The 230,686-nt window shown below is 45.2% G+C and carries 211 protein-coding genes, 6 tRNA genes, 1 rRNA gene, 1 other RNA gene, 2 pseudogenes, 1 riboswitch and 2 other annotated features (1 of these 224 running past the window's edge); of the genes and pseudogenes, 156 read left to right on the forward strand and 65 right to left on the reverse strand.

The window, feature by feature from the left end:
• The 5 genes from ACSYSL_RS05755 to ACSYSL_RS05775 form a co-directional block, all read left to right on the forward strand.
• Positions 1 to 88, forward strand: the final stretch of a protein-coding gene (locus ACSYSL_RS05755) for a cation diffusion facilitator family transporter (RefSeq protein WP_338342565.1). Its footprint begins 926 nt before the window's first position; 88 of the gene's 1,014 nt are visible here — the last part of the coding sequence; the start codon falls outside the window, past its left edge; it ends in the stop codon at positions 86 to 88.
• A 444-nt stretch (positions 89 to 532) separates the two neighbouring features.
• Entirely contained in the window at positions 533 to 1,915 is a 1,383-nt protein-coding gene (locus ACSYSL_RS05760) for an Nramp family divalent metal transporter (protein ID WP_491708539.1), read from the forward strand.
• Positions 1,916 to 1,932: 17 nt separating this feature from the next.
• Positions 1,933 to 2,394 (forward strand): universal stress protein, encoded by a 462-nt coding sequence (locus ACSYSL_RS05765; protein WP_491708540.1) that lies wholly within the window; start codon positions 1,933 to 1,935, stop codon positions 2,392 to 2,394.
• A gap of 88 nt (positions 2,395 to 2,482) precedes the next feature.
• Positions 2,483 to 2,824 carry an ArsR/SmtB family transcription factor gene (locus tag ACSYSL_RS05770; RefSeq protein WP_010691027.1) on the forward strand — a complete coding sequence of 114 codons (342 nt, stop codon included), beginning with the start codon at positions 2,483 to 2,485 and terminating at the stop codon, positions 2,822 to 2,824.
• Between the two features lie 66 nt (positions 2,825 to 2,890).
• Positions 2,891 to 2,974: transfer RNA gene (locus ACSYSL_RS05775), tRNA-Leu, on the forward strand.
• Between the two features lie 88 nt (positions 2,975 to 3,062).
• On the opposite strand, the gene ACSYSL_RS05780 is transcribed toward ACSYSL_RS05775, so the two are convergent.
• The 4 genes from ACSYSL_RS05780 to ACSYSL_RS05795 are packed head-to-tail and all read right to left on the reverse strand — an operon-like array spanning position 3,063 to position 6,214.
• A complete protein-coding gene (locus tag ACSYSL_RS05780; RefSeq protein WP_491708541.1) occupies positions 3,063 to 3,959 on the reverse strand; it encodes a DNA/RNA non-specific endonuclease in 897 nt (298 codons plus the stop codon).
• Positions 3,959 to 4,693 carry an amino acid ABC transporter ATP-binding protein gene (locus tag ACSYSL_RS05785; RefSeq protein ID WP_491708542.1) on the reverse strand — a complete coding sequence of 245 codons (735 nt, stop codon included), beginning with the start codon at positions 4,691 to 4,693 and terminating at the stop codon, positions 3,959 to 3,961. The genes ACSYSL_RS05780 and ACSYSL_RS05785 overlap by 1 nt, the downstream gene beginning before the upstream one ends.
• Positions 4,690 to 5,388 (reverse strand): amino acid ABC transporter permease, encoded by a 699-nt coding sequence (locus tag ACSYSL_RS05790; protein WP_010691034.1) that lies wholly within the window; start codon positions 5,386 to 5,388, stop codon positions 4,690 to 4,692. Before ACSYSL_RS05790 ends, ACSYSL_RS05785 begins: the two co-directional genes overlap by 4 nt.
• Before the next feature lie 31 nt (positions 5,389 to 5,419).
• Complete coding sequence (locus ACSYSL_RS05795) at positions 5,420 to 6,214, reverse strand: transporter substrate-binding domain-containing protein (protein ID WP_491708543.1); 795 nt, start codon at positions 6,212 to 6,214, stop codon at positions 5,420 to 5,422.
• A gap of 426 nt (positions 6,215 to 6,640) precedes the next feature.
• Between ACSYSL_RS05795 and metG the strand changes: the two are divergent.
• Positions 6,641 to 8,689 (forward strand): annotated as a pseudogene (gene metG, locus ACSYSL_RS05800) (methionine--tRNA ligase); the annotation flags it as partial.
• Positions 8,690 to 8,751: 62 nt separating this feature from the next.
• Here metG and ACSYSL_RS05805 read toward each other — a convergent pair.
• Both ACSYSL_RS05805 and ACSYSL_RS05810 read right to left on the reverse strand, forming a co-directional pair.
• Entirely contained in the window at positions 8,752 to 10,089 is a 1,338-nt protein-coding gene (locus tag ACSYSL_RS05805; RefSeq protein ID WP_491708544.1) for a dihydrolipoyl dehydrogenase family protein, read from the reverse strand.
• Positions 10,090 to 10,200: 111 nt separating this feature from the next.
• Entirely contained in the window at positions 10,201 to 10,689 is a 489-nt protein-coding gene (locus ACSYSL_RS05810; RefSeq protein ID WP_491708545.1) for an ECF transporter S component, read from the reverse strand.
• A 203-nt stretch (positions 10,690 to 10,892) separates the two neighbouring features.
• Between ACSYSL_RS05810 and gap the strand changes: the two genes are divergently transcribed.
• The 18 genes from gap to ACSYSL_RS05900 all read left to right on the forward strand — a co-directional run bounded on the left by gap (position 10,893) and on the right by ACSYSL_RS05900 (position 25,983).
• Positions 10,893 to 11,906 carry a type I glyceraldehyde-3-phosphate dehydrogenase gene (gene gap / locus ACSYSL_RS05815; RefSeq protein ID WP_010691042.1) on the forward strand — a complete coding sequence of 338 codons (1,014 nt, stop codon included), beginning with the start codon at positions 10,893 to 10,895 and terminating at the stop codon, positions 11,904 to 11,906.
• A gap of 246 nt (positions 11,907 to 12,152) precedes the next feature.
• Positions 12,153 to 13,496, forward strand: a complete 1,344-nt coding sequence (locus tag ACSYSL_RS05820) for a hypothetical protein (RefSeq protein ID WP_491708546.1) — start codon at positions 12,153 to 12,155, stop codon at positions 13,494 to 13,496.
• A gap of 134 nt (positions 13,497 to 13,630) precedes the next feature.
• Positions 13,631 to 14,443, forward strand: a complete 813-nt coding sequence (locus tag ACSYSL_RS05825) for a metallophosphoesterase (RefSeq protein WP_491708547.1) — start codon at positions 13,631 to 13,633, stop codon at positions 14,441 to 14,443.
• Positions 14,444 to 14,569: 126 nt separating this feature from the next.
• Positions 14,570 to 15,013, forward strand: coding sequence for a 3-hydroxyacyl-ACP dehydratase FabZ (gene fabZ / locus ACSYSL_RS05830; RefSeq protein ID WP_010691046.1), 444 nt, complete (start codon positions 14,570 to 14,572; stop codon positions 15,011 to 15,013).
• Positions 15,000 to 15,470 (forward strand): MarR family winged helix-turn-helix transcriptional regulator, encoded by a 471-nt coding sequence (locus ACSYSL_RS05835; protein ID WP_010691047.1) that lies wholly within the window; start codon positions 15,000 to 15,002, stop codon positions 15,468 to 15,470. The genes fabZ (ACSYSL_RS05830) and ACSYSL_RS05835 overlap by 14 nt, the downstream gene beginning before the upstream one ends.
• 15 nt (positions 15,471 to 15,485) lie before the next feature.
• Positions 15,486 to 16,460 carry a beta-ketoacyl-ACP synthase III gene (locus ACSYSL_RS05840; protein ID WP_187753544.1) on the forward strand — a complete coding sequence of 325 codons (975 nt, stop codon included), beginning with the start codon at positions 15,486 to 15,488 and terminating at the stop codon, positions 16,458 to 16,460.
• A gap of 99 nt (positions 16,461 to 16,559) precedes the next feature.
• Complete coding sequence (locus tag ACSYSL_RS05845; RefSeq protein ID WP_010691049.1) at positions 16,560 to 16,802, forward strand: acyl carrier protein; 243 nt, start codon at positions 16,560 to 16,562, stop codon at positions 16,800 to 16,802.
• Positions 16,803 to 16,870: 68 nt separating this feature from the next.
• Positions 16,871 to 17,836, forward strand: coding sequence for a DUF561 domain-containing protein (locus tag ACSYSL_RS05850; protein ID WP_491708548.1), 966 nt, complete (start codon positions 16,871 to 16,873; stop codon positions 17,834 to 17,836).
• 14 nt (positions 17,837 to 17,850) lie between these two features.
• The gene (locus tag ACSYSL_RS05855) at positions 17,851 to 18,792 is read left to right on the forward strand and encodes an ACP S-malonyltransferase (protein ID WP_010691051.1); all 942 of its coding nucleotides are present in this window, start codon (positions 17,851 to 17,853) and stop codon (positions 18,790 to 18,792) included.
• 2 nt (positions 18,793 to 18,794) lie between these two features.
• Positions 18,795 to 19,523 (forward strand): 3-oxoacyl-ACP reductase FabG, encoded by a 729-nt coding sequence (gene fabG, locus ACSYSL_RS05860; protein WP_010691053.1) that lies wholly within the window; start codon positions 18,795 to 18,797, stop codon positions 19,521 to 19,523.
• 36 nt (positions 19,524 to 19,559) lie between these two features.
• Positions 19,560 to 20,810, forward strand: a complete 1,251-nt coding sequence (gene fabF, locus ACSYSL_RS05865; protein WP_248656870.1) for a beta-ketoacyl-ACP synthase II — start codon at positions 19,560 to 19,562, stop codon at positions 20,808 to 20,810.
• A gap of 13 nt (positions 20,811 to 20,823) precedes the next feature.
• Positions 20,824 to 21,303 carry an acetyl-CoA carboxylase biotin carboxyl carrier protein gene (gene accB / locus ACSYSL_RS05870; RefSeq protein WP_338344973.1) on the forward strand — a complete coding sequence of 160 codons (480 nt, stop codon included), beginning with the start codon at positions 20,824 to 20,826 and terminating at the stop codon, positions 21,301 to 21,303.
• Positions 21,304 to 21,386: 83 nt separating this feature from the next.
• Entirely contained in the window at positions 21,387 to 21,818 is a 432-nt protein-coding gene (fabZ, locus tag ACSYSL_RS05875) for a 3-hydroxyacyl-ACP dehydratase FabZ (RefSeq protein WP_010691059.1), read from the forward strand.
• 1 nt (position 21,819) lies between these two features.
• Positions 21,820 to 23,196 carry an acetyl-CoA carboxylase biotin carboxylase subunit gene (locus tag ACSYSL_RS05880; RefSeq protein WP_187753539.1) on the forward strand — a complete coding sequence of 459 codons (1,377 nt, stop codon included), beginning with the start codon at positions 21,820 to 21,822 and terminating at the stop codon, positions 23,194 to 23,196.
• Between the two features lie 64 nt (positions 23,197 to 23,260).
• Entirely contained in the window at positions 23,261 to 24,112 is an 852-nt protein-coding gene (locus tag ACSYSL_RS05885; protein WP_010691062.1) for an acetyl-CoA carboxylase carboxyltransferase subunit beta, read from the forward strand.
• Positions 24,105 to 24,902, forward strand: coding sequence for a carboxyltransferase subunit alpha (gene accA, locus ACSYSL_RS05890; RefSeq protein ID WP_491708549.1), 798 nt, complete (start codon positions 24,105 to 24,107; stop codon positions 24,900 to 24,902). Before ACSYSL_RS05885 ends, accA begins: the two co-directional genes overlap by 8 nt.
• A gap of 78 nt (positions 24,903 to 24,980) precedes the next feature.
• Positions 24,981 to 25,339: a transfer-messenger RNA gene (gene ssrA, locus ACSYSL_RS05895) on the forward strand.
• A gap of 65 nt (positions 25,340 to 25,404) precedes the next feature.
• A complete protein-coding gene (locus tag ACSYSL_RS05900) occupies positions 25,405 to 25,983 on the forward strand; it encodes a hypothetical protein (protein ID WP_491708550.1) in 579 nt (192 codons plus the stop codon).
• A gap of 67 nt (positions 25,984 to 26,050) precedes the next feature.
• Here ACSYSL_RS05900 and ACSYSL_RS05905 read toward each other — a convergent pair whose 3' ends face one another.
• Complete coding sequence (locus ACSYSL_RS05905; protein ID WP_491708551.1) at positions 26,051 to 26,248, reverse strand: hypothetical protein; 198 nt, start codon at positions 26,246 to 26,248, stop codon at positions 26,051 to 26,053.
• A 269-nt stretch (positions 26,249 to 26,517) separates the two neighbouring features.
• Here ACSYSL_RS05905 and ACSYSL_RS05910 point away from each other — a divergent pair, with 269 nt between their 5' ends.
• The 5 genes from ACSYSL_RS05910 to ACSYSL_RS05930 all read left to right on the forward strand — a co-directional run bounded on the left by ACSYSL_RS05910 (position 26,518) and on the right by ACSYSL_RS05930 (position 48,299).
• On the forward strand, positions 26,518 to 27,129 hold the full coding sequence (locus ACSYSL_RS05910; RefSeq protein WP_491708552.1) for a hypothetical protein: 612 nt from the start codon (positions 26,518 to 26,520) through the stop codon (positions 27,127 to 27,129).
• A gap of 306 nt (positions 27,130 to 27,435) precedes the next feature.
• The gene (locus tag ACSYSL_RS05915) at positions 27,436 to 31,632 is read left to right on the forward strand and encodes a mucin-binding protein (RefSeq protein ID WP_491708553.1); all 4,197 of its coding nucleotides are present in this window, start codon (positions 27,436 to 27,438) and stop codon (positions 31,630 to 31,632) included.
• Positions 31,607 to 35,803 (forward strand): mucin-binding protein, encoded by a 4,197-nt coding sequence (locus ACSYSL_RS05920; RefSeq protein ID WP_491708554.1) that lies wholly within the window; start codon positions 31,607 to 31,609, stop codon positions 35,801 to 35,803. Before ACSYSL_RS05915 ends, ACSYSL_RS05920 begins: the two co-directional genes overlap by 26 nt.
• Positions 35,804 to 36,273: 470 nt before the next feature.
• Positions 36,274 to 40,725: a mucin-binding protein gene (locus ACSYSL_RS05925; RefSeq protein ID WP_491708555.1), complete on the forward strand. Its 4,452-nt coding sequence runs from the start codon at positions 36,274 to 36,276 to the stop codon at positions 40,723 to 40,725.
• 179 nt (positions 40,726 to 40,904) lie between these two features.
• Positions 40,905 to 48,299, forward strand: a complete 7,395-nt coding sequence (locus ACSYSL_RS05930; RefSeq protein WP_491708556.1) for a DUF1542 domain-containing protein — start codon at positions 40,905 to 40,907, stop codon at positions 48,297 to 48,299.
• 124 nt (positions 48,300 to 48,423) lie between these two features.
• On the opposite strand, the gene ACSYSL_RS05935 is transcribed toward ACSYSL_RS05930, so the two are convergent.
• A complete protein-coding gene (locus ACSYSL_RS05935) occupies positions 48,424 to 49,032 on the reverse strand; it encodes a Pr6Pr family membrane protein (RefSeq protein ID WP_491708557.1) in 609 nt (202 codons plus the stop codon).
• Between the two features lie 260 nt (positions 49,033 to 49,292).
• Between ACSYSL_RS05935 and ACSYSL_RS05940 the strand changes: the two genes are divergently transcribed.
• Positions 49,293 to 49,907: an NAD(P)H-dependent oxidoreductase gene (locus tag ACSYSL_RS05940; RefSeq protein ID WP_010017638.1), complete on the forward strand. Its 615-nt coding sequence runs from the start codon at positions 49,293 to 49,295 to the stop codon at positions 49,905 to 49,907.
• A gap of 57 nt (positions 49,908 to 49,964) precedes the next feature.
• Here the strand turns inward: ACSYSL_RS05940 and ACSYSL_RS05945 are convergent, their stop codons facing one another.
• Entirely contained in the window at positions 49,965 to 51,029 is a 1,065-nt protein-coding gene (locus ACSYSL_RS05945; RefSeq protein ID WP_491708558.1) for a glycosyltransferase family 2 protein, read from the reverse strand.
• A 23-nt stretch (positions 51,030 to 51,052) separates the two neighbouring features.
• Complete coding sequence (locus ACSYSL_RS05950; protein WP_491708559.1) at positions 51,053 to 53,230, reverse strand: ArnT family glycosyltransferase; 2,178 nt, start codon at positions 53,228 to 53,230, stop codon at positions 51,053 to 51,055.
• Positions 53,231 to 53,460: 230 nt separating this feature from the next.
• Between ACSYSL_RS05950 and ACSYSL_RS05955 the strand changes: the two genes are divergently transcribed.
• Positions 53,461 to 54,270 carry an alpha/beta fold hydrolase gene (locus ACSYSL_RS05955; protein ID WP_491708560.1) on the forward strand — a complete coding sequence of 270 codons (810 nt, stop codon included), beginning with the start codon at positions 53,461 to 53,463 and terminating at the stop codon, positions 54,268 to 54,270.
• Positions 54,271 to 54,341: 71 nt separating this feature from the next.
• Here ACSYSL_RS05955 and ACSYSL_RS05960 read toward each other — a convergent pair whose 3' ends face one another.
• From ACSYSL_RS05960 to ACSYSL_RS05980, 5 genes are all read right to left on the reverse strand, one after another.
• Positions 54,342 to 55,175, reverse strand: coding sequence for an amino acid ABC transporter substrate-binding protein (locus ACSYSL_RS05960; RefSeq protein ID WP_491708561.1), 834 nt, complete (start codon positions 55,173 to 55,175; stop codon positions 54,342 to 54,344).
• Positions 55,172 to 55,810 carry an amino acid ABC transporter ATP-binding protein gene (locus ACSYSL_RS05965; protein ID WP_491708562.1) on the reverse strand — a complete coding sequence of 213 codons (639 nt, stop codon included), beginning with the start codon at positions 55,808 to 55,810 and terminating at the stop codon, positions 55,172 to 55,174. The genes ACSYSL_RS05960 and ACSYSL_RS05965 overlap by 4 nt, the downstream gene beginning before the upstream one ends.
• A 3-nt stretch (positions 55,811 to 55,813) precedes the next feature.
• Positions 55,814 to 56,455, reverse strand: coding sequence for an amino acid ABC transporter permease (locus tag ACSYSL_RS05970; RefSeq protein ID WP_010017648.1), 642 nt, complete (start codon positions 56,453 to 56,455; stop codon positions 55,814 to 55,816).
• Positions 56,456 to 56,502: 47 nt separating this feature from the next.
• Positions 56,503 to 56,735 (reverse strand) — a binding site (T-box leader).
• Positions 56,731 to 56,868, reverse strand: coding sequence for a hypothetical protein (locus ACSYSL_RS05975; protein WP_010017649.1), 138 nt, complete (start codon positions 56,866 to 56,868; stop codon positions 56,731 to 56,733). It overlaps the preceding feature by 5 nt.
• A 46-nt stretch (positions 56,869 to 56,914) precedes the next feature.
• Positions 56,915 to 57,147: a binding site (T-box leader), on the reverse strand.
• 92 nt (positions 57,148 to 57,239) lie between these two features.
• Positions 57,240 to 58,640, reverse strand: coding sequence for an APC family permease (locus tag ACSYSL_RS05980; protein ID WP_010017650.1), 1,401 nt, complete (start codon positions 58,638 to 58,640; stop codon positions 57,240 to 57,242).
• A 104-nt stretch (positions 58,641 to 58,744) separates the two neighbouring features.
• On the opposite strand from ACSYSL_RS05980, the gene ACSYSL_RS05985 reads away from it, so the two are divergent.
• On the forward strand, positions 58,745 to 59,614 hold the full coding sequence (locus ACSYSL_RS05985; protein WP_187753863.1) for a LysR family transcriptional regulator: 870 nt from the start codon (positions 58,745 to 58,747) through the stop codon (positions 59,612 to 59,614).
• A 41-nt stretch (positions 59,615 to 59,655) separates the two neighbouring features.
• Here the strand turns inward: ACSYSL_RS05985 and ACSYSL_RS05990 are convergent, their stop codons facing one another.
• A complete protein-coding gene (locus ACSYSL_RS05990; RefSeq protein WP_491708563.1) occupies positions 59,656 to 60,201 on the reverse strand; it encodes a TetR/AcrR family transcriptional regulator in 546 nt (181 codons plus the stop codon).
• 137 nt (positions 60,202 to 60,338) lie between these two features.
• On the opposite strand from ACSYSL_RS05990, the gene ACSYSL_RS05995 reads away from it, so the two are divergent.
• Together ACSYSL_RS05995 and ACSYSL_RS06000 are read left to right on the forward strand one after the other, a co-directional pair.
• Positions 60,339 to 61,814 carry a DHA2 family efflux MFS transporter permease subunit gene (locus ACSYSL_RS05995; protein ID WP_010017654.1) on the forward strand — a complete coding sequence of 492 codons (1,476 nt, stop codon included), beginning with the start codon at positions 60,339 to 60,341 and terminating at the stop codon, positions 61,812 to 61,814.
• Positions 61,814 to 62,344, forward strand: coding sequence for a DUF4811 domain-containing protein (locus ACSYSL_RS06000; RefSeq protein WP_010017656.1), 531 nt, complete (start codon positions 61,814 to 61,816; stop codon positions 62,342 to 62,344). The genes ACSYSL_RS05995 and ACSYSL_RS06000 overlap by 1 nt, the downstream gene beginning before the upstream one ends.
• 59 nt (positions 62,345 to 62,403) lie before the next feature.
• Here ACSYSL_RS06000 and ACSYSL_RS06005 read toward each other — a convergent pair whose 3' ends face one another.
• The 8 genes from ACSYSL_RS06005 to ACSYSL_RS06040 all read right to left on the reverse strand — a co-directional run bounded on the left by ACSYSL_RS06005 (position 62,404) and on the right by ACSYSL_RS06040 (position 69,520).
• The gene (locus tag ACSYSL_RS06005) at positions 62,404 to 62,955 is read right to left on the reverse strand and encodes a PBECR4 domain-containing protein (RefSeq protein ID WP_491709094.1); all 552 of its coding nucleotides are present in this window, start codon (positions 62,953 to 62,955) and stop codon (positions 62,404 to 62,406) included.
• A 329-nt stretch (positions 62,956 to 63,284) separates the two neighbouring features.
• Positions 63,285 to 64,298, reverse strand: a complete 1,014-nt coding sequence (locus tag ACSYSL_RS06010; RefSeq protein ID WP_491708564.1) for an NAD(P)-dependent oxidoreductase — start codon at positions 64,296 to 64,298, stop codon at positions 63,285 to 63,287.
• Between the two features lie 24 nt (positions 64,299 to 64,322).
• Entirely contained in the window at positions 64,323 to 65,396 is a 1,074-nt protein-coding gene (locus tag ACSYSL_RS06015) for an AEC family transporter (protein ID WP_187753868.1), read from the reverse strand.
• A 282-nt stretch (positions 65,397 to 65,678) separates the two neighbouring features.
• Positions 65,679 to 66,305, reverse strand: coding sequence for a LemA family protein (locus ACSYSL_RS06020; protein ID WP_010017664.1), 627 nt, complete (start codon positions 66,303 to 66,305; stop codon positions 65,679 to 65,681).
• Between the two features lie 62 nt (positions 66,306 to 66,367).
• On the reverse strand, positions 66,368 to 67,354 hold the full coding sequence (locus tag ACSYSL_RS06025) for a TPM domain-containing protein (RefSeq protein ID WP_491708565.1): 987 nt from the start codon (positions 67,352 to 67,354) through the stop codon (positions 66,368 to 66,370).
• 11 nt (positions 67,355 to 67,365) lie between these two features.
• The gene (locus tag ACSYSL_RS06030; protein ID WP_491708566.1) at positions 67,366 to 68,304 is read right to left on the reverse strand and encodes an alpha/beta hydrolase; all 939 of its coding nucleotides are present in this window, start codon (positions 68,302 to 68,304) and stop codon (positions 67,366 to 67,368) included.
• Complete coding sequence (locus ACSYSL_RS06035) at positions 68,297 to 68,530, reverse strand: hypothetical protein (protein WP_491708567.1); 234 nt, start codon at positions 68,528 to 68,530, stop codon at positions 68,297 to 68,299. Before ACSYSL_RS06035 ends, ACSYSL_RS06030 begins: the two co-directional genes overlap by 8 nt.
• An 84-nt stretch (positions 68,531 to 68,614) precedes the next feature.
• A complete protein-coding gene (locus tag ACSYSL_RS06040) occupies positions 68,615 to 69,520 on the reverse strand; it encodes a hypothetical protein (protein WP_491708568.1) in 906 nt (301 codons plus the stop codon).
• A gap of 146 nt (positions 69,521 to 69,666) precedes the next feature.
• Between ACSYSL_RS06040 and ACSYSL_RS06045 the strand changes: the two genes are divergently transcribed.
• From ACSYSL_RS06045 to ACSYSL_RS06095, 11 genes are all read left to right on the forward strand, one after another.
• Entirely contained in the window at positions 69,667 to 69,807 is a 141-nt protein-coding gene (locus ACSYSL_RS06045; RefSeq protein WP_010017670.1) for a teichoic acid D-Ala incorporation-associated protein DltX, read from the forward strand.
• Positions 69,808 to 69,819: 12 nt separating this feature from the next.
• A complete protein-coding gene (gene dltA, locus ACSYSL_RS06050; protein WP_010017672.1) occupies positions 69,820 to 71,349 on the forward strand; it encodes a D-alanine--poly(phosphoribitol) ligase subunit DltA in 1,530 nt (509 codons plus the stop codon).
• Complete coding sequence (dltB, locus tag ACSYSL_RS06055; RefSeq protein WP_338342774.1) at positions 71,342 to 72,556, forward strand: D-alanyl-lipoteichoic acid biosynthesis protein DltB; 1,215 nt, start codon at positions 71,342 to 71,344, stop codon at positions 72,554 to 72,556. The genes dltA and dltB overlap by 8 nt, the downstream gene beginning before the upstream one ends.
• 37 nt (positions 72,557 to 72,593) lie before the next feature.
• A complete protein-coding gene (dltC, locus tag ACSYSL_RS06060) occupies positions 72,594 to 72,830 on the forward strand; it encodes a D-alanine--poly(phosphoribitol) ligase subunit DltC (protein ID WP_010017674.1) in 237 nt (78 codons plus the stop codon).
• A 6-nt stretch (positions 72,831 to 72,836) separates the two neighbouring features.
• A complete protein-coding gene (gene dltD, locus ACSYSL_RS06065) occupies positions 72,837 to 74,129 on the forward strand; it encodes a D-alanyl-lipoteichoic acid biosynthesis protein DltD (RefSeq protein ID WP_187753872.1) in 1,293 nt (430 codons plus the stop codon).
• 67 nt (positions 74,130 to 74,196) lie between these two features.
• Positions 74,197 to 74,592: a holo-ACP synthase gene (acpS, locus tag ACSYSL_RS06070; protein WP_010017677.1), complete on the forward strand. Its 396-nt coding sequence runs from the start codon at positions 74,197 to 74,199 to the stop codon at positions 74,590 to 74,592.
• Between the two features lie 5 nt (positions 74,593 to 74,597).
• Positions 74,598 to 75,743: an alanine racemase gene (alr, locus tag ACSYSL_RS06075; RefSeq protein WP_491708569.1), complete on the forward strand. Its 1,146-nt coding sequence runs from the start codon at positions 74,598 to 74,600 to the stop codon at positions 75,741 to 75,743.
• A gap of 40 nt (positions 75,744 to 75,783) precedes the next feature.
• Complete coding sequence (locus tag ACSYSL_RS06080) at positions 75,784 to 76,149, forward strand: type II toxin-antitoxin system PemK/MazF family toxin (protein WP_491708570.1); 366 nt, start codon at positions 75,784 to 75,786, stop codon at positions 76,147 to 76,149.
• A 114-nt stretch (positions 76,150 to 76,263) separates the two neighbouring features.
• Positions 76,264 to 76,962 (forward strand): response regulator transcription factor, encoded by a 699-nt coding sequence (locus ACSYSL_RS06085; protein ID WP_187753874.1) that lies wholly within the window; start codon positions 76,264 to 76,266, stop codon positions 76,960 to 76,962.
• Positions 76,946 to 78,262 carry a sensor histidine kinase gene (locus ACSYSL_RS06090; protein ID WP_491708571.1) on the forward strand — a complete coding sequence of 439 codons (1,317 nt, stop codon included), beginning with the start codon at positions 76,946 to 76,948 and terminating at the stop codon, positions 78,260 to 78,262. The genes ACSYSL_RS06085 and ACSYSL_RS06090 overlap by 17 nt, the downstream gene beginning before the upstream one ends.
• A 39-nt stretch (positions 78,263 to 78,301) precedes the next feature.
• Positions 78,302 to 79,174 (forward strand): S1C family serine protease, encoded by an 873-nt coding sequence (locus tag ACSYSL_RS06095; protein ID WP_010017684.1) that lies wholly within the window; start codon positions 78,302 to 78,304, stop codon positions 79,172 to 79,174.
• Positions 79,175 to 79,237: 63 nt separating this feature from the next.
• On the opposite strand, the gene ACSYSL_RS06100 is transcribed toward ACSYSL_RS06095, so the two are convergent.
• Positions 79,238 to 79,567 (reverse strand): thioredoxin family protein, encoded by a 330-nt coding sequence (locus tag ACSYSL_RS06100; RefSeq protein WP_491708572.1) that lies wholly within the window; start codon positions 79,565 to 79,567, stop codon positions 79,238 to 79,240.
• 92 nt (positions 79,568 to 79,659) lie between these two features.
• On the opposite strand from ACSYSL_RS06100, the gene ACSYSL_RS06105 reads away from it, so the two are divergent.
• Positions 79,660 to 80,406 (forward strand): methylenetetrahydrofolate reductase, encoded by a 747-nt coding sequence (locus ACSYSL_RS06105; RefSeq protein WP_491708573.1) that lies wholly within the window; start codon positions 79,660 to 79,662, stop codon positions 80,404 to 80,406.
• Positions 80,407 to 80,493: 87 nt separating this feature from the next.
• Positions 80,494 to 82,344, forward strand: a complete 1,851-nt coding sequence (locus ACSYSL_RS06110; protein WP_491708574.1) for an APC family permease — start codon at positions 80,494 to 80,496, stop codon at positions 82,342 to 82,344.
• A gap of 96 nt (positions 82,345 to 82,440) precedes the next feature.
• On the opposite strand, the gene ACSYSL_RS06115 is transcribed toward ACSYSL_RS06110, so the two are convergent.
• Both ACSYSL_RS06115 and ACSYSL_RS06120 read right to left on the reverse strand, forming a co-directional pair.
• Positions 82,441 to 83,172, reverse strand: a complete 732-nt coding sequence (locus ACSYSL_RS06115) for a type 1 glutamine amidotransferase (RefSeq protein ID WP_187753880.1) — start codon at positions 83,170 to 83,172, stop codon at positions 82,441 to 82,443.
• Complete coding sequence (locus ACSYSL_RS06120) at positions 83,172 to 84,530, reverse strand: Mur ligase family protein (RefSeq protein ID WP_010017722.1); 1,359 nt, start codon at positions 84,528 to 84,530, stop codon at positions 83,172 to 83,174. The genes ACSYSL_RS06115 and ACSYSL_RS06120 overlap by 1 nt, the downstream gene beginning before the upstream one ends.
• Positions 84,531 to 84,663: 133 nt before the next feature.
• Between ACSYSL_RS06120 and ACSYSL_RS06125 the strand changes: the two genes are divergently transcribed.
• The 13 genes from ACSYSL_RS06125 (at position 84,664) to ACSYSL_RS06185 (ending at position 95,150) form a co-directional block, all read left to right on the forward strand.
• The gene (locus tag ACSYSL_RS06125) at positions 84,664 to 85,266 is read left to right on the forward strand and encodes a thymidine kinase (RefSeq protein WP_029489960.1); all 603 of its coding nucleotides are present in this window, start codon (positions 84,664 to 84,666) and stop codon (positions 85,264 to 85,266) included.
• The gene (gene prfA / locus ACSYSL_RS06130; protein WP_010017724.1) at positions 85,266 to 86,345 is read left to right on the forward strand and encodes a peptide chain release factor 1; all 1,080 of its coding nucleotides are present in this window, start codon (positions 85,266 to 85,268) and stop codon (positions 86,343 to 86,345) included. The genes ACSYSL_RS06125 and prfA overlap by 1 nt, the downstream gene beginning before the upstream one ends.
• Positions 86,345 to 87,340, forward strand: coding sequence for a peptide chain release factor N(5)-glutamine methyltransferase (prmC, locus tag ACSYSL_RS06135; protein ID WP_491708575.1), 996 nt, complete (start codon positions 86,345 to 86,347; stop codon positions 87,338 to 87,340). Before prfA ends, prmC begins: the two co-directional genes overlap by 1 nt.
• Positions 87,318 to 88,343, forward strand: a complete 1,026-nt coding sequence (locus ACSYSL_RS06140; RefSeq protein WP_491708576.1) for an L-threonylcarbamoyladenylate synthase — start codon at positions 87,318 to 87,320, stop codon at positions 88,341 to 88,343. The genes prmC and ACSYSL_RS06140 overlap by 23 nt, the downstream gene beginning before the upstream one ends.
• 71 nt (positions 88,344 to 88,414) lie before the next feature.
• Positions 88,415 to 88,684, forward strand: a complete 270-nt coding sequence (locus ACSYSL_RS06145) for a phosphocarrier protein HPr (RefSeq protein WP_010017729.1) — start codon at positions 88,415 to 88,417, stop codon at positions 88,682 to 88,684.
• A gap of 113 nt (positions 88,685 to 88,797) precedes the next feature.
• Positions 88,798 to 89,523, forward strand: coding sequence for a tRNA (adenosine(37)-N6)-threonylcarbamoyltransferase complex dimerization subunit type 1 TsaB (tsaB, locus tag ACSYSL_RS06150; RefSeq protein WP_010017731.1), 726 nt, complete (start codon positions 88,798 to 88,800; stop codon positions 89,521 to 89,523).
• Complete coding sequence (rimI, locus tag ACSYSL_RS06155; protein ID WP_338342787.1) at positions 89,507 to 90,064, forward strand: ribosomal protein S18-alanine N-acetyltransferase; 558 nt, start codon at positions 89,507 to 89,509, stop codon at positions 90,062 to 90,064. Before tsaB ends, rimI (ACSYSL_RS06155) begins: the two co-directional genes overlap by 17 nt.
• Complete coding sequence (gene rimI, locus ACSYSL_RS06160; RefSeq protein WP_491708577.1) at positions 90,054 to 90,473, forward strand: ribosomal protein S18-alanine N-acetyltransferase; 420 nt, start codon at positions 90,054 to 90,056, stop codon at positions 90,471 to 90,473. The genes rimI (ACSYSL_RS06155) and rimI (ACSYSL_RS06160) overlap by 11 nt, the downstream gene beginning before the upstream one ends.
• Complete coding sequence (gene tsaD / locus ACSYSL_RS06165; protein WP_491708578.1) at positions 90,470 to 91,495, forward strand: tRNA (adenosine(37)-N6)-threonylcarbamoyltransferase complex transferase subunit TsaD; 1,026 nt, start codon at positions 90,470 to 90,472, stop codon at positions 91,493 to 91,495. Before rimI (ACSYSL_RS06160) ends, tsaD begins: the two co-directional genes overlap by 4 nt.
• 188 nt (positions 91,496 to 91,683) lie before the next feature.
• Positions 91,684 to 92,331: a redox-sensing transcriptional repressor Rex gene (locus ACSYSL_RS06170; RefSeq protein ID WP_056995027.1), complete on the forward strand. Its 648-nt coding sequence runs from the start codon at positions 91,684 to 91,686 to the stop codon at positions 92,329 to 92,331.
• 3 nt (positions 92,332 to 92,334) lie between these two features.
• On the forward strand, positions 92,335 to 93,378 hold the full coding sequence (locus tag ACSYSL_RS06175; RefSeq protein WP_491708579.1) for a lipid II:glycine glycyltransferase FemX: 1,044 nt from the start codon (positions 92,335 to 92,337) through the stop codon (positions 93,376 to 93,378).
• A 47-nt stretch (positions 93,379 to 93,425) separates the two neighbouring features.
• On the forward strand, positions 93,426 to 94,259 hold the full coding sequence (locus ACSYSL_RS06180) for an HAD-IIB family hydrolase (protein ID WP_491708580.1): 834 nt from the start codon (positions 93,426 to 93,428) through the stop codon (positions 94,257 to 94,259).
• Between the two features lie 117 nt (positions 94,260 to 94,376).
• On the forward strand, positions 94,377 to 95,150 hold the full coding sequence (locus ACSYSL_RS06185) for a CPBP family intramembrane glutamic endopeptidase (protein WP_491708581.1): 774 nt from the start codon (positions 94,377 to 94,379) through the stop codon (positions 95,148 to 95,150).
• A gap of 49 nt (positions 95,151 to 95,199) precedes the next feature.
• Here ACSYSL_RS06185 and ACSYSL_RS06190 read toward each other — a convergent pair whose 3' ends face one another.
• A complete protein-coding gene (locus tag ACSYSL_RS06190) occupies positions 95,200 to 95,709 on the reverse strand; it encodes a TetR/AcrR family transcriptional regulator (RefSeq protein WP_010017631.1) in 510 nt (169 codons plus the stop codon).
• A gap of 124 nt (positions 95,710 to 95,833) precedes the next feature.
• On the opposite strand from ACSYSL_RS06190, the gene ACSYSL_RS06195 reads away from it, so the two are divergent.
• From ACSYSL_RS06195 to ACSYSL_RS06205, 3 genes are all read left to right on the forward strand, one after another.
• Positions 95,834 to 98,104 carry an MMPL family transporter gene (locus ACSYSL_RS06195; RefSeq protein WP_491708582.1) on the forward strand — a complete coding sequence of 757 codons (2,271 nt, stop codon included), beginning with the start codon at positions 95,834 to 95,836 and terminating at the stop codon, positions 98,102 to 98,104.
• A 116-nt stretch (positions 98,105 to 98,220) separates the two neighbouring features.
• Positions 98,221 to 98,303: transfer RNA gene (locus ACSYSL_RS06200), tRNA-Tyr, on the forward strand.
• A gap of 34 nt (positions 98,304 to 98,337) precedes the next feature.
• Positions 98,338 to 98,409 (forward strand) — tRNA-Gln (locus ACSYSL_RS06205).
• Between the two features lie 103 nt (positions 98,410 to 98,512).
• Here ACSYSL_RS06205 and hflX read toward each other — a convergent pair.
• The 3 genes from hflX to ACSYSL_RS06220 all read right to left on the reverse strand — a co-directional run bounded on the left by hflX (position 98,513) and on the right by ACSYSL_RS06220 (position 102,117).
• Positions 98,513 to 99,814 carry a GTPase HflX gene (gene hflX / locus ACSYSL_RS06210; RefSeq protein ID WP_491708583.1) on the reverse strand — a complete coding sequence of 434 codons (1,302 nt, stop codon included), beginning with the start codon at positions 99,812 to 99,814 and terminating at the stop codon, positions 98,513 to 98,515.
• Positions 99,815 to 99,857: 43 nt separating this feature from the next.
• The gene (locus ACSYSL_RS06215) at positions 99,858 to 100,529 is read right to left on the reverse strand and encodes a histidine phosphatase family protein (protein ID WP_338342797.1); all 672 of its coding nucleotides are present in this window, start codon (positions 100,527 to 100,529) and stop codon (positions 99,858 to 99,860) included.
• Between the two features lie 142 nt (positions 100,530 to 100,671).
• Positions 100,672 to 102,117: a hemolysin family protein gene (locus tag ACSYSL_RS06220; RefSeq protein WP_056995029.1), complete on the reverse strand. Its 1,446-nt coding sequence runs from the start codon at positions 102,115 to 102,117 to the stop codon at positions 100,672 to 100,674.
• A 411-nt stretch (positions 102,118 to 102,528) separates the two neighbouring features.
• On the opposite strand from ACSYSL_RS06220, the gene nrdH reads away from it, so the two are divergent.
• The 4 genes from nrdH to nrdF all read left to right on the forward strand — a co-directional run bounded on the left by nrdH (position 102,529) and on the right by nrdF (position 106,544).
• Entirely contained in the window at positions 102,529 to 102,759 is a 231-nt protein-coding gene (gene nrdH / locus ACSYSL_RS06225) for a glutaredoxin-like protein NrdH (protein ID WP_491708584.1), read from the forward strand.
• A gap of 98 nt (positions 102,760 to 102,857) precedes the next feature.
• The gene (gene nrdE / locus ACSYSL_RS06230) at positions 102,858 to 105,029 is read left to right on the forward strand and encodes a class 1b ribonucleoside-diphosphate reductase subunit alpha (RefSeq protein WP_491708585.1); all 2,172 of its coding nucleotides are present in this window, start codon (positions 102,858 to 102,860) and stop codon (positions 105,027 to 105,029) included.
• 103 nt (positions 105,030 to 105,132) lie between these two features.
• Entirely contained in the window at positions 105,133 to 105,573 is a 441-nt protein-coding gene (locus tag ACSYSL_RS06235; protein ID WP_491708586.1) for a class Ib ribonucleoside-diphosphate reductase assembly flavoprotein NrdI, read from the forward strand.
• A 2-nt stretch (positions 105,574 to 105,575) separates the two neighbouring features.
• A complete protein-coding gene (nrdF, locus tag ACSYSL_RS06240; protein ID WP_010017621.1) occupies positions 105,576 to 106,544 on the forward strand; it encodes a class 1b ribonucleoside-diphosphate reductase subunit beta in 969 nt (322 codons plus the stop codon).
• 54 nt (positions 106,545 to 106,598) lie between these two features.
• On the opposite strand, the gene ACSYSL_RS06245 is transcribed toward nrdF, so the two are convergent.
• Positions 106,599 to 107,267, reverse strand: a complete 669-nt coding sequence (locus ACSYSL_RS06245; protein ID WP_010017620.1) for a phosphatase PAP2 family protein — start codon at positions 107,265 to 107,267, stop codon at positions 106,599 to 106,601.
• 127 nt (positions 107,268 to 107,394) lie between these two features.
• A complete protein-coding gene (locus ACSYSL_RS06250; protein ID WP_010017619.1) occupies positions 107,395 to 107,538 on the reverse strand; it encodes a hypothetical protein in 144 nt (47 codons plus the stop codon).
• A 95-nt stretch (positions 107,539 to 107,633) separates the two neighbouring features.
• On the opposite strand from ACSYSL_RS06250, the gene mutY reads away from it, so the two are divergent.
• From mutY to ACSYSL_RS06275, 5 genes are all read left to right on the forward strand, one after another.
• Positions 107,634 to 108,677: an A/G-specific adenine glycosylase gene (gene mutY / locus ACSYSL_RS06255; RefSeq protein WP_491708587.1), complete on the forward strand. Its 1,044-nt coding sequence runs from the start codon at positions 107,634 to 107,636 to the stop codon at positions 108,675 to 108,677.
• Positions 108,664 to 109,806 (forward strand): AI-2E family transporter, encoded by a 1,143-nt coding sequence (locus ACSYSL_RS06260; protein WP_010017615.1) that lies wholly within the window; start codon positions 108,664 to 108,666, stop codon positions 109,804 to 109,806. Before mutY ends, ACSYSL_RS06260 begins: the two co-directional genes overlap by 14 nt.
• Before the next feature lie 97 nt (positions 109,807 to 109,903).
• Positions 109,904 to 109,986: transfer RNA gene (locus tag ACSYSL_RS06265), tRNA-Leu, on the forward strand.
• Positions 109,987 to 110,056: 70 nt separating this feature from the next.
• Positions 110,057 to 110,129 (forward strand) — tRNA-Thr (locus ACSYSL_RS06270).
• Between the two features lie 128 nt (positions 110,130 to 110,257).
• Positions 110,258 to 110,407 carry a hypothetical protein gene (locus ACSYSL_RS06275; RefSeq protein WP_010692143.1) on the forward strand — a complete coding sequence of 50 codons (150 nt, stop codon included), beginning with the start codon at positions 110,258 to 110,260 and terminating at the stop codon, positions 110,405 to 110,407.
• A gap of 62 nt (positions 110,408 to 110,469) precedes the next feature.
• Here the strand turns inward: ACSYSL_RS06275 and ACSYSL_RS06280 are convergent, their stop codons facing one another.
• Entirely contained in the window at positions 110,470 to 111,435 is a 966-nt protein-coding gene (locus ACSYSL_RS06280) for an Abi family protein (RefSeq protein WP_491708588.1), read from the reverse strand.
• A gap of 422 nt (positions 111,436 to 111,857) precedes the next feature.
• Here ACSYSL_RS06280 and ACSYSL_RS06285 point away from each other — a divergent pair, with 422 nt between their 5' ends.
• Together ACSYSL_RS06285 and ACSYSL_RS06290 are read left to right on the forward strand one after the other, a co-directional pair.
• The gene (locus ACSYSL_RS06285; protein WP_491708589.1) at positions 111,858 to 112,628 is read left to right on the forward strand and encodes a hypothetical protein; all 771 of its coding nucleotides are present in this window, start codon (positions 111,858 to 111,860) and stop codon (positions 112,626 to 112,628) included.
• Positions 112,629 to 112,701: 73 nt separating this feature from the next.
• Positions 112,702 to 113,178 carry a pyrimidine dimer DNA glycosylase/endonuclease V gene (locus ACSYSL_RS06290; RefSeq protein ID WP_491708590.1) on the forward strand — a complete coding sequence of 159 codons (477 nt, stop codon included), beginning with the start codon at positions 112,702 to 112,704 and terminating at the stop codon, positions 113,176 to 113,178.
• A gap of 53 nt (positions 113,179 to 113,231) precedes the next feature.
• On the opposite strand, the gene ACSYSL_RS06295 is transcribed toward ACSYSL_RS06290, so the two are convergent.
• From ACSYSL_RS06295 to ACSYSL_RS06305, 3 genes are all read right to left on the reverse strand, one after another.
• Complete coding sequence (locus ACSYSL_RS06295) at positions 113,232 to 113,477, reverse strand: hypothetical protein (RefSeq protein ID WP_491708591.1); 246 nt, start codon at positions 113,475 to 113,477, stop codon at positions 113,232 to 113,234.
• Positions 113,478 to 113,517: 40 nt separating this feature from the next.
• On the reverse strand, positions 113,518 to 114,042 hold the full coding sequence (locus tag ACSYSL_RS06300; protein WP_010692136.1) for a GNAT family N-acetyltransferase: 525 nt from the start codon (positions 114,040 to 114,042) through the stop codon (positions 113,518 to 113,520).
• Positions 114,043 to 114,129: 87 nt separating this feature from the next.
• Positions 114,130 to 114,201: transfer RNA gene (locus ACSYSL_RS06305), tRNA-Gln, on the reverse strand.
• 206 nt (positions 114,202 to 114,407) lie between these two features.
• Between ACSYSL_RS06305 and ACSYSL_RS06310 the strand changes: the two genes are divergently transcribed.
• The 5 genes from ACSYSL_RS06310 to ACSYSL_RS06330 all read left to right on the forward strand — a co-directional run bounded on the left by ACSYSL_RS06310 (position 114,408) and on the right by ACSYSL_RS06330 (position 118,417).
• The gene (locus ACSYSL_RS06310; protein WP_010692135.1) at positions 114,408 to 115,106 is read left to right on the forward strand and encodes a GntR family transcriptional regulator; all 699 of its coding nucleotides are present in this window, start codon (positions 114,408 to 114,410) and stop codon (positions 115,104 to 115,106) included.
• Between the two features lie 346 nt (positions 115,107 to 115,452).
• Positions 115,453 to 115,602, forward strand: a complete 150-nt coding sequence (locus ACSYSL_RS06315) for a bacteriocin (protein WP_491708592.1) — start codon at positions 115,453 to 115,455, stop codon at positions 115,600 to 115,602.
• Between the two features lie 261 nt (positions 115,603 to 115,863).
• On the forward strand, positions 115,864 to 116,508 hold the full coding sequence (locus ACSYSL_RS06320) for a CPBP family glutamic-type intramembrane protease (protein ID WP_010692132.1): 645 nt from the start codon (positions 115,864 to 115,866) through the stop codon (positions 116,506 to 116,508).
• A gap of 49 nt (positions 116,509 to 116,557) precedes the next feature.
• Positions 116,558 to 117,202, forward strand: coding sequence for a CPBP family glutamic-type intramembrane protease (locus ACSYSL_RS06325; protein WP_491708593.1), 645 nt, complete (start codon positions 116,558 to 116,560; stop codon positions 117,200 to 117,202).
• A 30-nt stretch (positions 117,203 to 117,232) separates the two neighbouring features.
• On the forward strand, positions 117,233 to 118,417 hold the full coding sequence (locus tag ACSYSL_RS06330) for an ATP-binding protein (protein WP_491708594.1): 1,185 nt from the start codon (positions 117,233 to 117,235) through the stop codon (positions 118,415 to 118,417).
• 38 nt (positions 118,418 to 118,455) lie between these two features.
• Here the strand turns inward: ACSYSL_RS06330 and ACSYSL_RS06335 are convergent, their stop codons facing one another.
• The 6 genes from ACSYSL_RS06335 to ACSYSL_RS06360 form a co-directional block, all read right to left on the reverse strand.
• Positions 118,456 to 119,121, reverse strand: coding sequence for a YoaK family protein (locus ACSYSL_RS06335; RefSeq protein WP_010692129.1), 666 nt, complete (start codon positions 119,119 to 119,121; stop codon positions 118,456 to 118,458).
• 113 nt (positions 119,122 to 119,234) lie between these two features.
• Positions 119,235 to 119,930 (reverse strand): methionine ABC transporter permease, encoded by a 696-nt coding sequence (locus ACSYSL_RS06340; RefSeq protein WP_491708595.1) that lies wholly within the window; start codon positions 119,928 to 119,930, stop codon positions 119,235 to 119,237.
• Complete coding sequence (locus ACSYSL_RS06345; protein WP_010692127.1) at positions 119,927 to 121,006, reverse strand: methionine ABC transporter ATP-binding protein; 1,080 nt, start codon at positions 121,004 to 121,006, stop codon at positions 119,927 to 119,929. The genes ACSYSL_RS06340 and ACSYSL_RS06345 overlap by 4 nt, the downstream gene beginning before the upstream one ends.
• A gap of 29 nt (positions 121,007 to 121,035) precedes the next feature.
• Positions 121,036 to 121,875 carry a MetQ/NlpA family ABC transporter substrate-binding protein gene (locus ACSYSL_RS06350; RefSeq protein ID WP_491708596.1) on the reverse strand — a complete coding sequence of 280 codons (840 nt, stop codon included), beginning with the start codon at positions 121,873 to 121,875 and terminating at the stop codon, positions 121,036 to 121,038.
• Positions 121,876 to 121,893: 18 nt separating this feature from the next.
• Positions 121,894 to 123,222, reverse strand: coding sequence for a M20/M25/M40 family metallo-hydrolase (locus tag ACSYSL_RS06355; RefSeq protein WP_491708597.1), 1,329 nt, complete (start codon positions 123,220 to 123,222; stop codon positions 121,894 to 121,896).
• Between the two features lie 73 nt (positions 123,223 to 123,295).
• A complete protein-coding gene (locus tag ACSYSL_RS06360; protein ID WP_491708598.1) occupies positions 123,296 to 124,132 on the reverse strand; it encodes a MetQ/NlpA family ABC transporter substrate-binding protein in 837 nt (278 codons plus the stop codon).
• Positions 124,133 to 124,601: 469 nt separating this feature from the next.
• Between ACSYSL_RS06360 and ACSYSL_RS06365 the strand changes: the two are divergent.
• A pseudogene (locus ACSYSL_RS06365) lies at positions 124,602 to 125,026 on the forward strand (cytidine deaminase family protein).
• A gap of 114 nt (positions 125,027 to 125,140) precedes the next feature.
• Here the strand turns inward: ACSYSL_RS06365 and ACSYSL_RS06370 are convergent.
• Positions 125,141 to 125,794, reverse strand: coding sequence for an NAD(P)-dependent oxidoreductase (locus ACSYSL_RS06370; RefSeq protein WP_491708599.1), 654 nt, complete (start codon positions 125,792 to 125,794; stop codon positions 125,141 to 125,143).
• Between the two features lie 257 nt (positions 125,795 to 126,051).
• On the reverse strand, positions 126,052 to 126,432 hold the full coding sequence (locus ACSYSL_RS06375) for a hypothetical protein (RefSeq protein WP_491708600.1): 381 nt from the start codon (positions 126,430 to 126,432) through the stop codon (positions 126,052 to 126,054).
• Between the two features lie 297 nt (positions 126,433 to 126,729).
• On the opposite strand from ACSYSL_RS06375, the gene ACSYSL_RS06380 reads away from it, so the two are divergent.
• Positions 126,730 to 129,408: a calcium-translocating P-type ATPase, PMCA-type gene (locus ACSYSL_RS06380; protein WP_491708601.1), complete on the forward strand. Its 2,679-nt coding sequence runs from the start codon at positions 126,730 to 126,732 to the stop codon at positions 129,406 to 129,408.
• Positions 129,409 to 129,412: 4 nt separating this feature from the next.
• Positions 129,413 to 129,850: a hypothetical protein gene (locus ACSYSL_RS06385; RefSeq protein WP_029489939.1), complete on the forward strand. Its 438-nt coding sequence runs from the start codon at positions 129,413 to 129,415 to the stop codon at positions 129,848 to 129,850.
• Between the two features lie 133 nt (positions 129,851 to 129,983).
• Here the strand turns inward: ACSYSL_RS06385 and ACSYSL_RS06390 are convergent, their stop codons facing one another.
• The 5 genes from ACSYSL_RS06390 to ACSYSL_RS06410 form a co-directional block, all read right to left on the reverse strand.
• Positions 129,984 to 133,262, reverse strand: coding sequence for a mucin-binding protein (locus ACSYSL_RS06390; protein ID WP_491708602.1), 3,279 nt, complete (start codon positions 133,260 to 133,262; stop codon positions 129,984 to 129,986).
• A gap of 263 nt (positions 133,263 to 133,525) precedes the next feature.
• Positions 133,526 to 134,161 (reverse strand): CPBP family glutamic-type intramembrane protease, encoded by a 636-nt coding sequence (locus tag ACSYSL_RS06395; protein ID WP_491708603.1) that lies wholly within the window; start codon positions 134,159 to 134,161, stop codon positions 133,526 to 133,528.
• 2 nt (positions 134,162 to 134,163) lie between these two features.
• Entirely contained in the window at positions 134,164 to 134,355 is a 192-nt protein-coding gene (locus tag ACSYSL_RS06400; protein WP_491708604.1) for a hypothetical protein, read from the reverse strand.
• A 143-nt stretch (positions 134,356 to 134,498) separates the two neighbouring features.
• Positions 134,499 to 135,002 (reverse strand): energy coupling factor transporter S component ThiW, encoded by a 504-nt coding sequence (gene thiW / locus ACSYSL_RS06405; protein WP_491708605.1) that lies wholly within the window; start codon positions 135,000 to 135,002, stop codon positions 134,499 to 134,501.
• A gap of 125 nt (positions 135,003 to 135,127) precedes the next feature.
• Positions 135,128 to 135,231: riboswitch (TPP riboswitch) on the reverse strand.
• Positions 135,232 to 135,253: 22 nt separating this feature from the next.
• Entirely contained in the window at positions 135,254 to 136,246 is a 993-nt protein-coding gene (locus ACSYSL_RS06410; protein WP_491708606.1) for a sugar transferase, read from the reverse strand.
• 196 nt (positions 136,247 to 136,442) lie between these two features.
• Between ACSYSL_RS06410 and ACSYSL_RS06415 the strand changes: the two genes are divergently transcribed.
• The 6 genes from ACSYSL_RS06415 to ACSYSL_RS06440 are packed head-to-tail and all read left to right on the forward strand — an operon-like array spanning position 136,443 to position 143,980.
• Positions 136,443 to 137,837, forward strand: a complete 1,395-nt coding sequence (locus tag ACSYSL_RS06415) for an ABC transporter substrate-binding protein/permease (protein ID WP_421823520.1) — start codon at positions 136,443 to 136,445, stop codon at positions 137,835 to 137,837.
• Positions 137,834 to 138,583 (forward strand): amino acid ABC transporter ATP-binding protein, encoded by a 750-nt coding sequence (locus ACSYSL_RS06420; RefSeq protein WP_491708607.1) that lies wholly within the window; start codon positions 137,834 to 137,836, stop codon positions 138,581 to 138,583. The genes ACSYSL_RS06415 and ACSYSL_RS06420 overlap by 4 nt, the downstream gene beginning before the upstream one ends.
• A gap of 39 nt (positions 138,584 to 138,622) precedes the next feature.
• Positions 138,623 to 140,068, forward strand: coding sequence for an ABC transporter substrate-binding protein/permease (locus ACSYSL_RS06425; RefSeq protein ID WP_491709095.1), 1,446 nt, complete (start codon positions 138,623 to 138,625; stop codon positions 140,066 to 140,068).
• 54 nt (positions 140,069 to 140,122) lie between these two features.
• A complete protein-coding gene (locus ACSYSL_RS06430) occupies positions 140,123 to 141,172 on the forward strand; it encodes a competence protein CoiA (RefSeq protein ID WP_187753773.1) in 1,050 nt (349 codons plus the stop codon).
• 48 nt (positions 141,173 to 141,220) lie between these two features.
• The gene (gene pepF, locus ACSYSL_RS06435) at positions 141,221 to 143,008 is read left to right on the forward strand and encodes an oligoendopeptidase F (protein ID WP_491708608.1); all 1,788 of its coding nucleotides are present in this window, start codon (positions 141,221 to 141,223) and stop codon (positions 143,006 to 143,008) included.
• Positions 143,009 to 143,044: 36 nt separating this feature from the next.
• Positions 143,045 to 143,980, forward strand: coding sequence for a phosphoglycerate dehydrogenase (locus ACSYSL_RS06440; protein WP_491708609.1), 936 nt, complete (start codon positions 143,045 to 143,047; stop codon positions 143,978 to 143,980).
• A 76-nt stretch (positions 143,981 to 144,056) separates the two neighbouring features.
• Here ACSYSL_RS06440 and ACSYSL_RS06445 read toward each other — a convergent pair whose 3' ends face one another.
• Positions 144,057 to 144,689, reverse strand: coding sequence for a VOC family protein (locus ACSYSL_RS06445; RefSeq protein WP_491708610.1), 633 nt, complete (start codon positions 144,687 to 144,689; stop codon positions 144,057 to 144,059).
• Positions 144,690 to 145,281: 592 nt separating this feature from the next.
• On the opposite strand from ACSYSL_RS06445, the gene pheS reads away from it, so the two are divergent.
• The 16 genes from pheS (at position 145,282) to ACSYSL_RS06525 (ending at position 164,593) form a co-directional block, all read left to right on the forward strand.
• The gene (gene pheS / locus ACSYSL_RS06450; RefSeq protein WP_491709096.1) at positions 145,282 to 146,331 is read left to right on the forward strand and encodes a phenylalanine--tRNA ligase subunit alpha; all 1,050 of its coding nucleotides are present in this window, start codon (positions 145,282 to 145,284) and stop codon (positions 146,329 to 146,331) included.
• Positions 146,332 to 146,333: 2 nt separating this feature from the next.
• Positions 146,334 to 148,793 (forward strand): phenylalanine--tRNA ligase subunit beta, encoded by a 2,460-nt coding sequence (pheT, locus tag ACSYSL_RS06455; RefSeq protein ID WP_491708611.1) that lies wholly within the window; start codon positions 146,334 to 146,336, stop codon positions 148,791 to 148,793.
• 69 nt (positions 148,794 to 148,862) lie between these two features.
• Entirely contained in the window at positions 148,863 to 150,149 is a 1,287-nt protein-coding gene (gene murA / locus ACSYSL_RS06460) for a UDP-N-acetylglucosamine 1-carboxyvinyltransferase (protein WP_010692106.1), read from the forward strand.
• Between the two features lie 90 nt (positions 150,150 to 150,239).
• A complete protein-coding gene (locus ACSYSL_RS06465) occupies positions 150,240 to 150,503 on the forward strand; it encodes a type B 50S ribosomal protein L31 (RefSeq protein ID WP_010692105.1) in 264 nt (87 codons plus the stop codon).
• An 81-nt stretch (positions 150,504 to 150,584) separates the two neighbouring features.
• Positions 150,585 to 151,973: a 23S rRNA (uracil(1939)-C(5))-methyltransferase RlmD gene (gene rlmD, locus ACSYSL_RS06470; protein WP_491708612.1), complete on the forward strand. Its 1,389-nt coding sequence runs from the start codon at positions 150,585 to 150,587 to the stop codon at positions 151,971 to 151,973.
• Positions 151,974 to 152,061: 88 nt separating this feature from the next.
• Positions 152,062 to 153,399, forward strand: coding sequence for a UDP-N-acetylmuramoyl-tripeptide--D-alanyl-D-alanine ligase (locus ACSYSL_RS06475; RefSeq protein ID WP_187753767.1), 1,338 nt, complete (start codon positions 152,062 to 152,064; stop codon positions 153,397 to 153,399).
• A 7-nt stretch (positions 153,400 to 153,406) separates the two neighbouring features.
• The gene (locus tag ACSYSL_RS06480) at positions 153,407 to 154,567 is read left to right on the forward strand and encodes a serine hydrolase domain-containing protein (protein WP_491708613.1); all 1,161 of its coding nucleotides are present in this window, start codon (positions 153,407 to 153,409) and stop codon (positions 154,565 to 154,567) included.
• Between the two features lie 131 nt (positions 154,568 to 154,698).
• A complete protein-coding gene (cshA, locus tag ACSYSL_RS06485) occupies positions 154,699 to 156,261 on the forward strand; it encodes a degradosome RNA helicase CshA (protein ID WP_491708614.1) in 1,563 nt (520 codons plus the stop codon).
• Positions 156,262 to 156,353: 92 nt separating this feature from the next.
• Positions 156,354 to 157,577, forward strand: a complete 1,224-nt coding sequence (locus tag ACSYSL_RS06490) for a bifunctional folylpolyglutamate synthase/dihydrofolate synthase (protein WP_491708615.1) — start codon at positions 156,354 to 156,356, stop codon at positions 157,575 to 157,577.
• Positions 157,544 to 158,965 (forward strand): MFS transporter, encoded by a 1,422-nt coding sequence (locus tag ACSYSL_RS06495; RefSeq protein WP_338342468.1) that lies wholly within the window; start codon positions 157,544 to 157,546, stop codon positions 158,963 to 158,965. Before ACSYSL_RS06490 ends, ACSYSL_RS06495 begins: the two co-directional genes overlap by 34 nt.
• Before the next feature lie 57 nt (positions 158,966 to 159,022).
• Entirely contained in the window at positions 159,023 to 159,640 is a 618-nt protein-coding gene (locus ACSYSL_RS06500; protein ID WP_338342469.1) for a JAB domain-containing protein, read from the forward strand.
• Between the two features lie 76 nt (positions 159,641 to 159,716).
• The gene (locus ACSYSL_RS06505; RefSeq protein WP_491708616.1) at positions 159,717 to 160,682 is read left to right on the forward strand and encodes a gluconeogenesis factor YvcK family protein; all 966 of its coding nucleotides are present in this window, start codon (positions 159,717 to 159,719) and stop codon (positions 160,680 to 160,682) included.
• A 2-nt stretch (positions 160,683 to 160,684) separates the two neighbouring features.
• Positions 160,685 to 161,626, forward strand: coding sequence for a DNA-binding protein WhiA (whiA, locus tag ACSYSL_RS06510; RefSeq protein ID WP_491708617.1), 942 nt, complete (start codon positions 160,685 to 160,687; stop codon positions 161,624 to 161,626).
• Positions 161,627 to 161,709: 83 nt separating this feature from the next.
• Positions 161,710 to 162,318 carry an ATP-dependent Clp protease proteolytic subunit gene (locus tag ACSYSL_RS06515; RefSeq protein WP_010690600.1) on the forward strand — a complete coding sequence of 203 codons (609 nt, stop codon included), beginning with the start codon at positions 161,710 to 161,712 and terminating at the stop codon, positions 162,316 to 162,318.
• 70 nt (positions 162,319 to 162,388) lie between these two features.
• Complete coding sequence (locus ACSYSL_RS06520) at positions 162,389 to 163,384, forward strand: D-2-hydroxyacid dehydrogenase (RefSeq protein WP_010690599.1); 996 nt, start codon at positions 162,389 to 162,391, stop codon at positions 163,382 to 163,384.
• Between the two features lie 57 nt (positions 163,385 to 163,441).
• Positions 163,442 to 164,593: a PTS sugar transporter subunit IIC gene (locus ACSYSL_RS06525; RefSeq protein ID WP_491708618.1), complete on the forward strand. Its 1,152-nt coding sequence runs from the start codon at positions 163,442 to 163,444 to the stop codon at positions 164,591 to 164,593.
• 46 nt (positions 164,594 to 164,639) lie between these two features.
• On the opposite strand, the gene ACSYSL_RS06530 is transcribed toward ACSYSL_RS06525, so the two are convergent.
• The 8 genes from ACSYSL_RS06530 to aroE form a co-directional block, all read right to left on the reverse strand.
• The gene (locus tag ACSYSL_RS06530; RefSeq protein ID WP_491708619.1) at positions 164,640 to 165,188 is read right to left on the reverse strand and encodes a hypothetical protein; all 549 of its coding nucleotides are present in this window, start codon (positions 165,186 to 165,188) and stop codon (positions 164,640 to 164,642) included.
• 14 nt (positions 165,189 to 165,202) lie between these two features.
• Complete coding sequence (locus ACSYSL_RS06535) at positions 165,203 to 165,709, reverse strand: shikimate kinase (RefSeq protein WP_491708620.1); 507 nt, start codon at positions 165,707 to 165,709, stop codon at positions 165,203 to 165,205.
• Between the two features lie 3 nt (positions 165,710 to 165,712).
• Complete coding sequence (locus ACSYSL_RS06540; protein ID WP_338345028.1) at positions 165,713 to 166,567, reverse strand: prephenate dehydrogenase; 855 nt, start codon at positions 166,565 to 166,567, stop codon at positions 165,713 to 165,715.
• 3 nt (positions 166,568 to 166,570) lie between these two features.
• Entirely contained in the window at positions 166,571 to 167,842 is a 1,272-nt protein-coding gene (gene aroA / locus ACSYSL_RS06545) for a 3-phosphoshikimate 1-carboxyvinyltransferase (RefSeq protein ID WP_491708621.1), read from the reverse strand.
• Positions 167,843 to 167,851: 9 nt separating this feature from the next.
• On the reverse strand, positions 167,852 to 169,021 hold the full coding sequence (gene aroC / locus ACSYSL_RS06550; RefSeq protein WP_491708622.1) for a chorismate synthase: 1,170 nt from the start codon (positions 169,019 to 169,021) through the stop codon (positions 167,852 to 167,854).
• Positions 169,022 to 169,098: 77 nt separating this feature from the next.
• Complete coding sequence (locus ACSYSL_RS06555; protein ID WP_491708623.1) at positions 169,099 to 170,544, reverse strand: MFS transporter; 1,446 nt, start codon at positions 170,542 to 170,544, stop codon at positions 169,099 to 169,101.
• On the reverse strand, positions 170,534 to 171,307 hold the full coding sequence (gene aroD / locus ACSYSL_RS06560; protein ID WP_491708624.1) for a type I 3-dehydroquinate dehydratase: 774 nt from the start codon (positions 171,305 to 171,307) through the stop codon (positions 170,534 to 170,536). The genes ACSYSL_RS06555 and aroD overlap by 11 nt, the downstream gene beginning before the upstream one ends.
• On the reverse strand, positions 171,285 to 172,184 hold the full coding sequence (gene aroE / locus ACSYSL_RS06565) for a shikimate dehydrogenase (RefSeq protein WP_491708625.1): 900 nt from the start codon (positions 172,182 to 172,184) through the stop codon (positions 171,285 to 171,287). The genes aroD and aroE overlap by 23 nt, the downstream gene beginning before the upstream one ends.
• An 837-nt stretch (positions 172,185 to 173,021) precedes the next feature.
• Here aroE and ACSYSL_RS06570 point away from each other — a divergent pair.
• The 9 genes from ACSYSL_RS06570 to ACSYSL_RS06610 all read left to right on the forward strand — a co-directional run bounded on the left by ACSYSL_RS06570 (position 173,022) and on the right by ACSYSL_RS06610 (position 181,682).
• Complete coding sequence (locus tag ACSYSL_RS06570; protein ID WP_491708626.1) at positions 173,022 to 174,482, forward strand: anthranilate synthase component I family protein; 1,461 nt, start codon at positions 173,022 to 173,024, stop codon at positions 174,480 to 174,482.
• On the forward strand, positions 174,463 to 175,071 hold the full coding sequence (locus tag ACSYSL_RS06575; protein ID WP_491708627.1) for an anthranilate synthase component II: 609 nt from the start codon (positions 174,463 to 174,465) through the stop codon (positions 175,069 to 175,071). The genes ACSYSL_RS06570 and ACSYSL_RS06575 overlap by 20 nt, the downstream gene beginning before the upstream one ends.
• On the forward strand, positions 175,052 to 176,065 hold the full coding sequence (trpD, locus tag ACSYSL_RS06580; protein WP_491708628.1) for an anthranilate phosphoribosyltransferase: 1,014 nt from the start codon (positions 175,052 to 175,054) through the stop codon (positions 176,063 to 176,065). Before ACSYSL_RS06575 ends, trpD begins: the two co-directional genes overlap by 20 nt.
• Positions 176,062 to 176,838, forward strand: a complete 777-nt coding sequence (trpC, locus tag ACSYSL_RS06585; protein WP_491708629.1) for an indole-3-glycerol phosphate synthase TrpC — start codon at positions 176,062 to 176,064, stop codon at positions 176,836 to 176,838. The genes trpD and trpC overlap by 4 nt, the downstream gene beginning before the upstream one ends.
• A 3-nt stretch (positions 176,839 to 176,841) precedes the next feature.
• Positions 176,842 to 177,456, forward strand: a complete 615-nt coding sequence (locus ACSYSL_RS06590; protein WP_491708630.1) for a phosphoribosylanthranilate isomerase — start codon at positions 176,842 to 176,844, stop codon at positions 177,454 to 177,456.
• The gene (trpB, locus tag ACSYSL_RS06595) at positions 177,449 to 178,642 is read left to right on the forward strand and encodes a tryptophan synthase subunit beta (protein WP_491708631.1); all 1,194 of its coding nucleotides are present in this window, start codon (positions 177,449 to 177,451) and stop codon (positions 178,640 to 178,642) included. Before ACSYSL_RS06590 ends, trpB begins: the two co-directional genes overlap by 8 nt.
• Positions 178,635 to 179,417: a tryptophan synthase subunit alpha gene (trpA, locus tag ACSYSL_RS06600; protein WP_491708632.1), complete on the forward strand. Its 783-nt coding sequence runs from the start codon at positions 178,635 to 178,637 to the stop codon at positions 179,415 to 179,417. The genes trpB and trpA overlap by 8 nt, the downstream gene beginning before the upstream one ends.
• Positions 179,418 to 179,720: 303 nt before the next feature.
• Positions 179,721 to 180,836 (forward strand): PTS sugar transporter subunit IIC, encoded by a 1,116-nt coding sequence (locus tag ACSYSL_RS06605; RefSeq protein WP_491708633.1) that lies wholly within the window; start codon positions 179,721 to 179,723, stop codon positions 180,834 to 180,836.
• 48 nt (positions 180,837 to 180,884) lie between these two features.
• On the forward strand, positions 180,885 to 181,682 hold the full coding sequence (locus ACSYSL_RS06610; RefSeq protein WP_491708634.1) for a 2-keto-4-pentenoate hydratase: 798 nt from the start codon (positions 180,885 to 180,887) through the stop codon (positions 181,680 to 181,682).
• A 32-nt stretch (positions 181,683 to 181,714) separates the two neighbouring features.
• On the opposite strand, the gene ACSYSL_RS06615 is transcribed toward ACSYSL_RS06610, so the two are convergent.
• On the reverse strand, positions 181,715 to 182,455 hold the full coding sequence (locus tag ACSYSL_RS06615) for a sulfite exporter TauE/SafE family protein (RefSeq protein WP_010690578.1): 741 nt from the start codon (positions 182,453 to 182,455) through the stop codon (positions 181,715 to 181,717).
• Positions 182,456 to 182,876: 421 nt separating this feature from the next.
• Positions 182,877 to 183,383: an NUDIX domain-containing protein gene (locus tag ACSYSL_RS06620; RefSeq protein WP_338342486.1), complete on the reverse strand. Its 507-nt coding sequence runs from the start codon at positions 183,381 to 183,383 to the stop codon at positions 182,877 to 182,879.
• 131 nt (positions 183,384 to 183,514) lie between these two features.
• Between ACSYSL_RS06620 and tgt the strand changes: the two genes are divergently transcribed.
• The 32 genes from tgt (at position 183,515) to ACSYSL_RS06780 (ending at position 217,290) form a co-directional block, all read left to right on the forward strand.
• On the forward strand, positions 183,515 to 184,732 hold the full coding sequence (gene tgt / locus ACSYSL_RS06625) for a tRNA guanosine(34) transglycosylase Tgt (protein ID WP_491708635.1): 1,218 nt from the start codon (positions 183,515 to 183,517) through the stop codon (positions 184,730 to 184,732).
• A 44-nt stretch (positions 184,733 to 184,776) separates the two neighbouring features.
• Positions 184,777 to 185,109 carry a preprotein translocase subunit YajC gene (yajC, locus tag ACSYSL_RS06630; RefSeq protein ID WP_010690573.1) on the forward strand — a complete coding sequence of 111 codons (333 nt, stop codon included), beginning with the start codon at positions 184,777 to 184,779 and terminating at the stop codon, positions 185,107 to 185,109.
• A gap of 265 nt (positions 185,110 to 185,374) precedes the next feature.
• Entirely contained in the window at positions 185,375 to 187,111 is a 1,737-nt protein-coding gene (locus ACSYSL_RS06635) for an ABC transporter ATP-binding protein (RefSeq protein WP_491708636.1), read from the forward strand.
• Positions 187,104 to 188,870 carry an ABC transporter ATP-binding protein gene (locus tag ACSYSL_RS06640; protein ID WP_491708637.1) on the forward strand — a complete coding sequence of 589 codons (1,767 nt, stop codon included), beginning with the start codon at positions 187,104 to 187,106 and terminating at the stop codon, positions 188,868 to 188,870. The genes ACSYSL_RS06635 and ACSYSL_RS06640 overlap by 8 nt, the downstream gene beginning before the upstream one ends.
• An 81-nt stretch (positions 188,871 to 188,951) precedes the next feature.
• Positions 188,952 to 190,187 (forward strand): glycosyltransferase family 4 protein, encoded by a 1,236-nt coding sequence (locus tag ACSYSL_RS06645; protein ID WP_491708638.1) that lies wholly within the window; start codon positions 188,952 to 188,954, stop codon positions 190,185 to 190,187.
• 1 nt (position 190,188) lies between these two features.
• Positions 190,189 to 191,256, forward strand: a complete 1,068-nt coding sequence (locus ACSYSL_RS06650; protein WP_010690567.1) for an LTA glycolipid anchor biosynthesis glycosyltransferase, IagA/BgsA family — start codon at positions 190,189 to 190,191, stop codon at positions 191,254 to 191,256.
• Between the two features lie 10 nt (positions 191,257 to 191,266).
• Entirely contained in the window at positions 191,267 to 192,295 is a 1,029-nt protein-coding gene (locus ACSYSL_RS06655) for a lysylphosphatidylglycerol synthase transmembrane domain-containing protein (RefSeq protein WP_491708639.1), read from the forward strand.
• The gene (locus ACSYSL_RS06660) at positions 192,288 to 192,542 is read left to right on the forward strand and encodes a YkuJ family protein (protein WP_010690564.1); all 255 of its coding nucleotides are present in this window, start codon (positions 192,288 to 192,290) and stop codon (positions 192,540 to 192,542) included. Before ACSYSL_RS06655 ends, ACSYSL_RS06660 begins: the two co-directional genes overlap by 8 nt.
• Positions 192,543 to 192,567: 25 nt before the next feature.
• Positions 192,568 to 194,682, forward strand: coding sequence for an LTA synthase family protein (locus tag ACSYSL_RS06665; protein WP_491708640.1), 2,115 nt, complete (start codon positions 192,568 to 192,570; stop codon positions 194,680 to 194,682).
• Positions 194,683 to 194,788: 106 nt separating this feature from the next.
• A complete protein-coding gene (uvrB, locus tag ACSYSL_RS06670) occupies positions 194,789 to 196,801 on the forward strand; it encodes an excinuclease ABC subunit UvrB (protein ID WP_187753738.1) in 2,013 nt (670 codons plus the stop codon).
• A gap of 60 nt (positions 196,802 to 196,861) precedes the next feature.
• Positions 196,862 to 199,741: an excinuclease ABC subunit UvrA gene (gene uvrA, locus ACSYSL_RS06675; protein ID WP_491708641.1), complete on the forward strand. Its 2,880-nt coding sequence runs from the start codon at positions 196,862 to 196,864 to the stop codon at positions 199,739 to 199,741.
• Between the two features lie 200 nt (positions 199,742 to 199,941).
• Positions 199,942 to 201,261 (forward strand): APC family permease, encoded by a 1,320-nt coding sequence (locus ACSYSL_RS06680; protein WP_010690558.1) that lies wholly within the window; start codon positions 199,942 to 199,944, stop codon positions 201,259 to 201,261.
• A gap of 135 nt (positions 201,262 to 201,396) precedes the next feature.
• Positions 201,397 to 202,041: an aggregation-promoting factor C-terminal-like domain-containing protein gene (locus ACSYSL_RS06685; protein WP_010690557.1), complete on the forward strand. Its 645-nt coding sequence runs from the start codon at positions 201,397 to 201,399 to the stop codon at positions 202,039 to 202,041.
• A 106-nt stretch (positions 202,042 to 202,147) separates the two neighbouring features.
• Complete coding sequence (locus ACSYSL_RS06690) at positions 202,148 to 202,699, forward strand: YqeG family HAD IIIA-type phosphatase (RefSeq protein ID WP_491708642.1); 552 nt, start codon at positions 202,148 to 202,150, stop codon at positions 202,697 to 202,699.
• Positions 202,700 to 202,706: 7 nt separating this feature from the next.
• Positions 202,707 to 203,873: a ribosome biogenesis GTPase YqeH gene (gene yqeH / locus ACSYSL_RS06695; RefSeq protein WP_491709097.1), complete on the forward strand. Its 1,167-nt coding sequence runs from the start codon at positions 202,707 to 202,709 to the stop codon at positions 203,871 to 203,873.
• Entirely contained in the window at positions 203,873 to 204,187 is a 315-nt protein-coding gene (gene yhbY / locus ACSYSL_RS06700) for a ribosome assembly RNA-binding protein YhbY (RefSeq protein ID WP_010690554.1), read from the forward strand. The genes yqeH and yhbY overlap by 1 nt, the downstream gene beginning before the upstream one ends.
• Positions 204,188 to 204,198: 11 nt before the next feature.
• Entirely contained in the window at positions 204,199 to 204,789 is a 591-nt protein-coding gene (gene yqeK / locus ACSYSL_RS06705; protein WP_010690552.1) for a bis(5'-nucleosyl)-tetraphosphatase (symmetrical) YqeK, read from the forward strand.
• Positions 204,790 to 204,798: 9 nt separating this feature from the next.
• Positions 204,799 to 205,164, forward strand: coding sequence for a ribosome silencing factor (rsfS, locus tag ACSYSL_RS06710; protein ID WP_010690551.1), 366 nt, complete (start codon positions 204,799 to 204,801; stop codon positions 205,162 to 205,164).
• Positions 205,165 to 205,225: 61 nt separating this feature from the next.
• Positions 205,226 to 205,987 (forward strand): class I SAM-dependent DNA methyltransferase, encoded by a 762-nt coding sequence (locus ACSYSL_RS06715; protein WP_491708643.1) that lies wholly within the window; start codon positions 205,226 to 205,228, stop codon positions 205,985 to 205,987.
• The gene (locus tag ACSYSL_RS06720) at positions 205,984 to 207,171 is read left to right on the forward strand and encodes a nucleotidyltransferase (protein WP_010690548.1); all 1,188 of its coding nucleotides are present in this window, start codon (positions 205,984 to 205,986) and stop codon (positions 207,169 to 207,171) included. Before ACSYSL_RS06715 ends, ACSYSL_RS06720 begins: the two co-directional genes overlap by 4 nt.
• Positions 207,172 to 207,174: 3 nt before the next feature.
• Positions 207,175 to 207,744: a YceD family protein gene (locus tag ACSYSL_RS06725; protein WP_491708644.1), complete on the forward strand. Its 570-nt coding sequence runs from the start codon at positions 207,175 to 207,177 to the stop codon at positions 207,742 to 207,744.
• 104 nt (positions 207,745 to 207,848) lie between these two features.
• Positions 207,849 to 208,538 (forward strand): response regulator transcription factor, encoded by a 690-nt coding sequence (locus tag ACSYSL_RS06730; RefSeq protein WP_056995036.1) that lies wholly within the window; start codon positions 207,849 to 207,851, stop codon positions 208,536 to 208,538.
• A gap of 1 nt (position 208,539) precedes the next feature.
• Positions 208,540 to 208,689, forward strand: coding sequence for a hypothetical protein (locus tag ACSYSL_RS06735; protein ID WP_491708645.1), 150 nt, complete (start codon positions 208,540 to 208,542; stop codon positions 208,687 to 208,689).
• Positions 208,690 to 208,804: 115 nt separating this feature from the next.
• Positions 208,805 to 209,677 carry a sensor histidine kinase gene (locus ACSYSL_RS06740; protein ID WP_491708646.1) on the forward strand — a complete coding sequence of 291 codons (873 nt, stop codon included), beginning with the start codon at positions 208,805 to 208,807 and terminating at the stop codon, positions 209,675 to 209,677.
• Between the two features lie 50 nt (positions 209,678 to 209,727).
• Entirely contained in the window at positions 209,728 to 210,672 is a 945-nt protein-coding gene (yidC, locus tag ACSYSL_RS06745; RefSeq protein WP_338345002.1) for a membrane protein insertase YidC, read from the forward strand.
• 20 nt (positions 210,673 to 210,692) lie between these two features.
• Positions 210,693 to 211,466 carry a TrmH family RNA methyltransferase gene (locus tag ACSYSL_RS06750; RefSeq protein ID WP_010690543.1) on the forward strand — a complete coding sequence of 258 codons (774 nt, stop codon included), beginning with the start codon at positions 210,693 to 210,695 and terminating at the stop codon, positions 211,464 to 211,466.
• Positions 211,467 to 211,516: 50 nt separating this feature from the next.
• Positions 211,517 to 211,753, forward strand: coding sequence for a preprotein translocase subunit SecG (gene secG / locus ACSYSL_RS06755; protein ID WP_010690542.1), 237 nt, complete (start codon positions 211,517 to 211,519; stop codon positions 211,751 to 211,753).
• A gap of 66 nt (positions 211,754 to 211,819) precedes the next feature.
• Complete coding sequence (rnr, locus tag ACSYSL_RS06760) at positions 211,820 to 214,216, forward strand: ribonuclease R (RefSeq protein ID WP_491708647.1); 2,397 nt, start codon at positions 211,820 to 211,822, stop codon at positions 214,214 to 214,216.
• Between the two features lie 23 nt (positions 214,217 to 214,239).
• The gene (gene smpB, locus ACSYSL_RS06765) at positions 214,240 to 214,704 is read left to right on the forward strand and encodes an SsrA-binding protein SmpB (RefSeq protein WP_010690540.1); all 465 of its coding nucleotides are present in this window, start codon (positions 214,240 to 214,242) and stop codon (positions 214,702 to 214,704) included.
• A 215-nt stretch (positions 214,705 to 214,919) separates the two neighbouring features.
• Positions 214,920 to 216,476 carry a ribonuclease Y gene (gene rny / locus ACSYSL_RS06770; protein WP_187753728.1) on the forward strand — a complete coding sequence of 519 codons (1,557 nt, stop codon included), beginning with the start codon at positions 214,920 to 214,922 and terminating at the stop codon, positions 216,474 to 216,476.
• Between the two features lie 119 nt (positions 216,477 to 216,595).
• Entirely contained in the window at positions 216,596 to 216,979 is a 384-nt protein-coding gene (locus tag ACSYSL_RS06775; protein ID WP_010690538.1) for a DUF948 domain-containing protein, read from the forward strand.
• An 11-nt stretch (positions 216,980 to 216,990) separates the two neighbouring features.
• Entirely contained in the window at positions 216,991 to 217,290 is a 300-nt protein-coding gene (locus tag ACSYSL_RS06780) for a hypothetical protein (protein WP_010690537.1), read from the forward strand.
• A 30-nt stretch (positions 217,291 to 217,320) separates the two neighbouring features.
• On the opposite strand, the gene rnhC is transcribed toward ACSYSL_RS06780, so the two are convergent.
• A complete protein-coding gene (gene rnhC, locus ACSYSL_RS06785) occupies positions 217,321 to 218,244 on the reverse strand; it encodes a ribonuclease HIII (RefSeq protein WP_491708648.1) in 924 nt (307 codons plus the stop codon).
• A gap of 81 nt (positions 218,245 to 218,325) precedes the next feature.
• On the opposite strand from rnhC, the gene ACSYSL_RS06790 reads away from it, so the two are divergent.
• The 4 genes from ACSYSL_RS06790 to ACSYSL_RS06805 all read left to right on the forward strand — a co-directional run bounded on the left by ACSYSL_RS06790 (position 218,326) and on the right by ACSYSL_RS06805 (position 222,811).
• Complete coding sequence (locus tag ACSYSL_RS06790; protein ID WP_010690535.1) at positions 218,326 to 218,847, forward strand: CvpA family protein; 522 nt, start codon at positions 218,326 to 218,328, stop codon at positions 218,845 to 218,847.
• Positions 218,848 to 218,862: 15 nt separating this feature from the next.
• Positions 218,863 to 221,262: an endonuclease MutS2 gene (locus tag ACSYSL_RS06795; protein ID WP_491708649.1), complete on the forward strand. Its 2,400-nt coding sequence runs from the start codon at positions 218,863 to 218,865 to the stop codon at positions 221,260 to 221,262.
• 87 nt (positions 221,263 to 221,349) lie between these two features.
• A complete protein-coding gene (locus ACSYSL_RS06800; protein WP_010690533.1) occupies positions 221,350 to 221,700 on the forward strand; it encodes a hypothetical protein in 351 nt (116 codons plus the stop codon).
• 10 nt (positions 221,701 to 221,710) lie between these two features.
• Positions 221,711 to 222,811 carry a metaphase chromosome protein 1 gene (locus tag ACSYSL_RS06805; protein WP_491708650.1) on the forward strand — a complete coding sequence of 367 codons (1,101 nt, stop codon included), beginning with the start codon at positions 221,711 to 221,713 and terminating at the stop codon, positions 222,809 to 222,811.
• 79 nt (positions 222,812 to 222,890) lie between these two features.
• On the opposite strand, the gene ACSYSL_RS06810 is transcribed toward ACSYSL_RS06805, so the two are convergent.
• The 3 genes from ACSYSL_RS06810 to ACSYSL_RS06820 form a co-directional block, all read right to left on the reverse strand.
• Positions 222,891 to 223,211 (reverse strand): hypothetical protein, encoded by a 321-nt coding sequence (locus tag ACSYSL_RS06810; RefSeq protein WP_010690531.1) that lies wholly within the window; start codon positions 223,209 to 223,211, stop codon positions 222,891 to 222,893.
• 1,028 nt (positions 223,212 to 224,239) lie between these two features.
• On the reverse strand, positions 224,240 to 224,818 hold the full coding sequence (locus tag ACSYSL_RS06815) for a hypothetical protein (RefSeq protein WP_491708651.1): 579 nt from the start codon (positions 224,816 to 224,818) through the stop codon (positions 224,240 to 224,242).
• Between the two features lie 19 nt (positions 224,819 to 224,837).
• The gene (locus ACSYSL_RS06820) at positions 224,838 to 225,080 is read right to left on the reverse strand and encodes a hypothetical protein (RefSeq protein ID WP_491708652.1); all 243 of its coding nucleotides are present in this window, start codon (positions 225,078 to 225,080) and stop codon (positions 224,838 to 224,840) included.
• A 548-nt stretch (positions 225,081 to 225,628) separates the two neighbouring features.
• Here ACSYSL_RS06820 and ACSYSL_RS06825 point away from each other — a divergent pair.
• The 7 genes from ACSYSL_RS06825 to ACSYSL_RS06855 all read left to right on the forward strand — a co-directional run bounded on the left by ACSYSL_RS06825 (position 225,629) and on the right by ACSYSL_RS06855 (position 230,618).
• Positions 225,629 to 226,018: a hypothetical protein gene (locus ACSYSL_RS06825; protein ID WP_491708653.1), complete on the forward strand. Its 390-nt coding sequence runs from the start codon at positions 225,629 to 225,631 to the stop codon at positions 226,016 to 226,018.
• Between the two features lie 382 nt (positions 226,019 to 226,400).
• On the forward strand, positions 226,401 to 227,000 hold the full coding sequence (gene gmk / locus ACSYSL_RS06830; RefSeq protein ID WP_187753724.1) for a guanylate kinase: 600 nt from the start codon (positions 226,401 to 226,403) through the stop codon (positions 226,998 to 227,000).
• A 14-nt stretch (positions 227,001 to 227,014) separates the two neighbouring features.
• Positions 227,015 to 227,230: a DNA-directed RNA polymerase subunit omega gene (gene rpoZ / locus ACSYSL_RS06835; RefSeq protein WP_010690529.1), complete on the forward strand. Its 216-nt coding sequence runs from the start codon at positions 227,015 to 227,017 to the stop codon at positions 227,228 to 227,230.
• 1 nt (position 227,231) lies between these two features.
• Entirely contained in the window at positions 227,232 to 227,807 is a 576-nt protein-coding gene (locus ACSYSL_RS06840; protein ID WP_010690528.1) for a peptidylprolyl isomerase, read from the forward strand.
• A 40-nt stretch (positions 227,808 to 227,847) separates the two neighbouring features.
• Entirely contained in the window at positions 227,848 to 228,255 is a 408-nt protein-coding gene (locus ACSYSL_RS06845) for a CvfD/Ygs/GSP13 family RNA-binding post-transcriptional regulator (RefSeq protein WP_491708654.1), read from the forward strand.
• 2 nt (positions 228,256 to 228,257) lie between these two features.
• Positions 228,258 to 228,629, forward strand: a complete 372-nt coding sequence (locus tag ACSYSL_RS06850) for a hypothetical protein (RefSeq protein WP_010690526.1) — start codon at positions 228,258 to 228,260, stop codon at positions 228,627 to 228,629.
• 439 nt (positions 228,630 to 229,068) lie between these two features.
• Positions 229,069 to 230,618 (forward strand): 16S ribosomal RNA (locus tag ACSYSL_RS06855).
• Positions 230,619 to 230,686: the final 68 nt, after the last annotated feature.

The raw sequence follows: 230,686 nt of genomic DNA on the forward strand, positions 1-230,686 counted from the left end.
AACTGCCTTAAAAGAAACTTTTGGTGTTAGCCACGTAACCATCCAGATTGAAGGGCAACAACACGAAGAAAACTGCAATACAATTTAATGACAAAATGTTTAAAAATCGCAAAAAAACCTTTTAAATAAGAATTATTCTGATTTAAAAGGAGGCGTTTCAAATTATAATTAAATTAAGATTAAATCATAAAAAGGGGTTGAGGCCTGTTCCAATGCCTTTTTTATATATTTTGTTTAAAAAAACCGGAAATAAATCAAAAAATTATGCTTGACCCGGACGCTGCATCGTGTAATATTAAGTCTAGACTTAGGTAAAAGTCATTGAGTTAAGTACCTTTCATAAGCTTTCAACAACCAAGTTGAATGAAATCCTTTATGAAAATTATTTAGCGCAAAATTGTGAAAATCTAGCTATTCTGCTACTTGAGAATAATTAAATGTCAAGCAAGGGGTTCTTGCGGTCTTTTTGCTTGAAATCATTTTTCTGCGTCGTTCAATGGCCTTCCTAAGGAGAAATCCAAAGGAGACAATTATGGACAATTCCGTAAATAAAAAGACTCATCATTCATTGATTGAGCACACCGGTGATAAGTCACTGGCTGAAGTAAACGGCTCCATTGAAGTTCCAAAGAATGGTTCTTTCTGGCGTCGATTGTGGGCTTTCTCAGGTCCTGGTGCCTTGGTTGCCGTTGGTTACATGGATCCAGGTAACTGGGTGACATCAATCAAGGGTGGAGCTGCCTACCACTACTTGCTTTTGTCTGTTATCTTGATTTCATCATTGATTGCGATGCTTTTGCAGTACATGGCTGGAAAGCTTGGAATCGTCAAGCAAGAAGATTTGGCCCAGGCTACTGGTAACCGTACCAACAAGTTTGGTCGTTACGCACTCTGGATTATGACCGAATTGGCCTTGGTTGCAACGGATATCGCCGAAGTTGTTGGTGGTGCCATTGCCATGTCTTTGCTATTTGGTTGGCCATTGTTGGTTACCATCTTCTTGACAGCCTTCGATGTTGTGATCCTGCTTCTTTTGATGAAGTTCGGATTCCGTAAGATTGAAGCGATTGTTATGACGTTGATTTTGACCATTTTGGTCGTCTTCGTTTACCTAACAATTTTGTCAAAGCCAGACTGGATGGCCATCATGGGAAACTATGTGCCTCGTCCTCAGACTTTGTCATCAGACGCTTTGCACGGATTGGATAGCCCAATCACGCTGACTGCTGGTATCATTGGTGCCACGGTTATGCCTCACAACCTTTACTTGCATTCATCAATCTCACAAACGCGTAAGGTTAACCACGATGACCCTGCTGAAGTGAAGGATGCCATTAAGTTAATGACTTGGGATTCTAACATCCAGTTGACTTTGGCCTTCTTCATTAACTCAATGCTGTTGATTGTTGGTGCCGCCTTGTTCTTCGGTCACGCAACTGAATTGGATGGTTTCCACCAATTGTATGATGCTTTGAACAACCACAACATTGCCGGTGCGATTGCTTCGCCAGTGCTGTCAACTTTGTTCGCCTTGGCCCTTTTGGCCTCAGGTCAGAACTCAACCATTACTGGTACGTTGACTGGTGAAATCATCATGGAAGGGTTCTTGCACTTCCGAATCCCAATGTGGCTTCGTCGTGTGATTACCCGTGGTATCGCCATCACGCCTGTATTGATCATTGCGATTATGTACGGTGGTAACGAATCACAAATGGACTCCTTGATTGAGTCGACTCAGGTCTTCTTGTCAATCGCCTTGCCATTCTCAATGGCCCCATTGATTTACTTTACTTCTTCAAAGAAGATCATGGGTGACTACGCTAACTCTGCTTGGGTAAAGTGGGTTGGTTGGCTCTGCTTTGTTGGATTGACGATTATTAACATCGTTCTTATTTACCAAATGTTTGCTGGCTAATTGAAGAGGAGGCTATCATGACTGAATTAACAATGAATATTGAACCAAAACAATTTAAGACGGTTTTGGTTGGTGTTGATGAATCGGAACAAGGCTACAAGGCCTTGGCTAACGCGATTCACCAAGCACGCGAAGATGATGCACATTTGATCATCGCTTCCATTTTGGAAATGGGTGACTTATCAGCCATTGCCGCGTTACACCTTGATGTGATTAAGGAAAAGCGTGAAGCAATTGAAAAGAACTTGGAAAAGTACCGTCAATTCGCTGAAAGCCAAGGCATCAAGCAAGTTGATACTGTCTTTGATGATGGTGTGAAGGCTGGACAAATTCTTGCCGATGAAATTGCACCACGTGTTAAGGCCGACTTGATTGTTGTCGGTGCTCACTCTCGTGAAGGCTTCTGGGGATCAATTGGTTCACAGGCAGCTTACATTGCACGTAACTCACGGATTTCTGTTTTGATTGTTCAAGGCTAAAAATTAAAAGACCTTTGAAGTGATTCAAAGGTCTTTTTTGTTGACTTTTATCGGAAACAACTGAGGGGTAATTTGTTATAATAGCGCTATGCAAAAAGAAATTCAACTTGAACTAAGCCATATTTTTAAGTTATTAGCAGGCGAAAAACGTTTGGCCATTTTAATGCTATTGCAAGAGCGTTCTTATTCGGTGAATGAGATTGTTGAGGCACTGGGGATGGAACAGTCCGCCGTGTCACATCAACTGCGAAAACTGCGAGAGGATCAGGTTGTCACGGTCGAAAAAGTCGGCAGGACGGTCTATTACCGCTTAACGGACTCACACATTTTAGACCTGCTTGCGAATGCTGAACGGCACGTTGAGCACGTTGTGAATCATGAAAGTCATGCTGAATGGGAAGCTCAACATAAAGAGGATAAAAATGACTAAATTCGCTCTTTTTTATTGACAAGGTTTGCTAGCCTTGATAAACTAATAAAGTTGTAAAAGAGCAACGCCCTTGTGGCGGAATTGGCAGACGCGCTGGACTCAAAATCCAGTGGTGGCAACACCGTGTGGGTTCGACTCCCACCGAGGGCATGATTAAAAGGAAGTAACGAAGGTTACTTCCTTTTTTTGTACACAAAAAATCGGTTCCGCCTTAACGAAACCGATTGATTAACTGACTTTATTGAATGGTTGACGCGCCGGTGCTGTAATCGATCGTCACAGCAGGCTGAACGTTAAATATCCAGTAATTAAAATCAAGCGAAGCACCATTGTCCTGGACAGATTTGGCCATGTAGTGGACACCACGAGGAACAAGCTCGTTACCAGAATAAATCGGTGTCACCTGACCGCGGATGGTGATGTTTGGATGTTGCTTGATTGCGTAGCGGATGTCATCCTCTGGTACAAGCTGTCCCGGGAAGGCGTTTTCCACGCGTGTCCCTGTCGTCATATTTTCAGTTACCATCGTGGGCATTCCAAAGAATTGATAACCGACAATATGCGATTTATTCCAGAGAGCCTGTTTGCTGCCACCAAGCGTGACCTGGGGGTTATGATGGGTACCGCCGACCCAAGACGTCCCGTTAAAATAATCATTTTGATTCCAACCAGATGGTCGGACTGACTTTGGTATTTGGGAAGGGCGCTTGGTAACCTGATCCATGGATGCTTTCGAAGCGATGAAGTTGCCTTGGCCGGAACGCCCCAATGAATCGAGTGGTGAAAGCGCTAATCCGTTGACGGGATTTAATTTAGATCCGTCAGCTGGGAAAGTCTGTGCTAGTTCAGTGGCGGTGAAAGTGGCCTTGTTACCATTGAGGTGAACAATGTCACCATCAAGGGTGCCATCCCACTGGATGGCTAAGAGATCCTGGTTGCCCTGTTCACCACTTTGGACTGTCGCGGAGTGCTTTGAGTTTTTGGCAGACTTGATTACCTTGGACTGCTGTTGGCTATTGTTCGGAGCGGTCTTTTCTTTTTGAAACGCTTGGTAGGACAAAACCGCCACCATGGCGATAACGATGGCGACGGTTTGTGAGAAGCGTTTTTTTGATTGTTTGCGACGTTTAGCCATTAGAAAGACATTGCTCCCAAGAACTGCTTAATCCGTTTCTCGTTTGAATGGAAGAAGCCGTCGGTTGGTCCAGCGTAGCCAACGTGACCATCGTCAATAAAGACCACTTGGTCAGCTACTTGTTCTGCAAAGGACATGTTATGGGTGACAATGACCATGGAGACTTCTTTTTTCGCTAATTCCTTCAGTACCCGAAGCACTTGTGCCTCCAACTCTGGATCGAGGGCCGACGTTGGTTCGTCCAACAGCAGATACTTCGGGGACATGGCTAGGGCGCGTAGAATAGCCACACGCTGTTGTTGACCACCAGAAAGTTGGTAAGGGTAGCGATTGGCTAGTTCCGTCATGTTGAACTGCTTTAATAGTTCTTTGGCGGACGACTCGGCCTCTTCCTTACTTTTTTTCTGGACTTTGATGGGACCTTCTGTCAAGTTTTTTAACACCGTGAGGTGGGTAAAGAGCGCTTTTTCCTGAAAGACCATGGCCGTCTTTTGACGAATTTGCAAAATTTGGCTGTTCGTTAATGGCTTGGTTAAATCCAAGATTAATTGGTCAATTTGCAGTGTGCCGGTATCTGGGCGGTCCAATAAATTAAGCGAACGAAGCAGCGTGGATTTACCAGATCCCGAGGGACCCACGATGGCTGTCGTGTGATCAGCCGGGAAAGTCAGGTTGATGTCTTCTAAGGCGACCTTGTCGGGATAGTGTTTACTGAGATTTTTAACTTGAATCATTGGGCAAACCTCGATGTGTACTTTTCTAGGTAGTGCTGACCAATTGAAAGAATTGATGTGAAGAAGGCGTAGACCATGGCAACCAGAATGTACATTGACAGAACCTTATAGTTTGCTGCCGCAATTTGTTGCGACAAATAGAAGATTTCCACAATGGTGATGACGGAAGCCAATGAGGTGTCCTTCAGCAGACCAATTAGTGAATTGGAAAGCGGTGGAATTGAGATTCGGGCAGCCTGTGGCAAGACCACGTATAGGTAAACTTGTGCACGAGTCATTCCCAACGATTCCGCTGCTTGCTTTTGAACCTCCGGAACGGAGGAGATGGAGGCACGAATCGTTTCTGATGCATAGGCACCGGTGTTCAGTGAGAAAACCGTGATAGCCGAAACCCAGGCAGACTGGAAGAGGGCGATGTGTGCGTTTGGCAACCCGTAGAAGACGATGAACAGTTGAACAATCAACGGTGTTGACCGGAAGAACCAAACATATGCATTGGCAATCCACTTAACGATTTGGAGTAGGGCGGCTGCCCACTCGTTTTGAGGTAGCTTAGCCACTCGAACCAGTGCCGTTAGCGAGGCAAAAATCAACCCGAAAAAGAAGGAGATGGCTGTGAGTGGGAGTGTGTATTTGAGCGCTGTGAGAAAGAGCTCGGGCAGATATTGAACTGCCAGGTTAAAAAAGTCTATCATACTTTCTTCCTATTTAGTGCAGCCGTGTGGCTTATTCTTTGGTTAGGTCCTTGTTGAAGTACTTCTTTGATAGCTTGGTTAAGGTACCGTCTTCACGCAGCTCCTTGAGTGCCTTGTTGACCTTTTCTTGCAACTTCTTGCTATCCTTGTTCATCAAGACGCCGTCGGGAGTGGAGCCCATTTGCTTTGAGATGTCGATGGCTTCAACGTCTGCATCAGGGTTCGATTGCTTCCAGTTTTCAAAGGCGCCCATATCGTTCAACGAACCATCGGCACGGTTAGTCGTAATCAAGTTCATTGCTTCAATGATGCCGGCAACGGCCTTAATGTTGGCACCCTCTTCCTTGGCCTTCTTACCATAGTTTGATGTGACGGATTGGGCCATTGTCTTCCCGTTAATATCCGAAAGGCTGTTCAATGATGTATCACCAGTGCGACGAATCAAAGCGGCCCTTGGATAAAGATAAGCGGTTGACATGCGGTAGTTTTCCTTGCGCTGATCGGTGATTCCAATGTTGTTAATGACAGCATCGTAACGCTTAGCATTCAAGCCAGCGATGAGGGAGTCCCACTTTGACTGGACAAAGTTGACTTTCATGTCCATTTTCTTGGCCAAAGCGCGGGCAATGTCAACTTCGAATCCGGTTAATTGTCCCTTATCGTCGTGATAAGAAAAGGGCGCGTAGGTTCCTTCGAGTCCGACCGTGAAGGTGCCAGCCTTGATTGTTGTGTTGTCCTTGCTAGAGGAGGTCAGCTTACTAATGCCGAACACAGCACCGATAATAATAACGAGACCAGCGATGATAATTGCGATTTTCTTGTTCATGTTTTTATACTCCTAAATTTACTCAAAAGAAAAAACCACCCCGGGGCAGGATAGATGTCGCCCTAGGGTGGTTTTTAGCCTATAAACGCCACCCTAAAAAAGCGGTGCGCAACAGCAAACCGTTTGAGTCATCGTGTTTTGTTGTGAGTTTCGAATGTTCGCGTTCATAGGTTCCTCCTTATAATCTGTATTTAGTGTAACGGTGGGGCTATTCTTTGTCAATAATGATTCAATGGTTAGAATTGTTTTTTTAATAAATTGGTCTGAAAATTGTTAATCGATAAAGTCTTATGGTAAAGGCGTTTGTGCTAAGAAAGTCGAAACTGGTTTATTAGGACCTTGTAAGTTGAAAGTCCTGACGTTGCTGGTCTGCTTCGTTTGATTTTGGTATACTAATGAAGAGAACAGGCACCATTTGCCAGGAAAGGGACTCATATGTCAGACAAAAAAAACTTCTATATTACGACTCCGATTTACTATCCATCTGGAAAGTTGCAATTGGGAAACACCTATACAACAGTCTTAGCCGATGCGGCTGCGCGTTACCACCGCTTGCTTGGTGAAGACGTTTTCTTCTTAACTGGAACCGATGAACACGGTGAAAAAATTCAGAAGAAGGCTGCCGCAGCCGGCACGACGGAAAAGGAATACTTGGACAAAATGGCCAAAGACATCAAGGAACTCTGGTCCTTGATGCACATTTCTTACGACAAGTTTATTCGAACGACCGACGTCGACCACGAAAAAGCTGTGCAAAAGATTTTCCAACAGTTGCTTGATCAGGGTGATATTTACAAGGGTCAGTACGAGGGTTGGTACTCTGTTTCGGACGAAGAGTACTTTACGGAATCACAACTGGCTGAAGTTTACCGTGATGAAAACGGTAAGATGATCGGCGGGAAGGCCCCATCAGGTCACGAAGTGGAAAAGATTCAAGAAGAGACCTACTTCTTCAAGATGTCGAAGTACGCCGACTGGTTGGTGGACTACTACAAGAACCACCCAGACTTCGTTCAACCAGAATCTCGAATGAATGAGATGCTCCAGAACTTCATTCTGCCGGGCTTGGAAGATTTGGCCGTTACCCGTACTTCCTTTGATTGGGGGGTGCCGGTTCCTGGTGATGAGAAGCACGTGATTTACGTTTGGATCGATGCCTTGGCCAACTATATTACGGCCCTCGGCTATGACTCGGCCAACGATGAGCTGTTTAAGAAGTTCTGGCCAGCCAACATCCAATTGGTTGGAAAGGAAATTGTTCGTTTCCACATTATCTACTGGCCAATCATGCTCCACGCCCTTGGTTTGGATCTGCCAAAGGAAATCATTGGCCACGGTTGGTTAGTGATGAAGGACGGCAAGATGTCCAAGTCGAAGGGGAACGTTATTTACCCTGAAGACTTGACGGAACGCTACAGTTTGGATGCGGTTCGCTATTACTTGCTGCGCGCCATGCCATTTGGAAATGACGGGGTCTTCTCACCGGAAGACTTTGTTGACCGCGTGAACTTCGACTTGGCCAATGACTTGGGCAACTTGTTGAACCGAACGGTTGCCATGATTAACAAGTACGAAGGTGGCGTTTTGCCAGAATTCGTTTCAGATAAGACCGACTTTGATGCTGACTTTGAAGAATTGGTGGCCGAAAAAATTGCCTCCTTCAACGATCAGATGCAAGCTGTTCACACGGCTGATGCTCTCGAATCAGTGTGGACCATTGTTCGTCGGGCTAATAAGTATATTGACGAGACAGAACCGTGGGTATTGGCTAAAAAGGCTGGAGAAGATGCAGCTGCTAAGGAAACCTTGTCCGCTGTGATGGCGCATCTAGCAGCTAGTCTACGTGTTGTGGCGGCCATGTTGCAACCAATCATGGTCAACGTACCCAAGCAAATCTTTGCCCAACTCGGTTTGACTTTGCCAGCTGAAGGATTGTCTTTGGTTGATTTGGCCATGGTGGACTTGCCAGCAGGTGTCCGGGTCGTCGAGAAGGGACAGCCAATCTTCCCACGCTTAGACGTGGAACAAGAAGTAGCCTTCATTGCTGGCTTAGTATCGAAGGATACCAAGGGCAAGGGTCGTGCAGTCAAAGAAGCGGCCAAGCAGGCTGAACAAGAGAAGGAAGCAGCGGCCGTGGAACACAAGGCAGCCATTGAATATGATGATTTTGATAAGGTTGAGATCTTAGCTGCTAAAATTACAGCGGCAGAAATTTTACCAAAGTCAAAGAAGTTAATTAAGTTTACTTTGGATGACGGTTCGGAAAAGCCACGTCAGATTCTTTCGGGAATTCGTCAGTGGTATCCAGAACCAGAAGAATTGGTTGGTAAGACAGTGGCGATTGTTGCGAACATGAAGCCCCGTAAGATGGCCGGCGAATTGTCTGAGGGAATGGTACTTTCTGCTGAAAAGAACGGTATCGTAACGGTGACCGTTTTGCCCGATTCAATCGAAGCGGGATCAGGAATTGAATAATTAAAAAAAGAACCTCGTTCCATTGAACGAGGTTCTTTTTGCTTTAAAAGCTGTAACGAATTTTAGCCTAAGTAGCCCAAAGCTGAGTAACCGATGGTTGGGAAAATGGTCACGAGGCGCTTGAGTTGCTCGGCTGTGTAACCGAATTCAATGGCGGGCAAGAGTGCATTGACCACGTCATCAGCCTTATCAGAAATTTCAATCACTCCGACCAACTGCTTGTCCTTGTTATAAATCAAGGTACGTTGGCCGGCACTTTCAAAGTCGACCAGACGGTACCAGTCATCTGCCACTTGTTGTTGGACAATGTCGTATTTGTCGGGTGCGGCTTTTGCTTCGGCAATTGTAACACCGGCCTTTGCCAAACGAGGTGTGGCAAAAACATTTTCAGCGATGGCTGGGTAGCTGATGGCCTCAGTCTCTTCACCAAGAATGTGGGCGACGATGTATTGTGATTCAAAGGTAGCCGTTGGCGTGAGCTTTGGCTGTTCTTTTTTAATCACATCACCCGAAGCATAAATGTTTGGCTGGCTGGTTTGGAGGAATTCGTTCACTTCGATTCCCTTCTTGTCATAGTTGATGCCGAGGGTGTCGAGGTTGAGCCCGTCAGTGTTTGGTATCCGTCCCGTCGCATCCAAGACATAGTCAGCCGGGTATGAACCAGTTGAGGTTGACACCGTGTAAGCGGAGCCGTTTTCTTCCACGGATTGCACTTGGCTGTTCTTGATGAAGACGACACCTTGGGCAGCCAAATGCTTCATTAGTTGGTCACTGTATGCTTTATCAAAGGCAGGGAGTGCTTCAGAGCCACGCATGATAACGGTGACTTGTGATCCAGCCGTTTGCATGATGGAAGCGGCTTCTAAACCAATGAAACCAGCCCCGATAATGACCATTTTGCCAGGTACATCCGGAATACTCAAAAAGTCCTTTGAGTCATGGAGGAATTCTTTTCCTGGAATGGCCAGGCGGTGTGAATGCTGCCCCGTGGCAATAACAATTTTATCCGCTGTGACTTGGCGATCGCCGACAGCCACTGTGTGCTCATCCACAAAGGAAGCGTGGCCAAAGATAAAGTCGATACCGGCCGATTCCATGCCAGCTTGAATGGCGGGTGCAAAGCCATCGACAATCTTTTGTTTACGTTGCATGGCTTTTGGCCAATCAATTTTAGCAGTATCGGTAATGACACCGTCCGACTGCTTAATGGTCTGTAAGACTTTGGCAGGGGCTTCTAGAATAATTTTGGCATTGCAGCCCCAGTTTGGGCAGGTACCACCAACACGATCTTCTTCTACAAAGGCCACTCGCTTGCCTGCGGCAGTGAGGGCGGGTGCGCCATCAAAAGAACCGTGCCCGGCTCCGATGAAAAGAACGTCATAATCAAATGTGTGTGACATGAATTTCCTCCTTCTTAGTTCTTTCTATTATCCCACGCTTTATTTGGAAATAAAAATATTAAAGGAAAGTAAAAAGCCTGACCGGTTAAGATCAGACTTTTTTGGACATGGTTAGCGTGACGCTAGTCGCTTCTTTAGGACGGGTAGAATGGTAAGGGCGACAATGGCACCAAAGAAGCATTGGCCGAAGTTACCAAAGATTGACGCCCAACCGGCTGCCCAATTGTATAGGAAGGAACCGGCCAAAACATACCCAATAATCATCACAATCGATGCCAAAATTAAGGCAATGGCTTGTACAAGTCCTGACCGCTTAATGGCTAGGCCAGCAATGTAACCTTCTAGTCCGTGAATAACGAAGGAAAAAAGCAACCACTGTGGGTAACCAGCAAAAAGGTCGAGTAGGGCACCGGAAAAGGCCCCGACTAGAAGACCGGCCCCTGGTCCCATCGATAGGGCCGCGATAAAGATACCGGCTTCGACTAAGTTAACGAAACCAGAAGTGGCGGGAATTGGAATGTGCACCACGTATGACAGCGCGACGTTTAAAGCGATGATGGCAGCAAGAATGGCAATCCGTTTACTCGACCATTTTGACATAAGACTCTCCTCCAAATAAAAAATTCTCGAATGTTAAATATTCCTTTTATTTTACCATGTTATCTTGGTAATAGGCCAAATATACACAAATGGTATGGCTTACCTTGTGAGAAAATGGCTAAAGGAGTTGCACTGCTGGGAGGCCATTGTGTTATAATGTTTGTGTTGACACAGGTCAAAAATTTATTTGGAGGTCTACACACATGACTGTGAAGATTGGTATTAACGGATTCGGACGCATCGGTCGTTTGGCATTCCGCCGCATTATGGAATTGGGTGACACAGCTGCTGATGTTGAAGTTGCCGCAATTAACGACTTGACGAGCCCATCAATGTTGGCATACTTGTTGAAGTATGACTCAACTCACGGCACATTGGATGCTGAAGTTTCAGCTGATGAAACTGGTATCATCGTTAACGGTAAGCACTACACGGTTTACTCAGAACGCGATGCTAAGAACATTCCTTGGGTTAAGAACGATGGTGTTGAATATGTTATGGAAGCTACTGGTTTCTATACTTCAGCCGAAAAGGCACAAGCTCACTTGGATGCCGGTGCTAAGAAGGTCTTGATCACTGCTCCAGCTGGTGACGTACCAACTGTTGTTTATGGTGTAAACCAAGACATCTTGAAGCCAGAAGACAAGATTGTTTCTGCTGGTTCATGTACAACACAATCATTGGCACCAATGGGTAAGGTATTGGTTGACAACTTCGGTGTTGAAATTGGTACGATGACAACGATTCACGCCTTCACTTCAACTCAAATGATTTTGGACGGTCCAAAGTCAAAGAAGTTCCGTTCAAACCGTACGGCTTCAGTTAACACGATTCCTCACTCAACGGGTGCTGCTAAGGCCATCGGTCTTGTTGTTCCTGAATTGAAGGGTAAGGTTGACGGTCACGCACAACGTGTTTCAGTTGTTGATGGATCAGTTACTGAATTGACTTCTGTTTTGTCAAAGAAGGTTACTGCTGAAGAAATCAACGCTGCCATGAAGGCCGCTGCTTCTGATTCATTCGGTTACAACGAAGACGAAATCGTTTCATCTGACATCATTGGTGACACACACGGAACGACTTTCGATGCAACGCAAACACAAATCATCGAAGCAGGCGACAAGCAATTGGTTAAGACTGTTTCATGGTATGACAACGAATACGGTTTCACTTCAAACATGATCCGTACGTTGTTGCACTTTGCACACATCGGTTAATCACTCAAAAATTAACTTTTTCAAAGATCCGCTTCGGCGGGTCTTTTTTTGTGTACAAACAATCAACGGAAAAGAGTGGTCGTTCGTTGACAGTTAATTAGAATCAGACTAAGATGAAGGTGTTCGGATAATTGACATAATTGATTATTCTGCATCGATAAATAATATAGAGAGAAGGTTGTTCAAGTGAAGAAGAGGATGAATGGTAGTGGGAAACGAACCGAAAGGCGTTTGCTAACGATTTGTGTGGCTGCAGGTCTCATGGTTGGACTAACTGGAACTGCGACTGTTTTATGGCAGAAGACGGTCAGTGGACCGGCAGTGGCAACCGCTGCTGAGACTGGGGCGACTTATCAATATGGTCAGTTGGCAAAGCGGGGGGATGTTTCCAATACGGCTGTGTCCTGGCAGCATCAAGATGGCGACCAATTACCAACTGGTTCGATGGATTACCTTCAGAATCAACAGAATGGTCAAACCAGTGTGTCTTTTCAATTAAAGGCGAACTGCCTGCTAAAGGCTGGGGATGTGATTAAAGTGCCGGTATCAACCAATCTTGCTAACCAGGCCTTTACGCAGGGATTTAACATCAGCAACTTAAACAATGAATTGTATGATAACGGCACCCATGAACAGCTTTCGAAAAACGTCCGCTATGACGCCAGTCAGCAAGCCATTCTAGTTCCGCTGGACGGTCGCGACTTTTCAGTTAAGCAAAGTCGTAACGTGACCCTGACTTTTAATACCGCAGGCGGAATGGTCTTCCCAAAGACAGCTTCCAATGGTGGTGACTTGTCCTTCTCCGAAACGGTTGCGGATCAAACGCACAATTACCACTGGGCGCCAAAAGCAACGGTGGCGAATTTTAAGGAGAATAATCAAGTCGGGAAAATGCAGTCCTTCTTGACAGACAATCAGCCGGAAGGGTTATCCGTGCGAACGCGGATTAACAACGTGGATAACGCCGCCTTTACGAAAGCGGTTAACTTAAACGATGGTCAGGACTACGTGCAAACCATTGATATCAAGGCTAGCACGCAACGCAATTGTGGCATGGTGCCGGTTTATATTGAAGCGAAGGACTTTGCTCCGTACGTTGTTGCCGCAACGAACATCGGCCCCGCAACCAATTCAGTCGGCTGGACTGATCAAGCGGCTAATAATTGGGGCGGTACTTCCAACGCAACGAAGCGAATCAGTAGCTGGTTCACGCAGAGTCAGGGAACACCAGCTGCCAATCAGTATCAGGTCATCCGTGTATCGGCTAGTGAGTTGAAGCTAGTGATTAACTTTGGAAAGCAGCAGGCCTTAGAAATTCCAATGACCCAATTTGAGACGTTGATGAAGTCGCAGTATGCCCATGTTTCTGACGTCCTTATCCAGCAGATGGAAGCCCGCTACATGGCTGAAGACGGTAACGTCGTGCTACCATATACGATCATGGCCAACATGTCGATTGCCAATCCAAATAACGTCAATGATAAAGTCCAGTACAATACGACCTTCTCTGATAACCGTGGCGTTGTGAGTCAGCAAAGCGCAACGAATGCTAAACGCAATTACAATTTTGCTGACGTGTCGTGGGATTAATTTGATAGAGATTACCATCATCGATTTTTAAAGATCCGCTTTGGCGGGTCTTTTTTGATTGAAGGAGAATCTCGCCTTTTTTCGCTGACTATTGGCTATGCTATACTACGGGCAGTGAAACAGGAGGAATTGTCATGCGTCTAGCGGTTATTTCGGACTTACATTTAGACATCAATCGATTAGATGTACCTGAAGTGGCGCGCAAAATGGCCGATTACCTGCTAAAAGAACAAATCGCGGTCTATGTCTTGGCAGGCGACAGTTTCAATTCCCTAGCTAAGACTAGGGAGTTTGTCAGACAATTGAACGCCTTACTGTCTGGTAAAGTACGGGTATTTTACTTGGCGGGCAACCATGAAATGGGGGATGGCCTTTCATTTGAGAAATACGAGGAGCACCTTTCTGACGGCTACTTGCACAATCAAAGCATTGACCTTGGCGCCTACCGGATTATCGGCAACAACGGTTGGTATGACTATTCCTTCGACCATGGGCAGCATGATGCGGCCACTATTGGACGGTTTAAAAAGTCATTTTGGTATGACCGGCGGATTAAGCAAACGATGACGGATCAAAAACGAGCCGTTCTTAGTCGGCAACAAGTCAAACGAGCAGTGGACGAGGCGCGACGGGCTGGGCAAAAACCACTAATCATCACCCACTTTTCCCCAGATGGGCAGTTGGTTGAGACGATTCCCTTTTCAAAGTCGAAACTCGCCATTTTAAAGGCTTATCTTGGTTCAGAGGCTTTTGGAAAACAGTTGGTGGCTGACCATGTTCCCGTTGTGGTTTCAGGTCATATCCATTGGCGGATGCCAAAGCATCGGATTGCTGAGACCACTTTTTACAATGCCTCGCTTGGATACGAAACAAAACGAATCCATGAATGGTCACAAAAAGACTTTATGACCGAGTGGAAGAAGCGGTTATTGATTCTAGACTTATAGATATAGTTTGTTTAAAAATTCCTTCTGTAATGAGATAGTTTGACTATCGAAGTATTTCTTGTTAGACTAACCATATCCTGAAAAAATCTTTATTGTAGGCCTTTTAGGTCTTAGAAAGGACAACTAATGCCAGTGTTAACAACGACGGAAATCATGGATTTGATTCCGAACCGTTATCCAATTCTTTACATGGACTACGTCGAGGAGATGGTGCCCGATGAATCGATCGTTGCCGTCAAGAACGTGACGATTAACGAACAATTTTTCCAAGGACATTTTCCGGGTAACCCTGTGATGCCTGGCGTTTTGATTATTGAATCATTGGCACAAGCCGCTTCAATCTTGATTTTGTCTTCACCCCAGTTTAAGGGAAAGACGGCCTACATGACTGGTATCAACGATGCCAAGTTTAAGAAAATGGTCGTTCCTGGTGATGTTTTGAAGTTGCACGTAACCTTTGGTAAGGTTCGTGAAAACATGGGGACGGTCGAAGTTGTGGCCAAGGTTGACGGAAAAGTCGCCACAAAGGCGGAGCTGATGTTTGTGGTGGCTCCCGATGAAAAAGAATAGCGAAACGGCTCCGGCCGTTCATTATAGGACGGCGAGTCAAACGCTGATCGACCTATTGGCCAATGCGGTCTGGGTTGAGGAAGGTGCGTTGAAACGCGGTCCTTTCGCTGCCCTGACAGTGCGTGATGTGCACACGATTTATGCCATTTCGATGTATGAGGAAAAAACAGCCTCGCAATTGGCACGAATGGTACATCTTTCACCGTCTGCCATGACAACGGCGATTGATCGTCTTGTGCAAAAGGGCTATGTTGAACGTCGGCGCTCCAAAAGTGATCGGCGGGTGGTTAAGTTAGGACTCACCCACCAGGGCCGGATTCTATACCGTGCCCACCAAGCCTTTCATTTGAAAATGACCCAGGCCATGTTTCATGGCTTTTCTGACGATGCAGCGGGTATTTTGGAAAAGGCATTGGATAATTTAAAGAACTACCTTCAGGACTTACTGAAAGAGTAAGCAAAAGGATGAATGATGGAAAAGATGAAAATTGTAGCCACCGCTCGGCAGGTGCCTGAACGAGTGGTAACAAATGATGAGTTGACGGATTTGATGGACACGTCGGATGAATGGATTTACCCAAGAACGGGTATCCATAACCGGCACGTTGTGACGGATGAAAATACGTCGGATTTAGCAACGAGTGTCGCCGAAAAACTGTTGGCGGAGAGTGGTTGGTCAGCAAACGACCTCGACTTTATCATCGTCTCGACCATGTCACCGGACGCTTTGTCACCGCACACGGCGGCCATTGTTCAGGGAAACATCGAGGCGACCAACGCTTTTGCCTTCGATGTGAACGCGGCTTGTTCTGGCTTTGTTTACGGACTGTCCGTCGCTTCTGCTTTCCTTTCATCTGGTCGCTACCAGAAGGGGATGTTTATCGGAGCCGAAGTGTTGTCGAAACTAGTCGACTGGAAGGACCGCACGGTTTCCGTACTCTTTGGTGATGGTGCTGGTGGTGTTTTGCTCGAGAAGACTGAAGAGCCAAAGGGCTTGTTAGCAGAAGAGCTTCAAGCTTATGGTGATCGTGGTGAAGCGATTTTGACCGGTCGCTTTGCGAATAAAAACGCCTTTGCGGGTGAAATTTCGCCACTCGATCCGTACTTCCATCAGGACGGTCGGGGTGTTTATTCCTTTGCTACTCGTGAAGTACCAAAGGTACTGAACAAGGCACTTGAAAAAGCCGGTTTGACGGCTGATGATGTGGACCTCTACTTAGCCCATCAGGCGAACCATCGGATTATTGAATCCATGGCGAAAAACTTTGGTCAACCGATGGAAAAGTTCCCAACGAACATGGTGGAGTACGGGAACACTTCGGCTGCTTCGACGGCTATTTTGCTAGACGAACTGCAAAAAACTGGCAAAATCAAGCCAGGTATGACGGTCGCTTTCGTTGGCTTCGGTGGTGGTTTAGCAATTGGGGCTCAAATTTGGCAGTTTTAAGGGCTGTCGACTTTTATCATTAAAGTAAAATACGGTGTAGTAGGCTGCACCGTAAAAATCAAACGTATTGCAATACGAAACCTATAGGAGAATGTGCTCATGACACAAGAAGAGATTTTTGACAAGGTAAAGGACATCTTGGTTGACCAATTTGATTTGGACGACTCAGAAGTAACGATGACAACGAACATGACGGATGACATCGATGCCGATTCATTGGACTTGTTTGAAGTTTTGAACCAAGTTGAAGACGAATTTGACATTAAGTTGGAAGATACTGAAGAAGTATCAACGGTTGCTGACTTGGTAAACAAGATCAAGGAACAAACTGACAAGAAGTAATTGCAATACTTCTTATTAGGCGGCGCTTGTCGCCGCATACATAACATTTAAAGGGTAAGGCGGATTTTATGACTGTTAAAGTGGGAAACGAAATTTTTGATAAGCTTGGGATGAAGTACCCAATCGTTGAAGGTGGGATGACTTGGGCCGGAACGGGTGCCTTGGCTGCTGCCATTTCTGAAGCAGGGGGACTTGGTTTCATCGGAACTGGTTACTGGCACGGTGATGATGTTCGCAAGGAAGTTCGTCGCGCTAAGGCTTTGACCGATAAGCCTTTTGGTGTGAACGTCATGTTGATGTCTCGTCACATTCGTGAAGTCTTCGACGTCATTTTAGAAGAAGGTGTTAAAGTCGTGGCTACTGGTGCCGGCGATCCTTCCCCATTCTTGGATGAATTGCACGCCGCTGGTATCGTTGTGATGCCTGTTGTGCCATCCGTTTCATTAGCTAAGATGATGGAACGAAAGGGTGTTGATGCCGTGATTGCCGAAGGAATGGAATCTGGTGGCCACATCGGTCAGATGACGACGATGGCTTTGGTTCCACAGGTTGTCGATGCCGTGAACATCCCGGTTATCGCTGCTGGTGGAATCGCTGATGGTCGTGGGGCCGCCGCCGCCTTTGCTCTTGGAGCTTCTGGTGTTCAGATGGGAACACGATTCCTTGCCTCACCGGAATCAGAAGTGCACGAAAACTTCAAGAAGAAGATTTTGAAGGCTCGTGACATCGATACGATTGTGACTGGAAACATTGCTGGATCCCGTGCCCGTGTCTTGAAGAATAAGATGGCCAAGGAATACGTGAAGAAGGAAATCGAAGAAGCGCAAAAGCCTGCTCCTGATTACGAAACGGTTGAAAAGCTGGAATCTGGAACACTTCGTGCCGCCGTACAACAGGGCGACAAGGATGGTGGGGCCTTCATGGCCGGTCAGATTTCTGGAATGATTAAGGAAGAAAAGCCAGTTGCTGTTATCTTGGCCGATACATGGGCCCAGGCAACAGACATTCTTGGTATTCCAAACACAACGAAGTAAGGTAGGAAGTTTCTATGCGCATCGGATTGTTATTTAACGGTCAAGGTTCACAAAAAGCTGGCATGGGTCAGGATTTGTATGAGCACTTGCCCGCGTTTAAAGAACGAATCGACCGAGCATCCACTGTTTTAGGCTATAATCTTGTGGATGTTTGGAATGACGAAGAAAAGATTAGCCAAACAAAGTGGGCGCAGCCTGCCATTGTTGCTTTTGATGCTGCATTAGCCGCTTGCTTAGTCGAAGCGGGTGTGCAAAACGTCGTCGCTGGCTTGGGTCTTTCCCTTGGGGAATACCCAGCATTGGTTGCCAACGGCATGCTGACTTTTGATCAGGCGATTGCCTTGGTCAAGGATCGTGGCGCTTACATGCAAGCGGTTGGGGATGAAAATCCCGGTAAGATGGTTGCGGTTTTGGATGATAACCAGGACATGATTGTGGCTACCATTGAAAAGATGCAGCGAGAAGGCTTGGAAGTATACGCAGCTAATTTTAATACCTTCAACCAGCTGGTTATTGGTGGAAAGGAATTGGCTGTTGATCAGGCCGTTCAGGTTTTGACGATTGATGGTGTCAAGAAAATCGTACCGCTACCTGTTTCTGGTGCGTTCCATACGCCACTTTTGAAGGAAGCGGCCGATAAAATGGCCGTTCGTTTAGCAGACGAACCAATTCACGAAGCTCAGTATCCAGTTTATTCAAATACCACGAAGCGTGTCTTTGAACCGGAGTCGTTGAAGGAAACGTTAACAAAGCAAATTGTGTCACCAACCTACTTCGCCCAGTGTCTAGACGAAATGGTGACGGACAATCAGGTGGATACTTTGATTGAAATTGGTCCGGGTGTTACGTTGTCGAAGTTTGCTCGTAAAATTGTTTCCAAAGAAATTACCCGTTATTCCGTAACGGACTGGGAAAGCTTTGAAAAAGTCATTGCCCAAGTGAAGGAAGAAGGATAAAAATGGATTTTAGTAACCAAACCGTTCTTGTAACTGGTTCCTCACGTGGAATCGGTTTAGCCGTGGCCCACGCTTTTGATCAGGCTGGAGCGAACTTGATTTTGCACGGTCGTTCGCCTTTGAAGGAAGAAGTGATTAACTCTTTCTCAAAGAAGCCAAGGACTTTGCAGTTTGACATCGCCGATGGCGAAGCAGCGGAAGCGGCTTTGAAGGCCTTGTACAAGGAAGAAGACTTTGACGGCATTGATATCCTAGTGAACAACGCCGGAATCACAAAAGATCAGTTGGCGATGGGAATGAAGTTGGAAGACTTCGCGGCCGTGGTCAACACGAACCTGACGGGCACTTTCAATGTGACTCAGCCGGTCTTTAAAAAAATGATTCGCCAAAAGCACGGTGTCATCATTAACATGGCTTCTGTTGTTGGGCAGATGGGCAACATTGGTCAGGCGAACTACGCTGCTTCAAAGGCGGGTGTGATTGGCTTGACCAAGTCGCTGGCAAAGGAAGGCGCTCGCCGTAACATTCGGGTGAACGCCATTGCGCCCGGCATGATTGTTTCAGACATGACGGATGCCTTGTCAGATAAGGCCAAGGAAGCCATTCTGAACGAAATTCCGCTTTCCCGTTTCGGAACGGTGGAAGACGTGGCGGACGTCGCCCTCTTCTTAGCGGGTAACGATTACATCACTGGCCAAACCATTACGGTCGATGGCGGACTTTATATCTAAACAAACGGATAAACTGAGCTCTTGAAAGGAAATAACATGACACGAGTTGTAGTGACTGGAATGGGTGCAATTGCCCCAAACGGAAATGACACAAAGGCATTCTTGGATGCCATTTTTGCAGGACAAAGTGGTATCAAGCCAATTACAAAGTTCGATGCAACCGAAACAGGAATTTCGGTTGCTGGACAAGTTGACGGCTTCGATGCCAACGAACGCGTTGGTAAGCGTGCTGCTCGTAAGTTGGATCTGTTCTCACAGTACGCCATTGATGCTGCAACGCAGGCAATGGAACAGGCTGGTTTGATGCCAGATGAAGACTCCGAAGAACGCTCAAAGGTGAAAAACCCAAACCGTTTTGGGGTTATCTTGGGTAACGGAATCGGTGGGTTGACGACCATCCAAGAACAAGTGATTAAGATGCACGACAAGGGACCACAGCGTGTCTCACCACTTTTCGTGCCAGAATCAATTCCGAACATGGTTTCTGGAAACGTTTCATTGCGCTTCGGTGCTAAGGGAACGAACATGACCATCGTCACGGCCTGTGCCTCTGCAACAAACGCCATTGGGGAGGCCTTTTGGCGCATTGAATCCGGTCGCGAAGACGTTGTGTTGACTGGTGGATCTGAAGCAACGGTTAACGAAATTGGAATTGCTGGTTTCGCTGCCCTAACTGCCTTGTCAAAGGAAAAAGATCCAAAGGAAGCTTCCAAGCCGTTCGATAAAAACCGTCATGGTTTCGTTCTTGGTGAAGGTTCTGGTGTGTTGGTGCTTGAATCATTGGAACACGCACAGGCGCGTGGCGCTAAGATTTTAGCTGAAGTTGTTGGTTATGGTGCCACTGCTGATGCATACCACATGACGTCTCCGGCCCCAGATGGTGAGGGAGTTATCCGCGCCTTTGAAGAGGCCTTGGCTGATGCCAAGATTAAGCCTGAGCAGATTTCATACATCAACGCTCACGGAACGGCAACGGGTGCCAACGATTCTGGTGAAGCCGAAGCCATTGCTGCTGTCTTTGGTGAAAACACCGTGCCCGTCTCATCAACGAAGGGAATGACGGGTCACTTGCTTGGTGCAGCCGGTGCCATCGAAGCCGTTGCTTCAGTCGGCGCCATTGACCGTGGTATTTTGCCAGAAAACATTGGGTTTGACGAACCTGACGAGCACACAAAGAAGGTTAACTTGGTCAACAAGGACAACCAGAACGTGGCACCAGAATACGTGATGTCAGCCAACTATGGATTCGGTGGTCACAATGCCGCCGTCATCTTCAAGAAGTTTTAAGGGGAACGCTCCAATGAATTTAAATGTCCAAGAAATCCGTGAATTGATGGCTGATTTGGAAAAGTCATCCCTGCGCGATATCGCCATTTCAGATGGTGACTTTTCATTACACCTTTCAAAGAATGAACAAGTGGCTACGCCAGCAGCTCCTGTGGCTGCTCCCGCTGTTGCACCAGCTGCACCAAGTGTGACGAACAATGTTTCGGCCGCACCGGTTGCAAGCGAACCTACCGCACCCGCCGCACCAGCTGCCGGTAAGGAAATCAAGGCACCGATGGTTGGAACGGTTTACTTGAAGCCAAAGCCTGACGAACCCGACTTTAAGTCCGTTGGGGACAAAGTCGAAAAGGGTGAAACGGTTGCCATCATCGAAGCGATGAAGTTGATGACGGAAATTAAGGCCGATGTTTCTGGAACAATTTCAGAAATTTTGGTTGAAAACGAAGAAGTTGTCGATTACGACAAGCCACTTTATCGCGTAACGGTTGATTAAGAACCGAAACGTTGATTTAGTCATAAGCCTGCTCGGTTGTCGAAGACCGTTCAGGCATACATAGGCACAAAAGGAGAATAAAAATGTCTTTAATGAACGCGCAAGAGATTCAAGAAATCCTGCCACATCGCTACCCAATGCTCATGTTGGACACGGTGGAAGAACTGGTTCCTGGTGAAAAATGTGTAGCCATCAAGAACATTTCAATCAACGAAGAAATCTTCCAAGGCCACTTTCCCGGTAACCCGACTTTTCCAGGTGCTTTGACTGTTGAAGCACTGGCACAGTGTGGCGCCGTTGCCTTGCTTTCCATGCCTGAATTTAAGGGTAAGACTGCTTACTTTGGCGGCATCAAGAAGGCTCGTTACCGTAAGATGGTTCGTCCAGGTGACCAAGTAAAGCTCGAAGTCGTTTTGGATCGCTTGCGTGGCCCCGTTGGCTCTGGAAAAGGGATTGCCTGGGTAAACGGAAAGAAGGCGACGACGGCTGAACTAACCTTTATTATTGGAGACTAAAATGTTCAAAAAAGTATTGGTAGCAAACCGTGGTGAAGTCGCGGTTCGAATCATTCGTACCCTGAAAGAAATGGGAATTAAGGCCGTCGCCATCTATTCGACGGCGGATAAGAATTCCTTGCACGTTCAGATTGCGGATGAAGCAATCTGTGTTGGAGGACCGAAGCCGGCCGACTCCTATATCAACATGAAAAACGTGATTTCGGCTGCTGTTTTGACAGGGTCTGAGGCCATTCACCCGGGTTACGGTTTTTTGTCTGAAAACGCGCTTTTTGCTGAAATGGTCGGGGATGTCGGGATTAAGTGGATTGGTCCCCGCCCTGAAACCATCGATTTGATGGGAAACAAAGAGCACGCACGAAATGAAATGCGTCAAGCCGGTGTTCCCGTCATTCCCGGTTCATTGGGCTACATTCACAACGTGGATGAAGCTCGCGAAGTGGCCAACGAAATTGGGTACCCAGTCTTGCTGAAGGCCGCTGCCGGTGGTGGTGGTAAGGGAATGCGTTTCATTTACGCTGACGATGAGTTGCAAGAAAACTTTACCAATGCCCAGGCCGAAGCCAAGTTGAACTATGGCGACGAGCACATGTACATTGAAAAAGTCATGCTTAACTGCCGCCACATTGAGATGCAAGTGATTCGTGATCAACAGGGTAACGTCGTTTGTTTCCCAGAACGTAACTGTTCCCTGCAGCGTCGTAACCAAAAGGTGATGGAAGAGTCGCCGGCTGCTTCAATGACGACTGATATGCGTGAAGACATGATTGATGTCGTTACCAAAGCCGTGAACGCCATCGATTACGAAAACACCGGAACGATTGAATTCTTGCAAGATCAATCTGGTCAGTTCTACTTCATGGAGATGAACACGCGTATTCAGGTGGAGCACCCCGTAACTGAAATGGTGACGGGACTTGACTTGGTTCGCCTGCAGGTTCAAGTGGCCGCTGGCGAGACTTTGCCATTGAAGCAAGAGGACGTCAAAATTCAAGGTCATGCTGTCGAAATGCGTTTGACCGCCGAAAAACCTGAAGCCAACTTTGCCCCATCAGCTGGAAAAGTCGACTTTGTCTTTCTGCCAACCGGTGGACCCGGTGTTCGAATCGATTCCGCACTGTATAACGGCGACATGATTCAACCCTTCTACGACTCAATGATTGCCAAGCTGATTGCTCACGATGAAACGCGTGAAGAAGCCATCGCCAAGTTGGCTCGAATGATTGATGAAACGTCAATCGTCGGTGTGTCGACTTCTAAGAATTTTCAAGAAGCCTTGTTAAAAGATGAGGGTGTGCTAACTGACCAGTTCACGACCAAGTACTTAGAAGAGCATTTCTTGCCGGAATGGGAAGCTAGTCTGGCAACTGACGAATAAGGTCTTTTCAACGGTTAGGTTGTAACTAACCAATTGAGAAAGGAGCGGGCTTTGCCCACATAATATGGATTTGTTTTCTTCCGACAATAAAGTCGATAATAATAAATTTAAGGTAACGGACGAAGTTCGTGACCGAATCCCAGATGGTTTGTTTCTAGCATGCCCCTACTGTGGTACGCAGATTTACAACAAGCAATTGGGTGATTACCGTGTTTGCCCGAACTGTAACTATGGTTTCCGTTTGCAGGCGCGCGAACGTGTGGCCCTCTTTGCCACGGATTTCGTTGAAATGAACGCGGATTTGACGATTGATCAGACCGACTTTCCGGGTTACCAAGGGAAGCTCGATCGGGCCAAGAAACAAACGGACATGAATGAGTCGGTTTTGACTGGAACCGGAAAGATTGATGGTCAGGAAGTGGCCCTTGGCATCATGGATTCTTATTTCATGATGGGGTCCCTCGGTTCACAAACGGGTGAAAAAATTACCCGCCTCTTCGAACACGCAACGGCTCATCGTCTACCAGTTGTACTTTTCACTGCGTCTGGTGGTGCCCGGATGCAAGAAGGGATTAATTCCCTCATGCAGATGGCGAAGATTTCGGGTGCTGTAGCTGCTCATCAAGAAGCTGGCTTACTGTACTTAGTTGTGTTGACTGACCCAACAACTGGTGGTGTTACCGCTTCTTTCGCCATGCAGGGTGACGTGACTTTGGCTGAACCACACGCTCTTGTTGGTTTTGCCGGTGCCCGTGTCATTGAATCAACCATTCACGAAAAGTTACCAAAGGATTTCCAACGGGTAGAAACGCTTCTGGAAAACGGCTTTGTTGACAAAATTGTGCCAAGACAAGAATTGGCTGGCATCATTGGTCAGATTGTTGCCATGCACCAGCAGGAGGTTGCCGATGTTTGAGTTCGTTAAAACAATCTTCAAAAAGGATGTCAATCCGGCTGAAGTCGTGAAAAAGTCTCGTGAAGACCGTTTCCTGGCCCGCGAGTTAATCAACGGTTTGGTTTCTGACTTTATCGAGTTTCACGGGGACCGCCTGTCTGCTGACGATACATCAGTCATTGGGGGAATTGGTCGCTTGAAAAGGCGTCCTGTGACCATCATTGCCATCGATAAGGGTGTTGACATTCACGATAAGTTGTCAAAGCGGAATGGTTCCCCACAGCCATGGGGCTACCGAAAGGCTCAACGTCTGATGAAGCAGGCCGCCAAGTTTAACCGCCCGATTATTACACTGATTAACACTCCGGGTGCTTTTCCCGGAATGGAAGCGGAAGCGCAAGGGCAGGGAGAAGCCATTGCACAGTCCATCCTTGAATCCATGAAGTTGACCGTGCCAATGATCGCCATCATTTATGGTGAAGGTGGTTCTGGTGGGGCTTTGGCATTGGCCACAGCCGACCAAGTGTGGATGTTTGAAAACGCCACCTACTCAATCCTTTCACCCGAAGGTTTCGCCTCTATCCTCTGGAAAGATGCCAAGCGTTCGGAAGAAGCGGCTGCCATTATGGGTATTACTCCTGCAGACTTGTTAGAGAAGCATGTCATTGACCAGATAATCCCTGAGGGCCGCCACCATGCCAAGATTTTTGAAGGCATGCAGGAAAAGTTAGTTGAGGAATTCGATGCCATGCAGGCGCTGCCAAAGCGTGAACTCATCGAAAGCCGTCGAGCACGTTACCGTGCTTTCTAATTTGAATCGAGTGGTTCTTTCCAAAGAAGAACTTTGCTATAATAGTGCTGAGGAACTTTTCCTCAGCGCTTTTTATTTGGGCTCGTCCCGGAATTCGACAGGCTATTACGAGCGCTAGCTGCATTCCGCCATCTGGGCGTTAAGCAGGCAGACTATTTAACTGCAAAAAACAATAACTCTTACGCTGTCGCTGCCTAAAAACCAGTGACACGTGGGCATGCTTGCTAGGCTAACATGGTAAGTGTTGCTCTTATAAATGGTTAGCTCGGGTGCGAGACGATGTCGGCGCGTTGTACCTTAAACTCAATTCGATCCCAGTCAAAGTCAAGTTCTGGACAATGGCTGCTTTGGTTGCGGTAACAATGATTGCCCTATGAATGTAGACGCTAGCGTGGCGGATGGTTTGGACAGGGGTTCGACTCCCCTCGGGTCCACTAAATAGTCCCTTTAACCAGTTTTAGTGGTTGAAAGGGACTTTTATTTTGAATTGAGGATACTGAAAATGAATAGTTTTTCCATCATTATCACAATAATTGTGACACTTTACTTTATAAAAAAGCAGTTTGAGTATGAAAAAGTTAAACTAAGCCGCTACCTTGTCATCCCAGTCTTTGCCTCTTACCAATTTTTTAACAGCGTCGAGATTGAAAATGCGCGGGATGCCTTTATCTGTGGGATAGCTTTTGTTGCGGCCGTGCTGATTGCGTTTTACCAGGTACGGACTTTTACTTTTAAGACGGTTGAAAAGCGGAGTCGGTACTACGTTAAGGTAAATGGTGAAAAGCAACCAGTATACCGTGATGAATACCTAGCTAAGGGGGGTACCGCTTACTTAATTGGTTGGGTCGTACTCTTTCTTGTTCAAGTGGCACTTAGCTTGATGGCCAATGAATTACAACTTGCTGATATTAGCCATGAGTGGTTGACCGAGGTGTTGCAGGATTTGTTCTTATTTGCTCGTATCAATGGTCATTCAGCCTGGTGGGCATGGGAATTATTCGCGGTGTCAAACTTAACTTACTATATTGTGCTCCGACGGCAAAATGAGACATTTCGGCGCAACATCCAAAAAAATGAATAGTGAAAAAGGATAGTCATAGGGCTATCCTTTTTTGAGTATCGCTTAGTTTCTTAGTGAAACTGTCTTGTTAATGATGCATGGTGATGACTAATGTAATCAGGACAATCAGAATGGTGATATTCCATGCCCATTGTTGGCGGTTGTTGATCATGGCAAAGCGATTTTCAATCTGCTTAAAATTTTGATTAACTTCTGTCTTGAATTCTTGGAATTCCTTCTGTGTAACCCAATCTGGTGGGGATACTTGCGTATTTGTTTTTGCCATATTGAAAGTCCGCCTTTCTTATTGTTTTCTATCATTAAATAGTACGAAAAATGGGGATTTTCTCTTGCGTTTTCTAAGGCTATTTTATCTGATTATTGGAAGATGACGGTGGAATATGATAAAACGCTATATTTAATTGAAAAGGTTAGGCCGCAAAAAAACATCTGCGTTAAGTTGGAAACCCCTTCTACATCACAATAAAACTTTTTCTCGCCTATTAATCGGAAACGTGGTACACTATCTCACTAAAGAAGAAAGGTTGGCCGATAATGATTCTCTTTTCATTAATTATCCTTTGTATTTTTGCCATTGCGTTTTGTTTCCTATTCTTGACATGGATGCCAACGGTCCTTTTTTGGCTTCTCTTGTTACTGATTGTGCTTTTCCTATTTACGCACATGATTCCAATTCTAATTATTATTGCCATTATTTGGGGAATTTCTTACTACCGTAAGAAGCAGAAACAGGATTTAGCCGTTGATGACTTTGTTCAAGAAGAACAGCCAGAAAAAGGGGAACGGGAAACAAATCCATTTACTCATTTCCAAGATCGTTCCGTTGAACGAATTAAGCAACAGTTCCAAGATAACCATGCCTTTAACTTAGGGGATGGCCTCTGGGTTGATCAGGCCAACGGCAAGCTGTTGATTGTCACTAAGGGCAATGGAGTAGGGTATCTTGTGGCAGATTTTGACGATGTTAGTCGTTACCACGTTGTACAGCCATCTGACTACAGCAAGACTTTCTCACTTCAATTAGACGGTCTGCCAGAAGAAGAAAAAGTCACGGTAACACTATCGACGCAAACGAACGATTGGTTACAGCAAAGTCCGGCAGACTATTTTCAGGAATTGTTAAGCCGATACGCGGTGGAAGAGTAAAAGATAACGGCATGATTCTAGTTAGTCATGTTCTTAAATAATAAGAGTCGACTATCAATGAAAATTGGTAATCGACTCTTTTCTTTTTTTATGGAAGAACGCTTTTTTCTAAACTAAAACATGTCATTTTAAGCACTTTTGTAACATTTCGGTCATCGAAATGCTTATTTAAAAGATTTTAGTAAAACATATGTAATCTATTTGTGATCATTGTGTCCTTATTGTTATACTTTAATTGTCGTTTAATATTGGTGTTTCGCCCTTAATTGGCGGTCAACATCATTAAATGGATGAGGAGAATAGCAGATGAAGTATAACAAACGTTTTCTTCAAAAAACCGATGATAAAAAACATCTTCGGAAAGTGAAGAAAAATTGGGTTGTTGTTTCGATGGCTTCCTTCGCATTTTTGGGGGGCGCAGCCGTATTGACAAGCAATACGACTGAGGGTCCTGCAAATGCGTCTGAAGTAACGCAAACAGTGGCAACCCACGATCAAGTCGAGACGAAAACGACGACACGAACCATTAAGCTGGTTGATAAGGACACAAAGCAAGAAATTGCTAACGTGGAGCCCATCAAGCAAACGGTTAACTGGACTCGCACGAACAAAGTCGATGACCAGGGAAATGTTGTTAGTGAAGGTACTTGGCAAGCGGTTGACCAAAATGATCAATACGCGACTTTGATGTACAAAGACCTTGATTTGTCATCAAAGGGTTACACCACGCCACAAATTGATGGTAAGGATGTTACCAAAGCTGATGCCAAGAATGCATCAGGACAAACCATTACCGAAAACGATGATAAGACCGCAGATGGTCAAGACGTTGTCAAGGTAAAGGCCGAAGCAGCCGATGTGAACAAGGGTGATGAAGAAGTAACGGTTACTTATACAAAGGCCGCTACAACTGCTAACACCACGTCAACGCAAGCTGCACAAACGACGGCTGCCGCCCAGACGACTGAAGCAACGGGAACAAAGGAAGTCACAAACACTAAGACGACTACCCGTACCATCAAGTACGTAGCACCTGACTATGATGACCAAGAAATGGCCAAAACAGTCACACAGACGATTAACTGGAAGCAAGTCAACACCGTTGATGCTACCGGAAAAGTCGTTAAAGAAGGTACTTGGGAAGTCGCCGATTCATCGAATGGCAAGTATGCTGCCGTAACGACGCCAACCGTTGCCAACTTTACGGTTGACCAAGCCACGGTTGCTGAACAGAAGGCAACGGCCGATGACAAAGATCAGACGATCACGGTTAAGTATTCATTTGCTGGGGCAACGGAAGCAGCTGATACACCAGAATTGCGTGCTACGCAAAAGGGAAGCTACGGAAGTGTTGACTATACTTACGATACTAGTACGGACACGTTGACCTTTACGACAACGGGATCTTTCCCTGATACTAACGCGGGTGGAACGATTTTTGATAAGTTCCCAAACGTTAAGCACATCGTCTTTGATCGTGGCGTCTATGCTGCTGCTAATTCAAGCAGCGTTTTTGCCAACTTACGTAAGTTACAAGACTTTACCAACTTGGATAAGCTTGATACGTCAAGAACACGTGACATGTCCTACATGTTCTCGATGGGTGCTATTCAAAACCTGTCACTGAAATCCCTAGACTTGAGCCACTTTGACACCTCAAAAGTGACCTCGATGCAGTTCATGTTCCAAAACTTGGGTGCACTACGTTATTTGGACATTTCAAACTTCAAGATGTCAGCCGCAACCGATGCGATGGGTGACTCTCAAATGTTTGACTTGTTGGGTGATGGAAACACGATTTACGTTAACCTGCCCAAGCAGCACTTTAACCAATTAGCCGATCTTGGATCAGTTGATGGGGCCACTGGTGGGGATAGCAAATATCCACTTATTATCCCAATCGGGAAAGGAAGCTTTGATCAGCCTCAGGGTCCCGGTATGTCAACAGATGCTTACCGAAATCTCTACGATTCCGGTAGATATCCTGGTGGTTGGTACCTCTGGGGACGTGACACAAAGTGGACTGATCGTAAGAAGTTTACGCAAACCATTCGTGCCGTTGACAGCAAGGGTAATGTGATCAAAATCCTTCGTGTCGAAACAGGCGAGTTCATTCGTACAAAGGGAATGAACTGGATTAGCATGAAGCCTATTGGTGATTGGTCAGATTGGAAACTTGATACCAATGTTCGTTCTGAATATAGCGAATATGAGCTACCACAGTCATTCACACTTGATAATGTGAATTACACAACGCCAACGATTAACGGAACACACCGTTATTGGATTGGAACTCGTGATATTAAGCAAAGCGATGAAGTAGAGGACGTTATTTATGCTGCAGACGTTCCAACCGACAACCACGGTACTGATACAGACCAAACGATTACTCGTAAGGTGCACCTCCGTGACGAATCAAATGGCAACGCTGAGTTTGATGCAGACAACATTGCAACACGTACTGAAACCATTCACTTCCACCGTTCTGGAACAGTTAACTCACTAACGGGTGTCTTCACGCCAACGACGAGTTGGGCAGCTGTTGATGGATCAGCCAGCTTTGCTGGCTATGCTGCACCGGACATGAAGGCTAAGGGTTATGACCTGGATAAGCCTGCGACGACCGATGCCATTACGCCATCACAGGAAGATATCACGTCCGGTAAGTCTTATGATCAAGACGTTTTCTACAAGCACCACACTGGTAAAGTCACACCTGACGGTCCAGTTGGCCCTGTTGATCCAGATTATCCACCCGTTGATCCAGCTAACTTGAAGAAGCAGTTAACGAAGACCTATACCCGTACGGTTCACTTTATTGATGCCACTGGTAAGAAGTTGGCGGCTGATAAAGTCGAAACAATCACGGCTACTGGTGAAGCTGACTATGATTACGTAACGGGTCAAATTGTTGGCGACATTACTTGGTCATATCAGTCCGATTCTGATAAGGATTGGGAAGCGGTAACTCCTGCTGCTTCAATTAACTTGGACGGCAAGTACTATTACGATCCGCAGTCTGACCAATCATTGGCTCAGAAGAGTTTTGACATTCAAAACGACGCGGCAACGAACGAAGACGTTAACGTTACTTATAAGACGGGGACGGATACGTCTGAGAGCAAGACGATTCAACGGGTTGTTCACTTGCGCGACGCAAGTGATGGCAATGCCGAATTTGACCAGGATAACTTGGCTGATCGTACTCAGACTTTGACATTTACCCGTGCCGGTTATAAGGATGAAGAAGGAAACTTCCACGCAACTGGTGAATGGGTAGCAGAACCATCAACGGATGACTCATTTGCTGCCTTTAAGACACCAGATGAAACGGCTAAGGGATACGACTTTGACCGTAACGCTACGACGGCTGTGACGCCTTCACAAGACGACATCACGAACGGTGTTTCTTATAACCAAGACATCTTCTACACACACCACAAGGGTAAGATTACTCCTGATGGACCGGTGGGCCCAGTTGACCCTGTTTACCCTCCAGTAAACCCAGATGCTAAGAAGCAGCTGGTAAAGGCCTATACCCGTACGGTTCACTTTGTGGGAACGGACGGCAAGACGGTCGCTCCTGATCGAGTTGAAACGGTTACTGCCAGTGGTGAAGCTGATTACGACTATGTAACCGGTCAAATTGTTGGTGCGATTACTTGGTCATACAAGGCTGGCTCTGATGAAACATGGGCAGTCGTTACCCCTCAGGCAACGATTGAAGCTAACGGTAAGCATTACTACAACCCATCAGCAAACGGTTCATTGGCTGAAACGTCCTTTGACGTGCAAAACGATGCAGCGACAAACGCTGATATCACGGTTACTTATCAAACCGCAACGCCGACCGATAATCACGGAACGGATACCGATAAGACGGCTATTCGCCACGTGAAGTTGATTGATGATACGGAAGGGCATGAATTTGATGCCGGTTCAGTTGCTGACTCAACAATCAGCTATCACCGTGATGGTTACATTGATGATGCTACTGGTGCCTTCATTCCTGCTGGTGACTGGACAGTCGTTGGCGGCGGGGCTTCTGAATTTGCTGGTGTCGATGCACCTGATAAGTCCTCAGAGGGATATGATGCTGGAACGCCTGCCAAGACGGATAGTGTTTCGGTCGATAAAGACAGTGTCAACAATGGCCAAGTCTTTGACCAAGAGATTCACTATAACCACCACAAAGCTAACATTAATCCTAATACGCCAAAGCATGATCCAAAAGTCGGTCCGGATATTCCACAGTCAGTGCTTGATTCATTGGTAAAGGAATATAAGCGGACGGTTCACTTTAAGAATCGTTCTGGTGCTGATTTGACGGATGCTCAGATTCAAGAAATTATCTACAATGGTGATGCTGAATATGACTACGTCACTCAAAAGCTTGTTTCAACACCAACTTGGACTTTGAAATCTGGTTCTGCTGATAAGTGGACAGCGGTTAACGGTGCAGCAACCATCGATAAGGATGGGTACGCACTACGTGAAGGCTGACGGTGCTGACGGTCAAGATCCGGAAGCGAATAAGACTTTTGACCCCGCAACTGACGCTGCTATTGCTAACCAAGAAGACACCATTTGGTACGATGCAACCAAGAACGGAAACGCCACGGACACAGACAAAGACGTTTCACGTACCATTTATTTCCAAACAAACAGTGGTAAGACTCTGGATGAGGAAACTCAAACGGTTCACTTCCACCGTGATGGTTATATTAATGAAACGACCAACAAGTTTGTTGCAACGTCTGATTGGTACGTACAGGGAACGCCAGCTGACATGGCTGCCGTTGCCGCTAAGGACTTCCGTGCCCAAGGTTACGTGCCAGATACGACTAAGCAGACTTCAGTGGATGCGTTGACTCCTGATAAGGAGGCAACGTCTGAAGCCGACCAAACGATTTGGTACAAGGACAACACTGGCAACATCACGCCAAACACGCCAAAGCACGACCCAAACAACGGCCCTGACATTCCAGATGCTGTTTTGAAGTCATTGGTTAAGACTTATACTCGTACGGTTCATTTTGTTGGGGATGATGGTAAGACGGTTGCCCCTGATGAAGTTGAGACGGTGACCGCTTATGGCGAAGCCGAATACGATTACGCTACGCAACAAATCATCGGAAACATTACTTGGTCATATAAGACTGGTTCTGACGAAGAGTGGGCAGTTGTGACGCCAAAGTCAACGATTGATCTCGATGGTAAGCATTACTATGCTCCTGCAGCAAACGGCTCGTTATCTGAAAAGTCATTTGACGTTCAAAACGATGCAGCGCAAAGCGTTGATGTAACGGTTACCTACAAGACGGCAACGCCAACCAACAACCACGGAACGGACACTGACAAGTCGGTTATCCGCCACGTCAAGTTGATTGATGGTAAGACTGGTGCAGAATTCGATAAGAACTCTGTGGCAGACGCAACACTTGCCTTCCACCGTGATGGTTACGTCAACGACAAGACGGGTGAATTCATCCCAGCCGGCGACTGGACAGTCATTGGTGGTGGCGCTTCTGAATTTGCTGGTGTTGATGCACCAGATAAGTCTTCAGAAGGCTATGATGCTGGAACGCCTGCAAAGACGGCTAACATCGATGTTGATAAGGAAACTGCAGTAAACGGTCACGTTTACGATCAGGAAATTACTTACAACCACCACAGTGGAAAAATCACTCCTGATGGACCAGTTGGCCCAATCAACCCTAACGGTCCTGTTTATCCACCAGTTAACCCTGATGTGAAGAAACAGTTGGTAAAGACCTATACTCGTACGGTTCACTTTGTTGGATCAGATGGTAAGACGGTTGCACCAGACAAGGTTGAGACAATTACAGCCTATGGCGAGGCTGATTACGATTACGTAACTGGTCAAATCGATGGCCCAATCACTTGGTCATACAAGTCCGGCTCAGCTGAATCATGGGCAGTAGTTACTCCAGCGGCAACAATCGATGCCAACGGCAAGCACTACTACGACCCATCTTCAAACGGCTCACTGGCTGAAAAGTCATTTGACGTTCAAAACGATGCAGCGCAAAACGCTGATGTAACGGTAACGTACAAGACGGCAACGCCAACCAACAACCATGGTGCGGATACGGATAAGTCAGTTATCCGCCACGTCAAGTTGATTGATGGCAAGACTGGCAACGAATTTGATGCTGGTTCAGTCGCCGATTCAACATTAAGCTTCCACCGTGATGGCTATGTTGATGACGCTACTGGCGCCTTCTTCCCAGCCGGCGACTGGACAGTCGTTGGTGGCGGTGCTTCTGAATTTGCCGGTGTTGATGCACCAGACAAGGCTTCAGAAGGTTACGATGCCGGAACACCTGCAAAGACGGCCAACATCGATGTTGATAAGGAAACTGCAGTAAACGGTCACGTTTACGAACAAGAAATCACTTATAACCACCACAGCGGTAAGATTACCCCTGATGGCCCAGTCGGACCTGTCGATCCTCACGGCCCTGTTTATCCACCAGTTAACCCTGATGTGAAGAAACAATTGGTTAAGACCTATACTCGTACGGTCCACTTCGTTGGTACGGATGGTAAGACAGTCGCTCCTGACCAAGTTGAAACGGTTACGGCTAATGGTGAAGCTGATTACGATTACGTAACTGGTCAAATCGATGGCCCAATCACTTGGTCATACAAGGCTGGCTCCGCCGAATCATGGTCAGTTGTGACACCTGCTGCAACAATTGATGCAAACGGTAAGCATTACTACGCACCAGTAGCGAACGGATCATTGGCTGAAAAGTCATTCGACGTACAAAACGATGGGGCAGAAAACACTGACGTGACGGTAACGTACAAGACGGCCACACCAACCAACAACCATGGTGCGGACACGGATAAGACGGCTACCCGTCAATTCCACTTAATTGATGATACGGACGGTCATGAATTTGACGCTGATTCAATTAATGATCGAACACAAACTGTTCACTTCCACCGCGATGGATTCGTTGATGATGCCACTGGCGACTTTATCCCAGCTGGTGACTGGCAAGCGGTTGACGGTGACGGCAACTTCGCAGCCTACACTGCTCCTGATGAAAGTCAGAAGGGTTACGACCTTGTTTCAGCAAGTGAAATCGCTGGTCAAAATGTTGACAAGGAAACGGTTGTTAATGGTGAAAACATTAATGTTGATATCCATTACAAGCACCACAAGTCACACATTGGACCAAACACACCAGATGATCCAAAGCACGGACCAAAGATTCCTGATGCAGTTCGTCAGGCTCTTCAGGCAGAGGTAAAGCGCAACATTCACTTCAAGGATGCTGGTAATCCAAACGGTGAAGACATCGCCCAAACAGAAGTTGAAAGTGTTGCCCTAAATGGTGATGCCGATTACGACTTTGTAACTGGTAAGCTTGTTTCAGCAATTAACTGGAACTATGTTGACGGTGACACGTTCGCTGCCTTCACGGCAAACGATACAATTGATGCAGGGGATTACGTTTACCGTAACCCAGCACCAAAGAATATCGCAGCAGCCAAGGCATCACAGACGCCTGTTGCTGACACGAACATTGACGTTTTGTATCACAAGACGCGTGCGGTTCAACCAAGTGATAACGCAACGACTGACAAGGACATCACTCGTACCATCAACCTGGTTGATGCCGATAAGAATGATGCCTTGATCAAGACGGATAAGCAGACGACTCATTTCCACCGCGAGGCATTGTACTTCGATGAAACCACGAACCAAGTTGTTTATGGTGACTGGAGTGCCAACAATGATTCAAAGTGGGCAGCCTACACGGCTCCAGATTTGTCAGCTGACAACTACCTCAACCCAACACCTGCTAACTTGCAGGCGGTTGATTTGACGGTTGATAGTCAAGACCAAGTTGCTAACATTGCTTACAGCCACAAGACACACATCATTGATCCAAAGCACGATGTTCCTGGAAACAAGGGTGGTAATAACGGTGGCAACACACCAAACAACGGTGGCAACACGCCAAACAACGGCGGTAACACGCCAAACAACGGTGGCAACACGCCAAACAACGGTGGCAACACACCAAACGGTGGTGGTAACACGCCAAACAACGGTGGTAACACACCAAGCAACTGGCCTGACAACGTACCGGCAAGTGATTTGATTCATGTCATTACACGTACAATTAAGTATGAAAATGCCGAAGGTCAAGAAATTGCACCGGCTGTTACACAAACTGTTCGATTTATCCGTACGGCGGTTTATGATGATGTGACGAAGTCAATCATTTCCTACGGACCATGGACGGCCGACGGTGCCAGCGACTTTGCCGGCGTAACAACACCAATTGTGAAGGGTTACGAAAACCCAAACCCTGCTTGGGTTGCTGAAGAAGCTGTTAATGCTGATACGGCGAGCCAAACGGTTGTTGTTAGCTATGCAGATGAACAGGTACCTGCAAAGCCAAAGGCGAAGGTATTACCTTCAACAGCACCTGGTCTTCCTGAAGCGCCTGTTACACCTGCTGCTCCCGCAGCACCAACAGTAGAAAAGCCAGCAACTGTCTTACCATCAACTGGTAAGCAGGCAACGAACGAAGCAAGCTTCGCTTTGCCATTGATGGCTGCTACGCTTTCGGGTATGCTCTTCTTGATTGCCAAGAAGCGTAAGGAAGAAAAGAACCAAGAAGCTTAAGAAGGCTTGAGTCATTGGTTTTTGAATACTGTTGACTAAGTATTCGAAAAAGTCCCAATCGATTTTAATTAATCGGTTGGGGCTTTTTTTTGACTTTTCTACTATATAAAGGGAAATTTGTTTATAAAAAAACGTTGTAACATAAATGTAACATTCTTGTGAAAAAAGTGCTTTTCGTAACTTATAAAATAGGCAAATAGTTAGAACGAGAGGGATTAAACTAGATTATAAAAATTCTAAGTTAATGACAAAAATATTACAAAATGCTGTAACAGTGGGATTTTAAACAAATTTAATGTATATTGATTTAAATTTTACGCTAGTAGTGTTATTATAGCCTCAGATGTAATACGAACGACATGTAAATGTCACATGGGCAGAGAAGGGCTTAAACATTAGGATTGCATCGAGAAAGAACATGGCTATTGTATGCCAACAGTAACTATGAATAAACGGAGGATTATAAATCCATGAAGTATAATAAGTTACAAGTAAATAAAGTAAACGAAAAGAAAATCCTTCGTAAAGTAAAGAAGAACTGGGTCGTTATGTCCTTAGCTTCTTTTGCATTGGCGGGTGGTATGGCGATGTCTTCGATGACCACTGCTTCAACAGCATCTGCTGATGAAACAGCGCAAACGACGGCAACGACTGACACATCTTCGTCAAATGATTCAACGGCAAAAACTACGGCGGAAACGCACGACCAAGTTGAAACCAAGACGACGACACGAACAATTAAGTTTGTTGATAAGGACAGCAAGCAAGAGATTGCCAATGTTGAACCAATTAAGCAGACTGTTAACTGGACACGGACAAACAAGGTTGATGCCCAAGGAAACGTAGTGTCTGAAGGCACTTGGCAAACAACCGGTTCAAATAAGCAGTACGCTGCCTTGACATCAGATGATCTTGACCAGTCAAAGCAGGGTTACACAACACCTCAAATTGATGGCAAGGACGTAACCCAAGTCGACGCCAAGGATGCTGACGTTAACCAATCTGATGAAGAAGTAACGATTGCCTATACAAAGGCACAGAATACAACTTCAACAACGCAGACTGCTGCAAAGACAACGACTCAAGCAGCCGACACAACAGCAACGCAGGCCACTGCAGAAACAGCGACAACGCAAGCTGCGAATACGACCTCAACACAGGCTGCTTCCAATGAAACGCAAACCACCGAAGGGTTGGATATGCGTTTGGGTGCAACCGGGTCAACTTACGACTATGCCACGTTGGCCTCTCAGGGTGCTGTTAAGACGAACAGCATTTCATGGAAGTTTAACGATGGTGACCAGCTTGATACTGGTACGATGGACTATGCTAACCCAGGTGGTCAGTTAAAAATTTCCTTCACCATTGAAGCTGGCAAGGTCCAAGCCGGCGATGTCATTCGAATTCCTGTGAATACGAACCTGACTAACCAACCAACGACTCAAACCTTTGGTTTGGGAAACTTAAACCCAGTAATTTATGATGAAAGTGCTGGACAGGGGATTTCTAAGTCTGCACAAATCGTAACTGATGCTAGCGGTCAGTATATTGATATTCCTTTGGATGGTGATGGATTCAATCCAAGTGTTGCTCACGATGTAACGGTTGCAGTCTCACCAGCTGGTGGAATGGTCTTCCCTAAGACAGCCAGCAATGGTGCAGATTTATCATTTTCCGAAACAATTGCGGATCAGACTCACACCTACCACTGGGCTCCAAAACCAACCACACCTGACTTTGACGAAAATAACACTGTTGGACAAATGTCCGATGGTATCGGTTCAAAGACAAATGCTGGTGTGACGGTCAACACAAGCGTAAGTAACACGGATGGTAAGCCATTTACCCAGGCTGTGCCATTGAATAATGGAAATGATTACATTCAAACCATTGTCGTAACGGCAACGACCGTGCAAAATGGACAAGTTGTTCCTGTGCACATTGATCCGGGTACGATGAACCCTTACGTAACGGTTTCAAACAATTTTGGTCCCGCCACTGAAACTTCTGGTTGGACAGATCAAGCTGCTAACAACTGGGGTGGTACGTCAAATGCCACGAAGCGTATTGCCAATTGGTTTGTCCAGGCTTCTGGCGATACCCCGGCTGAAAACCAGTATTCCATTATTAAGCTTGCTGATAACTCATACAAGATTGTAATTAATTACGGTAAGAGTCAGTCACTTGCATACTCGAAGACAGAATTTGAACGCATCATTAAGTCACAGTATGCCCATGTTTCTGATCAAGTAATCCAAGACATGGAAACCCGTTACGGTGATGGCAACGGTAACGTGATTATTCCTTATTCAATTCAAGCCTCCATTCCATTCACAAACCCTAACAATATGGATGGAAATGTTAGCTACAATGCTGCTTTTTCCGACAACAAGGGGAAGAAGGACGATCAAACTGCCCTGACAACACCTACTAACCACAACACGGCTGCTGGGGAAACTCAAGTCATTGTTCGCTATGTTGATGAAACAAGTGGTAAGGAGTTGATTTACGAACAGGATTCCTTTGGATTTGAGAGTCACAATGATCAGTATGTAGCCAAGAGTGTATCAATTAACCATTACACACTAGACACAAGTTCGCAGTATTTGCCTGAAGGAGCCGTTCCTAATGGTGATGGTCAGTATGAAGTTAATGGTGCTTACAAAGCCGATTGGGTTGACGGTAAGAAAGTCATTACTTTCTATTACATCGGAGAGCCTACGACGGCTAAGGTACGTTATGTTCTGGATGAAGATGGCAACACAAACACGACCAACGATTGGACTGACATTGACGGTGGTGCTGATAACGAAACGTTGAACGGTCGCTTCCACCAGAAGTTCACAACTACTGCAAAGGACTTTTCATCACGTGGCTACTTCCTTGTCCAAGTGATTAACGGACCGGATGGTCGTTTTGATGCCAGTGGCAACCAAACAGTTACTTACGTTTATGCACAGTACCGTTCACTAACTGTTGAGTACGTTGACCAAGATAATAACAATCAAAAGATTGATGGTGATACTTACACTTACACGAATACTAAGGGTAAGTACAATGTTCTAGACACTTATCGTACTAATGCTACATTAGCAACATTGGAGTCAAAGGGCTATGAATTAGTTTCAGATCCGTTCCCTTCGACTGGTTACACGTTCGGTACTGATTTGAATGCGCACTACACGGTTGTATTGAAGCACCGCCAGGACCAGTCAACTGAAACGAAGACAGTTACTCGTACTATTAAGTATGAAGATGCTACTGATCATCACGAAGTAGCTCCTGAAAAGGTTCAAGCAGTAACACTTCAGCGTACAATTACGACTGATGCTGTGACTGGACAAAAGACTGAAGGTGCATGGACAACTGGTTCATGGGACGAAGTAACGTCACCTTCTGTTGCCGGTTATAATGCACCAGACCGTGCTAAAGTCGATCAAGCAGATGTAACGGTTAACACTTCAGATGATCCAAATGAAGTGGTTCTTTACACGCACCACTCAACACCATCTGAGGAGACAAAGACTTTCACTCGTACTATCAAGTATCTTGATGCGGTAACACGTCAAGAAATTGCTCCAGAAAAGACTGAAACGGTCACTCTGAAGCGTTCGGTTTTGACTGACGATGTGACTGGCGACAAAACTTATGGTGACTGGAACACTGGTTCATGGGATGAAGTTGATTCACCATCCGTAGCTGGTTATGATGCCCCAGACAAGGCCAAGATTGACCAACAAGATGTCAACATTAACACTGGTGATGCCAACGAAGAGGTTCTTTATAACCATCACATCACGTTATCTGAAGAAACTAAGAACATTACTCGTACCATCAAGTACATTGATGCCGTAACTGGTAATGAAATTGCCCCAGAGAAGACCCAAACGGTCACTTTGAAGCGTACGGTTTCAACTGATGATGTCACTGGTGACAAAACTTATGGTGACTGGAACACTGGTTCATGGGACGAAGTTGATTCACCAGCAGTTGCTGGTTATGACGCTCCGGACCGTGCTAAGGTTGATGCAGCTAACGTAACGTCTGATACAAATGATGATACGGAAGTTGTTAAGTACAACCACCACGAAGATTCCAAGACGGAAACCAAGACGGTTACTCGTACCATCAAGTACGTTGATGCAGTCGATGGCCACGAAGTGGCTAAGGAAGTTCAACAACCAGTAACCTTCACTCGTACTGCAACCACTGATGCCGTTACACATAAGGTAACGTATTCAGACTGGGCGCAAGAAGGAACTTGGTCAGCAGTCAACTCACCAGTTATTGCCGGCTATGACGCTCCGGACCGTGCTAAGGTTGATGCAGCTAACGTAACGCCTGATACAAATGACGATACGGAAGTTGTTAAGTACAACCATCACTCAACTCCATCAGAGGAAACGAAGACAGTTACTCGTACCATCAAGTATGTTGATGCAGTCGATGGCCACGAAGTGGCTAAGGAAGTTCAACAAGTAATTACCTTCACTCGCACTGTTCAGACAGATGACATTACGCATTCCGTAACATACTCTGATTGGACAGAAGAAGGATCATGGAACGAAGTCGATTCACCAGCAGTCGCTGGTTATGATGCTCCAGACCGTGCTAAGATTGATGCAGCTAACGTAACACCTGAGACTCAGGATGATACAGAAGTTGTTAAGTACAACAAGACCGTGACGCCAGTCACGCCAGTAAACCCAACACCAGAACCTGCCAAGCCTGTGCTTCCTTCAACTTCAGGTGATACAACACCTGCAGCTCCTCAAAAAGAGTCAGTTAAGGTAGAGCCAGCCAAAACGGCGCTCCCATCAACTGGTAAAGAAGCAAAGGATGAAGCAGCAATGAAGGCAATGGTTGGTCTTGTGCTTGTTTCACTAACTGCAATGATTGCAATGAAGGAAAAGAAGCATTAATCTAGATCGTTGTTGAATTGAATAAAGTCGTTGACGCAAATTGCGTTGGCGGCTTTTTCATTTTTGTATGAGAAAAGTCGGAGTTGCAATGCGATTAAAACTCAGCTGTAATTGTTTTGATACATGAGAGTGATATAATTTTGACGAATACTGGTTTAGAACAATCAGAGGAGATTTTGATGAAAACAGTAAAAAAGAACGAACACTATAAAATGTATAAGGCGGGGAAGCAATGGCTATTTGCTTCACTTGCAACCGTCACGCTTCTTGGTGGAGCTGCTAGTTCGCTAGACAGTACCTTCTTGAGCCATTTTGCGCCAAGCTTGATGAGCAAGGCGTCGGCTGATGATGCTTCTGGTTTGGATAACATTAAATTTGACACTCCGGAAGATGCGTTGATTGGTACTTGGACTGATTTGAAGGAAGTGGACAATCAAGCACCTGATGGAAAGCAATACATTAACTACCAGGCCAAAAACCTTTATGTTCGTAAGGACACAAAGACACACAAGCTTGTGGCCAACTATATTGCCGGACGGACAACGATTACGTTGACATCCATGAATGCGCAAAATTCCATGGTTCTTCAGACGTCTTCAGATGGCGGTAAAAACTGGAAAGACGTTAAAACGGTTCGAGCATCGGCCCGAAATGGTTCCGTTGATTTTACCATTCCATCTGACATTGATACGAACAACGCGGAGATTCGTGTCGGCTATCAATCCGATAGTGGTCAAAAAGATGGTTCTTCGGGTGGTTGGAATTACTATACACCCGCTGATGTGGCGATTGTTTCGAGCGATGCTCAAGCTGCCCAACAAAAGACTGATGAGGCACAGGCGGAAGCTTCTCTTGCCCAAAAGAAGACTACGCAGGAAAATCTTGATAAAGAATACCAGAAGGTTCAAGACGAAATTAACGGCGATACTGGCTTAACTACTGCGGCAAAGAACCAGCAGTTGGCTGATGCCAAGAAGGCCTACGAAACTGCGTCAAATTCATACCAAGAAAACGACAATGCAGCGGATACAAAGACTGATGAAACAACTGGTATTCAAAACATTGATAACGCTTACCAAAAGCCTGAAACGTTAGACAACCAACGTGCCGATGCCCGTCAGATTGTTGATACGAAGGCCAAGCAAGCGAACAAGGACATCAATGCAAACCCAAACATGACGGATGCTGAAAAGACAGCAGCCCTTAAAAAGGTTAAGGATGCCCAGGATACGTTGGATAACAACATCAGCAAGGCTGATGCTGATGGTATTCCAGCGGCACGTGATGAAGAAACGAATAATAAGAACATTACGACGGCCAACAACGACTTTGAAAAGTCTTTGCCAACCCGTGTGATTGACGCAACAAACCAAATTGAACAGGATCGTCAAGCAGCCCGTGCCAAAGTCGCCAATGATCCAACATTGACATCAGATGAAAAGACGGAACAAAACAACGCCATCGACAAGACGGCTTCCGATGCGACGTCAAAAATCAAGGCTGATGCCAATGCGCAAAGTGTTGTTGACGACATGAAGGACGTTGATAGCAAGATTGAGGCGCCTTATAAGACCGGAACGCCACTTGCCACGCAGAAACAAACGGCAACGCAGAAGTTTACTGATTTAGCCGACCAAACGAACCGCGATATTGATAACGACACGTCTCTGACGGATGCCGAAAAAGACGCTCAGCATAAGGCAGTTGCTGCCGCTTTGACGAAGGCTCAACAGGCGATTGCGGATGCAACGAACGCCGATGATATTAACAAGGTTCGTGATGGACAAGACTACAGCAATGCCATCACTGGTGCTCACAAGGCTGGAGAAGAAAGCCTTGGTGACCGTAAAAAGAATGCTCAACAAGCAATTGATGATGCACGCCAAAACACGGAAAACTCAATTGCCGGTGATGATCGTTTGTCAACTCAGCAAAAGGCTGATCAAAAGGCGGCTGCTGAAAACGCATGGAAGAAAGCAAATGCTGCCATTAATGCGGATGGTGCCGATGCACAAGCAATTAAGGATGCTGCTGATAATGGTGTGACAAACATTGATAACGCCTATCAAGCTGGTCAAGACTTGTCCACACAAGCCACTGCTGCCAAGGACAAGATTAAGGATGCAGCTGATCAAGCGAAGGCCGATATTAACAGTGATTCCTCATTAGACGATGCGACAAAGCAAGCTCAGAGTGCTGCTGTTGATAAGGCTGCCGAAAACGCGGATAGTAACGTTGACAATGCCAAAAGTGCTGATGCCATTAATCAGGCAACGAATGCAGGCGTTAAGAACATCACGGTTCTGAACGCGGTTAAAACCAGTGCCTTAAATAGCATTGATCAAGCTATTAAGGATACTAAGGCCAAGATTGCGTCAGATGATCGTTTAAGTGCAGCCGAAAAGACTGAACAAAATAACAAGGTCGATGCTGATGCAGCAACTGCTAAGGCAACGGTTAATAACGAAACGGATGCTTCAAAGGTTGCTACTGAAGGTACAAATGGTGGAAACAGCATTACTGCTGAGTACAAGCCAGGTAAGGATCTGTCTGATCAAAAGACTGGTTCAGAGGACAAGATTAAGGATGCCCAACAGGCTGCTAAGTCAGCTGTAGAAGGCGATTCACTCCTAGATGAAAGCACCAAGACGGCTCAGAAAGCAGCGATTGATCAGGCTGCTCAAGCAGCGGAAAGTAATGTTTCAAACGCCAAGACTGCTGATGAAATTAATCAGGCAACGTCAACTGGTGTCGACAACATTTACGCATTGAACACTGCTAAGATTAATGCTAATGCTGCTATCGACAAGGCCGTGACTGATACCAAAGCTAAGATTGCAGCTGATGATCGTTTGAGTGCAGCCGATAAGACTGCTCAAACTAGCAAAGTCGATTCAGATGCAACGGCTGCGAAGTCCACAATTAATGCAGAAACGGTCTCGGCTAAAATTGCTGACGAGGGTACCAATGGTGCCAACACGATCGCTGCCGAATACAAGCCAGGTAAGGAATTGTCTGATCAAAAGACGGATGCCGAAGACAAGGTAAAAGCGGCTGCAACTGCTGCTAAGGCGGCAGTCGACAATGATTCATCTTTGGATGAAAACACTAAGTCAGCCCAAAAGAACGCCATTGATAAAGCAGCACAAAACGCGGACGATATTGTTGCTACCAAGACATCCGCTGATGACATCAATAACGCAACCACTGCCGGCATCGACAACATTAACGCCTTGAATGCTGCTAAGAAGAGTGCACTTTCTGCAGTTGATCAATCCGTGAAGGACACGAAAGCCAAGATTGATGCCGATAAGGGACTTTCATCTGATGAAAAGACGGCTCAAAAGGCTAAAGTTGATCAAGATGCAAGTGATGCAAAGACAACCATCAATAGTGAGACCGATGCTGCCAAAGTCGCTGGTGAAGGAACTGATGGCGCCAACACTGTTGCTAGTGAGTACAAGGCCGGTTCGTTAGACAATGCCAAGGATAAGAACAAGGCTAACATTGATTCAGCCGCTGATGATGCCAAGAAGGCTGTGGATGCCGATGATTCATTGACGCCAGCCGACAAGAGTAAGCGGAAGGCAGCCATCGATAAGGCTGCTGCCAATGCTAAGAACGATGTTGATAACGCTAAAAATGCCGATGATGCCAACAAGGCAAAGACAAACGGCGATGAAAACATTGCTGGCTTGAACACTGCCAAGAACGCTGCCGATGCCAAGATTGACCAAGCCGTGAAGGACACGAAGGCCAAGATTGCAGCTGACTCAGCGTTAACTGCTGACGAAAAGAAGGCACAAAGCGACAAAGTAGATGAAGACGCCGCAACGGTTAAGGCTAACATCGATGATGCCACGAACAACGATGACATTGATGCTGCAACAACCAATGGTGTGAATACGATTGATGCTGACTACAAGGCTGGCTCAATGTCTGGTGTTAAGGATAAGAATAAGGCCGATATTGACTCAGCTGCTGACGATGCCAAGAAGGCTGTCGATGCTGATGATTCATTGACACCAGCTGACAAGAGCAAGCGGAAGGCGGCCATTGATAAGGCAGCCGACAAGGCCAAGAACGACGTTGACAACGCCAAGAGCGCTGACGATGCTAACAAAGCAACGACTGATGGTAATCAGAACATTGCCGGTTTGAACGATGCTAAGAACGCTGCCGATGCCAAGATTAACCAAGCCGTGAAGGACACGAAGGCCAAGATTGCAGCCGATGATGCCCTTTCGATTGATGAAAAGAAGGCACAAAGTGACAAGGCCGATCAGGATGCAGCCACAGCTAAGTCCAACATCGACGACGCCACGAGCAACGACGATATCGATGCAGCCGCTGCGGCCGGTGTTACGAACGTGGATGGCGACTATAAGGCTGGTTCAATGTCCGATGTGAAGGATACGAACAAAGGCAAGATCGATGCAGCTGCTGACGATGCTAAGAAGGCTGTTGATGCCGATGATTCCTTGACGCCAGCTGACAAGACTAAGCGGAAGGCGGCAATCGATAAGGCAGCTGCCAAGGCAAAGAACGACGTTGACAATGCCAAGAGTGCAGATGATGCCAACAAGGCAACGACTGATAGTGACAAGAACATTGCCGGTTTGAACGATGCTAAGAACGCTGCTGATGCCAAGGTCGACCAGGCTGTCAAGGACACGAAGGCCAAGATTGCAGCCGATGATGCCCTTTCTGCTGACGAAAAGAAGGCACAAAGTGACAAGGCTGATCAAGATGCCGCAACGGCAAAGGCCAATGTAGATGATGCCACGAACAACGATGACATCGATTCAGCAACGACCGATGGTATTACGAACGTGGATGGCGACTATAAGGCAGGTTCAATGTCCAATGTGAAGGACAATAACAAGGCCAACATTGATTCAGCGGCTAACGATGCCAAGAAGGCCGTTGATTCTGATGATTCATTGACTCCTGATGCCAAGAGCAAGCGGAAGGCAGCCATTGATAAGGCAGCTGCCAAGGCCAAGAACGATGTTGACAACGCCAAGAGCGCTGACGATGCCAATAAGGCCACATCGGATGGTGACAAGAACATTGCCGGTTTGAACGCTGCCAAGAACGCAGCAGAGGCGAAGATTGACCAGGCTGTCAAGGACACGAAGGCCAAGATTGCATCTGACGATGCCCTTTCAACTGATGAAAAGAAGACACAAAACGATAAGGCCGACGAAGATGCCGCAACGGCTAAGGCTAACATTGATGATGCCACGAACAATGATGATATCGATTCAGCTACAACAGCTGGTGTTACGAACGTGGATGCCGACTACAAGGCTGGTTCAATGTCTGATGTTAAAGACCAGAACAAGGCCAACATTGATGATGCAGCTGATAACGCCAAGAAAGCTGTGGATGCCGATGATTCATTGACGCCAGCTGACAAGACTAAGCGGAAGGCGGCCATCGATAAGGCAGCCGACAAGGCAAAGAACGACGTTGACAACGCGAAGAGTGCTGACGATGCCATTAAGGCTACGACGGATGGTGACAAAAACATCGCCGGTTTGAACGATGCCAAGAACGCAGCTGATGCCAAGATTGACCAAGCTGTCAAGGACACGAAGGCCAAGATTGCAGCTGACGATGCCCTTTCAACTGATGAAAAGAAGGCACAAAGTGACAAGGTAGATGAAGACGCCGCAACAGCTAAGGTCAACATCGACGATGCCACGAACAATGACGAAATCGATGCAGCCACAACTAAGGGTTCAGAATCAATTGATGCCGACTATAAGGCTGGTTCTATGTCTGGTGTTAAAGACCAGAACAAGACCAACATTGATGATGCAGTTGATAAAGCTAAGAAGGTTGTCGATGCCGATGGTTCGTTGACGCCAGCCGACAAGAGCAAGCGAAAGGCAGCCATCGACAAGGCTGCTACCAAGGCAAAGAACGACGTTGACAATGCGAAGAGCGCTGACGATGCCAACAAGGCCACGACTGATGGTGACAAGAACATCGTCGGTTTGAACGATGCCAAGAACGCAGCTGATGCTAAGATTGACCAGGCAGTGGCTGACACAAAGGCTAAGATTGCTTCTGATTCATCATTAACTTCTGATGAAAAGAAGACACAAAGTGACAAGGCTGATGAAGATGCTGCCACAACCAAGGCAAACATCGATGACGCCACGAACAGTGACGAAATCGATGCAGCCACAACTAAGGGTGTTGAAGCTATTGATGCTGACTACAAGCCAGGATCAATGGACGATGTTAAAAACAAGAACAAGTCCAATATTGATGCAGCGTCTGATGATGCTAAGAAAGCAATTGATAACGATGGTTCCTTAACACCGGATGCAAAGGATAAGCGCAAAGCTGCCATTGATAAGGCTGCTGCTAAGGCTAAGAGTGACATCGACAATGCCAAAAGTGCGGATGATGCTGACAAGGCCACGGTTGATGGTAACCAGAACATTGCCGGTTTGAACGATGCCAAGAACGCAGCGGATGCCAAGATTGATAACGCCGAAAAGTCAACGAACGGTAAGATTGATGATGATTCAGCGTTAACAACTGATCAAAAGAAGTCACAAAGCGATAAGGCTGCTGCCGATGCCGCCGCTGCAAAGGCCAACATCGATAATGCAACCAATAGTGACGAGATCACGGCAGCAACAGTCAATGGTGTTAAGGCCATTGCAGCTGACTACAAGGCTGGTTCGATGGAGGATGTCAAGAACCAGAACAAGGCCAACATTGATGATGTGGCAAACGATGCCAAGAAGGCCATTGATAACGATGGTTCATTGACGCCGGCTGCCAAGAATAAGCGTAAGGCTGCCATCGATGAGGCTGCTGCGAAGGCCAAGGCTGATATTGATAACGCGAAGACCGCTGACAATGCAGGTACAAATGCTGATGATGGTGCAGCTACTATTGCTGGCTTGAACGGTGCTAAGGATTCTGCTGGTGTTCAAATTGATCATGCTGCTGACAAGGCTAAGTCCGATATCGACAATGATGCTTCATTGTCCGGTAAGGAAAAGAACAACCAGGATCAGCAAGTTGATCAGGCCGTGGCAAATGCTAAGGCGGCCATTGATTCAGCGATTGACCTGGATGCAGTGAGCCAGTTGAAGGATTCTGGTCTTGCCGTTATTAACAAGATTCATCAATCAGGATTACCACTCGGTCAACAGCAACAATCCGCTAATCGCTTTGTTGAAAACGAAGCAGCAAAGGTGCGTGCTGAGATTGAAAACGATCCTTACTTAACACAAGCTGAAAAGACTGCTCAGTTCGCAGCTTTGGACGCAATGATTCAAGACGTTAAGCAGTCAATTGCCTCTGCTAAAGATAGCGATGCACTTGAACAAGTACTCGTTTCTGGCAAGCAAAAGATTGAATCCGTTTACCATATGGGTGTCAAGAAGACGGAACAACCAGTTCAGAAACCGGTTGTAAAGAAGGATAGCCCAATGCCTGAAACAGCTAGTCGTGTGAGTCGTCATGCTCAAGAAACGATTGGCCTGGCATTGACCGCTAGTCTTTCAACATTCTTCTTAACTAAGAAGCGTCACGATAAGTAAGCAAGTGTAAAAACTGCTCATTTAAAAAGCAGCTGAAAGAATATTCTTTCGGCTGCTTTTTCATTTTGGATATTAAATTTAAGAAAAGAGCCTCCTATCATAAAAGATAGGAGGCTCTTTTTGTTTACTTGGCCAAACGCTTATCAATGTAATAAAGCAGGTAGCCAAAGACTAGGAAAAAGATTAGTAGGGCAGCGACAATGCAGAACACAGCATGCCAACCAATTAGCTCAGAATTGATAAAGTAGTAAGGATAGTGCTCACCGGTCAGTGGGTAGACAATTTTAAAGTTGGCTGCAATCACAGTGAACGCATAATAAATAAGCGGAATGCCTAACCAATAGAGAGGCGCTTTGATGGAAAAACGGCCCTTTTGATCAAAAAGGAGCCAGTCTAGGATAACCATGCTTGGTACCACGAGGTGAACCAGTAAGGTACCGGTGAATTGCCAGGCACCGTGGATATTAAAGGAGTGAGGTGCTAAAATTCCCCAATAAATTAGCATAGTCACCGTAATGGCGAGTGTTACCGCTCCCTTAATGTTTGGGGAACGCACTTGATTGTGATGGATCAAAAGACCAATGAAGTATAGGATGCAAAGTACGTTTGACAACGTCGTATAGTAAAGTAGCATCGCTGGCTTAAGTTCCGTGTTGATGGCAACACCCACTAACCCAATAGTAATCAGTAGTATACGGTAAATCTGTCGGAACCGTGTAGAACGAATCGTCATGATAAAGTCATCCTTTCATGCAGCCGATAGTGAATCTTGACTAATTGAGTATACTATAAAATAAAAGGCAAGTCATGTAATTGTTTTGTAACTTTTTTGTAATCATTTAGAAATGATGATGTTTTTATTTATACATTTCGTGAAATAATTATCAAGTTTGATAAAAAGATTGCTTGTTTGTGTTATAGTAAATCGGTATAAGGGGAAGGTTTGACTTTCTTAGCTATAATTATACAAACAATCAGATGAGGAACGCCACAATGAAAATTTTAATTATACAAGGACAGCCGGACGATCAATCTTTTGCCCATGCGAATGCCATGCATAGTTATGAAGTTCTTCGGGAAGATGGTGTGGAAGTCAGGTTCGTTGATTTGGCGATTGATGATTTTGATCCAGTTTTACGTTACGGGTACCGTGCTCGAATGGAAAGCCAATCTTACATTCAAGAGGTACAACATAAAGTTGCATGGGCAGATCACATTTGTTTTTTCTTCCCAGTATGGTGGGGGGCCGAGCCGTCCGTTTTGAAGGGCTTGATTGATCGCGCTTTCACACCGGGATTTGCGTATAAACGGAATGGACCACTGCATGTGCAGGGACTGTTGCAGGGTAAAGAAGCGAGTCTTTTTTTGACGTCTGATGACCCCGCCTTTTTTCAGCGTCGGTATGGTGGTGTTGTTTCGCATTGGAAGCGTGATATTCTTGGCCATGCTGGAATTAAGCTGACCAAAACGATGATTCTCGGTGGGGACCGTTGGCTCAATGATGAGGAAGAACGGACCGATTTTATTGATCGTTGTTCCCAAGAGATTGAGGCAATGGCCGTTCGTGATATGCACCATTCACTTCTAAAAGAGTTACTTAAAAAATAATGATGACACAATAAAAGTCGCCACCCATCGTTTAGAGGGTGACGACTTTTTTAGTGATTAGGCTCGATCAAACCATTGACGGTTCGTTGTCTGGTTTAATGGGGTTAAGCGAGCTTTCGTGTTTTGCTTTGTTTCACGACCAACATTGGCTGTTGCCAAAACCCCGGTTTCTTGTTCAATATAGAAGAGGGGCCGGCCTTTAACTTCGGTAAAGACTTTTCCAATGTAGGTGCCAACTACCCCAATGGCGATGAGGTTAAGTCCTCCGAGGAGCCAAATGGAAATCATTAAGGACGACCAACCGGCGGTTGGATTACCAATCAATTTTTCAACAATCGTATAGATAATCTCAATACCAGCAATTGATGAAACAACAAGACCAAGGTTGAAAAGCAACTTAATTGGTTTAACAGAGAAGGAGGTAATGCCGTCAATGGCAAAGTTTACCATCTTTTTCAATGGATACTTTGACGTGCCAGCTTCTCGTTTGGCCCGCTGATAGTAAACCTTAGCGGATGGGTAGCCAATCAAGGGAACCATGGCCCGTAAGAAGAGATTCTTTTCTGGCATGGCGAGTAACGCTTGAACGGCTGTCTTTGACATTAAGCGAAAGTCAGCGTGGTTTGGAACGAGTTCGACGCCTAGCCAGTCAGCGACTTTGTAAAAGGCCAGAGCTGAGTTTTTCTTAAACCAGGTATCGGTTTCACGAGAGGAACGAACCGCATAGACAATTTCGTTTCCTTCAAGATACTTGTCGACCATTTGACCAATAATTTCCGGGCTATCCTGTAAATCGGCATCAAGCGTGATGGTGATGTCTGCCAGTTTGATGGCCTCACTGAGTCCGGCAATTAAAGCCGGTTGGTGACCGAAGTTACGAGAGAGTTTGATCGTTAAAACATCTGTGTGCTCTCGTTCTAAGCTCTGCATGATGGGGTAGGTTTGGTCCTTTGATCCGTCATCAACAATTAGGATAAAGGAGCCAGTGGCGATTTTATTTTGTTGAATTAAATCATCTTTAATGCCCTGCAACTTTGACACCGTGTGTTGGAGCATCTCCTCTTCGTTATAAGCAGGTAGGATGAGTGCTAACTTAGGTGTCTTTTTAACTTGTGTGAGCATGGCGAACTCCTTTCTTTTTGTGATTATGAAGCAGCAGAGGAAAGGTCATAGAGGGTAGAGTTACCTGATTGGCCACCCATGCCACCCATTGGCATGCCAGTTGACTGGCTTGAACTTGATGAAGAAGATGAGCTGTAGCTGACCTTTGTACCATTCTTCTTGACCCATGTCAGGATCTTTGAAATGTCACCAGTCGATGCCTTGGTGTTCCCAATAACGAAGTAGCGGAGTTGTCCACTTTTGACGAGCTTCTTAAATTGGGCTAAAGTCATTGTCGGATCAGTACCGTTATAACCACCGATGGCCATGACCGCCTTCTTCGACTTAATGATGTAGCCAGAAGCGGAATTGGAATCAGTTGTTGCAAAGAGGTACTTAGCAGAACCTTGGTGCTTCTCTGTGTAAGAAAGCAATGCTGAATCAACTGAACCACCCATGTCTGAAGAGCCCTTTGAGGAAAGTAGTGAAGGGTTAGCATTGGGGATTGCTGCCGAGGTGTGTGACAGGGTTGGCGTTAGTGCCCAGAATCCTGAAAGCAGCGAAACGACGATGATTGAGAGAGCAATCTTGAGCTTTGTGGCCACGACTTTGTTAAAGGACCAAAGGGCGGCAACCGCAAGGCCAAGCAAGATAATGATAATGCCTGCAACCGGATAGTAAGACCAAGCATAGTAGGCTTGGAGGGCTGTTGTGCCAACAATCGTGATGGCCAGAAGAGACTTGGCAATGAGACCTTGCTTTAAGCCGCCTTCCTTCACCATCTTAGCAACGGCGACTGCCCCGATGGCCGTCAAGGCTGCAATGGCTGGTGCTAACATGATCGTGTAATAAGGGTGGAAGAAGGAAGCCACGGAGAAGAATCCGTAGACTGGGACAAACCAGCCGGCCCAGAGCAGAACGTCTGATTGTTCGTCTGAGATGCTGTACCACTTACCACCCTTTTTACGGAAGGCCCACCAGCCAGTACCAATTCCAAGAATTGCGAATGGTAGGAACCAACCGATTTGAGAACCAAGATCAGATTGGAAAAGACGGAACGGACCGGCAGAACCGATGGCAAAAGCAGAATTACCACCACCGGCCATACGGCCCTTACCACCTTTACCAGGGTTGCCCATCTTACCGGACGGCTTCGTGCCTGTTGGTGCACCGTTTTTGGAACCTGATGGTTTAGTACCTGTCGGTGCTCCCGTTTTAGAACCAGTCGGTGCTTGACCTGTTGGAGCAGTTCCCTTTGTACCGGTCGTTCCACCAGGAGGGGTGTTTCCGGTGTTGGTACCCGTTGTACCAGTCGTCGTGTTCTTAGTAGTGGACTTGGTGCCTGTTGGCTTTGTGCCTCCAGGTCCGCCGTTACCACCCGACTTTTTAGAAGACTTGCCCATACCAGCGAATGTGCCGCCAGTACCGGAAGTTTGTCCCAAGAGTCGTTGTGTACCGTTATAACCAAAAGCTAATTCCATTAAGGAGTTGGTTTGAGAGGAACCAATGTAGGGACGGCTCGAAGTGGAAACGGAATCAACACTTGCTGGATAGGCAACGGTGAAGATACCAAGAGAGGCCATGGCGGCCAATAGCCAAAGAACTTTTTTCTTCCAGGGCAACTTGATTGCCACCCAGTAGAAGACAAGCATGGCTGGTAAAATCATGAAGGCCTGCAACATCTTGATGTTAAAGGAAATACCAATGAGGGCAAAGGCAATGAGAACGAGCCAGAACCTCTTTTTGGCGACGGCCCTGGTTAACGTGTAAACCGCTAAGAGTAAGAAGAAAACCAGAATAGCGTCCATGTTGTTGGTTCGCGAGTTGGCAACGACCGTTGGCGTTAAGGTCATCACTAGTGCGGCTAAACGACCAGCCCATGGACCGAACTTGGGGGTAATTAACTTGTAGAGAAGGGCGACGGAGCCAATCCCTGCCAGAACGGAGGGAAGGACAATTGACCAACCGTGAACCCCGAAGATTTTGGCTGAAATCGCCATGAACCAAAGGGCAACTGGTGGCTTATCAACGGTGATAAAGCCGGCTGGATCGAAAGCCCCATACCAGAAATTATGCCAGGATTGAACCATTGATGTAATGGCTGCTGTATAGTAAGAATTAGCCGAACCAGCATCCCAGATTCCCCAGCCGTATAAAAAGGCGGCGAGGATTAGGATACCGAATAAGTACCAATCCATTTTTTTCAAAGACAGTTTTTTCATCAAACTTGCCTCCTTCGATAGGATAAACATAGTTTAAATTGGTATGCCTATATTAAAATTAAATGAGTTTCAAGTGAAAATTAAATGTTTGGACCAGGTGAATGGCAATAAAAGTGGTGCATTAAATAGAAGGAAAAGGACTTTTTGTTACGATTTGCTAGTAACAAGGTCGTCTTTTCATCAAAGAAGTTATGGTAAACTAGTCACACGTTTTGACTGTGGAGGATGGTATGAAGACAAGTCAGTTAGTGGATTATGAAGTGTTTGGTGCTGGAACACCCATCGTTTTCTTGCACGGGATGGCGTTGAATAAGGAAAGTAACCGTCTCTTTTTTGAACCGTTTTTGCGAACTTCGGATTACCAGCGAATCTATTTAGATATTCCGGGGATGGGGGCGAGTGCGCCAACGTCGCAGGCAACGGGGCAACAAGTGGCTGAAACGCTCTTTCGTGCCATTCGAGAAATCATCGGCGAACAGTCCTTTGTTTTCTATGGGCATTCCTTTGGTGGTTACATGGCTCAGGTTCTTACGGAGATGTTTGCCGGCCAAGTCATTGGTCTTTTCCTAACGGGCTCAGTGGTAACCGCCGACAAGTCCAAGCGCTTACTTGCGAAACCAACCCAGGTGATTGTTGACAAGGTCGTAGTAACTGACGATGCGCACTATTATGATGATTTTTTGACGATGAGTAGTCAAATTAGTCAGGCCAACTGGGAGACCTATCGACGACTGATCGTTCCAGGACTAAAAACCGTTAACCATGCCTTTTTGCAGGAGCTACACCAACATTACACCGTTGCAAATGAAGACCAATTACGGCAGAAGAATTACCGGATACCGTTGACAATGATGATCGGTAAAAACGACCAAGTGGTCGGCTATCAGGAACAGTGTCAATTAGCTGAGCAAAGTGAGGGAGGCGAACTTTTTTTGTTAAGTCGAACGGGACATAACGTGATGATTGACCGACCGGTCCTTACGAAGCTAGCCTTTCAAAATTTCTTGACCACTGTTGCGACCTTCAGCAAGGGATTATAGGACAAATAAAAAGGGGAAGACCTCAGATTGCGGGTCTTCCTCTTTTTAGTGGGAACTAGGTTGTCCGTGGTTTAGCCAAACCACTTGTTTTCAATTTCCTTCATGTAGCCATCCTTCTTCAGCTTATCGAGTTGTTCGTTAACTTTCTTTTGCAAAGTTTTGTCGCTCTTCCGGAAACCGACCACATCGTCATCTGCTTGGAAACCGCCATCGATGATTTGGTACTGGTCGAGGGTTCCTTGCTGCTTCAAGAAGTAGCGGGCGTAATCTTCATCAACCAAGATTCCGGTCAAGCGGTCAGCATTCAAGTCCGCGAAGGCCTTGTCGAAAGTGTCATAGCCCACCGCTGTTTGGTCTTTGATGTATTGCTTTAGAATCTTTGGTTGGTCAGCCAGTGCCGTTTCAGCAGAAGATTGCGTCTGCAAGCCAAGGGTTTTGCCCTTCATGTCAGAATACTTTGTTACCCCGGAAGATTTCTTCACAACGAGGGCTAAAGGCGCGTTGTGATAGGGCTTTGAGAAACTGACTTTTTTGGCCCGATCGGCTGTTTTCGTGTAGCCGTTCCAAATAGCATCGATGTTTCCGGTGTTTAACTCCGTTTCTTTCATCGACCAATCAATTGGTTGCCACTTGACTTTGATGCCAAGGTTGTCAAAGACCTTCGTGGCCAAGTCAATATCAAAACCAACGATTTGGCCGGAAGAGTCGCGGAAGCCCATCGGAACGAAAGTGTCATCTAGCCCAATCGTGATGGTTTTTTTCTTTTCAATCTTTGACCATTGATTCTTTTTCCCAGAAGACTGACTATTGCCTGGCTTGAGCCCGACAACGAGGAGCAAAGCGATGGCACCTGCAAAGATGATTCCGATGATGCTGTTGATGATGATTTTTTTATTCTTTTTCATTTTGATACCTCTTTTGTAAAGTCGAATGTGCGGTCTGAAATGGTTTTTTCAAAAGGCAAGTCATGGGTGACCACTAGTTGACTAACGCCCTCTTTTTTCAGCTGTAACATAATGCTTTCCACCTGCCTTGTTGACTGTTCGTCCAAGCCAGAAGTCGGTTCATCGTAGATGATGACTTGTGGCTCCATTGCCAGGGCTCTGGCAATCGCGACCCGCTGTTTTTGCCCACCAGAGAGTTGGTATGGATATAAGTTGGCCTGTTCGGTAATGTTTAATTTACGGAGTAGTTCGCTTGTCTTTTGGGTGATGCTCGGTTGATCTGCTTTTTTCACGATTTTTGGTGCTAGTTCGATGTTCTCTTTCACGGTTAAGTGTGGGAAAAGGTTGAAATCTTGGAAAATGAGGGCAAACTGTTTGCTGACCTGGGGTGTTCCCACTGGAAATTGTTCGTTTCCAATGGTAATCGTGCCAGACTGGGCTTCCTCTAAGCCGGTTAGGACTTTAATCAGGGTTGTTTTCCCAATTCCGGAAGGCCCCATGACAGTGAGAATTTCACCGTCATCAAGTGTGAGGGACAGATTCTTGAAGATTGTTTTGTCACCAAATTGTTTGGTTAGGTTTTGAATTTGAATCATGGGTTACCTCCAACGGTTTAGTTTCTTTTCACTTTGGCGTAGTAGGACGGTCACAAAGCCGGTCATGAGCAGGTAGAGAACCCCGACGATTAGGTAAGGGATGAGTGTCACTTCTCGACTAGCGGCAATGGAACCTGCTCGAAGGATGTCGCCTAGTCCAATCACGTAAATTAATGAGGTGTCCTTCACCAGGTTAATCACTTCGTTACCGAATGGCGGCACGATGATTTTGATGACCTGGGGCAGGATGATGCGAAAGAAAGACTGACTTTTACTAAGTCCCAATACCTGAGCAGCCGCCAACTGTCCTTGAGGAATCGCCTGTAGGCCGCCACGGAAAATCTCAGCTAGGTAAGCCGCATAGTTGATAATAAAGGCGAAGATGGCCGCATCAAAACGGGAAAAAGTGATGCCAACCATTGAAAGGCCGTAGTAGATAAAAATCAATTGTAGTAAGAGGGGGGTTCCCCGCATGATCCAGATATAGGCATTAATAATCCAACGTAAAACAAAGTATTCTGAACGCATGCCAATGGCTACAAGGATGCCAATCGGAATCGACCCGATTAAAGTTAAAAGAAAGACCAGAACGGTCATTTGTAAACCGGACAGAATGCCCGGTATAAAGCTGATAAATTGTTCCATGTTAAGTTCTCCAATAATAAACAAAAACGCCCCCTAAGTATTACTACTTAGAGGGCGTTGCACGCGGTCCCACCTCATCATTCTTTCACCATCACTGATGAAAGCTCACGGCGTTTGTTAAGAACGCCTTGTCTGGTAACGGGGATTAATCCGGCGCTGGCTACTGATATTCACCAACACACTCCTAGGTGTGTTTCGTTCATTGTCATTGTCTACTTTCAGCTAACGTAAACTCTCTTAGAATGACTGATGAATTACTCGTCCCGGTCGTTGCTTTAGATTGAATGCCTGTATGAAGCACTCTTTGATTTGTTTTCTTGCATTAAATGATGATGTCGTTGGTTGCTTTTTTTCTGGCCATGTTTTTCAAGGCCACCAAAGCACTTACTTAAAATTTCAGTTGATTCAGTCATCTATCCTTCTCCAATCGAAATAAAAACGCCCCCTAAGTATTACTACTTAGAGGGCGTTGCACGCGGTCCCACCTCATGATTCTTTTACCATCACTGATAAAAGCTTAAGACGTCTGTTGACGTCTGGTCCGTAACGGGGACAAACCGACCTAACCTACAAATGATTCAATCAGGCACTCACGGGTGTGTTTCGCAAACCTTCTCCTTGTGATTCTCTCAGCTGTGAATCACTTTCTGTTAAGGAGGGTCAGTTGCTACTCTTCCGCTCAACGTTTTAATTTTCATTTATTATAAAACGATTCATTTTTTAATGCAAGTTTAATTTTAAAAGAAATTAAAAAGTCGCATTCCAGCGAACGCGACTTTGAGAACTAATCTTTTTGTTGCAGCTTTGAATGGCGAACGCCGTAGACAAAGTAGAAGATGATACCGGCAACCAGCCAAATGGAGACCGAAGTCTTCGTAATACTTGGCAGCATGAAGATGAAACCAATGGAACAGAGGCCTGCAAAGACAGGGAGTACTGGGTACCATGGCATCTTGAAGCCATCGTTTGGGATATCCTTGCGACGACGCAGTGGAATAATTCCGAATGAGATGAAGGCAAAGGCAATTAACGTTCCAGCGTTAATCAGTGAGGCAAGTTCACTAAGTGGCACAAGACCGGCAAATACGGCTTGAACAACGGTAGCGACGATGATGGCTTTATCCGGAACCCCTTGCTTCTTGGAAACATGTCCCATAGCCTTTGGCAACAGTCCATCGCGACCAAGGGCGTAGACCAAGCGAGAACCACCAATGAACATGGTCATCATGGCGGTAAAGATACCGAAGAGGGCACCGACCGTAATCAGCTTGTTGAAAGTGGCGAGGTGTACGACTTTCATAGCGAAGGCGGCGGGATCATCGACACCAAGTTGCTTGTAGTTGACAATTCCCGTCAAAACAAATGAGAAAGTCACGTAGAGGACAACGGCGATGACCACCGTTCCAAGGATTCCACGGACAACGTTCTTTCCAGGGTTGATTGTTTCAGCTGAGTTAGCAGCCAGGGCATCAAAGCCGATAAAGGCGAAGAAGACGGTGGCCGCAGCTGTTAGAATACCGCCCATTCCAAAGATACCGCTATGGAATTCACTTGGGTAGAATGGGACGTAGTTATCGGACTTAATGTAGAAAACACCAACGGCGATAAAGAGGATAATGATGGCGACTTTGACGACAACGGCAAAGTTTTCAACCTTTGTCGACATGGCTGAACCGCGCATAATAATGGCAGCGATAATCAACACAATGGCGACGGCCGTAATGTTAATCACGCCACCTTCCATTGGTCCCGCCTGCAGTGCCTTTGGTAAGTTAATACCGACGGCGGACAAAAGGTTATCATTGAAATAAGCAGCAAAACCGGTGGCTTCGGCTGAGACAGCCAGGAAATACTCCAGAATCAGCGACCAACCCAGAATCCAACCGATAATTTCACCGAAGACGACCGATCCGAATGAATAGGCGGAACCGGCAACGGGCATGGCGGATGAGAATTCGGCATAAGCCATCCCCACCATTCCCGAAACCAAAGCAGCCAACAAGAAGGCGATGGCCACGGCAGGACCAGCGTGTGAAGCCGCTTCATGGCCTGGCAAGATAAAAATACCAGTACCGATGACGGCTCCGATTCCAAGACCAATCAGATCCTTGGTCTTGAGTGTTTTTTTCAATTGGGCGTCAGCCTGCATATAGGAGCTGACGGATTCTTTTTTGAAAATGTTCATACGTTCTTCTCAAACTTCCTTTATTGATACAATCTATCTTAATTGATACACTATGATAAGTAAAATTAATAAATAAAATAGTTATATAAGGGAAAACGATTGAAATGAATCGACTACTTGTGCTCGAAACCATTATTCAGATGCAGTCTTTCACTAAGGCTGCCAAAGTGCTTGGCTACACTCAGTCTTCAGTATCGCAGATGGTTGCTGGCTTAGAAAAAGAATTTGGGATTCAAATTCTAAAGCGTTCGCGGAACGGCGTTTCGTTAACTGCTGAAGGAGCGGAGATTTATCCTCTCATTATTCAGACCCTTCGCCAATACCAAGCCTTACAAGAACGGGCAGCGGCCCTGACTGGTTTGAAGACAGGAACGGTTCGGATTGGGGCCATTACTTCTGTTTCGTGCTACTGGCTGCCTGAGCTCTTTAAATCATTTAAGGAAATGTACCCAAACATTGAGTTTGTCTTACAGCAGGGTGATTACGGCATGATTTTAACGTGGCTGAAGAATGGTGAGATTGACTTCGGGCTGATGACAGCCAACTATGGCGAGGGCTTCAACAAAGTCATTTTGCACACAACCGAGATGAAGGCTTTCCTGCCAAGTGGCCATCCATTGACGAAACTTGATCAGATTCCACTTCGAAAACTAACATCCGATCCCTTCATTTTGGTGGAAGGGGGTGGCTACGCCGAACCAATTGAGGCCTTTCAAAAGTCCGGTTTGCTACCAAACGTGCGGTATCGGATTCAAGATGACTATACCATCATGTCCATGGTAGAAGCCGGTCTTGGTATCAGTGTTCTTTCAGAATTGGTGGCTTCACGAACCAACTTTGATGTACAGGTCCGTTCCGTTGAACCAAAGATTGAACGGCCAGTTGCGATTATTTACCGTGATAAGGCGACGCTTCCGATAGCTAGTCAGCACTTTATTGACTTTTTGATTCAACATAAAAAAGAATTATTGTAGCAAAAAGCGACCTGATCCATATCAAAGGGACGGGTCGCTTTTTATTGTTCATCGATGAAGAAGGCGTCGGGAAGAAAGTTGGTCACGATAGTTGCCATCTCAGCGGGTGATTCTGGTGTGCCACGCTTTAGCCACTCAAAGAGAACAGCCGGTAAGGCACCCGTGAAAAAGGGGATGAGGTAGGGTTCGTTCCAAGGCAGTTCCTTTGGTTTTCGTCCTTTTTTAGCAGTGTCTCGAAAATAATTAAAGATATAGGCGGAGAGACCGCTATCAAAGAGAAGGATAAAACGCTCTTTTTGTCCACGGAAAAAGACGAAGACGTCTTTTAAATCCAATTGGACGTCTTTTCGAGTCCAGGTGAATTGTTTGGATTGCTGCCGCCGCTCATCAATGAGTTCTTCTAAATAGTAATTGAGGATGTCTTCCTTACTATCAAAGTTTCGATAGTAAGAGGTCCGTCCAACACCGGCTGTCTTAATTAAAGAAGCAATCCGAATTTCTGAGAATGGATGCTCTTCCAACTCTTTAAAAAGGCCGTCGACAATCTGTTCTTTTACCCGTGCGTTTTCTTGCTGACCGTAGTTCATGGTAATGCTCCTCGTTCTGCTTAGCTACATTGTACCAGATATTTTTTAAGTGGAACATATTGACACAGTCAAAAATCGAGCTAAACTAGATTTTGTGATTAAGTGGTACAAAATGTACCATATTAAGGAGAATATTTATGGAAAACAAACCAACCTATAACCGTGGGCTTGTTTTGGCAATCATGTTGATTGCGGCCATTGCCGGTGCGTTAATGCAGACTTCTCTTGGAACGGCTTTGCCAACCCTGATGAAGGCCTTCGACATTGACCTCTCAACTGCCCAACAAGCAACCACTTGGTTCCTGCTCGCAAACGGGATGATGGTCCCACTATCAGCCTACTTGGCTAAGAAGGTGAAGACCAAGACCTTGCACGTTGTCGCCTACGCGATGCTGCTCGCCGGTGTCTTGATTTCAATGTTCACGCCTGAAAACGCGGATTCATGGTGGATCTTCGTGGCTGGTCGGATTTTGGCCGCCATTGCCGTTGGAATCATGATGCCCCTTTTGCAGATTGTCATCGTCAACATGTACGGTCAAGATGAACGTGGGGCAGCCATGGGAATGATGGGACTGGTTGTCGGAATGGCACCAGCCATCGGCCCAACGTTGACTGGTTGGATCTTGGATAAGGACCACAGCTTCCTCGGTTTGACTTTGTCAGCCCACTGGCAGTCGATTTTCCTCATTCCGGCTATCATCTTGGCCATTGCCGTGGTCTTGGCACCAATCATGATGAAGAACGTGGTGCCAAACCAGAACGTTAGCCTCGATGTCTTGTCACTCGTGCTTTCAACGGTCGGCTTCGGCTTCTTCCTCTGGGGATTCACGAACGTTGCCACTGCTGGTTGGGGTGACTTTGCTCAGGTAATTGCACCAATTATTGTTGGAATTGCCTTCCTGCTCGTCTTCGTCTGGCGTCAATTGAAGTTGGACGTACCGTTCTTGGACGTCCGTGTCTTCAAGGTAAAGTCATTTACGACTCCAACGATTGCCTTGATTCTTGCGATGATGGCCATGTTCGGTGTTGAAATGATGTTGCCAACTTACCTACAAAACGTTCGGGGCATGTCAGCCTTGAACTCTGGTTTGACTTTGATGTGGGGAGCACTCTTCATGGGCTTCTTGTCACCAGTTGCCGGTGTTTTGTACAACAAGTTCGGTGTCAAGTTGCTCTCATTTGTTGGTTTCGGTCTCCTCTTTGTGGGAACCCTACCATACATCTTCTTGACGGCCGAAACGCCAACCATCATCGTTACGGTGCTCTACGCCATCCGAATGGCTGGTGTGGCCTTGACTTTGATGCCATTGACGACCGCTGCCATGTCGGCTTTGCCTGATGAAAAGGCGTCGGATGCAACGGCTGCCAACAACACGCTTCGTCAGGTTTCAACGTCAATCGTTGTGGCCTTGATGACTTCTGTTGTTCAAAACATCATCAACAACCAAACGCCTGGTAAGGCATTGAAGTTGTCTGATCCAATTGCCTATGCAAGCAAAGTCTTGACAGCTTCGCTTGATGGGTTCCAAGCGGCCTTTGCCATTTCATTGGCCTTTGCGGTGATTGGCTTTGTTATAACTTTCTTCATTAAGAACCAAAAGGAGGCCAAGTAATGTTAATTTGGATTATTGCGCTGCTTGCCGTACTGACCATGGTGTCGATCTTCGCTCTTAAAATGAAGAGTTTGAAGGTTATCTTTGGTGGGCTCTTCGCCATCTTGATGCTTGCTTCTTCTGTTATGCTTGCTGCCAACATGAACGGCCACTACGGAATGGAAAAGACGACCACAACTTCAACAAAGCAGGTTTACTCGATCTTGCCCGCCCAGTCACCGGTCGGTGCCGTTGCTGTAAAGAAGATTGGTTCTGACAACTACGTCTTGGTTTACAAGGATGCAGAATCTGATGTCCAAGCAAGCACTCACTTTGTGCCGAACACAAAGAAGGTTGTTGAAGCGGTCAAGCAAAAGGCCACCTATCAAAAGGGAAACGTTACCACTGCAGAAGTGAAGACGAAAACCGTTAAGTGGACCTATAAGTCCGACTTCTACAAGTTCTTATTCAAGCAAAAGGATGAAGACAATATTGTTTCTGTTCGCCACACGTTGATCGTGCCAGAAAATTGGCAGGTCGTGGAAAAGTAATTGAATTTCAGTGATTTATAAAAGGACCTCGAGCTACATAGTGTACGCGAGGTCCTTTTTTAGTTTTCCTTATAATTTGGATTTTGATATAAAATTTGTTCGATATTATTTTGTTTTGAAAACTTGTTCAATTTTAATACCGTGTAATGGCTCTGTCCCTTTGCGTAGTCAATTTCACTTGCCAAGAAAGTGGAGATTGGTAGTAAAATGTTAGCATTATTTTTTTCTTCGGAAAAGAATAAAAAGCACTTACTGTCTTCTTGAAAAACCATGAGCCAGTGCCAACGAATTTTTGATCCAGGAGTATAGCGGATTCGGTTAAACATCATTCGGTGGTTGCTTATATAGTGTTGTAAGGAAGTGATGATTTCAAGTCTATCAAGAATTAAGGGGTAGTAAATTGATTTTTTTACGAAATCATTGGATAGTTCGCCGGTTAAAATCTTCTCAAACGCTTTAATCGGTGTTAGTTGTCTTCCGCTTGCATCCGTTGCGTCCAATAAATTCAAAGCGGTTAACTTATGAAGACCAGCTAAATGGAAAAAGTTGGAGCGATTAAAGTGAAGAATCTTTTCAATCGCTTTTCTTTTTTTACCTAAAATTTTTTGAATTCAAATTGAGATAATTCATGATAGGCTTGTGCGGCCGTAAGTAGTTTATCAGTCATGTAATCACTCCAATAAAAAAGGAGACCAGAAGGTCTCCTTTTTGCATTTTTGTTCGCTGGCTTGCGGAAAATGTCGAAACCCTCTAAGGAAAATACATCCACACAATGCTTACCAGCACACCCTGTGGCTTATCCTTATCAGGCACTCAAGTTACCTGATGACACCCATAGTATAGCTAATTATTATTTGAAAGACAATAGGTGAAGCAGGTTATGCTAAATCGAAATAAAAAAGTCCTGCTCACTTCAACGTAAGCAGGGCTTTTTGACTTTTTAAGCTTCTGGTTTAACCAAGAAGTTTTCTTTGAAGTTACCGTTCAAGGCGTTTTCAAAGTTCTTGTACGAGATCGAAATCATGTCGTGCAAGGCGTTTTCCGTGTAGGAACCAATGTGTGGCGTTACCACAACCTTTGGATAGAGCGCCTGGAATTCGGCCATGATGGAACCCTTTTCCTGCAAGGCTTCTGGCTTGACCTGTCCGAAGTAAGCGCGTTCGTTTGAAATCACGTCCGTGGCAAAGCCCTTGATGTCGCCGGCCTTAACAGCAGCGATAATGGCTTCTTCATCCGTAATTTCGGCACGGGCCGTGTTGACCAAGACAGCCGATGACTTCATCAGCTTCAACTGGTCAGCAGCGAAGAACTGGTCGTTTGAACCCTTGAAGTAAGGAACATGCAATGAAACAATGTCTGCTTCCTTCAACAAGTCTTCCATGGAGGCGTAAGTCAGGATGTCTTCGATGCCATCCTTGGGGTATGGGTCGTAACCCAGCACCTTGGCGCCAACACCCTTCCAAAGCTTGGCTTCAGCCAAACCAATCTTACCGGTACCCAAGATACCAACCGTCAAGGATTGGAATTCAGGAACGAAGGAAGCGGGGTTTGGACGGAAGTCGCCTTCTTCTGATGAAGTAACGGCCCCGGCCAAGTTCCGGTTTTGCATGATACCCAAGCCAAAGGCCAAGTCGGCCACGGCGTATGGGGAGTATGCTGGCACGTAGGCTACGATTTGACCGTTTGCCTTGGCAGCGTCCAAATCGATGTGGTTGTAACCAACCGTCCGAGTGAAGACATACTTGATGCCCCATTCAGCCATTTGGTCCAGGTTTTGCTTGTCGGCCACGTTGTTGGCCCGGAGCAAAACGCCGTCAAAGCCCTTGACCAAGTCGATGTTGTCATGGGTCAGGTTTTCGGACTTGTAAGTCATTTCGAAGCCTTCTTTGTTCAAGGCGTCGAAGTGGGGAACTTCGTTATCACGAGTTCCAAAAGAAATAATCTTAAAAGCCATGTTGGCCTCCTAACTCGATTTTGTTTACTTAAAGAGTGACAGGTCGCCCAAAAGTTGCACGATGATGATCCAGAATGGGATGGCCACCGTTGCAAAGATGGTTGAGATAAGTGACGTGTTTGACGCCATCAATGACTGGCGGTTGAAGGCCATGGCGTAGTTAACGGCCACCGTTGCAACCGGCGTTGCCATCATGATGACCATGGTTGCCAAGGCAACATGGTCAACGGGCAAGATGCCCATGGCTGAAGTGACAACAACGAGCAAGATCATGATGATGGGCACAATCACGACTTTGTTAAATGAGTAGTACCAAGCCGTCTTGTTCTTCAAAGCTTCGCCGAATGACATCTGGGCCAAGTTGGCACCGATGGCCAACCAGGCAAGTGGGGATGCCAATGATGACAAGGTCTTAAACCATGAGTTCAACCATGGCAAAGTCGCATCGATTCGGTAGAAGGCGACGTGTTGGGCCACCGTTTTACCAGTCGTTGCGTTTGTTACGTTGGCAAGAACCTGTGGGGCAGCGTTTTGAACCAACCAGAGGATCAAACCAAGGAAGGTGGCGATGACGATTGGGTTCAAGAACATCTTCTTGATGTGCTCGGCCTTCATCTGTTGACCTGACATCTTGATGTAAGCGTATGAGTACAAGAAGATCCGGTAACCGATGTTAAAGATGGAAGAGTACATGATTCCCTTGGCACCGTAAACGGCCCCAACGATTGGCATTCCGAAGAAAGTCGTTGAACCAAAGGATGTCAAAACACCCAAAACATCACGTTCATCCTTACCGTATTTGGCGTATAACCAAGGCATGCTAATAATCAAGATGATGTAAATCAAGATTCCCCAGACCAAAACAGACATTCCCTGTTCCAAAGTCTTTTGGTTCAAAGGGGCCATAAATGACGTGAAGGCCAACAGTGGTAAAGCAACGGTCATGGTAACCGTTGTTAATGTTTTAACAGCACCTTCCTTGAGGCGGTTTGTCTTGCGCAACCAGTAACCAAGCAAAATCGTACCAATCGTAGCAACGATGGCGCCGATGATGGAGGCGTTGGTCACGACTTTGTGAATTGAATCTGCGATATTCATGAAAGTCTCCTATGATACTTTGTTATTAAATTGTCAAACTCAGACATACCAGTATCTCATTGCCTTCTTAAAAAGTCAATAATATGGGACGTAAAATCATAAAAAAGTTTAAAAATTTTAACGTACGGAACGGTTGTTCGATTTTAAATTATCATGTATAATAAGGATATTCTTTATGAGAGAACGTGAAAGCCCCAGACCATTGGTCTGGGGCTTTTTCGTTATTCATAATTGCTATTAAGGGAATTAGTTAGAAATGGTCTAATTCTTTTTTGAATGGTTTTACTTACTAAAGTCAACGGTTGGATTAGCCTGGGCATTAGAATCTGCTTGGAAGTAAGCCATCTTTTGGTGGTTAGTCATGGAAGCAATCAGTGAGGATGGGAAGGAAACCACGCGGTTGTTGTAAGCTTGAACGGCTTTGTTATACTTTTTGCGTTCATAGGTAACCCGGTTGTTAACTCCTTCTAATTGAGCCATCAACGTGTTCATTTGATCAGAAGATTTTAAGTTTGGGTAGTTTTCATTGATGGTTGAAACCATTAGATTAAAAGCACGGTCCTGAGATTGCATGGCACTCGTCTTCTGGTCTTGGCTGCTAGCGTTGTCGTATGACTGCTTAGCGGAATTATACTGTGTTCTGGCTTCAGCAATTTTACCGTACACGGCGGATTCTTGTCCCTGCGAACCTTTGACGGCGTTCACGAGGTTTGGAATCAAATCCGCACGGTTTTGTAGGGCGGTTTGCACCTCACCGGTTGCGGCATCAACGTTTTGTTGTTCGCGGTTCAAGCCGTTTGAACCCGAAACAAAGAAGGTGATGAGTAGGAGGAAGAGGACGCCAATACCGATCAAAATTTGAAACGAACGTTTTTTATAGAAGGGTTGTGTTGCGTTGATAACTGTCATGTTGTTTTCCTTTATCTGCTTTTGTTAGTGTTATTTTATTTTAGCTCAGCTGTTTTTTCAATCTAAAAGTCGGAACCGCCACCGCCGAAGTCACCTCCGCCGAAGTCGCCACCGCCAGCGTCGCCTCCCCAGCCCCCAAAGTCGGAACCACCAAAGCCACCGGAACCATCAAAGTGGTCGTGGTGATCATCGTCGTGATGGGAGAAGAGCCAGGAAAGCAGCCAGCCAATAGAGAACCAAGAAAAGCCGTTCATTCGGCCAGAAGAACCGCGCGAAGGATGCGACCGTGGACCTCCGCTGGTGTCTTGATAATTTTCGTAATCATAGGCTCGGTTCGTCGGTCCTTTTTTCTTTTTTAAGGAAGAAAGGACTTTCCAAATGGTTAAGACGACAAGGACGAGTAAGAAAAGAACAAGGGCATTCGGTAGGTCGTTTTGTGCTTTCTGAGTGGTTGCTTGCTTTCCCTGTTGAGTACTCGTTTGATTGTGGGGAGATGGATTACCTGCGTAGGCTCCCCGAACGTCTAAGAAGAGGTCCAGGATTCCTTGGTCGTTTTGACTGGTGCTCGAAGACTTTAGTTTCGACTGGTTTTCAAGCAATAGCTTGTGAAGGGTGGCATCTGGCAGGTACTGTTCCATCCCCGTTCCCGTTGCAATCCGGACGTTGTTCTTACCGCCGTTTTTAGCAAAGACAATGAGGACGCCATTGTCGTATTTTTTGGAACCAGGGTGCCAATCACTTCGGAGGGTGAGGTCGTTGGTAAAGTCGGCGATGGACTGGCCATCAGTCGAATTGACGGTCAGAACGGCAATTTGGACTTGATCGTCATAACTGGCCATCTTTTCGTTAGCTTGACGAATTTGGTTGACGGTATCAGATGATAGGATGTTGGCATAGTCCGAGACGAGGGGGTAGTTGCTGTTTGGCATGAGCGTTTCGGGGTTTTCCGCTGAAACGGGGTGGGCCTGGTAAAAACCAAGCCCTGGTAGAAAGAAAAGGGTTGCCATGAATAATAGCAATCCCTTCTTGTTGTGAATTAGGTTAACCATTGATCCTCCTGTTAGTTCTTTGGATCGGCTTTCTTGAGCTTATTTGCTGAGGCGTCACGGTCATTGGCTTTGTTGTCCAAGATGAGTTCGCGAATCAAGTTCACGACTTCGGGGTTTTCTGGCAACTTGGAATGCTGGGCATTGTCACCCGAAACAGTGGTTTGTGTGTACTTGGCAACGTGTTTTTGGAAGATATACTTACCAGATAGCACTGATTGGACGTTCACGGTCCCATCGTCCGTGTAGTCATCAGAGCCTGCAACCGAATAGACGGACAAATCGGTTGGTAACGAATCAGCCCCATTGATAAAGTCACTGAGCATCTGTGTCTTCTTCGTGGTCGAGGATTCCGAGAAGTTAAAGGGCGTTCCAAGGGTCATCAACGTCCGAATATGGAAGTTAGTGGCTGAATAATAGTTTTCCAAGTAATCCGTCCAGATCAATCCCCCGTTCGAATGGCCGACTGCCGAAAAGTTACGGAAGTGGTACTTCGATTGCAATTCAGTCATGACGGTACCCAGTGATTGGGCATCGGCCTGGATGGTTGGATAATTATCCTGGTTTTTCTCAAAGCCAACAACGATGAACGGCTGTCGGTTTGAAGTGGAGAGGTGGCCAGAATAGGAAAGGGAACCATCGTTATTAACCTGTACCTTCAGAATAGAATGGGCCGTTCCCTTGGTTTCGTCATTCAGCGTTGTGAACAGCGAGTTGAAACGTTGGATGGTTGCCGATGAGCCAGGCACGAAAATGACGGGTTGAATTCGTGACTTTTGGATGGCGCGATCGTTTTGGTGCTCCGATAGCATCCAGATACGGCCCAAAACAGCCAAAATAATGACCGCTGTCACGGTTAATACGAGGGCGATTCGGGAAGAACGAGCAGCGTTTTTCCAAGTTTGCCAGACTTTTTTTGGAAAATGAATCACTGACTGGAATGGGTTAAACATCTGCTTCCTCCTTTTCAATTGCTTTGGCGAATGGCCAGTAAATTAGCACGGCTCCGAATAGAATAATCCCCGTAACGATGATGGCATCGAAGGGGGTTTGCGAAGCAAAGAACGACAGCAAAAGGTGGGGCGTTCCACTAGGAACTGAGAAAACAGTTGGTCGTAAAATGCCGACTTTGATGAAAAAGGAAGTGACTAAGGCGCCGTAGGTAGATGCTAGGACCATGGGAACCAGCGTCAAGGGGCGAAAAAAGAGTGGCAGCCCATAGGCCAGAATCTTATTCGAATCGAAGACGGCCGGTACAAGTGATCAAAGTCCGAGTCGGCGAAGCCGACGACTTTTGAGGAAGAGTAAACAGATCGTTAGGGCCAATGTCGAGCCGACGCCTCCAATTAGAATGGAGGTGGTCAAAACGGAATAAGGGTTCTGTGGGTAGGGCAAGGTGGCCATGACGGCTTGGTAAACAGCGTTCAAGTTCGCATTTACCTGTGAAAGGTCGGTCGCCGCCGCCGTTAAGTCCGTCGGAATGGCAAAGCCTAGGGTAAAGAGTATGGGGGTCAAAAAGGCCGTCAGCGCCAAGCCATACCAGTGAGAGAAGAAATTCATCGAAAAGAAACCGTTAAAGGAACCTTGGTTGATCTGTGATGGAATGGCCGAGTAGAGGTAAGCAACGCTGGCGAGCACAATCGCGGCCCAGAACAGGTAAGCAAAGCCAAAGTCTGTTAAAAGACCCTTTGTCCATTTGCTTAGATAAACGTAGCTGAGATTCGTTATATAGGTAAGAAGGAGAACAAGAATAAGGTGAATGGCTGACTGGTTACTGTACGTAAAGGTCGCAAAGCCATAGAGAAGGGCCAGCGCAAAGTTAACCAAAACTGGCAGTAGTTCATCCTTTGAAAAACCAAGGTCGTCTAACTTTGCTTCTAAGTAAGCCTTTGTCCACAAGGCAGCCACGAGTGCTATTAATAGGTAGTCAAACGCTGAAGTCAAAATGGTGATGCTTTGCGAAAGGGCAATCATTCGAATCCGGATATGGAGGATGGCTGGAACAATGGCGGAGGGGTCAAAGATTAGCTTCAGTGCCAAATGGAGATAGACATTGATGATGGCCAGTGGAATGACTTTTTGGAAAGCGGAGAAAAGCGTTTTAATTGGTAAGATGTCAATGAAGCGTTTATCGAAGCGAATCAGTTTATTTAAAGATTTGGTAAACATGGGGGCCTTCTTTGTTCTAGTCCGCCCTGGTCAGGTATACACACGTACAATTTGTGCTATAATAGGCGAAGTATTTTGATGTGAATTGACGGTCAGTCTGCCGCCAATTATACACTATTTTAGAAAGAATTTGGGGGCATGTCGCGATGTTTCAGCGCTTCATTAAACGGCCCTGGGTTGCCTTTGTGGCAAAGACCTTGGCCTATTTTCTAATCATGTTATTCTTGATTTATTTATATGGTTATTCCGGCGTTACCGGCGGTCACTTTATCTATAACGAATTTTAAGAGGTACTCATTATGATTGAAAATATTTATAAGCATATTGATCAATACGCGGTTGCACATCCTGACCAAATTGCCTACGACGAAATGGGTGTTACGCACACATATGGTGATTTGAAGGCTTATTCGGATTCCTTGGCTGCTTACCTTGACGAACAAGGAATTGCTGAAAAAGCACCCATCATGGTTTTTGGTGGGCACCAATTCGAAATGGTCGCTGCCTTCTTGGCCGCTGTTAAGTCCGGTCACGCCTATGCGCCGGTTGACAAGGACTCAACCAATGATCGGATTGAAAACATCTTGGAAATTGGTCAACCAGCGGCGGTAATTGCCTTGGACGAACTGCCAATGGCCATTTCCTCTGTTCCGGTATACCAAGGGGAAGAATTGAAGAAGGCCTTTACGGCTGGTAAGTCTTACGACTTGACCCATGGCGTTGTTGACGATGAGAACTATTACATCATCTTCACTTCCGGAACGACTGGTAAGCCAAAGGGTGTTCAAATTTCACACAAGAATGCCCTTTCCTACATTAACTGGATGCTTGGGGATGACTTTGATCTAAAGGATGGTCAAAACATTTTGACCCAAACGCCGTTTTCTTTCGATGTTTCAGTCATGTCATGGGCCGGCGCTCTCTTGGCCGGTGGTGTGATGAAGGCCTTGCCAAAGGAAGTGGCTGACGACTTTAAGCAGCTCTTTGCGGCTTTGCCTGCAATGGAATTGGACCGCTGGGTTTCCACACCTTCCTTTGCTAACGTGGCCTTGTTGTCACCAGACTTTAACGCTGAAAATTACCCACGTTTGAAGACCTTCCTCTTCTGTGGCGAAGTCTTAACTTCTGCTACTGCAAAGAAGTTGCGTGAACGCTTCCCAGAAGCAAAAATTTACAACACATATGGACCAACTGAAGCGACCGTTGCCGTTTCAGCTTTGGAAATCACGGATGCCGTTTTGGCCAAGTATGACAAGTTGCCAATTGGGTACATGAAGGAAGATATGACGGCCACCATCATGGACAAGGAAGGCAACGTATTGCCTTCTGAAGAGCCTGGTGAATTGGTACTTTCAGGTCCGGCTGTTTCAAAGGGTTACCTGAACAATCCTGAAAAGACGGCTGCGGCTTTCTTGGAAGTGGATGGTCAACCGGGCTACAAGACAGGGGATCTCTGTTATGCCGATGCCGATGGGCTTTTGCACTACAAGGGCCGGATGGACTTTCAGATTAAGTTGCATGGTTTCCGTATTGAATTGGAAGAAGTTGCTCAGCATTTGACGCAGTCAAAGTGGGTTGAACAAGCTGCTGCAGTTCCGCGTTATGATCAAAACGGTGACGTCAAGCAGATGTTGGCCATTGTCGTTCCCAAGAAGAACGACTTTGAAAAGCCAATGGAACTGACCAATGCTATTCGTGAAGATTTGAAGGACATCATGATGCCTTATATGATGCCAACCCGTTTTATCTACCGTGATAAGATGCCATTGACGCAAAACGGAAAGATTGACTTGAAGGGCTTGATTGCTGAGGTGAACGGCAATGCCTAATTTACAACCATACGCAGATCCGAATTACTTCGTTTACCTGCTATTGGCGCTAGTCCCACTGGCAGTTGGCCTGTACTTCGGTAAGCGCTTCGTTACTTATGAAGTGCTAGTGTCACTAGCCTTTATCTTCTTGATTTTCGATGATAAGAGTCACTCGGGTCAGGGCTTGGCCTTGATTATTTACTCCATTTGGCAATTCTTGTTGGTTTGGGGTTACATCACCTACCGAAAGAAACAAAATGCTGGCATGGTTTTCTATGCCACAGCGGCTCTATCGATCTTACCGATATTCCTGGTTCGGTTATCTGGCGCAGGGATTTTCCACGCCCAGTTATCACTCCTTGGATTCTTAGGGATTTCTTACTTAACTTTCCGATCGGTCGGTATGATTATTGAGGCGCGTGATGGTGCCGTGAAGGACTTCCATCCGGTAATGTTCTTGCGCTTTATGCTCTTTATGCCAACGCTGTCTTCCGGTCCAATTGACCGCTATTCACGTTTTGCAAAGGATGCAGCAGTGGCGCCAGAACGTGAGCATTACATTGACTTACTTGGTAAAGCCGTGAAGAACCTCTTTCTCGGTTTTGCTTACAAGTTCATCATTGCCCACTACGCCGAAATGACTTATCATTACTTCCAAGGAATGGCGATGTCGGATGCTCATCATGGCATGTTGCTGTCATGGTGGTTAATTCCGGTGGCCTATTCCTATGGTATGTATCTCTTCTTTGACTTTGCAGGGTACTCGTTGTTTGCCCTGGCAATTTCATACGTGATGGGGATTGAATCACCCATTAACTTTAATAAGCCATATGGTGCCAAGAACATTAAGGAGTTCTGGAACCGCTGGCATATGTCACTTTCCTTCTGGTTCCGTGACTTTGTCTTTATGCGTTTCGTCTTCTTATTCTTAAAGCATAAGTGGATTAAAAACCGAAACACCGTGTCAACGTTGGCGTATTTTGTTAACATGTTGGTGATGGGATTCTGGCACGGCTTGACTTGGTACTATATCCTGTACGGTTTCATGCACGGTGCTGCCCTAGCAGGAAATGATGTTTGGATTCGCTTCAAGCGCAAGCACAAGGATAAGATTCCACATAATAAATTTACCGAAGGTTTTGCGGTCGTTTTGACCTTTCACTTTGTCATGTTGACCTTCCTGGTCTTCTGTGGCTTCTTGGATACCTTCTGGTTCCATCGTTAAAAAATGTTATTTGAGTAGAAAGAGTGAGGAAATAAAAATGGATGTAAAAGCAGGTGTATTAGAAATTATCAAGGACGTGACTGGGGAAGACATGTCAAATCAAATGGACGAAAACCTCTTTGATTCAGGTTTGCTCGACTCAATGGCAACGGTCGAAATGCTCTTGGCTTTGGAATCTCGTTTCAACATCCAAGCCCCTGTTTCAGAATTGGCTCGTGAAGATTGGGATACCACTAACAAGATTGTTGCCTCTGTCACTGCTTTGATGGGATAAAACCTCATGTCGAACAAGAAAAAACTTTGGCAGATTTTTGGTCCGGTTTTAGTAGCCTTTGCACTGCTAGCCTTGATTTTCCTTCTGCCATTCTCTTTGACTCACTATAGTCAAAAGAGTTTACAAGAATCTTCTGTATCTTTCTCCACTCAGTTGGTGAAAGGGGAAGCGGTTAAAAATGCCGCTTTTGCGGATAAAAAAGTAAATTATGTACCGTTCTTTGGGTCATCGGAGCTTTCTCGAATTGATTCGTTGCATCCTTCTGTTTTAGCGGAGAAGTATCACCGTAACTACCAACCTTTCATGTTAGGAAAGGCAGGGTCGGATTCGCTGGTTCATTTCTTAAACATGCAGGAAATGCAAGGCACCTTAAAGACTAAAAAAGCCGTTTACGTGGTTTCACCGCAGTGGTTCACCAAGACTGGTTCTGATGCTGGGTTTGATTTGTTTTACTCACCACTTCAGTTGGTTGACTGGTTGTTAAACATCGGAACGAACAAACCGACGACGACCGATCAATTTGTCGCCTCTCAAGTACTTGAAAGGTCCGTTGTTAAGAACAATGCTTACTACAACCGCCTATTGAAGCAAATTGAAAATGGCGATTCACTATCGGAAGCTAGTTTGTCAACGTTGCGCTTCAAGCATCGCATCCTATCGCGACAAGATGCTTTGTTCTCCCGCTTAGAAAAGTCTTCTAACTACAAAAATCGAGTGTTACCAGCTGCCAAGTCATTGCCACAAATCTATTCAAAGAACGCTTTGGATCGTTTGGGTTATGAAGAGGGAAAGAAGGGAACGTCGAACAACGCCTTCCACATTAAGAATTCTTTCTACACCACACGTGTAATGCCGGAAAAGAACTCGCTGAAGAACTCACAGAAGAACTATAACTATGAGCAATCAGTTGAGTACGCTTACTTCCAGTCGGTTCTTGATAACTTTGCAAAGAATCACACAGACGTTATGTTTGTGATTACGCCGGTTAACCAGCGTTGGGCAAAGTATACTGGTTTGAACAACGAGATGTACCAAGCTTCTGTTGCTAAAATCAAGTATCAACTGCAAAGTCAAGGATTTAATAACATTGCCGATTTGTCTCAAGACGGTGGTGAAGACTACTTCATGCAGGACACGATTCACGTTGGTTGGCGTGGTTGGTTAGCGCTGGATCAATATTTGAATCCTTTCTTGTCGAGTGGTACGACGAAGACTGACTATACGATTAACAATCGTTTCTTGTCGAAGGACTGGCAGAACTTGAAACCAAGTGCACAAAACCTGTCTGATTTTAAATAAGTATGAAAATAAAGCGCTGCAGTGGGAATTATTAGCCCCTGCAACGCTTTTTTGTTAAAATAAAAATATGATTATTGGTATTGGAAATGACATGGAATCCATTAGCCGGGTGGCTGCCGTTATCGAACGCCGTCCGCATTTTTTGTCAACAATTTTAACCCCTGCAGAGATTGAAGCGGCTAACCAGCGCTCGGGGAAACACTACCTTGAGTTTATTGCGGGCCGTTTTTCTGCAAAAGAGGCGTATTCGAAGGCGCTCGGGACAGGGATTGGGAAGAGTGTGTCCTGGCAGGATATCACGATTTTAAACGCCGCTTCAGGCCAACCGATTATCCGTGTGCGGGGTCAAGAAAACGCTCTGTCCGTTGCCATTACCCACTCAGGGGATTTTGTTTCGACGATAGTGATTATTGAAAAACGATCCTATTTAAAACGATTAATGAAAAAGTTCTTGGAGAAATAGACCGAATGACTGATCAGAATGAAGCCTTAAGACGCCGTGGGCTGGCTTTTCTTCGTTCAAAAAAAGCATTGATTCACAATGCCAAAGTCACGATGGCATACGCGGGCGCCAAACGTCTGATTGCCGTTATCAAAGCCAATGGCTACGGCCATGGCGATGTATGGGTGGCCAGAACCCTCTATGATAACCTTCATGTACATGATTTTGCTGTGGCGACGCTTGCCGAAGGGGAGCGTGTTCGGCAAGCCATGCCCGAAGAGGAGGTCCAAATTGTGTTGCTCGGGGTTCAACCCGCGGAGTTCACTCCTGAAATGGTGGCGCAACGTTTGGCACCCGTTGCTGGATCGCTTGATTGGTTGCTGCGTGCAGTCGCTGCACTCACGCAGAGTGATACTAACGGTGTTTTGTCCGTTCACCTTGCCGTTGATACCGGCATGGGACGGCTTGGTGCTAAGAGTCAAGAAGAGTTGGCTGCCATGGTTGACTTTGTTCGAACATGTCCGAAATTATCACTGGCCGGTGTCATGACGCACTTTGCGACTGCTGATGAAGATAATCCTGGATATTACTGCCAGCAGTTGGCTGACTTTATGAAGATGGTAACGGGCCTCGGCATTGAGAAGGATAAGTGGCACTTGGCAAACTCAGGTTCGGCTCTTTTCCACCGCGATGATGTGCCAACTGATAATATTCGAGTGGGGTCCGTTCTCTATGGTTACAATCCAGCGATGCAGGATCGGGCTTTGCCAGTTGAGTTGAAGCCTGTCGCTTCGCTTGTGGGTCGCCTTTGGGGTGTGCATTTGCTTAAAAAGGGCGAATCCCTTTCTTATGGGGCAACGTACACGGCTAAAAAAGACCAATGGGTCGGGACGATTCCAATTGGATACGCGGATGGATTGAAACGAGTGCTTTCCGGAATGTCCGTTTTGGTAAATGGAAAACGAGAGAAAATCCTGGGTCGGATTACCATGGATCAAATTGTGATTTCATTATCGGAACGAGTTCCGATTAATACCCAAGTGACCTTTATCGGTCGTGACGGCGAAGAAGAAATTACGATTGAGGAAATGGCTGACTTTGGACACACAATCCCCCATGAACTATTGACCGGTTTCTCCGATCGAATTCCAAGGGTGGATGTTGCAGAATGATCGAAAGGGTTTTTAACCCGTACATAGACAAGAGGAAAACATGACAGCAGATTATGAAAACGTCCAACGAGGCGACGTCTTTTTTGCCGACCTAAAACAAGGAATCGGTTCAGAACAGGGTGGGCTCCGGCCAGTGTTAATTGTTCAAAATAACCGCGGTAATCAAAATTCACCAACAACCATTGCGGTGGCCATTACATCCAAAATATCAAAGGCAAAGTTACCAACACACGTGGTCTTGCCAGCTGAGTTGGGTGTGATGAAAAAGGATTCGATTATTTTAGGAGAACAGATTCGCACAATCGATAAATTGCGACTCCGCGACCGAATTGCTCATATTGATGAAAATGATGGTACGATGAAAGCGGTTAAACACGCTTTGGAGATTTCGTTAGGTATTAAATAGTAAGCGGAAAGCGCCGTTGTTCCGTGTTCATCTTTAATTTATTCTTAATCTATTCTTGATAAATTGAGACATAATCATTAAACATTTTGGCGCGATATAGAAGGGAAGGTAAGCATGGCAAAGGCAATTAAAATTTTATTGATCGAGGATGATCAGAATTTAGCAGATAACATCGTTGGTTTCTTGCAAGACTTTGCGGACGTTAAAACAGTGACCGATGGTTTGGATGGCGAATTCGAAGCAAAGGAATCACCTTTTGATTTGATTATTTGTGACTTGATGCTTCCCGGTCAATCTGGTTTGGAAATCATTAAGAACGTTCGTGATGCCAAAGTCGTGACACCTGTCTTGATTTTGACTGCTAAGGCATCATTGGATGATAAGATTGAAGGCTTCAACGTTGGGGCTGATGACTACTTGACGAAGCCCTTCCACCGAGAAGAATTGTTGGTTCGTGTGAAGGCGCTTTTGCGCCGTACTGGTGTGTATTCGGAAGATAACACCATCACGGTTGGTGAATTGACCATTAACCTTGAAAACCGTGGTGTGCAAGTACATGGGCAGTCCGTTAAGTTGGTTGGAAAAGAATTTGATATTTTAACTTACTTAGGTCAAAACAAGAACATCATCGTGACCCGTGATCAGATTTTCGATCGCGTCTGGGGTGTTGATTCCGACACAACGATTAACGTTGTGAACATTTATTTGAATAATTTGCGTCGTAAGCTGGAGGCAGTTGGACAGGGAGGCCTGATCAAGACATTGCGTAACATCGGTTTTATCCTTGAGGTGCCTGATGACCAAGCTGATTAACCGCCGGCAACAGATTGACAATTTTGCCACCTTAGCACTGGGTCTCATGGTTATCTTCTCCTTTTTAGCAGGAGTTATTTTTTGGATCTATACTTTTACGATTTACGATAATTCGGACCGGGTGATTAACCAGTATGTGGCTTATTATCAGCAATCTGATAATGACGACAGCACCGATACGGATCCCGGAAAAAAGTCCACGAAGTCCGTGACCATGAATCACTACCCCGAAGAATTTCGTGGTAACATGCTCTATTTTGATGAAAAGGGCAATCAGATTGAGGGCCAAGCGACAACCGGAGCAAAGAATGTCTTAAACCGCAAGGTGACTTTGAAGTTCGATAAAGATGATTTGGGTGAAAGTCCAAAAACGGTTTATAAAAACAAGACTTATCTTCGAATCCAGGCCGTTAAGTTTAAAAAAGGTTCGGTCATTGTTCCAGGTAAAGATGGGGTTCAATCTGCGGCCTATGGTTATGTCTTTGTCGATGTAACGGATACCGTTGTCAACCTCAAGAAGTTCCAGGATGTCTTGATTTGGTCATTTATTTGGGCCTTCATCTTCGCTCTTTTCTTTGCTTACTACGTCTCCCGCCAGTCCATGAAACCAATTTTGCGGGCATGGCAACAGCAGCAAGACTTTGTTAATAACGCCGCACACGAGTTACGTACGCCAATGTCGGTTATTCAAGGGAAGCTGGAAACCATGTTGACCAAACCAACGGCGACGATTCGAGAAGAGTCGGAAGCGGTGATCCTGTCATTGTCAGAGGTCCGTCGTTTGAATTCCTTGACGAATAACATGTTGACGCTGGCCAAGTCCGGCTCGAACATGACAAAAATCGAAAAGGAAAAAACGGATATCAAGGCCTTTATGGATAAAGTCCTTTCGCCATACGTTGAAATGGGCAGTTTATCCGACAAGAAAGTTTCGCTAGACGTGGATGTTAATCAAGAGGTAGCAATCGACCGGAAACGTATTCATCAATTGCTGGTCTTACTAATGGATAATGCACTGAAGTATTCGGACGATGGTGACGCAATTCGGGTATCAGCTAAAATAGAAAAGCGGCGCTTGGTCATTGCAGTCGCTGATACTGGTCGGGGGATTTCTGCCTCCGCCAAGAAACACATCTTTGATCGGTTTTACCGTGAAGATAAAACGGGAAATCGTAAAACGGGTGGAACAGGTCTTGGATTATCGATTGCTGAATGGATAGTCCGGGCACACAATGGTAAAATTGTCGTAATGGATAATAAGCCGAAGGGAACGATTTTTAAAGTTGTTTTACCCTTATAAATTGGCATTGATTAAGAAACGCTGAGAGGATTTGCAGACATGCGTCGCAACATTCATATTCTAAAAAATCATTTTTGGGTAACGGTTTCGATGGTTGTTGCCCTGCTGGTGGGTGCTGCCGTTGTGTACGGATCGACTTTGCCAAATTCTTGGTATCAAACCCGCTTAGCCAAAGCAACGAATACAAACGCAGCAGGGACGGCGACCGTTTCAGCGGTTGCCTATACGTCAAACGATCAGGAAAAAACAGCCTTTTTGAAAGTGAAAGATGCTGTCGTAACAGTTCAAAACTTACAAAAATCTGCTTCGCTTTCAGATGGTGCGGATGCCTTTGATTCACAAAACAAGAAGACGGATAGCTCAAATTATGAAACGGCTTCTGAGGGTTCTGGTGTGGTACTACGTGCTTCTAACGGAACCGCAGACATTATCACAAATTACCATGTGATTGAAAGCTCGGCCAAGATTCAAGTAGTGGATGCCAATGGTGATAAAGCCACGGCTACCATTATTAAATCGGACGCTAACCAGGACTTGGCCTTAATTCGGGTGAAGTCCGCAGCCTTTAAGCAGGTGGCCACCTTGGCTAATTCTGATAAAGTCGTCACTGGTCAAAACGTGATGGCCATTGGTTCGCCGTTAGGAGCGGCCTACTCATCGACGATGACGAAGGGGATTGTCTCCCAGGCTAAGCGTTCGTTAACTGCTAGCGAAACTAACAATCATACGGTTTCGGTTATTCAAACGGATGCCGCCATTAACCAGGGAAATTCCGGTGGTGCGTTGATTAATGAATCGGGCCAGGTAATCGGGATTGCTTCCTCAAAAATTACGGCCTCCGCACAAAACACGAATATCGAGGGGATGGGCTTTGCCATTCCATCGAATCAAGTGGCTGCGTTCATCAAGTAGCTAGAAGAAAAAGAGGGGCGGATTCCTTAGGAATCCACCCCTCTTTCAGTGTGTATGGTTGATTTACTTCAAAGTGTTTTCATACCATTCAGTAATTTGCTTTGGCGTCAGGCGCTCCCCATGGCCGATTTGGTCGATTTTTTGTCCGTTTTCAAAGAGGACAAAGGCGGGAATCCCCTTCAAGCCAAACTGGCTGGCCCAATCCAAATTTTGATCGCGGTCAGCATCCATCCAGTCGGCTGTTTTTTCAATTTGGTCACGAATCGCTTGAACGAAAGGTTTAATCACTTTGCAGTCACCACACCATTCGGCTGAAAGGAAAACGATGTGACGGCCAGGTGCTTCAATGAAGTTTTGGAGTTCCTGGTTTGAATGTTCTTCTGGTTGATACATAATTGACCTCCAATTTTTCTTCCATTGTAGCACAGAAGTTAAAATTGGACTAGTTGTATTTTTGATTGAGGAGAGAGCTAATGTGCGGAAAAATGATTAGTGAATTATACCAAAAAAGGCACGGAAGAGTTCTTTCAGCTGAACTGACAAAACAGAAAGCAGAAAAGCTCTTGCAAAGTGGTCTAACAAAAGGAGCAGAAGGATTCGCGTTCTTTTCTCTTGTTAATCAGGGGCAAACAGAAGACGACTTTACTTCCTTGTTGGCCCTTGCTGGACGTCTCCAACGAGCGATTGACCGACCAATCATGGTTCATCTTCGCACCGGCGATTTAAGTCCGCAATTGCTTCCTGAGTTTTTCGAGCAGATAGCAGAAGCAGAGCTGGTTAATTTTTTGATTATCGGTGGGGATAAGCGAGTTCATTCCGGTGGTTTTTCCACCACCGAAGATTTGCTGAAAGCCTTGAGAAAGGGGACGCCCGATCGCTTGTCCCTCGGAGCGACTATCGATCCGAGCCAACCGGCTGCCCCGTTGAAGGCAAAAGTTCGACAGGCAGCGGGCGCCGATTTCCTAATTAGCCAAGTTCTTTTTGATGAACAGCTCCTGTTAGCGTTGCAGGATAAACTACGCAAAGCAAATCCGACGTTTTCAATACCACTCATACCGGGACTTTTGTTGAAGCCGACTCTTGGTCAGCTTCGTTGGGTGAATCACGTGCTAAAAGTCGCTATTCCTGATGACTTTTATGCCCAACCAGCGCTAGCCGGGCAGAGGCTACGGGCACAACTGAATCAAGTAAATTTTGTTGGGGAGCATTTTTTTACAGTTCCTGAAAAATAAGGCTTGGTAAAGACCTACCCACCTTTTTTTCTTTTGTTAAAAGGGGTACAATAAATACTTATTAAAGAATAAATTTGGAGAGAAACCATGTTTCGAAACCTTAAGCGTGTTGTCATCGGAAAACCTTTGAAAAGCTCAGAGGCAGCAGGACAGTCATTGACCAAGTCAAAAGCGCTGGCCCTACTTTCTTCCGATGCGCTATCATCCGTTGCCTATGGAACGGAATCAATCACATCTGTCTTAATTACCGCGGGCGCTGTGGCCCTGTGGTTGCAGTTGCCAATTGCGATGATTATTTTAGTCTTGCTAGGGGCAATCGTCCTTTCTTATCGACAGATTATTAAAGCCTACCCAAATGGTGGGGGTGCCTACACCGTTGCCAGTCAGAATTGGGGGGCCAAGGCCGGCTTAGTTGCTGGTGGTTCTCTTTTGGTCGACTATATGCTAACGGTTGCCGTTTCAGCTTCGGCAGCGGCTGACGCTATTACGGCGGCGGTACCGGCTCTTTTAAATTTTGCGGTACCACTATCCATTGCAACAATTTTGATCTTAACGGCTTTGAATTTGCGTGGGTTACGTGAATCGGCTAACTTCTTAATGGTTCCCGTTTATTTCTTCATTGTTGTGATGACGATTACTGTCCTCTGGGGGCTCTTTCAGGCTGCTACCGGAGCAATTCCCGCTCATCAAGCCGCACGAATCGGCACCGACTTTTCCGGTTTGACCTTGATTTTCTTTTTGCGTGCTCTGTCTTCTGGTTCTTCCTCTCTGACTGGTGTGGAAGCCATTTCCAACGCGGTACCAAACTTTAAAGAACCGAAAGAAAAGCATGCGGCGACGACTTTGACCATGATGGCTGCTATTTTGGCCTTCTTCTTCCTTGGCATTACTTTCTTGTCTTACTGGTATGGCATTCAGCCAAACGGTCATTCGACTGTTCTTTCACAGATTGCTGCGCAAACTTTTGGAGGCCATAACCTGTTCTTCTACTTAGTTCAGTTGGCCACCGCCCTTATTTTGGCAGTAGCGGCGAACACAGGCTTTTCTGCCTTTCCGGTTCTGGCCGTTAACTTGGCCAAAGACAAGTATTTGCCCCATCTTTACTTGGACAAGGGGGACCGTCTTGGCTACTCGAATGGGATTTTGTCACTTTCCATCGGAGCCATGATTTTGACGGTGATTTTTCATGGAAATACGGATAATTTGATTCCGCTTTATGCTGTGGGTGTTTTTGTACCGTTTACCCTATCTCAGTCAGGCATGATCATTCACTGGTACCGCAATCGTCAGGAAGAAGGGTTCTGGTGGTTTAAGTCCATTATTAACTTTATCGGGGCTGCCATGTCGGCGGGCTTGGTGATTGTCCTCTTCGTGACCCGTTTAAATCACGTTTGGCCCTATCTCTTCATCATGCCCCTCGTGATGTTCATGTTCTTCCGCATTCGTCGTCATTACGAAGCAATTGCTCGACAGTTGCGTTTGCAGTACGTTAATAACGTTGAATCGGTTCGCCATGAATACGATGGTTCAACGGCCATTGTCTTAGTCTCGAACTTGACCCGTGTCACTTCAGAAGCCGTTGATTATGCGCAGTCAATCGCTACCAAAGTCGTGGCGATGCACGTGTCCTTCGATGACAACCCTGGACGTGAGGAGAAGATTCAGGCGCAGTTCAAGGCAGACTTTGGGGATGTACGTTATGTTGACGTTCACACGTCCTACCGCTCCATTGTTAAACCAGTCGTGAACTTTGTTTCCAAAGTGTCGAAACAGTCAGAAAAGGTCAACCATTCCGTAACCGTGATTATTCCGCAATTTGTGCCAAAGAAGCCTTGGCAAAACATTTTGCATAACCAATCATCGTTGCGCCTGCGAGCGGCCCTGTCCACAATGGATAACATCTCCATTTCAACTTATTATTACCATCTATCCGAATAAGGAAAATAAAAAAGTCGGTCAACCATGCTTAAATGTATGGTTGACTGACTTTTTATTTATGTGCACAAAAAAGAGCAGTGAAGACACTGCTCCTTTTTAGAATGTTTCTGCTGGCACTTTTTCAAGCTTGGCCTGCCAGTCGACGTCTGGGTACTTGCGTTCCAGAGCCGTTGCCAAGACACGCTTAGCCAGGTTACCATTGCGGGTAAAGATGGGACCGTGGAAGTAAGAACCGTAGACGTTGTGGTAAATAACACCTTCCGACTGGTCCATACCATTGTTTCCGCGACCAGAAACAACGGTTCCAAGTGCTTTTTCACCTTTACCTAAGAAGGTGCGCCCTTGGTGATTTTCAAAGCCATGGTAGGTTTCACCAGTTTCGTTGTTCTTGATGACGATGTCACCGGTTAAGCGAGTGCCCTTGGCGACTTTGACGGATGGGTCGGTCATGTTGGTTGTGTAGTGGTCCATCACACCGATACCATCGACTTTACTACCATCGGCCATTTCCATGTAGTGACCAAGTAGCTGAAAGCCACCACAGACGGCCAATAGGGGACCATCGTTTTCGATGTATTCCTTCAGGCCTTCTTTTTTGCCAGCCAAGTCGTTGGCGACAATGGTTTCTTCGTAATCCTGACCGCCACCAAAGAGGACAAAGTCGTAAGCCTTTGGATCAAAGTCATCGTTCAATGAAACCAGCTGATCATCGATTTCAACGCCGATTTGCTTGGCGTAGTAGCGTAAGGCAATAATGTTACCATAATCGCCATAAGTGTTCATTAAGTCACCATAGAGGTGGGCGAGTGTCAGTTTATAATCAGCCATTAGTACTCCTCCTTGATGTAGCCCTTTTCGCGTAAGACGGCCCGAACCTGCAACATGGCTGTGTAGGTGGCAGCCAAGTAAACCTTATCGGTTGGGGCTGCTTCAATTGCCTGGACAATTTCTTCTGTTTTTGGGAAAGTCTCTTGGATGGGGAAGCCGGCCATTTTGAGACGGACGGTGATATCCTTGTAACGTTCTCCCCCGGTCATGACGGCCTTCAGTTGGCTATCATGGAGCCGTTCAAATTCGGCATCCCAAATCCAGGAGGTATCGATTCCGTCAGCGTAGTTGGCGTTTAACATGGCAATCAGGGTAAAGGGTGCTGGCTCGGTTTCCATCATGTCAATCACGGTGTTGGTACCGACCGGATTTTTAATCAGCAGGATGGTGAGGTCTTTATTACCAATTTTGAGCGATTCTTGCCGACCGAAGACTTGCTTGTCTTCATCGAAGGCAGCAGCCATTTGGGCTGGCGTCACGTCGAATGCCTTTCCAACGCTATAGGCGGCCAGTGCGTTGTAAATGTTGTATAAACCACCAATTTCCATTTTGAGTGGTTGCCCATCAATGGCAAAGCGAGAAGACTTTGGGGTCAGCTCATCGATGGCTGTGACCGCCGTGTCGAGATGGGGGCGCTTAAAGTCGTCTGTGACGGAGAAGTAACGGCCAAGGTTGGCGTAGGTAATGAAATGATAGTGGAGGACGGAGTGATCAGTGGGGCTCAAGATACCATCTGTATTATTAGGGGCTTTTAAGTCTTTGTAATCACTTTCTTTAACGTTATCAAAACCGTAATAGAGGCGCTTATTTGGGTAATCACCACGAGCAAAAATTGGTGAATCACCATTGGTGATGACCGTCGCATCGGGCGCCTGCAGAATGCCGTCAATGATTTTTTGATAAGTCGTGTAAATCTCACCGTAACGATCCATCTGATCACGGAAAATATTGGTCAAGACAAAATACTTCGGCTGGATGGCCTTAGCGAGTGACAACACGTTGGCTTCATCTACTTCCAAAACTGCAATTGGCTTTTTACCATTGGGCGAAGGAGTGATTTTAGTTGTTAATAATGTTCCAGCGATTCCCTGAACCATGTTGGATCCGGAGGGATTGGTAATAACGGAGTAACCCCCCGCTTTTAAGATGCGTGTGATTAGAGCGGTTGTTAGGGTTTTCCCGTTGGTTCCCGTGACCACGACGAGATCAAAGTCTGTGGCTATGGCTGACAACACGTCGGGATCAATCGAAACGGCTAGTTTCCCAGGTAATGATGTACCGCCTCGTTTCAAAACGTCGTGTAAAACAAAGTGCGCTGATTGGGCCGTGAACTTGGCCAATTGGCTTTTCAAAGACATGAAACGCCCTCCTTTTCTAAATCCTTATTTTACCACGGTTCGAAAGCTTTTGAGAAATTGGTCTGGCCCATCGTCAGATGGCCTAAAAATTGCTATACTAGATAGGATAGAAAAAAGAAAAATGGTGAATCTTTTGGCCCAGTTATACTTTGAATATGGAGCAATGGGCTCCGGTAAATCAATTGAAATTTTAAAAGTCGCACACAACTACGAATCGCAAGGAAAGCACGTTCTTTTGTTGACGCCCTTGATTAACGATCGAGATGGCGTGGGGATGATTGCTTCGCGAATTGGCTTGAAACGTCCCGCCCGGGTTATTGAGCCACAGGCCAATCTTTACGACATGATTCAAGAAGAGTTAACCGAACGGGAACTCACGGCTGTTTTAGTGGATGAAGCGCAGTTCTTAAAAAAGGAACAAGTGGATCAGTTAACTTTGGTAGTGGATCGCTTGGATTTGCCGGTCATGACTTTCGGTTTGAAACAAGACGCCTTTAACGAACTCTTTGAGGGGGCGAAGCGGCTGATTGAGATGGCCGACAAGTTAGTTGAGATGAAAACCATTTGTTCTTTTTGTGGTCGCAAGGCAACGACGCAACTACGTTTTGCCAATGGGCAACCTCAGTATGAGGGGGAACAGATCCAAATTGGTGGCGATGACACCTACAAGCCGGTCTGCCGTTACCATTGGTACCATCCAGATTTGACGATGTTAGAGAAACAGGGGGATGCGTAATGGATCCGATTTTTGCTCAAATTCAAACGGTGGTTGACCGTTATGATGAATTAAACCAAATGTTGGCCGATCCCGACGTGATGGCTGACTCACAAAACTACATGAAGTTATCCAAGGAAGCTGGTCAAATTCGCGAAACGGTTGAAACCTACCAGCGTTATCAAAGCGTGGTTTCCGGCATCGAAGAAGCCGAGTCGATGTTGGGTGATCCTGAAATGGATGATTTGGCCAAGGAAGACTTGGCGACTTTAAAACCTGAAAAGGAAGAGTTGGAAGAACAACTCAAAATTTTGATGCTGCCAAAGGATGACAACGATGATAAGAACATCATCATGGAAATCCGTGGCGCAGCCGGTGGGGACGAATCTTCGCTTTTCGCAGCCGATTTATTAGGCATGTACCGGCGTTATGCTGAATCGCAGGGTTGGCAGTTGCAAATCATTGATGAAACGACTACCGAAGTTGGCGGTTACAAGGAAGTAGCGGCCATGATTACTGGTGATAAAGTCTTTTCGAAGTTGAAGTTTGAATCTGGCGCTCACCGTGTACAACGGGTACCAAAGACTGAAACACAAGGTCGTGTGCATACGTCAACGGCCACGGTTGGTATTATGCCCGAGTTCGAAGAAGTTGATGCGGAGGGGTTAATTGATCCAAAGGATGTTCGCGAGGACGTCTACCGTGCCTCTGGTGCCGGTGGTCAGCACGTCAACAAGACCTCTTCGGCAATCCGGTTGACCCATGAACCGACCGGTATTACGGTGGCGATGCAGGATGAGCGTTCTCAGCAGCAAAACCGTGCCAAGGCCTGGAAAGTCTTGAATGCCCGTGTTTACGATCATTTTGCGCAAGAAAACCAGGCCGAGTATGCTGAACAGCGGAAGACGGCCGTTGGTTCTGGTGACCGGTCAGAACGAATCAGGACCTATAACTACCCACAAAACCGGGTAACTGATCACCGAATTGGCTTGACTTTGAACAAATTAGACCGCATCATTGCCGGTGACTTAGGTGAGATTATCGATGCCCTCGTGTTGGCCGAACAGACAGCTAAGTTGGCTGCCTTAAATGAACAATAATGGCTGAAGAAGACAAGCGAACGCTTGGTGAATTGAATAACGTTGGCATGGGACGCTTTGATCGACAGGTTGGTCGGTCCTCAAAGTATGGGGGCACGAACCAACTAAAAATTGCCCTTCTAGAAGCTAGAAAGTGGGCACTGGCCGAACTTTTGGCTGCTGGTTTTGATGAAGCAGAGTCGCTTGATAACATCGACTTTCTGTTGACGGGTGCTTTAAAAGTTAATTACGGCATGTTACGAGCAAACCTGACCCGGATGATGCCAAATTGGTTGGCCGAACGTTGGCCGAGCTGGATTGCGGGACTAGTTCAAGGAAAGCCAGCCCAGTATGTTATTGGTGAAGCACCGTTTTACGGTCGCGACTTTTTGGTTGACGAACGGGTACTAATACCAAGGCCAGAAACGGAATTGCTGGTCGATTGGATTTTGAACGATTTAAAGCGTTCACCAATTCAATCTGAACGTCCCACCGTCCTTGATGTTGGAACGGGTTCTGGTGCCATTGCTTTGACTTTAGCAGCGGAGCAGGCATCGTTGACCCTCACTGCAGCGGATATTTCAAGGGATGCTCTGGCGGTTGCCTGGGAAAATCGTAAACGATTCCAAGTGGAAAATCGCGTGAAATTAGTTGAATCCGACCTCTTCGAAGCGCTCGGCGATAAACGATACGACATCATTGTGTCTAATCCGCCTTATATTAGAAAAAATGGGCAAGATGAAATGGATGAGTCCGTGGTGGCCTATGAACCGGACTTGGCACTGTATGCCGATCATCAGGGGCTGGCCTTGTACGAGACCATGGCAAAGCAACTGGCTGATTATTTGCAGCCCGGTGGTCGAGCCTATTTTGAGATTGGTTATGACCAGGGAACGGCTTTAAAAAAGATTTTTCAAGATGAACTGCCACAAGCCCAGGTTGATTTAAAACAAGACCTGGCAGGCTTAGACAGAATGATTCGAGTGAAACTTGATGGAAACAAAAATATTAAATAATTCAACAAAAGCGATTGAAGAAGCAGCCAAACTCTTGCAATCAGGAGAAGTCGTGGCCTTTCCAACGGAAACTGTCTATGGATTGGGAGCTGATGCCACGAATGACGAAGCAGTCAAAAAGGTCTTCGTGGCAAAGGGACGCCCGTCCGACAATCCTTTGATTATGACCGTCGGGGCCATTGAACAACTGCAACCTTACGTTGAGTTGACGGCACAGGCAAAGGAATTAATGACGGTTTTCTGGCCGGGTTCTTTGACCATTATTTTACCAATTAAAACGGGAATGGTGTCGATGCTGGTGACAGGGGGACTCGAAACGGCTGCAGTACGAATGCCGGCCAACCAGGTGACACGCCAAATGATTCGACTGGCCGGTGTGCCAATCGTTGGGCCCTCAGCGAACACTTCTGGTAAGCCATCGCCAACCACGGCTGCTCATGTTAAACACGATATGGCTGGTAAAATTGCGGCTATTGTTGATGATGGGCCAACTCAGGTAGGGGTTGAATCGACGGTGGTTGATTTAACGGCTAAGCGACCAACAATCTTACGAACCGGAGCCGTGAGCCAAGGTGATTTGGAACAGGTGTTGAAGACTGAAGTGATCGATGCAACTAGCCAAAAGGCATTGGCAGCAGACCAGGTACCGAAGGCACCGGGGATGAAGTACCGGCATTACGCACCAGATAAAGAGGTGGTGATGTTCGACCCACTCGATTGGCAGGACTTGCAACGGGTACTCACTACTAGTGATGCGGTTATGGCAGAAGATGCCTTGTTGATGGGCATTGATGCGAGAAAGCAAGCATCCTGGTCTTTGGGAACTGGCCTGGAGCAAGCGAGTGAGAACCTTTTCGCTGGATTGCGTTACTTTGATGACCAATCGGTAATCAAACGAATTTACGTCGAGTCCATGCCGGATATGGGAATTGGAAAGGCTTATAATAATCGCTTGGGGAAAGCCTCGGGCGGACGGCTTTTCCAAGGGCTTGACAGTGAATAATCCTTGCTATTTTGTAAGCGCTTTGATAAACTTAAATCGTGAATAAGACTTTTCCAAAAGGAGAAAGAAACATGGCAGAAACAAAAGAATTTAACATCATTTCCGAAACAGGTATCCACGCTCGTCCAGCAACTTTGTTGGTACAGGCTGCTTCAAAGTTTTCATCTGAGGTAACCTTGTCATATCAGGGTAAGGAAGTTAACTTGAAGTCCATCATGGGTGTGATGTCACTTGGTGTTGGCCATGGCGCAGATGTGACCATTAAAGCTGACGGTGACGATGCTAAGGATGCCATTCAGGCCGTTTCAACCGTTATGCGTAACGAAGGCTTGGCAAAGTAAAACAGTTGTTGACTGATTTTCTTTTAAAACCGCTTTAGGCGGTTTTTTTATTTGAAATGAAGCCGTTCTCTAGTAAAATGAATAGGTAGAACAGGCATCATAAGGAGGCTGTAATGAAAGTTTTGGCAATTGATACAAGTAATCAACCACTACTGGTGGCGCTTTCTGAAGATGGTCAATTGGTTAATTCCTTTTCGACCAACAAACCTAAGAATCATTCGGTCGATTTGCTGCCAGCAATCCAAAACTTGCTAAAAGAGGCGGCCTGGTCACTGCAGGATGTGAATCAAATTGTGGTGGCGAAGGGACCGGGTTCCTTTACAGGCCTAAGAATTGGCCTAACAGTAGGAAAGGTGCTTGCTGATACGTTGGATAAGCCACTGCTGGCTGTTTCGTCTTTGAAAGCCCTTGCTCGTCAAGTCCAATTACAGGCTGGTCCTAAGACCGTTGTATTGGCGCTTTTTGATGCCCGTAACGATAATGTTTTTGCAGGTGCTTACCTCGGAAATCAGGTAGTGTTAGAAGATGGCCACTACCCAATTGATGAGGTGTTGCCTTTGATTGCCCAGGTAAACGAGCCGGTGATCGTGATTGGGGATGGCCAGCATTTTGAGGATGTACTCAATGAGGAGCTGGGCCGTATGCCACTCACCATTCTCTCTGAGGAGGAATCATTGCCAAACGGTACGGGACTGATTAGTCTTGCTCCTGAAACCAAAGCCGTTTCAGATGTTGCGAATTTAACGCCTGCTTACTTGCGTAAGACACAGGCTGAGTTGAATTGGGAAAAGGCCCACCAGGGTCAACCATTGGATAAGCCTTATGTTTTTGAAGTTTAGGAAGAAAAAGAAAAAGAAAGAAAAGCCCGTCGCCCAGACACTCATTGACTTTCCAACCGAACGATTTGAAATCAATGGGGATGTGCTAACCCTTCGGTTGGCGACGGTATCTGATATTCCGGGCCTAGTTGCCATCCAAGAGGCAGTTTACAATGGTTATGCTCCTTGGGTTTCTCGCGATTTTTATCATGAACTGACAACTGAAAAAGATCGCCTTTACCTTGTGGTCTCCAAAAGAGATCAAGTGGTTGCCTTTATCGCGCTTGTTCGACGCGAACAGATTCCGGATTTGCATATTGCTAACTTGGCTGTCTTGCCCGTCTGGCAAGGACAAAAGGTGGGTTCCTACCTCATTAATACGGCTAAAGCCGTTGCCTGGGAAATTGGATTACCGAAACTTTCCTTAGAAGCCAGACGCTCAAATACTGGGGCGTTAGCGCTATACGACCGTCTGGGCTTTCATGTCGAAGATGTGATTGAAAATTACTATGTCGATAACAAGGAAGATGCCATTTCCATGGTGGAAAACCTTGAGGGCTAGGCTGGCAACGGTATTGGATGCACCCATGATTGCGACTTTGTTTCACAACGCCTTTGGTGGGCATAGCCCCATACCCGAAGCAGTGATTGTGCAGCAGCTACAAAGTCATCGGGTTCACTATTTGATGGAGGAACACGGCCGTGCTGTTCTTTCCTTTACCGTTGTTTTGGACGAGGTTGAGATTGACTACTTGGCAGTGCTGCCGGATAATCAGCGTCAGGGACTTGGGCAAGCGCTATTGGGTCACTTATTAGAGCAACAGGCCGGAAACCGCATTTTGCTTGAAGTGGCGGCCAATAATCAGCCTGCACAAAAACTTTATGCTAAGATGGGCTTTCAAACCTATAACGAACGGAAAAACTATTACCAAGACGGTCAAACCGCCATACTAATGGAGAAAAAATCATGACAACTTTGATTGCATTTGAATCCAGTGCGGATGAAACTTCGGTGGCTGTCGTCAAAGACGGCAAGCAGGTGCTATCGAATGCGGTGGCCACCCAAATTAACTCTCACCAACGATTCGGTGGGATTGTTCCCGAGGTTGCCTCCAGGCATCATTTGGAGTGGATTACTAAAACGCTGGATATTGCCTTAGATGAATCTGGTGTGAATCCTGACGAGCTCGATGGCGTAGCTGTTACTTATGGTCCAGGTCTTGTTGGCTCTCTGCTGGTCGGGTTAATGGGGGCAAAGACTTTTGCAATGGCTCATAACCTGCCGTTGATTCCAGTGAACCATTTGGCTGGGCACATTGCAGCGGCAAACTTCAACAAGGCAATTGAATATCCCGCCATCGCGTTGATGGTCTCTGGTGGTCACACGGAACTTGTGTTGATGGAAAAAGAAAATTCCTTTGAAATTCTCGGGGAAACCTATGATGATGCGGCAGGGGAATCATATGACAAAGTCGGTCGGCTCATGGGCTTAAACTATCCGGCTGGAAAGGCGATTGATGAACTCGCTGATCAGGGAGAAGTGACCATTGATTTTCCACAGGCGATGGCCCATGAAGCTGGCTATGACTTTTCTTTTTCAGGACTGAAGTCTGCGGTAATCAACCAAGTGCATAATGCCGAACAGCGCGGTGACGTGATTGACCAGAAAGACTTGGCCGCTTCCTTTCAAGCTGCTGTCATTAAGGCTTTGATTGATCGGACAAGACGGGCGTTGCAGGATTTTCCTGTGCGTTCACTTGTCTTGGCTGGTGGTGTAGCAGCCAACAGTGGATTGCGACATGCCTTAGCGGAATTGATGACCGAATTTCCCGATACTGACTTTATCCCAGTTCCAAAACAATACACAGGGGATAATGCCGCCATGATTGGGGCAGCCGGTTATTGGAATTATAAGCAGGGTATCTTTGCTGATTTAGATTTAAATACACATCCAGGGTTGGATTTTCCTTTGCGGGAAAAGAAAACGGACTAAACAGGGAAAACCTGTTTTTTTTTTATTTAATTAATTTAGAACTGTTACGGTTTTATGTAACAATAATGTGATAAAAGTATTGTGAATTTTTAACAAGTTTCTTTTTTAACACTTGATATTATGCTATAATTTATACATTATAGTTCACAAGGAACTGGACTTTCACAAAGTATTGAATGGAGACGAACATGAACGAACAAGCGCAGATTCCACGCGCAACTGCTAAACGGTTGCCGATTTATTATCGTTATTTAACTTTTCTTGAAGATGCGGGCACAAACCGAATTTCTTCAGCCGAATTAGCCGAAGCAACGAAGTTTGATGCTGCTACAATTCGTCGCGACTTTTCCTATTTTGGTGCCCTTGGTAAGCGTGGGTACGGTTATGATGTGAAGGCCTTGCTTTCTTTCTTTGCCAAGGTTTTGGATCAAAATTCGTTAATCAACGTGGCATTAATTGGGGTTGGAAACTTGGGGCATGCGCTGTTGAATTTCAACTTCCACCAATCATCAAACATGCGAATTGCCGCTGCCTTTGACATTAATGAGCACCGGGGCAAGATTTTGTCTGGTGTGCCAATTTATGATATGTCAGAATTAGAGGAGCAAATTAAGGCACAACGAATTAATATTGCGATTTTGACAGTTCCTCAAGAAGCTGCACAAGACATCACGGACCGTTTGGTTAAGGCTGGCGTGAAAGGGATTATGAACTTTACACCACTCCGTGTTTCAGTTCCAAAGGGTGTTCGTGTTCAAAACGTTGACTTAACGAACGAATTACAGACTTTGGTGTACTTTATTCAAAACTATGCATCCATCACAACGGGGAAGTAAAAAATGGCAGTTCTTGATCTGACAAATAAAACAGCAGTTAAAAAGTTTCAAGACTTTGTACGAACACAGGACGGGGGGCAGGTCACTCAGGACCCCAAGTGGGGTGAACTGAAGGCGAACTGGGGGCATCTTTACCTTTATCGTGAAAACGCTGCCGGCGAACTGACGGCCGCGATGGCTGTTTTAACCATTGAGGCGGTTCCTGGAAAGCTGTTAGCTTACTGTCCTAAGGGACCTGTTGCTGATATTGACGATGTCGACTTGATTAAGTCCTTAGTTCAAGAAGCGTTGGATAACTTACCTGACAACGTCTTTTTGCTTCGAATGGATCCAGAAGTTTTGTACAACAAAGAGTTGAATGCCAAATATGAGGCGGCCGGCTTTGTTACCCGAAACACAAACGTGAGCTATATGCACGGTAACATTCAGCCTCGACGAAACGTCAACCTCTTTTATGACGGCCGAGGTGAGGGCGCCGAGGTCATTACCAATGAAGATGAGCTCATGCATCACTTTAAGAGTGATTACCGTAATCAGATTCGTCGGGCAATCAAAGACGGCGTGACCATTACCTCCGGTCGTTCAAAAGAAGACATTGATGCCTTCTTTGAAACGTACAAGATGATGGCGAAGGCGCAAAATATTACGCACCGTCCGATTGATTATTTCTACCGAATGCAGGAACTCTGGGCCGATGACCCCGCCTTCCGTGTGTTCTTAGCCCACTTTGATGGTCAGGTAGTTGCTGCAGGGATTGGCTTTGCATATGGCGACAAGATCTGGTACATGTATGCCGGTTCGAACCGTGCCTATGCCAAACACTATGGTCCATATTTAGTGCAGTGGGAAATGCTGAAGTGGGGCTTGTCTGAAAAGAAGACCCGTTATGACTTTGGTGGCGTTGGTTCCTTTACCCCAGACGATGGGCTCTACAAGTTTAAGCACGGCTTTGCTTACCACGATCCACATGTGGAGTACATTGGTGAACTGGATTGGGTTGTTGACCAGGCGGCCTACGAAAAGTATCTAGAAGGTTTTGCTGAATAAGTGATGAGCCATTGAGCCGTCCTTCGACTAAACAAGAAAGGCGAACTATGACGATTAAATTAATTGCCTCCGACATGGATGGTACGTTTTTGGCTAACGAAGACCAGTATGATCAGAAACGTTTTGCAAAACTATTAAAAGAGCTAAAAGAACGAGACGTCCGTTTCGTTGCTGCTTCAGGTCGCCGTATTCAAAATTTGCGTGAATTGTTTGCGCCGATGGGAAATCAAGGACTCCTTGATCAAATTGATTACGTTGGATCGAATGGGTCCGTTGTCCAAACTTCTGACGAAGAGTTGTACGCTGTTTATTTAACGGCTAAACAAATTGAAAAAGTCATTGAATGGAACAGCTTGAATCCGCAGTCAGCAGATAATTTGATTGTGCTTTCAGGTACGAAGGGAACCTATGTATCCAACCATGCCAGTCAGGCTGTCATTGATCAATTAGCTCGCTTTTACCCAAACGTGATGCAAGTGGAGAAATTGCTCTCGATTGATGATCAAATTCTTGGTGTTTCCTTCATTTGGCCACATGACGAAGTTCAGAAGTATGTCACGGCGATTGAAGAAGTTCTGGGACATGAAATTCATGTTACGGGCTCTGGCTTTGGGTCTGTCGACATCTTGCCAAAGGATGTCAACAAAGCCAATGCGTTGGCCATCTTGCAAAAATATTATGGCATTTCAGATGATGAGGTGATGGTTTTTGGTGATAATTCCAATGATTTGGAAATGCTAAAGAAGTATCAGGAGTCCTTTTTGATGCCGAATGCGGCGGCATTTATGCACCAAGTTCATGACCGAGAGGCGCTGGCAACGAATGAAGAAGCCGGTGTGATTAAAACGATTGAAGAAAAACTCAATTTGTCGCAAAAATAGGTTGAAAAGAGGGGGAGTATCCTCCTCTTTTTATCATTTATATTCATCATCTTTGCTGACCGCGGTGTCACTTGATTCTGAATTGTGTTACCCTAATCAAAGATAAGAGGAAGAGATATGAAACACTTTACGGCTTTTTTAAAACAACACCAGCGCATCACTTGGACAGCAACGAGTTTGTATAAAGTCCTGGCTTGGCTTTGCTTTTTCTTTTTTGAATATTTGGCCATGGCGATGTTGCAGGGGTCGATTTTAGTTTCGGGAAGAGAACGTTATTTGTGGCTGTTTTGTGGTTTTTTGCTTTCTTATTCATTTATTCGCTTTGCCTTTCAAACCTTAAAACAGCCGATGCAAGTTCATGCAAAACGAATTCGGCAGCGCTTTTCGTTTAAAAAAGTCGACTGGCCAAAAGGCTCGGAATGGTTAAATTTAGCCGGTATCTACTTAATTTCGCTTTCCGGTATGATGATTTGGGGTGTTTTCGAACAACTCTTCTTGTCAAAATGGACGAGTGGTACAACCGAAAACCAAGCAGCATTGGATGATTTAATGCACTTGAGCGGTATTTACTCGACGGTCGTCCTTTCCTTTATTATCGTGGTGATGGGACCGCTAATGGAGGAGTTGGTGTTTCGTGGCCTCTTTTTCCACTATTTTAAATGGGCAAAGGCACCATGGGTAACCGTGATTTTATCCGGATTGCTTTTTGGACTTTACCATTTAGGCTCTTATACTTGGCTGTCACTACTTGATCTGCCACCATACTTAATCATTGGAATTGGCTTGGCCTATGCCTACAATAAAACCGGAAAAATATCATCGTCGATTTTGATGCATATGTTTCATAATGGTTGGATACAAGGAATGTCATTGCTTGTCTTATTACGTTAAAGTTGAAATAAAAAACGCCTGCCGGTTAGGGTGGGCGTTTTTACTTGTTTTAATCAATGCCCGGGAATTTCTTTTCTCGGATGATTTCATCGAAGAGGGCGTAATCCTTTTGAAAGGAATGCGGAGTTGATAACGAGGCATTCCAGATACGAATCACTTGCATGTTTCCAAGTAGCCACAGGATATCAGAGGATGAGGCCATGGCCGTTAGTTCTTTAAAAACAGCGTTGTAAAATTGGTCTTCGAAGGTTTTGTCTTGCAGCTGAAAGTCGAGTACGGATAGCGATTCAGGAAAGGTGAACTTATTGATTGTGGTGAATGGCTGTTGGCGGAAGGATTCAATATCAATCTGATTGGCCATCACGTGAAGTGCTTGTTGAATGATGACATCCAGTAGCTCATACTTATCATCAAAGTGGCGATAAAAAGTATTGCGGTTAACTTCGGCTTTCTCACAAATATGCTTTACGGTTAGCTTGGAGAAGGGGATGACGGCTAGGAGTTCACCAGCAGTATCCAGAAGGTGTTCGTGCATTAGCGTGTAGGTTTTATTAGCCATAAAAGGGACACTTTCTTTATTTTGTAATGTTTGTGGGACAGTATCTCAATTTTACCCCTTTACCGTTTTTATTTCCATGCCTAGAATGAATTCAGATGTTAAATCAATATAAAGGAGATTCATTATGCTTAAGCGATTGGGAGAATGGATTTATCAAAATAAATTCAAGACCTTCTTCGCCTGGATTGTTGTTGTGTTGGCTTTGGGAGCGGGGGCAGTTGGTCTCGGTTCGCACTATAGCCAGAGCCTAACCATTTCAGGTATTCCGTCGACGGATATTCAATCGACTTTGCAAAAGGAATTTAATCAAAATCCAAATGCAGGGACGATGAAAGCGGTCATCCAAGAAAAAAATGGGGACGTTACAAATGATGCCACAAAGGCCGATGTAGCAGCCGCTATTCAAAAAGTTCAGGACAAGTATGGTAAGGACATTAAGTCCGTTGCTAATCCTTACGAGTCGAACGCGGTTTCATCCGATAAGACAACCACGTACGTGGATATTACTTATAAAAAAGACGCCAATGATGTGCCACGAAAGGCCATTGACGGCGTGATGGATATCTTTAACGATAAAGTGAAGACTGCAAACGTCAAAGTCGCCTACACGGGTTCTGTACAAGTTCATGAATTTGAAGTTGGTGGCGCGTCCGAAGTCATTGGAATTGTCATTGCTTTCGTTTTGCTACTGGTACTTTTCCGTTCCTTTGTGACGGCTGGAATGCCAATCATTTCCGCCCTGGTCGGCTTGGTTTCTGGTATTTTATTGGTAACAATTGGAACAAACTTCTTGACAATGGCCTCCGTTTCACAGACTTTGGCCGTGATGCTGTCATTAGCGGTTGGAATCGACTACTCACTCTTTATCCTAAATCGTTATAAGACTGATTTGGCTGATACCAAAGGAAACAAACAAGAAGCTTTGGGTCGTGCTGTTTCCGAAGCAGGTGCTTCGGTTGTCTTTGCCGGTGTAACAGTGATTATTGCTGTGCTCGGCTTGGCCTTTGCTGGTATTGAGTTTGTGACGACGATGGGAATTGCCGCAGCCTTTGCTGTTGCCTTTGCCGTTTTCTCAGCCTTGACTTTCTTGCCAGCCTTGATTGCTTTGCTTTCAAAGTTCATCAAACCTGCTACTAAAACAGTTGATGAAATGGCTCAAAATCCATCAAAGATTACGAAGTTTTTGACGGGGCACCCCTGGACGGTGATTGTTGCCGTTGTTGTTGCCCTGGGTGCGATGGCTATTCCAACGCATAACATGCGTTTGGGTATGCCATACAATGGGTCACTGCCTGAAGACCGAACGGAACGTCAAGCCTATGACATGATTTCCGATAAGTTTGGTGAAGGCGTTAACTCACCATTGGTTGCCGTCGTTAAATTGGATACCGATAAGGATGCCAACCAAAACCAGGCTAACCTAGAAAAGATTGCCAAGCACATTGCTTCTTTGAAGGGTGTTAAAACGATGCAGACTTTGTCTGTCGATCAGACAAAGGCAGCGGCTTTGCAAGAGCAGCTAACCGCCCAGGCTCAGCAACAAATGACTGCCCAAGCGCAAGCAACTGGGCAAATGCCAACGCAGGCAGAACAGGACGCAGCTGCTGCTAAGATTAAGTTAGCAATCATGGCCCAAGCTGGTCGTCAGTACATGGTGTCAGACGATGGTAAGTATGCCCTGATGCTGATTACGCCAACAAAGGGTTCAGAAGCAAAGCAGACAACGGACTTGGTTAACAAAATCAAGGACTACTCCGATACGACCAAGTCTAAGTATGATGCCAAGATTACTTTGACTGGTATCAACGCGGTGAACCTCGATATCACGGCTAAGTTGAACAACGCCACGCCAATCTTCGTTGCAACAATCATGATTTTGGCCTTCTTACTTTTGATGGTGGTTTTCCGTTCCTTCGTTGTGCCCGTGGTCGCCATGGTTGGCTTTGGCTTGTCATTACTGGCTTCCTTTGGCTTTACCACGCTCGTTATCCAAGAAGGCTTCATGAAGGATGTCTTCGGTGTTTCAAAGGGTGCGCCATTAATTGCCTTCTTACCAATTATTGTGACCGCCATTCTCTTTGGTTTGGCAATGGATTACGAAGTGTTTATGGTGTCACGTGCCCGTGAAGAGTATCAGAAGACGGGTGATAATGACCGTGCGGTTACTGTTGCCATGCAGGACTCTGGTCCAATCGTTGTGACGGCTGCGCTAATCATGATTGCTGTCTTTGGATCCTTTGCCTTGAATTCAGACCCAACGGTTAAGTCCCTGGGCTTGGCTTTGGCCTTCGGAATCTTCTTCGATGCCTTCTTTATTCGCTTGCTCTTTGTTCCAGCGATGTTGAAACTCTTCGGAAAGACTAACTGGGCGTTCCCCGGTAAAAAGAATTCATAACAAATGCCATTAAAAGCCTGACCAGTCGGTCGGGCTTTTTTTGTTTAAAAATAATTGCTAAAAAGTCTTGCGGCAAATGGCTAGGCTTGTTATAATATTTAAGTCGTAAGGCATTCGGGAGTGTAGCGAAGTCTGGCTAAACGCGACGGACTGTAACTCCGTTCCTTCGGGTTCGTAGGTTCGAATCCTACCGCTCCCATCGCTGCTGCAATAAGCAGCTGGTATCTTACGATTGCCCCTTGGCCAAGTGGTAAGGCAGAGGTTTTTGGTACCTCCATGCGCTGGTTCGATCCCAGCAGGGGCAATAGGCCGTTATGGCAATCACTCTTGGCAGAGACTAGTTGGTCTGCCTTTTTAATTTGTTTAAAACAAAAAAAGACGCTCATTTTAATTAGTGAGCGTCTTTTTTTATTGAATATATTGTCGGTAGCGAGCGATTTCTTCGCTAGAGAGTTTGACGGTGATGAGACTACCACTTTCGTTAAACTTCTGTGCGAGTAGTTCGTGTTCATCTAAAATGTTGGCAGCCACGGCAGAGTCAGCAAATGGGATGGCCAATGTTACTTTTTTACGGTCCGCAAAGAGACGACTCTCGATGAGTTCTAAGAGAGCATCCTGTGATTTGCGGTCACGTGCTGAAATGGTAATCGTAGCATCGCCATCGAGCATTGGGAAAGCCATATCCGCCTTATCTGCTTTGTTATAAACAGTAATCATCGGCTTATCCTTGATGCCAAGTCTTGCTAATGTCTCCTCAGTGGTCTTCATCATATCCGCATAGTGTTCATCCGAAATATCGACGACTTGTAGGAGTAGGTCGGCTGTTGCGGCTTCTTGTAAAGTCGATTCAAAGGCAGCGACTAAATGGTGCGGCAGTTTTGAAACAAAGCCAACAGTGTCTGACAGAAGAAACTTGCTTTTGTCGGGCAGGGTTAACTGGCGAATGGTGGTGTTTAAAGTGGCAAAGAGCATGTCCTTTTCGAAGACTTGCTTACTTTGATCACTTTCAGCTCCTTGACCAAAACGAACGAGAAACTGGTTCATTAAAGTCGATTTTCCGGCATTTGTATAGCCGACCAAGGCAACGGTTGGGATGGCTGATTCCTGTCGCTTCTTTCCCTGTGTCTGGCTATCCTTTTGCAAAGCGGCGAGTTCTTTCTTGATAGCAACCATTTCAGAAGTTAAGCGCCGACGGGATTGTTCGAGTTTGGTTTCACCAGCACCACGAGAGGTAAATCCGGCTCCACCAGCGCCGGTCTGCTGATCAAGCGAAACGGACATTGAGGTTCGTAGACGAGGTAACTGGTATTCTAGACGGGCTAACTGTACTTGTAATTTAGCAACCTTTGTTTGAGCACGTTTGGCAAAAATATCTAAAATTAAGCCAGTACGGTCAACCACTGTTGCCTGTGTTGCCTTTTCTAGGTTCCTGATTTGAGAAGGTGAGAGCTCATCATTTGTCACAATCAGGTCGGTTTCGAAGGTGTTTACCGCGATACGCAACTCTTCGACTTTTCCTTTACCGAAGTAAGTGGCGGGGTTGGGCCGTTCAAGTGACTGGATAAAGGTTTCGACCGGTTCTAAGCGATTGGCCCGGGCGAGGTTTGATAACTCCTCTAGTTCATAATCTAAGTTCTGCTTTTGATTCTGCTTTAAGGCAGCCAGTAAGACTTTACGAACTGGCTGGGCTGTTTGATTTTTTTCTTCCATGTACGCCCTCTTTTAAAAGTCATTGTTGACTCTGTGTGCTGTTTTACAGTGTATCCTGGCTGTCGTTAAATAGGTCGACCCGTCCACTGTCTGTGCCCGTTAGATGAATCTTAGTGACGGCCCCGTTGTCAATGGCGTGTGCCGCCATTTCTGGATGGCCAAAGTAATTAACGATGGCACGGATGGTCGTACCATGAGCAACAACCAAGATTTGGTCACCGTCTTTGTGTTCGCGAAGCAAAAAGTCAAAGCCGTGTTGGATACGTTGAATAAATTCGGCATAGTTTTCGGCAAGGTGGTAGGGATCTGCCAAAGCAAATAAGTTCATTGATTCCGCCATGCCTCTCTTTTGAATCATATCTGAATAATCACTGTATGGATGATCCGTAAAGGCGTTTAACTGTGTCAATGCCACTTGGGAATCGATACCCTCAAACGAACCAAAGTTTTCCTCTCGAAAGTCAGGGAGTTGTTGTGGCCAAATTGGTGAACCTGCTTGGTTTTCGGACAATAGGTACTTGGCAGTGTGAATGGCACGAGTTAGATCAGAAGAATAAGCACCATCAAAATGAATGTTTTTCAAGCGTTTTCCAGCACGGTGACCATCTTCAATCCCGGATTCAGTGAGTGGTGCATCGGAGTGTCCCTGTAGGCGACGAGTGAGGTTAAAGTATGTTTGACCATGGCGAACGAGGTATAAATCAATGGCAGTCATGAACAGCCTCCTTTAGTAGTTCTTTTCATCGATAATTAGTAGTCATTAACCCTTAGTTTACCACGAAAGAAAGATAGTGGGCAGGGCATCGCTATCGTGAGTAAAAGAAAAAGGCAGCCGAAGCTGCCACACCTTTTGTTGGTTAATCTTTCTTTTGATCTTCTTGATCGTTTTCCTTATCACGAAGGTGGAACTTACGGCGCTCGTTGCTCTTTTCTTGTTCTTCGTTGCCGTTTTTATCGTCTTCCTTATCATCTTCGGACTTCGGTTCGGGTTCGGGGTCAAGTTCCTTAACCGCAAACTCAGGGATAAAGGCGTTCTCGTAATCTAAGGCAGTAACCTGATAATTGGCGATGCGAAGTGAATCGCCCGTTCGGAAATCAGGATCGCGTTTTAAGACATAACCAGTTAGGGTAACCGCTTCATCTTCATCAAGTTCTTTCACATCGGTGTGGAAGTAACGTTGGAAGTCATAAAGGGTGGTCTTACCGGAGACCTTGTAACGGCGGTCACCAAGCTTTTCGATGTATTCGTCGGATTGGTCATCCATCTCATCACGAACTGAACCGAAAAGTTCTTCATAGATGTCTTTGTCGGTGATGATACCGGCCGTACCACCGTATTCATCGACAACCACTGCGATTGGTGAGCGCTTCATCACCATTTCATCCATCACGTCGTGCAAATCCATGTTTTCAGGAACAGCAGGAATATCGCGCATGATTTTGGCAACAGGTTCTTGACCTGAGATACGACTTTGACGAACCAGGTCGTAGTTGAAGACGTAACCAAGCACCTTATCTTTATCACCGTCAGCAACGACAGGGAAGCGAGAATGACGCTTTTGCAAATATTCATCAAGACCAGTGGCGATTGAATCTGATACGTCAATCACGTCCATTGACGTTCGGTCAATCATGACATCGACAGCGACTTTGTCATTCATTTCAAAGGCACGTTGCATGAAAGTCAAATCTTCCCGGTCAAGTTCACCCGCCTCAGCGGCGTTTTTTGAGAGAGAGAGAATCTCTGTCTGTGAATAGATATCGTCATCGTTTGTCACTTGGAAACCAAGTAAGTGAGTGACCCAGTTTGATAGGTGGTCCAAAATCCAAATCATTGGGAATAAGGTGATGTGGAAGAAGCGGACCGGTTTCACGATGAACAAGAGGACCTTGATTGGTTCTTCAATGGCGATGTTCTTTGGCACCAGGTCGGTAAAGACGGCGTGTAAGACAGTGAAAATAACGATGGCTGCTACAGAGGCTACTGGTTTAGCAAGGTCAGTGGGTAACAGGTGGGATTGAATGATTAAATCAGCCACCGTTTCTTCACCAACCCAACCTAAGATAAGCGAAGTCAACGTAATTCCAACTTGAGCGGTTGAAAGGAACTCCGTCAAGTGACTCACCATGTGAATGGCAGAAGCGATGTTTTTTGAAGGCTTGTCGCGATCAGCTTGCAGCGCTTCAAGAGCGGAAAGTCGCACCTTGACTAATGAATACTCGGTCAAAGTGAACAATACAGCGAGTAAAAGAATAAAGACAATAATAATTGTATTAATTAAATACGAAGGACCAGAATCCAAAACAAATACCTCTTTCAGTTAAAATAAGTTATTTATCTACTATTATAGCAAAAAAGGGCAAAAAGTGAGTAATTGAAAACAGACTGGTCGGCAAATGCTTTTTAACTTTCACAAGGCTCGGTAAAGGGCAACTGGTTACGTTAGCGCTTTTGAGCTAAAAGATGAGAATGAGGAAATGTCATAAATGACGAGAATCCGAACGATTCGAGCTGAGAGCTGGTTGTATACAAGAGCACAAAGTCAAAAATAAAACCCGGTATAGTCGGCTTTTACGAACAAATGTTTGTGCAGACATATTTAGACCTTGAAGTCTATTTTTAAACCGGTAAACTAGAGATTGTTCCGTCGGTTCATCCCCATCAAAGGTGGGGGTTACTAACGATAAATTTTTAGAGAAAGAAGGACCAAAACATGCCACAAGTAACGGTCTTTACCAAAAATAACTGTGTTCAATGCAAGATGACGAAGAAGTATTTGGACCAACTGGGCGTTCCCTTCAGTGAAATTAATATTGAAGAACAGCCACAATACTTAGCACAATTAAAGGAACAAGGTTTCAAGCAAACGCCTGTTGTTCAAATTGAGGGACATGATGCCTTTTCTGGTTTTCAACCGGCAGCGTTGAAGAAGTTGACTGCTTAATCTCTGTGCCGCTGTCAGAGCTTCTCAGCAAGGAAGTACAGACAGCGATTAATGCTTAAAAAGATTCTCCCTTTTTGGGGAGAACGGAAAGGAATGCTATGTCCTTATTAGACATTGACATTGATAATGTTAAATACTTTGACTTGAACAATCAGGTGAACATTCCCAAAGATGGCCAAATTCAATTGGAAAAGGATCAAGAAGCCTTAGCAGCTTTTATGGAAGAGAACGTTCGTCCAAACATGAAAAAGTTCTCTTCTATTCAAGAACGTTTTGACTGGATGATTGACCATGACTTTTTGGAAGAAGGGTTCGTTAAAAAGTATGACATGTCCTTCATTGAAAAGCTGTATGCCTTTTTAGAGGGCGAAGGTTTTGAATTTGCCTCCTTTATGGCGGCCTTTAAGTTTTACAACCAATATGCCCAAAAGACCAATGATAAGGCATACTACGTGGAGTCTTACATTGACCGTGTTGCAGTGAACGCCCTTTTCTACGCGGATGGGGATGAAGAACTGGCGCTTTCCTTAGCCAATGAAATGATTCACCAACGTTATCAGCCCGCAACGCCTTCTTTTTTGAATGCAGGACGTGCCCGTCGTGGGGAATTGGTATCTTGTTTTGTTTTGCAGTCAACGGATGACATGAATTCGATTGGGCGGATTATTAACTCCGCACTGCAACTATCTAAAATGGGTGGTGGTGTCGGGATTAACCTATCGAACGTTCGTGAAGCCGGTGCACCAGTGATGGGAATTGCTAATTCAGCTGGTGGCATTGTGCCCATCATGAAGTTGCTGGAAGATTCCTTTACATTTTCATCACAGGTGGGTGCACGGCAGGGTGCTGGCGTTGTTTACTTGAATATTTTCCACCCCGACTTAATGACTTTCATGGCCACTAAAAAGGAAAATGCGGATGAAAAAGTCCGTGTGAAGACCCTGTCACTTGGCCTGATTGTCCCTGATAAGTTTTATGAACTCATCAAGGCCAACGATGAAATGGCCCTCTTTTCACCAGCCGATGTCGAACGTGAGTACGGCGTACCATTCAACTATGTTGATATTACGGCTGAATATGACAAAATGTTGGCTAACCCGAAGATTCACCACCGCATGGTTTCTGCTCGAGTGGTGGAAGAAGAAATTTCGAAGTTACAGCAAGAGTCAGGCTATCCATACATTATGAACGTTGATACGGTGAACCGTGCCAACCCGGTTGCTGGTAAAATCGTGTCTTCAAACTTATGTTCCGAAATTTTGCAGGTGCAAACGACTTCGCAGATTAACGACATGCAAGAATATACCAAGATGGGTGAGGATATCTCATGTAACTTGGGGTCCATTAACATCGTGAACATGATGAAGACGCCTGATTTTGCGGCCTCAGTTGAATCGATGATTCGTGCTTTGTCCTTTGTTTCTGATAATTCTGATTTGAACGTCGTCCCATCGGTCCAAAATGGAAACCAAAAGAACCACGCCGTTGGTTTGGGAGCCATGGGCTTGGCGGCAATGTTTGCTCAAAATCAAATGATGTATGGTGATGAGGAAGCACTGGACTTTACCAAGACATTCTTTTCAACTTTGAACTATTATTCCATCATGGCTTCCATGCACATTGCTGAAGACCGCGGTGAAACCTTTGCGGATTTTGACAAGTCCGCCTATGCGGATGGTTCCTATTTTGATCAGTATTTGAACCAGGACTTTTCACCAAAGACTGAAAAGGTGGCTAAACTTTTCTCAAATATTCATTTGCCAAGTAAGGCCGATTGGGAGCAGTTGAAGAAGGAAGTAATGGCCAATGGTTTGTATAACGCATACCGTCACGCCATTGCACCGACCGGTTCGATTTCGTATGTCAATAATACGACTGCCTCCTTACACCCCATCATTAACCGGATTGAGGAGCGCCAGGAAGGGATGATCGGTAAAGTTTATTATCCAGCACCCGGTCTTTCAAACGAAACCCTCCCTTACTATCAATCTGCCTATGACACAGATATGCGGAAAGTCGTTGATGTGTATGCTGCTGCGCAGCCACACATCGACCAGGGAATGTCTCTGACCTACTTCATGCGCTCAACCATTCCGGAAGGATTGTACGAGTGGAAGGATGATCGAACAAACAAGATGACAACGCGTGATTTGTCGATTTTGCGTAATTACGCCTTTAAGAAGAATATTAAGACGATTTACTATGTTCGTACCTATACCGACGATAACCAGGAAGCTGGCGTTAATGAATGTGAGTCTTGTTCCATCTAATTTTCATAGCAAGCTTTGCTTGCTGTACATAGCACGTCCTTCTCTTTCGAGAAGTTTGTTTTAAACTGACTGACAAATGGAATCATTTGTGGAAAGGAGCATAATGACTGAATATCGAATTTTGTATACCTCGATTGAGGGCAATACCACATCCTTCATTAACAAATTGAAAGAAGAAGCTGAAAAATACGGTGACCAATTGTCCATTCTGGAAGTAGGAGATGAGGTCGAGTACGCTCACGAGGAACAACCGTACGTTGCCTTGGTACCCACCTATTTGAATGGAGGGACTGGGACAGGTCCAGAAGTCGTTGAAATCTTTACAAACGGCTTGGGAGACTATATTGATTTTGGTAACAACACCCGCTATTTACGTGGGGTGATTGGTTCTGGGAACCGCAATTTTAATGATCAATACATTTTGACGGCTAAACGTTACGCAACGAAGTACCATGTGCCGGTGATTGGTGATTATGAGTTGCGTGGCACGCAGCGTGAAGCTGAAAAGATTTATGCAAGTATCAAAGAAACGTTAGGAGAGTAGCGATGCAACACGTTAATCAAGGGTCTTATACGGCCGTTAACTGGAATAACATTGAGGATTCGCTTGATAAGGCAACTTGGGAAAAGCTCACTCAGCAATTTTGGTTGGACACCCGTGTTCCCATTTCCAATGACTTGCGGGTTTGGCGAGGGGAACTAGATGATTCAGAACGCCGTGTCTATAATTTGGTTTTTGCTGGTCTAACGACTTTGGATACCTTGCAGTCGCAGGATGGAATGGCTTCACTCCGTGCTGATGCTGTGAACCAAAAAGAAGAGGCTGTTTTGAACAATATCCAGTTTATGGAATCCGTTCATGCCAAGTCCTACTCGTCTATTTTTGAGACGTTGAACAATAAGTCTGAAATCGATGAGACCTTTGATTGGGCCGATCATGATGAATTCCTACAGTACAAGGCCAACAAAATTAATGATATCTATCAGGATGGGACGCCCCTTCAAAAGAAGGCGGCTTCAGTTTTCTTGGAAACGTTCCTTTTTTATTCTGGTTTTTATACGCCACTCTATTATCTTGGTCATAACAAGATGGTCAACGCCGCAGAAATTATCAAGCTGATTCTCCGTGACGAATCGGTACATGGCACTTACATTGGTTATAAGTTCCAAGTGGGCTTCAATAAGTTAACTGAGGAGGAGCAGGAAGAATTAAAGGCTTGGATGTACGACTTGCTCTTTGATCTGTATTCAAATGAAGAGCAGTTCACGCATGAAATTTACGATGAAATTGGTTGGACGGATGATGTTTTGACTTTCTTACGTTACAACGCCAATAAAGCGTTGATGAACCTTGGTCAAGAACCGATGTTTCCGGAATCAGCTGAAGATGTCAATCCCGTTGTGATGAACGGTATCTCAACTTCTACTTCTAACCACGACTTCTTCTCTGCCGTTGGTAATGGTTATTTGCTTGGTGAAGCTGAATCAATGGAAGATGACGACTATAACTTTTAATCACACAAAAAAAGCGATACTAGATTAGCATCGCTTTTTTTCATGGTTTTGTTATTACGCTTCTTGATCTTTGAATAACCAAAACTTCTTTTTTAAGAAGGTTGCCACAGCAGGGTAAAGGGAAGCACAGAAAATCACCCAAACGTAGGCTAATAAGAAAGCGCCAATGGTATCCGTCAGGAAGTGAGCAGAAAAGTAAAGGCGAGATAACATGGTCATCAATGATAATGTTATCAAGAACCACTTGGTTAAGAGACGAACTAGAGTCGATGAAATGTTTGGTGTAACCAACAAAAACATAATGAAAACAGTTAACCACATGGCTGTCACGTGCTGTGATGGAAAGGATGCGCCACTATCTGTCAATAAATGACCAAGTGGACGGTCGCGGTGAACCAAAACCTTAATGATTTGCGTGACCACGATACCGCCAACGACCGTTAGGAAGACCCATAGAGCAGGAAGCTTCAAGTCTGCCAATAGCAAGACGATGGCTAACAAGATACCGTAGAAGAGGTTCATCGCTGGTGACCCGAGGAATGTGGCGATGGACATGATAACGTCGCCATAGGAAGTTTGGATGGACGACATGAACGAGCGAACGGCTTCATCCATGTTGGCGGGCCAAGTGGCGTTTGTGCCAATCAAAACGGCTAAGACAATGAAAAGTAAGGCGGCAAGTAAGGCGTGCCGTCGTTGTTTATTAGTTACGGATATAATCATATTGGCTACTCCAAGTTCTTCGTTACATATGTTTAGTATAAAGATTGCGGCAAGACAAAACAAGGTAAAGCCAAGTAAAAACTGTTAATTTTTTGCAAAAAAAAAGTTAGCCGTTGGCTAACTTTCTTTACTTTGTCTTGGGAAGCTCAACGTCTTTTCCCTTTGCCCATTGTTGCAATTGTGCAACGGCATCCAGGCGACGCTTCTTCTTTGCATCGTGGCCAACCTTACGGCCGCGGGCAAATGAGTTCAATGGTGTCTTGATTGCCATAGTGGTAACTCCTTATATTTAAACTTTAAAATCTATCGTACAGAATTTGATTATACCCCAATCATAGTGGCTTTTCAAGTGTTATACTATTGGTTATGGAGAATTGGAATCAAGAAACAATTGAAAATTTCCGGAAGGATTTATTAGCCTGGTATGATCAGGAGGGGCGGGCTCACTTACCCTGGCGAGAAAACACTGATCCATACCGTGTGTTAGTTTCGGAGTTGATGCTTCAACAAACGCGCGTTGATACGGTGATTACCTATTTTAACCGGTTTATGACGGCTTTGCCAACGGTACAGGATTTGGCCAATGCACCAGAAGAGCAAGTGCTAAAGTTGTGGGAGGGTCTAGGTTATTATTCCAGGGCTAGGAACCTTCACCAAGCTGCCAAAGTCGTGGCTTTTGACCTAAAGGGGGCCTGGCCAGAATCCTACGATGATTTATTGTCACTTCCTGGTGTTGGGCCATACACAGCCGCAGCAGTAGCGTCAATTGCTTTTAATCAGGCGGTTCCCGCCATTGACGGCAATTTTTTTCGAGTATTTTCTCGTTTATTAAAGATTGACGATGACATTGCCAAGTCAAAGACCCGGCGTGTTTTTTATGATGCTGTGGCACCGATTGTCGATCCAAAACGGCCTGGGGACTTTAACCAAGCGATTATGGACTTGGGGACGTCGTACATGAAGACGAATGATCCGGATACCCTTCATTCACCAGTGGTCAAATACAATGCTGCTTTTCGAGACGGCGTAGAGGATCAGTATCCAGTTAAATCGAAGAAGAAAAAGCCAATTTTACAACGATTTCAAGCCTTGGTTTTGTATAATGAAAAGGGCGATTTACTGTACGAACAGCGTCCGGATTCTGGCCTGTTAGCCGGTTTTTGGACGTTACCATTACGGCCAATCGACTCGATTGAGGACCTTCAGGGTGAGCAATTGACTATCAAAGCAGTTACCCATGTTTTTTCTCACCGTAAGTGGGAAGTCTGGCCTGTCAAAGTCGAACAAGTCGAAAAGCTAACTCATAATCAGCGTTTCCTATCACCGGCTGAGCAGGAAGCAATGGCTTTACCAAAACTACAACACAAGTTATTAAAGAATTTAAAGGAGCAACACGATGTTTCCAAATGAAAAATTGAAACACCTCTTCTTTTGGACGATTGAACTCTTAGCGATTGCGACACTACTATTCATTGTCTTTCGCTTTGATTTCCTAATGAAACCAATTTCGGTATTTGCTGGAACTGTTTTTATTCCATTGTTGGTTTCTGGTTTCTTGTATTATTGTTTGAAGCCATTGCAGAAATTGATTGAAAAAATTCCCTTGGGCAAACGCAGGGTGCCCCGGAGTGTCGCGGTTTTACTAACTTTTACCATCTTCATGGTAGTGATTATCGGCGCCTTTATGATTTTCGTTCCCCTGATTTTAAATGAAATTACCAATTTAATAACGGCAATGCCAAGTGTTGTCAATCATATTCAGGATTATGTAAAAGACATGCTGGAAGAACCATGGTTCAAGAAATTGAATTTGTCGATTTCCGATGATGACATTCGTAACGCGGTGTCCACTTATGCTTCATCATTTGTCCGTATCACTGCCGGAACGCTCACCGGCTTTGTTGGAGCTGCTACTTCGTTTACAATTGGGGCTTTGACAGTGCCAATCATTCTCTTCTACATGCTTTCCGATTCCAACCGTTTCTTACCGGCGCTGCAAAAATTCTTTCCCAAAAACCGTTCGGAAGATGTCATGGTTCTCGGACGTGAACTCGATAAAACAATTGAACGCTATATTTCTGGTCAAGCTATCCAAATGCTATTCGTTGGCTTCACCATGTCGATTGGATTTGGCATGATTGGGTTACCATACATCTGGCTCCTTGGCTTTATTGCCGGTGTGGCGAACATTGTGCCATACGTAGGGCCTTTTATTGGGGTGTTCCCAGCGTTGCTTGTTGCGATTTCCATTAATTGGAAGATGCTAATTGGTATCATTATTTTGATGGCGATTGTTCAGCAGGTCAATGGTTCCATTATTTACCCAGCTTTAATCGGAAAGTCGCTCAGGATTCATCCGTTGACCGTGATGCTTTTATTGTTGGCAGCCGGAAATTTGTGGGGCATGGTTGGAATGATTGTTGTAGTACCGTTTTATGCCATTATTCGAACAATTATTTTATACATTGTTAAGTTACGACAGGTTCAGCAGCATGAAGAAACCGTATCGAATTTGACGAAAAAAATTGAAGAAGACTAATTTAAAAAGGACAGTGATTTAATCACTGTCTTTTTTCTAACTTTTTCCTTGACGAAGGTCTGAAAATCCAGTATCATTTAATAGTCGCTTAAGACATGCGGATGTGGCGGAATTGGCAGACGCGCTAGATTTAGGTTCTAGTGGATTATATCCGTGCAGGTTCGATTCCTGTCATCCGTATAACCAAAATATTTTATCTTTTGGTTGTCAACGAAGCTAGCATTTGCTACAATTATTGAGTACTTATTTTGCCGACTTAGCTCAGTTGATAGAGCACCTCACTAGTAATGAGGGGGTCAACGGTTTGAGTCCGTTAGTCGGCATATATGCTAGTATTTAATTTTAAAAAGGGGTCTGACCATGAATAATGGTCAGATCTCTTTTTTTATTCTCTTTTAAATTAGATGTATTGATGTATAATGTCCCTATAAAATTGAAGGAGGATATTGAAATGTCATTTGAAGAAAAATTCGACGCAACAAAGGATAAGCTAGCTGGAGAGGCCAAGAAGGCTGAGGGCGAAGCAAAGAAAGTTGCTGCTGACGCAAAGGATGCTGCTAAGGATGTGGCCGATAAGGCAAAGGAATCTTTTAAGAAGTAATCCATGGGGCACTGCCCCGTACATAGTGATGTAACAGATAATCAGACGATAAAGAGAGTTGATTAAAGAATTTGTTCGACCCGTTCAATCATGTTTTCTGGAATATTGCCAAGCAAGCGACGCATCGGTTCTTCGTTAATTGGTAGTAAGCTATCAAAAATACGGAGTAGGTTTAAAACTTGATCCTTAAAAATTTGCTTTTCACTCTGCTTTAAAAAGAGGCCAAAAAGAAGAAAAAGGATATAAAAATCACTTTCAGTATGTTTATTCTGTCGTTGTTTGCAGCTAGGTAGTAATTTTTCAGGATAAAAGGCCTGTAGTTGAGATTGAGTGATTGTTTCCTTTGCACAAAGCTGTCCAATTAGTTCGCCATGGGCGAGAGCATTGCGAAAATCGAGGAAGAAACGAAGTGCCTGTTCAAAGAATGGCAAGGTAATTTTTTGGTTTGAGTCGTTGCAAAAGCCGTTGGCAACGGCCTCGCGTATGGAATCAGGGCTAGCGGCATACCAACGTTGGAATTGGCCAAAAGTCATTTCGTTAACTAATACCCAGGGAGGAATGTTTCCTTGTTGTTGAAAGTCTTCCAAGGTTTGCGAAATGTGTTTTTTTTGTTGTGTTATGTGGAATAACCTGGCTAAATGTCGTTTTTGTGCACAGGTGCTGGCGTTATAATGATCGATTCTTAGATAATTGTTTTGTTGAACACCGAATTTTTTGGCCAGTTCATACTGAAAGAGTGATTTGATATTTTTTTCGATTGATAAAAGAGCTTGAAGTAGTTCGGAAGAAAGACGATTTTCTAGCATTTGAAGAACGCCAAGTGTTTCAATGGTGATACCAGGAATGAATTTTTCGCTATGATGATCTTTTTTGAAGGCTTGCTTATATCCATCAACTAGGGTTTCGTATGAATACTTTTTGAGTGTGTAAATGGCACTTTTAGGGGATTCTACTTCAATGTTATATTGTTCTCTCAGCACGGTCACTTGCTGTTCCCAATTAAGAAATGGTTGTGTTTTAACTGACATATTGACACCTAGACCTTTGTATTAACAAAACCTTGTATTTGATAAAGCTATTTTAGCACAAGTGCGAACGCCCGTTCGCACTTGTGCTGTTTTTTTACAAAAATGGTTGCTCAATGGAAGAAGCCATTACAAAATTTGGCATTTTTTCATATTGAATTGACCTATTTTTTCTAATTTTTGGTACTAAATTCAAAACAAACGATTTAGACAAAGACTTGATAAGCTTGCAAAGCTATTGTAATTTGACTTTTTAAGTGCTGAAAAAGTCCGCTAAATAGGCATTTAAGTACATATCGTTATGACTTTCACTTGTAAGAAATCTTCTTGTTAAATTTGCTTAATGATTTCGAAATATCTTGATATTCCTCCGACATCTTCAACTTGCTATTCTGACAGGGTTAGAGATTAGGGAGAGCAAGTATATGAGAATCGTAAAAAAAACATTGGTCATAGCGACCTTTACAGCATTGACAATTTTAGCTGCCGTTGGAATTTCGTTTAGCCACACACATACCGGAAATTCACGGTCCAATCAAAAGCAGATGGTGACTGCCGTTTCGTCAAGTATTTCAAAAGTCGAACCGACTTCAGATTCAATCAAAACGGATGATACGCAGGAAAGCCAGGAAGCAACTGAGAGTTCAGTGAAAGCAGATGCAACTGTGCAAAACGAGGGGGCAAGCTCTACCGTTTCGAATGCTAGACCAACTTCACAAGTCAACACGACTGCTTCTACGACAAAGAAGCCAGCAGAAGCGCAAACAACGACTGCAGCAATGACTGCTCCAGCAACTGCTGGGACGGCGACGGAGTCAACGACTACTTCGGTTAAAGAGGCGGTTCGTACAGATGGTTTTAACTTTTTAGGTCAGCATTTTGACATCAGTTCTTTTTCAAATACAACTGGTGGCAACACACCTCGCTGGACACCGTATATTTTTCAATGGACAGCGTTGCCAAACTATTACTTAGCTGAGGCTGCTTCGAGTGCAGGATCGGCTGTTCGACAGCTGTCAATTGGAAGTGAAGTTGTTGTTAACGGGCAAACATATCACGTAACAGACATTCGACACGGGATGAAGCGTCTTGATTCGATGGATGTGGTTGAAAGTCTTTCAGGACAGCATCAAATGGGTCTACAGACCTGTGATGACGCTTCCGGATCATACATTTCAACTTATTGGTTTGACTAAATCATAAAAAAGCAGAAGGTTTTCTTTCTGCTTTTTTCGTATAATAAAAAGATAAAAGTTAGGAGGATTTACCATGCGACTTTGGCATTATCGAATAATTCCAGCATTATCACGGCAGCACTTACTCGGACAGTGGCGAGAATGTTTGGCAATTACGGGGGCCATCCGTAAGAACGGACGGGTTAATCACGCAACGGTGAATCGCTTAAATGATTTTGACTTGCAACATTTGTTTGTCTATATCGAATTAGTAAAACGGGAGATGACACGGCGTGGATATAAGACTTCTGATAAATCACACCAAAAATTGATTGATGATGTGGAATACGATTGGACACAGCCAATCTCGTTTAGTGAAAATGAGGTGGGTGATGTTTTGTTGACAGACGGAGAACCACTTTTTGACGGTTTTCACGATAAGCGGTATCTGCTGCAAAATCTGTACATGATGCAAGAGAAGGCCGATACGGATCAAATCGAAAAGAAGACCTGGGAGCAGATGTTAAAGCAAGTAGCCAAAAAATACCCAGAATTTTTAAAGATGAAATAAAAAAAGCGAGTCGTCATTAGACGACTCGCTTTTTATACTTTAAATTGATCTGATTATGCCTTTTCAGCGTTTTGAATTTCTGACTTGTGACCAAGGAAGAAAAGGATCAAACCAACAATGACGTAGGCTGACAAAACGCCGGCTGACATTCTGATGGCATGACCATCAAAGAAAGTTAGGTTACGCAAGAGCGAACCAGTTGCACCAGGTGGCAGGAGTTGTCCGAAGAAGCCCCAACCCTTTGGTAACATTTCAGGTGCTGAAGACAGACCAGAAAGTGGGTTACCAAGAAGAATCAAGAGAACGGCTGCGATTCCAAGACCGGCGTTTCAGTTGACTCTAGTCCGCCTTAACAGGAACTGCAATTTTTCCACGAAAGTCATCGGCAAACAAGCCCATCATGTAAGAGTCATGGTACTGACCTTCAGCGAAAAAGTGGTCCTTGAGGCAACCTTCTTCAACAAAACCAATCTTCTTGTAGATATGCACGGCAGCGGCGTTTTCAACATCGACGTATAGATAAATCTTATGTAGGTTGAGCACGTTGAAGCCGTATTCGATTCCCGCTCGCATACCAGCCTGAGCAAGGCCATGTCCTTGGAATTTTTTGTCAATGATGATTTGAATTTCGGCGTGACGGTGAATCGTATTGATTTCCATCAATTCAACGACACCGGCAAAAACACCATCTTTTTCAATGACGAAACGACGTTCAGTTTGGTCCAAGACATGCCGGTCATAAAGAATGGAAAGCTCATCAAAAGAATTGTAGGGCTCTTCAAACCACAGCGCCATCACTGACCGGGAATTCTTTTGTTGATAAATATGGGGTAGGTCCTTTTTTTCTAACGGACGAATGTTCATGGAAACCTCTTTCTTTTTTATAACTAACTTTAGTGTATCATTATTAAAATAAAAAAAGACGGAATCGAAGGATTCCGTCTTTGTTGATTGCCCCTGCTGGATTCGAACCAGCGCATAACGGCACCAGAAGCCGTCGCCTTACCGCTTGGCCAAGGGGCAATTACTTGATATATATTAGCGGATTTTTATTCGAAATGCAAGTAATTTGCATAAAAAAGTCGTTTTTTTTAGTCCTCTATTAAGGGCAGGAATTGACCTAAAATGATATTTGAAAAATCAAGCTAGACCAATTATAATTGATAGAGGAAATAAAGGGGATAACCCCAGATAAAACTGGACTATTCTGGGAAAAGGAGACTTTCACAATGGCTATACCACGTTACATTGAAATACATAATGAAATCAGGCAGCGGATTGCGGCCGGAGAATGGCAAACAAATAAACGTTTACCTGCTGAACGTGAGTTGGCAGCTTCGTTCAACGTTTCCAGAATGACGTTGCGACAGGCCATTCAAACCTTAGTCGACGAAGGTATTTTGGAACGCCGTGTTGGTTCCGGAACCTTTGTGGCCGAAAAGAAGGTTTCCGAACGCGCTTTGGGTGTGACCTCCTTTACCGAGCTTATGAAAAAGTCTGGGAGGAAGGCTCAGTCAGTAACCGTTTCTTACAAAGTCACGACACCATCAGTATCTGAAATGGACCATCTGAAGTTGAACGCAGAGGACGAAGTTCTGGTGATGGAACGCTTGCGTTTGGGTGATTCTGAACCCATCCTACTGGAACAAACGACTTTGCCAGTGAAATTGGTGAACAACTTTACTCGGTCAGAGTTGACCGATTCGCTCTACAAGACGTTGATTGACGCCGGAATTCAGCCGGGTCGGGCGGAGCAAACCATCACGGCTTCTCTTGCCACAGAACGCCAAGCTGCACTGTTAGAAATCAAGCGTGGTGATCCTATTTTGTCAGTGCGCCAGGTATCTTATGATCAACAAGATAATCCATTCGAATACGTCCGTTCTTACTATGTTGGTGAACGCTTTGAATTTAAATTAACACGATAATGACTGTGTCCTCCGCTAAGCGGGGGACTTTTTTTGTGCGCTGAAAAAATATTTTTTGGGAGTTACGGGATGCTTCCCTAGTGTTGTGTTGCATATGACGCTATTTACCAAGCGATATTCTTTTGTCCCTTATGCCTGATATTTTTTTAGATAAGAATGGGAGGACCGATGTTATGGTCTTTCTAACAGATTGAAAAGATTAATTAGAGTCAATAAAAAATAGTTATAGAGTCTAAAAAGTCTAAAGTGTCTTATAAAGTGAAGACTTGCACAATGTGAAGGGGGCTGATATAACTAAGTCAGAACTAAGTCTTATGACCAAGAAAATCTGAAAGGAGATTGTCACATGGAGAAAAAAATGAGTTACTTTGAACAAATGAACGAGAACAGTTTACAGTTGATCAACGGAGGTAGTCGGTCGACTTACCGTGCTGGGCAAGCTTTTGGTACCGCAGCTCATATGGCTTTCGCGGTGGTGTTTCATCTTGGACTGTAATGAAATAGGGGGCTATTATGAAAAAATGGCAGGTACAAGTATTGAATGATCATGAATTACTCACAATTAGTGGCGGAATGATTTGGCGTCCAACTAATCACACTACGGCTAAGGACCGAAGGGACTTCATTGAGGGTTTTTTCAATAAGTTATTTTAAAGGATAGAAATTATTAAAGGGCTTAGTTTAGCTAGCGACTATTGGTACAATAGTCGTTTTGCTATGTATTGAAAAAAATTATCACTTTGTCAGGAGAGTAGCTATGAATCTTCAACTAAAGCATCCTCATAACATACCATTTGTCCTTTTCAGCTTGATTGGGCTAGTTTGGTTATTAGAGCAGCAATTTATTGGTAAGTCATTGGTTACGTTTATAGTTGGCTTATTTATCACGCTTTCCTTATTTGGAATTGCTGGATTGAAAGGACTCTTTCAAAAAATGAAAGGGCCCTTTTGGTTCCCAATCTTTTGCTTTATAATGTATTTTTTGATTGAAATATTTTACACCATAATTGCTGTGACAAGTACAGGTAATCGTTACTTGTTTAAACATGAAATGGTTAATCAAGTCAAATATTTACATGGACTTGACGAGAAAATTTGGTATGGAGTGCGTTTTTTATTTTCAGCGGTTAATGAAGAATTGTTGATGATTCCTCTTGTCTTACTAGTATTCATCTTGCTAAAAAGAACAAGACTAGCTTGGTGGATAGCCAGTCTTGCTTCAGCAATTTTATTCGCTTCCCTCCATTTCAATGTCTACTCCCTCAATGTTTGGGTCATTGGACTCTTGATGATTGGACGAATTCTTCTCAACGAAGTTTTTCGTTTAACCAATTCAATTCGAACACCGATGTATGTCCACTTTCTATTCGATACTTGTAACCTGTTTTTTATGATGCTTTAGTTTATTAATAATTTGTTACAAGATTAATGATTGAAAACGGAGGAAATTGATGAACGTGCAATTGAAAAATTATAAGAATCTTCCCCTCGTAGTTTTACTAATAATCGGTTTTTCTTGGTCACTAGCCCGTCCAGTTGTTGGTGAGGATTTGGGTACTTTTTTAACTGGACTCTTAATTACGCTACTGTTATTTGGTTCAGCGGGGTTAAAAAATTTATTTAAAAAAATGCATGCTCCGATTTGGTTTCCGTTTTTCGTTTTTGTCATGATGAAGTTATTTGATGGATTCTATATGATGATCGTAAGTGCAGCCACCGGTAATCATCATCTTTTTGAGCACGTTAGTACACACAATTTTGCCCATTTACATCGTTTACCAGAGAAATTGTGGTGGGCGGGACAATTTTTGTTTTCTGCTATTAACGAAGAATTATTGATGATACCAATTGTATTAACGATGTATATTCTTTTAAAGCGAACAGCAACAGGTTGGTATATGGCTAGTTTCCTTTCGTCAATTTTCTTTGCCTACCTGCACTATACCGTTTATGCTATGAATGTTTGGTTAGTTATAGGCTTGATTATTAATCGTTTGGTGTTAAACGAGCTCTTTCGCCTAACAAATTCTTTGCGGGCGCCAATGTGCGTTCATTTCTTAAATGATGCGGTGGGAATATTAGGCTGGATGTTATAATAGTCCCAGTAAAATGCAGATGGAGGAGATATGGCAGAAAGTTCTCAAAAAAAAGAATTGTTTTTAGGCGAAAAGTCCCTACATCGAAAGTTTAAGCTGTCAAATCGCATGTTGCTATCCAAGCATCTTTTAATTCTTGGCCAAACTGGTGCCGGAAAGTCAACGTCGGCTAAACAAATCATTAGCCAGTTACAAGAAATAAATCAAATTAATATGGTTTTTGATCCAACTGGTGAATATGGTCGAGATTTGGATAATCGAATCTCATATCGATTGGCTCAAAATGCTTACATTGATTTGTCCTCGCAATCTGCAGAAGAACTGCTGGGAGTACTGGGCTTAAATTGGGATAGCCAACTCACGGAAAAGTTGCAGGCTGCCATAACCTCGCTTAGAATACAGGAACAGCGGCGTGTCCAACCAATGCAACCATTGATTAAGGTGGATTACTCAATGAAGGAGTATCAAGAAGCCGTGAATGGGTTACTCGTGCGCAACCAACACTACGCGATGCAGCTGTTACCAGAACAGTTAGTTCAAGAATTCATTCGCCCCTTCAATGATGAACGCGCGGACTACCGTCTCCTGGGCCAAACAATTGATCATAAGGCGGTGAGCCATTATTGGCCGCAAATTCAGGAGTTAGCCCAATTACTTCAGTCAAAACGATTAAACAAGATTTTTGGTTTTAACGATACAGAAAGTCAGCAAACACGCTATGATTTGTCATTTATCTTGAAGACTTTCGAAGGTCGTCCAAGTCGGCATCGTTCATTAGTCATTGATTTATCGGAGTTACAACCCTTTCCAGCTATCCAACAACGGGTTATTTCTTTCTTAATGGAACAGCTACTGCAAAACCGTTTAAAATCCGATGCAACACTACCCGTTGCTATCTTTTTAGATGAGGTACATCGATATTTGCCGGTTAACCAGGCAATTAACGAGAACGGCCTTTTTCATATTTTACGAGAAGGTCGAAAGGTTAATTTAAACTTGGTGGTGTCGACTCAGTCAATGCAGGATTTACCATTATCTTTGCGCGGTCAGTTTGGTTCGCTACTGATTCACCGGTATCAAGCAACGGACGATCTTGCTGACTTACCTCTTCCAAAACGTTTGGTGGCACGTTTACCGAAACTCTCAGTTGGTCAGGTAATTCTGCTGACACAGCTTGGAAAGCACCATCTATTGAAAATTCAGCAACCAATATAAAATCAAAAGGGACAACGGTTAACCGTTGTCCCTTTTGACTACTGCCATTGAACGATTCGACTCATTAACAAGGTGAGAATGGCTGGAAATAGAATGGCATATTCATTTGTGAGGGGTAAAAGAAGACTGACCAAGAAGGCGCCGATAAAAAATGAAAAAATGACGAGTCCCAAGTCGATGGCACGTTGGCGCATTACGGCATTGCGCCGAATGAAGCCCTCGTAGGCGGCTTCGCTGAGACTCCGTAGGTTGCCAGTCATTAACAGTGGCATGAAAGGTTTTCCCTTTAAAATGCGAAATTCCTGAAGTGCGGCTGCGGCCGCAATAGATAGAATGGCCGTGCCGAAAATATTTGGAATTGACTGACAGATAAGGGCAGAAAGGGTCAGTAACGTTGTCATATACAGCAAGACATATTGTCTTTCCTTATTGATTGAAAAGTTTTTTAAGGTCCGATAATGCTGGAACATCTTGACCATTAAGGTTCCAAGGATGAAAGCAAAGATAGAAAAAGCGTATCGACCGACACTGCCCCAGTGAAGTTGACTCGCGTTGATACCCATTAGGATGATATTCCCAGTTTGGAGTCCAGCAAATACCTGACCGTGCATATGGTAGGAAAAGGCATCAATGGATCCAGCAGTCATGGTTAGTAAGCTGGCAAATAAAACTCGTTCATGGGATGGAAATTGATTTTTTGTCACTTTTCAAGACCTCCGACAAAAGATTATTTTACATTAAAATGTCTGATAAGTCTGAAAAATTTGAAGACTTTGTAATAAAAAAAGATGCCAACATGGCATCTTTTTAAAAGAACTTATTTGTGGTTGTATTTCTTGGCCAACCAATCACCAGTCACTTGAACAATCAAGACCATAATCAAGACGAGAATGGTAGCAACCAGGGTTGTATCGTTTGCAAAACGGTTGTATCCATAGGCTACGGCCATGTTACCAAGACCACCGGCACCAATGGCACCGGCCATGGCAGTCAAACCAATTAGAGAAATCAGAGTCACCGTTGAAACACGAATGATTTCAGAACGGCCTTCCTTGATGTAGACACCGAAGACAATTTGACTAAACGAAGCGCCAACGGCCTGTGCGGCTTCAACAATGCCACTGTCAACTTCTGAAAGTGCCACTTGGATTTGACGGGCATAGAAGGGGAAAACGCCTAGTGACAGGGGAACTAAAGCAGCGTTAATCCCAATCTGCGTACCCACAAGTGCCTTAGTAAAGGGTGCAATGAAGGCTAACAAAATGATAAATGGTACAGCTCGGAAAACGGAAACAATTTTATCAAGAATCCAAAAGATTGTCTTGTTTGGTGTGATACCACGGGGACCGGTTACAACCAAACCGATTCCAAAAATCAAACCAAGCAGGCCACCAAAGACGGCTGACCAGAAAGTCATGAAGAGCGTTTGGAAAATAGCTGTTCCCCAGCCAGTGACACCACCCCAGCCCTGATAGACGACGTTTGGAAATGTTTGTGAAAACCATGTACTCATGCTTGTTCTCCCTTCAAGATGTTAACGGAAACGGATCGTGCGGCTAAGAAGTCTAAAGCGTCCTCAAAGTTGTCTTGTTCACCAGATAGGATAACCAAGAGGGAACCAACTTCCGTTCCCTGAAGTACTTCAACATTGCCATAAAGAATGTTAGCCACGATACCGAAGTGCTGGTAGAGACTAGTAATTAGTGGTTCGTTCGTTGAATTACCAGAGTAGGTCAATTGTGCAAAGACTTGTCCTTCCGGAAGATTCTTGATGGTATCGCTGGCAGTAATTGTTGCGATGGCCTGATCTTGGTTAGTGGCAGTAGCGATGAATTCTTTAGTTAATTCGGCCTGCGGATTGGTAAAGATGTCCAGAGTGGAACCCTTTTCCAATACACGACCATTCTGCATAACGGCAACCTTGTCGGCGATTTCCTTCACGGCATCCATTTCGTGAGTGATTAAGAGGACGGTCAGGTTATACTCATCGTTTAATTTCTTTAGCAATGCTAAGATTTGCCGGGTTGTCTTTGGATCCAAGGCTGATGTTGCTTCATCTGAAATTAAGATTTCGGGATCGTTCGCTAGCGCGCGGGCAATCGCCACACGCTGTTTTTGACCACCTGAAAGCTGAGAAGGATACTGCTTAGCCCGGTCTGACAAATCAACTAATTCGAGCAACTTAGCGACTTTTTCCTTCTTGACTGCTTCCTTTTCCTTACTGTTTTCAAGAGCAAAGAGCACGTTGTCTTCCACCGTTCGCTCGTTCAGGAGGTTGAAGTGCTGGAAGATCATACCAATCTTACGGCGCTTTTCCTTCAATTCGTGTCCGGTGATCTTTTGGGCAGCGGTTCTGGCTTCCTTCTTGAAAATGGTTTCGCCGTTGATTGTTACCGAACCGGTGGTTGGCTCTTGCAAAAGGTTAACGGTTCGAACCAGAGTGGACTTCCCGGCACCTGAGTAGCCGACGATTCCGTAGATATCGCCCTTTTCAACGTCGATGGAAACGTCTTGGACGGCATGGATGGTCTTGCCTTTTGGTGTAAAAGTCACGTCAATGTTTTTCAATGAAATAATGGGGGCAGTCATATGCGCCTTCCTTTCAATTCGATTCAATCTTAGTTAAAGTTCTTATCCCAAGCGGCTTGTTCCGAATCACCATACTGCTCGTGAATTGCCTGCTTGACTTCCTTAGTTTGGAAGGCCTTAACGACTTCCTGATAGGTCTTGTTGTTCTTGTCCTTTGAGCGAGCAGCAATGATGTTTATCCACATCTTAGCATCCTTGTTCAAAGGTTCTGTGAAAATGGCGTCTTTTAATGAGAGACCGGCAGCCGTTGCATAGTTTCCATTGACAACGACACCCTGTGCATCGCCCAGTGTACGGGCCGTTTGATCGGCAGAAATTTCTTTAATCTTTAAGTTTTTAGGATTCTTCGTAATATCTTTGGTTGTTTTGAGGTTTGAACCAGATGATAATTCAATCAAACCAGCATTTTTCAAAACATAGAGGGCCCGACTTTCGTTTGACGCATCGTTTGGTACGACAATCGTGTCGCCGTCTTGAAAGTCTGACACTTGGTGGTAGGACTTGGAGTAGAGGTGAATGGGGGCGATGAATGTTTGACCAATTGCCTTGAGGTTGGAATGGTTTTTACTATTATAAGCATCCAAGAAGGCGTAGTGCTGGAAGGCGTTCAAATCCACATCGCCATTTTCGAGTGCTTTGTTGGGCTGTGAATAGTCGGTAAAGCGCTTGAATTTCAAATTAATTCCATACTTACTTTTGGCGGTTTTGGACACTTGAGACCAAATGGCATCGTCTTGTTTGTTGGCTGCCATCACACCGATGCTAACTGTCTTCTGTGCCTTTTGGTTTGGTTGCACAAAGGAGAAGTAGCCAAGAACCAAGATCACTAGAAGGACGAGGGCGTTAATGATTTTACTTTTATTAGACATTTTTACGTTTCTTTACTATTATTTTTCGTAACTCGCTAGAATGTTTTTAACGAAAGTCACGTTCTCATCATAGTCCTTTAGACGGATATTTTCATTGGGGGCATGGTCCAATGTGCCAGGATAGCCAATTCCAAAACCGACAATTGGGGTTTTAGTGGCTTCAAAAGCGTAATTCATTGGGCCGGTACCGGCAGAAGTGGGGATGACGACTGGCTCCTTGTCGTAGGTGCTTTGGCTGAGAGCAATGACGCGCTTGATTTCTGGGTCTGTCATGTCTGAGCGATAACCACCTTGACCAAGTGTCTTTTCGACTTCGATATCGTCAAATCCCTGGTTAACTAAATGATTCTCAATTGCTTTTAGAGTGACATCAGGGTCCATCCCCGGAACGAGGCGGGCTTCGACTTTGGCCGTCGCTTCGGCAGGTAAGACGGTTTTAACACCAGCTCCCTGATAACCTGAGGTAATGCCTTCAATATTCAAGGTTGGTTCGAAGTAGAGGGCCTGTTTCCAATCCTCACCGCGCTTGTCAGTTAACAGGGGGGCTTCGATTTGGTTTTTCTTGATAAAGTCTTCCCGTGTCTCGGGAAGGGCGGCAATCAATTCTTTTTCCCGCTGGTTAGGCTTTTTCACTTGATCATAGAAATGAGGAACAAGGATGTGCCCGTCTTGGTCAAAGAAGGTGGCCAGCGCTTGACTCAATCGCCATGCAGCAGAATTAACAACGGCAGCAAGCGATGAATGGAGGTCGATGCCAGCGGTTTTGGCCTTCAAGTTAAAGGTGACAATGCCCTTGTTCCCACCATCGATGATGGGACGACCATCTTTATCCTTGGAACCGGATTCCCAAATGATGAGGTCTCCTTTGATTTCAGGGTGTTTTTTGAAATAGTCATCAAGGTGCTGTGATGCGGTTTCTTCTGAACCTTCGACAACAAAGAGAATGTTAACGGGTAGTTGCTGATCATGCTCGTCAAGGTATTCGGCCAAAGCCGTCAAGCGGGCGGTTAGGTTCCCCTTATCATCATCGACGCCACGGCCATAAAGGTGACCATCTTTTTCGGTCAAAGTCCAGGGGTCTGAATCCCAAAGGTCGAATGGCTCAGCCGGTTGAACGTCGTAGTGGTTATAAATGATGAGTGTTTTGGCAGCGAGCTGTTGACTTTTGAAGTGGCTAATCACCAGTGGAGCAAAGTAAGTGTCATCAACCGTCGTCTCGCCACCGAGGTCGGTGAGGGCTTTGGCAATCCGGTTGGCCGCTTCTGGCAAGTGTTCACGCTTGGCTGAAACGGAGGGGATGGCAACGAGTTCTTTTAATAGATCTAAATATGTTTGTCGTGCTGTCATGTGTGATGTCCTTTCTGATTAAATGTTATGTACGTGGGAAAGTCCCACGTTGTTGCTTCTCTTTTTACTCAACTTAGTTGAATGAGCGGTCCCAGGCTGGGATAGAAGCATCGCCGTAAGCCTTTTTAATGGCCTTTTTAACTGCATCTGACTGGTATGCCTTAACAAAGTCCTTGTAGAGCTTCTTGTTGGCATCCTTCTTGTTAGCAGCAATGATGTTAACCCACTGTTCGGAATCCTTGTTAAATGGTTCTGTAAAGATGGCTTGCTTTTCAGAAAGCTTAGCTGTTGAGGCGTAGTTTTGGTTAACCACGGCACCTTGAACATCGTTAATTGAACGAGCCGTTTGATCAGCTGACAATTCCTTAATGGTCAAGTTCTTAGGGTTCTTCGTGATGTCCTTAACTGTTACTAGGTCACCGTCCTTCAAGTCAATCAAACCAGCATACTTCAGAACCTTGAGGGCACGACTTTCGTTTGATGGATCGTTTGGCACGACGATTGTGTCACCGTTTTGGAAGTCGGATACTGACTTGTACTGTGTTGAGTAGAGGTGGATAGGTGAGATCACCGTCTTACCAATGGCCTTGATATCCGTTCCGTTCTTCTTATTGTAGGCGTTCAAGAAGGCGTAGTGTTGGAAGGCGTTGACGTCAACGTCGCCGCTCGTCAAGGCCTTGTTTGGCTGTGAGTAATCTGTAAAGTACTTGACCTTAACGTTGATGCCGTACTTATCCTTTGCCTGCTTTTTAATAACGTCCCACACTTCATCATCTTGCTTGGTTGCTGACATGCGGCCAACTGTGATGGTCTTATCTTCTGATGAACCGTGTGATCCAAAACTGAAGTAAGCTGCGGCTGCAACAGCCACAATGGCAATTCCTGAAATAATCCACTTTTTCTTTGACATGATTTTCTCTCCTGGGTGTTTTAGATAACAAAAAAAGTCGCCTCTGTTTCCACGTGGAAAAAACAGAAGCGACTTTCGCGTTACCATTCTGAGGTTTTTGTCTAGGATTGCCCCTAGACGACTCACTAACCATCGGGCCGCGGAGAATGATCCTAGCCGAATGGTGTGCCTGGGTAACGTAGGCCAATCCGTCAACTGCTATCGGTAAACCGAGTGACAATTGCCAATCACAGGTCATTTTCTCCGCCGCACGCACGTAACCTCTCACCAACCGGTTACTCTCTACGCTTTGCTTAGCAGATACTTTCCTGATCAACTTGTTTTGTATTGATATCTTGGTGATAATAATACAACCGCGTGGCATTTATGTCAACATAAAAATGAAATTAAAATTAAAAAATGTTGATGCTAGTCTTTGCACATTAGCTGAATAGGTTATAATGAGCGGACAAGAAAAGGAGTATGGACGATGGATAAATGGGAAGAACTCTATTTGGCAGCGAAGCCTCTGTACAAACCACATGATGTTTCGCCTTTCATCTACGCACAACATGTGGTTACTGCTATCGAAGCTGATAATGGCGAAATTTTCACTGGTTTTTGTTTTGAAGCAACGGCGGGAGTCTTTCATCTTTGTGCTGAACGTGCGGCTGCTTTTAATATGTTTCAAAACAGTGGACAGACCAAAATTAAACGAATCATGACTTTTCGTGATCATGTACCGGTTAAAGGTGATAGCATGCCTTGTGGTGCCTGTCGTGAATTTCTCCTCCAGCTGGATGTAGCCAATTCCGATATTGAATTCATGGTGGATTATCAAAAGAGAAGTACCGTCACACTGGTGAATTAATGCCTCATTGGTGGGGTGAGCAGCGGCTGACAAAGGAAGATTAGCAAACATCTTTGAATTTAATGTCATTTTGCTAGTAATCTAGTAATAATGAATGGTAAAAAAGGTCCCAAGAAATTTTACTCGTGACCTTTTTTACTTTTATATTTGATAACTAATCAGCCGTTCGCCACCGTAAAGCGATCCTGTTCATGGCGTTGATGGAGCAATTCTTGAACCATGGCATAACCCATTGTTCCGGAAGTCGTTTCGGAGGCACCGTTATCGTTACGAAGGGCAAAGTCGGTTCCGGTCAGGATGCTTTCGGACTTTTGACCGGGAACAAAGGAAATGGCTGGGGAAATGCCAAACCAGTTGACGTTGTGGACGTTCCGCAGGAATTCTAATTCATATAGCTGGTTCTCGGGGGTTGCCCGCCATGCTTTGGTACTGTCATCCGAACGGATATTGTCATAAACTAGGCGTTCCTTTGATTGGTCAGCGTAGAGACTACCAGCACCGAGAATAAAAGCAATTCGTGTCTTTTGGTTACGGAACATCGCCACTAGTTTAGTTGCTAAATCAACATGACGATAGGCTTGAACTGGCGACGTTGAGAAGGCGTCGACAATGACGTCCATGCCGGCGAAGTCATCGGCCGTCAAGCTGAAGGCATCTTTTTCTAGAATTGAAATGGCTGGATACTTTTCCTTTAGTTGTGTCAATTTTTCAACGTTACGGCCGTTAGCAACAACCTTAATACCATTCTTTACTGCTTCGGCAACAATGGCCTCACCTGCCATGCCGGTAGCACCAATAATAAATGTCTTCATTGTCTATCTCCTTCTAATTGTATTTTTTATTAATACATACTGTACTTCTTAATAATACAACGAACGGTGAACTATCTCAATAGGTAATTAAAAAAGGATGTATACTATTTAAAAACCCGCTAATAGACTTTTATATCAGTGCTTTAGCGGGTTGTTTTTTCTGTTGTAATTTGGGTATAGAAAACAAGTGCAGATGCTGGCTAGTCAAGGGCTTCCGAAAGGAAAATCCTCTTCTTTAACACTGGTATAACACGTTCTTATGAATGTTTTGCTGAATTCTTTTTCTGATAAAAGATGAATCCTAAAATAATCAAAGCTAAAAGGGCATAGTAATATTTTAAGGAGAATAGAAAAAAGAGTAGGCAGAGAATTGTTGCATACGACAAAAACCAGGCGAAACGGAACTTTCCTTTTTCTTCCCAGTTTTGCCACTTGCTAACGTGACGAACCTCGAATTGAAAGGAGCCCCACAGTCGTTTGATAAAGTAGTAAAAAATTGTCAGACGATGGGCACCGTTACAGAATAACAATAAAAAGAGAGCCGTAATATCCTTTGTTAAGCCGTAGAGAACCATTAGACAAATGCCCAAAAGATAGGCCAATTGATTATTTTGGTTTGTACGTTCTTCCTTAGTCATGAAACGAATGATTCCTTTCGTAGGGAAATACTCAAATAAAAGCCTATCATGAATTTTATTTGATGAACAATGCTTGCCTTTCTTATTGTAGTTGATATAATAATGGTAACAACTCATTCCTGAGGGAGTAACTGGCGACCTAGTCGTTGTTGAGTACCGTCAAACCGAGGTGATTATACCTTTTATCGCGCTTAGGCGCCGGCTCAACATTAAACAGCGAGACTTATGAGAGTAGGATTTTTCCTACTTCCATAGGTCTCTTTTTCTTTATCAGGAAGAAGAATAAAGGAGAGAAAGTTGAAAAAGTCATTTTACCAAATTGATCAGAAACAGTTGGCAGAGGACTTGCAAACCAATTTGAAGCAGGGATTGGCTGTGCAGGAAGCGAAGCAACGCTTCGAAAAGAACGGTGCCAACACGCTGACGGCAAAAAAGAAAAAGTCGTTATTTGCTAAATTTGTTGACCAGTTTAAAGACTTGATGATTGGGATTCTGCTGGCTGCAGCCTTTGTAGCCGCTTTAACTGGTGAACAAACCGACTCCCTCTTTATTTTGGCTATTGTAATTATCAACGCCATCTTTGGTGTTTTCCAAGAGTCTAAGTCAGAAAACGCCATTGACGCTTTAAAGAAGATGGCGACACCAAAGGCAACGGTTATCCGTGGTGGTCAACCAGAACAGGTACCGGCCACTGATTTGGTAGTTGGTGATTTGGTTTCGTTGGAAGCGGGCGACATTGTGCCAGCCGACTTACGTTTGGTTGACGTAGCCAACTTGCGTGTCGAAGAGGCGGCCTTGACCGGGGAATCGGTACCGGTTGAAAAGACGGACAAGACTTTGACAGAGGACAAGTTGCCATTGGGCGACCAAGATAACCTAGCCTTCATGAACGCTCACGTTGTTTATGGACGTGCGCTTGGTATTGTGGTGGCAACAGGAATGCAAACCGAAGTGGGAAAGATTGCCGGGGCTTTGCAAGGGCAAGACGAAACGAAGACACCACTTCAGGAAAACTTGAAGTCCTTGTCGAAGGTGTTGACTTACTTGATCTTGGCGATTGCAGCACTGACTTTTGTTATTGGTTACTTTACTCAGAACATGCCAATCATTGATTTGATTTTGACGGCTATCTCATTGGCTGTTGCAGCCATTCCAGAAGGATTACCCGCCATCGTGACAATCACTTTGGCCCTTGGAACGGCTCGCATGGCGAAAAAAGCAGCGCTTGTCCGTAAATTGCCAGCCGTCGAAACGCTGGGCTCAACCGACATCATCGGTTCTGACAAAACGGGAACGTTAACACAGAATAAGATGACGGTCGAAAAAGTCGTCTTAAATGGGCAGGTTGTTGATTTAGCTGAGGAAAACCCCTTCGATTCGGCTCACTTATCAAAGCCAGCCGCCATTCTGGGCGACATCATGACGTTGAACAACGATAGTCAATTGACGGCCGAAGGCTTGGTGGGGGATCCGACAGAAACGGCCCTAATCGACTTTAATGAAAAGTACCGCCCTGATCGACTTGAGGCCCTGCGTGGCCAAGAACGACTACAAGAAATTCCATTCGACTCAGAGCGTAAGCTGATGACAACCATCTACGGAGCGGGGGACGCCTACCAAGTCACGGTGAAAGGGGCACCTGATTCAATCCTTGCTCGAGTCGATTCGGTTTTGGAAAATGGCGAGGTTCGTCCGTTCACTAAAGAAGATTTGGCCCATTATCAAACCGTTAATGGTCAGTTGGCTGATCAAGCACTCCGTGTTTTGGCCTTTGCCGAAAAGTCGCTGAAAACTTTGCCACAAGAAGCCAAAAGCGATGAAATGGAAACTGGCTTAACGTTGGTTGGTTTTGTTGCCATGATTGATCCGGAACGTCCAGAAGTGAAGGATTCGGTTGCTCAGGCTAAGGCGGCCGGGATAAGACCAATGATGATCACGGGTGACCATCCCCAAACCGCCGCTGCGATTGCCGATCGTCTGGGCATCTTGGATAAGAATGATGACCGCGAAAAGACGGTGATGACGGGTGCTGCCCTGGATGAATTGTCAGATGACGTCTTTGATAAATGTGTTGAAAATGTCAAGGTTTATGCTCGTGTGGCTCCCGCCCATAAGGTCCGCATCGTCCAAGCTTGGCAGAAAAAGGGAAAAGTCGTTGCCATGACCGGAGATGGTGTGAACGATGCCCCTGCCTTGAAAGCAGCAGACATTGGGGTGGCCATGGGAATTACTGGAACTGAAGTGTCCAAGGAAGCGGCCGACATGGTGTTGGCTGATGATAACTTCTCGACGATTGTGTCGGCCGTGAAGGAAGGCCGGAAGGTCTTTGCCAATATCCAAAAGGCCTTGCAGTATCTGCTGGCCTCGAACTTAGCCGAAGTTATCGCCATCTTCATGATGACGCTTCTTGGCTGGGAGGTTTTGGCGCCCGTCATGATTTTGTGGATTAACCTAGTGACGGATACCATGCCAGCCATTGCCCTTGGCTTGGAACCAGCTCAGAAAAACATTATGCAACAAAAGCCAAGGGGCAAGACGGCGAACTTCTTATCTGGTGGTGTTGGCCCTGCCATTCTCTGGCAGGGAATCTTACAGGCTGTCATCGTCTTATCGGTTTATGGTTTTGCCTTGGCCTTCCCAGATCATTCCGGAACGGCTTTGATTCACGGCGATGCCTTGACGATGGCCTTCATGACCCTAGGTTTGATGCAAATGTTTAATGCCGTTAACGTGAAGTCCGTTTACCAATCGCAGTTGAATGCTTCGACTTTTAAAAACCACTTCTTTAACGGCGCGTTGCTCTTCTCACTGATTGCCATGATGGCGGTCGTGGTCATTGAGCCATTGAATCCTATTTTCCACGTGACAAATCTAGATCCTTATCAGTGGTTTATTGTGATTGGCGCTTCCATTGCTATCATTGTGATTGTGGAACTGGTAAAATGGGTTCAACGAACATTTTTTAATCGAGGATAAGACATTGGCAAAATTTAACCCCAAGCAAACACAATACTACGTGCAGACTTTGCAAGAAGTTTTGCAGAACACTCAAGATACGGCGGACCACGTGGCGCCTTTCTTCGTCAAGTTAGACGAAGCGAAGCAGGCCGGCAAAGTCGCTGAGATGGACAAGGCCGAATTTGGTGAAATTAAAGCTGAATTTGACGACGCCGTTTCTGCTTACCAAAAGAACGCTCAGACCTTAGCTGGTCTGAAGGTGCCCGTTCGATTTATGGGAGTTCACACCATTATGGCCAAGGCATACAAGGACTATGCCGCAGCAACGGCCATGATGGCAGATGCATTGAACGAAAAGGATCAGACGATTAACGAAGCTGACTTTGCTCAATCTGAAAAAGATCAAGAGACTTTCTTAACGAAGATTCAAGCACAGGTCGCCAAGATTTTTGGTGCCTGATTGAAGGAAAAGGCCGGATAAATGTCCGGCCTTTTTTTAGTGATTTAGTGGTTAGTGGCCCTTTTTTCATGTTAGATTACTAGGAGAATAACAAAAAAAGCAGACCTTAGGTCTGCTTTTTGCTTACCGAAAATTAGCGATTCGGTCTCTTTGAAATTAAGAAGAGAATGCAGGCAAGAATGACTGCAATGAAAGGTAATGTTTTGATAATCGTATCAATTGATTTTCGGTTGTTATTGGTCGTTAGATACTTCGCTGATTTTGGTGTTTCATCTTCAGCAGCCGCTGAGTCTGAGTTCGCGCTTGGGACATCGTGATTACTATTCTTTGGTGCCGACTGTGAGGAACCGTTAGTCATGTCAGACTTTGCTGAATCCGCGGATTGCTCGGGCGCTTCTTGCATTTCAGGGATAGCTGGAATAGTAGCTGTACCCGGTTGTTCACTAGGTACAGGGATGGTCGAAGCGATGGCTGTGTCTGGTTCAACTGGTTGTCTAGAAATACCAGCTATTGTCGATTGCTCAGGCACTAGCGGTGTTTCAGGTTGGACAGGTTGTTCAGGCACTTCTGGCTTCTCAGGATGTGCCGGTTGTTCGGGAGTTACCGGCGTTTCCGGTTGAACGGGTTGTTCAGGAGCGGCTGGTAGCTCAGGTTGAACGGGTTGTTCAGGGACTACTGGTATCGCGGGTTGAACCGGATTTACAGGTACAGCAGGTACTTCGGGAGTAACAGGTACTTCAGGAGCAACCGGTGTATCAGGTGTAACAGGCTGTTGCGGTTCAACTGGACTTGTTGGCACATCCTGTGGAGCGGGTTTATTTGGCTCAACCGGTTGTGGGATATTCGGAACTACTGGCTTATTTGGTTCAACCGGTTGTGGTGTGTTCGGAACTACTGGTTTATCCGGCTGCACCGGCGGTTCGGGTGTGACTGGCACAACCGGTTGGTCGGGCAAAACAGGCGGTGTTGGGGTAGTTGGCTTATCCGGCTTTACAGGGGGAGTTGGTTCATTCTTTTTCTCGTACACTACAACCAAGCTTTCTTGTTGATCCTCGTCGGAATCCGTGAGCTTGGGTGCTTCAGCTTTGATTTCCTGAACAGACTGTCCATTTAAAGTCGGATGATCATACAGATTTTTTATAGAAGAAGGAATCGTGACAGCGTTGAATAGGTTGTCAGAACCATTTACCGGCTGCCAAGCACCGTATTCGACTGCTCCGTTTGCTAAGTTTGAACGAACCGTTCGCGTGTAGTTGACGCGCTGGGTTGTATCTTCAGCAATTGTTTGACCATCCTCATTTTGATAATGAATGGTGCGCATGACGCTTTTTTGTTGAGTTGACGTGCGAACAATGCCGTCATAGACAACAGTGATAACTTGGTTTTTATACTGACCACCCGCATCAGGGATTGGCATTTCAGGGTCAATCTCGCTGATTGGTTCTCCGTTTAACTGAGGGTTTTGATAGCGACCGTCAATTGTTTGAGGAAGGAAGATGGCACTAAATTCGTTTAAGGACGATTCGTCTAGCATCCACTCAGAATAAATTACCTCTCCCGACACCAAGTTCTTGGTAACCGTCCGGTGGTAGTTGATGGTTTGAACAGTATCTTTTTTGATTGTTCGACCATCGTGGTTCTGGTAGTGAATGGTACGTGAAATTGATTGATGTTCCGTTGCAACCTCTGTTTGATCAGCATAGACCACCGTGAGAATTTCACTTTGGTTATTCTGATCGTCGAGCGTTGGCAGCGAACCGGTAATCGTTTGGACTGCCTTTCCATTCAACGTTGGCATGCAGTACTTATTGTCAATCGTTTGAGGGAGTTGCACTGTCTTAAACTGTTGATCGTTTGCAGAATCAGCCTGCCAATTAGAGTACGTGACTTGGCCAGTCACTAAATCGGTGCTGGCTGTTCGATGAAAGTGAAGGGTTTCAACACGATCATCCTTAATTTTTTGACCAGCTTGATTTTGGTACTTGATGGTGCGGGTGACTTGCTTATTTTGAGTGGTACTCTCACTGCCATCCGCGTAGACGATGTTCACTGATAGCGTTTGAGAGCTATTGTTGTCTAAGGATGGTTGGAGACGCTCGACAGTGGTTACTGATTGGCCGTTGAGCGTTGGGTTTTGATATCGGTTGTCATCCAGTGTTTGGGCAATGGTAACAGCTTCAAAAGCTGAACCGGAATCGCCATCAGCTACCCAGTTGCCGTATTGGGCATAGTCAGTACCCGGTAAAGTCGTCTTCGTGCGGTGAAAGTGAAGCGTTTGCGTAATCGGTGTGGTGCCCTCAATTTGTTGACCTCGGGCATCAACCTGATTGATTGTTCGGGTAACCGTTTTTTGCTCGGTTTGTGTAGCTAATGTTCCCCAAACATACCAATCAGCAGTTTGCTTACCGGTGTTGAAAAGACTTTGGTAATCTGCAGTGGAAAGAATGTTTCCCTTTGGATTAACTAACGTACCACCGTTGACCGCCATAATGGTTGAATAGCGGTCGCCAAGACCGGCATTGTTATCAAAATGAGCTTCTGGTAACTTGACGTTAATCAGTTGGCCGTTGCCAATTTGATCAAACATCATTTTCATGCTAGTCACATGTGTTGTATTAAAGGAAGAAATGTTCAGCGAAGAAAGAGAAGACGATGCCCGGAACATATAGTCCATAACCGTCACGTTACTGGTATCCCATGAACGAAGGTCAAGTGACTTTAGATTACGCATCCAACTGAACATATCCGACATGTTCGTGACTTTTCCGGTGTTAAAATTGGAGACATCAAGGCTCGAGACGCCAATGCCGTTGAACATGACCATCATGTTGGTCACGTTTGCCGTATTAAAGTGGCTAACGTTTAGGGAACTAAGTGCCTTATCCCCCGTAAACATCCAGGACATGTCCGTGACTTTGTCCGTGTTCCAAGTCGACAGGTCGAGCGAAGTCAACGCATAATCACTGTTAAACATGGCATTCATACTTGTCACTTGACTAGTATCTAGCTTGTCGAGACCAGTAATGTCTTGTAAATACACCAATTGTGCAAACAAATTCGTTGAATCAGCCGGTGCCTGAACGCGTTCGGTGAAGACAATATGCTTCAGATGTGGGAATTGCTTACTCAAGCGACTGGTGCTGACCGTTGGCAGCGTACCGCCGCTAGTAAAGGTTAGCGTATCAGTAGCAGTATCATAGGTGTATGAAACTTGTCCAAAGGTTGTATGACTATCGGCGCTCACAAAAGAAGCGCTGCCGGGGAGAGCGTGACTAGCAGCCTCAGGCATGGCCAAGGAAGCACCAAACAGTGTTAAGGAAGTTAGGGACAAGACAACCCAGTTCTTTTTAACCTTATGTAACACTTTTCGTTCTTTATTTTGATAATTAAATGGTGATTGATGATTCATCATATGAATCACTCCTTTTGGAATCAGTTCAAATTTTTTAGTAAATTAGAATACACAGTCAAAGTAATTGTAACATTAGAAAAGGTGAAGATTAGATTTTTACTCTTTAATTATACATTTTTTATCATTTTGAGCAGAAAGTATTATTTTAGACTGAATGGGTGGAATTTGCAATGAAAGTGTTAGCAATGAAAATTTGATTTTATTTTAAATAAAAAAGGTTGCACAAGTTTGGTACATGTGCAACACTTTTTGGTTGATAATTGCTATAAAAATGCTAACAACATAATGATCACATCGAAGGTAAAGTGAACACTGATAGAAGCCCATATTGATTTTGCCTTGAACCATGAAGTGATAAAAAAGATGTCGGTGAAAAACATTATTAGCAATGTGAAAAAAGACCATTGATAAGTATTTCCGTGTGCAAAAGCGAAAAGCATAGCCGTTAATATACCACTGAGAATAATGCCATTTTTATAGTTACTTAGTCGATAATAAAAAGTTGAAAAAACCGTAATTGAAAACAGTTCTTCGAGAATGACTTGGAAAAACATTGGTATGATCAGAAGTAAATATGCTATCTTATTCTGACTATTGTCCATATTAACTGATAAACTATGTTGCGTAAAAATATGGTTACCAAATAAAGAACTTAAGGTAAAAGCTAAAACGAACTGTGCGATGATGGCGCCACAAGTTAAAAGAATTGCTTTTGGAACAAAGGAAGGTTGAAAGAAGCGGAAGATTCTCTTTAAACCCTTTTTTCTAAAAAGAAAACAGTAGACGGGTACAAAGATTAATAGGTCAATCATCTCTCTTTGAACGAAGTACATCAGAACCAGGAGTAGTAGCCATACATATGCAAATGGAAGGGCTTTTTTATTGTATTGAAACCACATTGTTAATCCCTTTCCTTACTTTCTTTATTTGAAGAACCGTAAATCACTAGGATGGCAGCAAAAAATGTGATGAGATCAATTGTGTATTGAACTGCCTGTGTGACTGGATGGAAATATAGCCACAATTTTAAAAGAAGTCCGAATATCGTTATGGTGCTCAGAATGTTGTAGTACTCATAGATTTTCTTTTTCATTTCTCTCTCCTTCATCAGGGGAACTACTTATCAGAATAACATAGATTTTTTGGAATCATGTTAAGAAAAATTTGAATCGTAGCTGCCAGCCAGGGAATGCTTCATTAAAAGGAAAAAGGTCGGAACAATTTGTTCCGACCTTTTTATGAATTAATTTTGGCTTTCATTCTGTCGATAAGGCCATTCTTTTTTGTTAATAGAATCGTAAGCAAACCGAGCAGGCTCCCAACCGCTGCTGATGGCAGGAAGAAAGGAATTAGTTGTGCCCAATTGCCTGCCTTCATGCCATAGAATGTCACCATGAATGGGTAAGAAAGTAACGCGCCCAAAATACCTGAGCCAACCATTTCACCAATGGCAAGTAAATAAACATTTTTTGTTTTTCGATAGAGATATCCAGCGAGTAGTGGGCCGATGATTCCACCGGTAATGGCCATGATGGTTCGACCAGACAGCATGCGTAAAGAGCCACATATAAGGGCAGCAGCCATCCCGTACCAAGGACCGAGCAGATAAACGGCCAAAACATTGACGAAGTGTTGGAAGGGGGCCATTGCTGGAAAGACGACGGCTGTGTTCAAAACATAGGCCAAAGCAGCAAGAATAGCGGTTGCCATCATTTTTTTTAGTGATGAACGTTTTTTCATGTTGTGATTCCTTTACTGTTCCAAATGAGTGATGTAAGAAGCTTTGAATATAGAAGGAATCATGCCGAAATAGCCCTCCTTTCTGGTCTTTTTATCCACAAAAAAGACGCCTGAAAAGGCGTCCATATCAACGTGGGAAATTCCTACGACGGCATGATCCGTATCAGGTCAATGGGTCGGTAATCGATTACCCTCTCAGCCCGTCACACGGACTCCCCAAAGATTATTTTAGCAGGAAAAAGAAGTGTTGACTATCTAAAATAATGTAGCACCTTTTCTAACACTGCCTTAGTAAAGTAGCCCTCACTGATGCGCTTTTGGAAGAGACGACTATTTTCTTGGAAAGTTAGGTAATCAGCTGGACGAACTGCTCCAACCAATTGAGTTAGATCTGAAAGATCGTCAATGGTCATACCAAGTTGGTTGGCCCTCACGATGTCGCCTAGGTAGGATTGTGACCAAGCAATCAGGGGTAATCCGGCTTTTAAATAAAGGGAGGCTTTGTGTGGCGCGTTGACTTTGGTGTAAGATTGAAAAAATTTATCCTCATAGTTTGAGTCCCAAAGAAGGCCGAAACCAGATGAAAAAGCCGTTGTGATTTCTTCGGGATCAAAGGAACCAACCCAGTTAATGCTTTTTGGTAGGACAAGGTCCTTCCACCGTTTGGGGCGAGAGCCGAAAAGATTCAGCTTGGGGCCTTGATAATGTTGGAGCCATGGGGCTTTTTGCCAAGTACCAGCGTAGTTAATTTCCTTTTTAAAAATTGGGTTCAGTGCTGGCGTTGGCCCTAAGTAGTCGAAGAGTTGAATGGTTTCCGTAGGTGTGGTCACTCCGTGTTGCTGCAAAGTCGAGGCCATTGGTTGACTGTGGGCGATAATCAGATCAGCACACTGTGCCAACTCCCATTCCCAGGCATGTTCACGGTTGACTCGTAAAGGTTCGAAGTCGTGGATGAGTAGCACGTACTTTGCCCCCCTTTGTTGAATGGCTCGTTGAAAGTCTTGTTCAAAAGCTTGCGACATATAGGTTGGAAATTGGTGAACAACAATATCATTTTTACCGACTTTGTCGAGAAAAGTATGGATTTTTTGGTGACGGATTTCAGCTGAGAAGCGGGCATCGTTATAGCGTTCGATGCTGAGCCGCTGCCAACCAACGGATTCCGCTATTTTGGCGATGTCTTCCTTGGCCTTCAAAGCGCCGGCTGGCATCCAGGGTTCGATTGTGTGGGTGATGTATGGCATGATAATTAACTCGCTTTATTGAATAGAAGGATGGAAGAGGACTAGACCATTGCCTATTTTTGTGTAAGGATAGCTAACGCTATTCGATTCAATCGAAAGGCTCCCTGCTAAACTGAAGTTATTCGAGCAAGAGGGGTTAACAATGAAAAAGAAACTTTTAGCGTTTATTGTGGCATTATCTGCCGTCTTTGCTGTGATGGGTGTGACGGGTCATAAAGTAAATGCCGACGAACCACACTACACCATTACGTCTGACGCAACCTATGCGCCGTTTGATTTTCAGGATAAGAATAATCAGTACGTGGGGATTGACCAGGATTTACTGAAGGCTATTGCGAAAGCGGCTGGCTTTACGGTGACGGTCAAGCCAATGGCTTTTAATGCTGCGATGCAGTCAGTTGCTTCATCACAGGCTGATGGTGTCATTGCCGGTACAACCATCACGAATGAGCGAAAAGCTGTTTATGACTTTTCAGATCCCTACTATAAAACAGGAATTGCTTGGGCAACGGCTAAGAATTCTAAAATCAAATCATTGAGTGATTTGAAAGGCAAGACAGTCGCTTTAAAGACTGGAACTGCCGGTGCTGAATATGCCGAATCAATCAAGGATCAGTACGGTTTTAAGATTACCTACTTCTCTGATTCAGATACGGTCTATCGTGACGTTATCAACGGAAATTCTGTGGCGACCTTTGCGGATCTTCCCGTATTGCAGTATACCATCAAGAACGGAACGGCTTTGAAAGTCCAGAATGCAAAGGAACCGTTTGCGGCTGGTGATTTAGGTTTCGCCGTTAAGAAGGGGGATAACGCCCAGCTGTTGGCCGACTTTAACAAGGGCTTAGCCATCATTAAGAAGAACGGAACTTACGACAAGATTGTCAATAAGTACCTCTCGGCTAAGGCTTCAACTTTTACTGGTTCAGCTAAGGACAACAGCACAGTTTGGGGCATTTTGAAAACCAACCGCTCCGCCTTTTTGTCAGGATTGAAGCAGACCTTGTATTTGACGGTTGTTGGTATCATTTTGGCTTCGCTTTGGGGACTGTTCTTAGGAATCCTCGGTGTTTCAAAAAACACTTTGTTGCGTAGCCTTTCAACAACGATTGTTTACATTTTCCGTGGTATGCCAATGCTGGTACTGGCCTTCTTCCTCTATATTGGAATTCCGGCAGTTACTGGTACAAAAATCTCGGCCTGGACGGCTGGTATCATGACCTTGGTTTTGAATGAGGGAGCCTACATTGGTGCCTTTGTTCGGGGAGGCTTTAATTCTGTTGATAATGGTCAGATGGAGGCGGCTCGCTCGCTCGGTCTTTCGCACAGCCAAGCCATGCGACGCGTGATTATTCCACAAGGACTACGCCTGATGGTGCCGTCCTTCATTAACCAGTTCATCATCACGTTAAAGGATACTTCTTTGTTGTCAGCCATTGGTATTCTGGAATTGACACAGACCGGAACATTGATTGTGACACGAAACTCTCAAGGTTTCCGTGTTTGGGCAATCGTTGCTATGATATACTTAATTGTAATAACGTTACTGACTTTGTTTAGTAACTGGGTTGAAAAAAGGACGAAAGCATGAGTGAAGAGAAACAAGTGAAAGTACACGTTGACAAAGTCAACAAGTCATATGGTGATAACCATGTCTTACGCGATATTTCCCTGGACGTCATGGACAATGAAGTGGTCGTAATGATCGGCCCTTCCGGTTCTGGTAAGTCGACGTTTTTGCGGATGCTAAATCAGCTTGAAAAGCCAGATTCTGGTTTGATTGAAGTTGATGGTTTTGATATTTCTGATCCAAAGACCAATATCAATAAGGTTCGCGAAAATATCGGAATGGTTTTCCAGAATTTCAATCTCTTTAATAATTACTCCGTCATCGATAATATTACGTTGGCACCCGTGCAACTTGGCAAGATGACGAAGGCAGAAGCCGAGAAAAAGGCAAAGGAATTGCTTGAAACGGTCGGCTTGCCTGACAAGGCGAGCGCGCCCGTGTCCTCCCTTTCTGGTGGACAAAAGCAACGAATTGCCATCGCCCGTGCCTTGGCAATGGATCCGGACATCATGCTCTTTGATGAGCCAACTTCCGCTTTGGATCCCGAAGTGGTTGGGGATGTTTTGGACGTCATGAAGCACTTAGCAAAGATGGGGATGACGATGATTATCGTTACCCACGAAATGGGCTTTGCCAAGCAAGTGGCTGACCGTGTTGTCTTCTTTGAATCAGGAAAGATTCAGGAATCCGGAACGCCAGAACAAATCTTTACTGCACCGAAGAACGAACGTTTGCAAACCTTCCTATCGAAGGTTATGCAAGCCTAAGTTCTTCTTGATAAACGAGAGGAAGAATAGACCATGGTCATGAAACGGTTAAAACCGCTATTGACTGCACTGGTTGCGATGCTTTTTGCCGCAGTTGCGGTTGGCACAAGCGCTAGTGCAGATTCAAAACCCAACTACATTATTTCAACGGATGCCACTTACGCACCCTTCGACTTTCAAGATAAGAATAATGATTACGTTGGAATTGACATGGATATTCTGAAGGAAGTGGCGAAGCGGAATAATTTCACTTATACGCTGAAACCAATGTCCTTTAACGCTGCTGCGCAGATGGTCGCGAATGGTCAGGCAGACGGTATTATTGCCGGAATGATGATTAACGATGCGCGTAAGCAGGTGTACGATGTATCAACACCCTATTACCAATCAGGGGTTGCTTGGATTACCAAGCCAAATTCTAAAATCAAGTCCCTGTCAGACTTGAAGGGCAAGACCGTTGCTTTGAAGACCGGAACGGCCGCTGCGGCTTATGGTGCCTCCTTAAAGGATAAGTACGGTTTCAAAATTAAGTACTTTAACGATACCGACACCATGTACAATGACGTGGTCAATGGAAACACCGCCGCGACTTTTGAAGATTATCCCGTTATCCAATACGCCATTAAAAACGGTATGAAGTTAGAGGTTCGTAATCCCAAGAGCCTCGGTAACGCTGGTGGTGTTGGCTTCTTCGTTAAAAAGGGTGAGAATGCACAATTGTTGCAACAGTTCAACACGACTCTGGCGGCGATGAAGAAGGATGGCACTTACGATAAGATTATCAACAAGTACTTGAATTCGAAGCAGTCCACCTTCGTTGGTTCGGCTTCCGACAACAACACGACTTGGGGAATTCTTAAATCAAACAAGAACTCCTTCTTTAAGGGCTTGCTAGAAACTGCTAAATTAACCATTGCGGGAATCATTCTTGCATCGCTTTGGGGGTTGTTGCTCGGCATTATGGGGATTTCCGAATCGAAGTTTTGGCGTGGCCTTTCGACAACCATTATTTACGCTTTCCGTGGCTTGCCATTGATGGTGTTGGCCTTCTTCATCTACATCGGGTTACCCGGTGTGATTGGGGTTAAGATTCCAGCCTTCACCGCTGGATTGTTAACGTTAATTTTGAATGAAGGAGCCTACACGGGTGCCTTTGTTCGCGGTGGTTTTGAATCCGTTGATGTCGGACAGATGGAGGCGGCCCGTTCGCTCGGTTTGACCCATCGACAAGCCATTTGGAAAGTCATTGTCCCTCAGGGATTGAAAATTACGGTGCCATCGTTTGTCAACCAGTTCATTATTACGTTAAAAGATACGTCCATCTTGTCAGCGATTGGTATCCTCGAGTTGACGCAGACTGGAACGTTGATTGTTGCCCGTAATTCACAGGGATTCCGTGTGTGGGCAATCGTTGCTGTCATTTACTTAATCGTTATTACACTATTGACTTGGCTATCAAACTGGCTGAAGAAAAAAATTGCTTAAAGATAAATTTTAAAACACCTCATTCGTATCAATAGACGAATGAGGTGTTTTATTATGCTAATTGCAAGTACGATTCAAAATGACTATTGTCTAGCTGAAGAAGCAAAAACAAACGAAATTTATCTTTGTCCTGGTTGTCGTGGTCCGGTGCGTTTAAAACGTGGGAAGGAGAAAGTGGCCCACTTTGCTCATGTTTCAAAACAAGGCTGTTCCGGCTTTTCAGAAGGTGAATCGGCTGATCACCTAGCTGGTAAATTGGCACTGTTCCGTTATTTTTCAAAGAAAATGCCCGTTCAAATAGAACCAGTTTTATCAATGATTGATCAACGACCAGATTTGTTAGTCGGTCGTCCAGGAAGCCAAGTGGCGATTGAATACCAATGTTCACCGATTGGTAAAGCTGACCTCGAACGCCGCAATGCTGGCTACGCACGGATTGGCATGCGCGTATGGTGGATACTAGGACCCAATTACTGGCGAAAACGTTTATCCACAGCGACCGTTTGCCGTTTTTGGCTGAAAGGTAGAATTTGGTTTTATTTACCCGAAAAAGAGCATTTTGTTCGTGAAGATTTCTTCCGTCGACTGGATTTTAAAAAACGCTTTGCGCGTAAAACAGTGTTAAAGGATCCCTTGGAACTATCGGCACGAGAAGTGGCCAATTGGGCAAAAATCTTTGATGATGTTCCTTTAACAGAACAGATTGTGGCCAGACCACCAATTCTTGACGTGGCAAGACAGCGAGCGAAGCTGTCGCTGCAGTTGGCTCGTGAGCAAATCAATCCTGCCATCGTGAACTATTTGTACGAAAAAGGGCAACGGGTGGATCAATTACCCGACATTTGTTTACTAGGTGATGTCTTTGGGTTGGTCATTCCGAATTGGCAATACCGTCTAACCGTTTTGTTATTGCTGGAAAAAGCTGGGAATGATGGCATCAGTAGTGAGTTATTAGAACAGCGATTGAGTCGGTATTTTTATCCAGGATTTGGTTATGAAAAGGCTGTTTTTGATTGTTTGATGGCGGAGCTGCAGGAGGCGAAATACGTGACTTTTAATCGTGAGAAATTCTTCATAAAAAGGAAGCTTATCTTTAATAATTAGGTTCTTTCTATGTTAAACTGGAGAAAAGCCAAAAAAGGGGTGCCAACCATGGGACAAATCACACGTGAAGAGTTGCCTGAAGAACTCACTTGGGATTTAACAAGTGTTTTCGAATCAGACGATGCCTACCAAAAAGCCTTTGACCAGTTAATTGCTGAATTGCCAAATTTAGCCGATTATCAAGGTCATCTTGCCGATTCAGCGGAATCATTGTTAGCTGGTTTGGAAGAAGATTTAAGAATTGAACGAGCTTTTGAAAAGCTTTTTGTTTACGCACATCAAAAGTTTGATCAGGATACGGCCAATTCAAAATACGCTGGGATGAATGCGCAGGTACAAGATTTACTTGCTCAGGTTTCTTCCGCTACCGCCTTCTTCCAGCCTGAAGTCTTAGCGATGGATGAAACGAAGTTGTCTGCTTATCTTCAGCAACCCGAATTGAAGCCTTACCAGCATTTCTTCGATGTCTTGTTAAGCGAAAAGGAGCATACGCTTCCTGCAGATCAAGAAGCTTTGTTAGCGGGTGCTTCGACCGTGATGTCATCTGCTGAACAGACTTTTTCTGTTTTGGATAATGCCGATATTGACTTTGGCGATGTGATGGATGAAAACGGTGAAATCAAGGAGTTGACTAATGGCCTTTATGCCATCATGCTTCGCTCTAAGAACCCGGCACAGCGCAAGGAAGCGTTCCAAGCACTTTACAATGCTTACATGGCTTTGCAAAACACTTTTGCCTCAACGTTGTCTGCGACCGTTAAGAAGCATAATTTCTTAGCTAAGGTTCGTCATTATCAGTCCGCACAAGAGGCCGCTGTGACGTCCAACCAGATTCCGGTGACTGTGTATCAAACATTAGCAAGCAAGGTCAACGATCACTTGAATCTCTTGCATCGTTATGTTGCTTTGCGCAAGCAAGTATTGGGACAAAAGAAACTTCATAATTATGATTTGTACGTTTCGCTTGTTGACGATGTTGATTTTCCAGTAACATACGAGAAAGCGCAAGAAATTGCTCTCGCCGCATTGGCTCCATTGGGTGAAGACTATTTGGCCGTTGTTCGCAAAGCCTTTGCTGAACGTTGGATTGATGTTGTTGAAAACAAAGGGAAGCGTTCGGGGGCATATTCAGGTGGCGCTTACGATACCAATCCTTATATTTTGTTGAACTGGCAGGATACGTTGGATAATGTTTATACGCTTGTTCATGAGATGGGACACACCGTTCATTCTTACATGACTCGCCACAATCAGCCTTATTACTATGGTGATTATCCAATTTTCTTAGCAGAGATTGCTTCGACAACAAACGAGAGCTTGCTGACCGATTATCTCTTGAAGAAGACGGATGATGACAAGGTGAAGGCCTACGTTTTGAACCAATATTTGGATGGTTTTAAGGGCACTGTTTTCCGGCAGACGCAGTTCGCAGAATTCGAGGCCTGGATTCACGAACAAGATGCAGCTGGTCAGCCACTGACTGCTGACACGATGTCTGATTACTACGGTGCATTGAATCAAAAGTTCTATGGTCCGGACGTTGCTGCTGATCCTGAAATTGCCTATGAATGGACACGGATTCCGCACTTCTATTACAATTTCTATGTCTACCAATACGCTACGGGTGAAGCCGCTGCAACCTCTTTGGCACAGGGTGTGTTAGAAAATAACCAGTCTGAATCATATAAGGAATATTTGAAGGCCGGTTCTTCAGCTAATCCGCTTGACGTGATGCGAAAAGCGGGTGTCAACATGGAAAAGGGTGATTACTTAGACGCGGCTTTTGCTGTTTTTGCTGAACGTTTACAACAATTAGAAACGCTTTTGAAAAAATAAATAGGTTGCGTTATAACTTACGTAAAAGGAGTTCTCATGACAAAGAAAATTTTGGTGTTTAATGGTGTTAACGATCATGCTGTAAAGGAACTTGAGAGAGCAGGGTATCAAGTGGTTTCCAATCCACAGGCTTCTGACAAGGATTTTCCGGGAGACCCCGATGTCTTTGGGTTCCTTCTCATGATGTATCCAATCACTGGTGCGATTATGGATCGTTATCCTAATTTGAAGGTTATTGCACGTCACGGCGTTGGTTACGATAACGTGGACTTGGAAGCAGCCAAGGAACGTGGGATTGTCGTAACAAACACACCGGGGGCCAATGCAATAGCAGTTGCCGAAACGGCCGTCACTTTGATGTTAATGGCAGGTCGCCTCTTTGATACGGATAAGCGTGGAATTACAGATGCCAAGGCCAAGGCCTACGGTGCCGCTCACCCTGGCATGCAGGTGTCAGGCAAGGTTGTTGGTATCTTGGGCTTTGGGCACATCGGACGCACCGTTGCTGAACTCTTGACCGGATTTGGCGTGAAGGTTTTGGCATATGCTCGTCACGATAAGGACGTGCCAAATGGCCGCATGGCATCATTGGACGAAATTTTTGAACAGTCGGACTTTGTAGTTTCAACGTTACCAGCAACTCCTCAGACAACCAAGATGATTGGTGAAACGGCCTTTAAGAAGATGAAGCAAACGGCTGTTTTGGTTAATGTGGGACGAGGACCAGTTGTTGATGAAGCAGCCTTGATTATTGCGCTGAAGGCTGGTGAAATTGCTGCGGCTGGTCTGGATGTTGTTGAAAAAGAGCCAATCTCACCCGATAATGAGTTGCTTTCATTGGAAAACACTTATGTACTGCCACACGTTGCGGGAGGTTCCCGCGAAGCTAAGCAGGAAATTGCTGAAAGGGCGGCTCAAAATATTCTTGATGTGTTGGCTGGTAAGGGCAGCAAGGATCAAGTGAATGGATGAAAGTGATGGAAGTTAAAGCATTAGCCACTTAAAAATGAGTAAACAAAAAGCGCTACCGGCTGGTAGCGCTTTTTGTTTAGACTAAATAGTCTTCAAGATGGAAAGTCGGGTCTGAGAAGGTAACTGAAAGGTTTTTGTTGGGATCAAACACGAGTGATTCGTCTGAATCAATGAAGCATTTGATGTCTCTTGCCTTTTCTTTGTTTAGAGGAAAGGTGACGCTATTAATACCAGTAATGGTATTAACATGATGATTTTTTTCTGGCTTTGGACTGATTGAAAAGTGGCTCATAAAGAATGGCAATTCTTGATTGTCTGGGAAAAATAAGTTGAAGGTAATCCCTTGGCCCTGATGGTCCTTTCGTTTCATTTTCATGGTTTGACCATGTCCTTGAAAATGTTTGACAACCCTTTCTAATTCTTCTTCTGTTCCCTCAACACAGTAACCAACTATGCCAACCGGGCTGTTGTCCCAGTAGTCAATGCGTTCAATAACGCTCTTTTTGCTCGTTTTTTTTAGCAGTTTTTTTAAGAAATTAGGAAGGTGACTTCCCTCTAAAATTTCGATGTATGCCCCAGTTGGAAAGTAAATGAAGGCGTTGTGAGGGTTCTTTTTGTTGGCTAGGTTAACCGTGAATCCTTGCTGACGTAATTTCGAAACAGACTTCATTAAGTCATTTGTTTTGTAAATAACGTGGCCGTTTTGCATCAATTTTCTCCTATTCTGTTCTCAATCGATCATATCATGTCTTGGAGATCATATCATGTCTTGGAATAAAAGGCGGTAATAAAAAAAGCATGTTGATGACCTCATCTCCTGCTTATTCTTTTTGTTAATTGATTAATCTTTCTAGCGCTTTGGGCGGTTCTTTTCTGACTTCCAATCTATAATGGCATTGATTCTATATCAAACAATTGGCGAGTCGTCCTTGCACACGGGGGTTTTGTTTTAGTCGTCGGGGTATTAAGTTACCTTTCGTTTGATTTTTTTAGAAGCCACAAGAAAAAGGACTAGCTCCCTCCCTAGTTTCTCTCCCCATAATTTGCTATACTTAAGAAGAAATGCAGGACCTAGTAGAAGGAATGCTGACTACGAAGCGAGCGGGAACAGTGAAAGCCCGTTAGTCGAATCTTCAAATTTCAGTCCGAAGTAACCTTGATTTAATCGTCAACGGCGGCCGCCGATATCGGTCAAAAGCGCTAGCTTTTGCTAGAACTTGGGTGGTACCGCGGCATTCGTGACGTCCCTTGGCATCGATAGATGACAAGGGACTTTTTTGTTGAATAAAAGAGGGATGAAGATGACATTAGTTGAAGAATTACAGGGCTTCTTGAATGAAGCAACAACTGAATTGGCTAAGCCTGACGTGGATGTTGAAGCAGTCCGAGTAACTTTTCTTGGGAAAAAAGGGAAGATTACGGGCGTTTTAAAGTCCATGAAGGATTTGTCGATTGACGAAAAGAAGGAAGTCGGGCAGGTGGGAAACCAAGTCCGGATCGCCATCCAAGAAAAAATTGAAGAGAAGAAGGCTGCGCAAGCCGCTGCCGCTCTCGAGGAAAAACTAGCTGCTGAAACTTTGGATGTGACGCTGCCAGGTGCCAAACCAAAGATTGGAACGCCACACGTTCTTCAGCAAATTATGGATGAAATCGAGGCCCATTTCTTGGGGCTCGGTTATCAAATAATTGATGACCCGGTTGATTCACCCGAAGTTGAAACGGATGAATACAACTTTGAACGAGAAAACCTGCCAAAGGATCACCCTGCTCGTGATATGCAGGATACTTTTTACATCACGCCTGAAATTTTGCTGCGTACGCAGACTTCTCCTGTCCAATCGCGTGTAATGGAGAAGCACGACTTTTCCAAGGGCCCCCTGAAGATGATTGCCCCTGGAAAAGTCTACCGTCGTGATACCGACGATGCGACCCACTCGCACCAGTTTCACCAAGTCGAAGGACTGGTCGTTGGTAAGAACATCACCATGGCCGATTTAAAGGGGACTTTGCTTTCCATTATGCAAGAACTCTTTGGTGAAAAGCACCAGATCCGTTTGCGCCCTTCTTACTTCCCATTTACGGAACCATCCGTTGAAGTGGACGTTTCATGGAACGAAGTGACGGCAGACACTAAACCAGAAGACATTAAGTGGATTGAAGTCTTAGGCGCTGGAATGACCCATCCTAACGTGTTGAAGATGGATGGTATCGATCCCGAAGAATACACGGCCTTTGCTTTTGGCCTTGGGCCAGATCGTTTTGCGATGCTGAAGTATGGCGTGGAAGATATCCGTCAGTTCTACCTAAACGACACGCGTTTCTTAGAGCAGTTTAACGAACGAGGAAACTAATCATGAAGACGAATTTAAAATGGTTGAATGAATACTTAACGCCTGGATTGGATTTGAGCAAGCAGGCAGTGTTGGACCTGGCTCAACAAATTGAGTTAACGGCCGTCGAAATTGAAGAAGTCGGTCAAGTTGCCGCTCAGCAAGACGGCTTGGTCGTTGTTCGTGTTGACGAAGTGAAGAACCACCCGGATTCTGACCACTTAAAAATCACTCAGGTATTTGATGGGCGGGAAAAGATTCAGGTTGTTACGGGAGCGCCCAACGTGGCTGAAGGTCAGTTGGTTATTTTGGCAACGGTTGGCGCCCACATCATTGATCGAGAGTCAGGAGAGCTGGTGAAGATTAAGAAAGCCAAACTCCGTGGTGAAGTCTCCTACGGAATGCTTGCTGCTTTGCAAGAAATCGGCTTGCCAGATGCCGTATGCCCTGAACCAATCGAAAGCGGTATCCATGTTTTCGCTGAAAAAGATGGCGTGAATCCCGGGGATGATGCCTTGGCGGTGCTTGGCCTGAAGGATCCGGTGATTGATACTGACTTAACCCCTAACCGTGCTGACTTACTTTCGATGCGCGGAATGGCTTATGAACTGGCTGCTATGACAGACCAAAAGGTGGCAGAAGTTGCGGACAAAGGGGCTAAGGAAGCCGCCTTTTTGGCTGATGACCAAGCAACCGTTCAGATAGGGGAAACAGGTCTTGCAACGGGCGTTGCCTTGTCAGTTGTGAATGGCGTTTCGGTAGATAAAAGCCCGCTTGCCATCCAATCGCGTCTGTGGACTTCTGGCATTAAGCCAGAAAACAACGTGGTTGATGCCATGCACTATTGGCTTTTGGCAACCGGACAGCCATTGGCCGCCTTTGATTTGGATCGTTTGGCTGACAAAGTCGTTACCGTCCGCTTAGCCAAGGAAGGTGAAGTATTGGGACAAGGGGATGGCGAAGAAGCCATGGCGCTTCGTTCTGGTAAAGACATTGTATTAGCTGCTGGGGAGCAAGTCATTGCATTGGCTGGTATTGCGATGGATCCGATGTTTAAGGTGAGTCATTCAACAAAAAACGTCCTATTAGTGGCCGGTCAGTATAACCCAAGTTTCATTCGCCAAGCCGCTCGTCGTCATGGGTTGCGTTCCGAATCGTCCTTCCGTTTGGAACGTGGGATTGATTTGACTAATACAAAATCAGCCTTGCAATCAGCAGCCAATGCGGTGGCGAAGGCTAGCGATGCTACGCTGGCCAAGGGGCAGGTACTGGCTGGTTTTGATAACATTGAGGAAACGGTCATTGAAACAACCGTGTCTCGCATTAATCAAGTACTAGGCACGACTTTGTCAGATGAAACGGTTGTTGATTTGCTCGAAAAGTTGAACTTGACCGTTGCAAACAACGATGGTCGGTTAAAGGTAACGGTACCTGGTCGCCGAACAGATTTGACGATTCCAGCTGACCTTGTTGAAGAAGTCGGCCGTTTGTATGGCTATGATAATTTACCAACCGCTTTGATTGATGGGCAATCAACGGCTGGTGATTTAACACGTCGTCAGAAAAAGATCCGAGCATCACGGCGAATTTTCGAATCACTCGGCTTTGACCAGGCCATCTCTTATGCCTTGATGACACCAGAAAAGGCCACGGCCTTTAACATGATGGGGAAGCATCCCGTCTTGGCATTGGACTACCCGATGTCTTCTGACCGAACGGCTGCCCGTCAAAATTTGATTTCTGGCTTAATTGACGATGTGGCTTATAACGTGGCCCGCTCCGTCAAGAACATTGCGCTCTATGAGCAAGGACGTATTTTCTTAAATGACAATGCGGCCAAGCAGCCGGTTGAAGAAGAGCACATTGCCGCCGTTTTGGTCGGTTCACTGGCTGAATCAACTTGGGAAACCGGTGAAAAGGAAGAAGAAGTTGATTTTTATGCGCTAAAGGGCCGTGTTGAAACTTATCTTGAAAACATCGGAGTGGATCAGGTAACCTTTAAGCAGTCGAAGGCACACGCCAACATGCACCCAGGACAAACGGCTGATGTTTATGCCGGTGACATTTACATTGGTTATCTTGGACAAGTTCATCCTGAGTTTGTGGTGAAGCAAAAGCTGCCGGTTATCTTTGCCTTTGAATTAAACCTCGAAGAAATTATTCTCTTATCAAAGCGTGAGATTACTTACCAACCAATTTCCCGTTACCCACAAATCACGCGAGATTTGGCCATCTTACTGGATGACCAGATTACCAACCAAGAGGTCTTAGACGTTATTTGGGAGAGCGCTGGACAGTATTTGAAGGACGTTTCTTTCTTTGATCTCTATAAGGGTCAGGGAACACCAGATGGTAAAAAGTCATTAGCTTACCAATTAACGTATCAGGACCAGCACGACACTTTGGTCGAAGACAAGGTAACAATGGACTTTGCTAAGGTCACGGAGGCCCTGGCTCAGCAGCTTGGTGCTGAAATTCGTTAATTGCAATTGTCAGTAGAAAGAAAAGCCCGTATAATTGGGGTAAAACGATAGTTAAGTAGGATTCGCCCTATGGCAAAAATTATTATTAATGGTGGCCACAAAGTCGCTGGTCAAGTGACCATCGGTGGTGCCAAAAACTCAACGGTAGCGCTGATTCCAGCCGCTATCTTGGCAGATACGCCAGTGAACTTTGACAACGTACCACAGATTTTGGACGTTAAGAACTTACAATACATTTTGGCGGCCATGAACGTTCATTCGAATTTTCATGATGGCGATTTGTCGATTGATCCAACCACCATTCGAGAGGCTCCCTTACCAGCAACCGCGATTAAGTCCTTGCGTGCTTCGTATTACTTCATGGGGGCCTTGCTGGGCCGCTTTGGTCGAGCAACGGTGACTTTTCCTGGTGGTGATAACTTGGGCTCCCGTCCAATTGATCAGCACATCAAGGGCTTTGAGGCCCTTGGTGCCAAGGTGACAGAAGAAAACGATGTGATTCACATCGATGCAACGGAAAACGGTTTGAAGGGTGCCCGGATTGCCCTCGATACGGTTTCCGTTGGGGCAACAATTAACATCATCTTGGCCGCCGTACGTGCTGAAGGACAAACAATTATCGAAAACGTGGCCAAGGAGCCTGAGATTATCGATATTGCGACTTTCTTGAATAACATGGGCGCTAATATTCGTGGGGCAGGAACGGATACGATTCGGATTACTGGGGTCGATACGTTGAAGGCTCAGAATACACATTCGGTTATTCCAGATCGAATTGAAGCTGGAACTTATATGTCTTTGGCTGCAGCCTTTGGGGACGGGGTCACGATTCAAAACGTGATTCCTGAGCACTTGGAATCTTACACATCAAAATTGATGGAGATGGGCGTTGATATGCAAATTGGTGATGAATCGATTTACATTGGTCCTTCTCGTAATTTGAAGCCTGTATCGATTAAAACTATGCCATATCCTGGTTTCGCAACTGATTTGCAACAGCCAATCACACCATTGTTGTTCTTGGCAGAAGGTGAATCGACCATCATTGAAACGATTTATCCAAAGCGGATTCGTCACATTGCCGAATTGCGCCGGATGGGGGCTGATGTCTCTTCTCTCAATCCTGGGGAAATTAAGGTTAACCATTCAGAACGACTCGTTGGGACGACTGTGGAAGCGGCCGAGATTCGAGCAGGGGCTGCTTTGGTGATTGCGGCCGTGATGGCTGATGGGCAGACAGTGATTGATAACGCTTCGCATATTTTACGTGGCTATGACCGGATTGCCGAAAAGCTCCGTGGTCTTGGTGTTGACCTCAAAATTGAAGGGGTTGATTTGATTAATTTGATGCCATAAGTTCTTGTCAAAATAACCGGGGCATGCTACACTTATACAGTTAATAACTGACTCTGGCTATGATTAGTCAGGGCGCTAAGGAGATTATTCATGAAAGCAGATATCCATCCAAATTACCGTCCAGTTGTCTTCATCGATGCCGCAACTGGTAAGAAGTTCTTGTCAGCTTCAACTGTTGAAACTGATACAACTGCTGAATTTGACGGTCAAGAATATCCATCAGTACGTATGGACATCACGTCAGACTCACACCCATTCTACACTGGTAAGCAGAAGTTTACTCAGGCTGATGGTGCCGTTGACAAGTTTAACAAGAAGTTCGCAAACTTCGGTTTCAAGAACAACGACCAATAAGTTTGTTCAAAAGACGTTCACCTCGGTGGACGTTTTTTCTTTTGACAAAGTCCGTTACTACATCCATTAAAAGGAGTCACCATGGCTAAGACAACGCCACCTGTAAAATTGAATGAAACGGTTACCTTAACAATCGATCGGATTCGACAAAATGGGATGGGACTCGCCTGGGCTAACGATGCCAAAACTTACCCGGTCTACATCGCCAATACGATGTTAGGGGAAGTGGTGGACGTCCAGATTATTCAAGTGGATAAGCTGTCGGCATACGGTGCTTTGAAAAACGTTTTGAAAGCTAATCCTGAGCGCATTGACGCGAAGCGGGATTATCTTCTAGAGGCTGGGACAGCACCGCTAGTGAATTGGGCTTACCCTGCTCAGAAAAAATGGAAGCAATCGTTGGTCAAAGATAACTTTGCTGCCGCTGGCTTGACTATTCAAGTTGCTGAAGCTGTCACGATGGACGAACAAGTACCATCCTATTATCGGAATAAGACGGTGGTGCCAGTTAAGTGGCAAGGCGGTCAGTTACAATCCGGTTTTTACCAACGGGGAACGCACCAGTTAGTACCCATGGTGGACTACTTTGTTAACGACCGTCGTCTGGACGAAGTAATCGTCGCTGTTCGCAACCTTTTGGAGAAATTGGCCATTTCGGCCTATGATCCAGATACAGGGCAGGGGGCAATCCGTTACATTATGGTCCGCCGTGGCTACTATTCGAAAGAGTTGATGGTTGTCTTAGTATCGAATGAGCCGACTTTGCCAAAGCAGGAAGAGGTGGTTCGGGCAATCGTGTCCGAATTGCCGGATCTCACCTCCTTGATTTTGAATAAGGCGCCCAAAAAAGATTACGTTCAGTTATCAGCAGATAACGAGACGCTTTACGGAAAAGACCAAATTGAGGACACTTTGCTTGGCAAGCGTTTCCTGATTGGTCCCAACTCCTTTTACCAAGTTAATCCAGTGATGACGGAAAAGCTTTACCAGACAGCAGCTGATTTGGCTAAGCTTAAGTCAACGGACTTGGTTGTTGATGCGTATGCTGGAATTGGAACAATCGGGATGTCGGTGGCTGATCGCGTAAAGCAGGTGATTGGCGTTGAAGTCGTCCCTGGCGCGGTTGCCGATGCTCAAAAAAATTTGGCCCTCAATGGGATTACAAACGCAACTTACATTTTGAAGGATGCTCCTGAACAGTTTGTCGAATGGCAGGAAGCAGGGGTGCAACCCGACGTGGTCTTCGTCGATCCACCCCGACGTGGTTTAACACCTGAACTCATTGAGAAAACGGCTAGCATGGAACCTGACCAGGTGGTCTACGTTTCTTGTAATCCCGTGACGGCTGCTCGCGATTGTGCTCTCTTTAAAAAAGTCGGCTACGAAATTGCCGGGCCAATTGTTCCTGTCGATCAATTCCCGCAAACGGCTCACATTGAAACAGTGACGGTGCTGAAGAAAAAAGGGTAGAATAATCTCAGATGTTACTTAAATTGGTTGATTGTTTGTACAAGCACGATAATGATTTGAAATTTTTCTGAATTAAAAGGACTTTTCCATGAAACTTACATTAGCAGATGTCAAAAGAGCAACACTGGGAATCATACAGGGAACGGAAACAGTCTCAGTGACAGGGGTTTCCTTTGATTCACGCAAGGTTCAACCAGGGGACCTCTTTGTTGCATTGGTTGGCGAAAATGATGGCCATGATTACATTCAAATGGCGATGGACAAAGGGGCCAGCGCAGTATTAGCAGCAGAAGGGCATGTGTTAGCGGGTGATGTACCCGCAGTTGTGGTGCCTGACACTTTGCGTGGGTTGCAACAGCTGAGCCAGTTTTATTTGAAGCAAGTGCAGCCAAAAGTCGTTGCCATCACCGGATCCAATGGGAAGACTACCACGAAGGACATGACTGCGGCAATTTTAGCCAAAAAATATCAGACCTTTAAGACACCAGCTAATTTTAATAATGAGATTGGCCTACCGGTAACCATTCTATCAATGCCAGAAAATACCGAAGTGTTGGTGCTTGAAATGGGAATGGACCGACCCGGCCAATTAACCGAGTTGTCTAATTTGGCACAGCCGGATATTGCAGTCATTACGATGATTGGGGAAGCACATTTAGAGTTCTTCAAGACAAGGGCGAACATTGCTAAAGCAAAGTTAGAAATCACGCAGGGGCTGAAAAAAGGAGGACTCTTCCTCATCCCGGCCGATGAACCATTATTGACTGAGGCGCCTGGTTTGCCTGAAAACACCGAAATGTTTGGCCCCGTGCCAAACGATGTTTCTGAAAGTCTAACTCAAACGGTCTGGACCGAGAACGGGGAGCGGTTTGCAATTCCCATGCTAGGCCGTTATAATGTTAAGAATGCAGAAGCAGCGATTATGGTAGGTCGGACACTCGGTCTCGACATGAATACCATGGCAAGTGCTTTGGCACATTTTGATTTAACGAAGAACCGGACGGAGTTGTTGACGGGGAAGAATGGTGAGCGGATTATTTCCGACGTGTATAACGCCAATCCAACGGCAACAAAAGAAGTCCTCGCCACTTTAGCCAACGATGGGGCAGAAAACCTCGTGCTCGTTCTCGGCGATATGCTCGAACTTGGCGAGAAGGGACCATCATTACACGCTGGATTGGCTGCAGCCGTTATCGCTGCAAAGCCAAAGCAGGTTAATTTAGTTGGCCCATTGATGGTTGATTATTTAGCGCCAGCGCTTAAAAAAATTGACCAAAACTTACTGATTAAGACTTATCAGCAAGATGAATTACCACAATTAGCAGCAGATTTGAAGGAAAAGCTGACCGGCAACGATCTTATTTTCTTGAAGGCCTCGCACGGTATTCATCTTGAAGAAGTTGTGACGGCTTTGTCCGGAAAGTAGGAAGTGGATGCTTAAGCGTACGGATCTTTTTCCAGCTAAAGTAAAAGTTCGTTGGGTAAAACGCCCATCGCTTTATTTCCTTTTATTTGGAATAGCGATTGTTGGTTTTGGAACGGTGACCGTTGCTTCACAATCTCACGGCCAGCATCGAGAAGCAAAGGATGTTTCCGCTTCTTCCGAACCCAATCTTGATAAGACGGTGGCGGCCGATGGAAAAGTCGCCAAGAAGCTCAATCAAACTTTAGAGGATAACCATTTTTCTGGAACGGCGCTGGTCGTAAAGAACGGAAAGGTCTTGCTTCATGAAGGGTATGGCAAAGCAAACGTTCAGAAAAATCGTTCGAATAACCCAAAAACGACTTTTCCAATCGCATCGACGGCTAAAATTTTGACGGCTATTTTGGTTGGGCAAAGTGTTGATGCGGGTAAGTTATCATATGACAGTAAGTTATCCGATTACTATCCAAACGTACCCAATGCTGATCAAATTACCATTCGAGACTTACTAACCATGACCTCTGGCTTAAAGCAGAGCAAGCAACCGGAAGAATATTCGAATGACATGGCCAATGTCGATTTTTCGGCGGCTAATGCCGAAAGCTCTGGGGGTGTCATCGGTACTGGTGATGGCTGGTCTTATCAGCCAATTAATTACCGTTTATTGGCGGGAATTTTGATGAAAGTCACTGGCAAAAGCTATCAAGAACTTTGTCAGCAAACCTTTAATCATAATGCAAAGTTGGGCATTTCGTATTATCCGGCTTTCAAGCAAGCGGCTAACCTAGCCAACGCTTACCAGGTTGGGACAGACAGTGAGCGGGATGTGACAACGGTTGAATACCAACGTGAAACGGGCACTGGCAACGTTGCCATGACGACTGGACAGCTTTACCAACTATACCGGTTGTTTTTCACCAATAAACTGACCAAAAACCATCAGGATTTAATGGTGCAACACTTGCCAGCGCACTATGCTTCTGGTCTTTATGGTTATGGCTCTGTTTATGAGGGACACGGCATCTTCTCAGGCTATGAGTCAAATGTTGTGGTCTCTAACCAGGGTAAAGACGCGGCCATTTTACTTTCTAATCAATACGACAAGGAACACTCATTCCAGAAAGTTGGGCAGGAGGCCTTTAGTCAATTGACCGGAAAAGAAGCACCATAAAACGATGTCATATTAGTCAGTCCAGTTAGACTATAAACTGCTTGGCCTTTCAAACGCGCAGGAAGCGCGTTACTATAGAAGTAGACCAATTGGTCTTAAAGCGCGCTTTCGTGCTTTCAAAGGAGAAAATTTTGAAGTTTGAAGAACTCGGCTTGTCAAAAGCCATTTTGCAGTCCATTGCTGCCCACGGTTATGTGGAAGCAACCCCTATTCAAGAAAAAACAATCCCGCTCACTTTAGCAGGGAAAGATGTTATCGGACAGGCTCAGACTGGTACCGGTAAAACGGCAGCCTTTGGTTTGCCAATTTTGGAACACATTGACTTGGATAATCCTAATATTCAAGCAGTTATTATTTCACCAACTCGTGAATTGGCCATTCAAACGGCTGAGGAATTGAAGAAGTTGGGATCAGATAAGCACGTTAACGTGCAAGTTGTTTTCGGTGGATCGGATATTCGCCGTCAGATTCAGGGTTTGAAATCTCACCCACAAATCTTGGTGGGAACACCCGGTCGTTTGCTTGACCACATCAATCGTAAGACGGTCAAGTTGGGCCATGTCCAGACTTTGGTCTTGGATGAAGCCGATGAAATGCTGAACATGGGCTTCTTGGACGATATCGAAGCGATTATTGCCCAAGTTCCTAAGGAACGTCAGACGTTGCTCTTCTCAGCAACGATGCCCGATTCAATTCGTCGTATCGGGGAAAAGTTTATGACTAATCCCGTTATGGTAAAAATTGAAGCCAAGCAGTTGACCACTGACTTGGTTGAACAATACTTTATTCGTTGCCGTAACGAAGAAAAGTTCGATGCATTGACACGAACGATTGATATTCAAGAGCCATATTTGGGTATTGTTTTCGGACGAACGAAGCGTCGTGTTGAAGAATTGGCCCGTGGATTGGAAGCTCGTGGATACCGCGCTGCTGGGTTGCACGGTGATTTGACTCAGCAAATGCGTTCGCGTGTTTTGGACCAGTTTAAGTCCCATGAGATCAATCTCTTGGTAGCAACTGATGTGGCTGCTCGTGGATTGGATGTTAAGGACGTGTCACACGTTTATAACTTTGATATTCCACAAGATCCAGAATCATACGTGCACCGTATTGGACGTACTGGTCGTGCCGGCGCTACCGGAACGTCAGTAACGTTAGTTGCACCGAATGAAATGGATTACTTGCGTGCGATTGAAGAATTGACAAAGAAGCGCATGACGCCAATGCAACCCGCAACTTTGCAGGAAGCTCGTCTTGGTCGTATTGATGCCTCATTGGATGAAGCCGCTGTCTTAATGTCAAAGACGAATCCAGGTGAAATGCAAGCGCAGGTATCTGCTTTGTTGAGCCAGTTTACGCCTGAACAGCTGGCTGCCGGTTTGTTGGCTTCTGTTGCTGGTTTGGAAAAGCAAAACGCACCCGTTACCTTATCTCGTGAACGTCCATTGCCACGCCGTAAGGGTGGTAAGGGCGGATCACGTGGCGGCTATCGTGGTGGTAACCGTCGTGGAAATGGCGGTGGCTACCGTGGCCGTCGTGATGGCGATCGTCGCGGAAATGGTGGCGGCTACCGTGGTCGTCGCGATGGTGAGCGTCGTGGAAATGGTGCTTACAAGGGCAACAACCACTCGAGCGAACGCCGTGGAAGCGGCCAGGGTCGCAAGCGTGACTTTACCGTTCGTGAAAAGGGTTAATGCTTTTCTTTAAATAAAAGTTATTAAAACCGTCTGTTATCAGACGGTTTTTGTGTTTATAATGAAAGTATAGATTAGAAAGGAGGGCTGTTATGACGATTGATGAAGTTTTGGCTGCCATACACTCACGGCCAAAAGTCGGTAAAAAAGATAGTCAAGAGCGGATGACAGCCCTTCTATCGGCACTCGGGCATCCTGAAAAAGACATTGGACCAGCCATCCATGTTACGGGAACGAATGGAAAGGGGTCGGTAGCAAACATGTTATCCGCCATCGGGATTGCTGATGGCTTGCGTGTTGGCTTGTTTACGTCCCCTTTTATTGTGCGCTTTAATGATCGCTTTCAAATTAACGGGCAAGATATTTCCAATGACACACTAGTTGCCGTATACGAACGTGTTCAAGTAGCCCTTCGACAAGTTGAAAGCGAATCGGATGACCAACTGAGACCAACAGAGTTTGAAGTGGTCACGGCGATGATGTTTTGCTATTTTGCCGAAGCAGACCTGGATTTGGCCATTATCGAAGTTGGTATTGGCGGTCTTTACGACTCGACAAACTTTCTCACAACGACTGCTGTTGCGGTGATTACTTCGGTTGCGCTCGATCACCAAAAGTTGTTGGGAAACACCGTTGAGGCCATCGCGTATCAGAAAGCCGGTATTATTCGATCTGACCGACCAACGGTGGTTGGATTGGATATGAATCCGGTGGCCAAAACCGTGATTGAAAAGTGTTGTCAACGGGAGAGCAGTCCTTTAATTGTTGCCCAATCAGTTCCTTTTAAAACGGCATTGGCTGGCGACTACCAGAGGGGCAATACCAATATTGCTGTTGCAGCTTACCGAGCATTTCGGCCAAATGTAACGGATGAAGTGCTTGGTACTGGTTTAATGCATTCTAAGCTACCTGGTCGTTTTGAAGAGGTCATGCCTGGCGTCTTTTTGGATGGCGCGCACAATCCGGCGGGCTTGGAAGCTTTACAAAGAAGCATCGATGCCCGCTTTGACCAGCCTGTGATGCTTGTCATTGGTGCCCTTGCTGATAAATCGCTAGGAAATTTTTTAAACCAAATTGTCGAAAAGCGTCGACTGGACGTTCGGCTATTTAACTATCAGGGAATTCCTGGACGACCGGGAATGACTTGTACCGATTATGATGAAAAAGTCTTTGGTCCACCGCTTGCTTCCGTTGATGAAGCAATCCAGTTGGCGAAAGAGAAGGGGGAGCCGGTCTTCTTTACTGGTTCCTTGTATTTTGTTGCAGATGTTAGGAGACAAATATGTCAGAAGAAAAAGTACTCAGCCCAAAGTTAATTTTAAGTATTTTAGCCATTGCGTTGATTGCCTTTACCGATATTATGTTGGAAACGGCACTGAACGTGTCTTTTCCGGTTTTGATGGCGAATCTTCATGTTGATTCAGCCACCGTTCAGTGGTTGACATCTGGGGTTATCTTGTTAACGTCGATGGTGATCATCATGTCCTCATGGCTAAAAGATCGTTTTAAAAATCGCTCGCAGTTTATGGCTGCTGGAATTATTTCCTTAATTGGAATCTTTATCGATGCCGTTTCAAATCAATTTCCATTAATCCTTTTTGGACGTCTGCTTCAAGGTGTTGGGGCCGGCGTTGGCTTGCCACTGATGAATAATGTCATTTTCGAACAAGTGCCGGTTAACCGGCGCGGAACGATGGTCGGATTAGCGTCATTGATCGTTTCCTTTTCCCCAGCATTAGGCCCTGCTTTTGGTGGTTTCTTGACGGACGCCTTCGGATGGCACATGATTTTTTGGGTGGTGATTCCACTACAGTTGATTGCCTTGATTCTTGGGTGGGCGACGATTCAACAGACTGTCCCAACTAAAAAAGTCCGTTTTGACTTGGTTGGCTGGTTGCTCTTATCCGCCTTCTTCGTTGGTGGTCTAATCACCATTGATCGTTTTTCGGCAGACGGACTCTTTAACTTACCAAGTATGCTAGCGTTAGCCGCCTTTATTTTTGGAATTGTCGGTTACTATTTCTATGCCCGAAACGAAAAAGAACCGCTTTTGGCCCCATCAATGTTTGCAAAGCCAATGTTCCGACTGGCTGTCTTCTCAGCATTCATGTTACAAATGGTCAATTTGACTTTTAACTATGCTATTCCAATGGGCTTGCAATTAATTCTGCACCAGAATTCCTCTGTTGCTGGTCTGGCCCTCTTCCCAGGGGCTTTGGGCTTAGCCTTCATGGCGGTTATTTCTGGTAATCTGTATGATCGCTACGGTGCCCGTTTGCCAAATAACATTGGGCTTGGCTTAATCTTCTTTGGTGTGCTCTTTATGGCGGTCTTGCCCTTTACATTACTTACGGCAACGGTTGGCTTTATTCTCATGCAACTTGGTGTTGGTTTCTGGAACGGAAACAACATGACCAATGCCATTTCAAACATGGACCGTGTCTACCATAATGCTGGAAACTCTATTTTTGCGGCCGTGAATAATTATTCTGCTGCCGTTGGAATTGCCTTGGCTGCTTCGATTGTTTCTGTTTTCCAAAACAAAGCAACGAACATGGCACATGGAACAGCGGTTGGCATGCGGATTACCTACATCATGGACTTTATCCTTGTTGTTATTGCGGCGTGGATGTCATTGCGTGTCATGAAGATGACGAATCCCCATGCCAACAACGCAAATGAGGAAATTGAATTAACAAAGTAAATCAGTCATCAATATAAAAAACCTGTTTTTTCGTATTACTCAGTAAGGAGAGTAACTATGAAGAATCAGGTTTTTTCGTTTTATGAATCACTTGGTGAAGATGCTGTACATGCGATGGCGGTGTTTAATCTTTATTTTCCTTCTGGCTATGACTTTTTCGAATTGGACCAGGAGACAAAGGAACGTTTTATCGCCGAAAACCCACGCATCAATCGAGCGCTTTTACACGCTTTAAATGCTGGTCGTAAGATGGCAGGTGACGTTCGACAAAGTCTGATTTCAGCCAAGCATTCGGAGAGCTTCGGACGTTTTGCTCAATCAGAACTGGGAAGTTCAAATCAGGAACAGGTCTGTCTCGCTTTATTAAACACGCAGCTCGATCTTATCGGTTGGGAGGTTGTTTTTGTCGGGACTTTAACGGAGGTGTCGGCTTCACCACGTGAGATTTTTCAACGGGCGTTGAAGGCGAATGCCTATGCGATGATCATTGCGCATAATCATCCATCGGGTCATTTGCAGCCATCGGAAGAAGATTTGTTATTTACCAAACGTTTACGACAACTAGGGCAACTCATGGCCTTACCGCTTCTTGATGCCTTTATTGTTACACGAACTAGTTATTGGTCCTTTGTTGAAGAGGGTCGTTTTGAAGATGAAAAAGGACCATTTCTATAAAATACTTGGAAGCAGCTCCTTTCTTTAGAAAAGATGATACACTAAAGACAGAAATTCATTTGAAGGAGGCGTGCCCATGCCTGCAAAAATTGTGATGATTGGTGGTGGTTCTGGGTTGCCAGTCATTATCAAGCCATTGGTTAAGGCGGACGTCGACCTAACTGCCATCGTGACCGTGGCAGATGACGGGGGGTCCTCGGGACTTCTGCGAGACTACGTCAATATTATTCCACCTGGGGATATTCGCAATATCCTGGTTGCCATGTCGACGGCTGACCAAAAGTTACTGGATCTCTTTCAGTACCGTTTCCAAACGCAAGACGATTTTTTGGCTAAACACGCCGTCGGGAATCTGCTGATTGCTGCATTGACCGAGATGACGGGGGATGTTTCTGAAGCGATTACTGAATTAGCTCATTACCTGAAAATCAAAGGGCAGGTTTACCCGGTTGCCAAACAGCCTTTGGTTTTAAAGGCTAAAACGACGGATGGTCATCTTTTATCTGGGGAAGCAGCGATTACAGCGGCTCACCAAGCCCTTGATACTGTTTGGGTGGCACCAACGACGCCCGAGAAAACGATTCAAGCTAATCCTGAAGCAATCGATGCGATTTTGTCCGCTGACATGATTGTTTATGGCCCAGGTTCACTCTTTACGTCGATTTTGCCAAACGTTGTGGTACCGGGGATCAAGGAGGCTTTACAAGTCACACCGGCCAAACAGGTGTATATTGCTAACATCATGACCCAGAAGGGTGAGACCGATGCTTACACGGATGCCGAACACTTGGCCGTTTTGAATCGGCACTTGGGTAAAAACATGATTGATGCTGTTTTGACCAATTCGACCATCGTTCCCGAGGATTTTGTTGACTATCAACGTTGGGGTGAAATTTCGACGCAGGTGAAGCAAGATCCCGATGCCATTTCAAAGCAAGATGCCGAGGTGGTATCACGTGACTTTTTGCTTTTGCGTGATGCTGGTGCCTTTCACGATGGTGACAAAGTCGCCAACGTCTTACTTTCTCTTTTGGAGAAATAACCATGTCATTTGCAGCTGAAGTAAAAAAAGAACTAACTGGCAGGATTGTGTCGGATGATGCGGCCAAGCCTGAATTAGCGGCGCTCCTTCAGATGAACGGGGTCACGACACTTGGTTTCGAACAGGAAGTCCGTGTTCAAACGGATAATCCAGCCATTGCTCGACGTATTTATACATTGATTCGTCAATCGTACCCACAAGTTGAGGTAGATGTATCCGTTAAGAAGCAGTTTGCTTTATCAGAGCACAAAGTTTTGGTTGTGGTTTTGAGAAGTGAAGTTGCTGCCGTTTTGGATGATTTGGGTGTCGATCCCTTCGGAATTGATCAGACGGTGCCAGCGTGGCTCTTAAATACCGAGGATAAGCGTGCTGCTTTCCTTCGTGGTGCGTTTTTAGCCGCTGGTTCGGTGAATTCGCCAGAAAAATCAAATTACCATTTGGAAATTGCCACTGGTCAGGAAGACTTGGCGGATCAACTATTACTTTTGATTCAGGGTTTCTTAATGCCCGTGAAGATGATTAGCCGTTCAAAACAGTTTGTTTTGTATCTGAAGCGTTCGGATAAGATTGTTGAATTTCTTAAATTGATTGGTGCCACTGCTACCATGCTTCGTTTTGAAGATATTCGATTGGCAAAAGATATGCGTAATTCTGCTAATCGAATGATCAACGCTGATATGGCGAATTTACAAAAGGTGGCCAACGCGGCCAATGCCCAGGTTCAGACTATTCTGACCATACAGGGAGTAATCGGGGATTTGGATGAGTTGCCAACTAAGTTAGCCGACTTTGCCAGGGCGCGTTTAGAGCATCCAGATGCCTCACTAACCGAAATTGGGGATTATCTGGAAATTTCAAAATCTGGCGCTAATCACAGGATGCGTAAACTAAAAGAATTGGCTAAACAGATTGACGAAGGTACTTTTGATGCCGATAAGTTATAAAGGGCGAATGCGCTCTTTTTTATTTTAGAAAGTCTTGTTTTTGCGTTACAATAGAATACTAAAGAAGATAAAAGGAGATTACTATGTGGCCAGGAGTTATTGAACAAACTGCAAATGGACGTGAGTCCTATGATTTGCCTTCCCGACTTTTAAAGGACCGAATTATCCTGGTGCAAGGTGAAGTGGAAGATAGTATGGCAACCTCAATCGTTGCTCAACTACTTTTCTTGGAAGCACAGGATCCTGATAAGGAAATTTCCATGTACATTAACTCGCCGGGTGGTTCTGTGACGGCGGGCTTGTCGATTACGGATACCATGAACTTTATTAAAGCACCGGTAACGACCATTGTGATGGGTCTGGCAGCTTCAATGGGGACCATTATTGCCTCTTCTGGTGAAAAGGGTCACCGTTACATGTTGCCGAATGCCGAGTACTTGATTCACCAACCAATGGGTGGTGCTGCTGGCGGCACGCAACAATCAGATATGGCCATCATTGCGGAGCAGTTGACCAAGACACGGAAGAAGTTGAACAAGATTTTGGCTGATAACTCCGGTAAGGATTTGAAGACGATTGCCCGTGATACGGAACGTGATTATTGGATGTCAGCCGAAGAGACGCTGAAGTACGGATTGATTGACGGCATCATGGAAAAGGCTGGTGAAAAGCCAGTGACGCTGAAGAAGTGATTCTAATTATCGCAAATTAGAAGGATTTGCCGTATAATGGACTGAGAATGAAAAATATTGGAGGACGAATATGAAAGTTTTTGCTTACGGAATTCGTGAAGATGAAAAGCCTGCTTTGAAGGATTGGGAAGCTAAGAACCCAGATGTTGAAGTGGAATACACGGATCAATTGTTGACCCCTGAAACGGCTAAGATGGCTAAGGGTGCTGATTCAGCTGTGGTATACCAACAATTGGATTACACGAAGGAAACGTTGCAAGCATTGGCTGATGCCGGTGTGAAGAACATGTCACTCCGTAACGTTGGAACTGACAACATTGACTTTGATGCTGCTAAGGAATTGGGATTCCATATTTCAAACGTTCCTGTTTACTCACCAAATGCTATTGCTGAACATTCAATGATTCAATTGTCTCGTTTGCTTCGTCGCACGAAGCCAATGGATAACAAGGTTGCAAAGCACGATTTGCGTTGGGCACCAACCATCGGTCGTGAAATGCGCATGCAAACGGTTGGTATTATCGGAACTGGTCACATTGGTCGTGTTGCGATTAACATTTTGAAGGGATTTGGCGCAAAGGTAATTGCCTATGACAAGTTCCCTAACCCTGAATTGCAAAAGGAAGGCTTGTACGTAGATACGCTAGACGAATTGTACGCTCAAGCTGATGCCATTTCATTGTACGTGCCAGGTGTTCCTGAAAACGTACACATGATTAACAAGGAATCAATCGCCAAGATGAAGGACGGCGTTGTGATCGTTAACGTTGCCCGTGGTAACTTGATGGATCTCGATGCTGTGATTGATGGTTTGAACTCAGGTAAGATTTCTGACTTTGCCATGGATGTTTACGAACACGAAGTTGGTTTGTTTAACAAGGATTGGTCTGGTAAGGAATTCCCTGATCCAAAGATTGCTGACTTGATTGCTCGTGAAAACGTGTTGGTTACGCCACACATCGCCTTCTACACAACGAAGGCTGTTTCAGAAATGGTTCACCAGTCATTTGACGCTGCCGTGTCATTTGCTAAGGGTGAAACCCCTGCTATCGCTGTTAAGTTTTAATTAGCAATGCTAGACCTCAAGTCAATTACTTGGGGTTTTTTTATGAGGAGAAAAGGGATGTCAAATCAAGAATTTTCTGGGAAGCAAGCCTTGAACGTCAAGGATTTCTTCTTTAAAGTCTTATCCGGTTCAGCTAATGGGATTTTGATTGGTGTTTTACCGGCAGCCGTGATGAAGTACATTATTCAGTATTCTGGTATTGGAACAACTGAGTGGGGAGCAAACTTTTCTGCTATTTTGACGCTCTTCACTTCGATGATTCCTTTCTTGATTGGAATGGCTGTTGCGATGAACTTTAAGATGAAAGTGTTGGATACCGGTGTTGTTGCCTTAGCGACGATGGTGGCTTCAAATTCCATTCTGTGGGGAACAACCAAGGTTGGGGCTACCCATCCAATTACTGGGAAGGTGCTACCAGCTGCTAAAACAGTCTACATGGCGGCCGGTGCCGGTGATGTGATTAATGCCATGTTGGTTTCGGCCATCGCTGTCTTTGTTATTTGGCTTGTGTCACGCTATTTGAACGGCTTTGGTTCAGTTGCTATTGTGTTATCACCAATTTTAATTGGTGGAGGTGTTGGTCTCATTGGTAAGGAGATTGCTCCATCAGTTGGAAAGATTACCGCTCTCATTGGTGATATGGTGGAATCCTTTACCAAATTAGCACCGGTGCCAATGGCAATTTTAATTGCCATTGCTTTCTCTGTAATCGTGATTACACCCGTTTCAACGGTTGGAATTGCCTTAGCCATTAACTTATCAGGAATTGCGGCTGGTGCCGGTGCCGTTGGCGTTGTGGCAACGACCATTGTTTTGTTGATTAACTCTTGGTCAGTAAACAAGAAGGGAACGACAGTTGCCATCTTCTTGGGTGCAATGAAGGGCATGATGCCAGCCATCTTTAAGAAGCCGACGACGTTAATTCCATTTATGTTTGCCGGAGCGCTTTCGGGTATTCCGGTTGCTCTATTTAATGTGCAGGGAACCCCTGTGACAGCCGGATTTGGCTACATTGGAATGGTTTCACCATTGCAATCAATGATTAAGGATGCCTCAATCCCAAGCTCAGTGATGAATCATTATATTTCACCAATGGTGGCTTTAATCGTTTGGGTAATTGTTCCTCTGCTGGCAGCATTGTTGGCTCAGTTCATCTTTTCAAAGATGCTCAAGTTGTATCAACCATCTGATTTGAAGCAAGAATTATAAAAACAAGTGATGTGAATAAAAACCCGCTCTCATTGAGAGCGGGTTTTTATGATTTGATTTGATAAAGACACCAAATCATTTCCGGCTGAAAGCGAGCTAAAATTCGGTGATGTTGCTGTAATTTTTTTTCGGCATTTTGACTAAAAATGGCGTATTGATAATTTCCGGAAAGGAAGGCGTCGGCTGCAAGTGGTTTGGCTGACACGTAGTCGATCTGGACCGGCAAGTCATTTTGTTCCGCAAATTCTTGCAGCAGGGTCTTGGTGGTTCGATGACTAACCGACTTTGAATTGGATTGTTCAGTATTTTCAACGAGGAGCATTTCCATGGTTTTGGTTGACCAAGTTTTTTTAATGATTAGTTCTTGCCAGTGTGCATAGTGTTGACTGGTCCAGGTATCACCCGCGGGACCTTGATAACCAACCGGTACGAGGAAATAGTCGCCATGATAGTTGCCTAGGTTTTCATAAATGGAGGAAAAGTCGTGGTGCAATTGGATGCTAAAATGCTGATAAACTGGGTCTTCGTCAGTTAGCCCTTGTGCTGCTAAATAGGAATCAGTTTCCCTTGGACCGAGTGTGTGAATGGCAGGCATTGTTGGCTCCTTTCTTATGAAATGCGTTGGATAATTTCTTCTGCAATGGCCTCTGGCGTTTTTTGATCGACTTGGATAATCACATCAGCCGTTTTTCGGTAAAAATGTTCACGATTGGCTTTTAAATTCGTAACATCTTGTGCACTTTTGTTTGCTAAGATGGGTCTTTTTTGCCAATCTTCCCCTGAAAGATTGTGGATTGTTGTTGCATCAGAAGCCTTTAACCAGATAACGGGCCGCCGACTTTTCAACAACAATTCTTGATTGGCAATTTGGCAGGCCGTGCCTCCGCCCGTAGCGAGAACGTTTTCTGTGGATAAGTGCTGTGCTAATAGTTCCTTTTCCACCTGACGAAAAGCCGATTCGCCATTTGCCTCAAAGTAGGAGGGGATGCTTTGCTTGAGTGTTGCTTCGATGACCTGGTCGAGGTCTTTAAATGGTTGGTTTAAGGCTTTTGAAAGGGCCCGACCAACGGTTGTTTTACCTGCACCCATAAATCCGATAAGAATTGGATTTTGCATAGCTTACTCCTTTTCCATTTGAAGACGGGCTGTCTGAGCAGCCTTCAAATCATCAAATAGTTCGGTTGCGTTTTTGTTTTCAATGGCTTGCTTTAAACGACTAAGTTCTTTTTCAAAGTCATCGAGTTCTGCCAAGATTTGCTTCGGATTCGATAAAAAGATACTCGTCCACATGGTGGCATCGGCTTTGGCAATCCGGGTGGCGTCGAGGAAGCCGGCAGCAGGCTTTCCCCAGTCAACGGTGGAAGCTTCCCGTGCCTGGTTAACGGTGGAGGCCAGGGCAAAGGCAACCATGTGTGGCAGATGGGAAGAGGCAGCCACGATTTGGTCATGGCTTTTAGCATTCACAAGACGAAAGTCAAAGTGGGCAGCAGCCAGTAACTCTTCAAATTGGGCAACCTGTTCTTGATTGCAGTTTTCTTGAATCAAAAAGTAGGTATGGTTGACCAATCGACTGGTATCAACGTTTTTGGCACCGGTTAAGTGAGAGCCGGCCATTGGGTGGCCAGCTAGGAAGGCGACTCCTTTTGCCATTAGTGGCTGAGCACTTTGTTCGATTTGAACTTTGGAAGAGCCGACATCGGATACAAGGACATCTTCTTTCAGGTGGAGTTCAGCTAGCTCGCTAAGACGTTGACAGATAACAGCAACTGGTGAAGCGAGAATGATGATGTCGGCTTGTTTAGCACCTTCTTCAAAGGAACAGGCTTTATCGAGCAACCCCTGTTCACGCATATAATTCAAATTTTCGTTGTTCGGGTCGTTGGCCAGAAGACGGATGCTAGAATTTTTTTCTTTGATAAGGGTTGCTAGACTAGCGCCAATCAGGCCTAGTCCGTCGATAAAGACAGTGGTCATGAGTTATTCCTTTATGAGTGTTGTTAAATCGTTTACAAAAGTCGGGTAGGAGACCGCCATGCAGTCGTCGTCTTTGATGGTAACGGGTCTGTCGACGAGTAGTGAGGCGATTTTTAAGGTCATCGCAATGCGATGGTCACCGAACGAGTCCAGCTCAGGATTTTGGACTCGTAGTGGTTTGCCACCAGTAATCAGCAGTCCATCGGGTTTTTCTTCAATGTCAGCGCCCAGTTTACCTAACTCGGAGGTGATGACTGCCAAGCGGTCGGATTCCTTAACCCGCAGTTCTTCGGCACCAGAGATGGTCGAAACACCTTCGGCGGCTGTGGCGAGTAGTGCCAGTGCCGGCACTTCGTCAACGAGGGCGGGGATGTCTGCTGCTTCAATATGAAAGGGCTCGAGGGGGCCAGCCTTGATGGTTAGGTTGGCCATTGGTTCACCAGGTTGGTCAATGCGGTCGATGGTCAGATCAGCCTCCATTTGTTGGAGAATACGAACAATGCCGTCACGGGTCGGGTTTAGCCCGACTTTTTCGATGGTGATTTTGGAACCTGGTAGAATAGCGCCGGCAACTAGGAAGAAAGCGGCGGATGAAATATCAGCGGGTACTTCAATTTGTTGTCCCTGCAGTGGATGCCCAGGATGGATGGTGATCGTCTGGCCGGTTTTTTCAATCGATTCAGGGGAAAAGAGCTTTAGCATTGTTTCGCTGTGATCACGGGAAGGCAGGGGCTCCTCGATGGTTGTTTCAGACTGGGCGGTTAAGGCTGCTAGAATGATGGCGGATTTAACCTGAGCGGAAGCGATTGGCATGCGGTAATGGATGCCATGGAGAACCTCGCCATGGATGGTCATTGGTAAGTGACCGTCTTCTGCAAGCAAGATTCCGTTCATTTCAGAAAGTGGGTCAATGACGCGACCCATTGGACGTTTTGATAAGGAGGCATCACCAATTAGCTGACTATCAAAGTGTTGACCAGCTAAAAGTCCGGCTAACAAGCGGGTGGAAGTCCCGGAATTTTGCATGTCCAAGGGCTTTGAACTTGCCTGTAGACCCAGCAAGCCGACCCCGTCAATGGTCAGGTTATTGCCATTTTCCTCAATGTGGACACCCATTTGGCGAAAGGCCTCTAGAGTCGCTAAACAATCGTTTGACCGAAGGAAATTTTTAACCGTTGTTTGTCCTTCGGCAATGGCACCAAAGATGATGGAACGGTGGGAGAGGGATTTATCACCAGGGACCTGAATGGTGCCCTTTAAAATAGGGATTGTCATGTGCACTCCTTAGAAGTTTTTGAGTTCTTCACGGTAGTCCGTGATTTGTTTCTTTAAACGGTCGATTTGTGACCCGTCGAAAGTCTCGCAGATGGCCTTGGCTAGTTCGATGGCAACCACGGATTCAATTACGATGGAAGCGGGGACAATGGCAGTTGTATCGGAACGCTCGACTGTCGCCTTTTTAATTTCTTTCGAGTTGATGTCTGCTGACTGCAATGGTTTGTAAAGCGTTGGAATCGGCTTCATGGCTGCTTTCACGATAACGGGCATTCCATTGGTCATGCCACCTTCAAAGCCACCCAAGTGATCGGAATTCCGGGTGAAGCCCTTGCCTTCTTCCCAGTCGATTTCGTCCATCACTTGAGAGCCCGGTCGAACGGCGTTTTCGAAGCCGTCGCCAATTTCGCAACCTTTCATTGCGTTGACACCAACGACGGCGCCGGCGACTTTGGCATCGAGCTTGGTGTCCCAAGAGGTGTAGGAACCAAGACCGGCTGGCAGATTGGTTGCCACAACACGGATAACCCCACCGAAGGTGTCACCATCGCGCTTGGCCTGGTCGATACGGTTGTGGATTTCGTCGACCTTGCTTTGGTCTAAGATGCGAAGGTCATTTGATTGGATGAGCTGTTCGATTTCTAATACGTCAATTGATTGATTGCCGGCCGCTTGAATGCCACCGATTGATTCCACGTGGCCCACGATTTTCACGTCTAACACTTCCAAGACTTGCTTACAGATGTTTCCGATGGCTACACGCATGGCCGTTTCGCGGGCTGATGAACGTTCTAAGACGTTTCTCATATCCCGGTGCCCGTACTTCATGCCGCCAACCAGATCGGCGTGGCCAGGACGGGGACGGGAAACAGCCCGTAAAGTGTTTTCAGCATTAGCTGGGGTTATCGGGTCCATAATCTTGGACCACTGAGCGTGATCGCGGTTTTTGATTGTTAAGGCGATTGGCGAACCAAGCGTCACACCGTGTCGCACGCCGCCCGTGATGATGACTTGGTCATGTTCAATCTTTTGACGGTTGCCACGGCCGTAACCGCCTTGCCGAGCAGAGAGTGCTGCGTTAATTTCGTCGATGTTTAGGTGGAGACCGGCTGGGATGCCAGTTAAGATACCAGAAAGTTCTGGTCCGTGTGATTCGCCTGCAGTAATGTAGTTGATCATAATGTTGTCCTTTATTTCAGTTGAGATATGGGGATGTAAAGTCAGTTATTGTCTCTGAATATCCAGGTAATCGATTCTTATTTATTCAGTTGGTTACTCTTTGCTGCCTGGTACTTTTTGGATTGATCCATAATTGCTTGAATAATGGCTTGGTTGTAAGGCACCAGTTCTTTTCTTGGGCTTTCTTTTGCGATTTTGTCTAAGACGATACCTTCGCGCTTTAAATCTTGAATCGCTAAGGTGCTCTTCTCCTTGTAAAAGATAACGTCTGAGACAGCGGTAAAACGTTGATCGATTAGTTGAAGAATTTCTTTGTCGATTTTGTCGATGGTTTTCCGAGCATCAGCTAGGCTCTGACTTTCCTTTGGTAGGCAAATGTAGACGGTGATGGCAACGAGCAGTGAAAGAATGGCCATTGAGGCATCGGCTAAGATGATGTTCAGGCCGGGCACCTTAATGAGCAGCCCCGTGATAATTGGCACCGTGAAGGAGGCAATGGAACCGAAGATAAAGAAGGTACCGGTCATTAGCCCTTTTCGGTTAGGGAAAATCGTCAGTAATGAATTCAAGGCGATTTGCATCAGGCCGCCAGCGGCTGATAATCCAAAGAAGAAGGCTGCCAAGTTGGCAAGCAAAACATTTTTCGTTAAGGCAAGCGTGACGATTGCGACTAAGGAAAAAATGTTCAGACCAAGGAAGAGAAGCTTTTTCACGTTGAAGCGGCTGAGAGTCGAAACAACGATTAAGACCCCGGTAATGGATCCAAGACTATAGAGGGAGAGGAGAAAGTGGGCGACACTTTTGGAGAAGCCGATTCCTTCGGCGAAAATCGTAATCCACTGGGTAAACCAGATCATGACGGCCATGGAAGAAAAGCCGTAAACGAGCAGTGCGATGAGCAAGATGACTTTCTTGCCACTTGACACTTGTAGGGCTGGCTTGGTGGCTTGAATCGTTTTATCCCGAATTTCTTTAACCGGTAGCGTGATGATGTTGATTAAGTTCACAAGTAAGACGGCCGCAGGCACCATGAATGATAAGCCAAACCAGAGGTGTTCGTTTGCCAGAAAGAGGACAATCATTGGTAAAAGGAACTCGCCTGTCGAGATGAAGGCTTTTAGTAAAACGGTATTTGCCGTTCCTTTTTTTGACACTTCCTCCAAAAGGGGATAGGTTGCTGAATCTAGTGCAGAGTTGGCAATGCCCATCAGAACGGTCAGTGCATAAGCCATGGAAAGTGAATGGTTGATTGGGGTTAAGACCAGGAAAATCAAGTAGGTGCTGATTCCGATGAGAAGCGAAGTCTTTCGACCAAAATGGTCGGAAATGAAGCCCATCAAAAGGTAGGCGACCAAACGGCCGATGCCGATTCCGGAGAGAATGAACGAGGCGGTGGTCAGGGTGCTGGACCAGTTATGAGCGAGTTGGAGAAGGTTTTGGGTAAGAATAATCATTCCAAAGCCGTGGACGAAATAGTTGGCGTAGAGACCGGTTGTGAGTCGTATGTTCTGGCTAGCTTTCATGCGATTTCCCTTCTAAGATGTTTTGTATTTGCCTTAGTTCATTGATTCGGACCTGTCCTGGGGCGGATGCCTCCTTTTGACTGAGACAGGCAAAAGTAATGGCTGACTTGGAAATGGTCGTGGCTAGACGGCTGATGGTACCGATTTGGCCCATGGCCATCGAAACGACCGGTTGATCATGGAGCTTTGCTGCTTGTTCGCTGGCTGACATGGTCCGAAGGGCGTCTTCTGAATCATTTGCCATGGTGGCAATTTTGAGTATGTCGGCCTCGGCCTCTGCCATCTCGTTGAATCGCTCGGCCAATTGCTTCGCCGTGGGCGTTTTGTCAAAGTCGTGAGAAGAAGCAATGATTAATTTGCCAGCTTGGTGTGCTTTTTTAATCACCTTGTTAACTAGTGCTGGTCCCTTACCAATCTCGACATCAATGATGTCGACGTCTAGGTCTGTGAGATGAATCAGTAGTTGTTCGTAATCGTCCGGTATGATGGCAAACTGCCCGCCTTCATCCTTAGTTCGGAAGGTGGCAATGAGCGGCGTTTCCGGCATGACTTGGCGAATGATTTGGACGGCGGAGCTAAGTGCCTGTTCCTCTTGCCATTTTTTGAAAAAGTCGATTCGCCACTCAACAATGTCAGGGGATGCTTGCGCTGTATTGTTGGCATCAGTTACCAGGGCAGCGTCGTCAACTGAGGTAAGCGGAAGTGCGACTTTGGCTGATCCTTTACCGAGAATAATGTTTTTAATGGGAAGTTCTTTGCTCATTTTCTTTGTCCTTTGCTACCATGGCCGCCTCGACCTTATCGATTGGCATGTCTTGGCCGGTCCAGAGTTTGAAAGCGGCTGCGCCCTGTTCAATCATCATGCCTAAGCCGTTGTATACGGCTTGGAGTCCGGCATCCTTGGCCACTTCCATGAGTTTTGTCGTTCGTGGCGCATAAACTGTGTCGTAAACGACCAAATCTTTTTTCAACCACGTTGGGTTTTCAACCAGCGATTTGCCTTCCAACGGCTTCATGCCAACGCCGGTGGCATCGACGTAAATGTCGGCCCAGGCAAGGGCCTCCTTGAAGGCCTCCTCGTCTTCCAATGCCAAGGTCGAAGCCACTGCATCGGTTTTGTCGTTAATTGTTTGAGCAATATCTTTTGCATTTTGCAAGTGGTCGTCTTGTCGGTTGGCAACGCGAATTTCGACTGCTCCTTCAATCGCTGATTGAGCAGCGATTGGAATTCCGGCGCCACCAGCCCCGACAACTAGTACCTTTTTTCCTTTGACATCGTGACCTTTTTTCTTCATGTCATTAACGAAGCCAATACCGTCGGTTGTGTAACCGGTCAAGACGCCACCGTCGTTGACCACGGTGTTAACAGCGCCTGTTAATTCAGCGGACTGGTCCAGTTGATCGAGATGCGGAAGGATGGCCTGTTTATTCGGCATGGAGATGTTGGCTCCCCGCATATCCAGTGTTCGAAGTGCCTTGACGCCATCTGCTAACTGCGGTCCATCGATGTCAAAAGCGAGGTAGGCATAGTTTAAACCGAGTGCTTCAAAAGCAGTGTTGTGCATCGTCGGGGACATGGAGTGTCTTATTGGATAGGCCATTAGGCCGATTAAAATCGTGTGTCCATCAATTCGTGTCATGTGTATTTCCTTTCTTGGCAAACAAAAAAGCCGACTAGGTTAAACCTAGTCGGCCTGAAACGTGAACAAGGAAAGATTTCCCGCGATTTCATGATTGGCGACTAGATTTCTTACACCTAGTCAGCCAAGTTAAAAATGACTCTTACTACCTAGATGCGAACGTGTCGGCACGTCCGCATCAAATCCGGACGTGCTATCTAAAGTAATAAAAGCCGTAGTAACGGTTCATCATGTTAATCGGTAATGATTTCATCGTTGGAATCCCTTTCCTGAAGTTGTCTCTATTAAAGCATGCTTGAGAAATGAATGCAAGATAAAATTAAAAATATTTTCATTTTATTTCCATGTCGATTTGACGATTTCATTGGTAATATTGGTCATTATATGTAGAAAACGTTTTATTTTAATTTGGAATTCTAATTAAGTTTATTTAAAATGAGTTTATTTTAATTTTACTCTTGACAAAGTTTCCTCTGCTGGTTAAGCTAAGAGCAATTAAATATTCGTCCAAACAAACCAAGGATGTGGAGATCAAGATTGTTGTGCACGCAAAGAGAGTCACCGATGCTGAGAGGGTGATCGAACGCAGGCAGTTAAATGGACCACGGAGGGTTCTCCTGAAAGAGTAATCAAGTAGGGGAAACGTCAGGCATACGTCAGTTGCCGGGGATATGTTGGTATCTCGCTAAGGAGGGGTTGGAATGACTAGTTTTTTTGGCTAGCTTCTTTTTCAACTCAATTAAGGTGGCACCGCGGAGTAATCCGTCCTTAACAAAGCACTTATTGTTTTGTTTTGGACGGATTTTTTAATGGATAAAAATCTGCGAGGTAGCTGAATTGAAAGAGAAAACAACTAATCTAAAGCAAGCAAGCCAAAAGAATCCCAATCCTGTAGCGCTTGTTGAAATGGCAACATCTGAATTTGATCCATACGCTGTTATTGAAAACTTCACCGAAACCGATGAGCCAGCCATGGTTTTTGAACGAAACGGTCAAACGACGGTGGTCGTTAAGCCAAAGAAGGTATTGAGAATCAACAATGGTCAATTGTATGAAAAGGATGGTCACAATCAGACACTTTTAACCAGTGATCAACCGATTGAAACCTTAAAAAAGCGCTTCAATCAAGCCAGTTATCAGCGACTGGAACAGGGGCCTTTTTTTCAGCAGGGCCTGATTGGTTACTTTGCTTATGACTTTGCCCGGTACAGTCCAGATGTTCATTTAAAAAAAGTTGAAAACGAACGTGACCTAGTTGATGCCGACCTGTTCTTACCGGACGTGGTGATTACCTATCAAGAGGACGAAGCCAAATTAACCCTGATAAAGGTTATTGAGGCAGAGGAAAGGCCGCAGGACGTTGAAAAAGAATTGGTGGACTACGGACAAAACATCTGCAAGATAAGTAAACGGTCGGCTTCACAAGCGAATACAAAGGGAGAACTGACTTTTTCGCCGCGCTTTTCAATGGCAGCATTTGAAAAACGGGTAGAAGAAGCTAAGGCGCACATTGTCCAAGGTGACATCTTTCAATTAATTTTGTCTAACCCGTTAACGGCGGAAACGACTGGACAGCTCGATATGTTGTCATTCGGCCGACAGTTACGGGCGGGCGATCCTTCCCCCTATCATTTCTACTTTCGAGACGGCGATTTTCAAGTCTTAGGCGCTTCGCCCGAAACGCTCATTAAAAAGACTGGTGCCCAACTCTTTTCCTATCCACTGGCCGGGACGCGGCGTCGTGGGCGGACAGCTGAAGAAGAGGAACGTTTTGAAAAAGAATTGCAAAACAGTCAAAAGGAACAGGCCGAACACAACATGCTCGTTGACCTCGGTCGGAACGACCTTGGACGGGTATCGGAATTTGGCACCGTTCGCGTGACCGCCTTACAACGTTTACTGAAATTCCCGAACGTGATGCATTTGGGCTCAACCATTGAGAGTCAGGCCAAAAAGCAGCTAAATCCAATTGACTTGGTCTTAGCGACTTTACCAGCCGGGACCCTGTCCGGGGCACCGAAGATTTCTGCCATGCAAATCATCAATAAATTAGAAGGGCAAAAGCGGGGCATCTACGGGGGTGGTATTGGGACGTTGGATTTCAACGGGGATGTGGATCTAGCGATTGGCATTCGAATGGTTTACCAAAAGGGCGAGCAAGTCGTTATCCACTCTGGTGCTGGGATTGTTGCCGATTCTAAGGCGGAAGAGGAGTACTTGGAATTCCATAATAAAAGTGCCTTGATGATGAACCTACTCGGTGGAAGGGAAATGAACCATGATACTACTAATCGATAATTACGATTCCTTTACTTACAATTTGTACCAAGAAGTCGGGCGACGAACGGACCAAGTCATTCGAGTCGTTAAAAATGATCAGGTAACCATTGCTGATTTGGCGGAAAAGTCGCTGCAAGGATTAATCTTATCCCCAGGCCCTGGACGGCCAGATGAAGCCGGGCGAATGAATGAAGTGCTCAGAGCAGCCATTGGGAAAGTGCCCATTCTGGGTGTTTGCCTAGGGCATCAGGCAATTGGCCAGGTATACGGTGGCGAAATTACCTTAGCGCCACTCATGCACGGACGAACGTCGTTGGTGCACCAAAGTCAAGATGGTCAATCCCCACTCTTTGCTGGTTGTCCGGCTGACTTTATCGTTGGTCGTTATCACTCGCTGATGATTAATCCGACGACATTGCCTGCCGGTCTGACCGTCACGGCCATGGCTGACGATGGCACGGTTCAAGCGGTGGCCGACGAAGCTAACCAAGTCTACGGTGTCGAATTTCACCCAGAATCGATTATGACTGATGAAAAAGTCGCAGATTTAATTTTTAGAAACTTCTTAAAGATGACGGAGGCCCCTCATGTTACAACAATTCACTGAAAAAATTCAAAACAAGCAGTCACTGACTTTTGACGAAAGCAAGGCCGCCATCCAGGCGATGATGTCTGGTGACGAAAGCGACGTGGCCATTGCCTCCTTCCTGACGGCATTGGCTGACAAGGGCGAAAGCGACGTCGAAATCGCTGGCGGCGCTGCCGGGATGCGCGCCATGGCGAAGACCTTTCCAGCGCAACCCGATGGGTTGGACATCGTTGGAACGGGTGGGGACCACTCAAACTCCTTTAACATTTCCTCAACGACTGGGATTTTGCTAGCTGCTATGGGGGTAAAAGTCGTGAAGCACGGTAACCGCGCTGCTTCCTCGAAATCTGGGGCAGCTGACGTTTTGGAGGCCTTGAACTTTCCAATCCACCAAAGTCAAGATGCGAGTGAGTCGATGCTTGCAAGGGAGAACTTTACCTTCCTTTTCGCACAGGATTACCACCCAGCCATGAAGGCGGTCGGCCCCATTCGCTCAAAGTTAGGAATTCGAACGATTTTTAATTTGTTGGGACCATTGGCTAACCCGGCGGCACCTGAAAAGATGGTGCTCGGTGTTGCAAAGCCAGAATTATTGGAACCAATGGCACAAGTACTACACCAATTGGGCGTTCAGCGAGCCGATGTTATTTATGGAACGGATGGCTTAGACGAAGCCTCGATTTCCGCGCCCACGAAGATTGTCAGCTTGCGTGGGGATGCCGTCACTTATCAAACGATTAAGCCGGAAGATGTCGGATTAAAGTCGGCGACAAAGTCAGCAATCACCGGAGGTAGCGGGGAGGAGAACGCTCAAATCACCCAAGCTATCCTAGCTGGGAAGGAGAAAGGGCCCCGGCGAGATGTTGTTTTATTAAATGCTGGCATTGCTTTGTCGGTTGTTGATTCATCAATCAGCATTGAACAGGGAATTAAACAAGCACAAGCAGCCATCGATTCTGGTGCCGCCATCGCGAAGTTAACGGCGTTGACAACGAAGGAAGTGTTGCAATGATTCTAGACGATTTAGTGACCGCAACCAAAAAGCGGCTGGTGGTGGAAAAGCAACAACTGCCTCTGATTGAACTAAAAAAGCAGGCGGAAAGTCTACCGGTGATGAATCCGAACCAACTCTATCAGCGTTTTTTATCACCGATGCTTTCGATTATCGCTGAGGTGAAAAAAGCCTCGCCCTCTAAGGGGGTGATTGCCGAAGACTTTGACTACCTGGCCATTGCTAAGGAGTATGAAGCGGCCGGGGCGACGGCCATTTCGGTGCTAACCGAACCGGATTATTTCTTGGGCAACATTGATTACTTAAAAACGATTGCCGAAGAGGTGCCAACTCCGCTCTTGCGGAAGGACTTCACCATCGACCCCTACATGATTTATCAGGCAAAAGTCGCTGGCGCCCGAATGATTTTGCTGATTGTCGCGATTTTATCCGATGAAGAGTTGTCGGCTTATCTGCAGCTGGCCCACTCCCTTGGGTTAGCAGTCTTAGTTGAAGCGCACGATGAAGAAGAAATTAACCGGGCTTTAAAAGTCGGCGCCCAAATGATTGGCGTTAACAATCGCAACCTCAAAGACTTTACCGTGTCCTTTGAGAATAGCAAAAAGCTGCGTCACCTGATTCCGGAGAACGTGGCCTTTGTGGCCGAGTCGGGTGTCTCAACCGTAGCAGATATTCAAGAACTAAAGAAACTGGGTGTCAACGCTGTCTTGGTTGGTGAGGCGTTAATGAAGGCGTCAGACAAGAAGGGCTTTATTAAAAAGGCGCTGGAGTAGTTCATGACAAAAATTAAGATTTGCGGGCTAATGACGAGAGCCGATGCAGAAGCTGTTAATCAAGCCCAACCAGACTTTGCCGGCGTGGTTTTTGCAACTGGGCGGCATCGAGTCACAATCGAACAAGCCGAATTAATACGAACCACCTTGAATGATCAAATCCCCCTCGTGGGTGTCTTCACTGACCAGTCGATTGAGACCATTCTTTCTTTATATCAAAAAAAGATTATTCAAATCGTTCAATTACATTCACCAAGAGAGCGAAAGGATGTTGAAAGATTGAAGGCGGAAGGTGTTTCGCTTATTCAGGTTGCTGTGGGATTTGATCAGATTAAAAAAATGGTCAACAACCCCCAAGATGTTTCAGATTATCGGCTAGTTGATGCAGGCTCGGGGTCGGGCCAGCAACTAGATTGGGCGACTTTACCAGATTTAACCCGGAACAAAACGTTCTTAGCTGGCGGGTTGAACGTAGCCAACCTTCAAAAAGCGATTGACCAAGTTCAGCCGTACGGTGTTGACTTATCCTCCGGGAGTGAACAAAACGGTCAAAAAAGTCTAAAAAGAATGCAAGCACTCGTGGCGATTGCCCACGGAAATGGAGAGAAGAATGACTAATGAGAAAACCGGCCGCTTTGGCCAATTCGGGGGGCAATATGTGCCCGAAACCTTGATTCCAGAATTGAATCGGATGGCAGCAGCCTATGAGGAGGCGAAGCAGGATCCAGCTTTTCAACATGATTATCGCGAATTGTTGGCCAACTATGCGAACCGACCATCGTTGCTCTATTACGCTAAGAACATGACGAAAGACTTAGGCGGTGCCAAGATTTACCTTAAGCGTGAGGACCTGAATCATACGGGGGCCCACAAGATTAACAACGTCATTGGGCAGGCGCTTCTGGCTAAGCGGATGGGTAAAAAACGTTTAATTGCTGAAACTGGCGCCGGTCAACATGGTGTGGCGACGGCAACCATTGCTGCGCTCTTTGGTTTTGAATGCGACGTTTATATGGGAAAGGAAGATACCGACCGGCAGCAGTTGAACGTTTATCGTATGGAATTGCTTGGTGCGACAGTTCATCCAGTCGAAACGGGTACCAAAACATTGAAGGATGCCGTTAACGCTGCTTTACAGGCCTATGCTGCCAACCCGGATGACATCTTTTACGTCATGGGTTCAGCGACCGGTCCCCATCCGTATCCAAGCATGGTTCGCGACTTTCAATCCGTGATTTCAGAAGAATCTAAGCTCCAGCTACAAAAGGCCGAAGGGCGTTTGCCTGATAAAGTCGTGGCCTGTGTCGGAGGCGGTTCCAACGCCATCGGGTCGTTTGCCGCTTACATTGATCAGCCAGCAGTCACCTTGATTGGTGTTGAAGCAGCCGGAAAGGGACTTCATTCAACGGACACGGCAGCGACCATTGAACTCGGTTCGACCGGAATCTTTCACGGGATGAAATCACTCTTCCTGCAAAACAAAGCAGGGCAAATTAATCCGGTTTATTCGATTTCCGCCGGGCTGGACTATCCGGGCGTCGGTCCGGAACACGCTTTTTTGGCTGCTACTAAGCGGGCGGAATACGTAGGCATTACCGATGACGAAGCGGTGGGGGCTTTCGAGTACATTGCCAAGCAGGAGGGCATTATCGCGGCGGTGGAGTCCTGCCACGCCATTGCTTATGTTCAGAAATTAGCACCGACTTTGCCAAAGGATGAAATTATTGTCTGCACGGTTTCTGGCCGTGGTGACAAGGACGTGGCAGCCATCGCAAAGTATCAAGGAGTCGAGATTAATGAGTAAAATTCAACAGGCACTATCCAATCAAAAGTCATTTATCGCCTTTGTAACGGCGAACGATCCGGACCTGGAAACGACCGTGCAAAACGTTTTAGCATTGGCAGAGGGTGGGGCAGACTTGGTCGAAATCGGAATCCCTTTTTCGGACCCGGTCGCTGATGGACCCGTAATTCAAAAAGCCGATGTGCGGGCGCTGAAAGATCCGAATCTACCAGTCGATGCCATTTTTGAGGCGGTCCAAAAGATTCGCCAGCAATCTGACGTACCCCTGGCCTTTTTAGTTTACTGTAACATGGTCTTTCAGTATGGTTATGACGCCTTTACCGCAGCTTGTGCAAAATATGGCGTGGACGGGTTGATTATCCCCGACCTACCTTACGAGGAACAGGGGGAACTGACCCCCTATACAAAAAAGCACGGAATTGACTTGATTCCGCTGGTGACTAGTCAGTCGGGCGACCGGATTCCAAGGTTGGTCAAAGGGATGACTGGCTTTGTTTATCTGGTATCATCCAACGGTGTGACGGGTCAGCGCTCAGAGGAAGACTTTTCACAGAACCTAGACCAGCTAGTTAATTCAGTTCGTCGGGCCACCGATTTACCAATTGAGATTGGTTTTGGTATTCACAGTCCGAAACAGGCAAACGAAATGGCTGCGTTAGCAGATGGTGCCATTGTTGGTTCTGCCTGTGTGGCAATTTGTGAGCAATATGGTCGACAGGCACCAGCCCATTTAAAAGACTATGCGCAAGAGATGGTCGCTGCGATTCGGGGTTAATTAGCCTGTGTGATAGAATTTTTCAGTAAAAATTAAAAATAAATGAAAAAACTATTGCACTTCTCATTTTACTATGTATAATAAATAAAAAAGACAAGGAGAAAAGATGATGTTGAAGTCAAAGACGATGTTAAACAACTCAAGCATTATTGTAGCCATTATTATTATTACCTAATAATGTTGGCTACTACTTTAAGCTGCCAGCATTTGTAAAAATGACTGGTGGCTCTTCAACAGATTTTTTTTGTTAGACGCCAGTAAAATGGCGTCTTTTTTTTGTTTTAAAAATACAGGAGAAAAAATATGACGAACGAAAATGTAACACAAGAAGCAGTTGCCGAACCAAACGCGCTGCCAGAAAAGAAAAAGAATTCCGTTGTTTATGAAGTGTCACAGGGTGTCTCCTATGTCATCTTGTCAGTGTTGGGAATGGGCTTTCTCCTTTCCTCACTGGGGAACATCTTTCACTTGCCCGTATTGGTACAGGCCGGTTTAATGGGTCAAAAAATGCTGGCACCTGCGCTTGGTGTTGGGGTAGCCATGGCCATGCGTTCCAATATCTTGACAACAGGGGCCGCCTTAATCTCGGCCACAGTCGGATCAAACGCCGTTTACTTCGCGACAACGGCCGTACCACACGCTCAAACAGCAACCCACTGGGTGGCGAATCAACCGGTTGGCTCACTTGTAATGACTTCGGGACAGCCCGTTTCCGCCGTCTTTGCCGCCGTTTTCGCGGCCATGGTTGGTAACTACCTATCGGGTAAGACGCCTTTGGACATGATGTTAGTACCCTTTGCCGCAGTTGTTGCTGGTACGGTAACTGGTTTGTTCGCCGCTACCTACACGACGCCATTCTTGAACTGGATCTCGGAGTCACTGGCCAAGACCATGGAAGTGAACCCATTCTTAGGGGCCTTCGTCGTTGCCTTCTTCTGGTTCCTCTTCTTAATGACACCCGCTTCTTCTGCCGCTTTGGCCATCGCTGTTATGCTTGACCCCTTGTCATCTGGGGCCGCAATGATCGGCACGACTGCTGGCTTTGTGATGTATCCCGTGATGTCTTGGAAGCAAAACAACCTTGGAGCTTTCGTTGCCCAAAGTATCGTGACACCAAAAGTTCAGTTTGCGAACCTGTTGAAGAGCCCCTTGCTGTTCTTCGGGCCAGCCCTAATGGCCGCTGTCTCAGCTATGGTTGCGGTTGGTGTCTTCTCATTCAAAGTCCCTTACGCCCTTGCCGGCATGGGCTTGAATTCATTGGTTGCCCCACTGGCTTTGGCCGGAACAAACCTGCACACTTTCGGACTCTATGTTCTCTTCGGAATGTTGCTGCCAGCAGTGGCGGCCGTGGTTTTCTACTACCTGATGACAAAGATGGGTCTGACAAAGAAGAACGACTTGCACTTGGATTTGGTTTAATCAATAACTACTAATGAAACGTTTATGTAAAAAATGGAGGATTGAAAAATGACTGAAAAGCAAATGACGAAAAAGGGCATGGAATTGGCACAGGCACTCTATGAGGCCTACAAAACGCAAAAGCCCTTACAAATGGCGGACTGGACTGGTGTTGTGACGACTGACGACGAGGCCTATCAGGTTCAAGACGCTCTGATGAAGCAAAAGGGCGAAAAAGTCGGTGGCTACAAAGTCTCGTTGACGAGCAAGGAAACCCAGGACATGTTTGATTCCAACGAACCACTCTACGGAGCTCAGGTGGAAAGCCACTTTGTTAAGTCCGGCACAGCGTTGTCCTTGTCAAAGGATTTAATGGATCCGCTGACAGAGGTCGAGCTGGTCTTTACTGCCAAGGAAGATTTGTCAGCCGCTGATTCATTGGAAGAATTGGCGAAGAAAACGACCGTGGCACCCGGTGTGGAAGTGCCAGATTCCCGTTTTGCGGAATGGTTCCCTAGTTTGAACAAGTACCTGGTTATGTCCGATGCTGCCGTTGGTGGTTACGTTGTCTATGGAGAGGGCAAGGACACGACGGATTATTCCATGGATGAGTTGGCCAATGTGTCGACGGAACTTTTCCATGATGGTGAAAAAGTTGGCGCAGGGAAGTCCTCAGAAGTCCTTGGGAATCCGTTGAATTCCTTGCAATGGTTGGTTAAGAAATTGGCCAGTCAGGGTAAGACGTTAACAAAGGGGCAAAAGGTTTCCTCAGGAACCTTTTTGTTGCCACCTCACTTGACGGAGGGGAAGTGGGAGGCGACTTTTAACGAAGGCATGCCAACCGTAACGGTTGTAGTTACAAAGTAAGCAAAAAACGCTGGTTATCAACCAGCGTTTTTTTAGAAAATTAAGTTCAAACCGAAGTAGATAATGACAAAGCCCAGCATAGGCGAAAGAAACTTATTCAGTTTCTTTTGATCAAAGAGGCGGAGTACGAGCGGTGTTAGGACGGAACCAGCAATTCCCCCGGCCATCAGGAAGAGGCCCGCGGTCCATGAAATTGGGGAACCAGCGGCTAAGTGACTGAACAAGCCAACAACGGCCAAAACCCAGAGAATGTAGGTTGTTGTTCCCGTTGCTTTAACGGCTGGCAAACCAATGATGGACAAGCCGGCCACGACCGCAGAACCACCCGATAGGCCACCAAAGCCAACCATTAAGCCGGAAATGAGACCGAAGAGAAGGGCAACTTTAGACTTTTCGTTAACCACCTGTTCTTTTTTCTTCTTGCGAAGGTTTTTGTAAAGGACAACACAGCCCATGAAAGTTAATAGGCAACCAATGGCTGTTTGATAGATGACTGCGGGAATGAAGCGGGAAACGGCGGTTCCGATGATAATGCCGGGAATGGCGGCGAAAATGAGCCGATTACCGATCCGTAAATCAACGTTTTTAAGTTTTAACTGTGTTAGGAAGCCCGAAAGAAGGGCAAACACCGCAATGAACAGAGAAGTTGGCACCGCCATTTCCGTTGACATCGCCAGTGAAGAGGTCAAGACACCCAAGTAAAAAGTCGCGCCGCCGCCGCCAATTAGCGTAACGAAGCAACCGATTAAGAAACCATATAAAATAATTAACATTTTTTTCTCTCTTGTAATGAAATAATTGCTTTTTTTAGTCTAACAGTTTCCTTTAAAAAGAACAAAAAAAGGCCGAATATTCGGCCTCTCTTTTGCTATCGTGGCAGTTGGGAAATCAAAGCATTTGTTAACATGACTTAATTAGGTAAATCGTTAAAATTTTAGGAAGTATTTTCAAACGGTTGGGTGTCCGTTTGAAAACATGAATCGTACTAAACCAAGTTTAGTCAATTGAATGTGTAATTGAATGAAAAATAGAATAGGGTTTTAAGACAGTAATACTAGGAGTATCTGCCACGATTTCTAGCAAGTTCAGTGTAGCACTACTTAGTGATAAATACAAATATTTTAAAATATTATACATTTTTAAAAATAAAGTTTTGTAGAAAAAAACAACCCTAAGCTGGGTTGCTCATGATGTTTATTTACCAGGCTCACGAAGCCATGGTTGATCGCTCTTTTCGTTAATTGTCAGGATGCGCTCCAACGTGTTTTGCGCAGCAGGAACGAACATTTGTGGCCGGGGATTAACTGGAATAAAGGCGACATCAAGTGTTTCATCGCCATCCGCCTTTAGATGGCTAGTATCTGTGCCCGCCACCAGTTTCACTTCAAAGCCCATTGAAATGGTCTCCTGAGCATCGCCCCAAGAGTTCTTGGGATTAACGTGAGTGGCGATTCCTAGTAGACGAACCACTTCAACGTCTAAATTCGTTTCTTCCTTAAATTCGCGAACAACGGCTTGCATTGGGGAGTCCCCATATTCTAGGAAACCGCCGGGGAAACCGTAGCCCACCTTGGAATCACCACGTTTTTCCAAAAGAATGGCATCGTGTTCTTCGTTCCATAATACGCCAAAGGCGGAATTGAAAATCATGCCTTCGTGACCGACTTTGGCACGCATCCGTGCAATGTAATTTTCTTCCATTTCGTCTAGTCCTTTCGCTTCTCAATATATTTTAAGCTTCCGCTATCATAACGCTGTCAAGGTGAAGAAACAACTGCGGGAAGGTGTCCGTGTTACAATGAAAGAAGTAAAAAGAAACAAGTGGGTAAATCATGACAGATAAGAAAGCAGCCGTTTGGTACGAGCATCTTCATACAGAAAAGCATACTGGTGCACGAAGGGGACGACTCCATACACCACATGGCACCTATGAAACGCCGATGTTCATGCCCGTTGGAACCCAGGGAGCGGTTAAGGGCGTTAACACTCGAACATTGAAGGAGATTGGTTCTCAGTTTATCCTGGCCAACACCTATCATCTCTGGGTTCGTCCCGGAGATGAACTGATTGCACAAGCAGGCGGGTTACACAAATACATGGGCTGGGACCAGGCGATTTTAACTGATTCGGGTGGCTTTCAGGTCTTCTCCCTTTCCGATGCTCGCAAGCTGAAGGAAGAGGGGGTGACGTTCCAAAACCATGTTAACGGCGACAAGATGTTTTTGTCCCCGGAAGTGGCCATGCGAATACAAAACAACCTAGGTTCAGACGTGATGATGCAGTTGGATGAGGCAATTCCGTATTTTGAAACCTATGATTATATTAAAGATTCCATGCAACGGTCGCTTCGCTGGGCAGATCGAGCACAAAAATACCACAAAAAAACGGATACACAAGCTCTTTTTGGCATTGTTCAGGGAGCGGGTTTCCGAGACTTGCGGACTGAATCCGCAACTGAATTAGTTAAAATGGATTTACCTGGTTATGCCGTTGGGGGACTTTCTGTTGGTGAATCTAAAAAAGAAATGAACCGTGTTTTGGACTTTACCGTGCCGCTCTTGCCGGAAGACAAGCCACGTTACTTAATGGGAGTTGCTGCTCCCGATTCGCTGATTGATGGGGTCATTCGTGGTATCGACATGTTTGATTGTGTTTTACCAACTAGAATTGGCCGGAAAGGGACACTCATGACCTCAAAGGGTCGTGTGGTCATTAAAAATTCCCGTTATAAGGCCGACTTTTCACCAATCGACCCAGATTTGACTTATTATTCCGATAATCCAATTCGAAAGAATCAGTTCGGCAATTTAGCCCAATATGATTTACCCAATTACAGTCCTTACCAGAATTTGTCCCGCTCCTACTTGCACCATCTCTTTAACGCTAACGAGCGTTTGGGGGCTCAAATTGCTTCCGAGCATAACCTTCGCTACCTCCTCCACTTAATGGAAGAAATGCGGACGGCAATTGAAGAAGATCGGTTATTGGAATTTAGGGAACGGATTTTGGAAGAGTACGGTTATAATAAAAAGAACGCACGACTTTTTTAAAATCTGGTACAATGTAACAAATAACTAGAAAAAGGAAGCAACTCATGCAAAACTTTATCCTCCCCTTGATTTTGGTTGTTGCCATGGTCTTTTGGATGCAACGCACACAAAAGAAGCAGCAGGCACGCCAAGCAGAAATGAAGAACCAAATGGTGAAGGGCTCTGACGTCATCACCATCGGCGGTTTGCACGGTAAGGTTGACCGCGTGAACGAAGCCGACAAGACGGTTGACTTGGACTGTGAAGGCGTTATCTTGACTTTTGAAGTAACGGCTATCCGTTCCGTGAAGAACGCCGAAGCAGCAAAGCCTGCTGAAACAGCAGCACCCGCTGATGAAAAGGAAGCAGACGATGCTGAAGAGAAGAAGGAAGACTAAGGTCTGATTTCTTAAGCAAAAGCAGTACCCTTTTGGGGGCTGTTTTTTCTTTTCCAAGTTTAAAAGGGCCGTTGTCAGAAATGGGTCAAATGAACATTTTTGACTATCATCTGCCGTTTATCTTTTAAAATTTTGGTGGTAAGCTAATAATCACAGAATATTGTAGAGGGCGTAATGCCTGTAAATGAACGATTCAGAGACGTTCAAGGACTCTTCTTAAAGAAGAGTCCTTTTTAAAAAAAGATGATTGAATGGGGAGAAATCGATGGAACTACTAATCACCTATGCAAGGCCCTACTGGAAAAAAATAACGGTTGCTATTTTAGCAGTGACGATGATGGCTTTAGCAACACTGACGCAACCACAGTTTTTGGAAAAAATGATGGCAGCGATCATTGCTGACAAGAGTGACTTGATTTTAAAAAATGGTTTTTATCTGTTACCGCTTGCTTTGGTCGGTATCGTCGCCGGTGTAACCGGTACCTACTTTGCTTCGCAAGTATCACAATCCGTGGCTGCTGATATTCGTCAGGCCGAATACGAAAAAATTCAACAATTTTCACTGGAACAGGTGCAGTCCTATAGTTCGGCCAACCTGGTCGTTCGATTAACCAACGATATTAACCAGGTGCAACAGTTGGTGATGCAATCCCTACAGATGGTGCTGCGAGTGCCTATTCTTTTTGTTGGGGCCATTATTTTGTCCATCTGGACCTTACCTTCTCTCTGGTGGGTGGTGCTCCTCATGATTGTCTTGATTGTGCTTTCTTCCAAACGGATTTTTGCCATGATGGGCCGTTATTTTGGGAAAATACAGCAACTAATTGACCAAAATAACACGCTCGCACAGGAAAACTTGAGTGGTGTTCGGGTCGTGAAATCGTTTAATCAGCAAGGGCAAGAGGAAGCATCCTTTGCCCAAAACACCCAGGAACTAACGGATGTAAACCGTCGAATCGGCTACCTCTTTAACTTGATGTTCCCAATTTTCATGTTGATTTCCTACGCAGCAATCGCGGCTGCAATGCTCTTTATTTCGACGTCGATTAAAGAAGCGCCAGATCAGTTAGCTAAAATCACACCGTTCATTACCTATTTGAATCAGATTTTGATGGCACTTTTGATGTTGGGCATGATTTCGACTTTTGCTTCCCGTGGCTTTGTTTCATTGAAACGAATTGCGGGGATTATGGCGGAAAAGACGAAGCATCAGAAAAAGGGCAATCAGCTAGCAATGGCTAAAGAGCACTTTTTAACCAAGGAACTGACAGTTCGAGATGTTTCCTTTACCTACCCGAAAGCCGAAAATGCCGTTCTACATGACCTCTCTTTTACACTTCCTGCTGGGCAAACACTGGGTGTGGTCGGTTCGACCGGCTCTGGAAAGTCCACACTGGCCTTGCTACTAGCACGACTTTATCAGGCAGATGCTGGGCAGATTACGGTAGATGGCCATGCCATTGAAGAAATTGCTTCCTCTGATTGGCACCAGTCGGTGGCCATTGTGATGCAAAAGCCAGTTCTGTTTTCAGGAACAATTGCTTCTAATCTAAAGATGGGCAAGGAAGACGCTAGTCCGGAAGAAATGGCTGAAGCAGTTGATGCAGCTCAGGCTGCTGACTTTGTTGATGCTTACCCGGATGGATTGGAACATGAAATTGCGGAACGTTCTGCGAACTTGTCAGGGGGGCAAAAGCAACGCCTTTCTTTGGCCCGGGCCTTAGTGAAAAAGCCCCGCTTGCTCATCTTAGATGATGCAACCTCCGCCTTGGATGCTCGTTCAGAGCGCCGTGTGCAAGATGTTTTGGCTAACGACTTTCAAAAGACAACGAAGGTCATTATTGCCGAAAAGATTGCTTCAATCATTCATGCAGATCAGATTATTGTGCTTGATGCTGGTCAAATCGTCGGCGTTGGTTCACACAATGAGCTGCTATCAAACAGTCCGGTCTATCGAGAAATTTATCAAAGTCAAAAAGGGAAGGGGCAAGAAAATGATTAAACGCGCGGTTCGCTATTTTACAAGTTATTTAATGCCCTATTGGAAGGGCTTGATTTTGGCGGCTACCCTCGTGTTGTTGGGGACCTATGCCCAGATTAAGGCGCCACTTTATCTTGGGGATGCTATTTCCGGCTTAACAAAATACTTGACGGCCTCCTTTACACCAGGTGCCCATGCGTCTTTACACGACTTTTATCAGGCATTGATTGGAATGGTGCTCTTTTACTTGCTTTCAGAAATTGGATTGGTTCTGTCCGGGCTGATTATTTCACGGGTCTCCTCCGATTCAGTTGGTGAGATGCGAACCGGCCTCTTCGCTAATTTGCAAAAGAAGACGATTCGTTATTTTGATTCACACCAGGACGGGAAGATTTTGTCTTTGTTCACTTCTGATTTGGATAACGTGTTCAATGCCATGAATTCTGCCGTTTTTCAAATTTTTTCTCAAGGTGTCCTTTTCCTTGGCATCATCTGGATGATGCTTGAAAAGTCGTTGACAATGGCGCTTGTAACGATGGCCCTTTCACCGGTTGCCATCGTAGTTGCGTTGGTCATTGTTAATCAGGCCCGTAAGCAAATTGAAAAGCAGCAGCAAGCTACCGGTGATTTAAATGGTTACATTAATGAACAATTATCCGGTCAAGCGGTCTTACTGGCGGAAGGTCGGCAAGAACAATCGATTGAATCGTTCCGCCCATTTAACGAAACGGTTCGTCAAGCCAGCCAAAAGGGGCAGTTCTATTCAGGACTCCTCTCACCCTTGATGCAGGGCTTTTCACTCTTAAACTTAGCCATTGTGATTTTCTTTGGTTCGTGGTTAGTGATCCATAATGGAATGGATAAGGCCGCTGGTCTGTCCTTAATTGTCGTTTTTGTTACCTACTCTCAACAATATTTCCAGCCAATTTCTCAGTTAACGGCCATTTATAACCCACTTCAGTTAGCCATTACTGGGGCAAACCGGATTCGAGATGTCGAGGAGATGCCAAATGAAGTGAACGCCGGTCATTTGCAGGCTGGTCCATTAAAACGTGGTGTGGCTTTAAGGCATGTTGACTTTGCCTACCAAGAAGGACGCCCCATTCTAAAGGATGTCTCCATTGACGTGAAGAAGGGGCAGATGGTGGCCCTGGTGGGACCAACCGGTTCAGGAAAGACCACGGTCATGAATTTGCTGAACCGCTTCTATGACTTGAACTCAGGTGAGATTACCTATGATGGGACACCAATAAAAGACTTTGATTTGGAATCGTTGCGGCGCCGTGTTGGCATTGTTTTACAGGAGTCCGTTATTTTTTCAAAGTCGATTCGTGAAAACATTGCCTTTGGAAAGCCCGAAGCGACTTTGGCAGAGGTTGAAGATGCGGCCAAACAGGCCAACATTCATGACTTTATCATGAGCTTACCCGATGGCTACGATACGCAGGTGACGGGGGCGGATAACCTATTCTCGACTGGTCAAAAGCAATTGCTGTCGATTGCTCGAACCATTCTGACAAACCCTGATTTGCTAATATTAGACGAAGCGACGGCCAATGTTGATACTGTGACGGAAGCGAAAATCCAATTAGCGATGGAAAACGTCATGAAGGACCGAACGTCCTTTGTGATTGCCCACCGGTTAAAGACAATCTTGTCTGCCGATCAAATCGTTGTTTTAAAAGACGGTCGGGTCATTGAAAAGGGGACACACGAGCAGTTGCTGTCCGAAAAAGGTTTTTATTCCGAACTCTATTACAACCAGATGGTCTTTGATTAGATATGGGCTTTTGGCTGCCATTTCGAAAGATGGTATAATATTGGCACTACGTTTAACTTCGCGAATGAATGGGGGCTTGGCATGAATATCGGATTATTTACAGATACTTATTTTCCGCAAGTATCAGGTGTGGCAACGTCTATCCAAACCTTAAAAGATGCACTCGAAGCTCAGGGGCACCAAGTTTATATTTTTACAACAACGGATCCAAAAGTTAGTAAAGATGCTGATGAACCACATATTTACCGCTTTTCTTCCTTGCCATACTTTGGCTTTAAAGACCGCCGTTTGACTTTCCGCGGGTTGATCCAGGCTGTTGAAATTGCCAAAGAGGTGAAGCTGGATATTGTGCATACTCAGACGGAGTTTTCACTTGGTCTAATTGGTAAGTACGTTGCCAGGCGACTGAAGATTCCGGCTATTCACACCTATCACACCATGTATGAGGACTATACTCACTACGTTGCGAAGGGAATGCTAATTAAGCCTTCGACCGTTTCCCATCTGATGAAGGCCTACCTCAAGTCCATGGACGGTTGTATTGCCCCCTCTGAACGGGTGAAAGAAAGCTTACTTTCATATGGCGTCGATGACATTCCGATTCCGGTCATTCCAACCGGTGTTGCCATTAAGGAACTGGGTTCTGGTAGGGAAGACTTACACGCTAAGTACGGGATTAAACCCGGTACCCCAGTCGTTTTGTCACTTGGGCGTTTGGCCTTTGAAAAAAACATTGCCATGACGATTTCGGCTTTTTCTGAAATCTTGGAACAAATGCCCGATGCGCGCTTGTTGATTGCGGGGGATGGTCCTGCTAAAAAGTCACTTCAGGATCAAGTAGAAGAACTTGGTCTGCAAGACGCGATTACTTTCACTGGAATGGTTGATCACGACCAAGTGGCTGATTACTACCGCTTAGCAACAGTCTTTGTTTCTTCGTCTGATTCCGAAACCCAGGGCTTGACCTTTATTGAAGCTCTGGCCTGTGACCGCCCCTTCGTGGCCATCCACTCACCATATCTTGATCAGTTGGTGACGGATTCAGCCATTGGGAAGCTGGTTGATGACTATGACGGTTTCATTGATGCTGTCTTGTCATACCTGAAGCGCCCTGATTCGAAAGAAGATGAGCAAGTTCGCCGAGCAGCCGTTAAGAACGTTGACGCAGACACCTTTGCGAACCGTGTTCTTGCCTTTTACAAAGAAGTAATCCAAAACTATAAACAAGATGAACAGGCCGATGATTCTGATCAATTGAACGATGACGAAATTGGTTATATCAAACGCCTTTTACGAAATCCTTTTAGGAGAAATTGACTTGAAAGTCCTGCTATACTTTGAAAACCAAAACTTGATTGCCCAATCGGGGATTGGCCGTGCAATGCGTTTGCAATTGGCTGCGCTTGGTCCAGTGGCGGATGTTACCGTAACAACTGACCCCAAGTGTGTTGACTACGACGTTTTGCACATCAATACCTACGGATTGCGCTCCATGCAAATGGTTAAAAAAGCACACAAAATGGGTAAAAAAGTTATTTATCATGCCCATTCAACTTATGAGGATTTTCGAAATTCTTTCTTCGGTTCGAACCTGTTGGCGCCATTTTACAAGAAATACCTTGTGTCACTTTACAAGCAAGGAAATGCCCTGATTACTCCGACACCATATTCCAAGTCCTTACTTGAAAACTACGGGCTAACGCAACCAATCTATCCAGTCTCCAATGGGATTGATTTGGCCAAGTACGGCTATAAAGAAGAGCAAGTTCAGGCTTACAAAGAATATTTCAATATTCAACCTGATCAAAAAGTCGTGATGTCCGTCGGCCTTTTCTTCGAACGAAAGGGGATTTTCGACTTTGTCGAGCTGGCCAAGCGTCACCCAGAAATCACCTTTATTTGGTTTGGTCATACAAACTTGGCCATTGTCCCCGGGAAGGTTCGCCATGTCATCGAGCATCACCCGGCTAATTTGATTTTTCCTGGTTACATTACTGGTGACATTATTAAAGGGGCGTTCGCCGCTGCTGATTTATTCCTTTATCCTTCTTATGAAGAAACCGAAGGTATTGTGGTGTTAGAGGCCTTGGCCTCTAAGCAGAAACTGTTAGTGCGTGATATTCCGGTATACGATGGGTGGTTAGTCGACCAGGAAAACTGTTATAAGGCAGAAAGCTTGGATGACTTTGATAAGCAAATGCAAGCGATTTTGGCTGGTAATCGCCCTGACTTGACTGAGGCCGGTTACCAGGTGGCGAAAGAGCGTGATTTGCATCAAATCGGACGGGTGCTCGATGATGTTTATCGAGCAACGCTTGCAGACAAACGCTTACCACTCAATGATAACGGGACGGTTGATATCAACTTGTCCGATCAAACAGTCTAAGGAGTCTGACATGTCACGCCGAAACCAACTTTCTGCTCTCGTTGTCCTCTTGACAACCGGACTAGTGATTTACTATTTGGTGAACGAACTGTCCGGTCGGGGAAAACAATTGGAAGCTGCCTTAAAGGTACTTGATTGGCGTTTCCTGCTCATCGCTTTTTCGATGATGATACTCTCCCTAATTCTTGAAGCCTTTGCTACCCATGCCTTGTTAAGCAAGCAAGACCGGTCGGATACCTCGTTTGGTACGTTGATGCGGGTCCCGCTGATGAATCAGTTGGGTGTTGGTTTAACACCCTTTGCAACGGGTGGTCAACCTGCACAACTCTACGGGCTGACTCGTGGTAACATCCCAGCCTCACGAGCGCTTTCCGTTATTTTAATGAAGTTCTTGGTGTACCAAGTGGTGGTTGTCTTGTTTTTCATCGTTGGCTACTTTGCTGCAGATCACTTCATTTATGAAAACGTGAATCCGGCTTTTGCAACGTTCATTCCCTTTGCCATTGCCATCCATGCCGTTGTGATTATCGGGATTTTATTGGTGATGTTTTGGCCGACTTTGTCCTTGAAAGTCGTGGACATGGGTGCTAAATTAGTCTCAGGGTTTTACAAGGGTGACAGTATTTCGACCTTTAAGAAGCGTTCAGAAGAAAAAATCCGTAGCTTCCATGAGGAATCAAAGCGGGTGATTCGTTCAACACGTTCATTGTCGATTGCTACGGTTTATACTGGATTGCAATTGATTGCGCTTTACGTGGTCCCTTACTTTGTTATCCGAGCCTTTGGCTACAGTACGGTTAATCCGTGGTTGATTATCGCCATGAACATTATGATTGTGATGGTTATTTCCCTCTTTCCAATTCCTGGTGGAGTGGGTGGGGCTGAAATTTCCTTTCAATTACTCTTTACACCATTCGTGAAAAACCCGGCAACGCTGGTCTTAGTGATTTTGATCTGGCGTTTGATTACCTATTACTTTGGTTTGTTTGCTGGAATCTTGGCTTATGTCATTCCAACAAAAGAAGGACATCATGCCTGAAAAAACGAGTCAATTACAAGATATTTTAAACCGCCTTTCTGCGATGCAAAAGTCAAAGGATGGTCGGTATCAAAAACGACGTTTTGACCTCTATGGATTGGAACTGTTACAAGTCACCTATGATCAAGAAAACCAAGAGTGGGATGTGCTCGACCATCGATTAAAAAAGCACTACCATTTTGATGATATTGATTTAGTGGCAATTGAAATATACGATTTACTTCGTGATGTGCAACTGACCTTTTAGGTCAGTTTTTGTGAGGAATAAAGAAATGTTACGTAACTTTATGGGGACGATTAAACAGCGCTTGAATTGGTCAACAGTGAAAGCGTCAAAACATTGGAGGTCGAGCCTGACTGGCTTTTTTGTCTTAAATTTAATTCTCGTTTGGTTGAAGACCTATCTCAATTACTTCTTTAACTTTTCTTTGGGGGCTTCCGGTCCCATTCAGTTGTTTTTGCTAGCTCTAAATCCGATTCCAACCGCTATTATTCTACTTGGCATTGGTCTTTATTTCCGTGGACGGCTAGCCTACTTCCTCGTCTGGCTGTTCAACTTAATTCAGACCATTTGGCTTTTTGCCAACATGCTCTATTATCGTGAGTTCTCAGACTTCCTGTCATTCGGCATTCTTGGTTCGGGTTCATCAACGGGGAATAACCTTGGAAAGTCCATTGCGGCCATTATTAGGCCAACCGACTTTCTTGTGTATGTCGATGTAATTATTTTAGCCGTGTTCTTACTCTTTAAGCTCTGGCCAATTGACAAGAAGAAAATTTTGAAGCGCTACGCCTTCTTGACCACTTGTCTGGGTGTTGCTTTGATGCTGGTTGATTTTGGGATTGCTTCGGTTGACCGCTCGGGCTTGCTGACACGGTCCTTTGATAATAACTACATCGTTAAGTATCTGGGTTTGAATGAATATGCGGCCTTTAACGCCTTTCAAACGAAGAAGCAGTCTGACTCTCGTAAAGAGGCGACGGCTAGCGATTTGAAAACGGTTCAGAACTTTATTAATCAAAACAACATTCCGGCCAATGCCAGCTACTATGGCAGTCAAAAGGGGAAGAACGTCTTTGTCATTCACTTAGAGTCCTTCCAACAATTCTTGATTGATTATAAAGTCGATGGGCAGGAAGTAACGCCGAACTTGAATGCTTTCTACCATGATCAAAACACCCTTTCTTTTGATAATTTCTATAACCAAGTTGGACAGGGAAAGACTTCCGATGCTGAAATGATGCAGGAAAATTCGCTGTATGGTTTGGCGACCGGCTCAGCCATGACAAAGTACGGAACGGCCAATACCTTCGAGTCCATGCCGGGAATTCTTGGTCAGCAGGGCTATACATCCGCTGCCTTCCACGGCGATGTTTCAACATTTTGGAACCGGAATAACACCTATAAGTCCTTTGGTTATAACTACTTCTTCTCAAAGAACTACTATCCAAACGCTGACAAGGCCAATTACTCCGTTGGGTATGGTTTGAAAGATAAGATTTTCTTGAAGGATACGGCGCAATACATTGAGCAATTGCCTCAGCCGTTCTATGCCAAGTTAATCACGGTTACCAACCACTATCCATATACATTGGATAAGGAGAACGCCACTTTCCCAGCAACCCAGACAGGGGATTCAACAGTGGATGGCTACGTACAAACGGCTCACTACTTGGATCAAGCCTTTGGTGAATTGATGGCCTACCTGAAGAAGACCGGCCTCTACGATAATTCAACCTTTGTTTTGTATGGTGACCACTACGGAATTTCTGAAAACCACCAACCGGCCATTGCGAAGTTGCTTGGTAAGGATTCCGTTGATAACTACGATTTGGCCAACTTCCAAAAGGTTCCGTTCATGATTCACGGCACTGGCTTGCAGGGTGGCATTAACCACACTTATGGTGGCGAAATTGATATGATGCCGACCCTCCTGCATTTGCTTGGAGTATCAACGGATGGCATGACGATTTTCGGTCATGATTTGCTTTCACAGCAAAACCCACAAACGGTTGTCTTCCGAAATGGTGATTGGGTGACCCCAACCTACACAAAGTATCGAAATGACTATTATGATACTCAGACGGGCCAAAAGCTGTCCATGAAGTCTAATCCGGCTTTGAAAGCAACGGCTGCACGAGTACAGGCATACGCGGATAAGTCTTTGTCTTATTCCGATAAAGTCATTACAGGCGACTTGCTTCGCTTCGATAAATCGAGGTTGAACTCCTATACAGTGAATAAGTCATCCTATGACTATCAAAAGGCTTCTGCTCTCAAGCAATTGAAGCAAAACCAAAAATCAAACCCGACCTCTTTGCTTGCTAAAAACAACGGTCAGTCGACGGTGAACGAATACGAAACCGATGCACCGGAACTAAAGTAAGCTTCTTGATTGGTTATTGAACTCAAAAACGAACAGATTTGTGTTATAGAACATCTGTTCGTTTTTTGCTATAATAAAATAAGTGTTTTAACAGTTTGGAGGCCTCATGGTAGCACCAAAACGAGAGAATGAAAAATTTGAAGTTGTTTCAAAGTACCAGCCCACTGGTGACCAACCAAAGGCCATCAAGCAGTTGGTGAAAGGGCTGAAGGATGGCGAAAAGGAGCAAATCCTTCTTGGTGCCACTGGTACCGGAAAGACCTTTACCATTTCCAACGTCATTGCTCAAAATAATAAACCAACTTTAGTGTTGTCACATAACAAAACCCTAGCGGGTCAGCTCTATTCCGAATTGAAAGAGTTCTTCCCGAATAATGCGGTTGAATACTTCGTTTCCTATTATGATTATTATCAGCCAGAGGCTTACGTGCCTTCTTCTGATACTTTCATTGAAAAGGACTCGGCCATTAACGATGAAATTGATCAGTTGCGAAACTCGGCGACGGCCTCGCTTTTTGAGCGCAATGATACCATTGTGGTGGCTTCAGTTTCTTCAATCTTTGGATTGGGTGATCCTCACCAGTATAAGAATCACGTCATTTCCTTGCGCGTCGGCAGCGAGTACGGTCGTAACCAGTTAATGCACGACCTGGTAGACGTCCAGTTTGCGCGTAACGACATTGACTTTCAGCGTGGAACCTTTCGTGTTCGCGGTGATGTTATTGAGATTTTTCCATCTTCACAAGATGAATTGGCTTTGCGGGTGGAGTTCTTTGGTGATGAAATTGATCGGATTCGTCAGATTAATGCCTTAACCGGACAGGTTGTTTCCGAAAAAGACTATGTAGCGGTTTATCCCGCTAAGCACTTTATGACCGACGATGACCGGATGAAGAAGGCTCTGGTTGGTATCCGCGAGGAAATGGAAGAACGTCTAAAGGAATTCGAAAAAGAGGGGAAGCTACTCGAAGCACAACGCCTTCGTCAGCGAACGGAATACGACCTGGCCATGCTCCAAGAAATGGGCTTTACGCCAGGAATTGAGAACTATTCGCGTTGGATGGACGGTCGCCAAAAGGGAGAAGCACCCTATACACTGCTTGACTTCTTCCCAGATGACTTTTTGATTGTTGTCGATGAAAGTCACGTGACGATGCCACAGGTTCGTGGTATGTATAATGGCGATAAGGCCCGCAAGGAAACACTGGTTAATTACGGGTTCCGTTTACCTTCTGCCTTGGATAACCGGCCGTTAACGTTGCCGGAATTTGAAAAGCACGTTAACCAAATTATTTATATGTCGGCCACCCCTGGTGACTATGAACTTGAACGCGTCCCCAAAAAAGACGTGGTGGAACAAATTATTCGACCAACTGGTCTGCTTGATCCTGAAGTGGAAGTTCGACCAGTTATGGGGCAGATTGATGATTTAGTTGGCGAGATTAACAAGCGAGTTGAACGTGATGAGCGTGTCTTCATTACGACACTGACCAAGCGGATGTCAGAAGACTTGACGGATTATTTGAAAGATGTCGGGATTAAGGTTGCTTACTTGCATTCCGATATTAAAACGCTGGAGCGAACGAAGATTATTCGCGAATTGCGTCTTGGTAAGTACGATGTCTTGGTCGGCATCAACTTGCTTCGAGAGGGAATCGATGTGCCGGAAACGTCTTTGGTGGCCATTTTGGATGCCGATAAAGAGGGCTTCTTGCGTAATCCTCGTTCCCTTATTCAGACCATTGGTCGTGCGGCTCGTAATGCCAATGGTCACGTGATTATGTATGCGGATAAGGTCACCAGGTCCATGAAGGAAGCCATGGATGAAACGGCTCGTCGTCGTGAGATTCAAATGGCTTACAACAAGGAACATGGTATTACGCCACAAACCATTAAAAAGGACATTCGTGACTTGATCCGTGCTGATCGGCCAAGTGAGGAAACGGAGTCGGTCGACATGACGGAGGTCGACTTTGCCGACTTACCAAAGTCGGATCAAACGGATATCTTGGAGAACTTGTCAGCGCAAATGAAGGCGGCTGCCAAGGAACTCGACTTTGAAACCGCTGCGAAAGTCCGTGATAACATCATGAAATTAAAAAAACAGGCCGGCCGCTAGTTAGTGAGTCTGTTTAAACAGGAAGCCCAGTGATGGGCTTTTTAGCAAGTAGAGGAAAACATGGCTAAGAATAAAATTGAAATTCGTGGTGCTCGGGCCCACAATTTAAAAAACATCGATGTCGATATTCCAAAGGACTCCTTGACCGTTGTGACTGGCTTATCCGGTTCCGGTAAGTCCTCTTTGGCTTTTGACACACTCTATGCCGAAGGGCAACGTCGTTACGTGGAATCACTGTCGGCCTATGCTCGGCAATTCCTGGGACAGATGGATAAGCCGGACGTCGATTCCATTGATGGCCTCTCACCGGCCATCTCGATTGATCAGAAGACAACTTCGAATAACCCTCGCTCAACCGTCGGAACGGTAACCGAGATTGCTGATTACTTCCGTCTGCTCTTTGCTCGTGTTGGAAAGCCAGATGATCCCGCTGATGGCACCAAAATTCTGCAATCCATCGATCAAATGGTGGATTACGCACAAAAAAATTTACCAGAGGGAACGCGTTTACAGGTCTTTGCACCCGTGATTGAACATAAAAAGGGAACACATCAAAAGACCTTTGAAAAGATGCAAAAGCAGGGGTACCTCCGTGCCAAAGTCGATGGCGAAATTATCGAGCTCGACGGCCCTGATGATGTCAACCTCGACCGTAACAAGTTTCACGACATCTCGGTCATGGTCGACCGGGTGGTGATGCGGGACGGTTCACGCTCGCGACTGTTCGATTCCATCGAAGCCGCCACTGGCTTGGCCAACGGTCTTGTCGTTTTGGAACCAGTCACACGCGGTGATGAGGAAGCGCAAGCGCCAATTCGGATGTCGGACCACTACCTGGGTGACTTGAAGGATTTCCGTCCTGGTCGCCTGGAACCCCGACTGTTCTCCTTTAACGCGCCCGACGGGGCCTGTCCGGTTTGTCAGGGATTAGGTTCGAATCAGGAAGTCGACATTGACTTGGTTATTCCAGACGATAGCCTGACTTTGCGGGAGGGAGCAATTGCGCCTTGGAATCCGATTTCGTCGAATTACTATCCTGCATTGTTGGAACAGTTCTGTGAGCAGTTTAAGATTGACATGGATACACCCTTTAAGGACTTGAAGAAGGAACAGCAGGAGCTGATTCTCTATGGATCGGGTGACAAGAAATTCCACTTCCACTTCAATTCTGACTTTGGTGGGGTTCGCGATGTCGACCAACCTTTCGAAGGGGTCATGAACAACATCGCCCGCCGTTTCAAGGAAACGAACTCGGACTTTACCCGTGATGTCATGGCCCAGTACATGACCAAGTTGACTTGTCCGGCCTGTCACGGCTACCGGTTGAACAAGGCGGCCTTGTCCATCAAAGTCGCTGGACAAAACATCGGTGACGTGGCCAACCTACCAGTCAACGACGAAATTGACTACTTTAACAGCATTACACTCGGTCAGCAAGACGAGGAAATTGCTAAGCCAATCTTGAAGGAAATCAGGGACCGCCTGGGCTTCCTCCAGTCCGTTGGCTTGGACTATTTGACTTTGTCACGGTCCGCTGCCACGTTGTCCGGTGGGGAATCCCAGCGAATTCGCTTGGCTACGCAAATTGGTGCCAACCTGTCCGGCGTTCTTTACGTCTTGGACGAGCCATCGATTGGTTTGCACCAACGCGACAACGACAAGCTGTTGGCTTCCATGCAAGCGATGCGTGACTTGGGGAACACACTGGTCGTGGTTGAACACGACGAAGACACGATGAACGCGGCCGATTATTTAATCGACGTCGGCCCGGGCGCTGGTTCCCTTGGCGGTAAAATCATGGCGGCCGGCACTCCGGCTGAAGTGATGGCCAATCCGAAGTCACTGACGGGTCAGTACCTGTCTGGTAAGAAGTTCATTCCGGTGCCAAAGTCCCGTCGCAAGGGTAATGGTGAGGAAATCATCATTCGCGGAGCCAAGGAAAACAACCTGAAGAACGTGACGGCCAAGTTCCCACTTGGTAAGTTCGTGGCCGTGACTGGTGTTTCGGGCTCTGGAAAGTCGACTTTGGTGAACACCATCTTGAAGCGTGTCTTGAAGCAAAAGCTAAACAAGAACTCGAATAAGCCTGGTGCCTACCGCAAGGTGGAGGGAGTCGAAAACGTCGAACAAGTCGTCGATATCGACCAGTCGCCAATTGGACGGACACCCCGTTCGAACCCCGCAACCTACACCGGTGTCTTTGATGACATTCGCGAACTCTTTGCCCAAACTAACGAAGCCAAGCTGCGTGGTTATGCCAAGGGCCGTTTCTCCTTTAACACTAAGGGGGGCCGCTGTGAAAACTGTCGCGGTGACGGGGTCATCAAGATTGAAATGAACTTTCTGCCTGATGTCTACGTGGCCTGTGAAGTTTGTCATGGCACGCGCTATAACTCCGAGACCCTGGAAGTGACGTATAAGGGCAAGACAATTTCCGATGTCTTGGATATGACAGCAGAAGAAGCCTTAGACTTCTTTGCTCCCATTCCGAAGATTGCTCGTCGTTTGCAAACAATCGTTGACGTCGGCTTGGGCTACGTCAAGTTGGGGCAGTCGGCGACGACTTTGTCAGGTGGGGAAGCACAGCGGATGAAGCTGGCTTCCGAACTGCACCGACGCACAAACGGTAAGACGATCTACATCTTAGACGAACCAACTACTGGATTGCACACCGACGATATCGAGCGCCTGCTGGTTGTCTTGAACCGTCTGGTTGACAATGGTAACACCGTGACCGTCATTGAGCACAACCTGGATGTAATCAAGTCCGCTGACTGGATTATCGACCTAGGTCCTGAGGGTGGTGCCGGTGGTGGCCAAATTATCGCCACGGGTACTCCCGAAAAAGTCGCTAAGAGCAAGGACTCCTATACAGCTAAATACCTCAAGCAAATCATGGAACGTGATATTGCCCGGGAAAAGGCGGAGAAGAAGTCATAAAGGTTTTTAAAAACAGCAGAAATGCTGTTTTTTTATTGTTCAAAAAGAAAACAAAAAGGCTTCAACTAGCTGATTTCTAATCGAAAATCATCCTTTTTTTATTTGTGAAGAAAAGGACTTTGTAACCTTTTTTACCACTTAGATTAAAAACATGTTAAAATACTTAAAGTTTAAATCTGTGCAAAAAAGGAGGTCGCAGAATGGAAAAAGAAGAACTAAACCGGGGGTTTGGTCTTTGGTCCTCACTCGCTTTGGTAATTGGGACGATCATTGGCTCCGGAATATTCTTTAAGCAGGGATCGGTCTTACAAACGGCTGGTTCAACATCCTCGGCCTTGCTGGCCTGGTTGGCTGGTGGCATTTTGACTTTGACAGCTGGGATGACCGTTGCCGAAGTTGGGTCTCAAATGACAGAGACGGGTGGGATTTATATCTACCTAACGAAGCTTTACGGAAAAACGATTGGTTATTTGGCCGGTTGGATGCAGGTCGTTTTTTACGGCCCTGCCATGATGGGAGCCATTGCGGCATACCTTGGCTTGCTCTTCACGTCGCTTTTCGGCATTAATCACGTTTGGTCGGTACCGGCAGGAATGGTTGGCTTGGGATTCATTGGCTTGATTAATTCTTTGCCAAACAAGAACTCGGCTTCTTTCCAGGTGTTGACGACAACGATTAAGTTGTTGCCAATTGTGGCCTTGATTATTTACGGTTTGTTCTTTGGAAAAGAAGACGCGCTGTCACAAACGGTTTCAACAGCCATGCAAACTTCTGGCGGTGGTTTCGGTGTTGCCGTCTTGGCGACACTCTTTGCCTATGATGGTTGGGTTACGTTGGCAAACATTTCAGGTGAAATTCGCAACCCACAAAAGACAATGCCAAAAGCCATTGTCTACGGTATTTTAATTGTAATTGTGGCCTTCGTTGGCGTTTCTTATGGGACTTACCGGGCTTTACCGGCTGATCAAATTGTTTCCTTAGGTTCCAACGCCACGGTCCATGTGGCTGAACAAGCCTTTGGCTTATGGGGAGGTCGCTTACTTTCGGTCGCTATTTTGATTTCGTTGTTAGGTACTTTGAACGGAAAAGTCGTTTCATTTCCGCGCGTGCTCTTTGCCATGGCGCGAAAGGGTGACTTTCCATTTGCCAAAACCTTTGCCAAGTTGAACCAACGTTCCAAGACACCGAACACGGCAATCTGGTTCATGATTTTTATTGGTTATGCCATGATGTGGCTAACGGATCCGAACCAGTTGACGGATTACGCGGTTTTCATCACGTTTTTGTTCTATATTTTGGCTTTCATTGGGGCTTTCATCCTACGCCGAAAAGATCCAGCAGGTGAAAAGCGTGACTTTTCGATGCCACTTTACCCATGGATTCCTATCGTTGCGATTATTGGTTCTATCTATGTTGAAATCTCAGAATTAATCAACGATTTGCATGGCGTACTCATTTCAGTTATCATAGTATTATTGGGTTGGCCAGTGTATTACTGGCTGAATAAGAAAAAAAATTAAGAACACCACACAAACGCCCGCCATTTGCGGAGTTTACGAAAAGATTACGGAGGTTTGATTACATTATCCTTTGATTTCCGAAGATTAAATTTTGTTTTAATTTTCATATAATCTACGACAGGGATACTGTAAGACATGATGTTTAATAAAATTTTACTTACGAGCGTTGCAGTTGCCGGTCTTGCATTGACAGCTGTTCACCAACAATTTCATAATTCAAAGTCCACGACTGACCAAGCCGCAAAGGTTTCAAACTCAGTTAATGGTAAGACGGTTAAGACTGCTGTGTCTTCACTTGATAACATTAAGAGTTTGGAAACAACGGCTGCCAGCCAAGATGTAGCGACTGATCAAGAAGCAACAACTCAAGATACTGCTTCTGACACTGCTAGCCAATCATCTGATAGTAGCGCCGCTACTGTTCAGACAACGGCAGTAAGTACGCAGCCAAGCACGGCTACTTCGACGGCAGCATCGTCTTCTTCAGCAGCTAGTTCAACTACTGCTGCTGCGACGACCACTGCCTCAACATCATCCGATGCATCTGGTGACATTAACTGGTTGATTCAACGCGAATCTGGTGGTAATGTCAATGCACAAAACGGCTCATTCTACGGAATCGGTCAGTTGTCAGCATCAGCTTATGCAACCTATGCCGGCGGACAAGATTACCATGGTAACTATGCCGTCCAGTTGCAGGCTATGCAAGGATACATTGCAGGACGTTATGGATCTGTTGCAAATGCGATTTCCCATTTCCAATCAAACGGTTGGTATTAAAATAAGTTTCTTTATTTATGAAAGGACTCCCTTGGGGGTCTTTTTTTGTCGCAGTAGGGTCCGTTTTTCGTGTATAATAAGGCTAAATCAAAAAGAGAGTAGAGCCATGGTCCTAAATTTCTTAAAACCCACTTACTGCGTGAAATCCGTGTATGATTTATCCGTGTATGAGTTAAAAAAGCATAGTATTAAGGCCGTGTTAACTGATTTGGATAATACGTTATTGGCATGGAATAATCCTAATGGTACGGCAGAACTGCATGAATGGCTGAAGGAGACACGAGAGGCGGGTATTGAGGTCATTGTTGTTTCAAACAATACTTGGGATCGCGTAAAAAAAGCAGTCGGTGGATTAGAAGTCGATTACGTGGCTTGGTCCTTGAAACCGTTGCCCCGCGGTATTTTAAAGGTGCTACATGACCGTCAATTAAAAAAAGACGAAGTGGTCATGGTAGGCGATCAGATGCTAACTGATGTTTGGGCTGCTCATTTGGCCGGTGTACCTTCTGTTCTGGTTGAACGACTGATTGAGTCTGATATGTGGCAAACCTGGATTAACCGTTTTATTGAAAACCAGGCGAAGAAGATTATTTATAAAAAAGATGGTGTTATTTTCTACGATTCCTTAACAGATGCCATCGAAGCAAAGAAAGATTAAGGCGTTCATGCTAGAAAACGAAACGAAACAAGTTGCCAGCAAAGAAGAGGTGGAAGAGGCCTTGCAGGATGGTCTCTACTGCATTGGTTGTGGTGCTCGAATGCAGACGACTGATCAAAAAGAAGCGGGCTATTTGCCAATGTCTGCTCTGCAAAAGCAATTGGAGTCTGAACAATTGCTATGCCAACGTTGCTTCCGGTTACGCCATTACAATGAAATTCAACCAGTGTCTTTGACGGATGATGATTTTATTAAGTTACTCCACCAGGTTTCTGAATCGAAGGCCCTAATTGTTTATGTCTTAGACCTTTTTGATTTTTCTGGATCAACGATTCCTGGGTTGCCACGTTTTGTCGGTCAGGATAACCCAATCTATGTGATTGGAAATAAGGTGGACTTGTTACCAAAGTCTTTGAAAGCCAACAAAATTAAGGACTGGGTTCGTGGTCAGTTAAAGGATCAGGGAATTAAACCAGTGGCAGTTGATTTGACCTCGGCTGCGCATCCAGCTAATTTGGATGCGATTTTGGATAAGATTGATGAACTGCGAGCAGGTCGGGATGTCTATGTGGTTGGAACTACGAACGTTGGTAAATCGACTTTGATCAACCAAATCATTAAATCTAAGACTGGCGTGCAGGAATTAATCACAACCTCACGTTTTCCTGGAACGACTCTGGATCAGATTGCCATTCCATTGGATGATGGTCGCTCATTGATTGATACGCCCGGTATCATTAAGGCGGATCAGTACGCACATCAGGTAACTGACAAGGACTTGAAGTACGTGCTTCCTAAGAACGAAATTAAGGCCAGAACGTACCAATTGAACGATGGACAGACTGTCTTCATCGGTGGACTGGCTCGTTTCGATTTGATCACTGGTCTGGAAGATGCCAAGACTGGTGTCACTTTTTACTTTGAAAACAACTTAAACTTGCATCGGACAAAGTTGGTCGGTGCTGACGAATTTTACGAGAAACATCAGGGTGGTTTGCTGACCCCTGTACCAAAATCAGCAGATAGCGGACTAATTAGTCACGAATTTAAGACCAAAACAGCCGCTGACTTGGTGATTGCTGGATTAGGTTTTATCACCCTTCCTGCCGGTGTGACCGTTAAGGGGTATGCACCTACTGGTGTTTCTGTATTTTTGAGAAAGGCAATGATTTAATGCAATTAACTGGAAAGCAAAAGCGCTACTTGCGCTCACAAGCAAATACCATGACGCCCATTTTTTCAATTGGAAAAGCCGGTGCTTCGGAAGAATGGTTGGCTGAAGTTGAAAAAGCCTTGGCCAAGCGAGAATTAGCTAAAGTTAATGTTCAACAGGGAGCGGAATGGACTGCTAAGGAGTTAGCCGCTTTTATCGAAGAGCACTCAACGATTACGGTGCCACAGGTCATTGGAAAGACCGTTCTCTTATACAAAGAAGCAAATGACGCCAAGTACGTGAAGTATTCGATTGAAGTAAACCGCTTGGCATAGGAGTGATGAACATGGTTGCAGTTGATCAAAAGGAACTAGCAGCATTAAAAGAAGCTGTTCGAACACATTTGTCCGAACATCGCTATGAGCACTGTTTGCGGGTTAGTGACTATGCTGTGAAATTAGCCAAGCAAAACGGCTTGGATGAAAAGCAAGCTGCTGTGGCGGGCTTAGTCCATGATTATGCAAAAGAACGAACGGCAGCAGAATTTTTGGCAAAGATTGATGAAAAGCATTTGCCAACATCATTAAAGAAGTGGGGAAACCCCATCTGGCATGGTGTGGTTGGCGCTGAATTTGTTCACGATGAATTAAAAATTGATGATCCGGCTATTTTGGAAGCCATCCGTTTACACACAACGGGGGCTGGCCATCATGACATGACCACGCTCGACAAAGTGGTTTTCATGGCTGACTATTTGGAAACTGGTCGCCACTTTCCGGGTGTTGAAGAGGCGCGAAGAATTACTGATGAATCATTGAATCAGGGTGTCTTTTACCAATTAGCACATACCTTGTCATATTTGGCTGGAAAAGAACACGTAATCTATCCAAAGACTTTTGACGCCTACAACGATTGGGCAGAATACCTAAGTAAATAAGGAGATTCTATGACGGACGAAAAAAATGGTTTGTTGCACACGGTGTTGCAAGCAATCGATGACAAAAGAGGTGAAAACATCACGGCGTTGGACATGCAGGGTGTTTCGCTCTTAGCCGATTACTTTGTTTTGGCCTCCGCTGGGTCAACACGTCAGGTGCAGGCCATTGCACGTGAAGTGAAGGAGGCGGTTGTTGAAGCTGGCTATCCAATTGATCACATCGAAGGATTTGAACAAGCCCATTGGGTGGTTTTGGATTTGGGTGACGTGATTGTTCACATCTTTGATGAAGAATCGCGCGACTTTTACCACCTTGATAAATTGTGGTACGACGCTAAGAGTATTGACATTGATCAATACGTGACAGCACAATAATTAAAATGGCCATTTGGGATGCAGTTTCCTGAGTGGCCTTTTCTACGGAAAGGGGAACTCAATGGCTTCAGAAGAACAACCATACCAAACCTTTGCTAGTTTGTACGATGCACTTTTTGATGGTGATTTGTACCTTGAGTGGGCAGAGTTTGTTAAAGAGAACGTGCCGGTTGGAAAAATCTTGGATCTTGGTGGTGGCGCTGGCCGCCTAGCCGTTTTATTGGCTCAGGCTGGTTATCAGGTTGACTTGCTTGATATTTCGGCACCGATGCTCGCGTTAGCCCAGGAACATGCAGCTGATGCCAAAGTCGATTTACGACTTTTGCAAGCGGATATTCGGGATTTTTCTGATTGGGAAGAGCGTTATCCAGCCATTGTGTCCTTTGCCGATACCTTGAATTATTTGCCTGGGCCCGCTGATTTTGAAGCGGGATTAAAACAAGCTTACGAACATTTAGAAGAAGGCGGCAGCTTCCTTTTTGACGTCATTACGCCCAAAATGGTGAACGTTGATTACGATAATTTCTGCTATAACAACGATGAAGATCCTGAAAAAATATTTATGTGGACCACTTATTTTGGAGAAGAACCGGACTCGGTCGATCACGATTTGAAATTCTTCCTCTATGATGAACGGTTGGATGCCTTTAGGTTGGTTCGTGAAGTGCATCATGAGCAAACTTATCCGTTGGCTGATTATTTGGCTGCACTGAAGCGGGTTGGCTTTACAAGAATACAAGCACTAGCCGACTTTGGTGAAAAGAAAGCTGATGATGGCGATAGTCGTTGGTTCTTCATCTGTCAAAAAGGAGAAAAAGCATGAAAGCCGTTGGAATCATTGCAGAATACAACCCTTTTCATAACGGGCATGCCTATCACTTGCAGGAGGCCAAAAGGGTAACAGGAGCTGATGTGGCGGTCGTTGTCATGTCTGGTAATTTTGTGCAACGTGGTGAGCCAGCCATTCTGGATAAGTGGGAACGAACAAAGTTAGCACTGCATAATGGTGCTGACTTAATGGTTGAATTGCCGGTTTTTGATGCCGTTCAACCTGGTCACTTATTTGCACAGGGAGCCGTTCAAATTTTGGCGGCTTTGGGTGTCCATGACTTAGTCTTTGGTTCAGAGCATCCAGACGTCGACTTTATGGATTTGGCAAAAAAAGCGGCGGCGATTGAGTCGGAGGGTCAGTTTACGGATCGGACACAGACCTTCGCGTCGGCTTATGCAGCTCAGCTGGAAGAGAAAACTGGTTTTAAACTAGAGGATCCGAATGATATTCTGGCTTTCTCTTACGCCAAAGCGGTATTGGCAAGTGACGTCGAGATGGACTTGCATCCGATTGCTCGTAAACAGGCGGCTTATCACGATCAATTAATTGACGAAGCACAAGACATTGCCTCGGCCTCTTCCATAAGACTTGCCCTGCACAAAGGTAAGTGGGAAAAGGTCGAAAAAGTCGTTCCGGCTGATACCTTGAAGGCATTGAAGGAAAAGCCAACAAGCCTTGGCTTTGAAAAGCCTTTCTTTGATTTACTCCGTTATCGCCTATTGACGGACACGGTTGGTCAGTTGGGGCAGGTTTATCAAATGGCGGAAGGACTTGAGTATCGTCTGGTGGGGGTTGCCACTGCCAAAGAGGCGCCACAGTCCTATCAGTCCTTTATCCGCGCTGTGAAGTCTAAACGGTATACCTTTGCAAGAATGCAACGGACGATGCTGTATACTTTGCTAAATATAAAAGTTGATCAGATGCAGGCGGCGATGGCCGATTCCTACATACGATTGCTTGGCTTTACGGACGAAGGACAGGCCTATTTGTCTGAAGTGAAGCGGCGCGCTCGATTGCCAATTATTTCTCGTGTTGACCAGGGGCTAGCCAAGGCGAATCTGCGCTTGGACTATAAAGCTGGCTTGGTTTGGCAACTCTTGGCAGGACAAGCGGCCAGCCAAGAGGGGCAGGATTTAGCTCGTCGCCCCATTCACTATATCAAGGAGGAAAATTAATTCATGAAATTTCCACGTCAACAATTACAAAAGTACCGTAATGAACCACTTCACTTTGAAGAAACGTTGGATTTAAATCCAGCCATTCAAGAACGTTTTTCTGATTTGATTCTTTCGGCAAAACCCGTCAAGGTAACGGGGACGATCCAGATGGATGATCAAGACGATTACTTGTTAATTGCTAGCTTTCACGCGGATTTGACTTTGCCATCTTCTCGATCACTTTCCCCCGTTGAATGGGCAACGGACCTCGCAATCCATGAAACGTATGTAGAAGATCCTAAAAAAATTAATCGGTTTGAAGAAGATGAGGCGGTCTTTCCACTGGTCAACAATGCTGTTGATTTGAGTCAGGCTGTTTTAGATAACATTGTTTCAGCACTACCACTACAAGTGTTGACGCCTGAGGAAGAAGCTGGTGCACCTTTACCGGAAGGAAAAGATTGGCAAGTCATTTCCGAAGCAGAATTCATGCAAGAACACCCTGTGGAAGCAAGTGAAGGTGAAAACGCTGAAAATGATGCAAAATTGGATCCGCGCCTTGCAAAATTAGATGATTTTTTCAAAAAATGAGATAATGGCCATTCTTATGGTAGAATAGCATTAGAAGAAATTCATTTTAGGAAATAGGCTGAACTGCCCTTAGCAGTTTGATAAATTTGTTAACGGAGAAGACGATGAGCCGTATTTTAATTGTTGAAGATGAAGAAAACTTGGCAAAGTTTGTTAAATTAGAACTGGAACACGAGGGTTATCAAGTTGAGACTGTTCTGAACGGTCGTGAAGGCTTGGATTTAGCTTTGAAGGAAGATTTTGATTTGATTTTGTTGGATTTGATGCTGCCAGAATTAAATGGATTTGAAGTTGCCCGTCGTTTGCGTGAAGTGAAGAAGACGCCCATCATTATGATGACCGCCCGTGATTCCGTTATCGACCGTGTTTCTGGTTTGGATTATGGGGCCGATGATTACGTTGTAAAGCCTTTTGCCATCGAAGAACTTTTGGCTCGTGTTCGATCGCTCATGCGTCGTATTGATATCGAGAAAGAGCCAGCCGCTTCTTCTTTGAACGTGATTTCCTTCAAAAACTTGAAGTTGGAAAAGGAAAACCGAACGGTTCGACGTGATGATCAAATTATTTCACTAACCAAGCGTGAGTATGATTTGCTTTTGATCTTGCTCGAAAACATCGACGTCGTACAGCCCCGTGAAAAGCTTCTAAAGAAGGTTTGGGGTGTGGATACGAAGATTGAAACGAACGTGGTGGATGTATACATTCGTTACTTGCGTAATAAGTTAGATGAACCAGATTCAAAGACTTCTTATATCCAAACGGTCCGTGGTACGGGCTATGTGATGCGGAGCTGAGATGGTAGAAGAGAAAAATAACAATCAAAAACGCTCACCGTTAACTAGTACCCAGGCGATTTTAACGCTGGGACTAACGGTGGGCTTTTTGCTCATTGCCTGTGGCATTGATGGCGATTCAGGGACCGGATTTATCGAAGGCAGTTTTTGAGGCCATTGGTCATTGGTGGTGGAGCTTCCTCTTTTTTGCGTTAGGTGGTATTTTGCTGCTTGCTTTTTTGTTGGCCCAAGTTTTTGTTTGGCCGGTCAAAAAATTAGAAAAAGTTATGGAGACTTTTGAAGAAGACCCATTGACCAGTAACCGTGTGCAACCGGTTGCCTATAACAAGGAACTCGACAATCTGGGTTCCGTCATAAATGAAACGATGAACCAAGTTCAAAACTTGATGCAGTCACAACAGGATTTTGTTTCGGATGTTTCCCATGAGTTGAGAACACCTGTTGCTATTGTGAAGGGGCACCTAAACTTGTTGGAACGTTGGGGAAAGGATGATCCCGAGGTTCTTGAAGACTCACTCTCCTCTTCGTTAGCTGAGATTAAGCGAATGGAAGTGTTAGTCAACGAGATGCTGGAGCTGACTCGGGCGGAAAAGCTAACGGTCAACACGGAACAAGACCATACCGCAGTTTGGCCTGTGGTCAGTCGTGTTTATCATGATTTTCAAGTCTTACACCCAGAGTTCTCTTGGACTTTTGATAACGGTTTGGATCAGACATCAGAAATCGCCATTCGCCCAGACCATTTGGAACAGTTATTGATTATCTTGATTGATAACGCACTAAAATACTCAACGGAACGAAAAGAGGTCCACTTAGCTTTGGCGAAGGCCGGGTCATGGGTCGAAATTGGTGTTCAGGACTTTGGGCAAGGCATCGCAAGTGAAGACCTCGACCGCATTTTTGATCGTTTTTATCGTGTTGATAAGGCACGTGTTCACCAACCTGGTGGGAATGGCTTGGGTCTATCAATCGTCAAAAAAATGGTGGCTGCCTACGGCGGACAGGTTCAAGTGGAATCAGCCCTAGGGTCTGGTTCATCATTCCGTCTTCGTTTTCCAATCGTTCAACCATCCACTGAAAGCCAGAGCGTTAGCGACCAGGGTAAAAAGGACACGAAAGATAGTGAATCTTTGCTATAATAGTGGGGATTGATAGAATTTTTTCTTCCATACTGTTTTTAGGAGTATTCATGAAACAATTGAAACGTTATGCCACTGTCTTAGTGGTTCTGTTCGATATTTATTTGTTTACGGGCGGCTACGGCATCCATGGGCGTATCTACAATATGGTAGCGAAGCCAATTGCCAATATTTTAATTGACATTGCGCACATGGTTGGCGGCGTAAACGCTATTGGTTGGGCTATCATTATTTTGACTGCTATTGTTCGACTTTGTTTGCTACCAATCATGGTTAGCCAATCAAAGAGGACCACAATTTCCCAATTAAAGATGCAAAAGTTGCGTCCAGAGTTTGAAAAGGTACAAGCAGCGGTGAAAGCCGCTAAGACCCCTCAAGAACAGCAGGCAGCTTCCATGGCTTCCATGTCGCTTTACCGTGAAAATAACATCTCTTTGACGGGTGGTGTCTCATGGTTGACGATGGCTATTCAAATGCCAATCTTTTCTGGTTTGTATTTGGCAATTATGCATGCCAACGGATTGAAGTCAGCAACCTTCTTTGGTTTTAGTTTGTCTTCCCGTCAGATTCTTTTCTCTGTACTGGTCCTAGTGATTTATCTGGCGCAGGCCTACATGACCCAACTGCACATTCCAGCTGCACAGAAGAAGCAGACGGGCATGTTGATGTGGTTTATGCCAATCATGATTGCTGGCTTTACGTTGGTTTCATCTGGTGCACTTGGGCTGTATTTCATGGTAGGTGGAATCTTTGTGTTGGCTCAGGCGCTGATTAACCATTTATATTACGATCAATTACAGAAACATGTTGATCAAAATTTTGTTATTCAAAAAACAGCTGATGATCTCTTAAACCAACAAGTCAATGCTGGGACTGATTCATCAGCAAAAACAACTCGTGTTCGACCAGAAGACTTGCGCCCAAGGGACGTGAGTGAGGACGTAGCACATGGTGGACGCAATGCTGGAAAGCAGCACCGTTCAAACGACCAATAGGTCGAGAAAAAGGAAGTAATATGGAACGAATTTTATCGAAGCAAAACAGCAAAGTGAAGGCTTGGGCAAAGCTAGCTACGAAAAAGGGACGTCTTGAACAAAAGACCTATCTTTTGGATGGCTGGCATTTAGTTCAAGAGGCCATCAACGCTAAGGCAAAGTTCCATGCCATCATGGCAACCGAGGAACAGATGCAGGAGCATTTGCCCGATGTGCCACACGGCGTTCCCGCTTTTGAAATTTCGAAAGAAGTCGCTGCTCACATTGCTGGTTCGAAGACACCACAGGGTATCTTCGCTGAAGTGACTTTGCCAGAAAAAACCTTTGATCCAGCATACGTACATGATGGTCTTTGGCTCTTCTTGGATGCAATCCAAGACCCAGGTAACGTTGGGACATTAGTTCGTACAGCCGATGCTGCTGGCTTCAAAGGGGTTGTTCTCGGAACGGGTACAGCTGATTTGTACGCACCCAAAGTCGTTCGTGCCATGCAGGGATCAAATTTCCATTTGGAAGTTTTGCAAGGTGATTTGAATGATTGGATTAAAGCCTTTAAGGATAATGCCTTACCGGTTTATGGTTCGGAATTGAACGAAGATGCCAAGCCATACCAAGACATTCACGGTTTGTCAGCCGGCGCTTTGATTGTTGGAAACGAAGGGCAGGGATTGAATCCTGAATTGGCTAAGCAAACAACGGCTAACCTTTATATTCCATTGATTGGTTCAGCGGAATCGCTCAACGTGGCGGTTGCTGGTGGAGTCCTGATGTTCCGTCTGTCACTTGGAAATTAAAAGAAACTTTGCTATACTAAAAAGTATGAATTGCGAGTGGAGGCGTGCTAGTGACTAATATTTTAACCATTCTCTTGCTGGTTGTTGGCTTCTTGCTGATTGTTTCAGTCATGATGCAGCCTAGCAAACAACAAGATGCATTGTCAGCGTTGTCTGGTGGTGCAACTGATTTATTTACAGAACGAAAGTCTCGCGGCTTTGAAGCAATTATGCGTCGTATCACGACCATTTTAGGAACCATTTGGTTTATCATTGCTTTGGTACTCATGTACTTAGCCGCTCATTAATTAATAAGGTCAGTTTACTTTTTTGTAGACTGATTTTTTATTAGCATTTTTTAGAAAGAAACATTTATGGAAATAAAACAAGTAAAAGAACAATTAGAAGGGTTCTTAAAGGCCAACCCTAAGCAGGCCTTTTCGGCACAAAACTTGGCCGATGGTTTACGATTGGAAGGCGCTTCCGGTTACCGTCAGGTTCTGTCGGTCCTGGAAAACTTAGCTGATAATCAAATCGTTAAAAAAGTCGAGCAGGACAGCTACCAGTTTCAAGGTAAGAAGGGGGACATCGTTGGTGAATTTAAGGCCAATGATAAGGGTTTTGGCTTTGTCCGCTATGATGAAAATTTGCCTGACTACTTTATTGGTCCAGATAATACGATGCAGGCCATGCAAGGGGATACGGTTCGTGTTTCAATGGTGAAGCCCGCTCAATCAGCCGATCGTGGACCAGAAGGAAAAGTAGAAGAAATTCTCGAGCATGCCTATTCTCGTGTTGTTGGAGTCTATACATCAGATTCAGCTTATCAGGGCATGCTTGGCCAGTTACGCTTATCAGACAAAAAAGCGGCTTCATTTCAGGTGTTAATTGACTCCTCTAGTGCCGAACAGGATTTGCACGATGGACAAGTGGTCGTGGCAGAAATCACGGCTTATGCTGATGATTTGCATCCGAAGCAATTAGTGGCAACAATTACGCAGGTGCTTGGCTACGAAAACGAGCCTGGCATGGATATCATGCAAATTGTCGAAAATAAAAAAGTACCCAACCACTTTCCGGCTGAGGTGATGAAAGAAGCCGATGCCATTCCAAATGAAGTGCTACCATCCGAATGGGATGGCCGTCAGGATATCACCGATCAACCATTGGTCACCATTGATGGTGCTGATACTAAGGATATCGATGATGCTGTTGTGGCCTGGAAGTTGGACAACGGGAATTACCATTTGGGTGTCCACATTGCTGATGTTTCACATTATGTTCGCCCAGGTTCTGCTATTGATGCGGAAGCATACAATCGAGGGACTTCTGTTTACTTAACAGATCGTGTCATTCCGATGTTGCCACAAAAACTGTCCAACGGGATTGCTTCCTTGAATCCGAACGTGACTCGTTTAGCCATGTCGGTTGAGATGGAAATTAATCCGCACGGCGAAGTTGTGAAACATCGTCTGGCTCAGTCGGTCATTGAGTCCCACGCTCGTATGACTTATGACAAAGTCAATGACATCTTGGCCGGTGACGAACCAGCACGTAACGAATATGCTGGGCTGGCTGACATGTTCGATACAATGGGTGAACTACACAAAATTTTAGCTAAAAAACGTGAAAAACGTGGTGCAATTGAATTTGATACACCGGAAGCATCCATTGTTGTCGATGAAAACGGCAAAGCCATTGACGTTGTCGTTCGTGAACGTGGAACGGCTGAACGAATGATTGAATCCTTTATGTTGGCTGCTAACGAAACCGTTGCAGAACATTTTGATAAGAAAAAGGTACCATTCCTTTATCGTGTTCACGAAACCCCGGATGAGGAGCGAGCAAAGTCCTTCTTTGAATTTGCGAAAGCACTCGGACACCCCGTTAAGGGAGATCCTGCCAATGTCACGCCAATGATGTTGCAGACTTTAATGAATCAAGTCAAGGATGATCCTGCTGAGCAGATGATCTCAACAATGATGTTGCGCGCGATGAAGCAGGCCAAGTATTCGCCAGAACCACTGGGGCACTTTGGTTTGGGTGCTAAGTATTATACGCACTTTACGTCACCAATTCGTCGTTACCCTGATTTGACGGTCCATCGTTTGATTAAGTGGTATGCAGCCAATGGTTATGGCACAGATGCTCAAGAAAAGTATGCTTCTTCACTTGGGCAAATCGGAATCGACACATCAACCCGTGAACGTCGTGCCATCGATACGGAACGTTTAGTTGACGCCATGAAGAAAGCCGAATACATGGAAGACAAGGTGGGCAATGAGTATGAAGGTGTCGTGAACGCTGCTTTGAAATTCGGCCTCTTTGTTTCGCTCGAAAACACTGTTGAAGGGCTGGTTCACATTTCCAACCTGACCGATGACCACTACGACTATGATGAGAAACACGCAGCCTTAATTGGTCGTTCAAAGCACCATATTTTCCAAATTGGTCAAAAGGTCAAAGTCAAGGTAATCCGTGCTTCGAAGAAGGATTCGACGGTTGACTTTATGCTGGTCAATCCGGAAGAAGCACCGACGACCGACATCAAGGTGCCACAACCAAATCGTGGTCAATTCAATCGCGATAAAAAGGGTGGTCGTCGTAACGGTGGGAACGGTCAACGAGGCCGCGATCATTCGAAAAATCGTTCAGACAAATCCGGAAATAAGAAAGCAGGCGAAGGGCACAATCATCGCCAGGATGGGGCTAAAAAACCGGCACGTGGAAATGGGCAACAAAAGCATCCCTTTTCCATTAAACAAAAGTAGTGTAAAGAAGTGAGGGAGTCGCCATGGCAAAGAAAAAGAATATTCAAAACGATGCCTTGGCAACCAATCGAAAGGCACGCTTTAATTATGCAATTGAGGAAACCTTCGAGGCAGGCATTGTTCTAACTGGAACTGAAATTAAATCAGTTCGAGCTGGTCAAATAACGATTGGAGATGGCTTTGTCACCATCCATGATGGACAGGCTTACTTGACCAATGTTCATATTGCTAACTATGAACAGGGAAATCAATTTAATGTTGATCCTTTGCGTTCTCGTATTCTCTTACTTCATAAACGACAAATTCAGCAATTAGCTGCCTTAGTCAAGGAAGCGGGTGTGACGATTGTTCCGCTTAAGGTGTACATGAAGAAGGGTTTTGCAAAAGTCTTGATTGGTGTTGGTCGTGGGAAGAAACAATACGATAAAAGGCAGTCGATCAAAAAACGCGATATGGAACGTGAATTGAATCGACAGTTTAAACGCTAAAGAAAAGTCCGCTTGGCGGACTTTTCTTTTTGTTAGGGTAAAAGTACGTATTTAAAAAATTTTTCTGGTATATAGAATGGGCAGATAGACTGCCACAGCGGTTTCAAAGACTTTTATTAGGGGAAAACGCCTTGTGAATCTAATTGACCCAGGGCCTAAAGTTGTCTATACTGGATATGTGAATTAAATCCAATTCACTTTGAAAGGAAAAGAATATGCTGACAATTATTATTTCAGCACTCTTTGCTCTTTTAATCGGCTTAGTTGGTGGTTATTTAGCGAAAAAAATCGTTGATCAGATTCGCTTAAATAACGCTAAGCAGATGGCTACAAACATTTTAAAGCAAGCAAACGATGAAGCTAAGAGTATCAAGAAAGCTGCGGATGTCGATGCAAAGGGTTATGCTCAGGAGTATCGTCGTCAAGTTGAGGATTCTTTGTCTAATCGGCAAAAACGAGTGGAAGACCAAGAAGCTCGTGTACAGGTCCGAATTGATACCTTAGATAAAAAAGATGCAACGTTGAACGAACGCGATGCTTCGCTCATCAAGAAGGAATCGCAAGTTCAGAACCGTTTGGATGCTGCCGTCAAAAAAGATGAATTGGCTCAGAAAAAACTATCCGAGCAGGAAGACAAGTTAGTTGAGATTGCTCAATTAACCCGTGATCAGGCTCAGGATGTTATTTTAAGTTCATCAAAGGCGCAGCTTGAAAAAGAACGTGCTGCTCTTATTCAAGAGTATGAACAAGACGCCAAGAATGAAGGAGAGAAACGGGCTCGAAACGTCATTGTAGAGGCTATTCAGCGCTCTGCGGCGGATACTGTTTCTGACGTTACTGTTTCGGTTGTCAATCTTCCAAACGAAGACATGAAGGGGCGGATTATTGGCCGAGAAGGCCGAAACATCCGAACACTGGAATCGTTGACCGGGATTGACTTAATTATCGATGACACTCCTGAATCAGTGGTTCTATCTGGTTTTGATCCCCTAAGACGTCAAATCGCTAAAAACGCACTGGATGCGCTGATAGCTGATGGACGGATTAATCCTGCTAAAATTGAAGAGGCCGTCGAGAAAGCCCGCCGTCAGATGGATGAAAACATTCGTCAAAAGGGTGAGTCAGCAGTCTTTGAATTAGGTATTCGTGGGCTCCACCCCGACTTAATTAAGTTGGTTGGACGAATGAATTATCGGACATCTTATGGTCAAAATGTCTTGCAACACTCAATGGAAGTCGCTAAGCTAACTGGTTTAATGGCTGCCGAATTTAAAATGGATGTCGCACAAGCAAAGCGTGCTGGTCTTTTGCATGATATTGGGAAAGCAGTTGATGCCGAAGTTGAGGGTTCTCACGTTGAACTCGGGGTTCGGATTGCAGAAAAATATCATGAAAAGCCTGACGTCATTAATGCTATCGCCGCCCACCACGGTGACACAGCAGCAACATCACCACTTGCCGACTTGGTTACAGCAGCTGATGCCATTTCTGCTGCACGTCCAGGTGCTCGTTCTGAGTCATTGGAGAATTATGTCCAACGATTGACTGATTTGGAACACATCGCGAGTGATTACTCCGGCGTAAAATCTGCCTATGCCATTCAGGCAGGACGAGAAGTTCGCGTGATTGTCGAACCTGATCAGGTTTCAGACATTCAGGCAACGGTTCTTGCCCACGACATTAAGGCGGAAGTAGAAGATCAGCTTGAGTATCCTGGCCACGTTAAGGTGACGGTTGTTCGAGAAACAAGAGCTGTTGATTATGCTCGTTAAAAAAAGTCCCTTTGGGGGCTTTTTTTATTTCAAATCCCTAAAAAAATGTAGGGACACGATTTTTTTGTTACAATGGTTTTGATTATTATTTAGAACAACATAACAAGATAGGAGAGATTATGACGGTTGGACAGATTTCGCTATTAATCTTTGCCTTAGCCTTTTTACTTTTGGTTTTGGCATTGACAGTTTTCATTCTTCGCTTGACACGCTCAGTGTCAGTTTTGACGGATGATCTTGATTCAGTTGTTCGTTCATCGAACGAATTGATTGTTAATACCAACGAATTGGTTGAAGACATTAACGGTAAGATGGTAACGTTGAATGCAACGGTACAGGCAGCAGCAGACTTGTCAGAAACCATTTCAAGTTTGAACAGCTCAGTTCGTCGGAAGTCTTCGTCCGTTTCTGGTTTTGGAACCGCGACAAAGACTGGCTTTACTTTGATGTTATCAAAGCTCTTTAAAAAGTCACCAAAGAAAACTTCGAAAAAGACAAAGTGAAAGGATCACTCATGAAGGCAAGCACGAAAGTAGTAGCAGGTTTCTTTTTCGCCATGGCCGCTTCAGCGACTTATAAGGTTTTGAAGTCTGAACAAGACCAAGCCAAGTTGAAGGCGAAGCTGGACCAAGTACAAGGACAAGTTCAGGATGTTATCGATAAGGCGAATGCTGCCGTTTCGCCATACGTTGAACAGGCGAAGGCTTCCTATGCTTCTTCGAAGTCTGTTCTTTCTGATTCCATCAGTGGACAGGATGAGGATGCGCAACCAGATATCGAAATCGAAGAACAAGATCTTGATTTAGAAAAGTAAAAAAGCAATGGGGTTTACCCATTGCTTTTTTTATGACTTGATTTTAGCTAATCTTTCTGCCTTTTCAGTGTTTTTAAAATGAAGTTTGGCAAAGTGGCCGAGCTGCTTTCCTTGCCTTATCAAGACAGCAGCCTTTTGATCCACTTCTTTACCCGCACCGATTGGCAGGTTCATCCCCGCTTCTTGACTGAGTTCTTTCATCGTTTGTAGCTCAACATAGCGAGCAAGAACAGAGGCAGCGGCTACCGCGACGTGCTCGGCTTCTCCTTTCGTAATGAAGTAGCTTTTGACATTTGGCAGTTGCTGATTGTTTCTTTTAAGATAGCGGAAGTAGCTACTTTCCTGAACAAATTGATCGACAAGAATGGCATCGGGCTTTTCTTGTGAATCAAGTTTTGCTAATACTTGGTTATGGGTAAAGTTGTGTGAAAGGGCCTTCATGGCCACGACGTTTTGACCACTTTGCTGCTTTTGGTTATAAAAGTCGGGTGTTAGGTTCACAACATGGTAAGGAAAGTGATTAATAATATATGGTGCTAATTCCTGAATCCGGTCGTCTGTTAACGTTTTTGAGTCGGCAAAGCCAAGCTTCTTTAGTTCTGCCACTTTGGACCGGGGAACGTAAACGGCCGCTGTTGTTAAGGGACCAAAATAGGCACCTGCGCCAACTTCATCTGATCCGATAACCCCCCATTCAGAGAAGCCCACCGGTAAAGTCGTGCGAACTTTCGTCCCGGTTTTGCTGGTCTCACCAAGCTTTTGAAAGCGTTCTGCTTCTTCTCGATGATACTTGCCCTGAAAGAGAACTTTACCTGAGGGATAGGCTGTAATGGTCACACCATTATTTTTTGCCTGAAAGAGACTGTGAGGTGGTGCCTTGTGAACAAGGGCACTTTTGTAGGCAGCTTCTAGTTTTTTGAGGGCTGACTTTGTTAGAATAATTACGGTTTGCATGCCTTAATTATAGCAGTTTTAATGGTATAATTGACGGTATTCGGGGAGGCAATGTGCTTCTCTTTGTGCAAGGAGGGACCCATGATACTCTTATGGATTGTCGTTATTTTTATTCTTTTAATGGCCTATTCTGGTTACCGAACGGGATTTGTGACGGCATTGACGCGCCTCATTCTTTGGGCTGTCATTTTTTATGCGGCCACTGTGCTTTCAAAGCCGCTATCCAGCTTGTTTGCAGGCTGGACGACCGGGCAGTTTGCCAGACCATCCGTGCCAAGTTCATGGGCAAGCTCAGGATCAACTTTCTTGGCATCGGGCATTGCTTTCGCATTGATACTGATTATTGGTTCACTGATTGGCCATTTTTTGCTACGTCCGGTTCACTTCATCCGACGTGTGCCATTCCTAGGACAATTAGATGGTCTTTTAGGTGCAACGCTATCAATTATTTTTGCGTTAGTGCTCGCTTTCTTTTGCTTGGAATTACTGTCAGTTATTCCTAACGCATGGATTCAGGGACAGTTCACGGAAAGTTCACTTTTAAATGAATTTTTGGATCAGTTTCCCATTATTTCAAATAAGATTTACCAATGGTGGTTATAAAATAAACGAGGCATCATGAATTCAAAAGTACTACAAACACTCGAATATGAAAAAGTAAAAGGGGAGCTTTTACCCTTTATTCAAACGGAACAGGGCGCGAAAATTGTGGCCGCTCTTCAACCATCGTCTGACTTTCAGGAAGTGTCTCGGTGGCTTGAAGAAACAGCTGAGGCAGCCATGGTGGAACGCTTGCATGGTGGGTTAGCCCTGCTTGATTTGACGGATATAAAAGAGCAAGTTCGTCGCTTACAAATTCAAGCTTCGTTGAATGGTAAGGAAATTGTCGCCTTAGCAAAGGTTTTAAAAGCCACTGCGGCCGTTGCCCACTTCTTTCAAAGGATACAAGCCGATGACATGCAGGACTCCGTGCCAAGGCTTCAGTCAATGGTTGATCAATTGGTTCTGTTACCAGAGTTAACAAAAAGAATGGAACAAACCATTGACGATAATGGTCGTGTTCTAGATTCGGCATCGTCAGCATTGGCATCTTTCCGTCGACAAATGGCGGGAAAAGAAGAAGCGATTCGGCAACGATTAGCAAATTACACGCGTGGTAAGTCTGCTCGCTACTTGTCCGAAACGATTGTGACCAAGCGGGCTGATCGCTATGTGTTGCCTGTAAAAGTTGAGTATCGACACCAAGTTCCTGGAATCGTCCACGACCAAAGTCAATCGGGTCAAACATACTACATCGAGCCACAATCGGTCGTTGAAATGGCCAATGAATTGTCGGAAACGCGTGTATTAGCTTTGGCAGAAGAAGATCGCGTGTTAGCAGAGCTATCGGTGATGCTCGCTGACCATCTGGAAGATTTGCGGCAAAATGCCATGGTTCTTGGGAAGCTTGATTTTGTCAATGCAAAGGCACGTTTGGCTAAGGCGCAAAACGCCATGGCCCCTGAGCTTTCTGAGAAAAAGGAAGTTGTCTTAAATCAAGCCTGGCATCCCTTAATTGGCGAAAAGAAGGCGGTTAAAAATGATATTGCACTCGGAGAAAAATATGAGACGCTGATTATCACCGGACCGAACACCGGGGGAAAAACCATTACGATTAAAACCCTTGGTTTGTTACAGTTACTGGCACAGTCTGGTCTTTTTATCACGGTGGGGCGTCCATCAGTGGTGGCTGTTTTTGATGAGATTTTTGCAGATATTGGGGATGAGCAATCAATTGAACAGAACTTATCCACTTTCTCCTCACACATGGAGAATATTAAGGGGATTTTAACCCGAACAGACGAAAACAGTTTGCTCATTTTCGATGAGTTAGGTGCTGGAACCGATCCAGCCGAAGGAGCTGCTCTTGCGATGGCTATCCTGGATCGTGCTAAGGAGTTGGGGGCGCAAACCATTGCAACGACCCACTATCCAGAATTGAAACTCTACGGTAATGAACGGTCAGGTACGGAAAACGCCTCCATGGTTTTTGATGTTAAGACGTTGAAACCGACTTACCAGTTGTTGATTGGGGTACCGGGGCAATCAAATGCGCTGGCGATTGCTTCGCGCCTTGGCTTTGATCAACAACTATTGGCAGACGCCAAAACGATGGTCAATCCTGAGGATCAAAAGCTTAACGAGATGATTAAAGATTTGGTTGACCAACGACAGGCAGCCAAAACTGAGCGGGAACGCTTGGCTCGTGACCAAAAAGCTTTGGTTGCAACACAGACTGAGTTAGAAGAAAAAACATTGAAGCTTGAAAAAGAGCAAGCAAAAGTGATGTTGGATGCCAAGAAGCGGGCCAATGAATTGGTTTCAAAAACGAAGCGGGAGGCCGAGCAACTCATTAAAGAGATTCGGTCCGAACGATTAGCCGGCGGGCAAAAAAACAAGCTTTCCGAACAAGATTTGCAGAAGCAAAAGCAAGCCATTGCCGCCTTGCAACAATCCGATAAGTTGGAGAAAAACAAGGTATTGCAAAGGGCTAAACGGGTCAAAGAGTTGAAGCCTGGCGATGATGTGATGGTTTCTTCTTATAATCAACAAGGGACTTTGGTTAAGAAGCATAAGAACGGTCAATGGGAAGTCCAGATGGGAATCTTGAAGATGCTCGTTGATGAAGATGATTTGAAAAAAACGGAAGCAACGGCCAAGGCGCAAAAGGAAAAGAAAACGAAGAAGCGACAGAAGGTGGCTAAGAATGCTGCACGGTCGGGGAACACCGGTCGAGTACAGGCAAAGTTAGATTTGCGAGGTGTACGCTACGAAGCAGCATTGACTGACTTGGATCGTTATTTGGACTCAGTTGTGTTGGCCAACCTATCCTCTGTTGAAATTATTCACGGGAAGGGTTCAGGTGCACTGCGTCAAGGGGTGACTCAGTTCTTACGTTCTGATCGTCGTGTGAAAGACTTTCATTTTGCCTCCGCTAATGCAGGCGGGGATGGCGCGACAATTGTTACACTAAGGTAAGTAGCCAGTGGCATGAATGATTTTAATTTGTGTCGTTATCGTTAACAGAATTTTTAAAAAAGGGTGTAAGCCCATAAGGGGAGAAAAATGGCAGAGAAGAAGTACCCAGCTGGACAATATTTATCGGGATTGTTTGGCTATGCTCACGACTTTAACTACAATCACTTGGTTTTTGAAGTGAACCGATTTAAGGTTTCTGTTTCTTTGCAACGCCGTTCGAATACCTACGGGAATGCTGATTTATTCTATTCATCAGCCGATCCCAAGGCCTTTGCGCCCGTCCTATCAGCAATTAATCAAGCAATTGAGATTGCTGAACTGGAGGGCGACCGTCAGGCGACAGTTAAAACGCCAGATTTGAAAAGGACGGAACAAATTTTTCAGTTTAAATTAAAGGAATTTGGTCACGGCAAGTACTTATTAGATTTGAGTATTTAAGGAGGTTTGTATGAAACAGGGAAAATCGGCACAAATCAAAGCATTTAAGAAGCAAAAAAGCTTGCAAAAGTTTCAGGAAAAGAAGAAGTTATCCCCATTTGACTATAATGAGTTTGCAGGGTTTTTAAGAGCACGTTTCTTCTTAACGAAGCAGCACACTTACCAAAAGGAAACCTTCGAAGTGGCTTCATTCTTCTTAGATGATTTAATTGCCACCATGGTTCAACAGAACTTCTCTGATTTTACGTCTGATAAACGGGTCATCGTGAAATTAAACGAAGTCATGCAAGCGACGTTAGTACAGTCAGCGGATCGAGATTGGCGTTATTTTATTCTCCTTATGCCTGTTCTGTATGATATTCAATCATTCTTAGCTAATGAAGGACAAGTTTCAGATCGGTTTTCTGTTCAAACAACTTCGTTTGATCCAAACTTCTGGCGCATGATTATCCGAACGGTCTTAGCGGTTAACTATTTCCGTTTTCAGGGACAGGACGTTGCCAAAGTCATGTCGGATAGTAATGCAATTGATGAACTTCAATTCAAATTCTTGAACCAGAATGATCAAGACGATGATTTTGACCTAAAAACCATTGCTGAAGTGTATAAGGGCTTGCAGGTGACAGAGCCAAAGTTGTCGGGGAAGCTGGCTTCACCAAAGGCTGAAAAACTTTCTAAAGAAGCAATTGGTGAAGAAATCGCCTTTGGTGAACGGATGGTGGCGACTTTCCAAAAGACAGCTATTAAGGATTTGGTATCAGAACAAGAAGTGAAGATGTTATTGGCGTTCCATAAAGGACTGGCCGAAAGGTATAATGTCACCCATCGTGAATGGTCCAATGATTTGATTAACACTTTTGCCAAAGAGGACTTGATGGATTATTGGCAACCTGAATGGGATTCACTTGACGGACTTGGTGGTGAGGTTGCCCGCTACATTAAATTCTTAGACAAGAAGAAAGCAGTTGATACTGTTCGAATAGCCGAATTGGAAGCAAGTGGTCTGGACCACTACATTGATATTAAGGCAGTGAATACATTACTGGCGCAGCTGAATGATGCTGATGTCGAAAAACTTCTGCAAGAACCAAAGCGTTCCGAAGAAAAGTAAACAAAAAGAGAGGCAAACTTAGATAAGTTTGCCTCTCTTTTTTATTTTTAGGTTTTGTATCAAGCAATGCCCGAACGAATTAGCCAATGTGGCGTAGCAAGCCTGGAATGAGGTGTTGGCACTGCTTGCTTCGGGTGTCTTCGATAATTAAAGCACCGGATTCATCTTGAAAAAGCACTCCGTAAAAGTCTTGGATGTTTTCTTGATTGAATCCCTGATTCATTTGAACGGCAACTGGTCGCCCGTTGTTGATGGCTGTTTCAAGCCGGTTGATTAGTACCGTGCTTGTCTGCTGTGTTTTAAGTGGAACAACAGCAAAGTGTTCTTTAAGGTTAAACCAGTTTTGCTTTAATTGGTTCATGAAATTGAATTGTGGTTGGGCTGAAAGCTTCATTTGCATCAGGCCGCCTCCTCTTTATCTCGGTGACTTTAGTATACGAACAAATGTTTGGAAAAGCAAGCGTTTTAAATGGTTAAAATTTTTATAAGGAACAATAATCGTTGGTATTATGGTATTTTGTAAGTTTTTTATAGGTGGGGAACAAAGTTTCTTGAAACGAACAAAAGGAGAAAAGGAACAGTTCATCTATTTCTGGCAAAGGTACTGATTGGCAATTTAATTAAGTGGTCAACGCTTGCTTGTTAGGATGTGTAAAGGAGCTTTGGGATTCCAACGTTTTTTTATTGTAAAGATACGAAGCTATAGCCAACAACGGGAGAAAGATATGTCTGACGAAAATACAAAAAGCAACAATTGAAGCGAACAGGAGGGTTGGTTAGCCTACTATCAAGGGCCAAACGCTCGATGGAAGGCCGTTGTAATTAAGGGGTGATTTATTTATCCTAATCGCCTTAGCAATAAAATAAATACCTTTGCCGTCAGTCCTAATTTGGGGTTAACATCTGCCAAGGAAAATAGTTTATATAAAATCTGAAAGATGGAAGAGTGGGGCTACCCCAATACTAGTTGATCTTTTTTGTGTTGCTGATCCCGATTTTTATGTCAGCTTACATCAGGTAGATTTTTTTGGAAAGGTTAAATATTCTGAAAAAAGACGCGAAGAAATTCGTCAACGAAACAAACGAATTAGGAAAGCTGGTGTTGCTGAACGTATGAAAATTGCCGAAGAAGAAAGGCAAGCAGCTAAGGCTAAGAAAAGAGCAGAACGATCGGCAGAAGAAATCAGCCGGGAAAGAAGCTAAATAGTTTACTGAAAAAGCCATCTTATTCTAAATAAGGTGGTTCATAATCACCTTATGCCTTGTTTTTTCACAAAGTGAAAAAGCGATTAAATTGCGACTTTGAGACCTATACCAATTTGTTGAATAAAAAATTGATCAAACTCACTTTTAACAAAAAAAGGAGTAACCCATGCAGACGCGGATTACTCCTTTTTAATTCCGTTAATATCGATTATGTTAAGTATTCTAATTTACAAATTTTTTCCAGATTTTTGAATTGCTGATTGATAGGCTTTCTACTAATAAGGTCATTGATGATAGCATAATGTACAAAAAGTAGAAAACTAAATCGAACAAGGTACTCAGCAAATTTCCAGCGATGAACTTCATAATATGAGTAATTAATTGTTCCAGAGTATGTACGTTTTGAGTTATAAAAGAAAATGAATGGTATGAATCAATGGGCCAACTATCCCTAAAGTTAACCAGACCGATAGTAAATATTATATAAGTAATCACAATGGCAGGGTGATAGAAAGCAGGTAGTTTATCTAAGTCCTTAATATTCCCACGTAGGGAATCATTTTTGTATATTGCCATAAAAGCAATTAAAAAGACCGTTATACTTGCAGTTAAACAATCGGTCCAAACAAAGAGTTTTCCGAAGATCCACCCATTTTTAATAGTCAGTATGCATGATGTTAAAAAGGTGAATAGAAGAACATGAGTGATTGAATAGCCCGTTTCATCTAACGCTTTTTGATTATTTAAGTGTAATCGATTCTTTAATCTATTTGTTTTCTGAATTTTTAATTCTGTGCTCATTATATTTCCTGCCTATCAATTATTTCTTTTCAGTAATTAACTTTACAATAGTCCTAAGGATACCTATAAGTATAAATATATCTAATAACCCATAGAAAAAACCGGTCATTCCTCCAGTTATAGTTCTCATTGCAATCCAAATAAAAGATAAGAATTGAACTGGGTAATTAATCAACAACCCTATGATTGTAACAAAAAAATTAAAGCAAACAGCAATTATAAAGAAAAGTAAAGCACAACAAATAATGGTCACAAAAATCATGATTTTCCTCCTTCATAGTGATGGTAGGCATAATCGAATAAGAGTTCTGAAACAGGTGTGGCCACATGAAGCGGCTCCTACTGCTGGACATGTTGAAAGTAGGCACTGATTAAGTAGTTAAAAATCCAATGGGTGTGTTGCCGATCTAACTGATGGCCTTCTTCTTTAAGCCGAGCAAATCTTCTGAGCACTTTACGGTTGTACGAATTGCTGGCAATCATTGCCGCCGCGATTTCCTCAGGTGTATCCAGTTTTAAAGTGTGCGTCATATTGATTCCTTTCAGTAATTTAAAATCTAACGATTAAAGAAGTTTGGATCAACAGTCTTAATAACAGCAATGGTAACAAGTGGCATAAAGGATGGATCCGCAAAGCTTGGCCGATAAGTAACCGTTAAGCATCGTCATTTTTGGGATCGGTATCACCTGTATGAAAAAATTCGTACGATTTTCAAAGACAATATCTATGTACTCCGTCATAAGTTTTTTGCCGCTCTCGATCAAAGAAGCTTAAAACGGATTAAAGTCTTGTTTGACACTGCCGAAAGCATGTTGCCTGACGGCAAACATTTGACTGAACTACTTGCTTTCAAAATCAAAATCGAAAAATACTTTAGTTATACAAGAACGCCTAAACAGTGTGGCTTTTCAAATGGTGGTATAGGAATCATCGAGAGTAACAATGCCAAAATAGCCTTTAGAATGAAACATCGAGGTATGTATTGGAGTACAAATGGTGCCGTTACAATGTCGCGACTGATTATAGATTGTTACGCTGAAAATATAAGAGAATTATTTTTTGGTGATTGGCGACAAAAGTATGAACGATTGGTTGCACAAGAAGAACTTTGGCAACGATCCGGGAAATCCAAAACTGGATTAAAAGGGGCTCATATGTTTTCAAAATCGTGGCACCATAATACTTGGGGTTCCTGGTAGTCATTTACCATTGTCAAAAATGTAAAGAAAAAAGAGTTGCAGAAGATTCTACAACTCTTGTTGTCGTTGTTAAGTTTGCTACACTGGCTATAACCATGATACAACTAACTCAACATTAAACCAGTTTTTTCAGGACTGAATCAGATAACTAGCAAGTGCACCTAGTTATTCACGAAAAGTATAGCAAGCATTTGTAATACTATCAAAATGGATAGGGGGAAAAGCACTTGTACCTTCTATCCTTTTCTATTGCTTTGTACCAGGAATGCCTGCGCTACAACTAAAATTAAGACACATACCTAGGATGTTTTTCAGTTGAAATAGCCCCCTTTTCCTGTTAAAATACGATTATTAGATACTAGTTAAGATAAAGAGGATAGTGATGACTGAACGTGGCTTGTTAATCGTCTTATCAGGGCCATCTGGTGTTGGTAAGGGGACGGTTCGAAAGGCAATTTTTGAAGACGATGCTGTTGATTTTCGTTACTCGATTTCAGCAACTACGCGAAAGCCTCGAACAGGGGAAGAAAACGGTAAGGATTATTTCTTCGTTTCCCGTGAAGAGTTTGAAGATAAGATTCAAGCGGGCGATATGTTGGAGTATGCTGAGTACGTTGGAAATTACTATGGAACCCCGCGTTCCTTCATTGAAGAAACGCTGGCATCTGGACGTGATGTCTTTTTGGAAATTGATGTTCAAGGGGCACTTCAAGTGAAGGCCAAAATGCCAGAAGGGGTTTATATCTTCTTAACTCCTCCCGACATTAAGAATCTGCGAATGCGCTTAGAGGGTCGGGGTACCGATTCTGCTGAAGTTATCGAAAAGCGTGTTGCAGCTGCCAAAGATGAACTAAAGAAAATGATTAATTACAACTACGCAGTCGAAAACGATGTTGTGGATAAAGCGGTTAATCGTATTAAGGCCATCATCACTGCAGAACGTTTGCGTGTGACTCGTGTCATTGATGAAATCACTGACTAAATAAAGGAGAAATTATGTTACTTTACCCATCTGTTGATAAGTTACTCGAAAAAGTTGACTCACGTTATAAGTTGATTGCCTTGGCCTCAAAGCGTGCACGTGAATTGGATGCCGGCATGCCAGCTACGCAAGTAAGGTTTGAATCCGTTAAATCCGTTGGTAAGGCGCTGGAAGAAATCGAAGCTGGTGACGTGGTCATTAACCCAGTTGTACAGGATTCAGAGGATTAAGATGACTGACTTTCCACAATTAAACCTTAGTCAAAAGGATGTTTCGGCAGTTCTAAAGACGAGCTATGGAGATATTTCGCTAGCACTTTTCCCAGAACAAGCACCGAAAGCGGTTGAGAATTTCTTGACTCATGCTAAACAAGGCGATTATGACCAGGTGATTTTTCACCGTGTAATTAACGATTTTATGGTGCAGACTGGTGATCCTGATGGTACAGGTCGTGGTGGTCAAAGTATTTGGGGAAAGCCATTTGAAGATGAGTTCTCAGATGAGCTCTTTAATATCCGTGGCGCTTTGTCCATGGCGAATGCTGGTCCAAATACAAACGGTTCACAGTTCTTCATTGTTCAAAACAAGCATTTTCCAAAGCAAATGAAACCATATCTCGGTCGCTATCCCGAAGCAATCGCAAAGGTATACCAAGAAGAGGGTGGTACGCCATGGCTTGATGGGAAACATACGGTTTTTGGGCAAGTTGTTGAAGGAATGGACGTTCTGGATAAAATTGCTGCAGCAAAGGTTAACCGTGCTGATCAGCCATTAAAAGATATCGTGATTGAAAAGGTAATCCTCTAGCCAATGGCTGAGGATTTTTTATTTAAAAGAGGAGCTTGTGATGACGTATCGCATTGGGCAAGAAGTGACCGGTGTTGTGACAGGAATACAACCATACGGCGCCTTCGTTAAACTAGATGAAGAAACGCAGGGATTAATCCATATTTCAGAACTAAAGTCTGGGATTGTAAAGAATCTACCGGATGAACTTTCGGTTGGGCAGAAAGTGACGGCCATTGTACTTGATATTGATCAATACACACAAAAGATTTCGTTATCCGTTCGGCAGCTTGCGTTGATGTCTTTAGTGGATACACCTATTATTAAAAACAATAACGTTAAACGTCGTTTTTGGACGAACTATCATTTAAATTTTGGTTTTGAACCAATCGCCCTTGCGATGCCCGGTTGGATTGCAGAAGCCGTTAACCGACTTGACTTGAATGATTCGAAGAAGGGAAGTAACTAATCATGACAATGGTTGCAGCTACAGTAATTGCTTATCAAAACGATCTACCTTACTTCTTGGTTGAGGAAGTAGATGGCAAGCCATCGTTTTTAGTGGTGAAAGTGCATCAGCACCACGAAGAAACTTCCCTGGGCATGATTCTCAAGTCATTTTCTGAACTAGGTATTAAGGACTTTGATGATTGGCGATTAGGTGAATTGGCGACAATTCGTTTGCCACATGAAGAACAGGCGCCCCTGTATTCTTTTCATGTAACGGACTTTCAAGAGGTCCAAGAAAGTTTACCAAAAGCACTTTCTTTTAAGTCGGGGGATGAAATTCAGAGTTTGTTAACAAGCATTCAGCCAACGACCTTCACTTCTTTTGACGAATGATTAAAAGATAACTGGTGAATAAAGAGCGTTTTTAAGTTGGAAGACGGATGTTGTGACGGCTTGGTGTGTCTCTTATTCGCTTTCTGAAAATTCACTAGAGAAGTTCAAAAAAAGCATTGACCAAGAGGAAGAAAGTCAGTATACTAATTATTGTTCCTTGCGAGGGACAAGCGCTTCGGCAAAGGTCGAAGGGCAAGAAAACTCAATAAAAAGTAGTTGACAAAAGAAATGATGCCTGCTATGATATATGAGTTGCCCAAACGGGTTAGCACATTGAAAACTGAACAAAACTTTGAACAAACAAATCTGTAACGCGATTTAGCTTTGACAGCTAAATCGAACAAATTTGCGAAGTCAATTCGTAACAAACAATAAACGGATAGGCGTTATCGAGAGATAGCAACTAGTCAGTTTAATCGAAGAGCAATCTTCAAACTTTTAACATGAGAGTTTGATCCTGGCTCAGGATGAACGCTGGCGGCGTGCCTAATACATGCAAGTCGTACGAACAGCGGAAAGTGCTTGCACTTTCCAAGTAAGTGGCGAACGGGTGAGTAACACGTGAATAACCTACCTCAAAGTCTGGGATAACCATTGGAAACAGTGACTAATACCGGATAAAACCCAAGTGCACATGCACTAAGGTTAAAAGCTGCGTTTGCAGCGCTTTAAGATGGATTCGCGGTGCATTAGTTAGTTGGTGAGGTAAAGGCTCACCAAGACGATGATGCATAGCCGAGTTGAGAGACTGACCGGCCACATTGGGACTGAGACACGGCCCAAACTCCTACGGGAGGCTGCAGTAGGGAATCTTCCACAATGGGCGCAAGCCTGATGGAGCAACGCCGCGTGTGTGATGAAGGCTTTCGGGTCGTAAAGCACTGTTGTATGGGAAGAACGGGTTTAAGAGGAAATGCTTAGACAGTGACGGTACCATACCAGAAAGGGACGGCTAAATACGTGCCAGCAGCCGCGGTAATACGTATGTCCCGAGCGTTATCCGGATTTATTGGGCGTAAAGCGAGCGCAGACGGTTGCTTAAGTCTGAAGTGAAAGCCCACAGCTCAACTGTGGAATGGCTTTGGAAACTGGGCAACTTGAGTGCAGTAGAGGTAAGTGGAACTCCATGTGTAGCGGTGGAATGCGTAGATATATGGAAGAACACCAGTGGCGAAGGCGGCTTACTGGACTGCAACTGACGTTGAGGCTCGAAAGTGTGGGTAGCAAACAGGATTAGATACCCTGGTAGTCCACACCGTAAACGATGGATACTAGTTGTTAGAGGGTTTCCGCCCTTTAGTGACGAAGCAAACGCATTAAGTATCCCGCCTGGGGAGTACGACCGCAAGGTTGAAACTCAAAGGAATTGACGGGGACCCGCACAAGCGGTGGAGCATGTGGTTTAATTCGAAGCAACGCGAAGAACCTTACCAGGTCTTGACATCCTTTGAAGGTACTAGAGATAGTGCTGTCTTCTTCGGAAGCAAAGTGACAGGTGGTGCATGGCCGTCGTCAGCTCGTGTCGTGAGATGTTGGGTTAAGTCCCGCAACGAGCGCAACCCTTATGTTTAGTTGCCAGCATTCAGTTGGGCACTCTAGACAGACTGCCGGTGACAAACCGGAGGAAGGCGGGGACGACGTCAGGTCATCATGCCCCTTATGACCTGGGCTACACACGTGCTACAATGGCGTATACAACGAGCAGCAAACCTGTGAAGGTAAGCGAATCTCTTAAAGTACGTCTCAGTTCGGATTGTAGTCTGCAACTCGACTACATGAAGTCGGAATCGCTAGTAATCGCGGATCAGCATGCCGCGGTGAATACGTTCCCGGGTCTTGTACACACCGCCCGTCACACCATGGGAGTTGGTAATGCCCAAAGCCGGTGGCCTAACCTTCGGGGAGGAGCCGTCTAAGGCAGGACTGATGACTGGGGTGAAGTCGTAACAAGGTAGCCGTAGGAGAACCTGCGGCTGGATCACCTCCTTTCTAAGGATAACCGGAACGTTACAGGGACTTAAGTGTCAATTTGATTTGTTACAAAGTTTTGTTTAGTT

This window comes from Fructobacillus sp. ESL1129 (genome assembly GCF_058507945.1).

Coding starts and splice junctions, on each gene's coding strand:
- ACSYSL_RS06750 (WP_010690543.1), top strand. CDS start 210,693: ATGGAACGAATTTTATCGAAGCAAAACAGCAAAGTGAAGGCTTGGGCA.
- ACSYSL_RS06800 (WP_010690533.1), top strand. CDS start 221,350: ATGGCAGAGAAGAAGTACCCAGCTGGACAATATTTATCGGGATTGTTT.
- ACSYSL_RS06575 (WP_491708627.1), top strand. CDS start 174,463: ATGATACTACTAATCGATAATTACGATTCCTTTACTTACAATTTGTAC.
- alr (WP_491708569.1), top strand. CDS start 74,598: ATGACTGATCAGAATGAAGCCTTAAGACGCCGTGGGCTGGCTTTTCTT.
- ACSYSL_RS06735 (WP_491708645.1), top strand. CDS start 208,540: ATGGTAGAAGAGAAAAATAACAATCAAAAACGCTCACCGTTAACTAGT.
- ACSYSL_RS06775 (WP_010690538.1), top strand. CDS start 216,596: ATGACGGTTGGACAGATTTCGCTATTAATCTTTGCCTTAGCCTTTTTA.
- ACSYSL_RS06355 (WP_491708597.1), bottom strand. CDS start 123,222: ATGACAGCACGACAAACATATTTAGATCTATTAAAAGAACTCGTTGCC.
- ACSYSL_RS06275 (WP_010692143.1), top strand. CDS start 110,258: ATGTCATTTGAAGAAAAATTCGACGCAACAAAGGATAAGCTAGCTGGA.
- ACSYSL_RS05770 (WP_010691027.1), top strand. CDS start 2,483: ATGCAAAAAGAAATTCAACTTGAACTAAGCCATATTTTTAAGTTATTA.
- ACSYSL_RS06095 (WP_010017684.1), top strand. CDS start 78,302: ATGCGTCGCAACATTCATATTCTAAAAAATCATTTTTGGGTAACGGTT.
- ACSYSL_RS06030 (WP_491708566.1), bottom strand. CDS start 68,304: ATGTTTAACCCATTCCAGTCAGTGATTCATTTTCCAAAAAAAGTCTGG.
- ACSYSL_RS06660 (WP_010690564.1), top strand. CDS start 192,288: ATGCCTGAAAAAACGAGTCAATTACAAGATATTTTAAACCGCCTTTCT.
- ACSYSL_RS06010 (WP_491708564.1), bottom strand. CDS start 64,298: ATGGCTTTTAAGATTATTTCTTTTGGAACTCGTGATAACGAAGTTCCC.
- ACSYSL_RS06815 (WP_491708651.1), bottom strand. CDS start 224,818: ATGAGCACAGAATTAAAAATTCAGAAAACAAATAGATTAAAGAATCGA.
- ACSYSL_RS06400 (WP_491708604.1), bottom strand. CDS start 134,355: ATGAAAAAGAAAATCTATGAGTACTACAACATTCTGAGCACCATAACG.
- ACSYSL_RS06620 (WP_338342486.1), bottom strand. CDS start 183,383: ATGGAAGAAAATTACATTGCACGGATGCGTGCCAAAGTCGGTCACGAA.
- ACSYSL_RS06040 (WP_491708568.1), bottom strand. CDS start 69,520: ATGTTTACCAAATCTTTAAATAAACTGATTCGCTTCGATAAACGCTTC.
- ACSYSL_RS06540 (WP_338345028.1), bottom strand. CDS start 166,567: ATGACCACTGTCTTTATCGACGGACTAGGCCTGATTGGCGCTAGTCTA.
- thiW (WP_491708605.1), bottom strand. CDS start 135,002: ATGAAAAAACGTTCATCACTAAAAAAAATGATGGCAACCGCTATTCTT.
- ACSYSL_RS06390 (WP_491708602.1), bottom strand. CDS start 133,262: ATGATGAATCATCAATCACCATTTAATTATCAAAATAAAGAACGAAAA.
- trpB (WP_491708631.1), top strand. CDS start 177,449: ATGACTAATGAGAAAACCGGCCGCTTTGGCCAATTCGGGGGGCAATAT.
- fabG (WP_010691053.1), top strand. CDS start 18,795: ATGGATTTTAGTAACCAAACCGTTCTTGTAACTGGTTCCTCACGTGGA.
- ACSYSL_RS06245 (WP_010017620.1), bottom strand. CDS start 107,267: ATGATTATATCCGTAACTAATAAACAACGACGGCACGCCTTACTTGCC.
- ACSYSL_RS06780 (WP_010690537.1), top strand. CDS start 216,991: ATGAAGGCAAGCACGAAAGTAGTAGCAGGTTTCTTTTTCGCCATGGCC.
- aroD (WP_491708624.1), bottom strand. CDS start 171,307: ATGAGCAAAGAACTTCCCATTAAAAACATTATTCTCGGTAAAGGATCA.
- ACSYSL_RS06805 (WP_491708650.1), top strand. CDS start 221,711: ATGAAACAGGGAAAATCGGCACAAATCAAAGCATTTAAGAAGCAAAAA.
- ACSYSL_RS05980 (WP_010017650.1), bottom strand. CDS start 58,640: ATGAACATTTTCAAAAAAGAATCCGTCAGCTCCTATATGCAGGCTGAC.
- ACSYSL_RS05840 (WP_187753544.1), top strand. CDS start 15,486: ATGGAAAAGATGAAAATTGTAGCCACCGCTCGGCAGGTGCCTGAACGA.
- ACSYSL_RS05825 (WP_491708547.1), top strand. CDS start 13,631: ATGCGTCTAGCGGTTATTTCGGACTTACATTTAGACATCAATCGATTA.
- ACSYSL_RS05950 (WP_491708559.1), bottom strand. CDS start 53,230: ATGAAAAAACTGTCTTTGAAAAAAATGGATTGGTACTTATTCGGTATC.
- gap (WP_010691042.1), top strand. CDS start 10,893: ATGACTGTGAAGATTGGTATTAACGGATTCGGACGCATCGGTCGTTTG.
- nrdE (WP_491708585.1), top strand. CDS start 102,858: ATGTCCTTATTAGACATTGACATTGATAATGTTAAATACTTTGACTTG.
- rsfS (WP_010690551.1), top strand. CDS start 204,799: ATGACGGACGAAAAAAATGGTTTGTTGCACACGGTGTTGCAAGCAATC.
- ACSYSL_RS06320 (WP_010692132.1), top strand. CDS start 115,864: ATGAATCTTCAACTAAAGCATCCTCATAACATACCATTTGTCCTTTTC.
- ACSYSL_RS05760 (WP_491708539.1), top strand. CDS start 533: ATGGACAATTCCGTAAATAAAAAGACTCATCATTCATTGATTGAGCAC.
- ACSYSL_RS06035 (WP_491708567.1), bottom strand. CDS start 68,530: ATGGTCCTAGCATCTACCTACGGCGCCTTAGTCACTTCCTTTTTCATC.
- ACSYSL_RS06145 (WP_010017729.1), top strand. CDS start 88,415: ATGGCAGAAACAAAAGAATTTAACATCATTTCCGAAACAGGTATCCAC.
- ACSYSL_RS06505 (WP_491708616.1), top strand. CDS start 159,717: ATGCCTGCAAAAATTGTGATGATTGGTGGTGGTTCTGGGTTGCCAGTC.
- ACSYSL_RS05960 (WP_491708561.1), bottom strand. CDS start 55,175: ATGAAAAAGAATAAAAAAATCATCATCAACAGCATCATCGGAATCATC.
- ACSYSL_RS06690 (WP_491708642.1), top strand. CDS start 202,148: ATGGTCCTAAATTTCTTAAAACCCACTTACTGCGTGAAATCCGTGTAT.
- ACSYSL_RS06810 (WP_010690531.1), bottom strand. CDS start 223,211: ATGCAAATGAAGCTTTCAGCCCAACCACAATTCAATTTCATGAACCAA.
- ACSYSL_RS06795 (WP_491708649.1), top strand. CDS start 218,863: ATGAATTCAAAAGTACTACAAACACTCGAATATGAAAAAGTAAAAGGG.
- ACSYSL_RS06370 (WP_491708599.1), bottom strand. CDS start 125,794: ATGAAGACATTTATTATTGGTGCTACCGGCATGGCAGGTGAGGCCATT.
- ACSYSL_RS05990 (WP_491708563.1), bottom strand. CDS start 60,201: ATGAACTACGGTCAGCAAGAAAACGCACGGGTAAAAGAACAGATTGTC.
- ACSYSL_RS05965 (WP_491708562.1), bottom strand. CDS start 55,810: ATGATTCAAATTCAAAACCTAACCAAACAATTTGGTGACAAAACAATC.
- ACSYSL_RS06465 (WP_010692105.1), top strand. CDS start 150,240: ATGAAAGCAGATATCCATCCAAATTACCGTCCAGTTGTCTTCATCGAT.
- trpC (WP_491708629.1), top strand. CDS start 176,062: ATGATTCTAGACGATTTAGTGACCGCAACCAAAAAGCGGCTGGTGGTG.
- smpB (WP_010690540.1), top strand. CDS start 214,240: ATGGCAAAGAAAAAGAATATTCAAAACGATGCCTTGGCAACCAATCGA.
- ACSYSL_RS06445 (WP_491708610.1), bottom strand. CDS start 144,689: ATGCAAAACGGCCACGTTATTTACAAAACAAATGACTTAATGAAGTCT.
- tgt (WP_491708635.1), top strand. CDS start 183,515: ATGACAGATAAGAAAGCAGCCGTTTGGTACGAGCATCTTCATACAGAA.
- ACSYSL_RS05925 (WP_491708555.1), top strand. CDS start 36,274: ATGAAGTATAATAAGTTACAAGTAAATAAAGTAAACGAAAAGAAAATC.
- ACSYSL_RS06645 (WP_491708638.1), top strand. CDS start 188,952: ATGAATATCGGATTATTTACAGATACTTATTTTCCGCAAGTATCAGGT.
- ACSYSL_RS06635 (WP_491708636.1), top strand. CDS start 185,375: ATGGAACTACTAATCACCTATGCAAGGCCCTACTGGAAAAAAATAACG.
- rpoZ (WP_010690529.1), top strand. CDS start 227,015: ATGTTACTTTACCCATCTGTTGATAAGTTACTCGAAAAAGTTGACTCA.
- aroA (WP_491708621.1), bottom strand. CDS start 167,842: ATGACAATCCCTATTTTAAAGGGCACCATTCAGGTCCCTGGTGATAAA.
- ACSYSL_RS05790 (WP_010691034.1), bottom strand. CDS start 5,388: ATGATAGACTTTTTTAACCTGGCAGTTCAATATCTGCCCGAGCTCTTT.
- ACSYSL_RS06090 (WP_491708571.1), top strand. CDS start 76,946: ATGACCAAGCTGATTAACCGCCGGCAACAGATTGACAATTTTGCCACC.
- ACSYSL_RS06725 (WP_491708644.1), top strand. CDS start 207,175: ATGAAATTTCCACGTCAACAATTACAAAAGTACCGTAATGAACCACTT.
- yhbY (WP_010690554.1), top strand. CDS start 203,873: ATGCAATTAACTGGAAAGCAAAAGCGCTACTTGCGCTCACAAGCAAAT.
- ACSYSL_RS06410 (WP_491708606.1), bottom strand. CDS start 136,246: ATGCCATACATCACCCACACAATCGAACCCTGGATGCCAGCCGGCGCT.
- ACSYSL_RS06665 (WP_491708640.1), top strand. CDS start 192,568: ATGTTACGTAACTTTATGGGGACGATTAAACAGCGCTTGAATTGGTCA.
- ACSYSL_RS06100 (WP_491708572.1), bottom strand. CDS start 79,567: ATGTATCAACCAGAAGAACATTCAAACCAGGAACTCCAAAACTTCATT.
- ACSYSL_RS06610 (WP_491708634.1), top strand. CDS start 180,885: ATGACTGAAAAGCAAATGACGAAAAAGGGCATGGAATTGGCACAGGCA.
- ACSYSL_RS06655 (WP_491708639.1), top strand. CDS start 191,267: ATGTCACGCCGAAACCAACTTTCTGCTCTCGTTGTCCTCTTGACAACC.
- ACSYSL_RS06730 (WP_056995036.1), top strand. CDS start 207,849: ATGAGCCGTATTTTAATTGTTGAAGATGAAGAAAACTTGGCAAAGTTT.
- ACSYSL_RS06715 (WP_491708643.1), top strand. CDS start 205,226: ATGGCTTCAGAAGAACAACCATACCAAACCTTTGCTAGTTTGTACGAT.
- ACSYSL_RS06020 (WP_010017664.1), bottom strand. CDS start 66,305: ATGACAGTTATCAACGCAACACAACCCTTCTATAAAAAACGTTCGTTT.
- ACSYSL_RS06850 (WP_010690526.1), top strand. CDS start 228,258: ATGACAATGGTTGCAGCTACAGTAATTGCTTATCAAAACGATCTACCT.
- ACSYSL_RS06500 (WP_338342469.1), top strand. CDS start 159,023: ATGAAGAATCAGGTTTTTTCGTTTTATGAATCACTTGGTGAAGATGCT.
- ACSYSL_RS05970 (WP_010017648.1), bottom strand. CDS start 56,455: ATGGAACAATTTATCAGCTTTATACCGGGCATTCTGTCCGGTTTACAA.
- ACSYSL_RS05835 (WP_010691047.1), top strand. CDS start 15,000: ATGAAAAAGAATAGCGAAACGGCTCCGGCCGTTCATTATAGGACGGCG.
- ACSYSL_RS06290 (WP_491708590.1), top strand. CDS start 112,702: ATGCGACTTTGGCATTATCGAATAATTCCAGCATTATCACGGCAGCAC.
- ACSYSL_RS05930 (WP_491708556.1), top strand. CDS start 40,905: ATGAAAACAGTAAAAAAGAACGAACACTATAAAATGTATAAGGCGGGG.
- dltB (WP_338342774.1), top strand. CDS start 71,342: ATGCCTAATTTACAACCATACGCAGATCCGAATTACTTCGTTTACCTG.
- trpA (WP_491708632.1), top strand. CDS start 178,635: ATGAGTAAAATTCAACAGGCACTATCCAATCAAAAGTCATTTATCGCC.
- ACSYSL_RS06340 (WP_491708595.1), bottom strand. CDS start 119,930: ATGAGTACATGGTTTTCACAAACATTTCCAAACGTCGTCTATCAGGGC.
- ACSYSL_RS06080 (WP_491708570.1), top strand. CDS start 75,784: ATGACAGCAGATTATGAAAACGTCCAACGAGGCGACGTCTTTTTTGCC.
- ACSYSL_RS06105 (WP_491708573.1), top strand. CDS start 79,660: ATGATTAGTGAATTATACCAAAAAAGGCACGGAAGAGTTCTTTCAGCT.
- dltD (WP_187753872.1), top strand. CDS start 72,837: ATGTCGAACAAGAAAAAACTTTGGCAGATTTTTGGTCCGGTTTTAGTA.
- yidC (WP_338345002.1), top strand. CDS start 209,728: ATGAAACAATTGAAACGTTATGCCACTGTCTTAGTGGTTCTGTTCGAT.
- ACSYSL_RS05920 (WP_491708554.1), top strand. CDS start 31,607: ATGGGTACGCACTACGTGAAGGCTGACGGTGCTGACGGTCAAGATCCG.
- ACSYSL_RS05805 (WP_491708544.1), bottom strand. CDS start 10,089: ATGTCACACACATTTGATTATGACGTTCTTTTCATCGGAGCCGGGCAC.
- ACSYSL_RS06015 (WP_187753868.1), bottom strand. CDS start 65,396: ATGAATATCGCAGATTCAATTCACAAAGTCGTGACCAACGCCTCCATC.
- pheT (WP_491708611.1), top strand. CDS start 146,334: ATGAAGACGAATTTAAAATGGTTGAATGAATACTTAACGCCTGGATTG.
- pepF (WP_491708608.1), top strand. CDS start 141,221: ATGGGACAAATCACACGTGAAGAGTTGCCTGAAGAACTCACTTGGGAT.
- nrdH (WP_491708584.1), top strand. CDS start 102,529: ATGCCACAAGTAACGGTCTTTACCAAAAATAACTGTGTTCAATGCAAG.
- ACSYSL_RS05955 (WP_491708560.1), top strand. CDS start 53,461: ATGAAGACAAGTCAGTTAGTGGATTATGAAGTGTTTGGTGCTGGAACA.
- ACSYSL_RS05880 (WP_187753539.1), top strand. CDS start 21,820: ATGTTCAAAAAAGTATTGGTAGCAAACCGTGGTGAAGTCGCGGTTCGA.
- ACSYSL_RS06180 (WP_491708580.1), top strand. CDS start 93,426: ATGACGATTAAATTAATTGCCTCCGACATGGATGGTACGTTTTTGGCT.
- ACSYSL_RS05900 (WP_491708550.1), top strand. CDS start 25,405: ATGAATAGTTTTTCCATCATTATCACAATAATTGTGACACTTTACTTT.
- ACSYSL_RS06825 (WP_491708653.1), top strand. CDS start 225,629: ATGTTGCCTGACGGCAAACATTTGACTGAACTACTTGCTTTCAAAATC.
- uvrA (WP_491708641.1), top strand. CDS start 196,862: ATGGCTAAGAATAAAATTGAAATTCGTGGTGCTCGGGCCCACAATTTA.
- ACSYSL_RS05795 (WP_491708543.1), bottom strand. CDS start 6,214: ATGAACAAGAAAATCGCAATTATCATCGCTGGTCTCGTTATTATTATC.
- pheS (WP_491709096.1), top strand. CDS start 145,282: ATGACATTAGTTGAAGAATTACAGGGCTTCTTGAATGAAGCAACAACT.
- ACSYSL_RS06395 (WP_491708603.1), bottom strand. CDS start 134,161: ATGTGGTTTCAATACAATAAAAAAGCCCTTCCATTTGCATATGTATGG.
- yqeK (WP_010690552.1), top strand. CDS start 204,199: ATGGTTGCAGTTGATCAAAAGGAACTAGCAGCATTAAAAGAAGCTGTT.
- trpD (WP_491708628.1), top strand. CDS start 175,052: ATGTTACAACAATTCACTGAAAAAATTCAAAACAAGCAGTCACTGACT.
- ACSYSL_RS05940 (WP_010017638.1), top strand. CDS start 49,293: ATGAAAATTTTAATTATACAAGGACAGCCGGACGATCAATCTTTTGCC.
- ACSYSL_RS05945 (WP_491708558.1), bottom strand. CDS start 51,029: ATGCTCACACAAGTTAAAAAGACACCTAAGTTAGCACTCATCCTACCT.
- ACSYSL_RS06185 (WP_491708581.1), top strand. CDS start 94,377: ATGAAACACTTTACGGCTTTTTTAAAACAACACCAGCGCATCACTTGG.
- mutY (WP_491708587.1), top strand. CDS start 107,634: ATGGAGAATTGGAATCAAGAAACAATTGAAAATTTCCGGAAGGATTTA.
- ACSYSL_RS06530 (WP_491708619.1), bottom strand. CDS start 165,188: ATGCCTGCCATTCACACACTCGGTCCAAGGGAAACTGATTCCTATTTA.
- ACSYSL_RS06420 (WP_491708607.1), top strand. CDS start 137,834: ATGAGTGAAGAGAAACAAGTGAAAGTACACGTTGACAAAGTCAACAAG.
- ACSYSL_RS05935 (WP_491708557.1), bottom strand. CDS start 49,032: ATGACGATTCGTTCTACACGGTTCCGACAGATTTACCGTATACTACTG.
- ACSYSL_RS06415 (WP_421823520.1), top strand. CDS start 136,443: ATGGGTGTGACGGGTCATAAAGTAAATGCCGACGAACCACACTACACC.
- ACSYSL_RS06025 (WP_491708565.1), bottom strand. CDS start 67,354: ATGGTTAACCTAATTCACAACAAGAAGGGATTGCTATTATTCATGGCA.
- ACSYSL_RS05985 (WP_187753863.1), top strand. CDS start 58,745: ATGAATCGACTACTTGTGCTCGAAACCATTATTCAGATGCAGTCTTTC.
- ACSYSL_RS06680 (WP_010690558.1), top strand. CDS start 199,942: ATGGAAAAAGAAGAACTAAACCGGGGGTTTGGTCTTTGGTCCTCACTC.
- ACSYSL_RS06120 (WP_010017722.1), bottom strand. CDS start 84,530: ATGTCTTTGAAAAGCCAATTGGCCAAGTTCACGGCCCAATCAGCGCAC.
- ACSYSL_RS06260 (WP_010017615.1), top strand. CDS start 108,664: ATGTTTCCAAATGAAAAATTGAAACACCTCTTCTTTTGGACGATTGAA.
- rnhC (WP_491708648.1), bottom strand. CDS start 218,244: ATGCAAACCGTAATTATTCTAACAAAGTCAGCCCTCAAAAAACTAGAA.
- ACSYSL_RS06490 (WP_491708615.1), top strand. CDS start 156,354: ATGACGATTGATGAAGTTTTGGCTGCCATACACTCACGGCCAAAAGTC.
- ACSYSL_RS06605 (WP_491708633.1), top strand. CDS start 179,721: ATGACGAACGAAAATGTAACACAAGAAGCAGTTGCCGAACCAAACGCG.
- ACSYSL_RS06300 (WP_010692136.1), bottom strand. CDS start 114,042: ATGAACATTCGTCCGTTAGAAAAAAAGGACCTACCCCATATTTATCAA.
- ACSYSL_RS06820 (WP_491708652.1), bottom strand. CDS start 225,080: ATGATTTTTGTGACCATTATTTGTTGTGCTTTACTTTTCTTTATAATT.
- acpS (WP_010017677.1), top strand. CDS start 74,197: ATGATTATTGGTATTGGAAATGACATGGAATCCATTAGCCGGGTGGCT.
- ACSYSL_RS06430 (WP_187753773.1), top strand. CDS start 140,123: ATGCTAATTGCAAGTACGATTCAAAATGACTATTGTCTAGCTGAAGAA.
- ACSYSL_RS05785 (WP_491708542.1), bottom strand. CDS start 4,693: ATGATTCAAGTTAAAAATCTCAGTAAACACTATCCCGACAAGGTCGCC.
- ACSYSL_RS05915 (WP_491708553.1), top strand. CDS start 27,436: ATGAAGTATAACAAACGTTTTCTTCAAAAAACCGATGATAAAAAACAT.
- ACSYSL_RS06000 (WP_010017656.1), top strand. CDS start 61,814: ATGTTAATTTGGATTATTGCGCTGCTTGCCGTACTGACCATGGTGTCG.
- aroE (WP_491708625.1), bottom strand. CDS start 172,184: ATGACACGAATTGATGGACACACGATTTTAATCGGCCTAATGGCCTAT.
- ACSYSL_RS06520 (WP_010690599.1), top strand. CDS start 162,389: ATGAAAGTTTTTGCTTACGGAATTCGTGAAGATGAAAAGCCTGCTTTG.
- ACSYSL_RS06535 (WP_491708620.1), bottom strand. CDS start 165,709: ATGCAAAATCCAATTCTTATCGGATTTATGGGTGCAGGTAAAACAACC.
- ACSYSL_RS06115 (WP_187753880.1), bottom strand. CDS start 83,172: ATGGCTGATTATAAACTGACACTCGCCCACCTCTATGGTGACTTAATG.
- ACSYSL_RS06845 (WP_491708654.1), top strand. CDS start 227,848: ATGACGTATCGCATTGGGCAAGAAGTGACCGGTGTTGTGACAGGAATA.
- ACSYSL_RS05995 (WP_010017654.1), top strand. CDS start 60,339: ATGGAAAACAAACCAACCTATAACCGTGGGCTTGTTTTGGCAATCATG.
- ACSYSL_RS06310 (WP_010692135.1), top strand. CDS start 114,408: ATGGCTATACCACGTTACATTGAAATACATAATGAAATCAGGCAGCGG.
- fabZ (WP_010691046.1), top strand. CDS start 14,570: ATGCCAGTGTTAACAACGACGGAAATCATGGATTTGATTCCGAACCGT.
- ACSYSL_RS06495 (WP_338342468.1), top strand. CDS start 157,544: ATGTCAGAAGAAAAAGTACTCAGCCCAAAGTTAATTTTAAGTATTTTA.
- ACSYSL_RS06555 (WP_491708623.1), bottom strand. CDS start 170,544: ATGAAAGCTAGCCAGAACATACGACTCACAACCGGTCTCTACGCCAAC.
- ACSYSL_RS05975 (WP_010017649.1), bottom strand. CDS start 56,868: ATGACTGAATCAACTGAAATTTTAAGTAAGTGCTTTGGTGGCCTTGAA.
- ACSYSL_RS05910 (WP_491708552.1), top strand. CDS start 26,518: ATGATTCTCTTTTCATTAATTATCCTTTGTATTTTTGCCATTGCGTTT.
- dltA (WP_010017672.1), top strand. CDS start 69,820: ATGATTGAAAATATTTATAAGCATATTGATCAATACGCGGTTGCACAT.
- ACSYSL_RS06685 (WP_010690557.1), top strand. CDS start 201,397: ATGATGTTTAATAAAATTTTACTTACGAGCGTTGCAGTTGCCGGTCTT.
- rnr (WP_491708647.1), top strand. CDS start 211,820: ATGGAAATAAAACAAGTAAAAGAACAATTAGAAGGGTTCTTAAAGGCC.
- ACSYSL_RS06480 (WP_491708613.1), top strand. CDS start 153,407: ATGCTTAAGCGTACGGATCTTTTTCCAGCTAAAGTAAAAGTTCGTTGG.
- accA (WP_491708549.1), top strand. CDS start 24,105: ATGTTTGAGTTCGTTAAAACAATCTTCAAAAAGGATGTCAATCCGGCT.
- yqeH (WP_491709097.1), top strand. CDS start 202,707: ATGCTAGAAAACGAAACGAAACAAGTTGCCAGCAAAGAAGAGGTGGAA.
- tsaD (WP_491708578.1), top strand. CDS start 90,470: ATGACAACTTTGATTGCATTTGAATCCAGTGCGGATGAAACTTCGGTG.
- murA (WP_010692106.1), top strand. CDS start 148,863: ATGGCAAAAATTATTATTAATGGTGGCCACAAAGTCGCTGGTCAAGTG.
- accB (WP_338344973.1), top strand. CDS start 20,824: ATGAATTTAAATGTCCAAGAAATCCGTGAATTGATGGCTGATTTGGAA.
- ACSYSL_RS06110 (WP_491708574.1), top strand. CDS start 80,494: ATGTTTCGAAACCTTAAGCGTGTTGTCATCGGAAAACCTTTGAAAAGC.
- tsaB (WP_010017731.1), top strand. CDS start 88,798: ATGAAAGTTTTGGCAATTGATACAAGTAATCAACCACTACTGGTGGCG.
- ACSYSL_RS06425 (WP_491709095.1), top strand. CDS start 138,623: ATGAAACGGTTAAAACCGCTATTGACTGCACTGGTTGCGATGCTTTTT.
- ACSYSL_RS05855 (WP_010691051.1), top strand. CDS start 17,851: ATGCGCATCGGATTGTTATTTAACGGTCAAGGTTCACAAAAAGCTGGC.
- ACSYSL_RS05905 (WP_491708551.1), bottom strand. CDS start 26,248: ATGGCAAAAACAAATACGCAAGTATCCCCACCAGATTGGGTTACACAG.
- ACSYSL_RS06375 (WP_491708600.1), bottom strand. CDS start 126,432: ATGACTAAGGAAGAACGTACAAACCAAAATAATCAATTGGCCTATCTT.
- rimI (WP_338342787.1), top strand. CDS start 89,507: ATGTTTTTGAAGTTTAGGAAGAAAAAGAAAAAGAAAGAAAAGCCCGTC.
- whiA (WP_491708617.1), top strand. CDS start 160,685: ATGTCATTTGCAGCTGAAGTAAAAAAAGAACTAACTGGCAGGATTGTG.
- rny (WP_187753728.1), top strand. CDS start 214,920: ATGCTGACAATTATTATTTCAGCACTCTTTGCTCTTTTAATCGGCTTA.
- ACSYSL_RS06170 (WP_056995027.1), top strand. CDS start 91,684: ATGAACGAACAAGCGCAGATTCCACGCGCAACTGCTAAACGGTTGCCG.
- ACSYSL_RS06590 (WP_491708630.1), top strand. CDS start 176,842: ATGACAAAAATTAAGATTTGCGGGCTAATGACGAGAGCCGATGCAGAA.
- ACSYSL_RS06350 (WP_491708596.1), bottom strand. CDS start 121,875: ATGTCTAATAAAAGTAAAATCATTAACGCCCTCGTCCTTCTAGTGATC.
- ACSYSL_RS06740 (WP_491708646.1), top strand. CDS start 208,805: ATGGAGACTTTTGAAGAAGACCCATTGACCAGTAACCGTGTGCAACCG.
- gmk (WP_187753724.1), top strand. CDS start 226,401: ATGACTGAACGTGGCTTGTTAATCGTCTTATCAGGGCCATCTGGTGTT.
- ACSYSL_RS06045 (WP_010017670.1), top strand. CDS start 69,667: ATGTTTCAGCGCTTCATTAAACGGCCCTGGGTTGCCTTTGTGGCAAAG.
- ACSYSL_RS06790 (WP_010690535.1), top strand. CDS start 218,326: ATGATACTCTTATGGATTGTCGTTATTTTTATTCTTTTAATGGCCTAT.
- ACSYSL_RS06345 (WP_010692127.1), bottom strand. CDS start 121,006: ATGACTGCCCCCATTATTTCATTGAAAAACATTGACGTGACTTTTACA.
- ACSYSL_RS06195 (WP_491708582.1), top strand. CDS start 95,834: ATGCTTAAGCGATTGGGAGAATGGATTTATCAAAATAAATTCAAGACC.
- ACSYSL_RS06315 (WP_491708592.1), top strand. CDS start 115,453: ATGGAGAAAAAAATGAGTTACTTTGAACAAATGAACGAGAACAGTTTA.
- ACSYSL_RS06235 (WP_491708586.1), top strand. CDS start 105,133: ATGACTGAATATCGAATTTTGTATACCTCGATTGAGGGCAATACCACA.
- ACSYSL_RS06175 (WP_491708579.1), top strand. CDS start 92,335: ATGGCAGTTCTTGATCTGACAAATAAAACAGCAGTTAAAAAGTTTCAA.
- fabZ (WP_010691059.1), top strand. CDS start 21,387: ATGTCTTTAATGAACGCGCAAGAGATTCAAGAAATCCTGCCACATCGC.
- ACSYSL_RS06140 (WP_491708576.1), top strand. CDS start 87,318: ATGGAAACAAAAATATTAAATAATTCAACAAAAGCGATTGAAGAAGCA.
- ACSYSL_RS06840 (WP_010690528.1), top strand. CDS start 227,232: ATGACTGACTTTCCACAATTAAACCTTAGTCAAAAGGATGTTTCGGCA.
- ACSYSL_RS06615 (WP_010690578.1), bottom strand. CDS start 182,455: ATGTTAATTATTTTATATGGTTTCTTAATCGGTTGCTTCGTTACGCTA.
- ACSYSL_RS06280 (WP_491708588.1), bottom strand. CDS start 111,435: ATGTCAGTTAAAACACAACCATTTCTTAATTGGGAACAGCAAGTGACC.
- prmC (WP_491708575.1), top strand. CDS start 86,345: ATGGCTGAAGAAGACAAGCGAACGCTTGGTGAATTGAATAACGTTGGC.
- prfA (WP_010017724.1), top strand. CDS start 85,266: ATGGATCCGATTTTTGCTCAAATTCAAACGGTGGTTGACCGTTATGAT.
- ACSYSL_RS06515 (WP_010690600.1), top strand. CDS start 161,710: ATGTGGCCAGGAGTTATTGAACAAACTGCAAATGGACGTGAGTCCTAT.
- dltC (WP_010017674.1), top strand. CDS start 72,594: ATGGATGTAAAAGCAGGTGTATTAGAAATTATCAAGGACGTGACTGGG.
- hflX (WP_491708583.1), bottom strand. CDS start 99,814: ATGGAAGAAAAAAATCAAACAGCCCAGCCAGTTCGTAAAGTCTTACTG.
- ACSYSL_RS06250 (WP_010017619.1), bottom strand. CDS start 107,538: ATGGCAATCAAGACACCATTGAACTCATTTGCCCGCGGCCGTAAGGTT.
- rlmD (WP_491708612.1), top strand. CDS start 150,585: ATGGCTAAGACAACGCCACCTGTAAAATTGAATGAAACGGTTACCTTA.
- ACSYSL_RS06720 (WP_010690548.1), top strand. CDS start 205,984: ATGAAAGCCGTTGGAATCATTGCAGAATACAACCCTTTTCATAACGGG.
- ACSYSL_RS06285 (WP_491708589.1), top strand. CDS start 111,858: ATGAGAATCGTAAAAAAAACATTGGTCATAGCGACCTTTACAGCATTG.
- ACSYSL_RS05780 (WP_491708541.1), bottom strand. CDS start 3,959: ATGGCTAAACGTCGCAAACAATCAAAAAAACGCTTCTCACAAACCGTC.
- ACSYSL_RS06475 (WP_187753767.1), top strand. CDS start 152,062: ATGAAACTTACATTAGCAGATGTCAAAAGAGCAACACTGGGAATCATA.
- ACSYSL_RS06360 (WP_491708598.1), bottom strand. CDS start 124,132: ATGTCAAAGAAAAAGTGGATTATTTCAGGAATTGCCATTGTGGCTGTT.
- ACSYSL_RS05845 (WP_010691049.1), top strand. CDS start 16,560: ATGACACAAGAAGAGATTTTTGACAAGGTAAAGGACATCTTGGTTGAC.
- yajC (WP_010690573.1), top strand. CDS start 184,777: ATGCAAAACTTTATCCTCCCCTTGATTTTGGTTGTTGCCATGGTCTTT.
- uvrB (WP_187753738.1), top strand. CDS start 194,789: ATGGTAGCACCAAAACGAGAGAATGAAAAATTTGAAGTTGTTTCAAAG.
- ACSYSL_RS06085 (WP_187753874.1), top strand. CDS start 76,264: ATGGCAAAGGCAATTAAAATTTTATTGATCGAGGATGATCAGAATTTA.
- ACSYSL_RS05850 (WP_491708548.1), top strand. CDS start 16,871: ATGACTGTTAAAGTGGGAAACGAAATTTTTGATAAGCTTGGGATGAAG.
- ACSYSL_RS05765 (WP_491708540.1), top strand. CDS start 1,933: ATGACTGAATTAACAATGAATATTGAACCAAAACAATTTAAGACGGTT.
- ACSYSL_RS06325 (WP_491708593.1), top strand. CDS start 116,558: ATGAACGTGCAATTGAAAAATTATAAGAATCTTCCCCTCGTAGTTTTA.
- ACSYSL_RS06525 (WP_491708618.1), top strand. CDS start 163,442: ATGTCAAATCAAGAATTTTCTGGGAAGCAAGCCTTGAACGTCAAGGAT.
- ACSYSL_RS05810 (WP_491708545.1), bottom strand. CDS start 10,689: ATGTCAAAATGGTCGAGTAAACGGATTGCCATTCTTGCTGCCATCATC.
- fabF (WP_248656870.1), top strand. CDS start 19,560: ATGACACGAGTTGTAGTGACTGGAATGGGTGCAATTGCCCCAAACGGA.
- nrdF (WP_010017621.1), top strand. CDS start 105,576: ATGCAACACGTTAATCAAGGGTCTTATACGGCCGTTAACTGGAATAAC.
- ACSYSL_RS06640 (WP_491708637.1), top strand. CDS start 187,104: ATGATTAAACGCGCGGTTCGCTATTTTACAAGTTATTTAATGCCCTAT.
- ACSYSL_RS06215 (WP_338342797.1), bottom strand. CDS start 100,529: ATGACTGCCATTGATTTATACCTCGTTCGCCATGGTCAAACATACTTT.
- ACSYSL_RS06440 (WP_491708609.1), top strand. CDS start 143,045: ATGACAAAGAAAATTTTGGTGTTTAATGGTGTTAACGATCATGCTGTA.
- aroC (WP_491708622.1), bottom strand. CDS start 169,021: ATGATCAACTACATTACTGCAGGCGAATCACACGGACCAGAACTTTCT.
- ACSYSL_RS06330 (WP_491708594.1), top strand. CDS start 117,233: ATGGCAGAAAGTTCTCAAAAAAAAGAATTGTTTTTAGGCGAAAAGTCC.
- ACSYSL_RS06190 (WP_010017631.1), bottom strand. CDS start 95,709: ATGGCTAATAAAACCTACACGCTAATGCACGAACACCTTCTGGATACT.
- ACSYSL_RS05885 (WP_010691062.1), top strand. CDS start 23,261: ATGGATTTGTTTTCTTCCGACAATAAAGTCGATAATAATAAATTTAAG.